196 protein-coding genes, 6 tRNA genes, 1 other RNA gene and 1 pseudogene are annotated in these 225451 nt (G+C 73.3%); 117 read left to right on the forward strand and 87 right to left on the reverse strand.

Annotated features, from left to right (window positions below):
• Positions 1-432 precede the first annotated feature (432 nt).
• The 4 genes from ACH4TG_RS22115 (at position 433) to ACH4TG_RS22130 (ending at position 5776) form a co-directional block, all read left to right on the forward strand.
• Positions 433-1020 (forward strand): CGNR zinc finger domain-containing protein, encoded by a 588-nt coding sequence (locus tag ACH4TG_RS22115; protein ID WP_398244122.1) that lies wholly within the window; start codon positions 433-435, stop codon positions 1018-1020.
• A gap of 105 nt (positions 1021-1125) precedes the next feature.
• A complete protein-coding gene (locus ACH4TG_RS22120; protein ID WP_398244123.1) occupies positions 1126-3381 on the forward strand; it encodes a HelD family protein in 2256 nt (751 codons plus the stop codon).
• Positions 3382-3779: 398 nt separating this feature from the next.
• Positions 3780-5225, forward strand: a complete 1446-nt coding sequence (locus ACH4TG_RS22125) for an NAD-dependent malic enzyme (protein WP_398244124.1) — start codon at positions 3780-3782, stop codon at positions 5223-5225.
• A gap of 269 nt (positions 5226-5494) precedes the next feature.
• A complete protein-coding gene (locus tag ACH4TG_RS22130) occupies positions 5495-5776 on the forward strand; it encodes an HU family DNA-binding protein (protein ID WP_069466456.1) in 282 nt (93 codons plus the stop codon).
• A gap of 90 nt (positions 5777-5866) precedes the next feature.
• On the opposite strand, the gene murA is transcribed toward ACH4TG_RS22130, so the two are convergent.
• Positions 5867-7225, reverse strand: a complete 1359-nt coding sequence (murA, locus tag ACH4TG_RS22135) for a UDP-N-acetylglucosamine 1-carboxyvinyltransferase (protein WP_398244125.1) — start codon at positions 7223-7225, stop codon at positions 5867-5869.
• 169 nt (positions 7226-7394) lie between these two features.
• Here murA and ACH4TG_RS22140 point away from each other — a divergent pair, with 169 nt between their 5' ends.
• The 7 genes from ACH4TG_RS22140 (at position 7395) to ACH4TG_RS22170 (ending at position 17015) form a co-directional block, all read left to right on the forward strand.
• Positions 7395-7973: a YqgE/AlgH family protein gene (locus tag ACH4TG_RS22140; RefSeq protein ID WP_398244126.1), complete on the forward strand. Its 579-nt coding sequence runs from the start codon at positions 7395-7397 to the stop codon at positions 7971-7973.
• 11 nt (positions 7974-7984) lie between these two features.
• Positions 7985-8275: a DUF3039 domain-containing protein gene (locus ACH4TG_RS22145; protein ID WP_398244127.1), complete on the forward strand. Its 291-nt coding sequence runs from the start codon at positions 7985-7987 to the stop codon at positions 8273-8275.
• Positions 8276-8300: 25 nt separating this feature from the next.
• Positions 8301-9593, forward strand: a complete 1293-nt coding sequence (locus tag ACH4TG_RS22150) for a hypothetical protein (protein ID WP_398244128.1) — start codon at positions 8301-8303, stop codon at positions 9591-9593.
• Positions 9594-9701: 108 nt separating this feature from the next.
• A complete protein-coding gene (locus ACH4TG_RS22155) occupies positions 9702-11327 on the forward strand; it encodes a beta-N-acetylhexosaminidase (protein WP_398244129.1) in 1626 nt (541 codons plus the stop codon).
• 264 nt (positions 11328-11591) lie between these two features.
• A complete protein-coding gene (locus tag ACH4TG_RS22160; protein WP_398244131.1) occupies positions 11592-12464 on the forward strand; it encodes an FAD binding domain-containing protein in 873 nt (290 codons plus the stop codon).
• Positions 12461-14626, forward strand: coding sequence for a 2Fe-2S iron-sulfur cluster-binding protein (locus ACH4TG_RS22165; RefSeq protein ID WP_398244132.1), 2166 nt, complete (start codon positions 12461-12463; stop codon positions 14624-14626). The genes ACH4TG_RS22160 and ACH4TG_RS22165 overlap by 4 nt, the downstream gene beginning before the upstream one ends.
• 76 nt (positions 14627-14702) lie before the next feature.
• On the forward strand, positions 14703-17015 hold the full coding sequence (locus ACH4TG_RS22170; protein ID WP_398244329.1) for a xanthine dehydrogenase family protein molybdopterin-binding subunit: 2313 nt from the start codon (positions 14703-14705) through the stop codon (positions 17013-17015).
• Positions 17016-17564: 549 nt separating this feature from the next.
• Here the strand turns inward: ACH4TG_RS22170 and ACH4TG_RS22175 are convergent.
• Together ACH4TG_RS22175 and ACH4TG_RS22180 are read right to left on the reverse strand one after the other, a co-directional pair.
• Entirely contained in the window at positions 17565-18290 is a 726-nt protein-coding gene (locus ACH4TG_RS22175; RefSeq protein ID WP_398244133.1) for an isocitrate lyase/phosphoenolpyruvate mutase family protein, read from the reverse strand.
• Complete coding sequence (locus tag ACH4TG_RS22180) at positions 18287-18754, reverse strand: carboxymuconolactone decarboxylase family protein (RefSeq protein WP_398244134.1); 468 nt, start codon at positions 18752-18754, stop codon at positions 18287-18289. The genes ACH4TG_RS22175 and ACH4TG_RS22180 overlap by 4 nt, the downstream gene beginning before the upstream one ends.
• Before the next feature lie 83 nt (positions 18755-18837).
• On the opposite strand from ACH4TG_RS22180, the gene ACH4TG_RS22185 reads away from it, so the two are divergent.
• On the forward strand, positions 18838-19395 hold the full coding sequence (locus ACH4TG_RS22185) for a GNAT family N-acetyltransferase (RefSeq protein WP_398244135.1): 558 nt from the start codon (positions 18838-18840) through the stop codon (positions 19393-19395).
• Between the two features lie 99 nt (positions 19396-19494).
• Here ACH4TG_RS22185 and ACH4TG_RS22190 read toward each other — a convergent pair whose 3' ends face one another.
• The 3 genes from ACH4TG_RS22190 to ACH4TG_RS22200 form a co-directional block, all read right to left on the reverse strand.
• On the reverse strand, positions 19495-20043 hold the full coding sequence (locus tag ACH4TG_RS22190; RefSeq protein WP_398244136.1) for an AAA family ATPase: 549 nt from the start codon (positions 20041-20043) through the stop codon (positions 19495-19497).
• A gap of 469 nt (positions 20044-20512) precedes the next feature.
• Positions 20513-21760 carry an XRE family transcriptional regulator gene (locus ACH4TG_RS22195; RefSeq protein WP_398244137.1) on the reverse strand — a complete coding sequence of 416 codons (1248 nt, stop codon included), beginning with the start codon at positions 21758-21760 and terminating at the stop codon, positions 20513-20515.
• Positions 21761-21925: 165 nt separating this feature from the next.
• Positions 21926-22279 (reverse strand): GntR family transcriptional regulator, encoded by a 354-nt coding sequence (locus ACH4TG_RS22200; RefSeq protein ID WP_398244138.1) that lies wholly within the window; start codon positions 22277-22279, stop codon positions 21926-21928.
• Positions 22280-22863: 584 nt separating this feature from the next.
• On the opposite strand from ACH4TG_RS22200, the gene ACH4TG_RS22205 reads away from it, so the two are divergent.
• From ACH4TG_RS22205 to ACH4TG_RS22330, 26 genes are all read left to right on the forward strand, one after another.
• Positions 22864-23046: a hypothetical protein gene (locus ACH4TG_RS22205; RefSeq protein WP_398244139.1), complete on the forward strand. Its 183-nt coding sequence runs from the start codon at positions 22864-22866 to the stop codon at positions 23044-23046.
• Positions 23043-23423 carry an ATPase gene (locus tag ACH4TG_RS22210; RefSeq protein WP_398244140.1) on the forward strand — a complete coding sequence of 127 codons (381 nt, stop codon included), beginning with the start codon at positions 23043-23045 and terminating at the stop codon, positions 23421-23423. Before ACH4TG_RS22205 ends, ACH4TG_RS22210 begins: the two co-directional genes overlap by 4 nt.
• An RNA gene (locus ACH4TG_RS22215) (hammerhead ribozyme type II) lies at positions 23423-23491 on the forward strand. Before ACH4TG_RS22210 ends, ACH4TG_RS22215 begins: the two co-directional genes overlap by 1 nt.
• Before the next feature lie 18 nt (positions 23492-23509).
• Positions 23510-23707 carry a hypothetical protein gene (locus ACH4TG_RS22220; RefSeq protein WP_398244141.1) on the forward strand — a complete coding sequence of 66 codons (198 nt, stop codon included), beginning with the start codon at positions 23510-23512 and terminating at the stop codon, positions 23705-23707.
• A 110-nt stretch (positions 23708-23817) separates the two neighbouring features.
• Complete coding sequence (locus ACH4TG_RS22225; protein WP_398244142.1) at positions 23818-24033, forward strand: hypothetical protein; 216 nt, start codon at positions 23818-23820, stop codon at positions 24031-24033.
• Positions 24034-24133: 100 nt separating this feature from the next.
• Positions 24134-24583: a DUF3307 domain-containing protein gene (locus ACH4TG_RS22230; protein ID WP_398244143.1), complete on the forward strand. Its 450-nt coding sequence runs from the start codon at positions 24134-24136 to the stop codon at positions 24581-24583.
• An 85-nt stretch (positions 24584-24668) separates the two neighbouring features.
• On the forward strand, positions 24669-24932 hold the full coding sequence (locus ACH4TG_RS22235) for a DUF6284 family protein (protein ID WP_398244144.1): 264 nt from the start codon (positions 24669-24671) through the stop codon (positions 24930-24932).
• On the forward strand, positions 24929-25216 hold the full coding sequence (locus ACH4TG_RS22240) for a DUF6303 family protein (protein WP_398244146.1): 288 nt from the start codon (positions 24929-24931) through the stop codon (positions 25214-25216). The genes ACH4TG_RS22235 and ACH4TG_RS22240 overlap by 4 nt, the downstream gene beginning before the upstream one ends.
• Positions 25216-25476, forward strand: coding sequence for a hypothetical protein (locus ACH4TG_RS22245; protein ID WP_398244147.1), 261 nt, complete (start codon positions 25216-25218; stop codon positions 25474-25476). Before ACH4TG_RS22240 ends, ACH4TG_RS22245 begins: the two co-directional genes overlap by 1 nt.
• A complete protein-coding gene (locus tag ACH4TG_RS22250) occupies positions 25473-26132 on the forward strand; it encodes a GGDEF domain-containing protein (RefSeq protein ID WP_398244148.1) in 660 nt (219 codons plus the stop codon). The genes ACH4TG_RS22245 and ACH4TG_RS22250 overlap by 4 nt, the downstream gene beginning before the upstream one ends.
• Positions 26132-27268: a conjugal transfer protein gene (locus tag ACH4TG_RS22255; RefSeq protein ID WP_398244149.1), complete on the forward strand. Its 1137-nt coding sequence runs from the start codon at positions 26132-26134 to the stop codon at positions 27266-27268. The genes ACH4TG_RS22250 and ACH4TG_RS22255 overlap by 1 nt, the downstream gene beginning before the upstream one ends.
• Positions 27265-27639, forward strand: a complete 375-nt coding sequence (locus ACH4TG_RS22260) for an RRQRL motif-containing zinc-binding protein (RefSeq protein WP_398244150.1) — start codon at positions 27265-27267, stop codon at positions 27637-27639. Before ACH4TG_RS22255 ends, ACH4TG_RS22260 begins: the two co-directional genes overlap by 4 nt.
• Positions 27640-27663: 24 nt before the next feature.
• Positions 27664-27834, forward strand: coding sequence for a hypothetical protein (locus tag ACH4TG_RS22265; RefSeq protein WP_398244151.1), 171 nt, complete (start codon positions 27664-27666; stop codon positions 27832-27834).
• Between the two features lie 22 nt (positions 27835-27856).
• A complete protein-coding gene (locus ACH4TG_RS22270; RefSeq protein ID WP_398244152.1) occupies positions 27857-28102 on the forward strand; it encodes a hypothetical protein in 246 nt (81 codons plus the stop codon).
• Positions 28103-28203: 101 nt separating this feature from the next.
• Positions 28204-30438 carry a cell division protein FtsK gene (locus ACH4TG_RS22275; protein ID WP_398244153.1) on the forward strand — a complete coding sequence of 745 codons (2235 nt, stop codon included), beginning with the start codon at positions 28204-28206 and terminating at the stop codon, positions 30436-30438.
• A 141-nt stretch (positions 30439-30579) separates the two neighbouring features.
• Positions 30580-30831 carry a hypothetical protein gene (locus ACH4TG_RS22280; protein WP_398244154.1) on the forward strand — a complete coding sequence of 84 codons (252 nt, stop codon included), beginning with the start codon at positions 30580-30582 and terminating at the stop codon, positions 30829-30831.
• Positions 30828-31373 carry a hypothetical protein gene (locus tag ACH4TG_RS22285; protein WP_398244156.1) on the forward strand — a complete coding sequence of 182 codons (546 nt, stop codon included), beginning with the start codon at positions 30828-30830 and terminating at the stop codon, positions 31371-31373. Before ACH4TG_RS22280 ends, ACH4TG_RS22285 begins: the two co-directional genes overlap by 4 nt.
• A 16-nt stretch (positions 31374-31389) precedes the next feature.
• Complete coding sequence (locus tag ACH4TG_RS22290) at positions 31390-31584, forward strand: hypothetical protein (protein WP_398244158.1); 195 nt, start codon at positions 31390-31392, stop codon at positions 31582-31584.
• Between the two features lie 16 nt (positions 31585-31600).
• Positions 31601-32221: a hypothetical protein gene (locus ACH4TG_RS22295; protein WP_398244159.1), complete on the forward strand. Its 621-nt coding sequence runs from the start codon at positions 31601-31603 to the stop codon at positions 32219-32221.
• Positions 32218-33027 (forward strand): hypothetical protein, encoded by an 810-nt coding sequence (locus tag ACH4TG_RS22300; protein WP_398244160.1) that lies wholly within the window; start codon positions 32218-32220, stop codon positions 33025-33027. The genes ACH4TG_RS22295 and ACH4TG_RS22300 overlap by 4 nt, the downstream gene beginning before the upstream one ends.
• Positions 33028-33047: 20 nt before the next feature.
• Positions 33048-33350, forward strand: a complete 303-nt coding sequence (locus tag ACH4TG_RS22305) for a hypothetical protein (protein WP_398244162.1) — start codon at positions 33048-33050, stop codon at positions 33348-33350.
• A 43-nt stretch (positions 33351-33393) separates the two neighbouring features.
• Positions 33394-33663 (forward strand): hypothetical protein, encoded by a 270-nt coding sequence (locus ACH4TG_RS22310; RefSeq protein ID WP_398244164.1) that lies wholly within the window; start codon positions 33394-33396, stop codon positions 33661-33663.
• 87 nt (positions 33664-33750) lie between these two features.
• On the forward strand, positions 33751-34650 hold the full coding sequence (locus tag ACH4TG_RS22315; protein ID WP_398244165.1) for a bifunctional DNA primase/polymerase: 900 nt from the start codon (positions 33751-33753) through the stop codon (positions 34648-34650).
• A gap of 184 nt (positions 34651-34834) precedes the next feature.
• On the forward strand, positions 34835-36382 hold the full coding sequence (locus ACH4TG_RS22320) for a YfjI family protein (RefSeq protein WP_398244166.1): 1548 nt from the start codon (positions 34835-34837) through the stop codon (positions 36380-36382).
• A 342-nt stretch (positions 36383-36724) separates the two neighbouring features.
• A complete protein-coding gene (locus ACH4TG_RS22325; RefSeq protein ID WP_398244167.1) occupies positions 36725-36952 on the forward strand; it encodes an excisionase family DNA-binding protein in 228 nt (75 codons plus the stop codon).
• An 85-nt stretch (positions 36953-37037) separates the two neighbouring features.
• A complete protein-coding gene (locus ACH4TG_RS22330; RefSeq protein WP_398244168.1) occupies positions 37038-38318 on the forward strand; it encodes a tyrosine-type recombinase/integrase in 1281 nt (426 codons plus the stop codon).
• 77 nt (positions 38319-38395) lie between these two features.
• Here the strand turns inward: ACH4TG_RS22330 and ACH4TG_RS22335 are convergent.
• Positions 38396-38470 (reverse strand) — tRNA-Cys (locus tag ACH4TG_RS22335).
• A gap of 24 nt (positions 38471-38494) precedes the next feature.
• On the opposite strand from ACH4TG_RS22335, the gene ACH4TG_RS22340 reads away from it, so the two are divergent.
• The 4 genes from ACH4TG_RS22340 to ACH4TG_RS22355 all read left to right on the forward strand — a co-directional run bounded on the left by ACH4TG_RS22340 (position 38495) and on the right by ACH4TG_RS22355 (position 44212).
• A complete protein-coding gene (locus ACH4TG_RS22340) occupies positions 38495-40114 on the forward strand; it encodes an MFS transporter (protein ID WP_398244330.1) in 1620 nt (539 codons plus the stop codon).
• 203 nt (positions 40115-40317) lie between these two features.
• Positions 40318-42117, forward strand: coding sequence for a DEAD/DEAH box helicase (locus tag ACH4TG_RS22345; RefSeq protein WP_398244170.1), 1800 nt, complete (start codon positions 40318-40320; stop codon positions 42115-42117).
• A 330-nt stretch (positions 42118-42447) separates the two neighbouring features.
• A complete protein-coding gene (locus tag ACH4TG_RS22350) occupies positions 42448-43284 on the forward strand; it encodes an IclR family transcriptional regulator (RefSeq protein ID WP_398244171.1) in 837 nt (278 codons plus the stop codon).
• Between the two features lie 139 nt (positions 43285-43423).
• The gene (locus ACH4TG_RS22355; protein WP_398244172.1) at positions 43424-44212 is read left to right on the forward strand and encodes a S16 family serine protease; all 789 of its coding nucleotides are present in this window, start codon (positions 43424-43426) and stop codon (positions 44210-44212) included.
• Between the two features lie 44 nt (positions 44213-44256).
• Here the strand turns inward: ACH4TG_RS22355 and ACH4TG_RS22360 are convergent, their stop codons facing one another.
• From ACH4TG_RS22360 to ACH4TG_RS22370, 3 genes are all read right to left on the reverse strand, one after another.
• Positions 44257-45627, reverse strand: coding sequence for an MFS transporter (locus tag ACH4TG_RS22360; protein WP_398244173.1), 1371 nt, complete (start codon positions 45625-45627; stop codon positions 44257-44259).
• A 119-nt stretch (positions 45628-45746) separates the two neighbouring features.
• Positions 45747-46376 carry a helix-turn-helix domain-containing protein gene (locus tag ACH4TG_RS22365; protein WP_398244174.1) on the reverse strand — a complete coding sequence of 210 codons (630 nt, stop codon included), beginning with the start codon at positions 46374-46376 and terminating at the stop codon, positions 45747-45749.
• Positions 46377-46501: 125 nt separating this feature from the next.
• Complete coding sequence (locus tag ACH4TG_RS22370) at positions 46502-46972, reverse strand: Lrp/AsnC family transcriptional regulator (protein WP_398244331.1); 471 nt, start codon at positions 46970-46972, stop codon at positions 46502-46504.
• A 122-nt stretch (positions 46973-47094) separates the two neighbouring features.
• On the opposite strand from ACH4TG_RS22370, the gene hppD reads away from it, so the two are divergent.
• Positions 47095-48207 carry a 4-hydroxyphenylpyruvate dioxygenase gene (hppD, locus tag ACH4TG_RS22375; protein WP_398244176.1) on the forward strand — a complete coding sequence of 371 codons (1113 nt, stop codon included), beginning with the start codon at positions 47095-47097 and terminating at the stop codon, positions 48205-48207.
• Positions 48208-48435: 228 nt separating this feature from the next.
• Positions 48436-49803, forward strand: a complete 1368-nt coding sequence (locus ACH4TG_RS22380) for an FAD-binding oxidoreductase (protein WP_398244177.1) — start codon at positions 48436-48438, stop codon at positions 49801-49803.
• A 183-nt stretch (positions 49804-49986) separates the two neighbouring features.
• On the opposite strand, the gene ACH4TG_RS22385 is transcribed toward ACH4TG_RS22380, so the two are convergent.
• A complete protein-coding gene (locus ACH4TG_RS22385; protein WP_398244178.1) occupies positions 49987-50472 on the reverse strand; it encodes an SsgA family sporulation/cell division regulator in 486 nt (161 codons plus the stop codon).
• A 274-nt stretch (positions 50473-50746) separates the two neighbouring features.
• Here ACH4TG_RS22385 and ACH4TG_RS22390 point away from each other — a divergent pair, with 274 nt between their 5' ends.
• The 3 genes from ACH4TG_RS22390 (at position 50747) to ACH4TG_RS22400 (ending at position 53568) form a co-directional block, all read left to right on the forward strand.
• On the forward strand, positions 50747-52273 hold the full coding sequence (locus ACH4TG_RS22390; protein ID WP_398244179.1) for an RDD family protein: 1527 nt from the start codon (positions 50747-50749) through the stop codon (positions 52271-52273).
• 72 nt (positions 52274-52345) lie between these two features.
• Complete coding sequence (locus ACH4TG_RS22395; RefSeq protein ID WP_398244180.1) at positions 52346-53041, forward strand: RDD family protein; 696 nt, start codon at positions 52346-52348, stop codon at positions 53039-53041.
• Positions 53042-53094: 53 nt separating this feature from the next.
• Positions 53095-53568: an RDD family protein gene (locus tag ACH4TG_RS22400; protein WP_398244181.1), complete on the forward strand. Its 474-nt coding sequence runs from the start codon at positions 53095-53097 to the stop codon at positions 53566-53568.
• Between the two features lie 14 nt (positions 53569-53582).
• Here ACH4TG_RS22400 and ACH4TG_RS22405 read toward each other — a convergent pair whose 3' ends face one another.
• Entirely contained in the window at positions 53583-53882 is a 300-nt protein-coding gene (locus ACH4TG_RS22405; RefSeq protein WP_398244182.1) for a hypothetical protein, read from the reverse strand.
• A gap of 355 nt (positions 53883-54237) precedes the next feature.
• On the opposite strand from ACH4TG_RS22405, the gene ACH4TG_RS22410 reads away from it, so the two are divergent.
• Positions 54238-56652, forward strand: a complete 2415-nt coding sequence (locus tag ACH4TG_RS22410) for an immune inhibitor A domain-containing protein (RefSeq protein ID WP_398244184.1) — start codon at positions 54238-54240, stop codon at positions 56650-56652.
• A gap of 109 nt (positions 56653-56761) precedes the next feature.
• The gene (locus ACH4TG_RS22415; protein ID WP_398244185.1) at positions 56762-57079 is read left to right on the forward strand and encodes a hypothetical protein; all 318 of its coding nucleotides are present in this window, start codon (positions 56762-56764) and stop codon (positions 57077-57079) included.
• 20 nt (positions 57080-57099) lie between these two features.
• Here the strand turns inward: ACH4TG_RS22415 and ACH4TG_RS22420 are convergent, their stop codons facing one another.
• Entirely contained in the window at positions 57100-57696 is a 597-nt protein-coding gene (locus ACH4TG_RS22420) for an isochorismatase family protein (RefSeq protein WP_398244186.1), read from the reverse strand.
• Between the two features lie 310 nt (positions 57697-58006).
• Positions 58007-59341 (reverse strand): nicotinate phosphoribosyltransferase, encoded by a 1335-nt coding sequence (locus ACH4TG_RS22425; protein WP_398244187.1) that lies wholly within the window; start codon positions 59339-59341, stop codon positions 58007-58009.
• A 99-nt stretch (positions 59342-59440) separates the two neighbouring features.
• Here ACH4TG_RS22425 and clpS point away from each other — a divergent pair, with 99 nt between their 5' ends.
• The 7 genes from clpS (at position 59441) to ACH4TG_RS22460 (ending at position 64785) form a co-directional block, all read left to right on the forward strand.
• Positions 59441-59752 carry an ATP-dependent Clp protease adapter ClpS gene (clpS, locus tag ACH4TG_RS22430; RefSeq protein WP_398244332.1) on the forward strand — a complete coding sequence of 104 codons (312 nt, stop codon included), beginning with the start codon at positions 59441-59443 and terminating at the stop codon, positions 59750-59752.
• Positions 59752-60315, forward strand: coding sequence for a DUF2017 domain-containing protein (locus ACH4TG_RS22435; RefSeq protein ID WP_398244188.1), 564 nt, complete (start codon positions 59752-59754; stop codon positions 60313-60315). The genes clpS and ACH4TG_RS22435 overlap by 1 nt, the downstream gene beginning before the upstream one ends.
• A 64-nt stretch (positions 60316-60379) precedes the next feature.
• Positions 60380-61837, forward strand: coding sequence for an amino acid permease (locus ACH4TG_RS22440; protein ID WP_398244189.1), 1458 nt, complete (start codon positions 60380-60382; stop codon positions 61835-61837).
• A gap of 34 nt (positions 61838-61871) precedes the next feature.
• A complete protein-coding gene (locus tag ACH4TG_RS22445) occupies positions 61872-62294 on the forward strand; it encodes a Mov34/MPN/PAD-1 family protein (protein WP_398244190.1) in 423 nt (140 codons plus the stop codon).
• Positions 62295-62549: 255 nt separating this feature from the next.
• Entirely contained in the window at positions 62550-62828 is a 279-nt protein-coding gene (locus ACH4TG_RS22450) for a MoaD/ThiS family protein (RefSeq protein ID WP_398244191.1), read from the forward strand.
• Positions 62828-63778, forward strand: a complete 951-nt coding sequence (locus ACH4TG_RS22455) for a PLP-dependent cysteine synthase family protein (RefSeq protein WP_398244192.1) — start codon at positions 62828-62830, stop codon at positions 63776-63778. Before ACH4TG_RS22450 ends, ACH4TG_RS22455 begins: the two co-directional genes overlap by 1 nt.
• A gap of 254 nt (positions 63779-64032) precedes the next feature.
• Positions 64033-64785, forward strand: coding sequence for an MBL fold metallo-hydrolase (locus tag ACH4TG_RS22460; protein ID WP_398244193.1), 753 nt, complete (start codon positions 64033-64035; stop codon positions 64783-64785).
• Between the two features lie 81 nt (positions 64786-64866).
• Here ACH4TG_RS22460 and ACH4TG_RS22465 read toward each other — a convergent pair whose 3' ends face one another.
• Positions 64867-66135 (reverse strand): PTS transporter subunit EIIC, encoded by a 1269-nt coding sequence (locus tag ACH4TG_RS22465; RefSeq protein WP_398244195.1) that lies wholly within the window; start codon positions 66133-66135, stop codon positions 64867-64869.
• Positions 66136-66303: 168 nt separating this feature from the next.
• Entirely contained in the window at positions 66304-67605 is a 1302-nt protein-coding gene (locus tag ACH4TG_RS22470; RefSeq protein WP_398244196.1) for a PTS transporter subunit EIIC, read from the reverse strand.
• A 217-nt stretch (positions 67606-67822) separates the two neighbouring features.
• Between ACH4TG_RS22470 and ACH4TG_RS22475 the strand changes: the two genes are divergently transcribed.
• Both ACH4TG_RS22475 and rph read left to right on the forward strand, forming a co-directional pair.
• Entirely contained in the window at positions 67823-68056 is a 234-nt protein-coding gene (locus ACH4TG_RS22475) for a glucose PTS transporter subunit EIIB (RefSeq protein WP_398244197.1), read from the forward strand.
• 179 nt (positions 68057-68235) lie between these two features.
• Positions 68236-68961 (forward strand): ribonuclease PH, encoded by a 726-nt coding sequence (gene rph / locus ACH4TG_RS22480; protein ID WP_398244199.1) that lies wholly within the window; start codon positions 68236-68238, stop codon positions 68959-68961.
• Positions 68962-69261: 300 nt separating this feature from the next.
• Here the strand turns inward: rph and ACH4TG_RS22485 are convergent, their stop codons facing one another.
• From ACH4TG_RS22485 to ACH4TG_RS22495, 3 genes are read right to left on the reverse strand one after another with little or no spacing between them, the layout of a single operon-like run.
• On the reverse strand, positions 69262-70260 hold the full coding sequence (locus ACH4TG_RS22485; protein ID WP_398244200.1) for an ATP-binding cassette domain-containing protein: 999 nt from the start codon (positions 70258-70260) through the stop codon (positions 69262-69264).
• A 5-nt stretch (positions 70261-70265) separates the two neighbouring features.
• Entirely contained in the window at positions 70266-71069 is an 804-nt protein-coding gene (locus ACH4TG_RS22490) for an ABC transporter permease (protein ID WP_398244201.1), read from the reverse strand.
• Positions 71062-71865 (reverse strand): ABC transporter permease, encoded by an 804-nt coding sequence (locus tag ACH4TG_RS22495; protein ID WP_398244202.1) that lies wholly within the window; start codon positions 71863-71865, stop codon positions 71062-71064. The genes ACH4TG_RS22490 and ACH4TG_RS22495 overlap by 8 nt, the downstream gene beginning before the upstream one ends.
• A gap of 313 nt (positions 71866-72178) precedes the next feature.
• Here ACH4TG_RS22495 and ACH4TG_RS22500 point away from each other — a divergent pair, with 313 nt between their 5' ends.
• A complete protein-coding gene (locus ACH4TG_RS22500) occupies positions 72179-74539 on the forward strand; it encodes a transglycosylase domain-containing protein (RefSeq protein ID WP_398244203.1) in 2361 nt (786 codons plus the stop codon).
• A 110-nt stretch (positions 74540-74649) separates the two neighbouring features.
• Here the strand turns inward: ACH4TG_RS22500 and ACH4TG_RS22505 are convergent, their stop codons facing one another.
• Both ACH4TG_RS22505 and ACH4TG_RS22510 read right to left on the reverse strand, forming a co-directional pair.
• On the reverse strand, positions 74650-74952 hold the full coding sequence (locus ACH4TG_RS22505; protein WP_398244333.1) for a GroES family chaperonin: 303 nt from the start codon (positions 74950-74952) through the stop codon (positions 74650-74652).
• A 49-nt stretch (positions 74953-75001) separates the two neighbouring features.
• Positions 75002-75328, reverse strand: coding sequence for a DUF3618 domain-containing protein (locus ACH4TG_RS22510; RefSeq protein WP_398244205.1), 327 nt, complete (start codon positions 75326-75328; stop codon positions 75002-75004).
• Between the two features lie 101 nt (positions 75329-75429).
• Here ACH4TG_RS22510 and bcp point away from each other — a divergent pair, with 101 nt between their 5' ends.
• The 4 genes from bcp to ACH4TG_RS22530 all read left to right on the forward strand — a co-directional run bounded on the left by bcp (position 75430) and on the right by ACH4TG_RS22530 (position 77551).
• Complete coding sequence (gene bcp / locus ACH4TG_RS22515) at positions 75430-75897, forward strand: thioredoxin-dependent thiol peroxidase (RefSeq protein ID WP_398244207.1); 468 nt, start codon at positions 75430-75432, stop codon at positions 75895-75897.
• 103 nt (positions 75898-76000) lie between these two features.
• Complete coding sequence (locus ACH4TG_RS22520; RefSeq protein WP_398244334.1) at positions 76001-76615, forward strand: HNH endonuclease; 615 nt, start codon at positions 76001-76003, stop codon at positions 76613-76615.
• 65 nt (positions 76616-76680) lie between these two features.
• On the forward strand, positions 76681-77514 hold the full coding sequence (locus ACH4TG_RS22525) for an HNH endonuclease (RefSeq protein ID WP_398244335.1): 834 nt from the start codon (positions 76681-76683) through the stop codon (positions 77512-77514).
• Positions 77477-77551 (forward strand) — tRNA-Leu (locus tag ACH4TG_RS22530). The genes ACH4TG_RS22525 and ACH4TG_RS22530 overlap by 38 nt, the downstream gene beginning before the upstream one ends.
• 45 nt (positions 77552-77596) lie before the next feature.
• Here the strand turns inward: ACH4TG_RS22530 and rdgB are convergent.
• Both rdgB and ACH4TG_RS22540 read right to left on the reverse strand, forming a co-directional pair.
• A complete protein-coding gene (rdgB, locus tag ACH4TG_RS22535) occupies positions 77597-78208 on the reverse strand; it encodes an RdgB/HAM1 family non-canonical purine NTP pyrophosphatase (RefSeq protein ID WP_398244208.1) in 612 nt (203 codons plus the stop codon).
• Between the two features lie 130 nt (positions 78209-78338).
• Complete coding sequence (locus ACH4TG_RS22540) at positions 78339-79472, reverse strand: aminotransferase class V-fold PLP-dependent enzyme (protein WP_398244209.1); 1134 nt, start codon at positions 79470-79472, stop codon at positions 78339-78341.
• A gap of 98 nt (positions 79473-79570) precedes the next feature.
• On the opposite strand from ACH4TG_RS22540, the gene ACH4TG_RS22545 reads away from it, so the two are divergent.
• Positions 79571-81490, forward strand: coding sequence for a DUF445 domain-containing protein (locus ACH4TG_RS22545; RefSeq protein WP_398244210.1), 1920 nt, complete (start codon positions 79571-79573; stop codon positions 81488-81490).
• A gap of 455 nt (positions 81491-81945) precedes the next feature.
• Positions 81946-82800, forward strand: a complete 855-nt coding sequence (locus ACH4TG_RS22550; RefSeq protein WP_398244211.1) for a fumarylacetoacetate hydrolase family protein — start codon at positions 81946-81948, stop codon at positions 82798-82800.
• Between the two features lie 28 nt (positions 82801-82828).
• Here the strand turns inward: ACH4TG_RS22550 and ACH4TG_RS22555 are convergent, their stop codons facing one another.
• Entirely contained in the window at positions 82829-83389 is a 561-nt protein-coding gene (locus tag ACH4TG_RS22555; RefSeq protein ID WP_398244212.1) for a heme-degrading domain-containing protein, read from the reverse strand.
• A gap of 41 nt (positions 83390-83430) precedes the next feature.
• Positions 83431-84513 (reverse strand): Gfo/Idh/MocA family oxidoreductase, encoded by a 1083-nt coding sequence (locus ACH4TG_RS22560; protein WP_398244213.1) that lies wholly within the window; start codon positions 84511-84513, stop codon positions 83431-83433.
• Between the two features lie 55 nt (positions 84514-84568).
• Here ACH4TG_RS22560 and ACH4TG_RS22565 point away from each other — a divergent pair, with 55 nt between their 5' ends.
• From ACH4TG_RS22565 to ACH4TG_RS22620, 12 genes are all read left to right on the forward strand, one after another.
• The gene (locus ACH4TG_RS22565) at positions 84569-85705 is read left to right on the forward strand and encodes an ROK family transcriptional regulator (protein ID WP_398244214.1); all 1137 of its coding nucleotides are present in this window, start codon (positions 84569-84571) and stop codon (positions 85703-85705) included.
• A gap of 169 nt (positions 85706-85874) precedes the next feature.
• Complete coding sequence (locus ACH4TG_RS22570; protein WP_398244215.1) at positions 85875-86639, forward strand: GntR family transcriptional regulator; 765 nt, start codon at positions 85875-85877, stop codon at positions 86637-86639.
• Positions 86640-86982: 343 nt separating this feature from the next.
• Positions 86983-88101 carry a TIGR03364 family FAD-dependent oxidoreductase gene (locus ACH4TG_RS22575; protein ID WP_398244216.1) on the forward strand — a complete coding sequence of 373 codons (1119 nt, stop codon included), beginning with the start codon at positions 86983-86985 and terminating at the stop codon, positions 88099-88101.
• 74 nt (positions 88102-88175) lie between these two features.
• Positions 88176-88889: a phosphonatase-like hydrolase gene (locus ACH4TG_RS22580; protein ID WP_398244336.1), complete on the forward strand. Its 714-nt coding sequence runs from the start codon at positions 88176-88178 to the stop codon at positions 88887-88889.
• Between the two features lies 1 nt (position 88890).
• A complete protein-coding gene (locus tag ACH4TG_RS22585) occupies positions 88891-90213 on the forward strand; it encodes an ABC transporter ATP-binding protein (protein ID WP_398244217.1) in 1323 nt (440 codons plus the stop codon).
• Positions 90206-91144: a 2-aminoethylphosphonate ABC transporter permease subunit gene (locus ACH4TG_RS22590; protein WP_398244218.1), complete on the forward strand. Its 939-nt coding sequence runs from the start codon at positions 90206-90208 to the stop codon at positions 91142-91144. The genes ACH4TG_RS22585 and ACH4TG_RS22590 overlap by 8 nt, the downstream gene beginning before the upstream one ends.
• Positions 91131-91928, forward strand: a complete 798-nt coding sequence (locus ACH4TG_RS22595) for an ABC transporter permease (RefSeq protein ID WP_398244219.1) — start codon at positions 91131-91133, stop codon at positions 91926-91928. Before ACH4TG_RS22590 ends, ACH4TG_RS22595 begins: the two co-directional genes overlap by 14 nt.
• Before the next feature lie 110 nt (positions 91929-92038).
• Positions 92039-93112, forward strand: a complete 1074-nt coding sequence (locus ACH4TG_RS22600; protein ID WP_398244220.1) for a 2-aminoethylphosphonate ABC transporter substrate-binding protein — start codon at positions 92039-92041, stop codon at positions 93110-93112.
• Between the two features lie 91 nt (positions 93113-93203).
• Positions 93204-93983 carry an HAD-IIA family hydrolase gene (locus ACH4TG_RS22605; RefSeq protein ID WP_398244221.1) on the forward strand — a complete coding sequence of 260 codons (780 nt, stop codon included), beginning with the start codon at positions 93204-93206 and terminating at the stop codon, positions 93981-93983.
• Between the two features lie 165 nt (positions 93984-94148).
• On the forward strand, positions 94149-95039 hold the full coding sequence (locus ACH4TG_RS22610) for a hypothetical protein (protein ID WP_398244222.1): 891 nt from the start codon (positions 94149-94151) through the stop codon (positions 95037-95039).
• A gap of 5 nt (positions 95040-95044) precedes the next feature.
• A complete protein-coding gene (locus ACH4TG_RS22615) occupies positions 95045-95716 on the forward strand; it encodes a class F sortase (protein WP_398244223.1) in 672 nt (223 codons plus the stop codon).
• 149 nt (positions 95717-95865) lie between these two features.
• Positions 95866-99090: an FAD-binding and (Fe-S)-binding domain-containing protein gene (locus tag ACH4TG_RS22620; RefSeq protein ID WP_398244224.1), complete on the forward strand. Its 3225-nt coding sequence runs from the start codon at positions 95866-95868 to the stop codon at positions 99088-99090.
• Between the two features lie 96 nt (positions 99091-99186).
• Here the strand turns inward: ACH4TG_RS22620 and ACH4TG_RS22625 are convergent, their stop codons facing one another.
• Complete coding sequence (locus ACH4TG_RS22625; protein ID WP_398244225.1) at positions 99187-100335, reverse strand: PP2C family protein-serine/threonine phosphatase; 1149 nt, start codon at positions 100333-100335, stop codon at positions 99187-99189.
• A 198-nt stretch (positions 100336-100533) separates the two neighbouring features.
• Between ACH4TG_RS22625 and ACH4TG_RS22630 the strand changes: the two genes are divergently transcribed.
• On the forward strand, positions 100534-101937 hold the full coding sequence (locus ACH4TG_RS22630) for a M1 family metallopeptidase (protein WP_398244227.1): 1404 nt from the start codon (positions 100534-100536) through the stop codon (positions 101935-101937).
• Between the two features lie 119 nt (positions 101938-102056).
• On the forward strand, positions 102057-102869 hold the full coding sequence (locus tag ACH4TG_RS22635; protein ID WP_398244229.1) for a pentapeptide repeat-containing protein: 813 nt from the start codon (positions 102057-102059) through the stop codon (positions 102867-102869).
• 55 nt (positions 102870-102924) lie between these two features.
• On the opposite strand, the gene ACH4TG_RS22640 is transcribed toward ACH4TG_RS22635, so the two are convergent.
• Both ACH4TG_RS22640 and ACH4TG_RS22645 read right to left on the reverse strand, forming a co-directional pair.
• Positions 102925-102998, reverse strand: a tRNA-Lys gene (locus tag ACH4TG_RS22640).
• Positions 102999-103174: 176 nt separating this feature from the next.
• Positions 103175-106918: a S8 family peptidase gene (locus ACH4TG_RS22645; RefSeq protein WP_398244230.1), complete on the reverse strand. Its 3744-nt coding sequence runs from the start codon at positions 106916-106918 to the stop codon at positions 103175-103177.
• Between the two features lie 206 nt (positions 106919-107124).
• Between ACH4TG_RS22645 and ACH4TG_RS22650 the strand changes: the two genes are divergently transcribed.
• Positions 107125-107198 (forward strand) — tRNA-Lys (locus ACH4TG_RS22650).
• Between the two features lie 57 nt (positions 107199-107255).
• Here ACH4TG_RS22650 and ACH4TG_RS22655 read toward each other — a convergent pair.
• On the reverse strand, positions 107256-108011 hold the full coding sequence (locus ACH4TG_RS22655) for an IclR family transcriptional regulator (RefSeq protein WP_398244232.1): 756 nt from the start codon (positions 108009-108011) through the stop codon (positions 107256-107258).
• A gap of 399 nt (positions 108012-108410) precedes the next feature.
• Between ACH4TG_RS22655 and ACH4TG_RS22660 the strand changes: the two genes are divergently transcribed.
• Both ACH4TG_RS22660 and ACH4TG_RS22665 read left to right on the forward strand, forming a co-directional pair.
• Entirely contained in the window at positions 108411-109571 is a 1161-nt protein-coding gene (locus ACH4TG_RS22660; protein ID WP_398244233.1) for an LLM class flavin-dependent oxidoreductase, read from the forward strand.
• Between the two features lie 266 nt (positions 109572-109837).
• On the forward strand, positions 109838-111559 hold the full coding sequence (locus ACH4TG_RS22665) for a glycosyl hydrolase family 18 protein (protein ID WP_398244234.1): 1722 nt from the start codon (positions 109838-109840) through the stop codon (positions 111557-111559).
• A gap of 138 nt (positions 111560-111697) precedes the next feature.
• On the opposite strand, the gene ACH4TG_RS22670 is transcribed toward ACH4TG_RS22665, so the two are convergent.
• Entirely contained in the window at positions 111698-113461 is a 1764-nt protein-coding gene (locus tag ACH4TG_RS22670) for a putative bifunctional diguanylate cyclase/phosphodiesterase (protein ID WP_398244235.1), read from the reverse strand.
• 407 nt (positions 113462-113868) lie between these two features.
• Here ACH4TG_RS22670 and ACH4TG_RS22675 point away from each other — a divergent pair, with 407 nt between their 5' ends.
• A complete protein-coding gene (locus ACH4TG_RS22675) occupies positions 113869-115104 on the forward strand; it encodes a M6 family metalloprotease domain-containing protein (protein WP_398244236.1) in 1236 nt (411 codons plus the stop codon).
• Between the two features lie 35 nt (positions 115105-115139).
• Entirely contained in the window at positions 115140-116354 is a 1215-nt protein-coding gene (locus ACH4TG_RS22680) for a M6 family metalloprotease domain-containing protein (protein WP_398244237.1), read from the forward strand.
• A 13-nt stretch (positions 116355-116367) separates the two neighbouring features.
• Here the strand turns inward: ACH4TG_RS22680 and ACH4TG_RS22685 are convergent, their stop codons facing one another.
• The 9 genes from ACH4TG_RS22685 to ACH4TG_RS22725 form a co-directional block, all read right to left on the reverse strand.
• A complete protein-coding gene (locus ACH4TG_RS22685; protein WP_398244238.1) occupies positions 116368-116796 on the reverse strand; it encodes an OsmC family protein in 429 nt (142 codons plus the stop codon).
• Positions 116797-116917: 121 nt separating this feature from the next.
• The gene (locus ACH4TG_RS22690) at positions 116918-119323 is read right to left on the reverse strand and encodes a phosphatidylglycerol lysyltransferase domain-containing protein (protein ID WP_398244239.1); all 2406 of its coding nucleotides are present in this window, start codon (positions 119321-119323) and stop codon (positions 116918-116920) included.
• Positions 119324-119473: 150 nt separating this feature from the next.
• Positions 119474-119547, reverse strand: a tRNA-Lys gene (locus tag ACH4TG_RS22695).
• Between the two features lie 55 nt (positions 119548-119602).
• Positions 119603-120199 (reverse strand): bifunctional DNA primase/polymerase, encoded by a 597-nt coding sequence (locus ACH4TG_RS22700; RefSeq protein ID WP_398244240.1) that lies wholly within the window; start codon positions 120197-120199, stop codon positions 119603-119605.
• Positions 120200-120468: 269 nt separating this feature from the next.
• A complete protein-coding gene (locus ACH4TG_RS22705) occupies positions 120469-120840 on the reverse strand; it encodes a hypothetical protein (RefSeq protein WP_398244241.1) in 372 nt (123 codons plus the stop codon).
• A 142-nt stretch (positions 120841-120982) separates the two neighbouring features.
• Entirely contained in the window at positions 120983-122359 is a 1377-nt protein-coding gene (locus tag ACH4TG_RS22710) for an AAA family ATPase (protein WP_398244337.1), read from the reverse strand.
• 98 nt (positions 122360-122457) lie between these two features.
• A complete protein-coding gene (locus tag ACH4TG_RS22715; RefSeq protein WP_398244242.1) occupies positions 122458-124017 on the reverse strand; it encodes a hypothetical protein in 1560 nt (519 codons plus the stop codon).
• A complete protein-coding gene (locus ACH4TG_RS22720) occupies positions 124014-125324 on the reverse strand; it encodes a hypothetical protein (protein ID WP_398244243.1) in 1311 nt (436 codons plus the stop codon). The genes ACH4TG_RS22715 and ACH4TG_RS22720 overlap by 4 nt, the downstream gene beginning before the upstream one ends.
• Positions 125325-125345: 21 nt before the next feature.
• Positions 125346-126395 (reverse strand): phosphatase PAP2 family protein, encoded by a 1050-nt coding sequence (locus tag ACH4TG_RS22725; RefSeq protein WP_398244245.1) that lies wholly within the window; start codon positions 126393-126395, stop codon positions 125346-125348.
• 299 nt (positions 126396-126694) lie between these two features.
• Here ACH4TG_RS22725 and ACH4TG_RS22730 point away from each other — a divergent pair, with 299 nt between their 5' ends.
• Both ACH4TG_RS22730 and ACH4TG_RS22735 read left to right on the forward strand, forming a co-directional pair.
• Positions 126695-127375, forward strand: coding sequence for a TetR/AcrR family transcriptional regulator C-terminal domain-containing protein (locus ACH4TG_RS22730; RefSeq protein WP_398244247.1), 681 nt, complete (start codon positions 126695-126697; stop codon positions 127373-127375).
• Positions 127376-127486: 111 nt separating this feature from the next.
• The gene (locus ACH4TG_RS22735) at positions 127487-128080 is read left to right on the forward strand and encodes a histidine phosphatase family protein (RefSeq protein WP_398244249.1); all 594 of its coding nucleotides are present in this window, start codon (positions 127487-127489) and stop codon (positions 128078-128080) included.
• 86 nt (positions 128081-128166) lie between these two features.
• Here ACH4TG_RS22735 and ACH4TG_RS22740 read toward each other — a convergent pair whose 3' ends face one another.
• Entirely contained in the window at positions 128167-129579 is a 1413-nt protein-coding gene (locus tag ACH4TG_RS22740; protein WP_398244251.1) for a hypothetical protein, read from the reverse strand.
• Between the two features lie 12 nt (positions 129580-129591).
• Positions 129592-130989, reverse strand: coding sequence for a tachylectin-related carbohydrate-binding protein (locus ACH4TG_RS22745; RefSeq protein ID WP_398244252.1), 1398 nt, complete (start codon positions 130987-130989; stop codon positions 129592-129594).
• A gap of 414 nt (positions 130990-131403) precedes the next feature.
• Between ACH4TG_RS22745 and ACH4TG_RS22750 the strand changes: the two genes are divergently transcribed.
• Positions 131404-131829: a hypothetical protein gene (locus ACH4TG_RS22750; RefSeq protein WP_398244253.1), complete on the forward strand. Its 426-nt coding sequence runs from the start codon at positions 131404-131406 to the stop codon at positions 131827-131829.
• A 173-nt stretch (positions 131830-132002) separates the two neighbouring features.
• Positions 132003-132872: a spermidine synthase gene (locus tag ACH4TG_RS22755; RefSeq protein WP_398244254.1), complete on the forward strand. Its 870-nt coding sequence runs from the start codon at positions 132003-132005 to the stop codon at positions 132870-132872.
• A 202-nt stretch (positions 132873-133074) separates the two neighbouring features.
• Here the strand turns inward: ACH4TG_RS22755 and ACH4TG_RS22760 are convergent, their stop codons facing one another.
• Positions 133075-133593, reverse strand: coding sequence for a hypothetical protein (locus ACH4TG_RS22760; protein ID WP_398244255.1), 519 nt, complete (start codon positions 133591-133593; stop codon positions 133075-133077).
• 82 nt (positions 133594-133675) lie between these two features.
• Here ACH4TG_RS22760 and ACH4TG_RS22765 point away from each other — a divergent pair, with 82 nt between their 5' ends.
• From ACH4TG_RS22765 to ACH4TG_RS22780, 4 genes are all read left to right on the forward strand, one after another.
• Complete coding sequence (locus tag ACH4TG_RS22765) at positions 133676-134365, forward strand: response regulator transcription factor (RefSeq protein ID WP_398244256.1); 690 nt, start codon at positions 133676-133678, stop codon at positions 134363-134365.
• Between the two features lie 35 nt (positions 134366-134400).
• Entirely contained in the window at positions 134401-135747 is a 1347-nt protein-coding gene (locus ACH4TG_RS22770; RefSeq protein WP_398244338.1) for a sensor histidine kinase, read from the forward strand.
• A gap of 678 nt (positions 135748-136425) precedes the next feature.
• Complete coding sequence (locus ACH4TG_RS22775) at positions 136426-137571, forward strand: nitrous oxide reductase family maturation protein NosD (protein ID WP_398244257.1); 1146 nt, start codon at positions 136426-136428, stop codon at positions 137569-137571.
• A gap of 51 nt (positions 137572-137622) precedes the next feature.
• Positions 137623-138720 carry a methyltransferase gene (locus tag ACH4TG_RS22780; RefSeq protein WP_398244258.1) on the forward strand — a complete coding sequence of 366 codons (1098 nt, stop codon included), beginning with the start codon at positions 137623-137625 and terminating at the stop codon, positions 138718-138720.
• 70 nt (positions 138721-138790) lie between these two features.
• Here ACH4TG_RS22780 and ACH4TG_RS22785 read toward each other — a convergent pair whose 3' ends face one another.
• From ACH4TG_RS22785 to ACH4TG_RS22815, 7 genes are all read right to left on the reverse strand, one after another.
• Positions 138791-139120, reverse strand: a complete 330-nt coding sequence (locus tag ACH4TG_RS22785; protein WP_398244259.1) for a TcmI family type II polyketide cyclase — start codon at positions 139118-139120, stop codon at positions 138791-138793.
• Positions 139121-139123: 3 nt separating this feature from the next.
• The gene (locus ACH4TG_RS22790; protein WP_398244260.1) at positions 139124-139603 is read right to left on the reverse strand and encodes an SRPBCC family protein; all 480 of its coding nucleotides are present in this window, start codon (positions 139601-139603) and stop codon (positions 139124-139126) included.
• A gap of 1 nt (position 139604) precedes the next feature.
• The gene (locus ACH4TG_RS22795) at positions 139605-139826 is read right to left on the reverse strand and encodes an acyl carrier protein (RefSeq protein WP_398244339.1); all 222 of its coding nucleotides are present in this window, start codon (positions 139824-139826) and stop codon (positions 139605-139607) included.
• 133 nt (positions 139827-139959) lie between these two features.
• The gene (locus ACH4TG_RS22800) at positions 139960-141234 is read right to left on the reverse strand and encodes a beta-ketoacyl synthase N-terminal-like domain-containing protein (RefSeq protein WP_398244261.1); all 1275 of its coding nucleotides are present in this window, start codon (positions 141232-141234) and stop codon (positions 139960-139962) included.
• On the reverse strand, positions 141231-142499 hold the full coding sequence (locus ACH4TG_RS22805; protein WP_398244262.1) for a beta-ketoacyl-[acyl-carrier-protein] synthase family protein: 1269 nt from the start codon (positions 142497-142499) through the stop codon (positions 141231-141233). The genes ACH4TG_RS22800 and ACH4TG_RS22805 overlap by 4 nt, the downstream gene beginning before the upstream one ends.
• Positions 142496-142936, reverse strand: coding sequence for a cupin domain-containing protein (locus tag ACH4TG_RS22810; protein WP_398244263.1), 441 nt, complete (start codon positions 142934-142936; stop codon positions 142496-142498). Before ACH4TG_RS22810 ends, ACH4TG_RS22805 begins: the two co-directional genes overlap by 4 nt.
• Positions 142937-142977: 41 nt before the next feature.
• Positions 142978-144057, reverse strand: a complete 1080-nt coding sequence (locus tag ACH4TG_RS22815; RefSeq protein ID WP_398244265.1) for a SchA/CurD-like domain-containing protein — start codon at positions 144055-144057, stop codon at positions 142978-142980.
• A 335-nt stretch (positions 144058-144392) separates the two neighbouring features.
• On the opposite strand from ACH4TG_RS22815, the gene ACH4TG_RS22820 reads away from it, so the two are divergent.
• Positions 144393-146033: an FAD-dependent oxidoreductase gene (locus ACH4TG_RS22820; RefSeq protein ID WP_398244266.1), complete on the forward strand. Its 1641-nt coding sequence runs from the start codon at positions 144393-144395 to the stop codon at positions 146031-146033.
• A gap of 72 nt (positions 146034-146105) precedes the next feature.
• Here the strand turns inward: ACH4TG_RS22820 and ACH4TG_RS22825 are convergent, their stop codons facing one another.
• The gene (locus ACH4TG_RS22825; RefSeq protein ID WP_398244268.1) at positions 146106-147359 is read right to left on the reverse strand and encodes a multicopper oxidase domain-containing protein; all 1254 of its coding nucleotides are present in this window, start codon (positions 147357-147359) and stop codon (positions 146106-146108) included.
• A gap of 471 nt (positions 147360-147830) precedes the next feature.
• Here ACH4TG_RS22825 and ACH4TG_RS22830 point away from each other — a divergent pair, with 471 nt between their 5' ends.
• The 3 genes from ACH4TG_RS22830 (at position 147831) to ACH4TG_RS22840 (ending at position 151257) form a co-directional block, all read left to right on the forward strand.
• On the forward strand, positions 147831-148745 hold the full coding sequence (locus ACH4TG_RS22830) for a hypothetical protein (RefSeq protein ID WP_398244269.1): 915 nt from the start codon (positions 147831-147833) through the stop codon (positions 148743-148745).
• A gap of 164 nt (positions 148746-148909) precedes the next feature.
• A complete protein-coding gene (locus tag ACH4TG_RS22835; RefSeq protein WP_398244270.1) occupies positions 148910-149623 on the forward strand; it encodes a class F sortase in 714 nt (237 codons plus the stop codon).
• A 152-nt stretch (positions 149624-149775) separates the two neighbouring features.
• A complete protein-coding gene (locus tag ACH4TG_RS22840) occupies positions 149776-151257 on the forward strand; it encodes a cellulose binding domain-containing protein (RefSeq protein ID WP_398244271.1) in 1482 nt (493 codons plus the stop codon).
• A 122-nt stretch (positions 151258-151379) separates the two neighbouring features.
• Here the strand turns inward: ACH4TG_RS22840 and ACH4TG_RS22845 are convergent, their stop codons facing one another.
• The 4 genes from ACH4TG_RS22845 to ACH4TG_RS22860 all read right to left on the reverse strand — a co-directional run bounded on the left by ACH4TG_RS22845 (position 151380) and on the right by ACH4TG_RS22860 (position 156458).
• Positions 151380-152861, reverse strand: coding sequence for a GH1 family beta-glucosidase (locus ACH4TG_RS22845; protein WP_398244272.1), 1482 nt, complete (start codon positions 152859-152861; stop codon positions 151380-151382).
• 161 nt (positions 152862-153022) lie between these two features.
• Entirely contained in the window at positions 153023-153943 is a 921-nt protein-coding gene (locus tag ACH4TG_RS22850; RefSeq protein ID WP_398244273.1) for a carbohydrate ABC transporter permease, read from the reverse strand.
• A 2-nt stretch (positions 153944-153945) separates the two neighbouring features.
• On the reverse strand, positions 153946-154953 hold the full coding sequence (locus ACH4TG_RS22855; protein WP_398244274.1) for a carbohydrate ABC transporter permease: 1008 nt from the start codon (positions 154951-154953) through the stop codon (positions 153946-153948).
• A 155-nt stretch (positions 154954-155108) separates the two neighbouring features.
• Positions 155109-156458, reverse strand: coding sequence for an ABC transporter substrate-binding protein (locus ACH4TG_RS22860; RefSeq protein WP_398244275.1), 1350 nt, complete (start codon positions 156456-156458; stop codon positions 155109-155111).
• Positions 156459-156839: 381 nt separating this feature from the next.
• Here ACH4TG_RS22860 and ACH4TG_RS22865 point away from each other — a divergent pair, with 381 nt between their 5' ends.
• Together ACH4TG_RS22865 and ACH4TG_RS22870 are read left to right on the forward strand one after the other, a co-directional pair.
• Complete coding sequence (locus ACH4TG_RS22865; RefSeq protein WP_398244276.1) at positions 156840-157862, forward strand: LacI family DNA-binding transcriptional regulator; 1023 nt, start codon at positions 156840-156842, stop codon at positions 157860-157862.
• A gap of 109 nt (positions 157863-157971) precedes the next feature.
• Positions 157972-159006, forward strand: a complete 1035-nt coding sequence (locus ACH4TG_RS22870) for an acyltransferase domain-containing protein (protein WP_398244277.1) — start codon at positions 157972-157974, stop codon at positions 159004-159006.
• On the opposite strand, the gene ACH4TG_RS22875 is transcribed toward ACH4TG_RS22870, so the two are convergent.
• From ACH4TG_RS22875 to ACH4TG_RS22885, 3 genes are all read right to left on the reverse strand, one after another.
• Entirely contained in the window at positions 158988-159269 is a 282-nt protein-coding gene (locus ACH4TG_RS22875) for a DUF2087 domain-containing protein (RefSeq protein ID WP_398244278.1), read from the reverse strand. The genes ACH4TG_RS22870 and ACH4TG_RS22875 overlap by 19 nt on opposite strands.
• Positions 159270-159445: 176 nt before the next feature.
• Positions 159446-161260, reverse strand: coding sequence for a discoidin domain-containing protein (locus ACH4TG_RS22880; RefSeq protein WP_398244279.1), 1815 nt, complete (start codon positions 161258-161260; stop codon positions 159446-159448).
• Between the two features lie 310 nt (positions 161261-161570).
• On the reverse strand, positions 161571-163085 hold the full coding sequence (locus ACH4TG_RS22885) for a cellulose binding domain-containing protein (protein ID WP_398244280.1): 1515 nt from the start codon (positions 163083-163085) through the stop codon (positions 161571-161573).
• Positions 163086-163411: 326 nt separating this feature from the next.
• Between ACH4TG_RS22885 and ACH4TG_RS22890 the strand changes: the two genes are divergently transcribed.
• Positions 163412-166339, forward strand: a complete 2928-nt coding sequence (locus ACH4TG_RS22890) for a glycoside hydrolase family 48 protein (RefSeq protein WP_398244281.1) — start codon at positions 163412-163414, stop codon at positions 166337-166339.
• Positions 166340-166617: 278 nt separating this feature from the next.
• Here ACH4TG_RS22890 and ACH4TG_RS22895 read toward each other — a convergent pair whose 3' ends face one another.
• Positions 166618-167568 (reverse strand): LysR family transcriptional regulator, encoded by a 951-nt coding sequence (locus ACH4TG_RS22895; protein WP_398244282.1) that lies wholly within the window; start codon positions 167566-167568, stop codon positions 166618-166620.
• Between the two features lie 171 nt (positions 167569-167739).
• Here ACH4TG_RS22895 and ACH4TG_RS22900 point away from each other — a divergent pair, with 171 nt between their 5' ends.
• Complete coding sequence (locus tag ACH4TG_RS22900) at positions 167740-169047, forward strand: MFS transporter (RefSeq protein ID WP_398244283.1); 1308 nt, start codon at positions 167740-167742, stop codon at positions 169045-169047.
• Between the two features lie 161 nt (positions 169048-169208).
• On the opposite strand, the gene ACH4TG_RS22905 is transcribed toward ACH4TG_RS22900, so the two are convergent.
• The 3 genes from ACH4TG_RS22905 to ACH4TG_RS22915 form a co-directional block, all read right to left on the reverse strand.
• Positions 169209-169284, reverse strand: a tRNA-His gene (locus ACH4TG_RS22905).
• Between the two features lie 77 nt (positions 169285-169361).
• Positions 169362-169997 (reverse strand): oligoribonuclease, encoded by a 636-nt coding sequence (orn, locus tag ACH4TG_RS22910; protein ID WP_398244284.1) that lies wholly within the window; start codon positions 169995-169997, stop codon positions 169362-169364.
• A gap of 5 nt (positions 169998-170002) precedes the next feature.
• Positions 170003-171292 carry a helix-turn-helix domain-containing protein gene (locus ACH4TG_RS22915; protein ID WP_398244285.1) on the reverse strand — a complete coding sequence of 430 codons (1290 nt, stop codon included), beginning with the start codon at positions 171290-171292 and terminating at the stop codon, positions 170003-170005.
• An 826-nt stretch (positions 171293-172118) separates the two neighbouring features.
• On the opposite strand from ACH4TG_RS22915, the gene ACH4TG_RS22920 reads away from it, so the two are divergent.
• Positions 172119-172640 carry a universal stress protein gene (locus ACH4TG_RS22920; RefSeq protein WP_398244286.1) on the forward strand — a complete coding sequence of 174 codons (522 nt, stop codon included), beginning with the start codon at positions 172119-172121 and terminating at the stop codon, positions 172638-172640.
• A gap of 139 nt (positions 172641-172779) precedes the next feature.
• Here the strand turns inward: ACH4TG_RS22920 and glmS are convergent, their stop codons facing one another.
• Together glmS and ACH4TG_RS22930 are read right to left on the reverse strand one after the other, a co-directional pair.
• On the reverse strand, positions 172780-174594 hold the full coding sequence (glmS, locus tag ACH4TG_RS22925) for a glutamine--fructose-6-phosphate transaminase (isomerizing) (RefSeq protein WP_398244288.1): 1815 nt from the start codon (positions 174592-174594) through the stop codon (positions 172780-172782).
• Between the two features lie 100 nt (positions 174595-174694).
• A complete protein-coding gene (locus tag ACH4TG_RS22930) occupies positions 174695-174970 on the reverse strand; it encodes a hypothetical protein (RefSeq protein WP_398244289.1) in 276 nt (91 codons plus the stop codon).
• Positions 174971-175252: 282 nt separating this feature from the next.
• Here ACH4TG_RS22930 and ACH4TG_RS22935 point away from each other — a divergent pair, with 282 nt between their 5' ends.
• Positions 175253-176932, forward strand: coding sequence for a family 20 glycosylhydrolase (locus ACH4TG_RS22935; RefSeq protein ID WP_398244340.1), 1680 nt, complete (start codon positions 175253-175255; stop codon positions 176930-176932).
• Here ACH4TG_RS22935 and ACH4TG_RS22940 read toward each other — a convergent pair.
• The 8 genes from ACH4TG_RS22940 to ACH4TG_RS22975 all read right to left on the reverse strand — a co-directional run bounded on the left by ACH4TG_RS22940 (position 176896) and on the right by ACH4TG_RS22975 (position 188245).
• Entirely contained in the window at positions 176896-178896 is a 2001-nt protein-coding gene (locus tag ACH4TG_RS22940; protein WP_398244290.1) for an IucA/IucC family protein, read from the reverse strand. The genes ACH4TG_RS22935 and ACH4TG_RS22940 overlap by 37 nt on opposite strands.
• Positions 178893-179507 carry a GNAT family N-acetyltransferase gene (locus tag ACH4TG_RS22945; protein WP_398244291.1) on the reverse strand — a complete coding sequence of 205 codons (615 nt, stop codon included), beginning with the start codon at positions 179505-179507 and terminating at the stop codon, positions 178893-178895. Before ACH4TG_RS22945 ends, ACH4TG_RS22940 begins: the two co-directional genes overlap by 4 nt.
• Positions 179504-180799 (reverse strand): lysine N(6)-hydroxylase/L-ornithine N(5)-oxygenase family protein, encoded by a 1296-nt coding sequence (locus ACH4TG_RS22950; RefSeq protein ID WP_398244292.1) that lies wholly within the window; start codon positions 180797-180799, stop codon positions 179504-179506. Before ACH4TG_RS22950 ends, ACH4TG_RS22945 begins: the two co-directional genes overlap by 4 nt.
• The gene (locus tag ACH4TG_RS22955) at positions 180783-182249 is read right to left on the reverse strand and encodes a pyridoxal phosphate-dependent decarboxylase family protein (protein ID WP_398244293.1); all 1467 of its coding nucleotides are present in this window, start codon (positions 182247-182249) and stop codon (positions 180783-180785) included. Before ACH4TG_RS22955 ends, ACH4TG_RS22950 begins: the two co-directional genes overlap by 17 nt.
• 140 nt (positions 182250-182389) lie before the next feature.
• Positions 182390-183550 carry an acyl-CoA dehydrogenase family protein gene (locus ACH4TG_RS22960; protein ID WP_398244341.1) on the reverse strand — a complete coding sequence of 387 codons (1161 nt, stop codon included), beginning with the start codon at positions 183548-183550 and terminating at the stop codon, positions 182390-182392.
• An 8-nt stretch (positions 183551-183558) separates the two neighbouring features.
• Entirely contained in the window at positions 183559-184581 is a 1023-nt protein-coding gene (locus ACH4TG_RS22965; RefSeq protein ID WP_398244294.1) for a hydroxymethylglutaryl-CoA lyase, read from the reverse strand.
• On the reverse strand, positions 184578-186578 hold the full coding sequence (locus tag ACH4TG_RS22970; RefSeq protein ID WP_398244342.1) for an acetyl/propionyl/methylcrotonyl-CoA carboxylase subunit alpha: 2001 nt from the start codon (positions 186576-186578) through the stop codon (positions 184578-184580). Before ACH4TG_RS22970 ends, ACH4TG_RS22965 begins: the two co-directional genes overlap by 4 nt.
• Before the next feature lie 38 nt (positions 186579-186616).
• Positions 186617-188245, reverse strand: a complete 1629-nt coding sequence (locus ACH4TG_RS22975; protein WP_398244295.1) for a carboxyl transferase domain-containing protein — start codon at positions 188243-188245, stop codon at positions 186617-186619.
• A gap of 84 nt (positions 188246-188329) precedes the next feature.
• Here ACH4TG_RS22975 and ACH4TG_RS22980 point away from each other — a divergent pair, with 84 nt between their 5' ends.
• The 3 genes from ACH4TG_RS22980 (at position 188330) to tesB (ending at position 191124) form a co-directional block, all read left to right on the forward strand.
• Positions 188330-188950 (forward strand): TetR/AcrR family transcriptional regulator, encoded by a 621-nt coding sequence (locus ACH4TG_RS22980; RefSeq protein ID WP_398244296.1) that lies wholly within the window; start codon positions 188330-188332, stop codon positions 188948-188950.
• Between the two features lie 61 nt (positions 188951-189011).
• Entirely contained in the window at positions 189012-190169 is a 1158-nt protein-coding gene (locus tag ACH4TG_RS22985; protein WP_398244297.1) for an acyl-CoA dehydrogenase family protein, read from the forward strand.
• A gap of 52 nt (positions 190170-190221) precedes the next feature.
• Positions 190222-191124 (forward strand): acyl-CoA thioesterase II, encoded by a 903-nt coding sequence (gene tesB / locus ACH4TG_RS22990; RefSeq protein WP_398244298.1) that lies wholly within the window; start codon positions 190222-190224, stop codon positions 191122-191124.
• A gap of 59 nt (positions 191125-191183) precedes the next feature.
• On the opposite strand, the gene ACH4TG_RS22995 is transcribed toward tesB, so the two are convergent.
• On the reverse strand, positions 191184-191987 hold the full coding sequence (locus ACH4TG_RS22995) for a phosphatase (RefSeq protein ID WP_398244299.1): 804 nt from the start codon (positions 191985-191987) through the stop codon (positions 191184-191186).
• 157 nt (positions 191988-192144) lie between these two features.
• On the opposite strand from ACH4TG_RS22995, the gene speB reads away from it, so the two are divergent.
• Positions 192145-193110 carry an agmatinase gene (gene speB / locus ACH4TG_RS23000; RefSeq protein ID WP_398244300.1) on the forward strand — a complete coding sequence of 322 codons (966 nt, stop codon included), beginning with the start codon at positions 192145-192147 and terminating at the stop codon, positions 193108-193110.
• Between the two features lie 254 nt (positions 193111-193364).
• Positions 193365-197168, forward strand: coding sequence for an ABC transporter ATP-binding protein (locus tag ACH4TG_RS23005; protein WP_398244301.1), 3804 nt, complete (start codon positions 193365-193367; stop codon positions 197166-197168).
• Between the two features lie 93 nt (positions 197169-197261).
• Here the strand turns inward: ACH4TG_RS23005 and ACH4TG_RS23010 are convergent, their stop codons facing one another.
• The 7 genes from ACH4TG_RS23010 to ACH4TG_RS23040 all read right to left on the reverse strand — a co-directional run bounded on the left by ACH4TG_RS23010 (position 197262) and on the right by ACH4TG_RS23040 (position 204706).
• On the reverse strand, positions 197262-199067 hold the full coding sequence (locus tag ACH4TG_RS23010) for a glycoside hydrolase family 3 protein (protein ID WP_398244302.1): 1806 nt from the start codon (positions 199065-199067) through the stop codon (positions 197262-197264).
• 100 nt (positions 199068-199167) lie between these two features.
• Complete coding sequence (locus tag ACH4TG_RS23015; protein ID WP_398244303.1) at positions 199168-199806, reverse strand: hypothetical protein; 639 nt, start codon at positions 199804-199806, stop codon at positions 199168-199170.
• Between the two features lie 52 nt (positions 199807-199858).
• Positions 199859-200845 carry a LysR family transcriptional regulator gene (locus ACH4TG_RS23020; RefSeq protein WP_398244304.1) on the reverse strand — a complete coding sequence of 329 codons (987 nt, stop codon included), beginning with the start codon at positions 200843-200845 and terminating at the stop codon, positions 199859-199861.
• Positions 200846-200942: 97 nt separating this feature from the next.
• Positions 200943-201740 carry a sugar phosphate isomerase/epimerase family protein gene (locus ACH4TG_RS23025; RefSeq protein ID WP_398244305.1) on the reverse strand — a complete coding sequence of 266 codons (798 nt, stop codon included), beginning with the start codon at positions 201738-201740 and terminating at the stop codon, positions 200943-200945.
• 42 nt (positions 201741-201782) lie between these two features.
• The gene (locus ACH4TG_RS23030) at positions 201783-202493 is read right to left on the reverse strand and encodes a vWA domain-containing protein (RefSeq protein WP_398244306.1); all 711 of its coding nucleotides are present in this window, start codon (positions 202491-202493) and stop codon (positions 201783-201785) included.
• Positions 202494-202521: 28 nt separating this feature from the next.
• The gene (locus ACH4TG_RS23035; protein ID WP_398244307.1) at positions 202522-203508 is read right to left on the reverse strand and encodes a GNAT family N-acetyltransferase; all 987 of its coding nucleotides are present in this window, start codon (positions 203506-203508) and stop codon (positions 202522-202524) included.
• A 112-nt stretch (positions 203509-203620) separates the two neighbouring features.
• On the reverse strand, positions 203621-204706 hold the full coding sequence (locus tag ACH4TG_RS23040) for a LacI family DNA-binding transcriptional regulator (protein WP_398244308.1): 1086 nt from the start codon (positions 204704-204706) through the stop codon (positions 203621-203623).
• A gap of 338 nt (positions 204707-205044) precedes the next feature.
• Between ACH4TG_RS23040 and ACH4TG_RS23045 the strand changes: the two genes are divergently transcribed.
• From ACH4TG_RS23045 to ACH4TG_RS23075, 7 genes are all read left to right on the forward strand, one after another.
• Positions 205045-206196, forward strand: a complete 1152-nt coding sequence (locus ACH4TG_RS23045) for a Gfo/Idh/MocA family protein (RefSeq protein WP_398244309.1) — start codon at positions 205045-205047, stop codon at positions 206194-206196.
• Positions 206193-207347, forward strand: a complete 1155-nt coding sequence (locus tag ACH4TG_RS23050; protein ID WP_398244310.1) for a dihydrodipicolinate synthase family protein — start codon at positions 206193-206195, stop codon at positions 207345-207347. Before ACH4TG_RS23045 ends, ACH4TG_RS23050 begins: the two co-directional genes overlap by 4 nt.
• The gene (locus tag ACH4TG_RS23055; RefSeq protein WP_398244311.1) at positions 207344-208189 is read left to right on the forward strand and encodes a sugar phosphate isomerase/epimerase family protein; all 846 of its coding nucleotides are present in this window, start codon (positions 207344-207346) and stop codon (positions 208187-208189) included. The genes ACH4TG_RS23050 and ACH4TG_RS23055 overlap by 4 nt, the downstream gene beginning before the upstream one ends.
• Positions 208190-208524: 335 nt before the next feature.
• The gene (locus ACH4TG_RS23060) at positions 208525-210747 is read left to right on the forward strand and encodes an ATP-dependent RecD-like DNA helicase (RefSeq protein ID WP_398244312.1); all 2223 of its coding nucleotides are present in this window, start codon (positions 208525-208527) and stop codon (positions 210745-210747) included.
• 124 nt (positions 210748-210871) lie between these two features.
• Entirely contained in the window at positions 210872-212161 is a 1290-nt protein-coding gene (locus tag ACH4TG_RS23065; RefSeq protein ID WP_398244313.1) for a citrate synthase, read from the forward strand.
• Between the two features lie 444 nt (positions 212162-212605).
• Positions 212606-213352 carry an SDR family NAD(P)-dependent oxidoreductase gene (locus ACH4TG_RS23070; protein WP_398244314.1) on the forward strand — a complete coding sequence of 249 codons (747 nt, stop codon included), beginning with the start codon at positions 212606-212608 and terminating at the stop codon, positions 213350-213352.
• Between the two features lie 287 nt (positions 213353-213639).
• Positions 213640-214365, forward strand: a complete 726-nt coding sequence (locus ACH4TG_RS23075) for a DedA family protein (protein WP_398244315.1) — start codon at positions 213640-213642, stop codon at positions 214363-214365.
• Positions 214366-214383: 18 nt separating this feature from the next.
• Here ACH4TG_RS23075 and ACH4TG_RS23080 read toward each other — a convergent pair whose 3' ends face one another.
• Positions 214384-215085 carry a TetR/AcrR family transcriptional regulator gene (locus ACH4TG_RS23080; protein ID WP_398244316.1) on the reverse strand — a complete coding sequence of 234 codons (702 nt, stop codon included), beginning with the start codon at positions 215083-215085 and terminating at the stop codon, positions 214384-214386.
• Between the two features lie 129 nt (positions 215086-215214).
• Here ACH4TG_RS23080 and ACH4TG_RS23085 point away from each other — a divergent pair, with 129 nt between their 5' ends.
• Positions 215215-217449 carry an MMPL family transporter gene (locus tag ACH4TG_RS23085; RefSeq protein ID WP_398244317.1) on the forward strand — a complete coding sequence of 745 codons (2235 nt, stop codon included), beginning with the start codon at positions 215215-215217 and terminating at the stop codon, positions 217447-217449.
• Positions 217450-217456: 7 nt separating this feature from the next.
• Here ACH4TG_RS23085 and ACH4TG_RS23090 read toward each other — a convergent pair whose 3' ends face one another.
• Entirely contained in the window at positions 217457-217660 is a 204-nt protein-coding gene (locus ACH4TG_RS23090) for a MarR family transcriptional regulator (RefSeq protein ID WP_398244318.1), read from the reverse strand.
• 366 nt (positions 217661-218026) lie between these two features.
• On the opposite strand from ACH4TG_RS23090, the gene ACH4TG_RS23095 reads away from it, so the two are divergent.
• The gene (locus ACH4TG_RS23095) at positions 218027-219040 is read left to right on the forward strand and encodes a LacI family DNA-binding transcriptional regulator (protein WP_398244319.1); all 1014 of its coding nucleotides are present in this window, start codon (positions 218027-218029) and stop codon (positions 219038-219040) included.
• Between the two features lie 68 nt (positions 219041-219108).
• On the opposite strand, the gene ACH4TG_RS23100 is transcribed toward ACH4TG_RS23095, so the two are convergent.
• On the reverse strand, positions 219109-219954 hold the full coding sequence (locus tag ACH4TG_RS23100; protein WP_398244320.1) for a ketose-bisphosphate aldolase: 846 nt from the start codon (positions 219952-219954) through the stop codon (positions 219109-219111).
• A gap of 207 nt (positions 219955-220161) precedes the next feature.
• On the reverse strand, positions 220162-221076 hold the full coding sequence (locus tag ACH4TG_RS23105; protein WP_398244321.1) for an SIS domain-containing protein: 915 nt from the start codon (positions 221074-221076) through the stop codon (positions 220162-220164).
• 283 nt (positions 221077-221359) lie between these two features.
• Here ACH4TG_RS23105 and ACH4TG_RS23110 point away from each other — a divergent pair, with 283 nt between their 5' ends.
• The gene (locus ACH4TG_RS23110; protein WP_398244322.1) at positions 221360-222010 is read left to right on the forward strand and encodes a hemerythrin domain-containing protein; all 651 of its coding nucleotides are present in this window, start codon (positions 221360-221362) and stop codon (positions 222008-222010) included.
• Positions 222011-222078: 68 nt separating this feature from the next.
• Here the strand turns inward: ACH4TG_RS23110 and ACH4TG_RS23115 are convergent, their stop codons facing one another.
• The 4 genes and pseudogenes from ACH4TG_RS23115 to ACH4TG_RS23130 all read right to left on the reverse strand — a co-directional run.
• Positions 222079-222615, reverse strand: coding sequence for a MarR family winged helix-turn-helix transcriptional regulator (locus ACH4TG_RS23115; RefSeq protein ID WP_398244323.1), 537 nt, complete (start codon positions 222613-222615; stop codon positions 222079-222081).
• Positions 222616-222810: 195 nt separating this feature from the next.
• A complete protein-coding gene (locus tag ACH4TG_RS23120) occupies positions 222811-223974 on the reverse strand; it encodes a lactonase family protein (protein WP_398244324.1) in 1164 nt (387 codons plus the stop codon).
• A gap of 289 nt (positions 223975-224263) precedes the next feature.
• Entirely contained in the window at positions 224264-225148 is an 885-nt protein-coding gene (locus ACH4TG_RS23125) for a SigB/SigF/SigG family RNA polymerase sigma factor (RefSeq protein ID WP_398244325.1), read from the reverse strand.
• Positions 225149-225352: 204 nt separating this feature from the next.
• Positions 225353-225451: pseudogene (locus tag ACH4TG_RS23130) on the reverse strand (lactate utilization protein C); the annotation flags it as partial.

Here is a 225451-nt window from a genome sequence, read left to right on the forward strand (position 1 = left end):
ACGCGCGTCGCAGACGGCAAAGCACCCTCGGGGGCTGCCCGGTTGCCGCAACGGGCGCGGGGTCCCCCAGCGGGACCAGCCGCAACGGCGCGGTACTCGGCTACGGCGGCCCCGGGGGCAGCCCGGGCCCCCCGCCCCGGAGGGGCGATGCTCCCGGGAGCGCGGGGAACTCCGCGGCCGGCCACCCACGCGCGTCGCAGACGGCAAAGCACCCTCGGGGGCTGCCCGGTTGCCGCAACGGGCGCGGGGTCCCCCAGCGGGACCAGCCGCAACGGCGCGGTACCCGGCTACGGCGGCCCGGGGGTACCCCGGGTTGCCGCCCCCGGAGGGGCGATGGGGCTTGCCCCGCCGAGGGGCGGGTGCGGGGAGGTGGGGTAGCCGGGCCCGGAGGGCGGGGGGCACTCTGTGGGGGAGAGGAGGTGCGCGGTGGGAATGGGCGGTACGGGGGAACTCCGGTTCGACTGCGGCAGGCCATGCCTGGACCTCGTCGCCACGCACGCGGGAAGCCCCCCGCTGGACCGGCTCGACGGGCACTCGCGCCTGCGGGAGTGGGTGGAGGGCGCCGCCCTCTTACCCCGGGGCGCTGCCCTGGACGTCGGCCAGGACTGGCTGCCCGCCTTCACGGCGCTGCGCGCCACCGTGGAACACCTCCTCGCCGCCCAGTTGCGCGGCGACCCCCCGGCCGCGGCCGACCTCGACGCCCTGAACGCCGCCGCCCGCGCCGCGCCCCCCGCCCCGGCGGCCGTCCGCCAGGACGACGGCACGCTCGCCCGCTTTCTGGCGTCCCCGCCGACCTGCGAGGCACTGCTCGCCGTGATCGCCCGGGACGCCGTCGACCTGTTCACCGACCCCGCCGCGCGCGCCCGCCTGCGCGCCTGCGAGGGCGAGAGCTGCGGCCTCGTCTACCTCGACACCTCCCGTGGCCGGCGCCGCCGCTGGTGCAGCAGCGAGGTGTGCGGCAACCGCGAGCGCGTCGCCCGGCACCGCCGGCGCGCCTCCCCGCAGCCTGCGCGGAGTTGACCGGCGGCGCGGCCGGGTGGGCAGAAGCCCGCAGGTCGCGTACGGTTGCAGGCTGCTCCCCACGCAGCAGGGGCAGGAACGACGCGCGAAAGAAGGGGGTTCTGCGTGGCAGCGCAGACCACAGCACCGGGGGTCAGGGACCAGGAGATCGCCGCCGAGCAGGCGCACCTGGACCGGGTCTACCGCCGCCTCGAGGAGAAGATCACCGAGGCGGAGTTCCTGGTGCACGATGCCGCCCAGCGCGGTCACGTCGGCACGCCCGGTGCGCTGGCCGAGCGGGACGCGCAGGTCTTCCGGGCGGGCGTGCGCCTGAGCCAGCTGAACAACGAGTTCGAGGACTTCCTGTTCGGCCGGATCGACCTGCTGCGCGGCAAGGACGGCCAGAAAGGCCCGGACGGCGCCTACACCTCCGTGGAGCCGGCGGACGACGCGGTCGGCCCGGACGCCGCCGCCGAGATCGCCGAGACCCTGCACATCGGCCGGATCGGCGTCCTCGACCACGACTTCGCGCCGCTGGTCATCGACTGGCGGGCGCCGGCCGCGGCGCCGTTCTACCGCTCCACCCCGGTGGCCCCGGGCCGGGTCGTGCGGCGCCGGGTGATCCGCTCCAAGGGCCGCCGGGTGCTCGGCGTGGAGGACGACCTGCTGCGCCCCGACCTCACCACCGGGCTGCCGGTGGTCGGCGACGGCGCGCTGATGGCCGCGCTCGGCCAGGCCCGCACCCACTCCATGCGGGACATCGTCGCCAGCATCCAGGCCGAGCAGGACATGGTGATCAGGGCGCCCGCCGCGTCCGTCACCGAGGTCAGCGGCGGGCCCGGCACCGGCAAGACCGCGGTGGCCCTGCACCGCGCCGCGTACCTGCTGTACCAGAACCGGCGGCGCTACTCCGGCGGCATCCTGTGCGTGAGCCCGACGCCGCTGCTGGTCGCGTACACCGAGGGCGTGCTGCCCTCGCTCGGCGAGGAGGGCCAGGTCGCGATCCGCGCGGTGGGCTCGCTCGTCGAGGGCGTGACCGCCGACCTGTACGACGACCCGGCCGTCGCCCGCATCAAGGGCTCGCTGCGGATGCAGAAGGTGCTGCGCAACGCGGCCCGCGGCTGCCTGGACCTGGACCGGGGCCGCCCGGAGCGGCTGCGCGTGGTGGCCTTCGGCCGCCGGCTGGAGCTCGACGCGGAGGAACTGGACGCCGTGCGCCGGCAGGTGCTCGGCGGCACCACGCCCGTCAACCTGCTGCGCCCGCGCGCCCGCCGGCTGCTGCTGGACGCGCTGTGGCGCAAGGCCGGCCGCCGCATCGACGACCCGGAACTGGCCGTGGAGGAGCGGCAGGGCTTCGACGAGGACATCACCACCGAGCAGGACTTCACCGACTTCCTCGACGCGTGGTGGCCGGTGCTGCAGCCGCGCGCCGTACTGGACGCGCTCGCCGACGAGCGGCGGCTGGGCCGCTGGGCCCGGCGCGTGCTGACCCCGCCGGAGGTGCGCCGGGTGGCCAGGTCGCTGCGCCGCGAGGGCACCTCCGTGCACGACGTGGCGCTGCTGGACGAGCTGGAGATGCTGCTGGGCGCGCCGCCGCAGGAGAGGAAGCGCGAGCTGGACCCGCTGGACCAGCTCACCGGCCTGGACGAGCTGATGCCGCAGGTCGGCGAGAGCGCCCGGGAGCGCGCGGACCGGCTGGCCCGCGAGCGCACCGAGTACACGCACGTCATCGTCGACGAGGCGCAGGACCTCACGCCCATGCAGTGGCGGATGGTCGGCCGCCGCGGCCGCACCGCCACCTGGACGATCGTCGGCGACCCCGCGCAGAGCTCCTGGTCGGACGTGGACGAGGCGGCCAGGGCCCGCGACGAGGCGCTCGGCACCCGGCCGCGCCGCCGCTTCACGCTGACCGTCAACTACCGCAACCCCGCGGAGATCGCCGAGGTCGCCTCCACCGTGCTGGCGTTGGCGATGCCCGGCAGCGAACCGCCGCGCGCGGTGCGCTCGACCGGGGTCCTGCCGCGCTACGAGGTGGCCGGTGCGGACCTGGGCGCGGACGTGCGGGCCTCGGCCGAGCGGCTGCTGGCCGAGGTGGACGGCACGGTCGGCGTCGTCGTCGCGATGAACCGCCGCGCGCAGGCCCGCGCCTGGCTGGAGGGCCTCGGGGACCGGGTGGTGGCACTGGGCAGCCTGGAGGCCAAGGGGCTGGAGTACGACGCGACGGTGGTGGTCTCGCCGGCCGAGATCGCCGAGGAGTCCCCGGCGGGCCTGCGGGTGCTGTACGTGGCCCTGACGCGGGCCACCCAGCGGCTCACCGTGCTGGCCCGCGAGGCCGACCTGCCCGACGCGGACGGCGTCCCCGACCTGCTGCGGGCCGACTGACGCCCCTCGCGCAGGTGCGGAAGGCAGCCGCGGAACGCCGGAGGCCCCTCCCGAAGGAGGGGCCTCCACACGACTGTGACACCGACCCGCCATGCTCGCCTCGCGGCAAGTGGGCGCTCGAAGCGCCTAAGGTTGGGCCCGGGGGCTTGGATCGAGCCGGTGCCGTACCCAGGCTAACAAACCGATCCCCGAACCTCTTCCCATCGGACGGCAATCCGGGGGATGCCCCAGGCCGTTGCCGGAGATTCACATCGCGGAAGTACTCTTCCGTCATCTACCGGTTTCCTGGTACCCACCGGTAGGTGCGACGATCGAACGTCGTCAACGGGACGATCATCCTCAACCCGTGACAAGCAGCACCACGAACAACCCTCGGCAGGAACCGGAAGAAGGTCGTCATGGCAACGGCGCCAAGCGTCTCGTACTCGATCACGGTGCGGCTGGAGGTCCCGGCGAGCGGGACCGCGGTCAGCCAGCTCACCACCGCGGTGGAGTCCTCCGGTGGCTCGGTCACCGGCCTGGACGTCACCGCCTCGGGCCACGAGAAGCTGCGCATCGACGTCACGGTGGCCGCGACCTCCACCGCGCACGCCGACGAGATCGTCAGCAAGCTGCGCACCATCGACGGCGTCGCGATCGGCAAGGTCTCCGACCGTACGTTCCTGATGCACCTCGGCGGCAAGATCGAGATGCAGTCCAAGCACCCCATCCGCAACCGCGACGACCTGTCCATGGTCTACACGCCGGGCGTGGCGCGGGTGTGCATGGCCATCGCGGAGAACCCCGAGGACGCCCGCCGGCTGACCATCAAGCGCAACTCGGTTGCGGTGGTCACCGACGGCTCCGCGGTGCTGGGCCTGGGCAACATCGGCCCGAAGGCGGCACTGCCGGTGATGGAGGGCAAGGCGGCCCTGTTCAAGCGGTTCGCGGGCATCGACGCCTGGCCGCTGTGCCTGGACACCCAGGACCCGGACCAGATCGTGGAGATCGTCAAGGCCATCGCGCCCGGCTTCGCCGGCATCAACCTGGAGGACATCTCCGCGCCGCGCTGCTTCGAGATCGAGGCCCGGCTGCGCGAGGCCCTGGACATCCCGGTCTTCCACGACGACCAGCACGGCACCGCGATCGTGGTGCTGGCCGCGCTGACCAACGCGCTGCGCTGCGTCGGCAAGGAGATGGACGCGCTGCGGGTGGTCATGTCGGGCGCCGGGGCCGCCGGCACCGCCATCCTCAAGCTGCTGCTGGCCGCGGGCGTCAAGCACGCGGTGGTGGCCGACATCCACGGCGTGGTGCACGCCGCGCGCGAGGACCTGGTCAGCGGCGAGGCCGGCGAGGCGCTGCGCTGGATCGCGGACAACACCAACCCCGAGGGCGTGACCGGCACCCTGAAGGAGGCCGTCGTCGGCGCCGACGTCTTCATCGGCGTCTCCGCCCCGAACGTCCTGGACGGCACCGACATCGCCCGGATGGCCGACGGGGCGATCGTTTTCGCGCTCGCCAATCCCGACCCGGAGGTCGACCCCGCCGCGGCCCGCGAGACCGCCGCCGTGGTGGCGACCGGACGCAGCGACTTCCCGAACCAGATCAACAACGTCCTGGTGTTCCCCGGCGTCTTCCGCGGCCTGCTGGACGCGCAGTCCCGGACGGTCAACACCGAGATGATGCTGGCCGCCGCGCGGGCCCTGGCGGGGGTCGTCGGCGACCACGAGCTGAACCCCAACTACATCATTCCCAGCGTGTTCAACGACAAGGTGGCCGGTGCCGTCGCCGGCGCCGTGCGGGACGCGGCGCGGGCCCAGGGGCCCTCCGTGGCGGCCGCCGGACGCGGTCCCGTCCCGGCCTGACCGCCGGCGCGGCCCGGCCCCGCCGGTGACCGTTCGTCGCGCCCCCGTCACAGCCCGGAGGGCCGTAAGCGGAATCGTGTTCTGAGCGTCGACAGGGCGGCGACAATGCGTCATCGCGGGCCTCCTGCCGCGGTTTTTCCGCGACTCGCGCGGGCAGGCGATTGGCTTTCCCCCCATATATGGGGGCAGGATGCACACCTGGGCAGTGAGGACTCAGCAACAGCTTCGAGCTCGCGCCCCCATGGCAGAAAGAACACGGGAGTACAGATATGAACCGCAGTGAGCTGGTGGCCGCGCTGGCCGACCGCGCAGAGGTGACCCGCAAGGACGCGGACGCCGTTCTGGCCGCGTTCGCTGAGACCGTCGGTGAGATCGTGGCCAAGGGTGACGAGAAGGTCACCATCCCCGGCTTCCTGACCTTCGAGCGCACCCACCGTGCCGCTCGCACCGCCCGCAACCCGCAGACCGGCGAGCCGATCGAGATCCCGGCCGGCTACAGCGTCAAGGTCTCCGCGGGCTCCAAGCTCAAGGAAGCCGCGAAGGGCAAGTAAGCACCCTCAGGGCGCGAAACAGCCGAAGGGCGGCCTTCCCCGACCGGGGAGGCCGCCCTTCGGCCGTACGGACGTGCCGGACCGGGCCGGTCAGGCCACCGCGGTGGCCTGCTTGGCCTTCGGCTGCGGCAGCTCGACGTGCGCGCCGAGGCTCTCCAGCTTGGCCATGAAGTTCTCGTAGCCGCGGTTGATCAGGTCGATGCCGTGCACCCGCGAGGTGCCCTGCGCGGCCAGCGCCGCGATCAGGTAGGAGAAACCGCCGCGCAGGTCGGGGATGACCAGGTCGGCGCCCTGCAGCTTCGTCGGGCCCGACACCACGGCCGAATGGAGGAAATTGCGCTGCCCGAACCGGCAGGCGCTGCCGCCCAGGCACTCGCGGTACAGCTGGATGTGCGCGCCCATCTGGTTCAGCGCGGAGGTGAAGCCCAGCCGGGACTCGTAGACCGTCTCGTGCACGATGGACAGCCCCGACGCCTGGGTCAGCGCCACCACCAGCGGCTGCTGCCAGTCGGTCTGGAAGCCGGGGTGCACGTCGGTCTCCAGGGCGATGGCGTTCAGCGGCCCGCCGGGGTGCCAGAAGCGGATGCCCTCGTCGTCGATCTCGAAGGCGCCGCCGACCTTCCTGAAGGTGTTCAGGAACGTCATCATCGACCGCTGCTGGGCGCCGCGCACATAGATGTTGCCCTCGGTCGCCAGCGCCGCGCTCGCCCACGACGCCGCCTCCAGGCGGTCGGGAAGGGCGCGGTGGGTGTAACCGCCGAGCTTGTCGACGCCGGTGATACGGATGGTGCGATCGGTGTCCACGGAAATGATCGCGCCCATTTTCTGCAGAACGCAGATCAGGTCCTCGATCTCCGGTTCGACGGCCGCGTTCGTGAGTTCGGTGACACCTTCGGCCAGTACCGCGGTCAGCAGCACCTGCTCGGTGGAGCCCACCGACGGATAGGGCAGCCGGATCTTGCAGCCGCGCAGACCGCGTGGTGCCTCCAGGTACTGGCCGTCCGCCCGTTTGTCGATCGTCGCGCCGAACTTGCGGAGCACGTCGAAGTGGAAGTCGATCGGCCGGCCGCCGATGTCGCAGCCGCCCAGGCCGGGGATGAAGGCGTGGCCGAGGCGGTGCAGCAGCGGGCCGCAGAACAGGATCGGGATCCGCGAGGACCCGGCGTGCGCGTCGATGTCCGCGACGTTCGCGCTCTCCACCCGGGTCGGGTCCAGCATCAGTTCGCCCGGCTCCTCGCCGGAGCTGACGGTGACGCCGTGCAGTTGGAGCAGTCCGCGCACGACGCGCACGTCCCTGATGTCCGGGACGTTGCGCAGTCTGCTCGGTTCGCTGCCCAGCAGGGCGGCGACCATGGCCTTCGGCACGAGGTTCTTCGCGCCTCTGACGCGGATCTCGCCCTCCAGGGGGGTCCCACCATGGACAAGCAGTACGTCGGCGATGTCGGTCATGGAACTCGCGATCGTCGGAGCGGTCAAACGGGCAGGGCGGCGCGCGGCCGCGTACCGGAACAGGTCCCGCGCCACCTCCGGGCCGGGAACCACGAAGAGATGGTAATGCGCTTGACGGGCACCCGCGGTTGACCCTCCGTGTGCCCCGGCCATGCGGGATCATGGGTCCATGACCGAGGTGTCCTCGCTCACAGGGCGACTGCTGGTCGCGACCCCGAAGCTGGCGGACCCCAACTTCGACCGGGCCGTGGTGCTCCTGCTGGACCACGACGTGGAGGGGACGCTGGGCGTCGTCCTGAACCGGCCGACGCCGGTCGGGGTGGGCGACGTGCTGGAGACCTGGGCCGCGCTGGCCGGCACCCCGCAGGTCGTCTTCCAGGGCGGCCCGGTCTCGCTGGACTCCGCGCTCGCCCTCGCCGTGGTGCCCGGCGAACCGCGGCCCGACGAGGGCTCGGGCCTGCTGGGCTGGCGGCGGGTGCACGGCGCGATCGGCCTGGTCGACCTGGAGGCGCCGCCGGAACTGCTGGCCGCCGAGCTGGGCTCGCTGCGGATCTTCGCCGGCTACTCGGGCTGGGGGCCGGGCCAGCTGGAGAAGGAACTCGTCGACGGCGCCTGGTACGTGGTGGAGTCAGAACCCGGCGACGTGTCCGCCCCGGACCCGGAACGGATGTGGCGCTCGGTGCTGCGGCGACAGCGCAACGAGTTGGCCATGGTGGCCACGTATCCCGACGATCCGTCTCTCAATTAGGCTTGAGCGTCATGAGCACTCTTGAGCCCGAGCGCGGGACGGGCACCGGCACCCTGGTCGAGCCGACTCCGCAGCTCTCCCACGGTGACGGCGACCACGAGCGCTACGCGCACTATGTCCAGAAGGACAAGATCATGGCGAGCGCGCTGGAAGGCACGCCCGTCGTCGCGCTGTGCGGCAAGGTCTGGGTCCCCGGCCGTGACCCGAAGAAGTACCCGGTCTGCCCGATGTGCAAGGAGATCTACGAGGGCATGCCGGTCGGCGGCGGCGGCGACAAGTCCGGCGGGGGCGGCAACGGCTGACGGCGGCGCGCTCGGTCCCGAGGGCATGCCCGACGACGACGCGCCACTCGACCCGTTCGACGAGTTCGAGGAACTCGCCGCCTGGGATGCGCCCGACGCGCGGCCGGACGACGCCGTGAGCGGGGAGCGGGTGCATGCCCTGGTCGCCCAGGGGCGGTTCGCCGAGGCGCACGCGCTGGTCAGCGACGCCTTCGTGGAACGCAACGGCAGCGCGGGCTACCTGCTGCGCGCCTGGGTGCTCACCCAGGAGCGGCGGCCGGCACAGGCCCGCGAGGCCGTCGACTGGGCGCTGGCGCACGCCGGGCCCGCCGAGGCCGCCGACGTGTTCGTGCTGGCCGGTGTGGTGCTCCTCTCACTGGACGAGGCGCACGCCGCGCTGACCGTGGCGCTGCGCGCGTACGGCGCGGACCCCGACGGCTGGGAGCCGTCCGTGCTGCTCTCCGACGTCTACCGGCGGCTGGGCCGGCTGCCCGACGCGGTGGCCGCCGCCCGCCGGGCCGTGGCCGCCGCACCGCGCGAGCCCGAGGCCCAGGTGGCGCTGGCCCGCTCGCTGTCCGCGGGACGCGGCCTGACCGGGCGGATACCGCGCCGGCACCGGGCCGAGCACGCCGAGGTCGCCCGCCGCGCGCTGGCCCTGGGCGCCGACCCGGGCCAGCTCACCGCCCCCCGCGGCGGCATGGTGATCGGCGGCGTCGGCCTCGCCCTGTTCTGGGCGACCCAGTTCTACCGGATCGAGACCGGCGGCACCTGGCAGCTGATCGCCGGCGGCGCGGTGGTCGCCGTGACGTTCGTCATCATCGCGCTGGTGGTCAGGGCCGGCACCCGGCGCTCCGGGGTCACCGCCCGGGCCCGGCTGCGCAGCATCAGGGCCACCACCCGCACCGAGATGGCCGGCGACTCCTGGCTGTGGCGGATCAGCGCGGTGCATGTCTCCGCGTCGCTGCCGCTGCCGGTGCTGCTCACCACCGGCCTGGTGGCCGACCGCGGCTGGCACGGCCGCACCTGGCCCCTGTGGGCCGACGTGCCCATCGCGCTCACCGGGCTGCTCGGGGTGCTGCTGCTGGTGTCCGCGGTGCCCTGGTGGTACGGCGCGGCCCTGGCCCGCCGCATCCTGCACTACAACGGCCTGGTCCGGCTGCACCTGGCCGCCGCCGCGGCCCTGGCGGGCGGCACCTTGGCGCTGGCCGCCCGCGGCGACGCCAGCCACGGCGAGTGGGCCTTCCTGGCGGTCGGGCACCTGGTGTGGACGGTCGGCGGCTGGGCCGCCGCCCTGCTGATGGCCGGCCGCCTGCAGTCCCGCCGCCGCCAGGCCCTGTAGCGGCCCGCGGAGGCCGTCCTGCGCGGGCCGTCCGGCCGGCCGGAGCTGCCGCCTCCGGTTCGTGAATTGGTCTATGCCAGTTGGCGGTCGGCGGGGCAGGATGGCCCCATGGATCTCCTCCCCACCCCCAGTCACTCCACCGCTTACGCGGCCGACGAGACGTTCACGCTGGCGCCAGGGACGACACTGGAGGCCGGACCCGGTACCGAAGGCGCCGCGCGCTGGCTGCGGGCGGCCGTCGGTGCCGCGACCGGGCTGCCGCTGGCCCCCGGCGACCGCTCCGCCGACGGCGTCGTCCGGCTCGCGGTGGACGAGACCGTGCCCGGCGGCCCCGAGGCGTACCGCATCACCGTCGACCCGGCCTCCGGCGTGCGGATCACCGGCGCCGGCCCCGCGGGCGTCTTCTGGGGCGCCCAGACCTTCCGCCAGATGCTCGGCCCCGACGCCTTCCGGCGCGCCCCGGTGCGCGAGCGGGTGTGGCAGGTGCCGTCCGGCCACCTGTCCGACGCGCCCCGGTTCGGCTGGCGCGGCTTCATGCTGGACGTGGCCCGCCACTTCATGCCCAAGGACGGGGTGCTGCGCTACCTCGACCTGATGGCCGCCCACAAGCTGAACGTGCTGCACCTGCATCTGACGGACGACCAGGGCTGGCGGCTGGAGATCCGCCGCTACCCCGAACTGACCGCCAAGGGCGCCTGGCGCGAGCGCACCAAGGTCGGCCTGCGCGAGTCGACGCTGTGGGACGAGCGCCCGCACGGCGGCTACTACACGCAGGACGACATCCGGGAGATCGTCGCCTACGCCGCCGAGCGGCACATCACCGTCGTGCCCGAGATCGACATCCCCGGCCACTCCCAGGCCGCCATCGCCGCCTACCCCGACCTCGGCAACAGCGACGTCGTCGACACCGCCGCCCTGCCGGTGCTGCCCAGTTGGGGCGTCAACCCGAACGTGCTGGCGCCGACCGACGAGGTCCTGCGCTTCTACGAGAACGTCTTCACCGAGGTGCTCGACCTGTTCCCCGGCGAGTTCGTGCACGTCGGCGGCGACGAGTGCCCCAAGGAGCAGTGGCGCGACTCGGCCACCGCCCAGACCCGGATCAAGGAACTCGACCTGGAGGACGAGGACGAGCTCCAGAGCTGGATCATCCGGCACTTCGACCGCTGGCTCGCCGACCGCGGCCGCCGCCTCATCGGCTGGGACGAGATCCTGGAGGGCGGCCTGGCGCCCGGCGCGGCGGTGTCCTCCTGGCGCGGCTTCGCCGGCGGCATCGCGGCCGCGAAGTCCGGCCACGACGTGGTGATGTGCCCGGAGAGCCATGTCTACCTGGACTGGCGGCAGTCGGACTCCCCGGACGAGCCCGTGCCGATCGCGCACGTGCGCACCCTGGAGGACGTCTACCGGTTCGAGCCGGTTCCCGCCGCGCTCACCGGGGAGGAGGCCCGGCGGGTGATCGGCACCCAGGCCAACCTGTGGACCGAGGTGCTGGACTCCGCGCGCGTCGTGGACTACATGGCCTTCCCGCGGCTGGCCGCCTTCGCCGAGGTCGCCTGGTCCGAACTGCCCGCGCCCGCCGAGCGCGACTGGGCCGGCTTCGAGGCGCGGATGGCCACCCACTACGCCCGACTCGACGCCCTCGGCGTCGAATACCGCAGGCCGCAGGGCCCGCTGCCCTGGCAGCGCCGCCCCGGGGTCACCGGCCGGCCCAAGGAGGGACCGCCCCCGATCGTGTGACCCGTTCCGCAACTCCCCTCCGCCGCGGGCGGCGAGCTGGCACCGTGGAGCCGTACCGCCGCAAGAGCCCAGAAGTACGGCAATTCCGGCATGGTGGCCGATGCGGGCGCAGACGTACGATCGAGCCCGGTAAGGGCGGATCGGTACTTCGTGGACCCTCGCGTCGGCCGCCCCGGAACATGTGCCAGAGTTGCCACGTCCGGGCTGTCAGCACGTACGGTACGGCTACCGCGCGACGGAGGAAGGCCGGGAAGGGGCAGCTGCGTGAGCACGTATGCACGGCAGGCGGCGGAGAACGTCCTGCTGCCGTCCTCGCTGGACGAGGCGGTGGCGGCGCTGGCCGACATGCCCAGTGCCGTGCCCGTCGCGGGGGGAACCGACCTGATGGCGGCGGTCAACTCCGGCCTGCTGCGCCCCGCCGCGCTCGTCGGCCTCGGCCGGATCAGCGAGATCCGCGGCTGGCAGTACGCCGACGGGGCCGCGCTGCTCGGCACCGGACTCACCCACGCCCGCATGGGCCGCCCGGACTTCGCCGCGCTGATCCCGGCGCTGGCCACCGCCGCGCGCTCGGCCGGACCGCCGCAGATCCGCAACGCCGGCACGCTGGGCGGCAACATCGCCTCCGCAGCGCCCACCGGCGACGCCCTGCCGGTGCTCGCCGCGCTGGAGGCCGGCGTGATCCTCGCCGGCCCCGAGGGCGACCGCGAAGTGCCCATCGGCCACCTGCTCACCGGCATGGACCCGATGCGGCCGGGCGAGCTGCTCGCCTTCGTCCGCATCCCGCTGCTGCACGCCCCGCAGACCTTCCTCAAGGCCACCGCCCGCACCGGCCCCGGCCGTGCGATCGCCTCCGTCGCCCTGGTCGTCGACCCCGCCAGGCGGCAGGTGCGCTGCTCGGTGGGCGCCGTCGCGCCGGTGCCGCTGCGCCCGCTGGAGGCCGAGCAGTGGGTCGCCGGGCTCATCGACTGGGACGGCGAACGCACCCTCGCCGACGAGGCGTGCACGGCCTTCGGCGAGTACGTCGCCGCCGCCTGCATCCCCGACCAGCCCGGGGTCGAACTGCCGCCCGCCGCCCTGCAGCTGCGGCGTACCGTGGCGGCACTGTCCCGTCGAGCGCTCGGGAGGGCCCTGGCATGACCGACCAGTCGCACCCTGGCAGCGAAGGCCACGGCAACTCCGGGGCCTGGCAGCCGGTTCCCGGCGGCGGGGACTACGACCCCGACCAGACCATGCACGTCTCCTTCGCCGCCCAACTGCCGCCGGAGCCGCGGCCCGGCGAGGACCCGCTGAGCGCGCACGGCCCCACGGGGCCCGGCCCGCGCGCCGGCGACCCCGCCACCACCTGGACGATCCCGGTCATCAGGGACGAACCGGAACCCGACTCGGGCGAGTACTCGGTCGGCGCGTTCACCTCGTCCTGGGACCAGGCGCCCTCGCCGGCCGCGTCCACCACGCAGTCCTTCCCCGCCGGCATGTTCGGGCAGGGCGCGGCCGCCGCGCAGGCCGCCCGCGCGTCGGCCGCGGGGGCGGCGGACGCCGCCGAGACCGGGCCGGCCGCCGCGGAGCAGCCGCCCGGCTCGCCCGGCACCGGCCAGTGGGCGATGCCGTTCAGCGGCCCGCAGGCCGGCGAGGCGGCCCCCTGGCAGCCGGCGCACGCCCCGGCCGCCGACGCCGCCTGGACCGGCCCCGCCGGGGACCCCGAGCAAGCCGCCGGCGACGCGCCGCCCTACGGCCACCCGCGCGACGAGCACGGCGCCACCGGACTGCCTCCCGCGCAGGCCGGCTACACGCCGGGCGCCGCCCCCGCCGGCTACGGCACCGGCCTCCCCGGCACCGACGGCCGCGGCACGGCGTACGCCGGCGGCGGTACCGACGGCCTTGACGCGCACGGCAGTTCGTACGGCCGGCCGGGCCAGGGCGGCCCCGGCGCGGACGGCATCCCGTTCGGGTCACCCGGCGCGGACGGAACCGCGTACGGCGCCGTGGCGAGCGACGGTCGGGGGAGGGCGTACGCCCCGGCCGCGAGTGACGGCCGCGGGACGGCCTATGACGTGGACGGCGCGGACGCGCACGGGACTTCGTACGGCGCCGTGGCGAGCGACGGCCGCGGGACGGTGTACGCCCCCGCGGCGAGTGACGGCCGCGGGACGGCCTATGACGTGGACGGCGCGGACGCGCACGGGACTTCGTACGGCGCCGCGGCGAGCGACGGCCGCGGGACGGTGTACGCCCCGGCCGCGAGTGACGGCCGCGGGACGGCCTATGACGTGGACGGCGCGGACGCGCACGGGACTTCGTACTCCGCAGGCGGCAGTGACGGCCGCGGGGCCGTGGACGCCTCGGGCGGTGCCGGTGCCGACGGGGCCGGGTACGGGCCGGGTGGGCCGGCGGGCGGGGAGGACGGGCACGCCTACGCCGCGTCCGACGCCGCCTCCGGCGGCGAGGGTTTCGGCGCGGAGGAGCCGTCCGGCACCGCCGTTCCGCAGCCGCAGCCGCAGCCGCAGCCGCTTCCCGAGGCCGAGCCGCGGCCGGACGCAACGGCGGGCGACGCCCCCGCCGAGCACGACCAGAACCCGGACTCCGCAGACGCCGCGGACCCGGCGGACGCACCGGACGCCGACGGGACCGGCGCCGCCGCCCTGCCGGAGAAGGACCCGGCCGACGACGCGCTGCCCGGCGCCGAGTCCGCCGAGGAGGCCGAACCCGAGCCAGAACCCGAGCCGGTGGAGGAGAGCCGCAGCGAGCACCCGCTGGCCTCCTACACGCTCCGCGTGAACGGCACCGAGCGGCCGGTCACCGACGCCTGGCTCGGCGAGTCGCTGCTGTACGTGCTGCGCGAGCGGCTGGGCCTGGCGGGCGCCAAGGACGGCTGCGAGCAGGGCGAATGCGGGGCCTGCTCGGTGAAGGTCGACGGTCGGCTGGTGGCGTCCTGCCTGGTGCCCGCGGCCACCGCGGCGGGCGCCGAGGTGCGGACCGTCGAGGGCCTGGCCGTCGACGGCCGGCCCTCCGACGTCCAGCAGGCGCTCGCCGACTGCGGGGCCGTCCAGTGCGGCTTCTGCATCCCCGGCATGGCGATGACCGTCCACGACCTGCTGGAGGGCAACCACCGCCCCACCGACCTGGAGGTGCGGCAGGCGCTGTCCGGCAACCTGTGCCGCTGCTCGGGCTACCGCGGGATGCTGGACGCGGTCCGGCAGGTCGTCGCGGACCGTGCGGCCGAGGACGACGCGGGAGCCGCCGAGGACGCGGTCCGCGTCCCGCACCAGGGCGGCCCGGCCGCTCCGGAGGGCGCCCGATGACCGCGGCCGCACTGCCCGGGACGGGCCCCCGGCACGCAACGACTTCGGACTCGCCCGCAGGAGGCGGACGGTGAGCATCATCGACGGGACCGGCGCTCCCACCGACACCCTCGCCGAGGGCGAGGCACCGCACGGCATCGGCGCGTCCCTGCCCTCTGCCGACGCGCTCGCCAAGGCGCAGGGCACCTACCCGTACGCCGCCGACCTGTGGGCCGAGGGCCTGCTCTGGGCCGCCGTGCTGCGCTCGCCGCACCCGCACGCCCGGATCACCCGCATCGACACCTCCGAGGCCGCCGCGATGCCCGGCGTGCGGGCCGTCCTCACGCACGAGGACGTGCCCGGCGACGCCATGCACGGCCGCCGCGTCGTCGACCGCCCGGTCTTCGCCGCCACCATGGTCCGGCACCACGGCGAGCCGATCGCCGCGGTGGCCGCCGACCACCCGGACACCGCGCGCCTGGCCGCCGCGGCCATCCTCGTCGAGTACGAGGTGCTGGAGCCGGTCACCGACCCCGAGAAGGCGTTCGCCGCGGAGCCGCTGCACCCCGACGGCAACCTGATCCGGCACATCCCGCTGCGCTTCGGCGACCCCGACGCGGTCGGCGAGGTCGTCGTCGAGGGCCTGTACCGGGTCGGCCGGCAGGACCCGGCGCCGATCGGCGCCGAGGCCGGCCTCGCGGTGCCGCGCCCCGACGGCGGCGTCGAGCTGTACGTCGCCTCCACCGACCCGCACGCCGACCGGGATCTGGCGGCCGCCTGCTTCGGCCTGGAGGCCGACCGCGTCAAGGTCGTCGTCACCGGCGTGCCCGGCGCGATGGGCGACCGCGAGGACTCCGGCATCCAGCTGCCGCTCGGCCTGCTCGCGCTGCGGACCGGCTGCCCGGTGAAGTTCGTGGCCACCCGCGAGGAGTCCTTCCTCGGCCACGCCCACCGCCACCCCACGCTGCTGCGCTACCGCCACCACGCCGACGCCGAGGGGCGGTTGGTCAAGGTCGAGGCGCAGATCCTGCTCGACGCCGGCGCGTACGCCGACGCGTCCTCGGACGCGCTCGCCGCCGCGGTGTCCTTCGCGGCCGGCCCGTACGTGGTGCCGCACGTCTTCGTCGAGGGCTGGGCGGTGCGCACCAACAACCCGCCGTCCGGCCACGTCCGCGGCGAGGGCGCCCTCCAGGTGTGCGCGGCCTACGAGGGCCAGATGGACAAGCTCGCCGCCAAACTCGGCCTGGACCCGGCTGAGGTGCGGATGCGCAACGTGCTGGCCACCGGCGACCTGCTGCCCACCGGCCAGACCGTCACCTGCCCGGCGCCGGTCGGCGAGCTGCTCAAGGCGGTGCGCGACGCCGACCTGCCGCCGCTGCCGGACGGCGACGACGAGTCCCAGTGGCTGCTGCCCGGCGGGCTGTCCGGCGCGGGCGAGCCGGGCGCGGTGCGCCGCGGCGTCGGCTTCGCGCTCGGCATGGTCCATGTGCTGGGCGCCGAGGGCACCGACGAGGTGTCCACCGCGACCGTCCGCATCCACGACGGGCGGGCCACCGTCATCTGCGCGGCCGTCGACACCGGCCAGGGCTTCACCACCCTGGCCCGGCAGATCGTCCAGGACGTCCTGGGCGTCGAGGACGTGCGGGTGCTGCCGTCCGACACCGACCAGCCGCCGGCCGGTCCCGCCGCGCGCGGCCGCCACACCTGGGTGTCCGGCGGGGCGGTGGAGCGGGCCGCGAAGATGGTCCGCACGCAGCTGCTGCAGCCGCTGGCCGCGCAGTTCGGCATGTCTGTGGAGCTGCTCACCATCGCCGACGGGAAGATCACCTCGTACGACGGGGTGCTGTCCACCACGGTCGCCGAGACGCTCGACGGCAAGGAGCTGTGGGCGACCGCGCAGTGCCGGCCGCACCCCACCGACCGGCTGGACGAGAACGGGCAGGGCGACGCGTTCGTCGGGCTGACGTTCTGCGCGGTGCGGGCGGTGGTCGACGTCGACATCGAGCTGGGTTCGGTGCGGGTGGTGGAGCTGGCGGTCGCGCAGGACGTGGGGCGGGTCCTCAACCCGCGGCAGGTCGCGGCGCGCATCGAGGCGGGCGTCACCCAGGGCGTGGGCATGGCGCTCATGGAGGACCTGCGGGCGCCGCGCGGCATCATCAAGCGGCCGAGCCTCACGGGCTACCCGCTGCCCACGGCGCTGGACGCGCCCGAGGTGCGGATCGTCAAGCTCGTGGAGGAGCGGGACGTGGTCGCGCCCTTCGGGGCCAAGGCGGTCTCGGCGGTGCCCGTCGTGACGTCCCCGGCCGCGGTGGCCGCCGCGGTTCGCGCGGCCACCGGCCGCCCGGTCAACCGCCTCCCCATCCGCCCCCAGGCCGCCATCGTCAAACCCGACCCCCCCGCCTCCCGCTAGGGTCACCCGGCCACGCACCCCGGCCCCCCACTCCGCGGCCCCGCCGCCCCCTGGCCCACCTTGCGGGTCCACCTGGCGGTGTGGGGCAACCTTCTTGGCCGGACCCCGGCCCTGGGCCACCCTGCGGTGTAGGGCACCCATCAGGGGCGCGGGGAACTGCGCGCGCAACCGGCCACCGGCCGGTGGTCCGGGACGGACCGATCTGCCCCTTCGGGGCGGTGGCGAACTGCGGCCCGCAGTCGGGCTGAGCGCGCTGGGGGCACCTCCCAGGCGCAGCTCTGGGGGACCCCGCGCCCCTGCGGGGCACCGCCTGCCCCGCGAGGGGCCGTCGCCGGCGGATGGTCGGTGGGCGGTTGCTCGCGCAGTTCCCCGCGCCCCTGGCGGGGCACGTTGCTGCCCCGGGGGCAGCGTTGCCGGCGGACGGCCGGTGGGGGTTGAGCGCGCTGGGGGCACCTCCCAGGCGCAGCCCTGGGGGACCCCGCGCCCCTGGCGGGGCACCGCCTGCCCCGCGAGGGGCCGTCGCCGGCGGACGGCCCGTGCGGGGCCGGGTCAGCGGAGGGAAGTGGCGAGTTCGGCCAGGGAGGCCATCGCCTGGGTGTGGAGGCCCCCACCGAAGGTGACCCGCGTGGCGCCGAACGCGCCGAGTTCCACAGGCGCGGGCCCACCCGCCTTGCACAAGGCGTTGAGCGGCAGCCCGATCTGCTCGGCCAGCTCCGTGAGTTGGGAGGGCGGCGCCATGATCGGGTAGACGCAGTCCGCCCCGGCCGCCGCGTACAGGCGGCCGCGTTCGACCGCCGCCGCGGTCGTCCGGTCCCCCCGCAGGAACGTGTCCACGCGGGCGTTGAGGACCAGTGCGTCACCCGCCTCCGCCCGCACCTCGGCGAGCCATTCCGCCTGCCGCTGCGGCTCCTTGAGCCGCCGGCTCGCCGGGTCGGAGTCCTCCAGGTTGCAGCCGACGGCCCCCGCCTCCAGCAACCGCTCCACCAACTCCTTCGCGGACAGCCCGTATCCGGCCTCCACGTCGGCCGTCACCGGCACGTCCACGGCCCGCGTGATCCGGGCGATCGCGGCGAACATCTCGGCGGGCGGCGTCCCTTCACCGTCCGCGTAGCCCAGGCTGGCCGCGACCCCGGCGCTCGGCGTCGCCAGCGCCTCGAAGCCGGCGTCGGCGAACACCCGGGCGCTGCCCGCGTCCCAGGGCCCCGGCAGAACCAGCGGGTCGACGGCCGCCCGTCCGTGGTGCAGTTCCCGCAACCGCCGTGCGCCCGCGCTCACTTGGCGCCCCCGGGCTGCGTGCGGAAGGTGACGTTGAAGCGGTTCCACGCGTTGATCGACACGATCGCCGCGACCAGCCGGGCCAGCTCACCCTCGTCGAAGTGCTCGGCGGCCCGCGCGTAGACCTCGTCGGGCACGAAGCCCTCGGTGAGCAGGGTGACCGCCTCGGTCAGGGCGAGCGCCGCCCGCTCCTTCTCGGTGTAGCGGCCCTCGACCTCCTCCCAGGCGCTGAGCAGGAAGATCCGCTCGTCGCTCTCGCCGGCCTTGCGGGCGTCGGCGATGTGCATGTCCAGGCAGTACGCGCAGCGGTTGATCTGCGAGGCGCGGATCTTGACCAGTTCGGCGATCACCGGGTCCACGCCCTTCGCGGCGGCATTGCTGAACGCCAGCATGGAGCGGAACATGTCGGGGGCGTGCCGGGCGTAGTCGCTGCGGGTGCGGGTGATCTCCGGTGCGTTCGTCATGCCTTGAACCTACGGCCAGATTGCTCCGGACCCGTGGACCAATCAGTGCGCGAATTCTTGGGCCAATCTGGTAGGAAGGCCGGATGATACGTGGAGCGAGGATCGGGCTGAGGGCCCGTCAGGAGAGCGATCTGCCGGTATTCCACGAGGAGATGTACAACGACGTCCTCGGGTTCAGCCGGGCCGACGGCCGCCCGTGGCGGCCCGCGTCCACGCCCGAGGACGCGGGCTACAAGCTGGTGGAGCCGTCCGACGAGCTGGCGGCCTTCTCCGTCGTCGAGCTGGCCTCGGGCGAGCTGGCGGGCATGGCGGTGCTGTGGGGCATCGACCTGCACCACAGGTCGGCCCATCTGGGCCTGGGGCTGCGCCCGTCGTTCCGCGGCCGCGGCCTGGGCAGCGACGTGGTGCGGGCACTGTGCGCCTACGGCTTCACCGTCCGCGGGCTGCGCCGGCTGCAACTGGAGACGCTGGCGGACAACGAGGCGATGCTCGCCGCGGCCGAGCGGTCCGGCTTCCGCCGCGAGGGAACGCTGCGCCGCGCGGGGTGGGTGTACGGCCGCGAGGTCGACGAGGTGATCCTCGGCCTGCTGCACGACGAGTGGGAGCCGCAGGACGTCCCGCCCGCGGCCGACCCGGCCTGACGCCGGGCGCGCCGCCCCGGCGTTCGACGTCGACCGCACGTCCCCGCCGCCCCGGCGTTCGTCTGCGGCGGTCGTCCCCGGTGTCCGTTGCCGGACCGGTCAGTCCTTGATCCGCGCCTCGTGGAGTCGGTCCAGGATCGCGTCGACCGTCTGGTCCGGCGTCTGGTCGGTGCTGTCCAGCCACAGGCCGATCCGCGGCGTCTCCGTGCGCAGCACGCGGTCCAGGCCGCCGACCGTCCACGTCCCGTACCCGGTCTTGGCGCGGGCCGCCTCCCGCGCCGTGACCGCCTCCCGCGAGGGCGCGAGCACCACCAGGTACCGCGGCCGGCTCGCGATCGCGTCGAGATACGGCTCCAGGTAAGGGCCGAGCACCACGTCCTGCACGACGGCGGTCCAGCCCGCGGCCGTGTACAGGTCGGCGGTCGACGCCGACACCCGGTAGCGCAGCCGCAGTTGCTGCTCGGCCTCCTCGTCCTGCTCCGGTGCCAGCGTGTGCCGTCCCGCCACCATCATCCTGCGGAACACGTCGCCGCGGACGTGCACAGCACGCGGCAGCCGCTCGGCCAGCAACTGCGCGACCGTCGACTTGCCCGATGCCATGACGCCGGTGATCACGACCACGGCGCGTTCCAGTTCCACGTCTCCCACTGCTCGCCCCCTTGTCCGGTGGACGCCCCCGTCCGACGGTCGAGCATTCCAGCCCGATGCGCCGCGCTCAACCGTTCCGGGCCTCCCGGTCCTGTCCTTTCACCCCGTGACACACGCGGCGGGGCACGGGTGCAGGACGCAAAACCCCGCAAGCGAAGCACGCAGAAAAAAACACCCGGCCGACCGCGGGGGGCGCGGTCGGCCGGGTGCTGCGGAGGCCGTGACCGGAATCGAACCGGCGTAACTCGCTTTGCAGGTTGGTCCACACCCGGAGAGGAGCTGTACGGGCCCGTACGGCGGCGTTCAGGCCCGTGCGGGTATGGCGGGGCTCGCCTCGGCTGAACGGCTCTGTACGGGCCCGTACAGAGATGAACGAGACGGAAACTGAGACGGTGCCTGGCGTCTTCGCCCAAGACGTGCGTAGGGCCCGACCAAACAGGGTCGGGCCCTTTGCACGTGTCGGCTGCCCTCAGGGCACGATGAATCCGGGACGGTCCTGTCCTAGGTCCCTGAGATGGGTGAGGTACTCCTGAGCAGCGGGTTCGTTGCTGTACCGCTCCCGGACAACCGCGGCGAGCTCCCGGCTCGTCATGATGAGCGAGGGGATCGACTGGCGTTCACCCTGGAGCGCACGCTCTCCGTGGATGAGGGCGCCTTCGAGATCGCCCTCACGGGCTGCCGTGACTCCGAGCGTCACGCGCGCCTCGGCGTTGCGCATGGGGGATCGCTCAGTCCCGTCGAAGTCGGTACCGGCCCGCAAGACCTCTTCCGCGAGGGTGCGCGCGAGCTTGTCCTCACCAACCAGCCGGTAGCAGTCCATCGCGTAGTAGTCGAACTTCGCCGGGTCCACGACGAAGTGGTGGTCAAGGTTCTCGGGGTAGGGCATCCCTTCGAGGAGGCGCCGGCCGCGATCTAGCGCAACCTCAGTCTGCCTCCGGTCTCCGATCCTGGCCCATGCCTTGGCCTCCTGGGCTGCGAGTTGTACCGCCACCCCGTGGTGGGCTGCCGATTCGCTCCCCGCCTGAGAGGCTGCGATGACTCCGCGGTAGTCGCCAGTCGTCAGGGCGAACCACGCTCGCATTTCGTGCGCCCAACCTGTGACTTCAGCGTTTTCTGCCTCGCCGGCGAGCGAGAGCGCAGCACGGCGCGTGGTCTCCGCAGCGTGCCGGTTGCCAGTGTCGTATTCGACGCAGCCGACCAGAAGGGCGAGCCATCCCGACAGTGCCAATACCTCCCGGTGCTGGGCGAGAGTGAGACTCTTCGAGTGGAGTTCGACCACCCGCCGAAGCCATTGCCGCCCCTCCATGAGGAGTTGCTCGCTCGGCATGTACGGATATTCGGAGCACAGTCGATCCGCAGTGATACGAAGTGCATCAAGGGTGGCGTTGTCTACGTCTGACCGGTGAAGTCGGCTCACGATTTCAAACGTCTCCATACCGCTTACGGATGCGATTTCCGCATTTCCATTACGGCGGGGCGGCTCTGGGAACATCGCGTTGGTGACCGTCCCGAAGGCGGCCGCGATGATCGGGCGGTAGAACTCTCCCGGCATCTGTCCCGCTTCCCAGCGCTTCCACTGCCGAACCATGCTGTCGTCGCTGGGCAGCTCCGAGGAAGCGTGGGCCCGCAACGCCCGCACCACATCAGCCTGAGACCAGTTACGCGCGATTCGCTCCGCTGCGATTCGCCGCGCCCACGCCGGCCTGTCGTCGCTCATGAGCCCTCCTCAAGGGCGAGTGTGCCTAATCGGGAGTCTGCTCTCTTTCGAGGGGGGACACGCAAGAGGACAGCACGGGGACACTTGAAAGTGTCCCCTGTCCCTTGCTTTGCCACCAACGTGTCACTGTTGTATGGCGCCTGAGGTGGGCATGGTAATTCCAGATCACGCACCAACCGATCCCGAGCGCTCTTCGAGTGCTGCGACCCGTTGTGTCAGTGCTTCAATCTGGGAGTGGAGACCCTTGATTTCCTCGGTGACATCCGGCTTAGCTTCCGCTGATTCCTGGTCTGCCTTCGCAACGAAGTATCCCAGGTTCCCCGCTGAAAAAATCAGCCCCTCGTCAACGAGGATGCGCAGTCCGTTGGACAGGGTTTGCCCTGCGATGCCGAAGCGCTTTGCCAGGTCCCGGGTCGGAGGCAGCTTCCCCCCGCCGTGCTTGCCTGCGCTGATCTCGGCGCGCAGCACATCAGCAACCTGCACGGACTTGGGGCGCGAGTCGTTCGGGTCGAGGCTCATGCTCTGAGGGTATCCCGCAGTGCGTTCTAGTGCGCACTGCCACGGGGGTTGCGTAGTAGTGCGCACTAGTGCAAGCTAGTTCATGAGCAGGGCGGGGCTCAGATCCCGCTCCCTGCCGGGACAACTCAACAGAGTGATCCACCGCAGTACGACGGCCGTGACCGCACCGGCCGGGGCGAGTGGAGACCAGCCGGTAGAGAAGGGGCTCTTTTGCCCTGACACCTCGGTCGCCCTTAAGACGGCGGCCGTACATGGGACACGCAACCGGCTTGAAAGAACCGCGCGGCCGACCTTGGCCAGCGACGACCCCCGGAAGGGATCTCTCCGGGGCGAGCAGGCCCGCGCGTAGTCGAGATCCGAGCACCACCTGACCCGCACCGACCTCGCCGTGGCCCTCGGGCCGGCGCCGGATGGTTGCGGGTCTTTGCGTGTCGAGCACGCACGGTCCCTGGCATGCCCGTGAACGGGGTGCCGGGTGGCCGTGGCTGCTCGAACCACTGATCAGCCGCACACACAAAGACGGGCGCACCCCCATCGCCTGGCAGCTAACGGGGTGCGCCCTTTGAGCCCCGAAGGGATCACAGATGAGCTTATTCAGCTCGCGACGCGACGAACAGCCCAGCACCGCACAGGAGTTGCTCGCCGACGCGGCACGCGACTACCAGCAGCACAACAGCGCGGACACCCAGGCCGCGGCCCGTGAGCAGTCCGGACAGACCCGCACCACCGGCAACGCCAACGGCGGCAGCCGCTGGGGGCGTCGGTGAGCGTCGTCACGATCATCTCGTTCGGCTTCCTCCATGGGGAGCCGCCGGCCGCGCACCTGGTCCTGGACCTGCGGGAGCACTTCCGGGACCCGCACGTCTCCCCGGAGCTCCGGTACTTGACCGCGCTGGATGAACCCGTCCGCGCGGCGGTCCGGTCCACACCCGGTATCGCCGCTCTGGTGGGCGTCACAGCCGCCGCGGTGGACGCGTTCGCCGTGGGCCCGAGCGCGGGCCCGGTCACCATCGCCGATGGCTGCGCCGGGGGCAGGCACCGCGCCCCCAGCTTCGCCATGGACCTGGCGGACCTGCTGACCATCGCCGGTCACACCGTCACCGTTCACCACCGTGACCTCGACAAGGACGTCGTAGACCGCTGAGTCGAAACGCCCCCCGCGCGGGGGCGTCGGCCGGGATTCGTCAACCGGTCCTGATGAGACAGACGAAACCGAGGAGGAATCGAATCATGGGGCGTTTCTTCAACAAGGGCGACCGTGTCTATGAGGTGACCAGTGGCCGTCAGGACCACGGAACGGTGACCGAGACCGACAGGGGAATCGGCGCGAACGGCAACCAGGTGCAGGCCGACGTTCGGTTCGACGACGACGGATCCGTGTGCGGCATGTACACGTACACGATCCGTCATTGCGACGACGGTCACTGAGCCGAAGCGCCGATCTACCGCACCGCTAGCCCGGGCAACTCCAACGGCCGAAGTCGTTGGGGCGTCGCTAAGCGCTATCACCGTCACTCGCGAACGACCAAGGAGACCACGTGTCCCGCTACCTGGAAGAGGCCGCAGGGCTGCTGCGGAAGTCCGCGCAGGCCAACGAAGAGCAGTTCGGCAAGGGCCAGTCCCCGAAGTTGCTGACGGAGGGACGCGAGCGCATCGCCCGGCAGTTCGCCGTCCTCGCCTCGATTGACAAGGGCCTGCTGCCCGCTGACCTGAGCCACTCCATCCTTCAGCAGTTCGTCAACGGCACGGCCTGATCCATTCGCCCCGGCATCCACGCCGTGAGGGCGCCGCTTCGAATGCGGCCCGGGGCACTCGCTTTCCCTCTCTCACACCTCTTCTACCTGGAGTTTTGCCGTGCAGGCTTCTGTTTTTGCCGCGGTGTTCGCGGCGTTATTCGTCGCTCACAGCGTGGGGGATCACTGGGTGCAGTCCTCGGCTCAGTCCGCGGCCAAGGGTCGTCCCGGCTGGCCGGGTCGTCTGGCCGACGCGGCCCATGTCTTGACGCTGACCGCGACCAAGGTCGTGGTGCTGCTGCCGGTTGCGGTGCTGCTGGACCTGCGCCTGTCGGCGCCGGCCGTGGCGGTCGGGCTGGCGGTGGATGCGCTGACGCACTGGTGGGCGGACCGGCGTTCCACGTTGGCGTGGCTGGCCAAGGTCACCGGCAAGTCGGAGTTCTACCGCCTGGGTGCTCCGCGTCCGGGCCGGGACGACAACCCGTCGATCGGGACTGGCGCCTACGCGCTGGATCAGTCCTTCCACTACCTGTGGCTGCTGATCGCGGCCCTGATCATCGCCCATTTCTGAGCACCCGGGACGGCCGCAGTTCTTTGACGAGACGCGGCGGCCGTCCCGGGCTTTGGCTCCCGAACAGGAGATAGGAGCACTACCTATGCTGCCCCACAACTGGGACAACGACGCGGCCGACGTGCTGGCCGATGAGATCGAGCCCACTGACGCCGAACTGGCCGCGCTGGAGTGCGAGATGCCGGTGGTCCTGGCGGAGGTGGAACTGCTGGACGTGCAGATCTCCCTGCTGGACCGCCGCCCGAACGACCTGGACCGGCGCCGCATGCGCCGGGCCCACAACCGCCTGATCGGCGCCCGGCGCGCCGCCGCCAACATCCGCCCCTTCCCCGCGGGCGGTGTGGCATGAGCCGTAACCGCGCGCTGATGTCGCCGCGGATCAACGACGGGCCGTGGCGGGTGTTCGTGCAACTCCCGGAGCTCCCGAACGGGCCGTGGCCGGAGTTCGTGTGGCCGGCGGGTTCTGCAATCCCCACGCCCGCGGAGCGCCGCGAGGCACTGGCTGGTCTCGGCTACCAGCCCGCCGCCGGTGCGGAGTGGGAGTGGATGGAGATGGACCTGAACCCGGATTCCCAGTGGGCAGTCCGGCTGCTGGCTGCGATCGACGTGGACCCCGCCGGCGGTGATCGGTGATGGGTCGCTTACGGGACGCCCTGCGCGGCGTGGCGGATACGGCGATGGACTCGCCGATGCCGGCCGCACGGGCGAACGCGATAGCGCAGGTCAGTGCCCGGATCGCGGTGGAGCAGGGGCACCCCGGCGCCGCGGCGGCGTTCGCCGTGGTCTCCACGGCCGTTGCGGTCGCCGAGGGCGCCGTGGGCCGCAGTCACCACGACCCGGATGTCACCTACGCCACGTTCCACGAGGAGCCGAAGCGGGGGCGCCGGTCATGAGCGCTGTCCTTACTGCTGCCGCGGTGGCGGGTCCGTTGGCGGCCGGGTGGCCGCTGCACGCCTGGCGTCTGCGGCGCCGCCTGGATACGGCGCGCCACGATCCGCTGTCGGGTCTGCTGACCCGCGCCCCGTTCGAGGAACGGGCTGCGCGGCTGCTCGACACCCGTGGGGTGTCGGCGGTGCTGGTGGACCTCGACGGGTTCAAGGCTCTCAACGACACCCACGGTCACGCCGCTGGTGACGCCGCGATCCGCGCGACCGGCGCCCGCCTGAACTGGTGGATGCAGATCAATAGCCCCGGCGTGTGCGCCCGCCTGGGTGGGGACGAGTTCGCCGCCGTGCTGCACACCCTCAGTACCGCTGAGCTGTCGTGGGCGGCCGATGAGCTGCACCGCGCACTGGCCGAACCCATCACTTACGAGGGCCGGGACCTGCCCATCGGCGCCTCTGTGGGCGCCGTGCGCCGCCCGCCCGGTGTCGTGGTGGACCTGCCCGGGCTGCTGCGGCGGGCGGATGAGGCCATGTACTTCGCCAAGGGACTGGGGGGCGGTTCTTGCGTCTCCGGCTGGCACGACCCGCAGCACCCGACTACCAACGGCCGCCGCGCCGGCAGGCCCGGCACCGGCGAGCCCCACACGCGCAGGGAGGTGGCGTGATGGCCACCCGAACCAAACTGTCCTGGCCGCAAGGCATCGTCCTTGCCGCCGCGTTCCTGCCCATGCTCGCCACCGCCTACTTCGGCGGGCGGGGAACGTTCACCAACATCTCCCGTGCCTACGGCAGCGGCACCGCGATGGGCGCGGTCGCCGCCGGTGAAGGCGCAACCGCCGTGCTCGCCCTGGTCCTGATGGGCCTGACCATGCTCGGTCAGTCCTCCCCCCGCGTGATCCGTCTGGGACTGTGGGCTCTGCCCGCCGCGGCGTCGGTGATGGCCGCGTCCGCGGCGCAGGACCCCGGCCGCATCGCCATCTACGCCATCACCCCGATGGGCATGTGTGTGTCGGCTGAGGGCATGGCGTTCCTGGCCCGCCGGATCGTGGTCCACCAAGAGGGCCGGGACGCCGAAGCAGAGGCCAAGGCCGCGGGCATCGTGCGGGAGCTGGCCTACCAGCGCGCCGTTGCCGCCAACCACCCCGACAAGGAGGTACGGGCCAAGGCGGAGCGCGAGTCGTGGAAGCTGGCCCGCAAGGTCGGCGTGGGTGACTACGCGCTGGGGTTGCGGCTGCTGGAGGTGCAGCGCGAGCGCGTCACCACCGGCGCGGACGCCGCCCTTGCCGCGATGTTCACCACCCCGCTGCCCGCGATCGAATCGACCCCCGGCGTCCCGATCGAGCAGGCGCCCGAGACTCCGACCGGCCCCGCCGATCCGGCACCGGCCGACGTGGACGCAAACCAGGAGGAATCCCAGCAGGCACCCGCAAATCAGTCGAGGGGTGACCTGCGGGAATCGACCCCCGAGCAGCCTGACACGGCGCCCACAGAGTCGGCCGACACCGACGCTGCCCCTGAGTCGATCGCGGACACGCCGCCGAAGCTCACGCCGGTGCCGCAGGCTTCGAAGCGTCGGCCGACCGGTCGGCTCCCCAAGTCGGCCAGATCGCGCCGACCGACCCGCACCCCGGCCGAACTCCTGGACCAGGCACGCGAGGCAACCGCGGACTGGCCGGATGAGGACCTGACCGCAGAGGCGATCCGCAAGGCCGTCCACACCGCCCCGGCCAAGGCCCGGCTGCTGCGCGACACCCTGAAGGCGGAGCGCGCTGACATTGCGGGTGACGAGTCGGCGGCATGAGCCGCTTCTACGACCCGACCGGCGCCCGGTACGGCATCCCTACCTTCCCGCTGCGGTGCGCGCCGGACGGCTACGCCACCCGCCGCCAACTCCGTACCCGGGGGTTGCGGCCGGGTGGTCAGCCGGTTGCCGCGCAACTGCTGTGGCGCTCCCGCAAGGCCCGCGGCGGCATCCGCGCGGCGTGGCTGTTCCGCCTTGACCTGGCCAAACCGGTGCGTCCGATGACGCCGGGGATGTGGCGGGCACACGCCGCGATGATGCGCGCCCGCCGCACCTGCCCGACCTGCCGGCGTGATGCCGGCTACGTGATTCCCCCCTCGCTCGGCATGTGCGTGACCTGCGCATACCCCGAAGAACAGCGCGCCGCCTAACCACCCACTGACCTGGGAGAACGCGTGATCCGCACCCACCGAGACGACCCGCCACTGACCGCCCGGGAAGCCGCTGAGATCGCCCGGATCACGGGCGTGGCCGCGCTCCGCCGCGGCCAACTCACCACCCGGCAGATGAAGGCCATCGACCGCATCCTCGACGGCGCCCGCAAGCGCCAGCACAAGACCCGATAGCCCTACTGACCTGGGAGTTTCCATGAGCAACGCGTTCTACACGGTGTGGCGCAACGGCGAGCAGATCAACGCCGGATACGGCGTGGAAGCGGTCTGCGAAGAGCCCGGCTGCGATGAGGGTATCGACCGCGGCCTGGCGTTCCTGTGCGGCGTCACGCCCGGCGGTGACGAGTACGGCTGTGGCGGCTACTTCTGCGGCAAGCACCTGAACATCCCGCTGGCCGACGACGTCCCCGGCAACTTCTGCCTCCGCTGCATCGACCGCTGATCAGCGCCCCTGTCCTTCGGGGTCCGGCCGCCACCGTCCAAAGCCGCGGCCGGACCCCTTCGTTATGCCCCTGACCTCGTGAGATGAGGAGCAGACCAACCGTGTCTGAGATCAACGACTTTGACCAGCCCGACCCGCCCGAGACCGATCCGGACGACGACGGCAACACGGCGGCGGTGCTGCCGTTCAAGAAGAAGACCCCCGACCCGCAGGTGCTCGCACCTGGGGAGGCCAAGCCGGGCGAGTGGCAGGCCGACCTCCCGGACGACACCGACACGGACGATGACGCGGCTGGGGTCGCGGAGGGCGTGCCGGTGGACCCGCCGAAGCAGGCGTATCCGCCCTCGGTTCAGGAGTGGATGAGCGAGCAGGACAAGGCCCGCCGCCCCGTGATTCCGGAGTGGGTGAAGCTCCCTGACCAGCGCAAAGCGGTCCGTAAGTGGGCTGTGCGGCACTACGGGACCGTGATCGGCTACCACGCGGTGCGTATCCCGTGCATCTACACGCCCAAGCTGCTCGCCTACGCCCCGCGCGGGGCGTGGCGGTGGTCGACGGCCGCCGGGCACTGGGTGTTCGACTACGAGGCCAAGCCGCTGCGTCAGGCCGCGGTGCTGGCGGAGGACACCGGCGAGTACCTGCGACTTTCCGCGGTGCGGGATGCGCGGGTGCGCCTGCGGGGCATCATCGCCGGGTTGGCCGGCATCGTGGGCCTGATCGCGGCGCTGGTGTTGTGGGTGATGGCCCCCACGTGGATGCTGCTGCTGGCGATCGCGACCCTGGCCACCACGCTGGGGATCGCGGGGGCGCCGGCCGATCGGCCGCTGATCGACCGCGCGAAGGTGACGTTCCGCAAGCGCAAGCTGTCCTCGGACATCGTCATCCGGGCGCACGAGGTGGCCGGGTTGACCAGCCGGGATCAGACGATCGCGTTCCCGCGGCCGATCGGCCGTGACGGCGACGGGTGGCGGGTCGTGGTCGATCTGCCCTACGGCAAGACGTTCGAGGACGCGATGAAGGCGCATGCGCGCCTGTCGTCGGGTATGGACATCGCCCCGACCCAACTGTTCCTGGACAAGGACGAGACCAGCGGGCGGCGGGTGTCGTACTGGATCGCCGACCGTGACCCGCTGGCGGTGCCCTCGGGTAAGTCGCCGCTGCTGGGGGCGACGCGGGTGGACTTCTGGAAGCCGTTCCCGTGGGGTGTCGATGAGCGGGGCAACCCGGTCATGGCCACCCTGTTGTGGCTGTCGCTGCTGGTCGGCGCCGTGCCGCGGCAGGGCAAGACGTTCTCCGCGCGGACGATCGCGCTTGCCGCCGCGCTGGATCCGTACGTCAGGTTGTACGTGTTCGACGGCAAGGCGTCGCCGGACTGGCGCACGTTCGCCAAGGTCGCGCACCGGATCGGGTTCGGGATCGTGCCCAAGAACGGGATCGACCCGGTGCAGCATCTGCTGGCGTCGCTGCGGGAGTTGAAGGCGGACGTCGAGGACCGGTACCACCGACTGTCGGAACTGCCGCTGCACATCTGCCCCGAGGGCAAGCTCACCCCGGAGATCAGCCGGGATAAGAAGCTGAACATGCCGCTGACGCTGTTCGTGGTGGACGAGGTGCAGGAGTACCTGACCCACCCCGAGCACGGCAAGGAGATCCTTGCCCTGCTGGTCTACCTCGCCCGGGTCGCCCCGGCAGTCGGCGTCTCGGTGATGACCGCGACACAGAAGCCGGACGACAAGGCGTGCCCCTCGGAACTGCGTGACCAGCACCAGGCCCGGTTCGCCCTGCGGGTCGGCGCCTACCAGGTCTCGGACACCATCCTTGGTGCCGGGTCCTACTCCGAAGGGCTGGACGCGTCCAAGCTGCTCAAGTCCCACAAGGGCGTTGGCCTGCTCAAGGGCATGTCCGATGACTCCGGGATCGTGCGCACCTACCTCGCTGACGGCCGGGACGCCGAGCGCATCCTGACCCGCGCCGCTGCTCTGCGGGAGGCCGAAGGCACCCTGTCCGGCGACGCGGCCGGCGAGGCCCCGGCCCCGGAGACGTCCGCGACGATCCTGGACGACGTCGCGACCGTCCTCGGCAAGGGCGAGACCAAGGTGTGGTCGGAGACGGTCGTGGACCGCCTGGCCGACCTGCGGCCGGACGTCTACGGCCCGTGGGCCGAACTGGACGCCAAGCCCAAGGCCGAAGCGCTCACCGCCGCGCTCAAGCCGTTCGGTGTGGCCACTGACCAGATCAGCCGCCGCATCGACGGCAAGCAGGTCAACAAGCGCGGCATCAAGCGCGAGGACATCGCCACCGCCATCACGGAGCGTAACAACAAGCGGGATGCCGGATAGGTCCCGAACCCTGCTACCGGTAGCGGCAGACGTCGCTACCGGTAGCAACCCTGCTAGCGACCCATCTGCCCCCTGATCAGGCCGCTAGCAGATAGCGGCCGACCTGCGGAAACCCGCGAAAACCGGCCCTGGAGACCCCTGATGACCCTCCCCGCCCTTGCTAGCGCCTTCCTCCTGCTCGTCACGCTCGGTTACGCCGGGGTGTGTGCGGCTCAGCCGTTCGGACGCTGCCGCAAGTGCCGCGGCGTCGGCCAACTCATCAAGACCAACCGCCGCGGCAAGCTCAAGCGCGGCAAGGTCTGCCGCCGCTGCCACGGCCACGGCGTCCGCATACGCCGCGGACGCCACCTCTACAACCTGTGGCGCCGCACCTACACCCGCGGCACCCGGTGACCGCCATGCCGGCCGCCGCCGCGTTACCGCCCTCGGACTCCGGTCCGGGGGCGGAGTTGCTTCCCACCCCGGACCGGCCGGGCCTGTGGGTCCGCGCCGTGCCCAAGTTGGACTGGCCGATGCACCCGGCCACCGCAGAACCGGCCCGTGCCGCGTTCGCCTGCCGGTGCGGACTGACCCGCACCGCCATCGGACACATCGGCGTCGCAGCACTGACCGCCGACTACCAGGGGCACCTGACCGTCTGCCCGCTCATCCCCGAACTGCCCTGCCAGCACTGCGGCCAGCCCACCCGCGCCCGCTGTCGCGGTAACCAGGGCTGGCCCGCGCACCCCGAGTGCTACGAGGCGTGGGAGAACCGGGTTCCCGAGCAGCGTCGCCGCGAGCAGCAGGCCAAGGCCATCGCGAGCAGGGACCGGCAGCGCCGCAATGCCGCCCGCCTGCGCCGTGACTTGATCCGCCAGGGCTACGCGCCTGACCTGGCCGCGGCCATCGCTTCCGGCGAGATCCCCACCACCGACGACGACCCCGCCACCTCCTGAACGGAGACCCCTGCACATGATCCTGTCGATATCCGGCGTGCTGCTCTTCGGCGTCTTCACCGTCCTCGCGGTTCGCTCGCGGGCCACGTCGTTCCCGGCCGCCGCCGCGGTGTTCCTGTTCGGCTTCTACGTCGCGGCCACCGGCGCCGCGCACCCCATCAACCAGTTCATGGCCAGCGTCGCGCAGTCCATCGCGCAGATGCGCGGATGACCCCGGAGGCCCCGCCATGCATGACCCCAACCCGCCGATCGTCTATCGGCATTGGCTGGCCGAAGCCGCCCCGAAAGCGGCGCCGGTCATCGCCACGTCCACGGTGCTGATCCTCGCGCGTCTGTGGAACGCCCACGGCGCTGAGCACTCCATCGGTGACGCGGCCGTCATGGGCGCTCTCGCCGCCGGTGCGGCGTTCGCCGGCAGCAAGCTGGCCACCGGCCAGCACGGCGACGCCACCGCCGCCGCGATCGGCTTCACCGCCGCCGGCACCCTCGCCCTGGCCGGGGTCGCAGCCTACAGCGACGGGATCGCGCTGCCGCTGCTGCTGTGGTCGGTCGCAACCGTCCTGGCCTACATCCTGACCTTCCGCCACAACCGGGCCGAGCGGCGCGAGCAGGTCGCCTACGACCGCGCCACCCTGGATCGCCGCGAGACCCAGCGGCACGTGGAGACCGTCGAGGTCATCCGAGCGCGCGCGCAGGTCGAGGCCGCGCAGGCGGGCGGCGCCTACGCCACCGCACTGGCCGCGGCACTCACCGCGCGTTCGGCTCTGCCCGGCTACGACCCGGCCGCCATCACCACGGCTGGACTCCCGGAGCTCCCGGCCGCCACGGGTAAGGACGGCGGCCGGTGAGGTTCTACCTGACCACGCATAAGCGCAGGTGGGTGGAACGCACCACGGTGCCGCTGTTCTTGAAGTTCGAGCACTTCGGCATAGCCACCGCCCGCACCATCCCCCGGGCGATCGGCCGTTATGCCGTGGACTCCGGCGGTTTCACCATCCTGCAACGCCACGGCACCTGGACCATCCCACCCCATGACTACGTGCGTGATCTGCGGCGCATCCGCGATGAGGTAGGCCCGTTCGACTGGGCGGCACCGCAGGACTGGATGTGCGAGCCCATCATGATTCACGGTGGCACCGCAGGCGGACAGCACTTCGTCGGCACGCACCTCAGCGTCGCGGAACACCAGCGCCGCACCGTCGCCAACTACCTCGAACTACGGGCGCTTGCCCCGGACCTGCCCATCATCCCCGTCGTGCAGGGCTGGGAAATCCCGGACTACGAACGCTGCATCGCCCTCTACGAGCGCGCCGGCATCGACCTCACCGCCGAACCCGTCGTCGGGCTCGGCTCGGTATGCCGCCGCCAGTCCACCCACCAGGGCGCCGCCATCGTGACCACCCTCGCTGGCCACGGCCTCAAACTGCACGGCTTCGGCTTCAAAACCCTCGGACTCCAACGCGTCGGCCACCTCATGGCCTCCGCGGACTCCCTGGCCTGGTCCACCCACGCCCGCAACCGTCCCCCCATGCCCGGCCACACCACACACAAGAACTGCGCCAACTGCCTGCCCTACGCCCTCAACTGGCGAACCCGCGTCCTCGCAGGACTTCCCCCCTGGCACCAACCACCACTCGACGGCACCCCCGCCTGACCACGACTGGAGACCACAACGTGCCCACCCGACACCCCCGCCGGGCCACCAACCGAATCCTGATCACCTGGGACGACAGCGACCGACAGGCCACCGCCACCTCACCCCAGCCGATGGCCGCACTGGAAGCCGCCATCGCCGTACGAGCCGCCCGCCGCGACGCCCACAAGAAGTTCCAGGCCGTGAACGTCTACCAGACCACCGACCGCACCGGCGCCCCAGTCATCGTCGCCTACATCCACTACCAGCCCGGCGCCTGGGACAACGTCACCGACTACGCCCACGTGTACGAGATCCCCACCCACGCCCTCACCGACCTCTAGCCGCACCCGGCCCCGCGTCGGCCATCACCCGGAAAGGACACCCGTGCCCAGCACCAACACCGACGAACGCCAGCCGTGCGAGCTGTGTGAGCAGCGGGAGGACTGCTCGGTCTGCGACGGCTCCGGAGAAGCCACCTACCCCTACGACGAGTGTTTCGAGTGCTCCGGCACCGGCGTGGTCATCCCCGAGCACTGCTGCGACTGCGGCGGCTCCCCCTACTGCCAGTGCTGCACCACCTGCGGCAACTACGCCGGCACCTGCGGATGCACGGTCACCGTCACCCTGCTCGACGGAACCACCAAACCCCTCTAGCTCCGCCCGGGACGGCCGCAGTTCGTTGACGAGACGCGGCGGCCGTCCCGGCTCTCTGATCCCGAACAGGAACAGGAGAACCCCAGCATGCCCCACCCCCCGCCCACCCTGCTGGCCGCGGCCCTGGACGCCGCACAGCGCGGCTGGCCCGTCTTCCCCCTGCGTCCCGGCGGCAAGCCTCCCGCGCTGCACGGTGAAACCCGCTGCCCTCGCACCGGCGACTGCATCGGCGGTCACCGCAAGTTCGAGGAGCGCGCCACCACCGACCCCGACCGCATCGAACGCTGCTGGCGCACGGGCGCCTACAACATCGGTATCGCGACCGGCCCGGCTGCTCTCGTGGTCATCGATCTGGACAAGCCCAAGGACAAGGGCAGTTCGGGCACGCCTGACGGCGTGACGACCTTCCTGGCGCTCTGCGAGCGCGCCGGCCAGGTAGTCCCCGTGACGCGCACGGTCCGGACCGCGAGCGGCGGAATGCACCTGTACTTCACCGCACCCGCCGGGGTCCGGCTGGGCAACACCGCGGGCAAACTCGGGCCCCTGATCGACACCCGCGCGTGGGGCGGATACGTCGTCGCCCCCGGCAGTAAGACGCCTGGGGGCCCGTACGCGGTCGCGGACGACGCGCCCGTGACGAACCTGCCCGAATGGCTGCAAAGCCTCCTAGAGCCACCTCAGGGGCCCGCTGCGGGCCCGATCCTGCCTACCCCCGCCCGCGCAACCGCGTGTGCCCGTACGGCCTTTGAGCGGGAACTGGCGACCGTGGCCGCGGCCACCGAGGGCGGACGCGAGAAAGCCCTGTTCGAGGCGGCCCGCAAGATGGGCCGATTCGTGGCCTGGGGTGACCTGGACCGCACCGAGGTGGAGCAGGCATTTCAGGGCGCTGCCGAGTCCACCGGACTGCCGTCCTACCAGTGCCGCTCCACTCTGAGTAGCGCCCTGAACTGGTCCATCGCGCACTGCAAACCGCGGGAGCGCGCATGACCGGCCGTCACCATCCCCCGCTGAAATGCCCCACCGACACTCCCGGCCAGCCCAACTCCGCCACACCGGCCCGCAGGTCCGCCGGCCGTAGCGCGCCGAAGGTCGCCGCCCGCCAGGGCGTCCTTTCAGCCCTTGGCTTGGACCCGCACCCGACCATCGCGCATCCGGAAGGGAGGCGCACCCGATGACCGCACAGCCTTTGGAGGACAGTGAACTGTGGGCGGCGTTCCCGCCGGTGGACCCGCAGGCGCCGGAGCAGGCGCCGTGGGAGGACCCGATCCCGTTCAAGGGCCGCCGGGACATCCCGGACTTCCCCGTGGACACCTTCCCTGGGTGGCTGCGGGACTTCACCGCCGCACTGGCGGAGGAGACCCAGACCCCGGTGGACTTGGCCGGGTGCGTTGCCCTGGCGGTGCTGTCCACCGCGGCCGGCGGCCGGGCCGTCGTCCACGTCCGCGGCAGGTGGCGCGAGCCCACCAACCTCTACACCGTGTGCGCTCTGCCGCCGGGCAACCGGAAGTCCGCGGTGTTCGCCGCCATGACCGACCCCCTGTATGACGCGGAGAAGGAACTCAAACAGCGCGCTCTGCCCGCGATCGTGGAGGCGTCGCTGACGGCCAAGCTCGCCAAGGACGCCGCAGAGCAGGCCACCGCCAAGGCGTCCAAGGCCAGCGGGGACAAGCGCGATGCGCTGATTGCCGAAGCGGTCGGCCTGGCGCAGACCGCGGAAGACCTCACCATCCCCGCAGAACCGCAGTTGCTCGCCGATGACGCCACGCCGGAGACCATCACGTCCCGGATGGCGGAGCAGGGCGGACGCATCGCCATCATGTCCGCGGAAGGCGAGATCTTCGACATCATCGCCGGCCGCTACTCCGGCGCCCCCAACATGGGCCCGTTCCTCGCCGGACACGCTGGCGACCGCCTGCGGGTGGACCGGCAGACCCGCAAGGAGTACATCGACCACCCCGCCCTGACCATGGGCCTGTCCGTGCAGCCGACCGTCCTGGACGGCATGGCCAAGATCAAGGGCGCCAAAGGCCGCGGCCTGCTCGGCAGGTTCCTGTACTCCATGCCTCAATCCCTGCTCGGGCAGCGGAAGATCCTGCCCGACCCGGTACCCGACCAGGTAGCGGCCGCCTACGCCGGCAACGTCATCGCGCTCACCCTCGCACTGGCCGACTGGACTGACCCCGCGGTCCTCCAGCTCAGCCCGGAGGCAGACGCGGTTCTGGTGGCCTTGCAGGAACGCCTTGAGCCCAAGTTCGCCCCCGGTGGTTCGCTGGGACACATGACCGACTGGGGAGGCAAGCTCGCCGGCGCCGCAGCCCGCATCGCTGGACTGCTGCACCTGGCCCAGCACTTGGACCGCGGCCACGCCACGCCGGTCGCCGCGGACACCATGCGCGCCGCGGTGACCCTCGCCGGGTACTTCACCGCCCACGCCGTGGCGGTGTTCGCGCGCATGGGCGCCACCGCGTCCGAGGAACGCGCCGTAGCCCTGCTGGACGTGCTCAAGGCCAACCGGTGGCCGGAGGTCAGCCGACGGGACCTGTTCACCAAGCTCAACCGCTCGGACTTCCCGACCGTCGCCGACCTCGAACCGGTCGTCGCGCTGCTCGAAGACCACGGGTACCTGCGCATCGTCCAGCCGGAACGCACCGGCACCCGCGGCCGTCCGCCCGCTCCCCGCTACCTCATCCACCCCCAACTCACCCACGCCGACGTCTGAACCCCGCCCGCAAAAATCGCAAAAACCGCAGAAACCCGGGACGCCAGCCCTGACCTGCACAAACCCCGCCCATCAGGTAGCTGGACCGTCCCCGCCGCAAAAATCGCAGAATCCGCAAAAAACAGCGCCCCGCAGCGACCCACGGCCGCCACCGCCGGCCAGCGCACCCGGGCGCCACTGAATATTGCGGATTCTGCGATTTTTGCGGCCAGCCACGCCGCGCCACCCCGCCCACCACAAGATCGCAGGTCAGCACGGCCCACGTGGGTTTCTGCGGATTCTGCGATTTTTGCGGCGGCCCACCGCGGCCCCACTCACCACAGAGCCCGAAGGAGCCCCACCGTGGCGACCGCCCCCGACACCGAAGCCACCACCCCCAGCACCCCCGAACGCTCCCTGCTCACCGTCGAAGAAGCCGCCCGCCGACTCAGCATCGGACGAACCACCTGCTTCAAACTCATCCGCACCGGCGCCCTCGAATCCGTTCCCATCGGCCGCCTGCGGCGCGTCCCCAGCGACGCCATCCCCGAATACGTAGCGCGCCTCCGCGCGACCCACCAAGCCGCCTAACTACACCCGGGACGGCCGCAGTTCTTCGACGAGACGCGGCGGCCCTCCCGGGCCCATCACCCACACCCGAACAAGGAGCCTGCTTGTGGCAGAGAAGGACAAGCGCACGCGACAACCGAATGGTCGAAGCTCGATCTACCTTGGCAAGGACGGAAAGTGGCACGGCCGCGTCACGGTTGGCGTTCGCGATGACGGTAAGGCCGATCGTCGCCACGTCGAACGCAAAAACCGAGCGGAAGTCACGGAGGCTGTACGCGAATTGGAACGGGCGCGAGACGCCAGGACCGTTCGCAAGCCAGGCCGACCCTGGACCGTTAAAGCCTGGCTGACGCACTGGATCGAGAACATCGCACCGCTCGGCGTCAATGACAACACGATGGTGGGCTACGGCGTTGCCGTGCGGAAGCACCTCATTCCCGGGCTGGGCGCTCACCGTCTTGACAAGCTCAAGCCCGAGCACATCGAAGCCTTCTACGCCAAGATGCAAGCCAACGGCAGCAAACCGGCGACGGCACATCAGGTGCACCGCACATTCCGCACAGCTCTTAACGAAGCCGTACGCCGTGGTCACCTCGGCACGAACCCCGTCCAGTTGGCTAAAGCTCCGCGGCTGAGGGAGTACGAGGTGGAGCCGTACACCGTCCAAGAGGTACAGCGTCTACTCAAGGCTGCGGGCCAGCGTCGCAATTCAGCGCGCTGGGCGGTTGCTCTCGCTCTCGGACTGCGACAAGGGGAAGTTCTCGCCCTCAAGTGGGAAGACATCGACCTTGCGGCCGGGTTCCTGGTGGTCCGCCGTAGCCGCCACCGACCGCAATTCGCTCACGGATGTGCCGAACCCTGCGGACGTAAGGCAGCGGGGTACTGCCCGCAGAGGCGACGCACCAACCCCGAGGAATCGACCACCAAGTCCCGTGCCGGCCGCCGCGCAGTCGGGCTACCCGAGCAGCTTGCCGACCTCATGCGCGCGCACCGAAAGGCACAGGAGGCAGAGCGGGGCGCCGCCGGGAAGGACTGGACGGACAGCGGGCTGGTGTTCCCCGACGAGCACGGCCGTAGCCCGTCCCACCGGAAGGACTGGGCGGAGTGGAAGGCACTACTGGCGGAAGCAAGGGTTCGCAACGGGCGGCTGCACGACGCGCGCCACACCGCTGCGACGGTCCTGCTCATCCTCGGGGTTCCCGAGCGCGCCGTGATGGGCCTCATGGGGTGGTCGACCACGGCCATGGCCGCCAGGTATCAGCACATGGTCGACGCGGTGCGCGCAGACATCGCCAAGCAGGTAGACGGACTGATCTGGAAGGCTCGGCCGGACCGTCCCGACGATGACGACGACGGCACCGCGGGTGTCTTCGTACCGGCGAACTGAGACGGGAACTGAGACGGATATAGGGGAGGGGCGGCACCCCGCAGGGCGTCGCCCCTCCCTTTCGACTGTTCAGGGCTTGGAGGCCGTGACCGGAATCGAACCGGCGTAACTCGCTTTGCAGGCGAGTCCCTCAACCACTCGGGCACACGGCCGTGTGCGGGGTGCGTGCTTCGACGATGGCGTGCCCGCGGCGGGCGGTCAACGGATCCGCGGGCCGTGCCATACGACTGCCATACGGCGTTCACGAACCGGGTCCCGCGGCCGAGGACCAAAGTCGGAGGCGGACCGGTCGCACGGCAGGGGTGAAAGCGCGGATTGCCCCTTACCCTGGGCGGGTGACTGATGTACGGACCCCGCAGGGTCAGCAGGGTGACCGGGGGATACGCGACGCCGCGGGCGCCGGAGCCGACAGCGGTGTGCTCGGCCGGGAGTACCGCGCGCTCACCCTCGGCATCGTGTCCGTGGTGCTGATGATCGCCTTCGAGGCCACCGCGGTCGGCACCGCGATGCCGATCGCCGCACGGGACCTCGACGGGCTCGGCCTGTACGCGTTCGCCTTCTCCGGGTACTTCACCACCTCGCTGCTCGCCATGGTGGTCAGCGGCCAGTGGTGCGACCGCGGCGGCCCGCTGCCGCCGCTGGCCGCCGGCATCGCCGGGTTCGCGGCCGGCCTGGTCGTCAGCGGCACCGCCCAGAGCATGGGCGTGTTCGTGCTCGGGCGGGCCGTGCAGGGCCTGGGCGGCGGCCTGGTGATCGTCGCCCTGTACGTGGTCGTCGGCCGGGCCTACCCGGAGCGGCTGCGGCCCGCGGTGATGGCCGCGTTCTCCGCGTCGTGGGTGGTGCCGTCGATCGTCGGGCCGCTGGTGTCCGGCACGGTCACCGAACAGCTCGGCTGGCGCTGGGTGTTCCTGGCCATCCCGGTCCTGGTGGTGCTGCCGCTCATGGTGATGCTGCCCGCGCTGCGGCGCGCCGCCCACACGCCTGAGGAGGGCGCCCCGCAGCCCATGGACGGCCGCCGCATCTGGTTCGCGGTCGCGCTGGCCGCCGGGGCGGTGCTGCTGCAGTACGCCGGGCAGGACCTGCGGCCGCTGTCCCTGCTGCCCGCGGTGCTGGGCGCGGCGCTGCTGGTGCCCGCCGCCCTGCGGCTGCTGCCCGCCGGCACGTTCCGGGCGGTGCGCGGGCTGCCCTCGGTCGTGCTGATGCGCGGCATCGCGGCCGGCACGTTCCTGGCGGCGGAGAGCTTCATCCCGCTGATGCTGGTCACCCAGCGCGGGCTGTCCGCCACGATGGCCGGCCTGTCGCTGGCCGGCGGCGGCCTCACCTGGGCGCTCGGGTCGTACATCCAGGCCCGGCCGCGGCTGGAGGCGGTGCGCGGCCGGATGGTCCGGCTCGGCATGGTGCTGTCCGCCGCGGCCATCGCCGCGGTGCCGCTGGGGCTGGACCACGCGGTGCCCCCGGGGATCGTCGCGGTGGCGTGGTGCGTCGGCGGGCTCGGCATGGGCCTGGTGATCTCGTCGCTGAGCGTGCTGCTGCTGAAGGTGTCGAAGCCCAGCGACGCCGGGGCGAACTCCGCGGCCCTCCAGGTCAGCGACTCGCTGTCGAACGTCCTGCTGGTCGCCGCGGCCGGCACCGTCTTCACCGCGCTCGGCGGCGGCTCCATCGCGCCCTCGGCGACGGCCGTCAGCGCCGCCTCCGCCGCCCATCCCGCGGCCTTCACGGCCGTGTTCGTGCCGGCCGCCGCCATCGCCCTGGTGGGCGCCGCGCTGGCCCCCAGGGTCCACCCCAGGTCCTCCTGACGGTGCGCGGGAGGGCGGCCCCGGGCCTTCCCGGCCCCGGCGGCGGGAGTCCGGCGGGCGGAGCGCGGCGCCGCGCCGTGTGAGGTGGGTCGCACCCGCGCGGGCGGTGGCGTGGGTCGGCGGTTCGCGCGCCGCCGGCCGGTAGGCTGAGGCGGTTTTCGTACGGGCGCGAGCGCGCCCGGCCCCCGACCCCCACGGAGACCGTGACTACCGCCGCCTCACACCCGTCGCACTCGTCCCACCACCTCTCACCGGCCTTCCCCGGGCGCGCGCCCTGGGGCACCGCCAACAAGCTGCGGGCCTGGCAGCAGGGGGCCATCGACGCGTATGTGACCGCGCAGCCGCGGGACTTCCTGGCCGTCGCCACGCCCGGCGCCGGCAAGACGACCTTCGCGCTGAGCCTCGCCTCGTACCTGCTGCACAACCACCTGGTGCAGCAGATCACCGTCGTCGCGCCGACCGAGCACCTGAAGACGCAGTGGGCGGACGCGGCCGCGCGGATAGGGATCAGGCTCGACCCGGAGTACAGCGCCGGCCCGGTGGGCCGCGAGTACCACGGCGTGGCGGTGACCTACGCCGGTGTCGGCGTGCGCCCGATGCTGCACCGCAACCGCTGCGAGCAGCGCAAGACCCTGGTGATCCTCGACGAGATCCACCACGCCGGCGACAGCAAGTCCTGGGGCGAGGCGTGCCTGGAGGCGTTCGAGCCGGCGACCCGCCGCCTCGCGCTGACCGGCACGCCGTTCCGCTCGGACACCAACCCGATCCCGTTCGTCACGTACGAGGAGGGCAACGACGGCATCCGTCGGTCCTCCGCCGACTACACGTACGGATACGGCAACGCGCTGGACGACGGCGTGGTCCGCCCGGTGATCTTCCTCAGCTACAGCGGCACCATGCGCTGGCGCACCAAGGCCGGTGACGAGCTGTCCGCGCGGCTGGGCGAGCCGATGACCAAGGACGCCACCGGGCAGGCGTGGCGCACCGCGCTCGCCCCCAACGGCGAGTGGATCCCCAACGTCCTCAAGGCCGCCGACCAGCGGCTCACCGAGGTCCGCAAGGGCATCCCGGACGCCGGCGGCCTGGTCATCGCCACCGACCAGGACTCCGCCCGCGCCTACGCCAAGCTGATCAGGGAACTGACCGGCCACAAGGCCACGGTGGTGCTCTCCGACGACGCGGGCGCGTCCAAGCGCATCGAGGAGTTCAGCGCGAGCGAGGACCGGTGGATGGTCGCGGTCCGGATGGTCTCCGAGGGCGTCGACGTGCCGCGGCTGGCCGTCGGGGTGTACGCCACGACCATCTCCACGCCGCTGTTCTTCGCCCAGGCCGTCGGCCGGTTCGTCCGCTCCCGGCGGCGCGGCGAGACCGCTTCGGTGTTCCTGCCGACGATCCCGATGCTGCTGGAGTTCGCCTCCGAGATGGAGGTCGAGCGCGACCACGTGCTGGACCGGCCCAAGAAGCACGGCGAGGACGAGCTGTTCGCCGAGGAGGACCAGCTGCTCGCCGAGGCCGAGCGGGCCGAGGACGAGGCCACCGAGGACGACATGCTGCCCTTCGAGGCGCTGCAGTCCGACGCGGTCTTCGACCGGGTGCTGTACGACGGCGCCGAGTTCGGCATGCAGGCGCACCCGGGCAGCGAGGAGGAGCAGGACTACCTCGGCATCCCCGGCCTGCTGGAGCCGGACCAGGTGCAGATACTCCTGCAGAAGCGGCAGGCCCGGCAGATCGCCCACAGCAAGAAGAAACCGGCGGACGAGGCCGATCTTCTCGAACTGCCCGCGGAGCGGCGCCCGGTGGTCACCCACCGGCAGCTGCTGGAGCTGCGCAAGGAGCTCAACACCCTGGTCGCCGCCTACAACCACCAGAGCGGCAAGCCGCACGGGGTGATCCACAACGAGCTGCGCCGGGTGTGCGGCGGCCCGCCGAGCGCGGAGGCGACGGCCGGGCAGCTCGGCGAGCGCATCAAGAAGGTCCGGGAGTGGGCCACCCGGATGCGGTGATCCGCCACCGGTGATCCACTCCCGGTGGTCCACCGATCCGTTACCGGCGGCGCGCGGATCCGTATGCGGTGGTCTGCGGTGGATTCGCCGTGAACGCCCCCCACTCGAACCTCAAACTCGGGTCAAGGCGGCGCCCGGATTGTGGACGACCTCTTCCGCTGAGCGGTACTCGGTCGCTACGGTGCCGCTCACGCACGCGCCGTGGCAGAGCAGCCGCGGAGCGCAGCCGGTTTGCCGACACCAACCGGCGGCCTCTCCGCGCACTGCCGCGGGACCGGCAGTGCGATCCGTCCGTGAGATGCGCCGCCGATTTCACGAGGAGGGGGCGTCGTGACCGCGGAGACGTCTCAAACGCTCGACCGGGGCCTGCGGGTCCTGAAGCTGCTGGCCGACACCGACCACGGCCTGACCGTGACCGAGCTGGCGGCCAAACTCGGCGTCAACCGGACGGTGGTCTACCGGCTGCTGGCGACGCTCGAGCAGCATTCGCTGGTCCGCCGCGACCTCGGCGGCCGGGCCCGGGTCGGGCTCGGCGTGCTGGGCCTGGCCCACCAGGTGCACCCGCTGCTGCGCGAGGCCGCGCTGCCCGCGCTGCGCTCGCTGGCCGAGGACATCGGCGCGACCGCCCATCTGACGCTGGTCGACGGCACCGAGGCGCTGGCCGTCGCCGTCGTCGAGCCGACCTGGACCGACTACCACGTCGCCTACCGCACCGGCTTCCGGCACCCGCTGGACCGCGGCGCGGCGGGCCGGGCGATCCTGGCCGGCCGCGGCATGCAGCCGACCGCGGACGGCAGCAGCTGGGAGCGGTTCGCCGAGGACGGCCTGGTGCAGCAGGCGGCGCCGGGGGAGCAGGGCGGCCCCGGCGCGCAGGCGGTACGCATCCTGGAGGCCGCCGTGGCCGACGGCCGGGCGCCCGCCGACGGGGCCCAGCCGGGCGACGGCAGCGACCGCGTGATCGGCGAGGGCGGCGCGCTGAGCCGGCTCCGCTACGTGATCACCTCGGGCGAGCTGGAGGCGGGCGCGAGCGGCGCCGCCGCCCCGCTGCTGGGCGTGCCCGGCGTCGAGGGCAGCGTCGGCGTGGTGATGCTCGCGGACTCCGTGCCCGAGCGGGTCGGCGCCCGCGTCGTCGAGGCGGCGCTGGAGGTCGCGGACGCCCTGCGCTAGGACAGGCCCTAGGGCCGCGGCGGGGCTGCCCGGCAGCCGCGGGGGCAAGGGCCCGGGCCCGGCGCCCCGGGAGTGCCCCGGGAGCCCGCGGCAGCGCCCCGTTCGAGGGGAGGACGCGCGGTGAATTAGGGTCGGGCCCATGCCGAACCTCTCCCGCCGGTCCGTGGTGCTCTCGGTGTGCGCCGCGGTCGTGGCCGCCCTGCTCGCCGTGGCCGCCTTCGCGCCGCTGCCGTTCGCGATCGTCGAGCCGGGCCTGACCGCGAACGTGCTGGGCGCGGAGAGCGGCACGCAGGTCATCACGGTCACCGGGGTGCCGGTGCGCACCACCAGCGGCCAGCTGCGGCTGGTGACCATCCAGGCGACCGCGCCCAACGCGTCGGTGCACTTCAGCGACGTGTGGCGGGCCTGGTTCAAGAAGAACGAGGCGGCCATGCCGCGGGACGCGGTCTACCCCAGCGGCGGGTCGGTCCAGCAGATCGAGAAGGCCAACCTCAAGGAGATGACCCAGTCGCAGAACGACGCGACCTCGGCGGCGCTCAAGCAGATGGGCCTGTCGCCGTCCCAGGTGCACGTCACCCTGCGGCTCGCGGACGTCGGCGGGCCCAGCGCCGGGCTGCTGTTCAGCCTCGGCATCATCGACAAGATCGACGGCGACGGGCACGGCGGCGACCTCACCGGCGGCCGGAACATCGCCGGCACCGGCACGATCGACGCCTCGGGGAAGGTCGGCGCGGTGGGCGGGGTGCCGCTGAAGGAGCAGGCGGCCCGCCGGGACGGCGCCACGATCTTCCTGGTGCCGCGCGACGAGTGCTCCGACGCCAAGGCGGAACTCCCGTCCGGGATGAGGCTCATCCCGGTCACCACGCTGACCGGCGCGCTCTCCGCCCTGTCCGCGCTGCGCGCAGGCCAGGCGACCCCGGCCTGCTGACCGCCGCCGCCCGCTGACCACGTCGCCGTGCCCGGCGGGCCGCCTCAGCCCGTCACGGGCTCGCGTTCCGCCGCGGCCGCGCCGTCCCGCGGACCGTCCTCCCGTGGCCCGTCCTCGCCCGGCCGCTCCTCCTGCCCGGCGGTCTCCCAGGCGCGGAAGGCCGGCAGCACCAGCGGGCTGAGCGTGGTGACCAGGTACAGGGCGCTCACCGCGGCCAGCGCGGCCGTCAGCCCCGCGTACTGGACGACGTAGCCGCCGGCGAGCGCGCCCAGCGGCACCGCGACCAGCACCCCGGAGGTCACCGCGCCGAACACCCGGCTGCGCAGCCGCTCGGGGACCAGCCGCACCATCTCGGTGCCGATGATCGGGTTGAGCACGCCGCCGGCGAGCCCGCACACCGCGCAGGTGACGACCAGCGGGGCCAGCCCCGGCACGAACGCGCAGACCGCGGTCCGCGGGAAGCCGCAGACGATGAACGCGCCGATGAACAGGCCCCGTTGGGGCAGCCGCTGGCCGAACACGCCGTACAGCAGCGAGCCGACGAGCGCGGACGCGGCGAAGGTCCCGGAGACCACGCCGATGCTCACCGAGCCGCCCAGGTTCTCCCGGGCGTGCACCGGCAGCAGCACCGCCGACCACGCCTGGTCCAGCGCGTTGGTCACCATCACCATCACGACGACCGCGAACAGCAGCCGGGCGCGGAACAGGAACGCGTAGCCCTCGCGCAGTTGCGCCCGGTACCCGGCGAACGTGCCGGCCCCGCCGTCCCGTTCAGCGGCCCGGTCCTCGCGGGCCGCTCCCTCGCGCGCCTTCGCGCCGCCGGCCCGGCGGGCGCCGTCGCGCACCCCGAGCCCGATCAGCAGCGCGGAGACGGCGAAGGTGGCGGCGTCCAGCAGCAGCACGTTCGCCGCGCCGATCGCCGCGATGAGCACGCCGGCCAGCGGCGCGCCGAGCATCCGGGCGCCGCGGGAGGCGCCCTCGTAGGCGCTGGACGCGCGGGCGATGGTGGTGCCGGCCCGTTCCGCCAGCCGCGGCATCAGCACCTCGCGGGCGGTCTCGCCGGGCGCGTGGAACAGCCCGGAGACCGCGACCAGCGCCAGCAGCGCCCCGTACGACAGGTGCCCGGCCAGGTGCAGCACCGGCACCGCCGCCACCGCGAGCGCGCACACCGCGTCCGACGCGACGCTGCTGACGGCCAGGCCGAGCCGGTCGATCAGCGGGCCGCCGAGCAGCGCGGCCAGCACGACCGGCAGCGTGGCCGCGAAGGCGGTGAGCCCGGCCCGCCCGGCGCTGCCGGTGGTCTCCAGGACGAACCACGGGACGGCGACCAGGGTGAGCATGTTGCCGGCGATCGAGACGACGTTCGCGGCCAGCAGCAGCGCCAGCGGCCGCCGGTCGGTGTCGGGTGTGTGCATCGGTCCCCCCGGGATGTGGTGCGGTCGGCGCGGATACCGCGCGCCGCGCGGTGCGGTCCCGGCCGTCGTGGTGCGGTGCCCTCGGTCGAGTGGCGCCGCCGGCCCGGCCGGTGGTGCGGTCAGTCGGTACGGCGCGGGAAGGCGTGGAAGTGGATCCGCACGCGGGCGCTGTCCTCGGTCCCGTCGGGCACCCGGCCGCGGTAGGACTCGATCAGCCGGTGCACCTCCTGGTCGAGTTCTAGGGCGAGTTCGGGCGTCAGGCGGATCGAGTAGTCGCTGAGGTCCCAGGCCTGCTGCCACTGCTCGGGCCAGTCGTGCAGGGTGCCGAGCCAGGTGCCCACCTGCTCGGCGTGGTCGGTGGCCACCGTGTGCAGGAACGTCGTCAGGGCGCCGCGCACCTCGGGGTCCGGGTGCTCCAGGAACTCCTCCAGGCTGTCGAAGCGGCTTCCGCGGTGCACCGCCTTCCACCAGCGCTCGCGGGCGGTGCCGCGGTCCGGGTCGTCGACGACGAAGCCGTACGCGGCGAGCTGCCGCAGGTGGTAGCTGGTGGCGCCGCTGGATTCGCCGATCCGGGCGGCGAGGCCCGACGCGGTGGCCGGGCCGTCCTCGCGGAGCATCGCCAGCAGCCGCATGCGCAGCGGATGGGCCAGGCCGCGCAGCGAGCGCGGGTCCAGCGGCGCGATGTCGTCGCTGTCGTGAGGGGAGGAGGCGGCCGGGCCGGCCTCGGGAGTCTGCGGAGTCTCGGACACGACGCCAGCGTACGAAGATGCAAAGAGTCTTTGCAAGGGTTCTTTGCAAAGAATCTTTGCACCATGGTCAGGGGTCGGCCCGGCAGGCCGGGCGGGGGAGGCCCCGCCGGGCCGGGTCCCGCCCGCTACTCGTCGTGCGCGGCCTGCTCCACCAGCGGGATGATCCGCAGCGGCACCGGGTTCTCCATCACGATCGCGGTGGACGCCCGCACGATCCCCTCGAAGCCGACCACCCGGTCGATCACCCGCTGCAGGTCGGCGTTGGACCGCGCGACCAGCCGGCAGAGCATGTCGCCCTCGCCGGTCGTGGTGTGGAGTTCCAGCACCTCCGGCACGTCCGCCAGGTGCGCCCGCACGTCCGGGCCCTGCCCCTGGCGGATCTCCAGGGTGGCGAAGGCGGTCACCGGATAGCCGAGCGCCGCCGGGTCCACCTGCGGCCCGAAGCCGCGGATCACGCCGCCGGACCGGAGCCGGTCGAGCCGCGCCTGGACCGTGCCGCGGGCCACCCCGAGCCGCCGGGACGCCTCCAGCACGCCTATCCGCGGCTCCTCGGCCAGCAGGGTGATCAGCCTGCCGTCCAGCGCGTCGATCCCCATGCCGCGGCCTCCTGTGGTCATACTGCACAGATTGTCCCGACGATCCTGGCTGCGACTGGGCAAGGTGTCCAGCGAAAACACGAACTATTGCGCACTCTGAGGCACGGGGAGACGCTTTTCCCATGACTGAGAAGGATGCATTCCCGGTAAAGGGCATGGACGCCGTCGTGTTCGCGGTGGGCAACGCGAAGCAGGCGGCGCACTACTACTCGACGGCGTTCGGCATGCGCCGCGTGGCGTACTCCGGACCGGAGAACGGCAGCCGTGAGACCGCCTCCTACGTCCTGGAGTCGGGCGGCGCCCGCTTCGTCTTCACCTCCGTCATCAAGCCCGACACCGACCGCGGCCGGTTCCTCGCCGAGCACGTGGCCGAGCACGGCGACGGCGTGGTCGACCTGGCGATCGAGGTGCCGGACGCCCGGGCGGCGTATGCCTACGCCATCGAGCACGGCGCCACCGGCCTCGAGGAGCCGCACGAACTCAAGGACGACAACGGCACGGTGGTGCTCGCCGCCATCGCCACCTACGGCCAGACCCGGCACACCCTCGTCGACCGGTCCGGCTACGACGGGCCGTACCTGCCGGGCTACGTGGCCGCGGCACCGCTGGCCGAGCCCCCGCAGCACCGCTTCTTCCAGGCCGTCGACCACTGCGTCGGCAACGTCGAACTCGGCCGGATGAACGAGTGGGTGGAGTTCTACAACCGCGTCATGGGCTTCACCAACATGAAGGAGTTCGTGGGCGACGACATCGCCACCGAGTACTCCGCGCTGATGTCCAAGGTCGTCGCGGACGGCAGCCGCAAAGTCAAGTTCCCGCTCAACGAGCCCGCGATGGGCAAGAAGAAGTCGCAGATCGACGAGTACCTGGAGTTCTACGGCGGCCCCGGCGTCCAGCACATCGCACTGGCCACCAACGACATCGTCGCCTCGGTCCGCGCGATGCGCGCCGCGGGCGTGGAGTTCCTGGACACCCCCGACTCGTACTACGACACCCTCGGCGAGTGGGTCGGCGACACCCGCGTGCCGGTGGACACGCTGCGCGAGCTGAAGATCCTGGCCGACCGCGACGAGGACGGCTACCTGCTGCAGATCTTCACCAAGCCGGTGCAGGACCGGCCGACGGTGTTCTTCGAGATGATCGAGCGGCACGGCTCCATGGGCTTCGGCAAGGGCAACTTCAAGGCCCTGTTCGAGGCGATCGAACGCGAGCAGGAGCGCCGCGGCAACCTCTGACCGGAGGACCGGAGGACCGGAGGACCGGAGGACCGGAGGACCGGAGGACCGGAGGACCGGAGGACCGGAGGACCGGAGGACCGGAGGACCGGGGCTCCGCGCGGAGCGCCGGGCGCACCGCATCGGGCCGGGACCGCGCAGGGGGGCGGTCCCGGTCCGCCCGCGTCCGGACGCCGGAGGGGGAGGGACGATCTTCCGCGCGGCCGCCCGCGGTGACAGGGTGAGAGCATGCGCGAACTGATCGCACGGCTGCACGAGGGCGTGCCGGCGTCCGCCGTGCTGACGGACCCGGACGTCACCGCCGCCTACGCCCGCGACCAGGCGGCGTTCTCCGACGCCGGCGCGCCCGCCGTCGTGGTGCTGCCGCGCACGGTCGAGGAGGTGCAGCACGTGCTGCGCACCGCCACCGCACTGCGCGTGCCGGTGGTGCCGCAGGGCGCCAGGACCGGGCTCTCCGGCGGGGCCAACGCCGTCGACGGCTGCATCGTGCTGTCGACGGCCCGGATGGACCGCATCGTGGAGATCGACCCGGTCGAGCGGATCGCGGTCGTCGAGGCCGGCGTCGTCAACGCGGCGCTCTCCCGCGCCGCCGCCGGGCACGGCCTGTCCTACCCGCCGGACCCCTCCAGCTGGGAGGAGTGCACCATCGGCGGCAACATCGGCACCGGGGCCGGCGGCCTGTGCTGCGTGAAGTACGGCGTCACCGCGGAGTACGTGCTCGGGCTGGACGTGGTGCTCGCGGACGGGCGGCTGCTGCGCACCGGGCGGCGCACCGCCAAGGGCGTGGCCGGCTACGACCTGACGCGGCTGTTCGTCGGCTCCGAGGGCACCCTGGGGATCGTGGTCAGGGCGGTGGTCGCGCTGCGCCCGTCGCCGCCCCCGCAGCTCGCGATGGTGGCCGAGTTCCCGTCCGCGGCGGCGGCCGCCGCCGCGGTCTGCGCGATCATGGAGCGCGGCCACGCCCCGTCGCTGCTGGAGTTGATGGACCGAACGTCGGTGCGCGCCGTCAACGACCTGGCGCGGATGGGCCTGCCGGACTCCACCGAGGCGCTGCTGCTGGCCGCGTTCGACACTCCCGACCCGGCCGCCGACCTGGCCGCCGTCGGCGACCTGTGCACGGCCGCGGGCGCCACCGCGGTGGTGCCCGCCGAGGACGCTGCGGAGTCCGAACTCCTGCTCCAGGCGCGGCGGTTGTCACTGCCCGCGCTGGAGCGGCTGGCGCCCTCGCTGATGATCGACGACGTGTGCGTGCCGCGCGGCCGGCTCGGCGACATGCTCGACGGGGTCGCCGCGATCGCCGGGAAGTACGCGCTGACCATCGGGGTCTGCGCGCACGCCGGCGACGGCAACACCCACCCCGTGGTGTGCTTCGACCCGCAGGACGCCGACCAGACCCGGCGCGCCCGCGACGCCTTCGACGCGATCATGGCGCTGGGTCTGGAACTCGGCGGCACCATCACCGGCGAGCACGGCGTCGGCCTGCTGAAGCGGGACTGGCTGGCGCGCGAGCTGGGCGAGACCGGCGTCGAGGTGCAGCGCGGTATCAAGGCGGTGCTGGACCCGCTGGGGCTGCTCAACCCCGGCAAGCTCTTCTGACCGCCCGGCCCGCGACCGATCGGCCTGCGACCGCCCGGCCCGCGACCGCCCGGCGCCCGGCCCGCGGGCGCGCCATGTCCCGGCGCGCCACGGCCCCGCGCGCAACCGCCGCGCGCGCGGCCGTCCGGCGCGCGGTCCCGCCGCGCGCTCTCGTTCCGCGCTCGCCCGGCCCGGCGGCACCCGCTACGCACTCGCGTCGGGGGTGTCGTCCGTCCCGCCCGTGCTCCACGGGTCGCGCAGCCACAACTCGTCGCCGGCGGTGGGCGCGAGCAGCCGGCTGAGCCCGTCGTCCATGCCCAGCTGCTCGTGCTCGGTGCCGGGCGCGACGACCCGCAGCGTGCGCTCCAGCCAGGCGGCGACCGGCGACGACGGCGCCTCCAGCAGCGCGTCGCCGTCCGGCGAGCTGAGCGCCAGGCAGATCACGCTGCGGCCGTTGACCTTGGTCGGCCAGATCCGCACGTCGCCGTGCCCGCACGGCCGGAACACCCCCTCCACGATCAGCTCGCGGGCGAACGTCCAGTTCACCGGCGCGTCCGAGCCCACATGGAAGGTGATGTGCACGGCATAGGGGTCGTGCGCGCGGTAGGCGAGCAGGGCCGGCACCGGAATACTGCGCTCCGGTGACAGCACGAGCTGCATTTCGAGTTCGCGTTCCACCACGGTCTGCATCTGTCGACGTCCTTTCCCTCGGCGCGGTGGCCCCGGGCCGGTCGGCCCGCGGGGCCTTGCACCTGGAAGAGAGCGCGTGCCTCTCCAACCATTACGCGGGTTGACTCGATTCGCTTCAAATTTCCCGAACCTTGGGCAACGGGAGGCCCGTGAGGGTAAGGACGTGTCGATGCGTCAACGACAGCGGTGTGCGGCACGGCGGGCCCGACGCGTCCGCCGTTCTGGTAGATGTGGACGCACACCCCCGGCCGAGCAGATACGGAACCCGTGAACCATGAGCGCACCACCATCTGGCTCCTCCGGTTCTTCACCGTCGCCGTCCTCCCCGTCCGCGGCGCCGGGGTACTACCCCGACCCGTCGATCCCGAACTACATCCGCTACTGGAACGGCTCCGCCTGGGTCCCCGGTACCAGCCGCCCCGCACCGGTCGACTCGACCCCGGAGAACCCCACCGGCGGCGCACCCGCACCCGCGCCTGCGCCCGCACCCGCTCCCGCCACGGCCTGGCCCGCTGCGGAGGGGTCCGCCGCGCAGGGCTCCGACCCGGGCCCGGCCGGCCGGCCGGCCCAGGAGCGGCCCGGCGGGCGCGCGATCGACGAGTCGGGGCCGATGTTCCTTGACGAGGACCCGGCGGCGCCCCGCGCCGACACCGGCCCGGCCGGGGTGCCGGCGCAGGGGGGCGCGCCGCAGGGCGGCGCCGCCCAGGGGCCAGCGGGCCACGGCCTGCCCGGGCACGCGGTTCCGGGCCAGGGTGTTCCGGGCCAGGGCGGAGCCGGTCCCGGGGGCCCCGGTCAGGGCGGCGCCGCGCAGGATCCGCGCTCCGGGGCCGGGCAGGATCCCCGCTCCGGCACGGGGCAGGACGCCGGGCCCGCGTGGCCGTCGATGCAGCGGCCCGGGCAGCAGCTGCCCCGGATCTCGTGGGGCGCCGAGCAGGGGCGGCCCGGCGCCCAGCCGCCGCAGGCGTCGCCCGGCGTGCAGGCCGTGCCCGGCCAGCCGGGCGCACCGGCCGCCGAGTCCCGCCCCACCGCGCCCGCGGGTCCCGCCCCGTCCGCAGGACCCGGCGCGCCGTCCGCACCCGCGGGACCCGCAGGGCCGGCCGCTCCCCAGGCGCCGCTGCCCGGGCACCCGGCCCAGCCCGTCGCCCCCGGACCGCAGCCCGTCCCGCAGGGCGGGCCCGGGCCCGCGGCCCAGCCGTCGCCCGCCGGGCAGCCCGCTCCCGCCCAGCCGGCGGCGCCGTGGGCCGCGCAGGTGCACGACCTGGCGCAGCCGCCGTGGCGTCCGGTGCCGAGCGACCCGTTCGGCGTCTCCCAGGGCCACGACCGTCCCGGCGGCCTGATGCGCCGGTTCGCCGCCCGGGTGATCGACGGCGTGCTGCTGGCCGCCGTCACCGGCGCGGCCGCGTTCCCGCTGGGCACCTCCGCCTACCACCACGCCAAGGACAAGGTGGACCAGGCGAAGCTGACCGGAGAGACCGTCAAGGTGTGGCTGCTGGACGGGACGACCGGGACGGACCTGGCCGCCGTGGTCGGCGTCCTGCTGGTCGCCGGGCTGCTGCTGGAAGTGCTGCCGACCGCCAAGTGGGGCCGTACGCTGGGCAAGAAGCTGGTGGGCCTGCAGGTGCTGGACATCGAGGGCCAGTTGCCGCCCGGGTTCGGGGCGAGCCTGCGCCGCTGGCTGACCCACACGCTGCTCGACGTGACGGTCGTCGGCCTGCTGGGCAGCGCCTGGGGCCTGTTCGACCGGCCGTGGAAGCAGGGCCTGCACGACAAGGCGGCCGGGACGTTCGTCGCCGAGGGGTGACGGGCTCCGGCCCGTTACCCCGAACGGGCCTCGCGGCGGGCGGGCCCCGCACAGCCGGGTTTGACTCGGGACATGAGCACCGACCAGCCGCCGCCCAGCGAACCGCCCGGCCAGGGGGGCAACCCGCCGCCCGGCCAGGGTCCGAACCAGCCGCCGCCGGGCAACCCGTACTCGGGCGGCCCCTACGGCGCACCGCCGCCGAGCGGCGGCGAGGGCCCCTACGGCGGCGGCGGTCCGTACGGCGGCGGCGGTCAGGGCGGTCCCCCCGGGGGCGGCGGCCCCTACGGCCAGAACCCTTACGAGGGCGGGCATCCCGGCCAGGACCCGCTGGCCGGGATGCCCCCGCTGGCCCCGGGCGGCAAGCGGGTGCTCGCCCGGATCATCGACATCATCATCGTGCTGATCCCGTCGTTCCTGCTGGACTGGGCCGCGGTCGGCCTGCAGAGCAACGACTTCACCACCGGGCGGTCGGCGGTCGGCGGCGTGTTCACCGCCGGGCTCGGCTTCCTGTACGAGTTCTTCATGACCAGGTCCAACGGCCAGACCATCGGCAAGCGGATGATGGGCCTGCGGGCGGCGACGCTGGCCGACGGCAGCGTGCCGGACTCGCAGTCGTCCGCGGTGCGCGCCGCCATCCTGTGGCTGCCGGCGTTCTGCTGCAGCTGCCTGTGGTTCGTGATCATCGGGATCACGGTGCTCTTCGACCGGCCCTACAAGCAGGGCCTGCAGGACAAGGCGGCGAAGACGGTGGTGGTCGAGGCCACCTGACGGGCCGGCGGCCCTCTGTACCGTCACCCGGTCGGCTGATTTACTCATCAGCCATGACCGCTGACCGACCGTCGGGTATGGCCCCGCTGGCCACGCCCTCGCAGCGCTTCCTGGCCCGGGTGATCGACACCGGGGTGCTGCTGGTGCTCGACGTCCTCGTGTCCGCGGTGCTCCTCGGCGGCGACGTCCGGCACCCCGGCGACGTCCCGTACGGCAGGCAGGTCCTGGTCGGCATGCTGATGTTCGTCCTGTACTTCGCGTACGAGGGCGCCATGACGGCCGCCCGCGGGCAGACGCTGGGCAAGATGGCGATGCGGATCCGCGCGGCGCGGCTGTCCGACGGGGCGGTGCCGGGACCCGCGGGGTGGACCCGGGCCGCGGTGTACGCGCTGCCCGGGGTCCTGTCCGTGATCCTGGTCGGCCCGCTGTTCTGGCTGCTGAACTCCCTGTGGTGCCTGTGGGACCAGCCGTTCCGGCAGTGCCTGCACGACAAGGCGGCCGGCACCGTGGTCGTGGCCGCCCTCTAGGCCCGGCGGGCGTCTCAGCGCCGCAGCGAGTGCTCGCTCACCCGGGGTTCCGCGGTGGCGGCCACCCGGGCGCGGGGCACCGGGACCCGGGCCGGCCGCGGCGCGCGGTCCGGACTCGCGGCGGGCGCGGCGGCAGGGCGGTGGCCGCGCGGGGCCAGCGCCACGGCCACGAGCAGTCCGGCCAGCAGCCCGGACGCGGCCAGGCCGGCGACGGCGGCCCCGGAACGGGCGTCGGTGGCCAGCAGCAGCACCACCGTGGTCAGGACGACGGTCAGGGAACCGCAGGCGACCTGCGCGGTCGTGGGTCGGGGCATGAGGGAATCCGTCCTCGGGGGTACGCCGGTGCGGGGGATCACCGGCGGGCACTGACGGGTACGCACGGACTGACGGGCTCTCAGAGCTCGACTCTACGGTTCGGCATGCCCCGGCCCGGCACCGGGTAAGCAGGCGCCCCTCCCCGGTGCGGTGCACAAGGGGGGCGCACGGGGTCGCACACCTGACCGGTAGCCCGACGGCACGTGCACGCGCGGGAGTTGGCGCTGTCCGCTGAGCGAGATCCCCCGCTCCGGAAACCGGCAAACCTACGGCGCAGTCATGCTCAAGTCAAGATCTGTCTTTTCCGCCGTCACTCCGATGCAATGGCCTTTCCCAAGGGGAGGTCAAGGAATCTTGAAGACTCAGCGGAGGATCACCCAACCCGCCGCCCTGGCCCTCGCGATAGCCGTGCTCGGCGTGCCCGCGGTCACCGCCGCCGGCGCCCACGCGGCGGTACCGGACCAGGCCGGATCCGCCGGAAGCGCGGCGGCCTCGCACGATCCCGCGGCAAGCGAACCGCACGATCTGCCGGGCCCGTTCAGCAAGCAGCAGGCGGCCGAGCGCAGCGCGGCGCTGCAGCAGGTCGTCTCCGGCGAGGCGAGCGTCCAGCAGCGCGACGGTTCCAAGGTCGTCCAACTCGGCGGCGGCAAGGGCAAGAAGAGCAAGTACGTCGAACTGGGGCGGGAGAAGACCGACAAGATCTTCACGATCCTCGTGGAGTTCGGCGACACGGTCGACTCGACCACGCAGTACGACCCGGACGGCCCGGACGGCCCGAAGCCGCCGGTGACCAAGTACGGCGGCACGCCCGGCCCGGCGCACAACACCATCGCCGAGCCCGACCGGGCGAACGACAACTCCACCGCCTGGCAGGCCGATTACAACCAGCAGCACTTTAAGGACCTGTACTTCTCGCACGCCTCGGGCAAGGAGTCCCTGGCGAAGTACTACGAGAAGCAGTCCTCGGGCCGCTACTCGGTGGACGGCGAGGTCTCCGCCTGGGTCAAGGTGCCGGCCAACGAGGCCCGTTACGGCTCGAACTACTGCGGCTCCACGATCTGCTCCAACGCCTGGGACCTGATCCGCGACGCGACGAACGCGTACGTCGCCGACCAGAAGGCCCAGGGCCGCACCACCGCGCAGATCAAGGCGGACCTGGCGCAGTACGACCAGTGGGACCGCTACGACTACGACGGCGACGGCAACTTCAACGAGCCCGACGGCTACATCGACCACTTCCAGATCGTGCACGCCGGCGAGGACGAGTCCGCGGGCGGCGGCGCCCAGGCGACCGACGCGCTGTGGGCGCACCGCTGGTACGCCTACGGCACCGACGCGGGCAAGACCGGTCCGGCGGACAACAAGGTCGGCGGCACCCAGATCGGCGACACCGGCATCTGGGTCGGCGACTACACCCTCCAGCCGGAGAACGGCGGACTGGGCGTCTTCGCCCACGAGTACGGCCACGACCTCGGCCTGCCGGACGAGTACGACACCACCTACGCCGGTGAGTCGAGCGTCGCGTTCTGGTCGCTGATGTCGTCCGGTTCGTGGATGGGCACCGGCCAGAACGCCATCGGTGACCTCCCCGACGACATGAGCGCCTGGGACAAGCTGCAGCTGGGCTGGCTCAACTACGGGACCGCCAAGGCCGCGTCGCCGTCCACGACGAGGCTGGGAGTCGCGGAGTACAACACCAAGGACAAGCAGGCGCTGGTCGTCCAGCTGCCCGACAAGGCGGTCACCACCGCCATCACGCCGCCGGCCGAGGGCGCGGCGCAGTGGTGGAGCGGCATGGGCGACAACCTGTCCAACACGCTGACCCGCTCGGTCGACCTCACCGGTGCCGGCACCGCGTCCCTGAACCTCAAGGGCTGGTGGGACATCGAGGAGAACTACGACTACCTCTACACCGAGGTGTCCGCCGACGGCGGCGCCACCTGGACCGCGCTGGACGGCACCGCCAACGGCAAGTCCCTGCCGCGCGACGGCGGTGACGCGCCCGCGCTGACCGGCACCTCCGGTGCGTACGAGGACCTGGCGTTCCCGCTGGACGCCTACGCCGGCAAGCAGATCCAGCTGCGCTTCCGCTACCTCACCGACGGCGGCGTGGCGCAGAAGGGCTTCGCGGCCGACGCGATCACCGTGACCGCCGACGGCGCCACCGTGGTCAGCGACGGCGCGGAGAACGGCGACAACGGCTGGACCGCCAAGGGCTTCTCGCGGATCGGCGGGTCGTTCTCCAACGACTACCCGCAGTACTACATCGCCGAGAACCGGCAGTACGTGTCGTACGACAGCACGCTGCGCACCGGCCCGTACAACTTCGGCTTCACCGGCACCCGGCCGGACTGGGTCGAGCACTTCCCGTACCAGAACGGCCTGCTGATCTGGCTGTGGGACACCTCGCAGCCGGACAACAACGTCGGCATCCACCCCGGCTCCGGCCAGATCCTGCCGGTCGACGCGCACGCCACGCCCGAGAAGTGGGCGGACGGCTCGATCATGCGCAACCGGATCCAGGCGTACGACTCGCCGTTCAGCCGGTACGCGACCGACGGCTTCACGCTGCACGCCAACGGCGTCGCGGCGAAGGTCCCGGCCAAGCCCGGCGTGCCGGTCTTCGACGACCACCAGGGCACCTACTGGTACAGCAGCAACCCGACCGGCGGCGTCAAGGTGCCGGACACCAACACCAGGATCACCATCCTGAGCGAGGCCAAGGACGGCTCCACGATGACCGTGCAGGTCGCACCGAGCCGCCGCTGACCTCATCCGGTCATGTGCAGGACAGGTTACATACGGTTTGACCTGCGTTGATCCGGCGTTCGGCCGTCGTCCTCTGGTGGGCGGCGGCCGAACGGCCTTAGATGTGTCCATGGCCGTCGGTGGTTTCACCAAGCTCCCGAGCGGCACGGTGATCGTCGCCCTCGCGCTGCCGCAGCCGGGCTGCCCCGACCACACCGTGCGCGTGGTGGTGCACGCCCTGAGCCGGCAGCGGGCGCTGACCCGGCTGAGCAACCTGGGCTTCCGCGGCGCCCGGATGAGCGGCAACGCGGAGCCGCCCACCCCGGACGAGATCACCGCCGTGCTGCACCATCCGGACGGTCTGATCTGGCGCGACTACCGTGCGCGCACGGCCGACCCCTGGCACCCCATCTCCGCGCTGAGCCGGGTGGCCGGGCCCATCCCGTAGCGGGCCGGGCCGCCGTGCGGTCAGCCGTGGACGACCGGCGTGCCGGTCAGCGCGACGCCCGCGGCCCGCAGGTCGGCGAGCGCCTGCTCGGTGGAGGCGGCGGCGACGCCCGCGGTGAGGTCCAGCAGCACCCGGGTCGCGAAGCCCTCGCGGGCCGCGTCCAGGGCGGTGGCCCGCACGCAGTGGTCGGTGGCGATGCCCACCACGTCGACCTCGGTGACGTCGTGGCCGCGCAGCCAGGCGGCGAGCGACCCGCCGTTCTCGTCCCGGCCCTCGAAGCCGCTGTAGGCGGCCGCGTGGGCGCCCTTGTCGAACACCGCCTCGATCGCCCCCGAGGCGACCGCGGGCGCGAAGTTCGGGTGGAAGCCCACGCCCTCGGTGCCGGCCACGCAGTGCCGCGGCCAGGACGACGCGAAGTCCGGGTGGTCGGAGAAGTGCGAGCCGGGGTCGATGTGGTGGTCGCGGGTGGCCACCACGTGCCGGTAGGCACCGGCTCCCGAGGCGTCACCGATCAGATCGGTGATCGCGGCGGCCACGTCGGCCCCGCCGGACACGGGCAGGCTGCCGCCCTCGCAGAAGTCGTTCTGCACGTCGACGACGATCAGTGCGCGGTGCATGGTGCCCTTCCGGCGGAAATCGGGACGGGGCGGCGGTCGCGTGACCGCCGGGACCCACTCCTTCGGAGCGTAGGGCGCGGTGGCGGCCGGGGGGAAGCTCTGCCCTTGTGCGGGTTGCCGGGCGATTCACCGTCCCGCGGCGGTGGGTGCCGTCCGGCTCCGGGCCACCCGCCGGTGGGGGGCTTGTCTCCGCCCCGGAGGGGGGGTGCGGTCCGCTCCGGGCCACCCGCCGGTGGGGGCTTGTCGCGCAGTTCCCCGCGCCCCTGAGGGGCGCCCCGGTCCGTTGGGGCGGCCGCGCCCGCGGGTCCTTCTAAAGGGTGAGGTATTCGGTGGGGAGGACGGGTTCGCCGCGGGAGAGCTGGGTGGCGGAGAGGGGGAGGCCGGCGCGGGACTCGATGTGGCGGGTGCGGGCCGCGTCGAGGGGCTCGCGGCCGACGATCTCGCCGCCCTTGACGAGGGGGACCAGCAGCTGCCGCCCGGCGAGGTCGTCCGGCACCGGGCCGCTGCCGATCACCTCGGCCTCGGCGACGCCGTCCTCGTCCAGCCGGCGCGCGGCCCACTTGCGGCCGCCGATGCTGGTCTTGCCGCCCAGCGACTTCTTCGCCACGGGGACCAGCGGCGCGTCCGGCGCGTCCGAGACGCCCCTGGCCACCAGCTTGTAGACCATCGAGCACGTCGGGTGGCCGCTGCCGGTGACCAGCGAGGTGCCCACCCCGTAGGCGTCGACCGGCGCCGCCGCGAGCGAGGCGATCGCGTACTCGTCGAGGTCGGAGGTGACCACGATCCTGGTGTTCTTCGCGCCCAGGTCGTCCAGCTGCTGCCGAACCCGGTGGGCGAGCAGCAGCAGGTCGCCGGAGTCGATGCGGACCGCGCCCAGCTCCGGCCCCGCCACCTCCACGGCGGTGCGCACCGCGGCGGCCACGTCGTAGGTGTCGACCAGCAGCGTGGTGTCCCGGCCCAGGGCCTCCACCTGGGCGGTGAACGCGCCCTTCTCGGTGTCGTGCAGCAGCGTGAAGGCGTGCGCGCTGGTGCCGATGGTGGGCAGCCCGTAGCGGAAGCCGGCCGCCAGGTTCGAGGAGGACCGGAAGCCGCCGACGTAGGCGGCCCGGGAGGCGGCCACCGCGGCCAGCTCGTGGGTGCGGCGGGCGCCCATCTCCATCAGCGGGCGGCCGCCGGCCGCCACCGCCATCCGGGACGCGGCCGCCGCGATCGCCGAGTCGTGATTGAGGATCGACAGCACGACCGTCTCCAGCACCACCGCCTCGGCGAAGGTGCCCTCCACCCGCAGGATCGGGGATCCGGGGAAGTACACCTCGCCCTCCGGGTAGCCCCACACGTCGCCGGTGAAGCGGTATCCGGACAGCCACTCCAGGGTGGCCTCGTCGACGACCTGCTCGCGCTGCAGGAAGTCCAGCACGGGACCGTCGAAGCGGAAGTTCTCGATCGCGTCCAGCACCCGGCCGGTACCGGCCACGACTCCGTAGCGGCGCCCCTCGGGCAGCCGGCGGGTGAAGGCCTCGAAGACCGAGCGGCGGTGCGCGGCGCCGCTGCGCAGGGCGGCCTGCAGCATGGTCAGCTCGTACCGGTCGGTGAACAGGGCGGTGGACGGCACGTCCACCGGCAAAGCCAGGTCTGCTGTGCTCATGGCGACGATGCTACCCCACATCTCGTCAGTCTGACGATTTCTCGGGGCACCCCTGCCGCCAGCAAGGCCATTTGTGTCACGGCCCACATGAGCGGCAGCATGGGTTACGTGAGTGTTGCGCCAGTCGAGATCGAACGCACCGAGTCGAGCGAAGCGCCCTTCCAGGTACCCGAGCCGGACGTTCCGTGGGTGACGCTCGTACACAACGACCCCGTCAACCTGATGAGCTACGTGACGTACGTCTTCCAGACGTACTTCGGCTACTCGAAGGGCAAGGCCACCAAGCTGATGAAGGACGTCCACTACAAGGGCCGGGCCGTGGTCTCCAGCGGCACGCGCGAGGAGATGGAGCGCGACGTGCAGGCGATGCACGGCTACGGCCTCTGGGCGACCATGTCGCAGGACCGCTGATGAGCCGCCGACGCGCCCGCGCCGGTTACTTCGGGCCGGCCTCCGGCGGTGGAGCCGCCATCGCGCTCGACGACGTGGAGATCTCCATCCTGCGCAGCCTGGCCGTCCAGCTGCTGGAACTCATCGGCCCCGGCGACCAGCCGGCCGGCGCCGAGGAGGACCCGCTGGCCCAGCTGTTCGCCGAGGGCCCGACGAAGCCGCCGGAGGACCCGGCGCTCGCCCGGCTGTTCCCCGACGCCTACGAAGAGACCGCAGACGCCTCGGAGTTCCGCCGCTACACCGAGAACGACCTGCGGGCCCGCAAGCGCGAGGACGCCCTGGCGATGATCCGGGTGCTCGACCGCGGCGGCCCGGTCCTGGAGCTCACCGCCGAGGAGGCCCGGCAGTGGCTGGGCGGCCTCAACGACCTGCGGCTGACCCTCGGCACCCGGCTGGAGGTCACCGAGGAGGACAGCGACGAGCTGTACCGCCTGGCCGACAGCGACCCGCGCAAGCCGCTGGTGATGGCCTACCTGTGGCTCGGCGGTCTGCAGGAGTCGCTCGTCGAGACGCTGCTGGGCTGAGCCTTTCCGGTGTCGTTCGGCCGCCGGAGCGGCGGCCGGCCGCCCCGGCGGGTACCCATCGGCCATGACGGACGACGAGGGGTACGCACGGGGGCTGGGCAGCCGGCAGATCCAGATGATCGCCATCGGCGGGGCCATCGGCACCGGCCTGTTCCTCGGCGCCGGCCGCGCCATCCACCAGGCCGGCCCCAGCCTGCTGCTGATGTACGCGATCGCCGGCGTCGCCGTGTTCGCCATCATGCGGGCGCTCGGCGAGCTGCTCACCTACCGCCCGGTGTCCGGCTCCTTCGCCGACTACGCGCGGGAGTTCCTCGGGCCCTTCACCGGCTTCGCCACCGGCTGGACGTACTGGCTGATGTGGGTGGTCACCGGTATGGCCGAGGTCACGGCGGCGGCCACCTACATCGCCTACTGGTGGCCGCAGGTGCCGCAGTGGAGCGCCGCCCTGGTCTTCCTGGTGGTGCTCTTCGCCGCCAACCTGATCTCGGTGCGGCTGTTCGGCGAGGTCGAGTTCTGGCTGTCGATGATCAAGGTCACCGCGATCCTGGGGATGATCCTCATCGGCCTGGGCGTGCTCACCCTGGGCCTGGGCGCCGCCGGCGCCACCGCGTCGGTCGGCCACCTGTGGCACGACGGCGGCTTCTTCCCCAACGGCGTCGGCCGCTCGCTGCTCACCCTGCAGATCGTGATGTTCGCCTACGTCGCCGTCGAACTCGTCGGCGTCACCGCCGGAGAGGCGGAGAACCCCCGCAAGACCCTGCCGCGCGCCATCAACACGCTGCCGTGGCGGATCGCGCTGTTCTACGTCGGCGCGCTCGCCGTCATCCTGTGCATCGTGCCGTGGACCGAATTCCGGCCGGGCGTCAGCCCGTTCGTCGCCGCGTTCGCCCACGTCGGCATCCCGCTCGGCGCCGGCATCGTCAACTTCGTGGTGCTCTCCGCGGCCCTGTCCTCCTGCAACTCCGGCATGTACTCCACCGGCCGGATGCTGCGCGACCTGGCCGTCAACGGGCAGGGCCCGGCCGTCTTCAGCCGGCTGACCGCACGCCGCACCCCGGCGGCCGGCATCCTCGTCTCGGTCGCCGTGATGGGCATCGGGGTGTGGCTCAACTACATCGACCCGGCAGGGGCGTTCACCTACATCACCGCCTTCGCCACGGTCGCCGGCGTGTGGACGTGGGGGGTGATCCTGGCCGCGCACATCCGCTACCGGGCGGCGGTCCGCGCCGGGCGGGCCGCCCCCGCGTGGTTCACCGCACCCGGGGGAGCGGCCGCCAGCTGGTGCACCCTGGCCTTCCTCGCCCTGGTCGTGGTGCTGATCGGCGCCGACTCCGAGGCCCGGATCTCGCTCTACGGCGCCCCGGTGTGGGCGGCGGCGCTGGCCGCGGGCTACGCGGTGCTGCGCCGCCGCAACCCCTCGGCCTTCGTGCGCAGGCCGCACCTGGCGCCCGCCGACCCCGGCGCGGTGCCGGCCGACCCGGACGAGGCGGCAGGGGCCGCGGCGGACGCGCCCGCCCTGTGAGGGCGGGCGGCGGGGGCTTTGTTACGTTGCCCGCATGCTGACCATCACCCAGGACCTGTACGACAAGATCGTCGCGCACGCCCGCGCCGACCACCCCGACGAGGCGTGCGGGATCGTCGCGGGCCCCGCGGGCAGCGACCGCCCCGAGCGCTTCGTGCCGATGCTGAACGCGGCACGCTCGCCCACCTTCTACGAGTTCGACTCCGGCGACCTGCTGCGGCTCTACCGCGACCTGGACGACCGCGACGAGGAGCCGGTGATCGTCTACCACTCGCACACCGCGACCGAGGCGTACCCGTCGCGGACCGACATCTCCTACGCGAACGAGCCGGGCGCCCACTACGTCCTGGTGTCCACCGCGGACGAGTACGGCGACCGGCCGCAGTTCCGCTCGTTCCGCATCGTGGACGGCCAGGTCACCGAAGAACCGGTCGAAGTGGTGGCTTCCGCCGCATGACGTCCCGGATCCTGGGACGGCCGTCTCGGCCCCCCGGCGGGAATCGATACGATGACCGCATGGTTCTGATGGACGTGAGCGACAACGCGCCGGGCTCCCTGCTCGTGGCGCGGCTGCACGTCGACCTGTGCCGCCGCACTGCCGCGGCGTGTCCGCGCGCCTGACCGCACCGCCGCCCCCCGTACAGCGCACCGCCCGCAGTACCCCGCGCACGCCCCTCCCACGTCCTTCTCCCGCACTCACAGGAGCGCAGTCATGGCCATCGAGGTCCGCATCCCGACCATCCTCCGCACCTACACCGACGGCCAGAAGGCCGTGGAGGGCGCCGGGACCACACTCGACGAGCTGTTCACCGACCTCGACAGCCGGCACGCGGGACTGCGCGAGCGCGTGGTGGACGGCGGCGAGCTGCGCCGCTTCGTCAACGTCTACCTGAACGACGAGGACGTCCGCTTCCTCGACGGCATCGCCACCAAGCTCAGCGACGGCGACAGCGTGACGATCCTGCCCGCCGTCGCCGGAGGAGCGCGCTGATGCGCTACGACAGCCCGCTGGCTGCGGTCGGCAACACCCCGCTGGTCCGCCTGCCGCGACTGTCGCCGTCCGCCGAGGTCAGCGTGTGGGCGAAGCTGGAGGACCGCAACCCCACCGGCTCGGTCAAGGACCGCCCGGCCCTGCACATGATCGAGCAGGCCGAGGCCGACGGCGTGCTCACCCCCGGCTGCACCATCCTGGAGCCGACCTCCGGCAATACCGGCATCTCGCTGGCTATGGCCGCCCGGCTCAAGGGCTACCGGATCGTGTGCGTGATGCCGGAGAACACCTCCTCCGAGCGGCGCGAGCTGCTGGCGATGTGGGGCGCGGAGATCATCTCCTCGCCCGCGGCCGGCGGCTCGAACACCGCGGTGCGGGTGGCCAAGGAACTGGCCGCCGAGCACCCCGACTGGGTGATGCTCTACCAGTACGGCAACGCCGCCAACCCGGGCGCGCACTACGCCACCACCGGCCCGGAGATCCTCGCCGACCTGCCCACCATCACCCACTTCGTCGCGGGCCTGGGCACCACCGGCACCCTGATGGGCGTCGGCCGCTACCTGCGGGAGAAGGCACCGGGCGTGGCCGTCGTGGCCGCCGAGCCGCGCTACGACGACGTCGTCTACGGCCTGCGCAACCTCGACGAGGGCTTCGTGCCCGAGCTGTACGACGAGTCGGTGCTCACCACCCGCTTCTCCGTCGGCTCCGAGGACGCGGTCCGCAGGACCCGTGAACTGCTGTCCCAGGAAGGCATCTTCGCGGGTGTCTCGACCGGCGCGGCGCTGCACGCGGCGCTGGGCGTGGCCAACAAGGCGCTGCGCGCGGGCGAGCGCGCGGACGTGGTGTTCATCGTCGCCGACGGCGGCTGGAAGTACCTGTCCACCGGCATCTACACCGCCGAGTCCACCGAGGCGGCGGTGGCCGCACTGCACGGGCAGCTCTGGGCCTAGCCCGGATCCGGCGCGGCCCGGCCGGGTGACGGCCGGGCGTCCCGGATCGCGCCGCGGGGGCCGCGGGGTTTCAATGAGGGCGGGCGCACGTTCAGGCGCCCGCCCGTCCTGGTGATTCCGCCCACAACAGAGCACTGTGGAGGAGCAGCGGCGACAGGAGGCCTTTACCCTTCCAGGACAGGCGGACGGTCCCGCCACCCCCCACCCCAGCCGGAATGGGGTGGTGCGGCGCGCCCACGGAGGTGGTACCCGGCATGAAGCTCACCGTCGTCGGCTGCTCGGGCTCGTTCCCATCCGCGGATTCGGCGTGTTCGAGCTACCTCGTCGAGGCCGAGGGCTTCCGGATGCTGCTCGACATGGGCAACGGCGCGCTGGGTGAACTCCAGCGCCACGTCGGCCTGTACGACCTGGACGCGGTCCTGCTGAGCCATCTGCACGCCGACCACTGCATCGACATGTGCGGCTACTTCGTGGCCCGTTACTACCGGCACGACGGCGGGCCCGCGTCGGCGATCCCCGTCTACGGCCCCGACGGCACCGAGCGGCGGCTCAACATAGCGTACGGAGACGTGCCGGACGAGAAGTGCATGAGCGAGGTCTTCGACTTCCGCACCCTGGAGCCCGGCTCGTTCCGGCTCGGCCCGTTCTCGATCACCACCGACCTGGTGTCCCACCCGGTGGAGGCGTACGGCTTCCGCATCGAGCACGGCGGCAGCGTGCTGGCCTACTCCGGCGACACCGGGCCGTGCCCGGCGCTGCAGGGCCTGGCCGAGGACGCCGACCTGTTCCTGTGCGAGGCGTCCTTCACCGACGGCAAGGAGGACATCCCCGACCTCCACCTCAACGGCCGCGAGGCGGGGCAGGCGGCGACCCGCGCGGGCGCGGCCCGGCTGGTGCTCACCCACATCCCGCCGTGGACCAACCCGTCGGTCAACCTGCGTGACGCGCAGGGCGCGTACGACGGTCCGGTCGAACTGGCCAAGGCGGGCGCGGTCTACGAACTGTGAGGACACGGCGGAGCCCGGGACCGGAAACGGTCCCGGGCTCCGCCGTCGTGCGCCGCCGGGTGGGCGGCGCACCTCCCGCCGCTACTTGGTGAGGTCCTCGATCTCCTCCTCAGGCTCCCTGCCGGGCGTCTTGAGGTTGAACTTCACGATGGCGAACCGGAACACGACGTAGTAGACCGCCGCGAAGCACAGGCCGATCGGGATGATCAGCCATGGCTTGGTCGCGTGGTTCCAGTTGAGGACGTAGTCGATGAAGCCGGCCGAGAAGTTGAAGCCGGCGTGCACGCCCAGGCCCGTGGTGACGGCCATCGACGCGGCGGTCAGCAGCACGTGGACCACGTACAGGATCGGCGCGATGAACATGAACGAGAACTCGATCGGCTCGGTCACGCCGGTCACGAACGAGGTCAGCGCCAGCGAGACCATCATGCCGAGCACGGCCTTGCGGCGCTCGGGGCGCGCGGTGTGGGCCATGGCCAGGGCCGCGGCGGGCAGGCCGAACATCATGATCGGGAAGAAGCCCGACTGGAACATGCCCGCGGTGTGGTCGCCGGCCAGGAAGCGCGGGATGTCGCCGTGCACGACGGTGCCCGCGGCGTTGGTGTAGTCGCCGATCTGGAACCAGGCCACCGCGTTGACGAACTGGTGCATGCCGACCGGGATCAGGGCGCGGTTGACGCCGCCGAAGAGGGCCGCGCCGCCGGAGCCGAGCCCCGTCATCCAGTCGCCGAAGTGCGTGATGCCGTTGCCGATCGGCTCCCACACCAGGCCGAAGAAGACGCCGACGAGCAGACCGACGAACGCCATCAGGATCGGCACCAGGCGGCGGCCGTTGAAGAAGCCGAGCCAGTCGACGAGCTTGGTGCGGTGGAACCGCTGCCAGACCACGGCCGACAGCAGGCCCATGATGATGCCGCCGAGCACGCCCGGGTCGTTGTAGACCGCGGCGACGTCGACACCGTTGTTGGCGGTGGTGTTGATCACCGCGTCGTGCACCGGGAACGCCTGCAGGACCTTGCTGTAGACGAGGAAGCCGACGACCGCGGCGAGCGCGGTGGAACCGTCGGACTTCTTGGCGAAGCCGATCGCCACGCCCAGGCAGAACAGGATCGGCAGCGCGCCGGTCAGGGCGCCGCCGGCGTTGGCGAAGACCGTGGCGACCTTGCCCCAGCCCAGCCCGTCCTTGCCGAAGACGTCGTCGGCGCCGAGCCGGACCATGATGCCCGCGGCGGGCAGGACCGCGATCGGCAGCTGGAGGCTGCGTCCGACCTTCTGCAGTCCCTGGAACAGGCCGGAGCCCCGCTTCCTGGCGGGGGCTGCGGGTGCCGCCGAGGCGGTGGCCGTACTCATGAGATGACTGTCCAATCCGTGGTCTATACCACTCAGTGGTGTAGACCTTTTTAACACGTCAGGCCGACATAAAGGAATGGGTCATTCCGTATGGCCTCCGCCACATTTGCGGCTTTCGGGCAACCTGTCCCGCAACCCCCTCTGACCAGGCGGGATGGCCCAGAGGGACTACTTGACGTTCTCCCGCTCCATCTCCTCGCTCAGCTCCTCGGGCTCGCGCCCGGGCGTCTTGAGGTCGAAGAAGGTGATCACGAACCGGAAGAGCGCGTAGTACACCGCCGCGAAGCCGGCGCCGACGACCAGGATCAGCCAGGGCTTGGTGGCGAGGTTCCAGTTGATCACGTAGTCGATCAGGCCGGCCGAGAAGCTGAAGCCGTCCTTGATCCCCAGCGCCCAGCACAGGGCCATGGACACGCCGGTCAGCAACGCGTGGATCGCGTACAGCAGCGGCGCGATGAAGAGGAAAGAGTACTCGATGGGCTCGGTGATCCCGGTGACGAACGAGGTCAGCGCCACCGACAGCATCAGGCCGCCGATCTCCTTGCGGCGGTGCGGCTTGGCGGTGTGCGCGATGGCCAGCGCCGCGGCCGGCAGCGCGAACATCATGATCGGGAAGAACCCGGTCTGGAACTGCCCGGCCGTCGGGTCGCCGGCCAGGAAGCGCGGGATGTCGCCGTGCACCACCGTGCCGTCCGCCTTGGTGTAGTCGCCGAACTGGAACCACACGAAGGTGTTCAGGAACTGGTGCAGCCCGATGGTGAGCAGCGCCCGGTTGGCCACGCCGAAGATGCCCGAGCCGATCGACCCCAGGTCCACCAGCTGCTTGGAGAAGGCGGTCAGCCCGTCGCCGATCGGCGGCCAGACCCACAGGCAGGCCGCGGCGAACACGATCGCCACCCCGGACATGATGATCGGCACCAGCCGGCGGCCGTTGAAGAAGCCCAGCCAGTCCGGCAGCTTGGTGCGGTGGAAGCGCTGCCACAGGTAGGCGGTGGCCAGGCCGAGTACGATGCCGCCGAACACCCCCGGGTTCTGGTAGGTGGCGATCACCGCGGTGTTGTCCTTGGCCACGCAGGCCCCGGCCTGGAAGACGCTGCCGGCCGCGCAGTCCTTGGGGAAGGCGTGCAGCACCCCGTTGTAGACGAGGAAGCCGGCGACCGCGGCCAGCGCCGTCGAGCCGTCGGACTTCCTGGCCATGCCGATCGCCACGCCCACGCAGAACAGCAGCGGCAGGCCCAGGCTGCCGTCGAGCAGCGCGCCGCCGGCCCCCGCGAAGACCTTGGCCAGGCGGTCCCAGCCCAGCCCGGTGGGGCCGAAGACGTCGTCCTGGCCGAGCCGGTTGAGGATGCCGGCCGCCGGCAGCACCGCGATCGGCAGCTGCAGGCTGCGGCCCATCTTCTGCAGGCCCTGGAAGAACGCCGACCCCCAGGACTTGCGGGGAGCCGCCGAGACCGCAGTGCCTGCGCTCATCGCTGTCCCCTCCCTGGCGGCCGCCGGTCCGGACCGCGTTACAGTGGTCTAAACCACTAGGCGCGGAGTGGGCGCCGCCGCACCCGTCCGGAGCAGGGCGCCCATGATCGTCATGGTGGTCCCCCGGGCGGACAACCGCCCGTGAAGTTGGGCCAACCGTGGGTTACCGTGACAGAACGGACCCGCCGGTGGGTCAGGGGAACAGGGAGACACGCAGATGGCCACCAAGGCTGAGAAGATCGTCGCCGGACTCGGCGGAATCGACAACATCGAAGAGGTCGAGGGCTGCATCACCCGGCTCCGCACCGAGGTCAAGGACCCGGGCCTGGTCGACGAGACGGCCCTGAAGGCGGCCGGAGCCCACGGCGTCGTGAAGATGGGCAACGCGATCCAGGTGGTCATCGGCACCGACGCCGACCCGATCGCCGCCGACATCGAGGACATGATGTAACGGCGCGGCCGGCTCGGGCAGCAGACGCAGAACCGTTTCTCCGGCCGGCGCGCCCCGGGACCCGTCCCGGGGCGCGCCGGCCGGAGTCGTTCCCGGGGCGGGACGGCCGCGGTCCCGGGCGGCAGCGGCGTGCCGCACCGCCGTCCGCCCGGGCCGCTCACCCGGATAGGCTCGGGCACATGTCACGATTCGACGGCCGCACCCCCGACCAGCTCCGCCCCGTCACCATCGAGCGCGGCTGGAGCAAGCACGCAGAAGGCTCCGTCCTGGTGTCCTTCGGCGACACCCGCGTGCTGTGCACCGCCAGCGCCACCCAGGGCGTGCCGCGCTGGCGCAAGGGCAGCGGCGAAGGCTGGGTCACCGCCGAGTACGCGATGCTGCCGCGCGCCACCAACGACCGCGGCGACCGCGAGTCGGTCCGCGGCAAGATCGGCGGCCGCACCCACGAGATCTCCCGGCTGATCGGCCGCTCCCTGCGGGCCGTCATCGACTACAAGACGCTCGGCGAGAACACCATCGTGCTGGACTGCGACGTCCTGCAGGCCGACGGCGGCACCCGCACCGCGGCGATCACCGGCGCCTACGTGGCACTGGCCGACGCCGTCGCCTGGATGCGCGACAACCACCTCATCCGCGCCAAGGCCCAGCCGCTCACCGGCACGGTCGCCGCGGTCAGCGTCGGCATCGTCGACGGCACGCCGCTGCTCGACCTCGCCTACGAGGAGGACGTCAGGGCCGAGACCGACATGAACGTGGTGTGCACCGGCGACGGCCGCTTCGTCGAGGTCCAGGGCACCGCCGAGGGCCAGCCCTTCGACCGCACCGAACTCGACGCCCTCCTCGACCTCGCGGTCAAGGGCTGCGCGGACCTGACGGCCTTCCAGAAGGCCGCCCTGGAGGGCTGACGAACGAGCTGCCGCAGTGGCCGGCCGAGGGACGAGGCCGTCCGCGGAGGCAGTGAGGAGGAAGTCCGACCGCAAGAAGGGGCGGGCTGGCGAACGACTCACGGGGTGGCCGGCCGAGGGACGAGGCCGTCCGCGGAGGCAGTGAGGAGGAAGTCCGACCGCAAGAAGGGGCGGGCTGGTGAACGACTCACGGGGTGGCCGGCCGAGGGACGAGGCCGTCCGCGGAGGCAGTGAGGAGGAAGTCCGACCGCAAGAAGGGGCGGGGCGGCCACACGGCGCCCGCGCCCCCCGGGGCGGTCGTCAGGCCGGGGTGGTTTCCGTCGGGGCGCCGTACATGCGGGCGATGACGTCCTCGATCGCGGGCTCGCGGACCGACAGGTCGAGCAGCGGGTAGCGGTCGGCGACCGCGGCGACCAGCGGCGCGGCGCTGTCCTCCGCGGGGAACGCCAGCCACTGGCGGGGGCCCTCGACCTTCACGCAGCGCGCCCCCGGCACCTCCACCGGGGGCAGCTCCCGGGCGAAGTCCACCACCAGGGTCCGCTCGCTCCCACCCACCGCGTGCAGCCCCGCCAGGTCGCCGTCGTACACCAGCCGGCCGTGGTCGATCACCATCACCCGGCGGCACAGCGTCTCGATGTCGGTCAGGTCGTGCGTGGTGAGCAGCACCGTCGTACCGCGCTCGGCGTTGATCTCCTTCAGGAACGAGCGGACCTTCGTCTTGCTCACCACGTCCAGTCCGATCGTCGGCTCGTCCAGGTACAGCACCTGCGGATCGTGCAGCAGCGCCGCCGCGATGTCGCCGCGCATCCGCTGCCCCAGCGACAACTGCCGCACCGGCACGTCCAGCAGCGGCCCGAGGTCGAGCAGGTCGACACACGCCTCCAGGTTGCGGGAGTAGCGGGCCGGCTCGATCCGGTACATCCGGCGCACCAGGTGGTACGAGTCGCGCAGCGGCAGGTCCCACCACAGCGTGGTGCGCTGCCCGAACACCACCCCGACCCGCCGCGCCAGCCGGGCCCGGTCCCGCGTCGGGTCCAGACCGCAGATCCGGATCCGGCCCGCGCTCGGGTTGAGGATCCCGGTCAGCATCTTGATCGTGGTGGACTTCCCCGCGCCGTTCGGCCCGATGTAGCCGACCACCTCGCCGTGCGGCACGGTGAACGAGATCCCGTCCACCGCCCGCACCTCGTGGCGGGTGCGCCGCACCAGGCCGGCCCTGCGGCGCACGTCGAAGACCTTCTCCACGCCGTCCAGCTCGATGACGGTGCCGCCCGCGGCACCCGTCCCGTCCTCGGTCATCCCGCTCAGCTCCCTGTACTGCGATACGAACGAAGCCCCGCGCGCCAGGCCGCACCGGCCAGCACGCAGCAGCAGACAGCGACCAGCGGCGACAGGAAGTCCACCCACCGCGGCAGGCCCAGCGGATCCGGCTTGCCCAGGATGTGCAGCGCCGGCAGCCAGTTCACGAACGCCAGCGGCACCACGAACGTCACCCCGCGCACCAGCTCCCGCGCGAACACCCCCGGCGGGTACTGCAGCATCGTGTTGCCGCCGTACGTCACCGAGTTCTGCACCTCCGACGCGTCCGAGGCGACGAACTGGAACGCGGCCCCCGCCACGAACACCGCGCAGAAGATCGCCGCCCCGGACGCCAGCATCACCGGCACCAGCAGCACCTTCGCCGGCGTCCACGCCACGTCCACCCGCAGCAGCGCCCAGCCCAGCACCAGCAGGCCCTGGGTGATCCGGCCCAGCCGACGCAGCGCGAACCGGTCCGCGGCCACCTGCGCCAGCACCGGCACCGGACGCAGCAGCAGCGTGTCCAGCGTGCCGTCCCGCACCCGCCGCCCCAGCCGGTCCATCGACCCCATCAGCAGGTCAGCCGTCCCGAACGCGGTGCTGGTCGTCCCGTACAGGAACGCCACCTCGGGCAGCGTGAACCCGCCCAGCACCCTGATGTGCGAGAACATCAGCAGGATCGTCACGAAGTCCAAGGCGGTCGCCGCGAAGTTCCCCAGCGCCGTCATCGCGAACGACAGCCGGTACGCCATCGTCGAGCGGACCCACATCCCGACGATCAGCCCGTAGGCGCGCACCGTCTCAGCCACCCTGGACCACCACCCGTCGCGTCGCCACCGACTGCAGCGCCCGCCCGGCCGCCAGCAGCACCACCGCCCACATCGCCTGGAACGCCAGCGCGCCCGCCGCCCCCGCGCCGCGGTGCCGCCCCAGCAGCACGTCCGCCGGCACCTGGAGCATCGCCGCCCACGGCAGCGCCCGCGCCAGCTCACCCAGCCAGCCCGGGAACACCGTCAGCGGCAGCGCCATCCCGGAGAAGAACAGCCCCGCCAGCCACGCCATCTGGGCCACCCCCGCCCCGTCCAGCAACCAGAACGCGGTCAGCGCCACCAGGAACCGCAGCGCGAAGCTCACCACCGCGCCCAGCAGCACCGCCACCGCGAACAGCAGCCACGTCACCGCGTCCACCGGCAGCGCCAGGTCGAAGACCAGCGCACCGCACACCATCGGCAGCACCCCGCGCCCCAGCAGGTGGAACGCCGCCCGGCCCAGGTCCGCCGACAGCCACCACCCCTGCAGGTCCGCCGGCCGGTACAGGTCCACCGCGATGTCCCCGGACTGGATCCGGGCCATCAGCTCGTCCTCGAAACCGCCGCCCATCAGGGCCATCGTCATCAGCAGCGCCTGGCCCACCCACACGTACGTCAGCGCCTGCGCCTGCGTGTAGCCGCCCAGGTGCGGCCGCTGGTCCCACAGCGCGATGTAGCTGTAGGAGACGATCAGGCCGAAGACCGAGTTGGTGAACACCCCCGCCGCCGTCGCCGAGCGGTACGTCGCGTACCGCCGGAATCCGCGGACCACCACCGCCGCGTAGAACCCGCCCACCTCGCCCCGCACCTCCCGATGTCCCGGGGTCGGCCGTCCGCACCGGCCCGGCCGCCGCCGCCCAGGGCGGCCGGACACACAAGCGGAGGAGCCTAGTGCGCGCCGCACCGCCGCGGCCAACGAATTTCACCCGGATGCGTTTGCCGCACCTGTCACAGGCCTGTCACGGATGCGCGCCGGTGATCCGGGACGGGCAGGTGATGCGAGAAGGTGGGGCCGAGGACTGTGTGGGTGTACGCGGTCGTACGTAACGATTAGTCCACCATGTTCCGCCGTGGCCAACCTCGGCGGCGGCCGAGGAGTCCCCTAAGACATGAGCGTTGCGAACCCGACAGGCGGCCGTACCGGCCTGCGCCGGCTCCTGCCCAGCTGGCGGGTACTGACCGGCGGCGTCCTCACCATCCTGCTGCTGCTCATCGGCGCGTTCTTCGTCGGCTACGCCCTGGTCACCATCCCCGACCCCAACGCCGCAGCCGTCGCGCAGAACAACGTCTACCTCTACGCCGACGGCAAGACCGAGCTGTCCCGCGACGGCGCCGTCAACCGGCAGAACGTCCCGCTCAGCGGCGTCGCCAAGACCGCCCAGTACGCCGTGCTGTCCGCCGAGGACCGCAACTTCTACCACGAGTCCGCGGTCAGCCCGAAGGCCATGGTCCGGGCCATCTGGAACACCGCCACCGGCAAGGGCCGGCAGTCCGGCTCCACCATCACCCAGCAGTACGTCAAGAACTACTACCTCAACCAGAACCAGACGGCGTCGCGGAAGATCAAGGAGTTCTTCATCGCGATCAAGCTGGACCGCAACGAGACCAAGGACCAGATCCTCGAGGGCTACCTCAACACCAGCTACTACGGCCGCAACGCCTACGGCATCCAGGCCGCCGCCGAGGCCTACTTCGACAAGGACGCCGCGCACCTGACCACCGCCCAGGGCGCCTACCTGGCCACCCTGCTCAACGCGCCCAGCGAGTTCGACCTCTCCGCCCACCCGGAGAACGCACCCGCCGCCAAGGCCCGCTGGAACTACGTCCTCGACGGCATGGTCAAGGAGGGCTGGCTCACCGCCTCCGAGCGCAACGCCACCCCGTTCCCCGCCATCAGCAAGCCCAAGCCGATCGCCAGCAAGGCCGGCCAGCGCGGCTACATCATCGAAGCCGTCAACAAGTACCTCGCCGACAACCACATCGTCGACGCCGACTCCCTGCGCAGCGGCGGCTACACCATCGTCACCACCATCCAGAAGCCCAAGGAGGACGACCTCGTCAAGGCCGCACAGGACAACGTCTACGACAAGCTCGGCCACAACAAGGCCGACAAGTACGTGCGCGCCGGCGCGGTCTCCATCGACCCCGCCACCGGCAACGTCGTCGCCCTCTACGGCGGCATCGACTACACCAAGCAGTACGTGAGCAGCGCCACCAACAGCACCTACCAGCCCGGCTCCACCTTCAAGCCGGTGGTCCTCACCTCCGCCTTCGACCACCACGCGCAGACCCAGGACGGCAACCCCATCACCCCGTCCACCGTCTACGACGGCCGCAACAAGCGGGAGGTCCAGGGACCCGACGGCCCGGTCGGCTACCGCCCCGCCAACGAGGACGACGCCACCTACGGCGACATCGACGTCACCCGCGCCATGGACAAGTCCGTCAACGCCGTCTACGCGCAGATGGCCCAGGACGTCGGCACCGGCAAGGTCATCGACACCGCGCACGCCCTCGGCCTGCCCGACGCCGTGAAGATCCCCGAGACGCCCGCCATGGCCCTCGGCGCGTTCGGCGCCAGCCCGCTCGACATGGCCCAGGTCTACGCCACCCTCGCCAACCACGGCCAGGAGATCCCCTACTCCCTGGTCCTCAAGGTCACCAAGGACGGCAACGACATCGGCCTGCCCAAGCGCGACGCCGTCCAGGCCGTGTCACGCGCCGCCGCCGACACCACCACCTCCGTGCTGCGCAGCGTCGTCGAGAGCTCCGGCGCCACCGCCGTCGTCGCCCAGAACGCCGGCCGGCCCGCCGCCGCCAAGACCGGCACCGCCGAGAACGACCGCGCCGCCTGGTTCGCCGGCTACACCCCCAAACTCGCCACCGTCGTCGCCCTCCTCGGCATGAACCCCGACACCGGCGCGCAGGAGAAGCTCTACAACGCCATGAACCAGTCCCGGATCAACGGCGGCGGCCCGCCCGGACAGGTCTGGGCCCAGTACACCGCCGCCGCCCTGCGCGGCACCCCCGTCCAGGACTTCGACCTCCAGACCGACGGCGACTCCGCGATCCCGTCCGACGAGGCCACCACCCCCGACACCACACCCCCCACCACCGGCTCCACCCCGACCGGCTCCACGCCCGGCTCGCCGACCACCGCCCCGACCACCACCAGCGGCCCGCCCAGCAGCCAGCCCCCCAGCAGCACCCCGCCCACCGGCGACCCCACCCCGACCGACACCATGCAGCCCGTCGGCGGCACCACCACGGGCGGCGACGGCAGCGGCGGCACCGACGCGGGCGCCACCGGCGGTACCGGGGGCACCGGCACCGCCGGGGGCGCAGGCGGCACCGCGGACGGCGGCACCGGCAACCAGGCGCCGCCCGTGCCCGACGGCTTCACCGGCACCACGCCGCCCCGCAACTCCGCTCTCACCGCCCCGAACAGCACGAACCCGGGCGGGGGCTGAGCCCACCGCCCGGGTCACCGGGTATCCACGCCAACGGCAGCCGGCCGGGGTCCGCCGGGCCGGCCCGCGCCGCCGCTCTGGAGGCAGCGGCCGTCCTCCGGAGAGCCGTCCTACAGATACAGGCCCGTCGAGTCGTCCGTGCCCTGCAGCCGCTCCGCCGCCACCGCGTGCAGGTCGCGCTCGCGCATCAGCACATACGCCACGCCCCGCACCTCCACCTCCGCGCGGTCCTCCGGGTCGTACAGCACCCGGTCGCCGACCTCGACGGTGCGGACGTTCTGGCCCACCGCCACCACCTCGGCCCAGGCCAGCCGCTTGCCCACGGCCGCCGTCGCCGGAATCAGAATGCCGCCGCCGCTGCGGCGCTCACCCTCGCCGCTGTCCTGCCGCACCAGAAGGCGGTCGTGCAGCATGCGGATGGGGAGCTTGTCGTGCTCACTGTTCGAACTCACGGAACCGACGTTACCGGCGCCGCCGCCGCACCGAGAATCCCGCCACCACACCGGCCACCGCCACCACGGCCACCGCGGCCGGCACGATCCGGTCCAAGCGCGGCTTGCCCTCGTCCGTCACGAACTGCCCCCGCACCCGGGTGACCGCCCGGTTCGCCGCCACGTAGGCCTGCCCGACCGAACGGTCCAGCGCGGACACGGCCTTCGCCTTGGTGTCCCGCACGATCGTCGCCGGATGCACCCGGACCGCGATCTCGTCGAGCGTCGCCGCCAGACCGTCCCGCCTGCGGGCAATGTCCGCCTCGATCTGGGCGGGCGTCCTCGCACCTTCCGACACGCACTGCCTCCATCGCCTGATTCGGTAGCGTTCGGACAGTCTGTCAGCACGACCCGGCCCGCGCCGCGTCGGCACCCCCGTTTGCCCTGAGGAGCTTTCCCATGTCCACGCGCCTCGCCCCCGGCGACACCGCCCCCGACTTCACCCTCCCCGACGCCGACGGCAAGCCCGTCTCCCTCGCCGACCACCGCGGCCGCAAGACGATCGTCTACTTCTACCCCGCCGCCCTGACCCCCGGCTGCACCAAGCAGGCCTGCGACTTCACCGACAACCTCGACGTGCTGGCCGCCGCCGGCTACGACGTGATCGGCGTCTCCCCGGACAAGCCCGAGAAGCTCGCCAAGTTCCGCGAGAAGGAGTCCCTCAAGGTCACCCTGGTCTCCGACCCCGACCGCTCCGTCCTCGACGCCTACGGCGCCTACGGCGAGAAGTCCAGCTACGGCCGCACCATCATGGGCGTCATCCGCTCCACCATCGTCGTCGACGAGTCCGGCAAGGTCGCCCACGCCTTCTACAACGTCCGCGCCACCGGCCACGTCGCCAAACTCCTCCGCGACCTGTCCGTCTGATCCACCGGGCTGCCGCCGTAACCCCCGCGGCCCCCTTTCGTTGATCCGTACGACCACTCGAACACGGGTCCGGATCGACCGAAGGGGGCGGGCGGTGGCACGCATGTACACGCGCGAGGTGCTGGTCGAGGCGGCGCGCGAGACGTCGAGCGCCGCGGAGGCGGTGCGCCGGTGCGGCGGCGAGCCGACGCCTGCCCGGCAGCGCTACCTCCGCCGGAGGATGGCCGAGGAGGGCGTCGACACCTCCCACTGGACCAGCGGCCGTGTCCGGCACACCGAGCGGCGACTGCGTGAGGCCGTCGCCGTCTCCGCGAGCGTCAACGATGTGGTGCGGCACCTCGGCATCAGCCAGGTCGGCGGCAACCACGCGCACATCAGCCGCCGCATCGCGTCGCTGGGCATCGACACCTCCCACTTCGCCCGGGCACCGCGCCGCCGCGCGGGCGGCGAGCCCGGGGAGGTGCTGGGCCTGCGCCGCCCCGAGCAAGGGCGCGTACCCGGCCGGCGCCTGCGCCGGGCGCTGCTCGAAGCCGGGGTCGCCGAGCGCTGTGCGCTCTGCCGCACCGGACCCGAGTGGAACGGCCGCCCGCTGCGGCTGGAGGTCGACCACATCAGCGGCGAATGGTGGGACAACAGGTTGGCGAACGTGCGGCTGCTGTGCCCCAACTGCCATGCGGTGACGGACACCTACCGCGGTCGCCGGCGGAGGACCCCGTGAGCCCGCCGCGGTACACCAGGGACCTGCTGGTTCGGACGTCCGAGGTCTCCACCAGCGCCGTCGACATGCTGCGCCGCCTCGACGCGCCTCTGGGCAGCGCGCCCCTGCGGTACCTGGAAGCCAGGCTCGCCCACTACGGGATCGACGTGTCGCACTTCGTCGACGAGGCCCTCCCGCCGCGCCCCACGCGCACCTTCCCGCGGGAGCAACTCGCGGACGCGGCCCGCCAGTCCCGCAGCGTCCGCGAGGTGCTCGAACGCCTCGGGTATCCGCCGCGCGACGTCTCCTACGGCTACGTCCGCAGGAGACTCGACGAACTCGGGGTCAGCACCGGGCATTTCACCCGCGGCCGACGGTACGGGCCCGACATCCTCCCGAGGGAGCCGCTCGCGTCCGCCGCCGCCTCCGCCCGGAGCCTCGCCTCGCTGCTGCGACTGCTCGGCGTGCCCGACAACGCAGCTGTCCGTGCGCGGGTGAAACGCAGCGCGTCCGCGCACGGGATCTCCTTCAGCCACTTCACCGGGCAGGCGGGTGCGCGCGGCGCTGCCTCGCCCAGGCGCAGGTCCGCGGATGAGATCCTGCGCCGGCAGGATCCCGGTTCCGCGCGCACGGCCACCCGCCTGCTGCGCAGGTCCCTCGACGAACTGGGCGTCCCGCACGTCTGCGTCGAGTGCGGGACGGGCGACATCTGGCAGGGCCGGCGCCTGGTGCTGGAGATCGACCACGTCAACGGCGATCGGCTGGACAACCGCCGAGAGAACCTGCGGTATCTGTGCCCTTCGTGCCACAGCCAGACGATCGGCTACGCGAATCGGACTCGGGGGCCGGAGGGCGGGACGGCGCCCAGTACAGTAGCGCCGCGGGCCCGTACCCCAGCTGGCAAGAGGGCGCCGGTTTAGGTCCGGTGTGTCGTGGGTTCGAGTCCCACCGGGCCCACCCGCAGGCGCGGCGCATACGATGCGCCGCGCCGTTTTCGTGGGCTCAGCCGATCAGTTCGGCGATCTGGGGGGCCAGGGCGCGGAAGGCCTTGCCGCGGTGGCTGATGGCGTTCTTCTCGTCGGGGCTGAGCTCGGCGCAGGTGCGGGTGTCGGTGTCGGGCTGGAGGATCGGGTCGTAGCCGAAGCCGCCGGTGCCGGCGGGGGTGTGGCGCAGGGTGCCGGTGAGGCGGCCCTCGGTGACGCGGACGGTGCCGTCGGGGAGGGCGAGGGCGGCGGCGCAGGCGAAGTGGGCGCCGCGGTGCGGGGCGTCGATGTCGGAGAGCTGGGCGAGCAGCAGGTCGAGGTTGGCGACGTCGTCGCCGTGGCGGCCGGCCCAGCGTGCGGAGAAGATGCCGGGGGCGCCGCCCAGCACGTCGACGCAGAGTCCGGAGTCGTCCGCGACGGCCGGCAGCCCGGTGGCGTCGGCCAGGGCCCGCGCCTTGAGCAGGGCGTTCTCGGCGAAGGTGACGCCGGTCTCCTTGACGTCGGGGATTTCGGGGTAGGCGTCGGCACCGACGAGTTCGAGGTCGGGGCCGAGGCCCGCTTCGGCGAGGATCGCCTGGAGTTCGGTGACCTTGTGGGCGTTGCGGGTGGCGAGGACGAGTCGTCGGGTCATACGGCGATTATCTCCGCCGGGCGTTCCGCCGGGGGCCGGGCTCCTCCCGCCGCCGCTCCCGGCCCGGGGTGCCATTCCCGAGCCGGGGCCGAGCCGGGGCCGAGCCGGGGTCGAACCGGGGCCGGACCGGTCAGCGCAGGGACGTGAGCGCCGCCCGGACCCGTTCGACGGCGGCGAGCGGGGTGGAGGCGTGCGGGGACAGCCGTACCGAGGTGGCCCGCACGGTGGGCGTCACCTCGTGGGCGTGCAGCGCCTTGCCGACGGTGGCGGGGTCGGTGCCGGGCACCTGGAAGGAGACGATGCCGGCGCGCTCGCCGGGCGCGAGGGGGGAGAGGATCTCGCCGCCGCAGGAGCGTACGGCGTCGATGAGCTGGTCGACGCGTGCGGCGATCCGCGCCTCGATGGCGCGGACGGTGGTCGCCTCGACGAGTTCGAGGGCGGCGGCCAGGGCGGCGGCGGTCACCGGGCTGAGGTTGGTGATGCTCCAGCGCTGCGCGCCGGCGGCGGGCGGGTGCTCGCGGTCGTCGAAGAGGGCGACGTCCTCGATGCCGGTCCAGCCGGTGAGGGTGGGTTCGAGGCGTTCGAGGGCGCGGTCGGAGAGGGTGGCGAAGCCGGTGGACCAGCTGGCCCTGAGCCATTTCTGGCCGCCGCTGACGACGACGTCGGCGATCTGCCAGGGCAGTTCGGCGATGCCGAAGCCCTGGATGCCGTCGACGATCAGCAGCCGGTCAGGGCCGATGAGGTCGCGCAGGGCGGGGAGGTCGGCGCGGTGGCCGGTGCGGAAGTCGACGGCGCTGACGGCGAGGGCGACGACGTCGTCGGTGAGGGCGGCGGCGACGGTGTCGGGGGTGACGCGGCCGCGGGCGTCGGGTGCGAGCCAGCGGGGTTCGGCCCGGCCGAGGGCGGCGGTGCGGCGCCACGGGTAGTGGTTGGCGGGGAAGTCGCCCGCGGGGACGAGGACGGTGCCGCCGGGGATGCCGAACGCGGCGTGGAAGAGCCCGGTGGAGGCGTTGGGCAGCAGCACGGTGTGCTCGGGGTCGGTCCCGGCGAGGCGGGCGGCGGCGGCGCGGGCGCGGGGTTCGGCGCGCATCAGGTCGTCGACCGTGTGCTGGTCGGCGCGGGCGGAGTGGGCGAGCGCCGCGGCGGTGGCGTCCAGCACGTCGTGGGACGGCGGTCCGTAGCGGGCGAAGTCGAGGTATCCCTCGGGCGCCTCGAAGTGCTCGGCGTAACCGGGCAGTCCTGCGTCGGCGTGCGGGTCGATCATGGTGCGTGGAACTCCTCGGGGGTGGCGCTGGGAGGCATGGGGAACCTGTCGTACGTTCCCAGACTGGCAGTGGCGGTGAGAATACGCGGGTGGAGCGGATGGACACGGGGCGAACGACGGGGCGACCGCAGGACGCGGACCCGGCCGGGCCGGCCGGCCCGGTGGAGCAGGCCGGTCAGGCCGGCGGGACCGGTGCGGCCGGTCCGGCTGCCGTGCTGCCCGCGGGCCCCGGGCCGGAACGGGGCGCCGAGGGCGGCGCGGGTGCGGCAGAAGCGGGTGCGGCAGAAGCCGCGGGCAGCGGCGGTGCGGCTCCTGCGGCTTCCGCGGCACCCTTGGACAGCGCGGACAGCGCGGACAGCGCGGACAGCGCGGGCGGCGAGGCCGCGGCTCGCAGGGCCGGTGACCGGGACGGCCAGGTCGGCCAGGACGGCCGGGACGGCCGGCTCGGCAAGGCCGACCAGGGCGGCCCCGAGGGACCGGCCGGCTCGGGCGGCCCCGACGGACCGGGTGGCTCGGGTGGCTCGGGCGGCCCCGGCGGCCCCGGCGGCCCCGAGGGACCAGGCGGATCGGGCGGCCCCGAGGGACCGGGTGGCTCGGGCGGCCCCGAGGGACCGGGCGGCTCCCGCGGATCGGGCGGCCCCGACGGTCCCGGCGGATCGGGTGGTGACGCCGGGCGGGCCGGTGGCGGCGGGTCGGGGAGGGCCGGGGGCCCGGGGAGGCCGCGCGGCACGGGCGGTCCGGGCGGCGGCGGAGCCGGGGTGCCGGCCGCGGACCCGGACGCGGAGCGGCGCCGCGGCGTGCGCCGGATGAAGCTGATCGCCACCGGCTTCCTGCTCGTGGCGACGGTGGTGTACGCGTTGAGCCGTGTGGCCGGTGCGCACGGCGCGGGCGGCTGGACGGGTTACGTCTCCGCGGCGGCGGAGGCCGGCATGGTCGGCGCGCTGGCCGACTGGTTCGCGGTGACCGCGCTGTTCCGCAGGCCGCTGGGCCTGCCGATCCCGCACACCGCGATCATTCCGACGAAGAAGGACGCGCTGGGCGAAAGCCTCGGCGACTTCGTCGGCGAGAACTTCCTGTCGGCGCAGGTGGTGCGGGCCCGGCTGCGGTCGGTGGGTGTCGGGTCGCGGCTCGGCGGCTGGCTGGCGGAGCCCTCCTCCGCGGACCGGGTGACCGAGCAGGCGGCGGCCGCGCTGCGCGGTCTGCTGACGGTGCTGCGCGACTCGGACGTGCAGGCCGTGGTGAGCGAGGCGATCACGCGGCGGGCCGAGGCGCAGGAGATCGGGCCGGGGCTCGGCAAGATGCTGGAGCGGATCGTCGCGGACGGCGGGCACCGGCGGATGGTGGACCTGGTGTGCGCCAGGGCCCGCGACTGGCTGGTGCTGCACGGCGATTCGGTGATGGACGCGGTGCAGGGCGGCGCGCCGGGCTGGACGCCGCGGTTCGTGGACCGCAAGGTCGGCGAGCGGGTCTACAAGGAGCTGCTGCGCTTCGTCACCGAGATGCGGGACTCGCCGGACCATCCGGCGCGCGGTGCGGTCGACCGGTTCCTCGGGGACTTCGCGCAGGAGCTGCAGTCCGATCCGGACACGCGGGCGCGGGTCGAGCGGCTGAAGAAGGACCTGCTGGCCAGGGGCGAGGTGCAGGACCTGATCCAGTCGGCGTGGGGTGCGGTGCGGACGATGATGGTGGCCGCCGCCGAGGACGAGCGCAGCGAGCTGCGGCTGCGCGCGCGGGCGTCGCTGATGTCGCTGGGCGCGCGGCTGGCCACCGACGAGCGGCTGCAGGCGAAGGTCGACACCTGGCTGGAGGACGCGGCGACGTACCTGGTGACGACGTACCGGGACGAGATCACGGCGCTGATCAGCGAGACGGTGGCGGGCTGGGACGCGGACCAGACGTCGCGCAAGATCGAGGCGCATGTGGGCCGCGACCTGCAGTTCATCCGGATCAACGGCACGGTGGTGGGGGCGCTGGCCGGGCTGCTCATCTTCACCCTGTCGCGGCTGGCGGGCGGCTGAAAGGCCGGCCCGCGGGGCCGGGTCCGGCGGGCCGGCTCGGGGCGTGGCGGCACGGCTGCGGGCTGCCGCTCCGACCTCTGAGCTGCCGCGTCCGGGGCCGCTGGGCCCGTCCGGTGCGCTGCCGCCGTCCACGGCATCGATCACGGTGGCACCGCTGCGGTCGGCCGCCGGGTTGTCACGGCGGCCGCGGCGGGGTGGGGCGCGTGGAAGGTGCTGCGCCGTACGGGTATAGAAAGGGCTTGCCCTCGGAACGGGGGCGCGGCCTTGGAGGCGGGTCGGGGGTGGTCCGGGGGAGCGGCGTCCACAGGATGATCAGGGGCTTGCGCGAGCGACGCCCCTGATTGGAGGATCGGACAAGACATCCGATGACCGGCCATCGGACCGTCCGACGGGACCGTCCGACCGTTCCTGAGGGCCGGAGGCAGAACGACCGAACGACCTACGGAGTGCACACCATGAAGCTGCTGCGAGTCGGACCCGCCGGAGCGGAGCGCCCGGCGCTGCTGGACCGCGGGGGCGTGCTGCGGGACCTGAGCGGCCTGGTGGCCGACATCGACGGGGCCCTGCTGGCCGACGGCGCCGCGCTGGAGCGGGTGGCCGCGGCGGAGGCCGCCGGGGAGCTGCCCGCGCTGGACGAGGGGCAGCGGGTGGGACCGCCGCTGGCCGGGATCGGCAAGATCGTCTGCATCGGCCTCAACTACCACGACCACGCCACCGAGACGGGGGCCCAGCCGCCGTCCGAGCCGGTGGTGTTCATGAAGGCGCCGGACACCGTGGTCGGCCCGGACGACACGGTGCTGGTGCCGCGCGGCAGCCGGAAGACGGACTGGGAGGTGGAGCTGGCCGTGGTGATCGGCCGCGAGCTGCGCTACGCCGCCTCGCACGAGGAGGCGCTGGCCGCGGTGGCCGGCTACGCGGTCGCGCACGACGTGTCCGAGCGCGAGTTCCAGATCGAGCGCGGCGGCCAGTGGGACAAGGGCAAGAACTGCGAGACGTTCAACCCGCTGGGTCCGTGGCTGGTCACCGCCGACGAGATCGCCGACCCGCAGGCGCTGTCGCTGCAGCTGTGGGTCAACGGCGAGCTGAAGCAGGACGGGTCGACGGCGGACCAGATCTTCCCGGTGGCCGAGGTGGTCCGCTACCTGAGCCAGTTCATGACGCTGTACCCGGGTGACGTGATCAACACCGGCACCCCCGCGGGTGTGGCGCTCGGCCAGCCGGAGCCCAAGCCCTACCTGAAGGCCGGTGACGTGGTCGAGCTGACCATCGGCGGCCTGGGCCGGCAGCGCCAGGAGCTCAAGCAGGCCTGAGCTCCGCCGTGGGTGCCGCGGGCGGGGGTCAGGCGTTCCAGGAGGTGCGGACCTCGTCCAGGAAGCGGGTGAGGCCGTCCACCACCAGGGCGTGGTCCTCCGCCTGCGGCAGCCCGGAGACGCCCACCACCCCGACCACGCCCACGCCCGCGACGCGCAGCGGGAAGGCGCCGCCGTGCGCGGCGTAGCGGTCGGGGTCCAGCCGGGACGCGTCCTCGAAGGTCGTGCCCTTGGCCCGGAACCGCTCGCCGACCAGCAGCGAGCTGGCCTGGTAGCGCTCCACCACGCGGGCCTTGCGGGCCAGCCAGGCGTCGTTGTCGGGGGTGGTGCCCTCCAGCGCGCAGTGGAACAGCTGCTGGGGGCCGCGCCGGATGTCGACGGTGACGGCGGCGCCGCGCTCGCGGGCCATGGCCACCAGCAGGCAGCCGAGCCGCCAGGCGTCGTCGTTGGTGAGCCGCGGCAGGACCAGCGCGGTCTCCTGCTCGGCGAGTTCGGCCACCCGGTCGCCCGGGGAGCCGGCGGCCCGGGATCCGGTGGCCGGGGAGCCGGCGGCCTTGGATTCGGCCGCGTGAGGGTCGGCGGTGGTCATGGGCGTCTCTCCGTTCTCCCCGGGGGCGGTCGGGGGCGGGGTCAGAGGGTGACGGTCGTTCCCGTGCGGGCCGAGCGGTGGGCGGCCTCGATGACGTCCAGGGCGTCGGCGGCCTCCAGCGCGGTGACCGGGGGAGCGGTGCCCTCGCGCAGGGCGGTCTCGATCGCCGCGTAGAAGGCGGGGTAGTCGCCGGGCAGCGACGGCACGGTCCGCACGTCGTCGTCGGTGCCGGCGGTGCCCCAGGCGGACTGCGGTTCCGCGCCCCAGGCCGGGCCGTCCGCTCCGGGGCGCAGGCCCTCGCGCAGCGCCGCCTCCTGCGGGTCGAGCCCGTAGGTGACGAAGCCGCCGGTGCTGCCCAGCACCCGGAAGCGCGGGCCGAGGCGTGCGGTGGTGGCGCTCATCCACAGGTGGGAGCGGACGCCGCTGGTGTGGGTGACGGCGATGAAGGAGTCGTCGTCGGCCGCGGCGCCCGGCCTGCGCACGTCGGACTCGGCGTAGACCTGGCGGGCCGGGCCGAACAGGGTGAGGGCCTGGTCCACCAGGTGGCTGCCCAGGTCGTAGAGCAGCCCGCCGATCTCCGCCGGGTCGCCGGACTCGCGCCAGCCGCCCTTGAGCTGGGGGCGCCACCGCTCGAAGCGGGACTCGAAGCGCTGCACCTCGCCCAGTTCGCGGTCGGCGAGCAGCGCCTTGAGGGTGAGGAAGTCGCTGTCCCAGCGGCGGTTCTGGAAGACGCTGAGCAGCAGGCCGCGCGCCTCGGCGAGCGCGGCCAGGGCCCGCGCTTCGGCGGCGCTGCCGGCCAGCGGCTTGTCGACGACGACCGGCAGGCCCGCCTGGAGCGCGGTGGTGGCCAGCGGCACGTGGGTGCGGTTGGGGGAGGCCAGCACCACCAGGTCGAGCTCGCCGGCGCGGGTCCACAACTCGTCGGCGGTGGCGGCGAAGGCCACACCCGGGTGGGCGGCGCCCGCCTGCGCGCGGCGCTCCTGGCTGCCGGTGACGATGGTGTCCAGGACCAGCCCGGGAGTGGCCGCGATCAGCGGGGCGTGGAAGAACGAGCCGGCGGGGCCGTAGCCGACGAGGGCGACGCGCAGCGGCGCGGTGCGGGTGGTGGACGTGTCCGAGGGCATGACGCCACTTTCGCAACAGTGTTGCCAAAGCGCAAGCGGGCGGGACAATGGACAGGTGCATCCGTCCGCCTCAGGGGCCAATCTGCCCGCTCTGCGCAGTCACAACGCCGCACTGGTCCTCGACCTGCTGCGGGCGGCCACCCTCGCCGGCGGGCCCGGCCTCGGCCGCCCGGAGCTGGCCGCGCGCACCGGGCTCACCCCGCAGGCGGTGAGCAAGATCACCGCGCGGTTGCGGGAGGACGGCCTGGTCGAGGAGGCCGGCCGGCTCCCGTCCACCGGCGGCAAGCCGAGCACCGGGCTGCGCCTGGCGGCCCGCTCCCGGTACGCGGTCGGCGTCCACCTCGACGGCGAGAGCCTGACGGCGGTGCTCACCGACCTCGCCGGCCGCACCGTCGCCGAGCGGTCGGCGCCGCTCGCCCTCGACCGGCCGGTGGACGACGGCCTCGCGGCGATCACCGCACAGGTGCGGGACGCGGCCGCCCGCGCGCCCGGCCCGGTGCTTGGCGTGGGCGTCGGCATGCGCGGCCCGCTCGACCACCGCACGGGCGTGCTGCACCGGGTCACCGGCTTCCCGCACTGGGAGGGCGTGGGCCTGCGCGACGCCCTCGCCCGCCGGCTCGGCCTGCCCGTCGCCGTCGACAAGAACACCAACGCCGCCGCGCTGGCCGTCCTCGCCGCCGCGCCCGCCGCCGGGGCCCCGGCCCCCGCCGCGCCGCCCGTCCCGCCGCCCGCCGCGGGCCCCGGCGGCGGGTCGTTCGCGTATCTGCACCTGGGCACCGGGCTCGGCGCGGCACTCGTGCTCGACGGCACTCTGCACCGCGGCGGACGGACCGGTGCGGGGGAGTTCGGGCACCAGGTGGTGCAGCTGGACGGGCCGCCCTGCAAGTGCGGCAACCGCGGCTGCCTGGAGGCGCTGTGCCTGGCCGCGGTGGACCGCGGTGACCCGGCCGGCGCGGCCCGGCTGCTCGGTGTGGGCGCGGCGAACCTCGTCGCCCTGCTGGACGTGGACCGGATCGTGCTCGGCGGCCGTACCGTGCTGGCCGCCCCCGAGCTGTTCCGCCGCGAGACCGCGGCGGTGCTGGCCGACCGCGGCCGCGGCGTGCCGGTGGCCACCGCCGCGCCGCTGGCGGTCGCCGAGGGCGCCGCGCTGCTGGTGCTGGCGCCGCTGTTCACCCACGCCGCCCTGGTCTGAGCCGTCCGCGTCCCCCGGCTGCGCGGGCCGTCCGCGTCACCCGAACCGTCCGAGCTGTCCGAACCGTCCGAGCCGTACGGGCCGTCCGGGCCGTCTGCCTCGCCGGAGTCGTGGGGCGTGCGGGCCGCCGCCGTGCGGGCGTGGCGGGCGCGTCTGGCAGGATCAGGGGGTGAGTGACGCAGCCGACCCGCACGCCCCGATCCGCGCGGGCATCCCCGAGCACGGCAGGGTGCCGAAGTACTTCGCGGTCAAGACCCGGCTCGAGGAACTCCTCGACGAGCTGGGCGAGGGTGGACTGCTGCCCACGGAACGGGAGTTGGCGGCCGGGTTCAGCGTGGCCCGGGAGACCGTGCGGCAGGCGCTGCGCGAACTGCTCATCCAGGGCCGGGTGCGGCGCAAGGGCCGCGGCACCGTGGTGGCCGGCCCGAAGCTGGTGCAGCCGCTGTCCACCGCCAGCTACACCGAGGGCGTGCGGCGCCAGGGCCGGGTGCCGGGCCGCAACCTGATCGGCCTGGAGCAGCTGGAGGCCGACCCCGTGCTCGCCACCGAACTGCGCCTGGAGGCGGGCGCGCCCGTGTGGCACATGGAGCGCGTGCTGCTCGCCGACGACGAGCGGGTCGGCCTGGAGAGCACCTACCTGTCGGTGGCCCGACTGCCGAACCTGGAACGGGACTTCGCGCCCGACACCTCCTTCTACGCGTTCCTGCGCGAACACGTCGGGGTCTCGCCCTCGGTGGTGGACGAGCGGATCGAGACGGTGCTGGCCACGCCGCGCGAGGCGCTGCTCATCGGCACCCCGCCCGCGCTGCCGATGCTGCTGCTGCACCGCTCCAGCAAGGACGCCGCCGGGGAGCCGCTGGAACGGGTCCGCTCCCTGTACCGGGGCGACCGGTTCAGCTTCACCGTCCACCTCGACCAGCGCCCCCTCGCCTGACGGCGCACGTCCGCCTCCCACGCGCCCTGGTTCCGCTCGACGGGCTGGGGGTTCCCCCCGGCGCGTGCCACCGGCCACCGGCCGCGGGCCGGTGGTCCGGGGCGAACGGGTCTGCCCCTTCGGGGCGGTGGCGGTCCGCGGCGGTTGCCCCAGGGGGCTGGGTCGGCCTTCGAGGGGTGCGGGGTTCCTCAGGGCTGTGCCCGGGAGGTGCTCCCGGCGCGCGGCCGGGGTGGCGCTGAGATCACGGAATGATAACGGGTCTGGTCCAAGCTTGCGGCCGTGTTCACCTGCAAGTCGGGAGACCGACGTCGTCCGTCCATCCGGCCCGGCGAACGTCGTCGCCGTGAGAGTCACTGTCGTCGGAGCCGGGGTGCTGGGCACCATGCACGCCTGGCACGCCATAGAACGCGGCCATGAGGTCGTCCACCTGGAGCGCGAGCGCGAGGCCCGCGGCGCGTCCGTCCGCAATTTCGGCCTGGTCTGGGTCGGCGGCCGCGCGGCCGGTCCCGAACTGGCCACCGCGCTGCGCGCCCGCGAGTTGTGGGAGGAGATCGGCAAGCGCGTCCCGGACGCGGGCTTCCGCGCCAACGGGTCCCTGACCGTGGTGCGCAGCGCCGCCGAGCAGGCCGTCGCGGAGGAGGTGCTGAACCGCCCCGACGCAGCGGAGCGCGGCTACGCCTGGCTGACCCCGGCCGAGGTCCGGCGGCGCAACCCGGCCGTGCGCGGCGACATCACCGGCGCCCTGCTGTGCGCCCACGACGCCGCCGTGGAGCCCCGGCTGGCCCTGCCCGCGGTGCGCGCGCACCTCGCGGCGACCGGCCGCTACACCTTCGTGCCCGGCCGCGAGGTCCGCGACGTGGCGCCCGGCGCGGTCCGCGACGACCACGGCGTCTCCTACGCCTCGGACAGCATCGTCGTCACCACCGGCGCCTGGCTGTCCGGCCTGGTCAGGGAGCTGGCGCCGGAGCTGCCGGTGCGGCGTGTGCGGCTGCAGATGGCGCAGACCGACCCCCTGGGCGAGGAGCTGACCACGTCCGTCGCCGACGGCGACAGCTTCCGCTACTACCCCGCCTACGCCGGCGGCGCCCTCGACGCGCTGCGCGACGGCCACCCCCAGCCGCCGGTGCCCGCCGCGCACCGGATGCAGCTGCTGATGGTCCAGCGCCTCGACGGCGGACTGACCATCGGCGACACCCACGAGTACGACGAGGCGTTCGCCTTCGACGTCACCGAGGACCCCTACGACCACCTGCTCATCCGCGCCGGGGAGATCCTCGGCCGCCCCCTGCCGAGGATCCGCCGCCGCTGGGCCGGCGTGTACGCGCAGTGCGCGGACACCACCCGGGTCGTCCACCGCGAGCAGGTGCGCGACGGCGTGTGGCTGGTCACCGGCCCCGGCGGCCGGGGCATGACCTGCTCCCCGGCGATCGGCGAGTCCACCGCGAACGAGATCGGCTGGTGAACCCCATGGCAGCCCCGACCCCCGCCCCCGAGACCCCCACGGCACCCGCCCCCGAGACCCCCACGGCCCCCACCATGAACACCCCGGCCCCCGCCGCCTCGCCGGCCCCCCGGCCCCCGATCCGCCTCGTCGTCCTCGACATGGCCGGGACCACCGTCGCCGACGGCGGCCTGGTCGAGGCGGCCTTCTCCCGCGCGGCCGGGGAACTCGGCGTCGCCCCCGGCAGCGCCGAGCACGCCGCCCACCTCGACCACGTCCGCGCCACCATGGGCGAGTCCAAGATCACCGTCTTCCGGACGCTGTTCGGCGACGAGGAGCGCGCCCAGCAGGCCAACGCCGCCTTCGAGCGGGCCTACGCCGAGCTCGTCGACTCCGGCGCCTGCCGGCCGCTGCCCGGCGCCGAGGACGCCGTCCGCGCCCTGCGCGCCCAGGGCCGCGCGGTGGTGCTGACCACCGGCTTCGCGCGCACCACGCAGGACGCGATCCTGGCCGCCCTCGGCTGGCAGGACCTCGCCGACCTGACCCTGTGCCCGGCCGACGCGGGCCGCGGCCGCCCGCACCCCGACATGGTGCTCACCGCGCTGCTGCGCACCGGCACCGGCTCGGTGCAGGAAGTGGCCGTCGCCGGCGACACCGTCTCCGACGTGCTCAGCGGCCTGCGGGCCGGGGCCGCGGTGGTCGCCGGCGTCACCACCGGCGCGCACGGCGCACCGCAGCTGCGGGCCGCGGGCGCCACCCACGTCCTGGCCTCGGTGGCCGAACTCCCCGCGCTGCTCGGGGGGTTGTGACATGGCGCGGGCGGCCGGCAGCACCGACACGCACCAGGCGGCGGCGCACCGCAAGGGCGCCACGGCACCCGGCGCACCCCCGGCGGGCGCCCCGGCCGCGGGCGGCGCGGCGCGGGCGGGCGCGACCCCGGCGGGGCCGCCCCAGGCGGCCGGCATCCGGTTCGACCGGGTGACCGTCGCCTACGGCGGCAGCACCGTCCTCGACGGGCTCGACCTGACCGTCGAGCCCGGCGAGGTGATGGCGCTGCTCGGCCCGTCGGGCTCGGGCAAGACCACCGCGCTGCGGGCCGTCGCCGGGTTCGTCCGCCCCGCCTCGGGGCGCGTCATGATCGGCGGCCGGGACGTCACCGACCTGCCGCCGTACAAGCGCGGCATCGGCATGGTGGTGCAGCAGTACGCGCTCTTCCCGCACCTGCGGGTCGACCAGAACGTCGCGTTCGGGCTCAAGGCGCACCGCACACCGCGCGCGCAGATCGCCGCCCGGGTCGCCGAGGCCCTGGAGATGACCGGCATGGCCGGGTACGCGCGCCGCTACCCCAGGGAGCTGTCCGGCGGGCAGCAGCAGCGCGTGGCCATCGCCCGCGCGCTGGCCATCCGGCCGGGCGTGCTGCTGCTGGACGAGCCGCTGTCCGCGCTCGACGCGCGGCTGCGGTCCGGCATGCTCGCCGAACTCTCCCGGCTGCACCGCGAGTTGCCGGACGTGTCGATCCTCTACGTCACCCACGACCAGATCGAGGCGCTCACCCTCGCCGACCGCATCGCCGTCCTCGACCAGGCCCGCCTTCAGGACTGCGGCACGCCGCACGAGCTGTACCGCACCCCGCGCACCGCGTTCACCGCGACCTTCGTCGGCAACGCGAACCTGCTGCGGGTGCGGGCGGGGGAGCGGCCCGGCGAGGTCGCCCTGGACACCGCCACGCTGCGGATCGCCGCCGCGGATCCGGCCGAAGGCCCCGCCGCGGGCGCCGAGGCCACCTTGTGCATCCGCCCGCACGCCCTGCGGATCGCCGCAGCGCCGGGCGCCGCGGACGGCAGCGGCGGCACGGACGGCAGCGGCGGCACGGACGCCCAGCGCACCGACGAAGCGGCCCCCGCGACTCCGGCCGGCGCCGCGGGCAACCGCCTGCGCGGCACCGTCACCGACGTGCAGTGGCGCGGCCACACCCACCGGCTGCTCGTCGAGGCGCACGGCCACGAACTGCGCGCCGACGTCGGCGACCTGCGGCAGCCGCCGCGGGTCGGCGACGCCGTCGCGCTCACCTTCGACGCCGAGGACGCCGTGCTGCTCCCCGCGGGCCTGGCAGGGGGTGCTCCCGTTGGCTAGCGTCACGGCCGGCCCGCCCGCGCAGTCCCCCGCTGGCACGCCCGCGGGGACCGGGCCGGAGCAGGCGGCGGCCGTCCGGCGCCGGCGGCCGGGCGTGCCCGGCTGGGCCTGGGCGCTGCCCCCGGTGGCCGCCCTGGGACTGGCGTTCCTCTACCCGCTGGTCCTCGTCGCCAAGCAGTCGGTGTCGCCCGACAGCGGCGGCCACTCCTTCTCGGCGTACACCGAGGTCTTCCGCGAGGAGTCGTTCCGCAAGGCGCTGTGGAACACCGTGTGGATCGCGACCGCGTCGACCGCCGGCTGCCTGGTGCTGGGCTTCCTCCTCGCCCTGGTCATCGCCTTCGTGCCGTTCCCCGGCGGGCGGGCGCTCAGCCGGTTCATCGACGTCTTCCTCGCCTTCCCGTCCTTCCTGATCACCCTCGCCCTGCTCTTCCTGTACGGGACGGTCGGCATGGCCAACGGCCTGTGGACGGACGTCACCGGCGCCGCGAGCGGTCCCGTCGACTTCCTGCGGACGCCCTGGGGCGTGCTGCTGGCCGAGGTCACCTACTTCACGCCGTTCGTGATGCGGCCGCTGCTCGCCGCCTTCTCGCAGGTCGACACCGCGCAGGTGGAGGTCGCCTCGTCGCTGGGCGCGCGGGCGCCGCGGATCGTGCGGCAGGTGATCCTGCCGGAGGCGCTGCCCTCGCTCGCGGCCGGCGGCAGCCTCGTCCTGGTGCTGTGCCTCAACGAGTTCGGCATCGTGCTGTTCACCGGTGCCAAGGGCGTGACGACCCTGCCGATGCTCGTCTACAGCAAGGCGATCCTCGACGGCGACTACCCGGGCGCCTGCGCGGTGGCCATGGTCGCGGTGGTGCTGTCGGTGGCGCTGTACGCGCTCTACCGGGCGGCGGCCGCCCGGGCCCTGGGAGGTGGCCGGCGTGCTGGTGCATAGCAGGACCGGCCGCTGGGCGGCCTGGGTCTTCTTCTTCGCGCTGTTCCTGCCGCTGTTCGCGCTGCCGTTCCTGGTCGTGGTGATGGCGTCGTTCGCGACGAACTGGAGCGGGGCGTTCCCCTCGCACGCCACGCTCGCGCACTACCGGGACGTCACCCACGGCGACTCGCTGCACGCGCTCACCACGAGCCTGCTGACCGCGCTGGCCGCGAGCGTGCTCGCGCTGGTCGCCGGCGGCTGGGCGGCGCTGGCCGCCGAGCGGTTGCGGGGCGGGGCGCGACGGGTGGTCGACGCGCTGTTCATGCTGCCGGTCGCGGTGCCCTCGGTGGTCGTCGGACTGTCGCTGCTGGTGGCGTTCTCCAAGCCGCCGTTCCTGCTGAACGGGACCGCCCGGATCGTGATCCTCGCGCACACCGTGCTGGTCACCGCGTTCGCCTACCAGTCGGTGAGCGCCGCGCTGACCCGGCTGGACCCGGCGTACGAGCAGAGCGCGGCGAGTCTGGGCGCGCGGCCGGCCACCGTGCTGTGGCGGATCCGCATCCCGCTGCTGCTGCCGTCGCTGACGGCCGCCGCCGGGCTGTGCTTCGCCCTGTCCATGGGCGAGTTGAGCGCCACGATGATGCTCTACCCGCCGGGCTGGGTGCCGCTGCCGGTGCGCGTGTACGGCGCCACCAGCCGCGGCTCGCTCTTCGAGGGCGCGGCCCTGGCCGTCGTCCTGATGCTGACCACGCTCGTGGTGCTGCTGGGCATGTCCCGCATCCGCACCCGCGCCTCCTACCGCTGAGGGCCCGACGCCCCAGCCGCCACCGGGCCCCGCGCCCGCCCCCTCACCGGGCCGCCGGCCCGCTTCTCACCGGGCCCTGGGCCCGACCGAACCAAGGAGTACGAACTGCCATGCGCAACCGCATCGTTACCCCGCTCACCGCCGCCGCGGGCACCCTGGCGCTGGGCCTGTCCCTGGCCGCCTGCGGGGGCTCGTCCTCCGCGGACAGCGGCAAGCCGTCGACCGAGGTGACCGTGTACAGCGCCGACGGACTGCACTCGGACGCCGGCGACGGCTTCTACGACAAGGTGTTCAAGGACTTCACGGCCAAGACCGGGATCAAGGTCAACTACGTGGAGGGCGGCTCCGGCGAGGTCGTCCAGCGGCTGGTCCGCGAGAAGTCCAACACCCAGGCGGACGTGGTCGTCACGCTGCCGCCGTTCATCCAGCAGGCCGACGCCAAGAACCTGATCGCCACCTACAAGCCGGCCGGCTCCGACCAGGTCGCCGCCGCCGACAAGGACGCCGCCGGGCACTGGACGTCCATCGTCAACAACTACCTGTGCTTCATCTACAACACCAAGGCGCTGCCCCAGCCCCCGAAGACCTGGGACGACCTGCTGGACGCCAGGTTCAAGAACAAGCTCCAGTACTCCACCCCCGGCGTCGCCGGCGACGGCACGGCCGTGGTCGTCAAGGCGATGCACGACCTCGGCGGGCAGGGCCCCGCCATGGACTACTTCAAGAAGCTCCAGGCCAACAACGTCGGCCCGTCCGCGTCCACCGGCCAGCTCGCCCCCAAGGTCGACAAGGGCGAACTGCTGGTCGCCAACGGCGACGTGCAGATGAACTACGCCGACCAGTCGTCGATGCCCCACCAGGGCATCTTCTTCCCCGCCGCGAGCGCGACCTCCAAGCCCACCACCTTCGCGCTGCCGTACGCGGCCGGCCTGGTCAAGAACGGCCCGCACGAGGACGCCGGCCGCAAGCTGCTCGACTTCCTCCTCAGCAAGGAGGTCCAGCAGGAGGTCTCCTCGGTCGGCGGCGGCTTCGCGGCCCGCAGCGACGTGGAGGCCACCGACCCCAACGCGGTCAAGCTGAAGCAGATCATGTCCGGTGTCGACGTCTTCACCCCCGACTGGAAGGACGTCGACACCAACCTCACCTCGTACGTGGACGCCTGGAAGTCCGCGACGGGCAGCTGAGCCGACCAGCAGGCAAGACGGCCGGGGCGGTGCGCGCCCGCCCCGGCTACGCTGGGGAACCGCAGGCCCCGGACGAACAGGAGACCGATCCGTGTCGACACGCAAGCCCATAGCGTCGTGGCTCACCGACATGGACGGGGTGCTGATCCACGAAGGCACCCCCATCCCCGGCGCGGACGCCTTCCTCAAGGGGTTGCGCGAGTCCGGCAAGCCGTTCCTCGTGCTGACCAACAACTCCATCTACACCCCGCGGGACCTGCACGCCCGGCTGACCCGGATGGGCCTGGAGGTGCCGGTCGAGAACATCTGGACCTCGGCGCTGGCCACCGCGAAGTTCCTGGACGACCAGCGGCCCGGCGGCACCGCCTACGTCATCGGCGAGGCGGGCCTGACCACCGCGCTGCACGACGTCGGCTACGTCCTCACCGACCACGACCCCGACTACGTCGTGCTCGGCGAGACCCGCACCTACAGCTTCGAGGCGCTCACCAAGGCGATCCGGCTGATCAACGGCGGCGCCCGCTTCCTGTGCACCAACCCCGACGAGACCGGGCCGTCCCCGGAGGGCGTGCTGCCCGCGGCCGGCTCGGTGGCCGCGCTGATCACCAAGGCCACCGGCAAGGCCCCGTACTTCGTCGGCAAGCCCAACCCGCTGATGATGCGCGCCGGGCTGAACGCGATCGGCGCGCACTCCGAGAGCAGCGCCATGATCGGCGACCGGATGGACACCGACGTGCTGGCCGGGCTGGAGTCCGGCATGGAGACGTTCCTGGTGCTCACCGGCCTGACCACGCTGGCCGACGTCGACCGCTACCCGTTCCGGCCGTCGCGGATCGTGAACTCCATCGCCGACCTGATCTCCGAGATCTGAGCCCCGGCCGCCGGCGCGGCGCCAGGGCCGATCACTCTCCGTAGAGCGATCCTCACTCCGATGGGCCAGTGAAGGGCCGCCCAGGGTGCGGGCGGCGGTCCGCGCCGGGATCTTCGTTAGCACCGGGTGCGAGTCCCAGCTCCCGGCCGAGCGGAGGTCTCTTCCATGTCTGGTCTGAAACTGCCCGCCGTCGCCGCGGCCGGCCTGGCGGCCGTGGTCGCCCTCGGCGGGGTTTCCGCCGCGGCACCGGCCGTCGCCGACACCGGCGGCACGAGCAGCGCCGTCACCGACCCGTCCGGGTCCGCGGCCACGGACCCCCTGGCGGGCACCGGCACCGGCACCGACGCCGGCTCGGACCCGGCCGCCGGTGCGGGCTCCGACGCCGGCACCGACGCCGGCGCGTCCGCCCAGTCGGCCCCGGGTGCCGACAGCGGCACCGGCGCCGACGCCGGCTCGGCCTTCGGGTCCGCCGGCTCCGACCTGGGCAGCGGTTCCGCGACCGACCCGGCCGCGGGCGCCGCGGGCGTCAACGGCGCCGCCGGCGACCCCTCGGCGGCCAGCGACCCGCTGTCCGCGGCGGGCGCGGGCGCGGTGAACGTGAGCCCGGCCAGCGTCTCCCCGGGCGGCATGGTGACCATCCACCTGTCGGTGTCCTGCAGTTCGGGGCACAAGGCGAAGGCCAGCGCCGCGGTGTTCGTGGACAGCATCACCCTGGCCCCGTCGTCCGGCGGCGGCGGGCTGGAGGGCAGCGCCTTCATCAAGTCCGACGCCACCGACGGCTCGTACGCGGTCTCCGTGCAGTGCGACGGCGCCGGCAGCTCCGCCCAGGCGTCGATCACGGTCACCGGTTCCGGCACCCGGCCGGTCAGCCCGGTCACCCCGAACAAGCCCGTCAACCCCGTCCCCGCGGGCGGCGGCGGCACCGCCCAGCTCGCCGCCGGCCCGGCCGCGGCCGGCTCCAGCACCGGGCCGCTGGTGGTCACCGGCGCGTTCGCCGCGGTGGGCCTGGCCGGACTCGCGGTGCGGCGCCGCCGCACCGCGGGCGACCGCGGCTGATCCGCATGCCGGTGTACCGGGCCGGCGCCGACGCCAGGCCGGACAGCAGGACGTGGACGACCGCCGCGGTCGCCGTGGTCCTGCTGGCCGCCTGGTGGCTCGGGCCCGCCGGGCACGGCGCGGCCGGGGCCGAGTCGGGCACGGCGGTCGCCGCCGCGGCGACCGCCGACCACCCGCCGCACGTCTACGCCCCGCACGCGCCGCTGCCGGTGGCCGATCCCACCCGCCTGGACATCGCGGCCATCGGCGTGCACGCCGACCTGGTCGGCCGCGACCTGACCGACGGCACCATCGACCCGCCGCCGTACGACACCCCCGGCGTCGCCGGCTGGTACCGCGGCGGTCCCGCCCCGGGCGCGCCCGGCGCGGCGGTCATCGTCGGCCACGTCGACACCGAGACCGGCCCCGCCGTCTTCTACGCCCTCAGCACCGTCCAGCGCGGCGCCCGGATCGACGTGACCCGCGCCGACGGCACGGTGGCCGAGTTCTCGGTGGAGGCCGTCGAGCTGGTGGAGAAGGACCACTTCGACGCCTCCCGCGTCTACGGCTCCACCAGCGGCCGCCCCGAACTGCGGCTGATCACCTGCGGAGGCACCTTCGACCGCACCCAGCAGGCGTACTCCGCCAACGTCGTGGTCTATGCCGCGCTCACCGGATCGCACCCGGTCCCGCGGTAGCGCGGCGGCCCGGCCGCGGGCCACTGCGACCCGGGTCGGCCCGCGCCCGCGGCCCACGCCCGCGGCCCGCACCCGGCGCAGGACGTCGCGCGCCCCGAAGGACTCCGGCATATCGTGCAGATGGTGTGATCCCCGTCAAGGAGGTCCTGATGCCCGTGCGAGAGCGCAAGAAGGAGGGGAGGGGAGCCGACGCGCTGCGCCCGGCCGCGCCCGCGGAGGCCGCCGCGGACCGGGTGGAGGAGGAGCGCGCCGCCGGCACCCCGGCCGGGCTGCGGGCCGAACTCGAGGAACTGCTGGGCCCGGGCAAGGTGCTCGGGCGGATCAGCGACCTGGTCGCCCATGCGGCGGACGCCGGCCCGTACCGGTTCGTGCCGCAGGCCGTGGTGGTGCCCGACAGCGTGCAGGACGTCGTCAAGCTGATGGGGTACGCCCGCCGGCAGCGCCGCCACCTGGTGTTCCGGGCGGCCGGTACCAGCCTCAACGGGCAGGCGCAGGGCGAGGACATCCTGGTCGACGTGCGCCGGCACTTCAGCGGCGTCGAGGTCGAACCCGGCGGCACCCGGGCGCGGATCCTGCCCGGGACGGTGCTGGCCCGCGCGAACGCCGCGCTGGCCCGGCACGGCCGGGTGCTGGGCCCGGACCCGGAGAGCGCGGCGGCGGCCACCGTCGGCGGCGTGCTGGCCGGCAACGCCACGGGCGCCGCGGCCGGCACCACCCGCGACTCCTACCGCACCGTCGCCTCGCTGACCGTGGTGCTGCCCTCGGGCACCGTGGTGGACACCGGCGACCCCGAGGCGGACGCCGCGCTGGCCGCCGCCGAACCCGAGCTGCACCAGGGGCTGCTGGACCTGCGGGACGAGATCGAGGCGGACCAGAAGCTGACGGCGCGGATCCGGGCCAAGCACGCCGTCAAGAACACCAGCGGCTACCGGCTGGACGCCTTCCTGGACGGCGAGACGCCGGTGCAGATCCTGCGCGGCCTGATGATCGGTTCGCAGGGCACCCTCGGCTTCGTCAGCGAGGCCGTCTACGAGACGCTGCCGCTGCGGCCCGCCGCCACCGCCGGGCTGCTGTTCTTCCCCTCGCTGCCGGCGGCCGCCGCCGCGGTGGCGCCCTTCGCCCAGGCCGGCGCCGCCGCGGTGGAGCTGATGGACGGCCACGCGCTGCGGGCCTGCACGGCGGTGGACGGCGTCCCGGCGGACTGGTCGGCCCTGCCGGCCGAGTGCGCCGCGCTGCTGGTGGAGTTCCGGGCCGCCGACGAGGTGGAGCTGGCCGCCTACGAGCGGGTCGCCCACCGCATCTGCGACGACCTGGGTCTGGTCAGCCCGATACCGTCGGCCGACAACGCCTTCAGCCGCGAACCGGAGCGCATATCCGCGCTGTGGCGGGCCCGCCGGGCGTTCACGGCCGCGGCCGGCGGCAGCCGCCCGCGCGTCCCCTCGACCGCGCCCTCGTCCTCGTCCTCGTCCTCGTCCTCCTCGCTCCCCGGGCGGACGTCCCCGGCTCCGGCCCCGTCCCCGGCCCGCCCGCCCCGGCAGCCCGCGCCCGAGCCCGCGGCGGCCGGCACCACCCCGGTCACCCAGGACTTCGCGGTGCCGCCGGACCGCGTCGGCGAGGCGTGCACCGAACTGCTCGCGCTCCAGGAGCAGCACGGCTTCGCGCCCGGCGTCGCCGGCCGCGCCGCCCACGGCACCCTGCACTTCGTGCTCGCCCTCGACCCCGGGCAGCCCGCGGACGTCGACCGCTACGCCGCCTTCATGGACGACTTCTGCCAGCTCGTCACCGAGCGGTTCCACGGGTCGCTGCGGGCCGAGCACGGCACCGGCCGGGCCACGGCGCCGTTCCTGGAACGGGAGTGGGGCGCGCCGGCCACCGCGCTGATGTGGCGGGTCAAGGCGCTGCTCGACCCCGACGGCATCCTCGCCCCGCGGGTGGTGCTCGACCAGGACCCGCGCGGCCACCTGCGCGGCCTGAAGACCCTTCCGCAGATCGAAGGCGCCGGCGCCTGCACCGAGTGCGGCCTGTGCGAACCGGTCTGCCCCAGCCGCGACCTGACCACGACACCCCGTCAGCGGATCGCGCTGCGCCGCGAGATGCACCGGCAGCCCGCCGGCTCCGCGGTCCTGGAGGAGCTGCTGGACGCCTACGGGCACGACGCGGTGGACACCTGCGCGGGCGACGCGCTGTGCCGGCTGGCCTGCCCGCTCGGCATCGACACCGGCGCCCTGATGCGGGACTTCCGCACCGCCCGCCGCACCCGGGCCGAGGAGCGGGCCGCCGAGCGGCTGGCCGTCTTCGGGCGCGCCGCCGAGCGCGCCGCCCGCACCGCGCTGGCCACCGCCGCGGCGATACGCGGCAGGGCCGGCGACCGCCCGCTGGCCGCGTTGACCGGCCTGGCGCGGCGTGCGGCCGGCACCGACCTGATACCCGACTGGCTGCCCGAGACGCCCGGTGCCGCACCCCGCCTGCCGCGCACCGACCGGCACGGCGCGACCGCCGTGTACTACCCGGCGTGCGTCAACCGGCTGCTGGGGCCGCCGCGGCCCGGCGCCGGCTGGGTGCCGCAGGCCCTGGTCGCGCTGGCGGAACGGGCCGGGACGCCGGTGTGGATCCCACCGGACGTGGCCGGCACCTGCTGCGCGGCACCCTGGCACGCCAGGGGCCTGACCGAGGGCACCGCGGTGATGGCCAACCGGATCGTGGAGCAGGCGTGGTTGTGGACCGGCGGCGGCCGGCTGCCGCTGGTGGTGGACGCCGGGGCCTGCACCCTGGGCCTGGCACGCGACGTGGTGCCGCACCTGACCGAGGCCAACCGCGAACTGCACGGCGAGCTGACCGTCGTCGACTCCGTGGTGTGGGCGGCCGAGCAGCTGCTGCCCCGGCTGACCGTCACTCACCGCGCCACCAGCGCCGTCCTGCACCCGACGTGCGCGACGCGCCAGGTGTGCCACGACCCGGCGGGCGGCGCCGGCGGGGCGGGCGCGGCCCTGGAGGCGGTGGCCCGGGCGTGCGCCGCCGAGGTCGTGGTGCCCGACGACGCGGGCTGCTGCGCGTTCGCCGCCGACCGCGGCCCGCTGCACGAGGACCTCACCGGCACGGCGACCCGCCGCGAGGCCGAGGAGGTGGCCGCCCGGGACTACGACGTGCACCTGTCCGCGGACCGGCTGTGCGAGCTGGCCATGGAGCACGCCACCGGCGAACCGTACGAGCCGGTGCTGGCCGCGCTCGAACGGGCCACGCGGGAGCGGCCGGAGCACGGGGACGGCGGCGGGGAGCCGCCGCACGACACGGCCAGGACGCGGCCGGCGCACGAGCCGCAGCGCACCCAGCCCCGCGAGGGGGCGCCGGACGGTGCCGGGCCCGAGGGCCGGTAGGCCGCCGGGCGTTCCGGCGTCACCGCCTTCCGGCGTTCCGGCCTTCCGCCGTTCGGGCGTCCGGCGTCCCGGCTTCCGGTGGCGGGTGCCGCGGCGTCAGGACGGCAGCAGCGGCGGGTCCTGGGGGTGTACCGGCAGCGGCCGGGACAGCGGTGAGATGAGCAGCAGCACCACGTCGTCCGACAGCGAGCCGCCGGTGTGGTCGAGCAGGTCGTCGTAGACCCGCTCGACGGCGGACTCCAGGTCGCGGCCGCTGCCCGCGACGAGCGGGCCGACGCGGTCGGCCAGCGGGTAGAAGGTTCCGTCCTGTTCGCCGCGGGCCTCGATCACCCCGTCGGTGCACAGCACCAGCACGTCGCCGGGCAGCAGCGGCACCCGCCAGGACTCCGGCGCGCCCGTCACCAGGTCGGCCAGGCCCAGCGGCACCCACGGATCGGCCGGCTCCAGGGTCTCCACCGCGCCGTCGCGCGAGACCCGCAGCGGCGCGACATGGCCGTAGTGCAGCAGCTCGACGCTGTCCTGCGTGTCGAACTGGGCGAACAGCGCGGTGATGAAGTCGCCGGTGCTGACATGGCGTCCGACGCTGGCGTCCACCCGGGCCGCGACCCGGTCCAGGCCGCCCTCGTCGAAGGCGGCCTCGCGGAAGGCGCCGAGCACCACCGCGGAACTCTGCACCGCCGCGAGCCCCTTGCCGCGCACGTCGCCGATCAGCGCCCGCACGCCGTGCGGGGTCTCCAGCACCGAGTACAGGTCGCCGCCGATCTGCGCGGCGTCGGCGGCCGAGACGTAGCGGACCGCCACCCGCACCGCGCCGACCCGCGGCGCCGGCGGGTGCATCAGGGCGTGCTGGGCGGCCTCGGCGACCGAGGCGATCGCGGTGAACGCCCGGGCGCCGGTCTCCCGCCGCCAGGCGATGTACACGCTGAACGCGGAGACCAGGCAGTACGCGTACAACTGCCCGAACAGCACGTCGTGGTCGCTGTTGCGGGCGACGCCGTCGTAGGGGGCGAGCGCGGCCTGGACGAGGATGCCGAGCGCGCTGACGAAGAGGGTCTTGTGCCAGTTGACGGTGATCGCGGCCAGCGCGGGCGCGGCGACGATGCCCGGCGTCAGGTAGTGGTCCCGCCCCGCGATCAGGTCCGAGGCGACCACCACGGCGAGCGCGAGCAGCGGGAGCGACAGGCCCAGGCGGGCGAGGTACTCGCTCTCCAGGCGCTGGACCGCGCGCAACCAGACGCTCTTCACACGCCGAACCTATCCGCCCTTCGGGGCCCCGTCAGCCGGAAGCCGATCACGTGGCAGGACCCACAGGTTTCCGGCCGTTGTGTTGCGCCCGGTGAAGGTTCTGCGACAGCGGGGGCGTTCGGGGTGGCTGTGCCCACGGTGCCTTCCTAGGGTCGCCGTGTACCTGCCATCAATTGATCTCCGCACTGGAGGACCCCTGTGCGTAAGAGAGTGATCGCCTCCGCCACCGCCGTGCTCGGCCTGCTGCTCGCGATCCCGGCATCGGCCGCCGGCGCCGGACCCGGCGCGCCCGGCATCGGCGACCCGTACTACCCGACCTACGGGAACGGCGGCTACGACGTCTCCCACTACGACCTGGACCTGCGCTACACCCCCGCCACCGACACGCTCACCGGCACCACGACCCTCACCGCGACCGCCACCCAGGGGCTGACCAGCTTCGACCTGGACTTCGCGCTGGACGTCAGCAAGGTCACCGTCGACGGCCGGCCCGCTTCCTTCGCCACCAGCGGCGAGCAGGAACTGGTCATCACCCCGCAGCACCCGATCGCCCGCGGCCACCGGATCACCGTCGCGGTGACGTACTCGGGCGTGCCGTCCACCGTGCAGCGGTACGGCTTCACCTCCTGGCAGCACACCCCGGACGGCGGAGTCGCCGCGAACGAGCCCGAGTCGGCCTGGTGGTGGTTCCCCAGCAACGACCACCCGCTGGACAAGGCCAGTTACGACGTGCGGGTCACCGTGCCGCAGGGCGAGCAGGCGATCAGCAACGGCCTGCTGCTGTCCCAGCACACCGCGGACGGCTGGACCAGCTACCACTGGCAGCAGACCAAGCCGCAGGCCACCTATCTGGCCACCCTCGCGGTCGGCCACTTCGACATCACCCGCAGCCGCACCCGCACCGGCATCCCGGTGCTCAACGCCTACAGCACCGACCTGGGCGCCAACGCCGCCAACGCGCGGGCGAGCGTGGAGCGCACCGCCGAGATCGTCGACTTCCTCAGCGGCTACTTCGGGCCCTACCCCTTCGACTCGGCGGGCGGCTACGTGCCGAACGTGCCGACCCACTTCTCCCTGGAGACCCAGACCCGGGTCTTCTACAGCCCCGCCACCTTCTCCAAGGGCGTCAACACCTCCGTCGTCGCGCACGAGCTGGCCCACCAGTGGTGGGGCGACGACGTCTCGCTGGAGCGCTGGTCCGACATCTGGCTCAACGAGGGCTTCGCCAGCTACGCGGAGTGGCTGTGGGCCGAGCACGAGCACACCGGCACGCCGCAGCAGCTCGCCCGGCAGGTCTACGACGCGCACCCGGCCGACGACCCGTTCTGGACGGTGAAGCCCGGCGACCCGGGGCCGCAGAACCAGTTCGACGACGCGGTGTACGACCGCGGTGCCGTCGCCATCCAGGCGCTGCGCGACACCATCGGCGACCGGGCGTTCCTCACGCTGCTGCGGGTGTGGCCGGCCCAGCACCGCTACGGCAACGCCACGATCGCCGAGTTCCGCACGCTGGCCGAGCACCTGTCCGGCAAGGACCTGGGCGCCTTCTTCCAGACCTGGCTGTACACCCCGGCCAAGCCGGCGGCCTTCCCCGCGGGCTGAGCACCCCCGCGGGTGGGGCACCATGGACGCGGGCGGACCGGACGGCGGTCCGCCCGCGTCGTGGCACGGTCGCAGGAACACCGGGGGCGCGGCGCACGGGCACAGCAGGGGAGCACCACGTGAGCACACCGGCGCCGGAGCTGCGGGCCGACTGCGGGAACTGCTTCGGGCTGTGCTGCGTGGCGCTGGCCTTCACCCGCTCCGCGGACTTCGCCCGGGACAAGAAGGCCGGCGAGCCCTGCGGGCACCTCGGTGGCGACCACCGCTGCGGCATCCACGCCACACTGCGCGACGACGGCTACTCCGGCTGCACCGTCTACGACTGCTTCGGCGCCGGGCAGCAGCTGTCCCAGGTCACCTTCGCCGGGCAGGACTGGCGGGACGCGCCGGACCGCGGGCAGGCGATGTTCGCCGGGCTGCCGGTGATGCGCCAGCTCCACGAACTGCTGTGGTACCTCAGGGGGACGCTGGCCCTGAACGCCGCCGCCGAGGTGCACCCGGCCGCCGCGGCGGCGCGCGATCGGGTCGCCGGCCTCACCCGGCTCGGCGCCGCCGACCTGCTCGCCCTGGACGTCGCGGCCGAACGCGCCGCCGTCAACGAGGTGCTGCTGCGGGCCAGCGCCCTGGTCCGCACACGGGCCGTGCGGCGGCCCCGCAACCGCCGCGGCGCGGACCTGATCGGCGCCCGCATGAAGGGCGCCGACCTGCGCGCGGCCGACCTGCGCGGCGCCTATCTGATCGGGGCCGACCTGCGGGACGCCGACCTGCGGCTGGCCGATCTGATCGGCGCGGACCTGCGGGACGCCGACCTGCGCGGCGCCGACCTCACCGGCGCGCTGTTCGTCACCCGGACCCAGCTCCACGCGGCACGCGGCGACGCCCGCACCCGGATCCCCGCGGGGCTGGACCGGCCCGCGCACTGGGCGCACTGACCGGCCCCGTACACGGCGAAGGCCCCCCGCTGACGCGGAGGGCCTTCGCTTCGGGTGCGCCGCCAGGGACTCGAACCCCGGACCCGCTGATTAAGAGTCAGCTGCTCTAACCAACTGAGCTAGCGGCGCCTGCGGGAACCATCATACGGGGTCCGCGGGGGTGCCCCGTGCCACCCCCGCCCCCGCGCCGGCCACCGGCGGCCCCCCTCGGGCCGCCGGTGGCCGGCGCGGTGTGCACGGTGTTCACCTCGGTCCTGGCACCGGCCGGGACCGGGTGCGCACCGGGCTCATCGGGCCCACCGGGCTCACTTCAGGCCGAACGCCCGGATGATCTCCTGGCTGACCGAACCGCCGTGGCCGTCGGAGGCGGTGGCCTTCAGCGACACCGCACCGCCGGGCGTGGACGGGGTCCTGAACCGCGCGCTCCAGGCGCCCTTGCCCTGCGCGTCCAGCGTGACCGGCTCCCAGTGGGCGCCGTCGTCGTAGGACACCGACAGCGTGGCCGAGGACGCCCGCGTCACGTCGTCCAGCCACTCCTGGGTCGCGGCCGACAGGCCGACGGTGGTCCAGTGGCCGGCCGGCACGTCGTCCGCGGTGTCGGTGGCCACCGTGTAGTCCAGCTGCAGCAGCTGGACCGGCACCAGGGCGTCACCGCTGACCGGCCCCGAGACGAAGTTCCACTCGGTGTGGGTGCTGATCGAGGTCTTCCACTCGGCGGCGTCCCGCGCGGAGTCGATCACCAGCCGGTAGGGGAGCGTCTGCGCCGGCTGGTTCCACAGGCCGCCGGCCCGGCCGGCGCCGTGCGCGATCAGCGTGCCGTCCCGGTAGGCGGCGTAGGTGGTGCGGCCGTCGTACTCGTCGGCCGGCATGGCCCCCGAGTGGCCGGCGCCGCCGTCGGTCCACGGCGTGATGTTGAACTGGATGTCGTTGTACGACGAGCGGGTCGGACCCCAGTAGGCGGTGCCCAGCCGCGGCCGGTACACCCCGCCGAACCACGAGGTGCGGTAGGTGCGGCCCGGCAGGTAGGTGTCGTGGCCGCCGCGCTCCTCCAGCAGCTGGTCGGCGTACCCGGCGGAGTACACCGAGTGGTCCTCGTACCAGAAGCCGGCGCCCTGCTGCCGCGACACGTACTCGGTGCGGGTGGACGGGTAGGACTCCACCTCGGCGAAGCCCACGCCCGGTCCCCACGCGGGGATGTCGTAGCGGAAGCCGCCGCCCGCCCGGGTGCGGTCGCCGTTGTAGGTCGCGTCGACCTGAGCCAGGTCCTTGCCCGGGTCCGGGGTGTAGGCGAGGGAGCGGTCGGGGATCGTGCCGTCGTGCTGGTCGAGCAGGTCGTACACGTAGCGGGCGAACGTGCGCTGGGCGACCTGCACGTTGACGCCGCGGGCCGCCTCGGCGGCCAGCCGCGTGCCGGCGTCGTGCTGCATCGACACCACCGGCAGCGGCGCGTTCGAGCCGTCGGCGGCGGAGTAGGACTCCAGCAGCCGGCCGGTTCCGTCGCTGACGACGATCAGCAGCCGGGCCCCGGCGGCCGCCGCGTTCGCGGCCCGCTCGGCGGGCGTCACGGCGTCGCTGCGGTCCACCACGACCGCCTTGCCGCGCACGTCGAGGCCGGTGTAGTCGGACGCGGCGCCCGCGCCGGCGTAGGCGGTGGCCAGGACGGCGGAGCCGTCGTCGACCGGCGAACCCGGCTGGGTGGTGGTGTCCAGGGCGCTGCCCCGGTCGGTGACGGCGATCGTCGGCTCGCCCAGCCGCCAGCGGGTCACGAAGCTGAAGGTGCCGTTGGTGACCTTGCGGGTCGGCGAGGCGTACAGGGCGTCGTAGGTCAGCGGCAGCATCGCCGCGTCCCGCACGAGCTGGCCGTCGGAGAAGGTGCGGGCCAGGTCCCAGTGCAGCTGCCGGACCTGGGTGCGCTGCGGCACCGATGCGCTGATCCGGTGCGCCTTGCTGGCGTCCAGGGTGACGGTGGTGTCCTTGCTCAGCACCGTCTCCGGGTCGGCGACCAGCGCCAGGCCGAGGGAGTCGGGCGCGTCACCGGGGACGTCGATCTCCGCGTACGCCATGTACGTGCCCGGCTCCAGCCGCAGCGTGGCCTGGCCGTCCACCGCGACCGGCGACGGGTACGGGTTGCCGTCCTCGGCGACGATCACGGTGCCCGCGGCGGGCTTGCCGTCCCGGCCGAGCAGCTTGACCGTGTAGTCGTACAGCTCCTTCTCCTTCACCAGGCCGTAGCCGGTGTGCGCCACGACGGCGCCGGAGGCCGTGTCGGTGGCGAGCACCAGGCCGGAGAAGGTGGTGTTCGTCGGCACCTTGGACGGGTCGAGGGTGAGGGTGACGTCGCTGCTGCCGCCGGCGGGGACGGTGACGGTGCCGGCCGACAGGGTGGCGGCCGGGTCGGCGGTGGCGGTGGCCAGCTTCAGGGTGACCGGCGACGAGCCGCTGTTGCGGTAGGTCAGGGTGCGGGTGACCGGCGCCGCGCCGGCGTTCGGCCAGCGGAAGACGGCGGAGTCGACCGAGCCGGTGGCCTGGACCGTGGAGTCGATCGCGGCGAGCACGTCGACCCGGCCGGTGCCCTGCTCGAACGGCGTGTAGTCGCCGAGCACCTTGGACGAGGACATCAGCGTGTCCTTGAGCTGCTGCGCCGACCAGTCGGGGTGGCGCTCCTTGAGGATGGCCGCGGCGCCGGCGATGTGCGGCGTGGCCATCGAGGTGCCGGACATCGTCTGGTAGCCGCCGCCGGGCTTGGCCGCGGTGATGTCGACGCCGGGCGCGGACAGGTCGGGCTTCAGCCCGTAGCTGTTGGCCAGCGGACCCATGCTGGAGAACGCGGCGCGCTGGTCGGCGGAGTCGACGGCTGCGACGGTCAGCGCGTCGCGCGCCGAGCCGGGCGCGCCGATGGTGCCGGCGCCGTAGGAGTTGCCCGCGGCGATGACGAACAGCGGGCCGCCGTTCGCCGACAGGTTGTCCACGGCCTGCGCCATCGGGTCGGTGCCGTCGTCGGGCACCGGGCTGCCCAGGCTCATGCTGACCACGTCGGCGCCCTGGGCCTTGGCCCACTCCATGCCGGCGATGATCCAGGAGTCCTGGCCCTCGCCCTCGTTGGACAGCACCTTGCCGACCAGCAGGTGGGAGCCGGGCGCGACGCCCTTCTCCAGGCCGCCGGACGCGGCGCCGCTGCCGGCGATGGTGGATGCCACGTGCGTGCCGTGCCCGTTGCCGTCGGCCACGGCCTGGCCGGGCACGAAGCTCTGCTCGACGGCGACCCGGCCCTGCAGGTCGGGGTGGGTGTCGTCGATGCCGGTGTCGAGCACGGCGACCTTCTCGCCGGTGCCGTCGTAGCCCTCGGCCCACGCCTGCGGCGCGTTGATCTGCGGGACCGAGTCCTGCAGCGACGCCTTGGCCTTGCCGTCCAGCCACAGGCGGGCGATGCCGTTGGAGGCGTCCAGCGAGCGGGCGGCCCTGGCTCCCGCGGCGCCGTTCGCCGCGGCCGGGTCGAGGTCGTCCCAGAAGGCGCGGGCGTGCTTCTTGTCGGCGCTGAGCGCGGCGCCGCCGATGCTCGGCAGCGTGCGGACGGTGCGCGCACCCGCGGGTGCGGCGGGCAGCGCGCGCGCCGCGCGCGCCGCCTTCGTCCAGGTGGCGATCAGCGGGACGCCGGCGCTGTGCGCGTCGTCGTAGCCCATCGCGACCAGTGCGGTGACGTCGAACAGCCGGCGGTCCAGTGTGCCGGCGGCCAGCAGGGACTCGGCCTCGTCGGGCACCACGTAGGTGTCGCCGCCGAACTGCTGGACGTGCACCACGCCGCGGGCGCCGGGCGCCCGGTCGACGGTCACGGTCGGGGCGGAGCCGCCGGTGACGTGCACGACGTCGCCGGTGATCAGGGTGACGGTGGCGGAGGAGGGCGCGGGCGCGGTCGAGGCGTGGGCGGCCGACGGGGGAGAGGGCGGCGGGGTCGCCGCGATGGCGCTGCCCGCGGGCAGCATCAGGGCGGTGCCGAGGGCGAGCGCGGTGGCGCCCGCCGGCACGGCTGTCCGGCGTCGAGTCGAAGTCATGTGCATGATCTACCGGCCGGATCGCGGTGGCGTCAGCGGCCCGGAGCTGGCACGTTCCCGCCTGGCGGCAACCCGCCGCCCGGCCGCCGGGACCCGCGGCCGCCCGCCGCGTGAGGGCGCGGGGCCACCCGGCCGTCCGCGCGAGCGGGGCGGCGCCGTGGTTGGGGGCACCCCTGCCGATCGGGTACGATCATCCACGTCAGCAGGCGCCGCTAGCTCAGTTGGTTAGAGCAGCTGACTCTTAATCAGCGGGTCCGGGGTTCGAGTCCCTGGCGGCGCACCTGAAACGAAGGCCCTCCGCCGCGGCGGAGGGCCTTCGTCGTGCCGGTGTCCGGCGTCAGATGCTCATGGACAGCAGCACGGGCGCGGCCCGCTCGTGCAGCGTGTCCACCGCCGGGCGCAGCCGGTGCGCCTTGGCGTACGGCATGGACAGCGCCAGGCAGGCGACGGTCTTGCCGATGGTGACCGGGATCGCCGCGCACACCGTGCCGACCGCGTACTCCTGGAGGTCCAGGGTCGGCACGCTGGAGGGCTGGCGCTCCAGCTTGGTCAGCAGCACCCGGTCGTCGACCTCGGTGCGCGAGGTGAAGCGGGCCGGGCGGTGCCGGGAGAGGTGTTCGAGGCGGCCGCGGTGGTCGAGCTGCGACAGCAGGCACTTGCCGACCGCGCTGGCGTGGGCCGCGGACCGGAAGTCCACCCACTCGTTGACCTTCGGCGCGTGCGGGCCGTCCGCGAAGTCGATGATCCGCACCTCGCCGTCGTCGTACCGGCTGAAGTAGACCGCGGCGCCCACCTCGTCGCGCAGCTCCATCAGGATCGTCCTGAGCTTCTCGGCCAGCGCCAGGTCGCGGTTGGCCGAGCCGAGCAGGACCATCGACTCGCCGAGCACGTAGCCGCCGCCGGGCAGGAAGCCGAGGTAGCGCTCGCGGCGGAGCATCGCCAGCAGCTGGGTGAGGTAGCCGAGCGGGACGCCGACCTCGCGGGCCAGCTGTTCCGCGGAGACCCCGTGCCGGTGGCTGTCGACGGATTCGAGCACGCGCAGCGCGTACTGGACCGCATGCACCGGCCCGACCTGTCGGTGTTCGAGCGCCACGGTAGCCCCCTGCAGGTAAGACCGTCTGCGTGTCCGGAGGAGGGCCTGGTCGTGGGCCAGGGGCAGCGTCCTGGTCCGGCGTCTCGACCGGACCTCCACGATAGCCCCAATACCCTTGCCGGTAGAGGTGGTTGACGGCCCCCCGAGCGGCGCTCAGGCGTATATGCAGGAAGGGGCCTGTCTGGCATATGACGAGGTCATTGCCCTCTTTTCGGAGTGGCGTGAATCGCTACCCCCAAGGGGCGCCAGAGACGGGTGTGACCGGCCGCCGCGCGCCCCGGAAACGCGGCTCCGAGCCCCCGGGTGCGGGTCGTCGCGGACCCCCGGGAACAAGCGGACGGCATCTCCGGTTGTCGCCTGGGAGGCAACGGCAACACAGCTGACAGGAGGGTGCCCGCCGTGGGTGACGGAGAACGGGAGGTCGCGGACGCGACCGGACGCGGGGGCGAGGACATCAGAGGGACGGGCATCAGGGGGCCGGTCCGCGGTACCGCGCCGGTGCCGCTGTCCGTACTGGATCTGGCCACCGTCGGCAAGGGGCTGACGGCCGGCGACGCGCTGCGCGCCAGCGTCGAGATCGCCAGGACCGCCGAGACCCGCGGCTACCACCGCATGTGGGTCGCCGAGCACCACTCCATGCCGGGCGTGGCCAGCTCCTCGCCCGCGGTGATCCTGGCGCACCTGGCCGCGCACACCCGCACCCTGCGGCTCGGCTCGGGCGGCGTGATGCTGCCCAACCACGCCCCGCTGGTGATCGCCGAGCAGTTCGGCACCCTGGAGGCGCTCGCGCCGGGGCGCGTCGACCTGGGCCTGGGCCGTGCGCCCGGCACCGACGGGGCGACCGCTGCCGCACTGCGCAGGACCGACGGGCTGCGCGAGGGCGCCGACGAGTTCCCGCGCCAGCTCGCGGAGCTGACCCGCTTCCTGGACGACGACTTCCCCGACGGGCACCCGTACGCCCGGATCCACGCGATCCCCGGTCCGATCCAGGGCAGCGCGGAGGGCGGCGTGCAGTCGGCCGGGCGGCCGAGCATCTGGCTGCTGGGCTCGTCCGGGTTCAGCGCGCAGCTGGCCGGCACGCTCGGGCTGCCGTTCTCCTTCGCGCACCACTTCTCGGCCGCCAACACCGTTCCCGCGCTGGCCCTTTACCGCGAGTCCTTCCGGCCGTCGGAGGTACTGGACGCCCCCTACGCGTCGATCGGCGTGTCCGCGCTGGCCGCGGACGACCCCGCGGAGGCCCGCCGCCAGGTGCTCTCCGGGGCCCTGGGCATGCTGCGGCTGCGCACCGGCCGGCCCGGCCTGATGCCCACCCCGGAGGAGGCCGAGGCGTACCCCTTCAGCCCGATGGAGCGGGAGTTCGTCGACTCCTGGATCGCCAACATCGTGTACGGCGACCCGGAGCAGGTGCGCGCGGGCCTCGACGCGCTCGTCGAGCGCACCGGCGCGGACGAGCTGGTGATCACCGCCAACGCGCACACCCCCGCCGCGCGGCTGCGCAGCTACGAGCTGATCGCCGACGTGTACGGCTTCCCCAAGGACGTGGCGGAGGTTAAAGACTGATTTCCCCGGGGCGGGTGGTCCAACGTGGGACCGACCGCACGGCAAGACTTAACCCAGGGTTAAAGCCGCTCGTCACCTCGCTGACGAGCGGCTTTGCTCATGGCGTGAACCCGGCGGCGCCACCGCGGGGGGCCCGAATTGGTCTAGTCCTAAGTCTGGTTCAGACCATTGACGTGCACTTGGCGAAGGACTATCCATGCTCCAGCCCCCTGTTGGTCCTCCCTCTCCCCCCGGAGGTACTTGTGCAGTCCAGGAAGAGAGCGTTCGTGGCCGCCGCCACCAGCGCCGCCCTCGCCCTCGGCGCGTTCGCCGCGCTGGCGGCCACGACGGGCACCGCCAAGGCGGACACCGCGTCCGCCGCCAAGCCCGCGGCCGCCGCCGCGAGCAGCGGCGGGGTCAAGATCGCCTACTACGACCAGTGGAGCGTCTACGGCAACGCCTTCTACCCGAGGAACCTCGACACCGAGGGGATCGCGAGCAAGCTCGACATCCTGAACTACTCGTTCGAGAACATCGACCCGGTCAACCTCACCTGTTTCGAGGCGACCAAGGCGTCCGACTCCACCAACGAGAACGACCCCAACGCCGGTGACGGCGCGGGCGACGCGTTCGCCGACTACCAGAAGTCCTTCGGCTCGGACATCAGCGTCAACGGGACCGCGGACACCTGGAACCAGCCGCTCGTGGGCAACTTCAACCAGCTCAAGGAGCTGAAGGCGAAGTACCCCAACCTCAAGATCGTGATCTCGCTGGGCGGTTGGACGTACTCCAAGTACTTCTCCGACGCGGCGGCCACCGACGCCAGCCGCAAGAAGCTGGTCAGCTCCTGCATCGACATGTTCATCAAGGGCAACCTGCCGGTGCAGGGCGGCTACGGCGGCACCGGCGCCGCGGCCGGCATCTTCGACGGCTTCGACCTCGACTGGGAGTACCCGGGCTCGCCCAACGGCCACGTGGGCAACCACTACAGCGCCGCGGACAAGGCCAACTTCACCGCGCTGGCCGCCGAGTTCCGCTCCGAGCTGGACGCCTACGGCGCGGCCAACGGCGGCAAGCACATGCTGCTCACCGCGGCGCTGCCGTCCGGCCAGGACAAGATCGCGAACATCCAGACCGACAAGCTCGGGCAGTACCTGGACTACGCGAACGTCATGACGTACGACATGCACGGCGCCTGGGACGCGACCGGTCCGACCAACCACCAGGACCCGACGTACCAGTCGCCCAGCGACCCGTCGAACCCGATCTCGCCGGGAACCGGGAAGTACAGCACGGACGCGGCGATCAACGCCTGGACCAACGGCGACCCGGCGTACGGGATCCCCGGCGGCTTCCCGGCCAACAAGATCACCATGGGCTACCCGCTGTACTACCGCGGCTGGACCGGCGTGCCCGCCGGCAGCAACCACGGCCTGTACCAGTCGGCGACCGGGCCGGCCGCCGCGCGCGGCATCAGCCAGGTCGCGGGCACCGCGTACTACAAGGAGCTGTCGGGCGTGGTGGACAACGCCTCCACGACGTTCTGGGACGCCGCCTCGCAGTCCAACTACTTCTACAACGGCAGCGAGTTCTGGACCGGCCTGGGCAGCCAGGGCATCCAGGCCAAGGCGGACTACGCGCACTGCCACGGCCTGGCCGGCTCGATGATGTACTCGCTGCTCGACCTGGATCCCTCGGCCACCCTCTTCAACAAGATCGTGACCGCCACCAACGGCTCGGCGTCCGGCTGCTCGAACCCGACGACGCCGCCGACCACCCCGCCGACGACGCCTCCCACGACGCCGCCGACCACCCCGCCGACCACGCCTCCCACCACCCCGCCGTCCGGCACCTGCACCCTGCCGTCCTGGAGCGCCTCGGCGGTCTACGTCGGCGGCAACCAGGTCTCCTGGAAGGGCCACAACTGGCAGGCCAAGTGGTGGACGACCAACGAGGAGCCCGGCACCACCGGCGAGTGGGGCGTCTGGCAGGACAACGGCGCCTGCTGACCGTGCCCGACACCCGTTGACGGCCGGCTGACCCGTCAGCCGGCCGCCGGCGGAACCTCCCCCCACACCAGGGCCCGCGTCCTCTCCCCCACGAGGACGCGGGCCCCTCGCGTTCCCGCGTGCGGGGGAGCGGCGGCGTCAGGCGCTCAGCAGGTCGGAGATCGCCGCCGCCGCCACGGGCCGCGACCAGAGCCAGCCCTGGCCGGTGTCGCAGCCGATCCGGCGCAGCCGCTCGGCCTGCTCGGCGCTCTCCACGCACTCCGCGGTGACCGTCAGGCCCAGCCGGTGGGCCAGCTCCACCAGCGCCTCGACGATCGTCTCGTCGGCCGGGTTGGGGTGCTCGGCCGACCGGAAGCCCTGGACGAACGACCCGTCGAGCTTCAGCGCCGACACCGGCAGCCGGCTCATGTAGGCGAGGTTGGAGTAGCCGGTGCCGAAGTCGTCGATGGCGATCCGCACCCCCATCTCGTGCAGCGCGTGCAGCGCCTGCAGCGGCCGGCCCGCCGAGCCCATCACCGCCGACTCGGTCAGCTCCAACTGCAGCAGCCGCGGCGGCAGTCCGGTCTCGCGCAGGATCGCCGCGACGTCGGCCACCAGGTCGGAGTCCCACACCTGCCGCACCGCCACGTTCACCGACACCACCAGCGGGCGGTCCGGGTGCGCCTGCTGCCAGGCCCGCGCCTGCCGGCACGACTCGGCCAGCACCCAGCGGCCCAGCGGCACGATCGAGCCGTCCTCCTCGGCCAGGCCGATGAAGCGGTCGGGGGCCAGCCGCCCGAGCTGCGGGTGCTCCCAGCGCACCAGCGCCTCCACCCCGCGCAGCCGGCCGGTGTCCAGCGCCACCAGCGGCTGGTAGTCGAGCACGAACTCGCCCCGCTCCACCGCCTGGCGCAGGGTGCGCGCCAGCGCCTGGCGGGTCATCCGGTGCTCGTTGCGCTCGGGGTCGAAGAGCGTCCAGCGGGCCTTGCCGTCGGTCTTGGCCCAGTACAGCGTGGTGTCGGCGGCCTGCATCAGCTGGGTGGCGGTGCTGCCCGCCGCCTCGCGCTCGACCACCCCGATGCTCGCCGACACCGCGAGCCGCTGGCCGCCCACGTCGAACGGCTCCTGCAGCGCGCCCAGCACCGCCTCGGCGAGCGCGGTGGCCTGCCCGGTGCCGGTGGAGTCCCGCAGCAGCAGGGCGAACTCGTCGCCGCCGAGCCGGGCCGCCAGATGCCCGCCGGGCCGGGCGCAGTCCTGCAGCCGGTGCGCCACGGCGGCCAGCAGCTCGTCGCCCACCCGGTGCCCGAGCGTGTCGTTGACCGCCTTGAAGCCGTCGAGGTCCAGGTGGCACAGCCCGATCCGGCCGGTGCCGCGCACCCCGGCGCGCTCCACCGCCTCCGCCAGCCGCTCCAGGAACAGCGCGCGGTTGGGCAGCCGGGTCACCGCGTCGTGCATCCGCAGATGCCGCAACTCCTCGCGCAGCGCGTCGCGTTCGCCGACGTCCTCGACGGTCAGCAGCAGCGGCTCCGCGCCGGTGCGGGCCAGCGTGATCTCGGCCCGGACCCCGCTGCCGTCGGTGCGGGTCACCCGCCGGGTGCAGCGCAGCCGGGAACGGCGGCCGCTGAGCACCTCGTGGAAGGCGGCGCCGGCATGCGGGTCCCCTGCCAGGCCCAGCAGGGCGGCGGCGCCGGCGGCGGCCATCCGGTCAGGTGAGGTGCCCAGCAGGACGCCCAGGGCGCGGTTGGCGGCGAGCACCTCGCCGCCGGGGCCGAGCAGGGCCATCGGCAGACGGGCGGCGGCGAAGGCGGCGCGGTAGTCCCGCGGCTCCGCGTCCCCCGCAGGCAGGCCCAGAACATCACGGTGCGTGATGGTCTGCGTCGTGGTGTCGGGCTCGACGCCGGGGCCGCCCGAGGGTACGCCCATGGCCCGCTCCCTGTTCGCGCTTCCTTCGACGGCGATCATATGGGCTGGCGGAGCGGGCGATCCAGCGTCGTCGTGGTGATTCTCCGCACGCGTGCTGACGGAGTGACCGTTTCCGCGTGTTTGCGTCGAGCACCTGATCGCCACCCGCACATCATGACGGAGCGTAGTCGCCCGGGCGGGCGGCGACTCGCACATCCGTCCGCGGCCGGGGAACGCGGGGGCGACACCCGCACGGACCAGCCGAACACCGCAAATCATCACATTTCATAGCAATGTGGGGGAGGTCTCGAACAGCTCGGCATTCCTCCCCGGAGGTCGTTGTGCGGCGGTCAGGCATCAGCTCAGCTCCACGGCGGCGGCACGCGGCCGGCGGGGCGCGCGCGGCGCTCGCGCGGCGCGCAGGCCGCGTGTCGCGGCGGGCGCTGAAGGCGGGCGCCGCGGCGGTCACCGGCTTCGCCGGGCTGGTGGCCTGGACCCTGATGACGGGGCCGGCCGCCCACGGCGCCGAGGACAGCCCCTGCGTGCTGCCGCGCACCGACGTGCACCACTCCGAGGGCGTCGACAGCTGGCCGGGCGGCTACGCCCACCCGGTCGGCGACGTCAACGCGCTGATGGTCTTCCTGTCGTTCCCCGACTCCGTGCCGCAGCTCACCCCGCGGGAGATCGAGGCCGACCACTTCCCGGCCACCAGCACCTTCTACGACAACGCCTCCTACGGGCAGTTCCGGCTCCACGTGCACCCGGTGGACCGCTGGCTGCAGATGCCGCGGGCGTCCACCGCCTACCTGATCAACCGGGACTGGGACGCCGGCGACCGCAGCATGTACCTGCGCGACGCCATCCGCACCGCCGACCCGTCGGTGGACTTCCGCGGCTACGACGTCGTCTACCTGGTCGCCGACCCCGACGCGCCCGGCGTGGACTCCGACGCCACCAAGGTCGTCAACCTCGCCCAGCCGATGAACGTCGACGGCACCTCGCTGCGCCGGCTGGTCACCGTCTTCGAACGCCACCCGCCGGACCGCAACGTGCTGGCCCACGAGACCGGCCACGTGTTCGACCTGCCCGACCTGTACTACCGGCCGCCGGTCGGCAGCAACGCCGACTGGGACACCCACGTCGGCGACTGGGACCTGATGGGCAGCCAGTTCGGACTGGCCCCGGACCCGTTCGCCTGGCACAAGTGGAAGCTGGGCTGGCTGCGCGACGACCAGGTCGGCTGCATCGCCCGCACCGGCATCACCTACCACGACCTGAGTCCGGACGAGACCCCCGGCGGCACCAAGCTGCTGGTGGTGCGCACCGGAACGGACTCGGTGCTCGCGATCGAGGCGCGCAGCACGGCCGGCAACGACGCCACCGCCTGCCGGCAGGGCGTGCTGCTGTACCGGGTGCGCTCCGACAAGGAGTCGGGCGACGGGCCGATCGACGTGGTCGACGGCCACCCGGGGACCTCGGCGTGCGAGGTCAACTCCGTCTACCCGCCGCTGGCCGACGCGCCCCTGGGCGTCGGCGAGACCTACACGGTCCCGGACGGCTCCACCCAGGTCACGGTGATGGGCCGGGGGACCGACGGCACCTGGACGGTGCGCGTCACCGAGGCCCTGCCGCACAGCCCGACCGCACCCGGGCTGCGGGGCTGACCGGCGTGGCCGCGCCGGGCAGGTACGGACTGAGAATGGTCGCGCTGGGCGCGATAGCCCTGCTGACCGTCGGTTCGACGGTCTCCTCCGACCCCCACTTCTCCTTCAACGCCCCACCCCCGCCCGCCGCCAGACCCTGCGCGCTGCGGGCCGTCCCCGGGGTGGCGATGTCCGAGGGCTTCCCCGCCCGGCCCGAGAACACCGGCCCCAACGCCGAGTTCGCCCCCTCCACCGGCACGGTGCACGCCCTCACCCTGCTGATCGACTTCCCCGACGCGCCCGCGCCGTACAGCGCCAAGCAGCGCTACGGCGAGTTCTTCCCCGCGGTCAAGCAGTGGTACGCCAGCGCCTCGTACGGCCGGCTCGACTACGTGTCCACGCCGGTGCTGCGCTGGATACGCATGCCGCGGCCGTTCTCCGCCTACGGGATAGGCCGCGGCTACGGCTGGGACGCGCACACGGCGATGATGCGGGACCTGCTCAAGGTCGCCGACCGCGACATCGACTTCCGCGGCTACGACCTGGTCAACATACTCGTGACGCCCAACGCCGGCCCGCCCGCCGACGAGGCGGTGCTCTCCGTCACCTGGACCGGCGCGTCCGCGGCGACCACCGACGACGGCGCCCAGCTCAACAAGGTGTCCCTCATCTACGGCCACGACCAGTCGGGTTCGCGGGTCCTCAGCCACGAGAACGGCCACGCCCTCGGCCTGCCCGACCTGTACGCCGCGGACGACTTCCAGCGCACCGACACCCTCGCCGGGCAGTGGGACACCATGTCCCTGGACTGGGGCCTGCAGGGCGATCTGTTCGCCTGGCACAAGTGGCGGCTCGGCTGGATCACCGACCGCCAGATCGACTGCATATCCCGCCCCGGCAGCGGCACCTACCAGCTCAGCCCGGTCGAAGTCCCGGGGGGGCACAAGGCGGTGATCGTGCCCTATGGGCCGACCCGGGCGTACGTGCTGGAGGTGCGGTCCAAGCGCGGGAACGACCACGACGCCTGCCGGACCGGGGTGCTCGCCTACCGGGTGGCCACCGACGTCGACTCCGGGCAGGGCCCGGTGACCGTCACCGACGCCCATCCGCTCACCTCCGCCTGCGACTTCAGCAGCGGGGCCTTCAACTCCCTGAACGACGCGCCCTTCAACGTCGGCGAGAGCTACACCGATCAGGCGTCCGGGGTGACCTTCCAGGTCGAGTCGCGCTCAGCGGCGGGGACGTACACCGTCCACGTCACCCGCCGCTGACGGACCGCGCGCGTCAGTCCAGGAGTTCGGCCTCGAGGGTGATGTCCACCCCGGCCAGGGCCTTGCTCACCGGGCAGTTGGCCTTGGCGTCCTGCGCCGCGGCCTGGAACGCCTCGGCGGACAGGCCGGGCACCCGGGCCTTCACCGACAGCGCGATGCCGGTGATGCCCTCACCGGGCTGGAACGTGACGTTCGCCTGCGTCTGCACGGACTCCGGGGGAGTGCCCGCACCGGCCAGGCCGTGCGAGAGCGCCATGGAGTAGCAGGAGGAGTGGGCCGCGGCGATCAGCTCCTCGGGGGAGGTCTTGCCGTTGGCGGCCTCGGCGCGCGAGGGCCAGGACACCTCGTACTGGCCGACACCGGAGGTGTCCAGCGAGACGGTACCGGCGCCGCCGATCAGCGGGCCCTTCCACTGAGTCGTCGCGGTGCGGGTGGTTGCCATGATGAAGCCTCCATGAGGGACGTACAGGGCCGACGGCGCGCGCCGTCCCCCTGACGCTACATCGCCGTCCCCTGCCTCCGGGGCAGCGCCCCGCCCCGCCCGCGGGCGGGGCCGGCGGCGGTCAGTGGAAGTGCGCCTCGGGGTGGGCGAAGGCGGCGGCGGCCAGGACGCGCGGCAGTTCGGTGCGGCGCTCGCACAGCAGGCGGCGGGAGCGGCGCACCACGGGGAACGAGGGCGCGTCGGCGAACGCCAGGGAGATCCGGGCGACGCCCGCCACCGGCGGCGCGCCCCGCGCCGCCCGGTCCATCACCTCCGCGAGCAGGAAGTCCACCGCCGCCTGCCCCGACTCGCGGTCCCACCGCAGCAGATCCAGCGTCAGCCCGTCGGAGCCCCACGGCAGCAGCACCAGCAGCGCGCAGGTGCGCCCGTTCCGGTCCCGGCACTCCGCCAGCACGCAGTCGCCGTCCCCCGCGTCGCCCAGCCGCCCCAGGCCCGGGTCGGCGCGCCGCCGCCCGGTCAGCGCCCGCAGCCGGCCGGCGTGCTGCCGCCAGGCGTCGGCCAGTTGGGCCAGGTGCGGCCACTCCTCGGCGTCCACGTCCCGCTGCCTGCGCAGCACCGCCCGGTAGCCCGCCGCGGCCATCGTCCGCCGCAGCCGGGCGAGTTCCGGCGGCAGCGGACCCGCATCCAGCACCGCCTCCTCGTCCACGGCCACCGTGTGCAGGCCCGCCGCGCGGTAGGCCGCCGTGCCCTCCTCGCCCGCGTACGCCGCGGCCGGCGACCACGCGTGGCTGCGCGCGGTGTCCAGCCAGCCGGCGACCGCGGCCGGCCGGGCCGCCACCGGCCCCAGCGGGTCGCCGTGCGCCAGCGCGACGCCGTTGACCACCCGGTAGACCACGGCCGCTGCGCGGTCGCCGCTCCAGCACACCGACAGGTCGCGGCGCAGTGCGAAGTAGCCGAACGAGTCGGTGCCGCCGTACGCGCGCAGCAGCGCCCGCAGCCGCCGCTCGTCGGCCCGCGCCAGCCGGGACAGGCCGGGCGGGGAGCGGAAGAACGCCAGCAGCACCACCACCATCAGCGCCACGCTCAGCAGGTTGATCGCCAGGTCCGTCCACGCCGGCACGTCGATGCCGGGCACGTCGAACAGGCTGGAGACGGTCAGCACCCGCACCGCCGCGTACCGGGCGCTCTCCCCCCAACTGCTGGGCTCCGCCCGGTCGGTGCCGTACACCAGCAGCGTGCCGACGCCGACCGCGACCACCGCGCCCGCCACCAGGCTGACCAGGCCCAGCACGATGTTCCCGCGCCGCCCGCGGACGTTGAACAGGGTGCGGGAGACCAGCAGCGCGGCCAGCAGCAGCAGGGTCAGGACGAGCGACACCCAGTTGAAGGCGTGCCGGTGGGCCCGCGGCACCGCGGCCACGTCGACCGCGATGACCAGCAGGTACCCGGCGGTCAGCACCACCGTGAGGATCCACGCCGCGCGCTTGCGCCGCCGCAGGCTGACCGACAGCACGAACGCCAGCACCGCCCCGGTGAATCCCGGGCTGACCAGGAACGGGGTCACGAACTCGCCGTCGGTGGCGGCCCGCACCCGGTCCCGGAACGGCGCGACGACCCCGGTCACCGCGTTCACCGCGGTCGCCACCCGCAGGTACCAGACGGCGGCCGCGGCGCCCGGGCCGCGCAGCGGCCCCAGCACCTGCGCCAGCCGCACCTCCAGCCGCGACGGCGGCACCTCGACCACCGTCGGCTCCCGGCGCGGCGGCTTCTTCGTCAGCGACACCGGGGACGGCGCCCCGGCCACCGCGTCCATCATCCGCGTCTTGGCCGCCGAGAACCGCCGGGTGACGCGCTCCTCGCGGCGCTCCGCCCGTGCCATCCGCCGCGGCCGCGAGGTGTACCGCCACCGCGCCCAGGGGCTGCCGGGCCGGGCCAGCCGCACCGCGCCGACCACCGCGAGCAGCGGCACCATGACGCCGAGCAGGCCCGTCCACACCTTGCCCTTGAGCAGGCACAGCACCACGAAGCCGGCCACCACGGCGGCCGCCACGTAGGTGGCGTACGACGTGCCGCCGACGCCGCCGCCCAGCGGCGCCGCGCCGAACAGCACCAGCCCGATGATCGCCACCGCCAGGATCACCGCGTCGACCGACTGGCGGCCCTCCTCGCGCCAGTACACGTCCTCCAGGTGCAGCACCAGCGCGAACTCGTCGAGCACCAAGCCGCAGCCCACCCCGAAGAGCACCGCGAGCAGGTCGTGCACGAGCGGGCCGCCGCGCACCGCGAAGGAGCCGATGCCGCCGATGAACATCATCACCTGGCCGAACACCACATGGTGGATGTGCAGCCCGCCCGGCTGGACGTTGCCGGGCCACCAGGACACACCGCGGCGGATCATCCGCGTGCTGAACCGGATGAACAGGAACGACCCGATCAGCCCGACCAGCAGCAGGAGCAGCTGCCGGCGGCCGGTGGACGCCTCGATCCGCACCTGCACCGAGCCCACGTACGCCGGCCAGTGCCCCATAGCTCAAGGGTCCCGGCGGAACCGGCCCGCGCCCGTTTAGTTGCGGCACACGGGGGAGCGGGCGGGGCGACCGGGGGAGCGAGCGACCGTCTCTCGGAGATGGGGGAACGCCGAAGGCCCCCCGCTGAAGCGGAGGGCCTTCGTCTCAGGTGCGCCGCCAGGGACTCGAACCCCGGACCCGCTGATTAAGAGTCAGCTGCTCTAACCAACTGAGCTAGCGGCGCCTGCTGACGTCGTAGACCTTAGCACCCGGTCCCAGGGAGTGGAAATCGATAGTTCCTAGGCCGTCCCGGGTGCGCTGACCAGGGCCGGAACGGCCTCACCCGCCCCCGGGGCGGTGCTGCGGGCGGCCCTGACGCACGCCCACAGCAGCACGTCGGGACCGGGCAGCCACGGCGCGCGGGTGTCGGGCGCCACCACCCACCGCGACGCGGCGTCCCCGCCCGTGCGGCCGTCGGCCGGGCCGTACAGCGGCGGCACCGTCACCGCGTCGCCGGCGCCGTGGCACAGCAGCGGCGGGACCCGGTCCGCCCACTCCTCCCAGGCCAGCAGCGAGGGCAGCCGCTGGGCGGTGCCCGGCGCGACGAGCAGCAGCACGCGGCCGCGGTGCACCGCCACCGGGCCGCTGCCCGGCCCCGCGGACCACAGCTGCTCGAGCAGCCGGCGCCCGAACAGCGCCGGCACGTTCACCACGTCGAACGCGGTGCCGCACGGCAGCACGCTCGGCGCGGTGGGCCGGGCCGACCACAGCGCCGCCACGCTGCGCGGGAAGGCGCTCGCCGAGGCCAGCCACGCGGCGCCCTCCGGAGTGACGTACGCGGTGTGCTGCCGCCGCACCGCCTCGCTGACGGCGGCGACGGTGTTCACGGTGCTCATGGTGTCCACGGTGCTCACAGCGGGCGATTCGTCCATGGCATCTACAGGTACCGGGCGGACAGGGCCGTCCCGGCGAAATCGCCCGAACATCGCACACGGGGACCGAACGGGGAGTATCTTGCCGCGCGGTGACGGCGCGGTGACGCTCCGGCGTCGAGGGGCAAGGGTGCAGGCGGTTCCACCGGGGTGGCCGGGGCGGCCGGGGCGGACGGTGCGGCACGGAGTTGCCGCCGGTCGGGGCGCCGGGGGCTGCTCCCCGGGGGCCGGCTCTACGGCGTGACGCCGCCGTCCGCCAGCAGGTCCTGGCCGTACTCGACCATCCGCCGCGCGTAGTCCTCGGTCCAGCCGGCCCGTTCGGCGATCGAGCCGCAGCTCAGCCGGTCGAACCGGCGCGGGTCGGCGAGCTGCGCGGCGGCCACCGCCTGGAACTCCGTCGCCCGGTCCGCCGCGGCCCGGAACGCCAGGGCCAGCTCGGTGGCGCGGTCCAGCAGTCGCAGCGGGTCGTCCATCGACTCCAGGTCGAAGAACCGGTCGCGGTCGTCCCCGGCCGGCGCCCCCGGCTCGAACAGCAGCGGGGCGGGCCGCTTCGGCCGTGCGGCCTGCTCCTCCTCGGGCCGGTCCGCAGGGTGCGGCTCGGACATACGGTTACCTCCCGGATCTCGTCGACGCCTCCCATTCTCCCGCGTCCGCGCAACCCCCCACCGAGCCCCGGTGCCGGCCGCGGCCGGAAGGGCCTGCGGGAGGCGCGGACGGGGGCCGGCACCGGCACGGCGAGCCGCCCGGTCAGGGCCGCCAGGACACCCGGTGCTCCGCGAGGTGGGCGAGCACCGCGTGGTTGGCCTCCCACCCGTCGGGGAACTTGACCGTGACCCCGAGCTGGACCGGCTCGGACGACGGATGCTCGTCGAGCAGGTCCGCCACGCCCGCCCGGCACACCACGATGCAGGCGTGCCGGTGCCGGGACGCCAGCACGCACAGCCGTCCCGTTTCCAGGTGGAAGGCGGTCGCGTCCGGGCGGCCGGACAGCGGATGGAGCACCACCGTGACGTCGAACTCCCGTCCCTGCAGCCGGTTCGCGGTGTCCACGGCGACCCCGCCGGCGGTGCCTGCGGCGACCCCGAGTCCGGCCAGCGCGGCGCGGACCGCCGCCGCCTGGTCGCGGTGCGCGGTGCCGACCGCGATCCGGTCCGCGGTCAGCGGCGCCGGCTCGGCGTCCGCCCCCGCGTACGTCAGCCCGCCGCGGTCCAGCAGGCGGCGCACCACCACCGCCACCGCCCGCACCGCCTCCGGGTCGGTGCGCGGGGTGTGCCGGGCGGGCAGTTCCAGCAGCCCCCAGCCGCTCTCCAGGGCCTCGTCCAGCACCCGGTCGGGACCGCCGCCGTCGCCCGCGACGCCGAACGCCAGCCGCCGCTCGCCCGGCCCGGTGCCGCTGCGGAACGGCGTGTACGGGTAGAACGCCCGCGACACCAGCGGCGCCGCCGAGGCCGGCAGCCGCCAGGAGACGGGCAGCCGGTGCTGCGGGAGGCCCGGGTTGTGCGCGAGCAGGGTGACCACCGCGCTCGCCGACGGGTCGTAGCTCAGCCCCGCCCACTGCTCGGCGCCCACCACGCTGAACGGGTCCAGCTGCCCCGGGTCGCCGACGAACAGCGCCCGCTCGAACAGCCCGGCCACCTGCAGCAGCGCGTCGGACCGCATCTGGTACGCCTCGTCGACGATCGCGTGCCGCCACGGCTCGACGTCCTTGACGTACGCCCACTTCGCGGCGGTCGCCAGGACCACGGCGCGGTCCCGGAGTTCGGCCACCGACGAGGACTTGGCGACCTCCGCGTGCCGGTCGAGCACCGGGTCGGGCGGCGAGTCCGCGCCGTGCAGCCGGCCGATCGGCAGCGCGGGGTCCGCGGTGGCCAGCCGGTCGGCGAGGTCGTCGACCTGGGCGTTGGTCTGCGCCACGATCATCAGCGACTCGCCGGCCGCGGCCAGTTCGCGGGCGGCCCGCACCACCAGCGTCGACTTGCCCGCGCCGGGCGGCGAGTCGACGACGACCCCGCGGGCGGTGCCGTGCAGGGTGCTGTCCAGGATCGCCGCGGTGGCCCGGGCGGCCTCGGCGGCCGCGTCGAAAGCCGCCCCGGACGCGGTCCCCGCGCCGGCCGTCCCGTTCACGGGCCCTGACGCGGGCCCCGTCGTGGACGCGGCCTCGGGCCGCGCCTCGGCCGCCGGGTCGAACGCGCCCGCACCGGCGCGCCCTTCGGGCAGGGACGTCACAAGTGGTCCTCAGGGGTCACGGGGTCGGGGGCGTCCGGTACGGCGGCGGCGTCCGGCGGGCCGCCGTGGGTCCACGGCGTGGCCTCGGGGTCGGGGAGCGCGGGACCGCCGCGCGCGTCGTGCTCGAACAGCGTGAACGTCACCAGGTCGCCGGGGACGGGCACCGAACCCTCCCTGGGCACCCGCCCGTTGCCCATGCCGCCGGTCAGGCGGACGGTGATCAGGCAACCGCCCGCCGGGTCCTGGGCGTCGTCCGCGGCCTCGGCGGACACGAACTCGGCGGGCTGCGCCGAACGCCCTTCCGGCACCGCCCGGTACAGCCGCGCGCCCGGCTCGGCCTGCGGCAGGTCGGCGGTCCCGACCGTCACCAGCGGGCGCGGCATCGGCCGGCGGCCCTCGGAGAAGCCCTCGGCGACGGCGCGCACCACCCCGGTGAACGCCTCACCGGCCAGCCGGCGGGCGGCCATCGCCAGCGGGTCGTCCAGCGCCTCCTGCGCGGCCAGCCGGGCCTGCGCGGTCTCCCGCCCGGCGAGCTTCTGCGCCGCGGCGATCGCGTCGTCCCGCCGGGGCTGCGGCGGCTCGCCCGCCCGCACCCGGTCCCGGTGGCCGGTGAACGACCAGCGGTCCCGCTTCCAGCGGTCGTCGACGTGCGCGCCCACGGGAAGCGCGCGCAGCAGGTCCAGGCCGTGCCACACGTCGTCCCACACCGGCCGCAGCTGCGACTCCACCAGGCGCCGCACCTCGGCCTCCGCGGCGGCGACGCCGGAACCGGCCGCCCGGGCCGCGTCGTAGCGCGCCAGCGCGGGAGCCAGCACCCGGTTGTCGAACCGCGGGTCGGTGGCCGGTCCGGCCGGCGGGCTGACCAGCAGCCCGCCGGGGCTGCGGCCGGTCTCGGTGCGGGCCGCGGCCGCGGCGCCGTCCGTGCCGGGCGGCGGGTCGATCCAGCCGAGCAGCGCGCCCAGGTGCTGGTCCTCCAGCGCGCTCTGGCCGGTCGTCCAGTGCCGGGACAGCAGGTCGGTCATCGCCAGGAGCAGCGAACTGCCGGGCGTACGGGCCCGTTCCGCGTAGTGCGTGAGCCAGCGGCCGAGCAGCGGCAGCGGCGCGGGCACCGGGTACGGGGCGTCAGGGTCGTCGGCGGTGCGCAGGAAGCGGGTGGACCGGCCGACCAGCCGGACGTAGTCCACGGTCGCGCCGTTGGGCACGACGATCTGCAGGGCGTCCGCGCACAGTTCGGTCTCCTCGCGGTTGCGGGTGGCCGGCTCGGTCTCGGTCCGCTCCCCGTACGACTCCAGCAACGGCAGCAGTACGTCGGCGAGTTCGCCGAAGAACCCGAACCGCAGGTCGCGGTCGAGGGGTTGGGGCACCACCAGCAGCCGCGGCGCCTCCCGGTCGGTACCGGCCATCGCGGCCAGCGGGGCGCCCGCCTCGCCGGCGGTGGTCAGCAGCACCAGGACCAGCGGCTGTTCCGTCAGCCGGCGGTGCAGCACCGTCGCCGCGGGCACCGCCCGCCCGCCGGCCACCGCCTCCGCGCGCCCCAGCGCCTGCAGCACGCTCACCGGACCACCCTGCCGGATCCGCCGGTGCCGCTCCCGGAGGCGGGCGGCCGCGTCGTGCCGCTCCCCGAGTCCGGGCCGGGCCCGGCGTTCTGGCCGGGGATGCCGCCCGGGGCGTCGCGCGGGGCGGGCGGCAGGCAGCCGGAGGGTTCCTTGGCCGCCCAGGCCAGGGCCTCGGCGCGCAGGGCCGCGGCGCGGCGCAGGGCGGCGACCGCGGGGTCGGCGGGGTCGCCCGCGGTGCCGGTCGCGGCGGCCAGCACCGCCTCGACGGTGGTGAGTTCGCCGAGGTCGCCGCGCAGCGAGCGGCCGAGGGCCGCCACGTCCTGGGCGGCGCGGGCCCGCGTCCGGCAGTGGAAGGCCAGCTCGCAGGTCGACAGGCACTCGGGCGCGTAGGCGGCCGGCACGGCGTCGACCGCGGCCGCCAGCTCGCGGGCCGGGCGGGTGGCCGTCCCGTCGGCGTCCGGCGCCAGGTCGAAGGTGGTGCCGTCCGGGAGGGCCGCGGTGATCTCCTCGATCCGGGTGAGCCGGGCCAGCTGGCGGCGGGTCACCGCGAGCTGCTTGCGGACGTCGACCCACTCGGCGGTCGGCTGGTTGGAGAAGTTCCGCGGGCACACCAGCAGGACGCTGGTCCGGGTGCGCCCGGTGGCGGTGGCCTCCCGGGCCGCGGCCGGATCGTCGCCGGGTCCGGCGGCCGGACCGGCATCCGGGGCCGCCTCCAGGGCCGCGTCCAGGGCGAGGACGTACACCGCCGACTGCCGCGCGGCCGCGCCCACCTTCTGCGGGTCGGCGGCGCCGTCCAGGATCGGGAACGACTTGATCTCCACCACGGTCCAGGACCCGTCGGGCGCCACCGCCACCGCGTCCGGTTCCAGGTAGGCGGTGGAGCCGGCCACCTCCAGCGCGAGCAGCGGGTGGTCGAGCAGCGTCCAGGCGCCGGGCGGGGCCTCGGCCAGCGCCAGCCGGGTGCGGGCGGCGCGGCTCTGCGGGCCGGTCGCCGAGAGGTCCGGGACGTGCGCCCGCCCCTCGGCGCCGAGCAGCCGCAGCAGTTCGGTGCCGCCGTCGGCCTTGACCCGCGCCTCGAAGGCGTGGCCGCGGGAGAAGGCGAACCGGGACTGGCCGAACGGGGCGGGGGCGCCCAGGACGCCGGCGACCGCGCCCTTGTCCACGCCCGCGGCGTCCAGCAATGCGCGGCGGCGGCAGCCGGGGTTGGCGGCCAGTGCGGCCAGGGCCCGTGCGTCGAGCGGGCGGGGCGCGGTGGCCGGGCCGCGCAGCACGGCCAGCCGCTCCCGCAGAGGGTGCGTAGTGCTCACCCGGGAGAGTGTGGCACCCGGTCAGGACATCCGGCCGCGTCCGGCGTGTTCGCCGCCGCGCGCGGCGGTCGCCGCCGACGGTCCTGCGCCGTCCTCCGCGGTGCCGTCGCCCTCGCTCTCGGGGGCCGTTCCCTTAGCCGCGGCGGAGGGTGCGGCACCCGCGCCGGCGCCGTGCTCGGCGCCGCCGGCGGCGGAGTCGCGGAGGCCGGGCGCGCGCCGCGGGGCGGGGACGGTCACGGACGGGGCGGTCGCGGCGCCGGTCCGCGCCGCGTCCTCCTGCGGGGCCAGGCCGACGGCCGCCCGTGCGCGGTCCTGCAGGTGGTCCATCAGCCGCAGCACCTGCGGCGCGAGCAGGTAGCCCAGGCCCATCACGGCGCCGCCGGCCAGCACGTCCAGCAGGTAGTGGTTGGCGGTGCCCATCACGACGAACGCGGTGACGAGCGGGTAGGCCACGCCGAGCGCGCGGACCACGGTGTGCCGGCCGTAGCGGAAGAGCATGATCCCGCACCACAGCGACCAGCCGAAGTGCAGGCTGGGCATCGCCGCGTACTGGTTGGTGAGGTGGCCCAGGCCGCGCGGCGCGCTGGCGTCGGTGCCCCACCAGCCGTACGAGCCGTACTGCGCCATGGTGTCGATGAAGCCGTGGCCGCCGCCGATCAGCCGCGGCGGCGCGGTCGGCGACACGGTGAAGCCGACCAGGCCGATCAGCGTGGAGAGCATCAGCCAGGTGCGGGCGTTGCGGTAGGCGGTGGGCCGGCGGCGCCACAGCCAGACCAGGATCCCCGGCGTCACGATGTAGTGCAGCGAGGCGTACGCGAAGTCCGCCGGGACCCCGAGGAACGCGTGGTGGGTGAAGAGCTGGTTGAAGAAGTGCTCGGGGTCCAGATGCAGGAGCTGTTCGAGGTGCAGGATGTCCGCGCCGTGCCCGACCGCGTCGTCCACGTCGCCGCGCACCAGCAGCCGGGCGCCGGAGTAGAGCGCGTAGATCACGGCTATCAGCGGCAGTTCGGTCCACCAGCGGAGCCTGCCGCGGTAGGCAGCAGCGCGCGGCGCGGTGGCGGTCATCGTCATGCGGAGGTCTCTCCCCAGGTTCTCCGAAGGCCCCGGCGGGCGTGTCAGCGGTGGTCGTCGTCTCGTGGCGTAGGCTCTACCGTACGACGTACGGTAATTCCCCCGCACACCACCCCTGGGCTTCCCGTGGGCCACCCGAATCGTTCGGTGTTCAACGTCCCGTGGGAGGGTATGCACGCGAAAGGACGCCCGTCGGCTCCACCGGGTTGCCCATCGCGAGGAAGACGTACGACGGAGTTCCGCGAGACCTCCCACGAGACCCGCAGGACGAGAAACGCAGGACGAGAACAGAGAATCCGATGTCCGTCACCCAGCCGGTCCGCTCCCCACGGCGCCGCGCGCCCCGCAATTCGCTCAACCCGGATCGTATCCTCGATGCGGCGATCCGCCTCCTCGACTGCCAGGGCACCGAGGCGTTCACCATGCGCGCCCTGGCGCAGCAGCTCGGGGTCGGCACCATGGCCGTCTACTCCCACTTCCGGGGCAAGGACGAGATCAGCGACGCGGTGGCCCACCGCCTGCTCGACACGATCGAGCTGCCGCCGGCCGGCTCCGGTGATCCGCGGGCGGAGCTGCGCGAGGTGTGCCGCGGGGTCTACCGGCTGTTCTCCGAGCACCCGTCCGCGCTGCAGCTGCTGACCATGCGGCCGGTGCGCGGCGACGACGCGATCTCGGTGGTCGACCGGATGCTCGCCCTGCTCTGCGAGGCCGGGCTGTCCCGCACCGAGGCCGCCCGCGCCCATGTGGCGCTCATGCAGTACACGGTCGGCTCGGCGCTGTGGAGCACCCGGCGGGCCCGCGCCATGTGCGAGGAGGGCGCCCGCGACCGGGTGCGGGCCAAGATCGACGCCCTGCCGCGGGACCGCTACCCGGCCCTGGTCTCCCTCGCGCCCGAACTGCTGAGGGTGCAGGACAACGGCGCGGCGCAGTACGAGATCGGGCTGGACGCGATGCTCGAGGGGCTGCTCGGCGACGTCTGACCGCCGTGCGTCATCATGTGGGGTCTGCTTCCGCACGTTCAGCACGTTCAGCACGTTCAGCACCTTCGGCACGTTCAGCACCTTCGGCACGTTCCTCACGAAAGGCCCCGCATGCCTGCGCGCATCCTCCTGGTCCGGCACGGGCAGACGGAGTGGTCGCGGTCCGGCCGCCACACCGGTCGCACCGACATCCCGCTGACCGAGGAGGGCCGCCGCACCGCGCTGCTGCTGGGGGAGCGGCTGGCCTCCGGGCCCTGGCAGGGGCTGCCGGACGTCGAGGTGCGCACCAGCCCGCTGCGGCGGGCGGCCGAGACCGCCGAACTGGCCGGGTTCGGCGGCCGCGCCAAGGACTGGGACGCCCTGCTGGAGTGGGACTACGGCGACTACGAGGGCCTGACCCCGGCCGAACTGCAGGACCTGCGGCCCGGGTTCCACATCTGGCGGGACGGGGTGCCGGGCGGCGAGTCGCCGGCCGAGCTGGCGGCCCGCGCGGACGAGGTGGTGGCCTGGGCCCGTTCGGCCGAGCGCGACGTGCTGGTCTTCGCCCACGGCCACGTGCTGCGCACCCTGGGCGCGCGCTGGCTCGGGTACGAGCCGGCGTTCGCGGCGTCCCTGCGGCTGGACCCCGCGTCGCTGTCCGTCCTCGGCTGGGCTTACGGCGCGCCGGCCATCGAGCGCTGGAACGACACCGGCCACCTGGGCTGAGAGCCGGCCGGCGGCCGGGACCGGGAACGCCACCGGGACCGGGCCACGGCCGCCCGTGGCGGGGGCGGCCGTGCCCGGCCCGCTGGTCAGAAGAGCACGGTGTAGACGTTCCAGCCGGCGCCGACGTACCCGGGGGCGCCCGGGATCTGCGGGCGGCCGGCCGCGTCGCCGTACACGTACAGCCCGCCGGTGCTGTTCCGGGCGGCCAGGACGTGGGGCGTGTTCGGGCTGACCGTCGCACCGCTGAACGCGGTGTACCGGTTCCATCCGCCGCCCACCCGCACCCGGGGGAGGAACGGCTCGCCGCCGGGCGGCGAGCCGGGGTCGCGGGTGTACGACCACAGGACCCCGGACGCGTCCCGCGCGACGATGCCGTTCCCGTAGACGGACAGCGCCGTGTACGCGTTCCATCCGCCGCCGACCCGGGTCCGGGCGGCGAAGGGCCGGTGGATGTCGCCGGTCGCGCGGTAGTGCCAGAGCACGCCGTCGTGGTCGCGGGCCACCAGCTCGCCGTCCATCAGAGCGGGCAGGTTCCCGTCCTGGGCGCCCGTGCCGGTCAGCGCGGTGTAGGTGTTCCAGCCGCCGCCGACCCTCACCCGCGGCTTGAACGGCTGCGCGGGGTTGCCGCTGCCCCGGTAGTACCAGAGCACGCCGTCGTGGTCGCGGGCGACCAGGTCGCCCCAGCCCGCCGCGTCGGTGCTGTTCAGCGGCGTGATCGCGGTGTACTGGTCCCAGCCGCCGCCGACCGGCTGCCGCGCCAGGAACGGCCTGGCGGAGGCGCCGGTGCCCTCGTAGCGCCACAGCACGCCGTCCCTGTCGACCGCGTACATCTGGCCGCGCGTCCCGGCCGCGGGCAGGGCCGCGTCGTAGCGGAACTGCGCGACGCCGTCGGCGAGTACGGCGCCGCCGGTCCCGCCGTCCTGCCCAGGGCCCGTCAACTCGATCCAGCCGGTGAGCAGTTGGTCGGCCGGCAGGATGCCCGGGTCGGCGGCGATCCGCACCGAGTAGGTGAGGCCGGTCGCCGCGCCGGCCTGCGGCAGTGCCAGCCGCAGGTAGTCGCCGGCCGGGTCCGCCCCGCCGGTCCAGGCGCACGGCAGGTAGCTGCCGCCGTTCACCGAGCAGGTGGCGTGCAGCCCCGCCGCGACCCCCGACGAGGTGTAGCCGCCCGCGGGCAACTGGTCGGCGGGGAAGGCGAGCTGCGCCGAGACCGGGCCCTGGGTGCCGGCCGGCAGGCTGGCGTGGAAGGTGGTGGTCACCGGGTCGGCCCCGGCACTGACCTCCGGCACGCCGTACTGGACGACCGTCCCCGGGGCGGCCGCGGGGGCCGCGTCCTGCCCGGCTGCGGTCCACGCCGTCCGGACGGCGTGGGAGGCGGGCTGCTCCCGGCCCCCGGCCAGCGCCGGCGAGGCGGCGGCCAGCGGGACGAGCACGGCGGCAGCGGCGGCCGCGGCGACCGCGGTGAGGCGGCGCCTGGACGAGCGCGGAATACGTCGAGTCACGGAAGGTCCCCCCTAGAAGAGCACGGTGTAGATGTTCCAGCCGGTACCGACGGACGCGCGGCCGGCGGGGACGCCGGGCATGGCCTCGCCGTACCACCACAGGCGCCCGGAGCGGTCGCGCGCGAACAGGGAGTCCCCGTATCCGTGGTGGCCGATCATGGTGCCGCTGAACGCGGTGTAGGTGTTCCAGCCGCGGCCCACCTCGATGCGCCGCATGAACGGGTCGGTGGCGTGCGGGTCGGTGGCGGACCAGTACGACCACAGGACCCCGGAGGCGTCGCGCGCCACGACACCACTGCCGTACGCGGTGATCGAGGTGTAGGTGTTCCAGCCGCCGCCGACCTTCACCCGCGCGGCGAAGGGCCGTGCGGGGTTCCCGGTCGCCCGGTACCGCCACAGCGTGCCGCTGCGGTCGCGGGCCACCAGGTCGCCCGCCCGGTACCGCTCGCCGGAGATGGCGCTCAGCGCCGTGTAGGTGTTCCAGCCGCCGCCCACCTTCACGCGCGGCTTGAAGGGCTGCGCGGGGTTGCCGCTGTGCGCGTAGTACCAGAGCACGCCGGCCTTGTCGCGCGCCACCAGGTCGCCCTGCGCGTCCGCGGTCTGGCCGCCCAGCGGGACGATGGCGCTGTAGGCGTTCCAGCCGCCGCCGACCCTGGCCCGCGGCTTCAGCGGGGTGGAGTTCAGCGAGGTGTCGTTGCCCTCGTAGCGCCACAGCACGCCCGCGGTGTCCCGGGCGTAGAGCACTCCCCGGTCGGCGGCCGGCATGACGCCCGTGCGGTACTGGATCTGCGCGCCGCCGACGGCCAGCGCGTTGCCGTCCGCGTCCGTCAGCTCGATCCAGCCGTGCAGCAACTGGTCCTGGGGCAGGGCACCGTAGTCGGCGGACATCCGCACGTCGTAGGTGATCGTGCCGCCGGCGTCCGCGGCGGGCAGCGGCACGCGCAGGTAGGAGGCGAAGGGGTCCTCGTCCGAGGGGATGTCCGCGGTCCACGAACACGCCTGGTACGGGCCGCGGTTCACCGAGCAGGACGCGTGCAGGGCGGCGGCGACCCGCCAGGACGTGACCCCGGCGCCCGGCAGCTGGTCGGGGTCGAAGGCGAGCAGCGCCGACACCCGGCCGGTGCTGCCGGCCGGCAGGGTCGCGGTGAACCTGGTGGTCACCGGGCTTGCGGCGCCGGTCAGTTCGGGCACGCCGTTCTGGACGACGGTCCCGGTCGGGATCGCGGGAACGGCCTGCCCGTGCGGCGCCGGCGCTCCCGCGTGTGTGGACGCCGGTGCGTGTGTGGGTGCGGGTACGGCTGCCGGCGCGGGTGACCGCGGGCCGGCCGGGACGGCCAGCGCGGGTGAAGCCAGGGTCAGCGGCAGCGACACGGCGAGCGCCGCGAGCGCCGCCATCCTGGATTTGGGCATGCGTGATCTACGGTTGGACATCGGGAAAGCCCCCCTGGGCTGAAGACGTGCTCGGTCGGCGGCTCGGCCGACATCCCCGTGAGCCGCCTGTGTTGGTTGGACACGCGCCTGCCGCGGGAGGTTGCACGGTCGCGTCTTCCCTTTGTCCCGGGTGCCGTTTTCCGGCCACTTTCCGTACATCCAGGGGCCGTTCGGGCCCCGCCGGGAGGGCGGAGCGTGCGGCGGCATATCCGCCCGGCACACGTCGAAAGCGCATGCGAACGGGATGGGTCAACGGTAATACGCCATGAAACGCCACCCCTGAAGGGCTGCTCGAGACGTAGCCGTTGACGCTTTTCGGCGTTGTAGTGGTGTGGCGCACGGCTCTTCCACGCGCCGCACGCCGCGCCCAATCCCACGCGAGGAGGGTCTGCCTTGTCGGACATCAGCGGGTCTCCGCACCCCCGTCCCAGCGCGGACAGCGAACTGCCGCCGCCGTGCGACCTGGTGACCGTGCCGTCCCGGCAGGGTCTGGAGGCCGTCGACATCCTGCGGCTGAGCACCGGCCTCGGCCCGGTCCTGCACGACAGCACCGGCGCCAGCCTCGGCTTCCTCGTACCGCCGGGCACCGCCGACTGCTGGGACCTGCCGGGCAGTTCGTGCACCAGTACGGACGGCCGCGGGGTCATGATGGGAGGTCCGCCACCGGTGCGGGACACCGGCTGGCTGGTGCCGCCGCCCGCGGAGACCGCCGTCACCGACCCGGTGGTGCTGCGCGCGGCGCTCGGTGAGGCCGCCCGCACCATCGAACTCGCCGACGGCCTGCGCACCAGCGGACCGGACGAAGCCCAGCCCGCCTGAACCGTCCGGGCCATCCGGCAGCGGGAGCGGCAGCCGCGTCGCTGCCGCGGCGGTGATCGGGTCGACCCGCGCACCCGGGGACGGGCGGGCTGCCCGCAGGCACCGGTCCCCCGCAGGCACCGGCCCGCAGGCACCGCGCGGCGATCCCGCGGCGGCCCGGCGATAATCGGAGCATGGCAGGCAGACGGCAGGGCGGCGGCAGGACACGGGACCGGGAGGCGGTCTCCGCGCCCGTGGACGGCGGCCAGGCCGAGCTGCGGCCCGACCGCGAGCGCCCCCAGGCGTGGACGCTGCTGCTCGACGGCGCGCCGCAGTCGTACGTCGACCTGGCCGACCCGGGCCACCTCGACTTCCCGTACCAGCGCACGCTCGGCCACGTCATCGACCTCGTCGCACCCGCCGGGCGGCCCGTGCGGGTGGCGCACCTCGGCGGCGGGGCGCTGACCCTGGCGCGGTACACCGCGCACACCCGGCCCCGCTCCACGCAGCAGGCAGTCGAGGCGGACACCCAGCTCACCGAACTGGTCCGCGCCCACCTGCCGCTCGACCGCACCTGGCGGATCAAGGTGCGCGGCGGCGACGCCCGCGCGGGACTCGCCAAGTTCCCCGAAGGCTGGGCGGACCTGGTCATCGCCGACGTCTTCGCCGGCGCCCGCACGCCCGCGCACCTGACGACCGCCGAGTTCCTGGCGGAGGTGCGGCGGGTGCTCGCGCCCGGCGGCTGGTACGCGGCCAACGTCACCGACGGCGGCCCGCTGGCCTTCCTGCGCGGCCAGATCGCCACGCTGCGGGACGCGTTCGCGGAGGTCGCGCTGGCCGCGGACCCCGCGGTGCTGCGCGGCCGGCGGTTCGGCAACGCCGTCCTGCTGGCCGCGGACGGCCCGCTGCCCGTCTCCGAGTTCACCCGCCGGGTGGCCACCGACCCGCACCCCGGCCGCGTCGACCACGGGCGCCCCCTCGCCGACTTCGCCGCCGGCGCCGCCGTCGTCACCGACGCCACGGCCACCCCCTCCCCCCAGCCCCCGGCCCGCACCTTCGACTGACCGCCCCTCCCACCTACCTGGGAAGCCGCCGCGCGCCCGCGAACCTCGGCTTGCGCCGGGCGAGTTCGGGGAGCCGCCGCCCCACGGCGTCGCGCGGCACGGGGAGTTCGACGTCCGGCGCCTGACGCGACCGCGCACCGTCCTCCGGCCGGCCCGCCGGGAGGGGAGGCGGGCGCCGCCGACGAGCCGTACGGCCGGGGAGTCAGCCCTCGAAGGCCTGGACGGTCGGGGGGTGGCCGTTCCAGGTGCAGAAGACGGACGAGGCCTGGGCACCGGACGCCGAGGTGAAGGTGACGCGGAGCCAGCCCTCCTGGGTCCACACCTGCATCTGCCAGCCGGGGTTGGGAGTGGCGGACACCAGCGAGGCCGAGGACGCCTCCAGGTCCAGCACCACCCGGCCGCCGCCGACCGTGTACGCGTGGACGTTGCCGCTGCCCCCGCCGGCCGGCGCCGACGCCCTGGGGGTGCCGGGCGGGCGCTGCGGCGGCACCGGGGTGTCCTGCGCGCGGGGCGCCGTCCGGGTCGGCGAGGGCGTGGCGGGCCGCGGCCGGTGCGTCGCGGAGATCTGCGGCGGGCGGCTGGACGTGGTGGAGATCGGGAGTGCCCGCGGCGGGTCGTAGGCCGTGCCGCGCAGCACCGAGCGCACCCCGAACCACGACAGCGTGACCGCCGCCGCGGTGGTCAGCGCCCACACGCCGACGTGGAGGAACCCTCTGCGCACCGCGCCATACTGCCCCACCTGCGAGCGCCCCCGCACCCGGGGGCGGTGCCGCGTCCGGCGCGGACCCGCTAGGTTGCCGCGCATGGCAAGTGTGCTCGTCGTCGAGGACGACCAGTTCGTGCGCTCGGCGCTGATCCGGCACCTGACCGACGCCGCGCACACCGTGCGCAGTGTCGGCACCGCGCTGGAGGCGCTGCGCGAGGTCGCCCAGGTCGGTTTCGACGTGGTGATCCTGGACCTGGGCCTGCCGGACCTCGACGGGTCGGAGGCGCTGAAGATGCTGCGCGGGCTCAGCGACGTGCCGGTGATCGTGGCCACCGCCAGGGACGACGAGTCCGAGGTGGTCAGGCTGCTCAACGCCGGTGCGGACGACTACCTGGTCAAGCCGTTCTCGGTCGAGCACCTGGAGGCCCGGCTCGCGGCGGTGCTGCGCCGCGCCCGCGGCCGGTCCGCGGCGCCCGCGGGCGACACCGTGATCCAGGTCGGCGGGCTGCAGATCGACGTGCGCCGACGGCAGGCCGTCCTGGACGGCGCGGCCCTCGACCTCACCCGGCGCGAGTTCGACCTGCTCACCTTCCTGGCCTCCCGGCCCGGCGTGGTGGTGGCCCGCAGGGAACTGCTCGCCGAGGTCTGGCAGCAGTCCTACGGCGACGACCAGACGATCGACGTGCACCTGTCCTGGCTGCGCCGCAAGCTCGGCGAGACCGCGGCCCGGCCCCGCTACCTGCACACCCTGCGCGGCGTCGGCGTGAAACTGGAGCCTCCGGCGTGAGCGGGCCGGCGGCCGCCCGGGCCCACCGGTCCGGCATGCGGTGGGCGCTGATCCGGGTGTCGCTGGCCGTGACCGCGATGGTCGTCATCGCCTTCGCCGTGCCGCTCGGCCTCGTCGTCAGGGAACTCGCCCGCGACCGGGCGCTCACCAACGCGGAACGGCAGGCCGCCGCGGTCGCGCCCGCGCTGGCGATCACCACCGACCGCGCGCAGCTGGAGCGCGCGCTGGCCACCACCCAGGCCGGCGCGGAGGACCGGATCGCGGTCACCGTGCCCGCCACCGCGGGCAGCCCGGCCGTCGACCTCGGCCGGCACCGCGCGCCCCGCGCCGCCCTGGACGCCGCGTCCGCCCACGGCGAGGCGGCCACCGTCCGGGTGCCCGGCGGGTACGCGCTGCTGCGGCCGACCGCGGTCAGCTCCGGCACGGTCGCGGTGGTCGAGGTGTTCGTGCCGCTCGGCGACGTCACCCGCGGGGTGGCCGGCGCCTGGCTGGTGCTGGCCGGCGTGGGCGTCGCGCTGATCATCGGCTCGGTGGCGATCGCCGACCGGCTCGGCGCCCGGATGATCCGGCCTGCGGTCCGGCTGGCCGGCGCCGCGCACCGGCTCGGCGAGGGGGACCTCGCGGTCCGCGTGCCGGAGGACGGGCCCGGCGAACTGCGGTCCGCCGCAGCGGCGTTCAACGCGATGGCGGACCGGGTGGTCCAGTTGCTCGCCGGGGAGCGGGAACTGGCCGCCGACCTGTCCCACCGGCTGCGCACCCCGCTGACCGTGCTGCGGCTGAACACCGCGTCCCTCGGCGACGGGCCGGCCGCCGACCAGACGCGGGCGGCCGTCGCCCAGCTGGAGCGGGAGGTCGACCAGATCATCCGGACGGCCCGCGAGCACCGCACGCCCTCCGCGCTGCCCGCCGGCTGCGACGCGGCCGAGGTGATCCGGGAGCGGATGGCGTTCTGGTCGGCGCTCGCCGAGGACGAGCGGCGCGAGGTGCGGACGGCGGGCGCCGACCAGCCGGCCCTGGTGCCGGTCGCCCGGGCGGAGCTGGCCGCGGCGCTCGACGCGATGCTCGGGAACGTGTTCCGGCACACCCCGGAGGGGACCGCTTTCGCGGTGGACGTGCACAGTTCGGACGGTGCGGTGATCGTGCTGGTCTCGGACGCGGGGCCGGGGGTCGCGGATCCCGCCGCGGCGGTGCGGCGCGGGCACGGCGACGGGGGGCAGGGATCCACCGGGCTCGGCCTGGACATCGTCCGGCGGGTCGCCGAGTCCACCGGGGGTGATGTGGCCGTCGGGCGCAGCGTGCTCGGCGGGGCCGAGATCAGGGTGTACCTCGTCCGTTCGCCCGCCGTTTCGCTGCCGCGGGCGCGCCCGACCCATCGCCGCTGACCTCCCTCCGGGAGAGGCCCCCCACCCAGCTCGCCTTCACCCGCGTCACGGGCGTCCCCCACCTCCCCCATTTCCTTACCCCGTCCGGGGGTCACCGTGCGTTGGCGGCACCCTTCTTGGCCGCGCCCCCCCGGCCGGCGGGTCGTCCCGTCGTGTGGGCCAGCCCTCTTGGCCGCGCCTGGCCGGGGGTCACCTTGCGGTGGGGGTCAACCCATAAGGGGCGCGGGGTCCCCCAGGGCTGCGCCTGGGAGGTGCCCCCTGCGCGCGCAACCGGCCACCGGCCGGTGGTCCGGGACGGACCGGTCTGCCCCTCCGGGGCGGTGACGACCTGCGGCCCGCAGTCGGGCTGGTCGCGCAGTTCCCCGCGCCCCTGCGGGGCACGTCCCTGCCGCGGAGGGGCCGTCGCCGTCGCACGGCCCGTGCGTGGCCAGGCGCGCTGTGGGCGGGACGCACTGACGGCGGGGCAGGTCCTGCCCAGGAAGGCACGTCGCCGTCGCACGGCTGGGGGAGGGTGCGGGAGGGGTCAACCCGGGCGGGCGATCAAGTGTGGCGAACCCTTGTCGCCACAAATAGCTTCGAGGCGGCAGGCGCTCGCACGTCCGCGCCATGCCCTCTGACATCCACCGACCCCCGCCCGAGGTGGCGTCACGGGGTCATCCTCGAAAGCGGGTTGTGCACATGAGCATGTGTTTCGGGATCCGGCGGCCGGGCCGCCTGGCGGGAGCGGGAGTGCTGGCCGCCGCGGCCGTCGGCACCGCCCTGGTCGCCGCACCCTCCGCCGGTGCCGCGACGGTCCACGTCGTCGCCCCCGGGCAGTCGATCCAGCGGGCGGTCGACGCCTCGCGTCCGGGCGACATCGTCCAGATCCTGCCCGGCACCTACCAGGAGAACGTCCTGGTCACCGTGCCGCGTCTGACGATCCGCGGCTCCGGCCAGCGGAACGTGACCCTGGAGCCGGCCCCGAAGGTCACGGCACAGGGCGCCCCGAAGACCGGCGCGGCGCCGACGGCGACGACCGACGCGACGGCGGCCACCAGCTGCTTCACCGCCGGCACCGGGATCTGCGTGGCCGGCACCGAGGGCCACCGGCTGAAGGGCGTCCACATCACGGGCCTGACCGTCACCGGCTTCGCCACCTACGGCATCGCCGCGACGCAGACCGACGGCCTGAAGGTGACCGGGGTGTCCTCCCACGACAACGGGATGTACGGCATCGGCGAGCAGAAGTCGGTGCGGGCCCTGTTCGCCGGGAACAGGGCGGCGAACAACGGCGAGGCCGGCATCTTCCTGGCGAACACCACCCAGGAGGAGGGCGGCGCCCTCGACCAGCGCGGCGCCCGGGTCTTCGGCAACGAGCTGACGGGCAACAAGATGGGCGTCGTCCTGCGCCGGGTGCGCGACATGAACGTCGAGGACAACACGATGTCCGGGAACTGCGCCGGCATGTTCGTCATCGGCGACGAGAACACGCCGCGCGGTGGCGACCTGACCGTGCGCCAGAACGTCGTCTCCGCGAACACCAAGTACTGCGCGGCCACCAGCCGGCTGCCGTTCGTGCAGGGCGCGGGCATCGTGCTCACCGGGGTGGAGAACACCGTCGTGGAGCGCAACACCGTCACCGGCAACTCCGGCACCTCGGTGATGTCCGGCGGCGTCGTCCTCTTCCACAGCCTGGTCAACGTGCCCAACACCGGCAACACCATCCGGGACAACACGCTGTCCGGCAACGCCCCGGCCGACCTCGCCGACCGCGACACCGCGGGCAAGGGCAACACCTTCACCGGCAACTCCTGCAGCACCTCGCAGCCCGCCGGCCACTGCTGACGGCCCACCGCCTCCCGATCCCGACCCCGATCCCAGGAGAAAGGCGCCGCCATGACCACCGCGCCACCCAACCCGACCGCTGCCAGGACCTCCGCCGGCGCCGCTCCCGCGGCCCGGCCGCAGGCCGCAGGGGCCACCGACCCGAACGCCTCGATGCGGCTGCGTGAGATCGTCTTCGGCGCCGCACCCGCGGCCGCCGTGCGCACCGCGGCCGGCCTGCAACTGGCCGACGCCCTCGGCGACGGCCCGGCGACCGCGGAGGAGCTGGCCGCCGCGACCGGCACCCAGCCCCGCGCGATGCGCCGGCTGCTGCGGGCGCTGGCCAGCCACGGCGTGTTCGCGGAGACCGAGGACGGCACGTTCGTCCACACCGACATGTCCCGGCTGCTGCGCGACGACAGCCCGGGCAGCCTGCGCCACATCGCCCTGTGGTGCACCGAGCCGTGGACCTGGCAGGCATGGCCGCGGCTGGCCGACGCGGTGCGCACCGGGGAGGGCGTCTTCCCCGACCTGTTCGGCAAGAGCTTCTTCGAGTACCTGCACAGCGAGGGCGGCGAGTCGGCCCGGGTGTTCGACCGGGCGATGTCGGCCTCCAGCCGGCAGGCCGCGGCCGACATGGCCGAGTACGTCGACCTGACCGGCGTCCGCACCGTCGCGGACATCGGCGGCGGCCAGGGGCTGGTGCTGGCCGCGCTGCTGGAGGCGAACCCGGGGGTGGCCGGCACGCTGCTCGACCTGCCCTCGGTGGTGGCCGGCGCCGACCCGCGGCTGCGGGACGGCGGCGCCCTCGCCGACCGGGTCACGCTGGTGCCGGGCGACTGCCGGGACGCCATCCCGGTGCGCGCCGACCTCTACGTCATCAAGAACATCCTGGAGTGGGACGACGCCAGCACCCGCGCGACGCTGGCGAACGTGGTGGCCGCGGCCGAGCCGGGCGCCCGGGTGCTGGTCATCGAGAACGTCGTCGACGACAGCCCGTCCATGAGGTTCACCACCGCGATGGACCTGCTGCTGCTCCTCAACGTCGGCGGTGCCAAGCACACGCAGGCGAGCATGACCGCGCTGATGACCGAGGCCGGCCTGACCGTCGGCGAGGTCCTGCCGGTCAACGCCTACCTGCACGCCTTCGAGTCCGTCGTCGCCAAGTAGCGCTCCGCGCACGCCAGTCCGCCCGTACCCCGGTGAAGGGTACGGGCGGACTTCCGTGCGCGGCGCGGCGTCAGGTGCCGGACCGCTCCCAGCGGTAGAACTCGCGGGCCATCGCGTCCTTCGGCTCGCGCCAGGTCGCCGGGTCGTACGCCTGGACGTACGACTCCAGCGCCCTGCTGATCTCCCGGAACTCCGGGTGGTCCTTCATCCGCGCGACCTCCGGCCCGGGCGGGCGCTCGGCCTCGATCAGATGCAGGTACACGTCGCCGAACTGGAACAGGCTGCGGCCGGTGACGCCGATCAGGCCGGGCAGTTCACCGCGGTCGGACTCGGCGAAGGTGCGCGCGATGTCGTCGGCGGCCTCCGGCTTCATCCGCGCGACGATGAGCGAGCGGTGCATCGGTCACGCCCTCTCGCCGGCGGCCGGCGCCAGCCCGGCCGCCTGCTGCTCGACCTGCTCGCGGATCCGCTCCATCTGGATCACCGAGTTGCGGTTGATGTGGTCGGTCATCGCGGCGTCGTCGACCGGCGCGGTCGGCTTCATCGCGAAGTCCTGCACCCAGCGCATCTCGGTGCCGCCGGGCACCTGCCCGTACTCCCAGCGGATGTTCATGAACTCGAACGGGCCGGTCTCCACGCGGTGGGCCTCGACCGTCCAGGTGGACCGGTCGGCCCGCCGCTCGGAGACCCAGCTCCAGACGGTGCCGTTCTCGTCGGGGTGCATGGTGAGGCGGAAGGTGACGGTGTCGCCCTTGCGCTCCATCACCTCGACCGCGGCGTACTCGCTGAACAGCGTCGGCCAGCGCTCCAGGTCGTTGGTGATGTCCCAGGTCACGTCCAGGGGCGCGGCGATGACGATGCGGTTGTCGGTGTGTCCTGCCATGTCAGACTCCTGCTGCCGAGAGCTGGTGGTTGACGTTCTCCAGGAAGGCGTGCGGGCTCTTGCAGCCCTCCGCCTCGTTGCCGATGGACCGGCCGTGGCGCTTCTCCAGCTCGGCGACGATGCCGAGCAGTCCCAGGGAGTCGAGGTCGAAGTCGGCGAACGTCGCCTCGGGGCGGCGCTCCATCTCCCGCGGGTCCACGGACAGGCCGGCGCGGGCCTTCATCAGCTCGGCGAGTTCGTCGAAAGTGACAGGTCCGTTCACGGTGCTTCTCCTTCGGTCGGGACCGCCGGGGGGATCTCCGGTGGTCACGGGTCACGGGCGCCCGCCCATGAGCGGGGGCGGGCGTCCGTGCAGGTCAGCGCTCGTCGCCGTGGGCGCTTCGCAGGACCAGGGCCGAGTTGCAGCCCATCAGCCCGCGGCTGAGGACGAGCGCGGTGCGCAAGGAGGCGGTACGAGCCTCCCCGGTGACGACGTCGAGGTCGTGCCGCACCCCAGTGACGTTCGGGGTGGGCGGCACGACGCCGTGTTCCAGGGCCAGCACGGCTGTTGCGACGTCGAGCGCCGAGGAGGCGGAATAGGCGCGGCCGAAGCCGGTTTTGGGAGCGGTGACGGGAACCGTCGCCGCCCGCGGGCCGAGCGCGTCGGCGATCGCCAGCGCTTCGGCCTGGTCGGCCTCCGGGACGCCCAGGGCGTCGGCGAAGACCACGTCCACCTCTCGCGCGGAGCACTGGGCTTCGTCCAGTGCGTCCCGGACGGCCCGGGCCAGTCCCTGCCGGGAGTGGCTCCAGCCGTCCGTGCCGGTGAAGTTCGAGGCGTGCCCGGCGAGGGTCGCCAGCGGCCGGGCCCCGCGGGCCTGCGCCGCTTCGGGGTCCTCCAGCACGAACATCGCACCGCCCTCCGCGGGCGCGAACCCGCAGGCGTCGGTGGTGAACGGCAGGTAGGCACGCTGCGGGTCGTCGGACAGGCTCAGTTCGGGGTAGCCCAGCTGGCACACCACCGAGTAGGGGGCGAGCGGCGCCTCGGTGGCGCCGACCACCACGGCGTCGGTGCCGCGGCGGATGGTGCGGGCGGCGTGGGCGAGCGCGTCCAGGCCGCCGGCCTCGTCGTTGGCGAGCACCCCGCAGGGGCCGCGGAACCCGCCGCGGATCGATATCTGCCCGGTGCTGGCGGCGTAGAACCAGGCGATGGACTGGTAGGGGCCGACGAACGACGGTCCCTTGCCCCACAGCTGCTGCAGCTCGCCCTGGCCGAACTCGCCGCCGCCGGATCCGGCCGCGGTCACCACGCCGATGGCGAAGGGCCGTTCCGGGTCGACCGTCAACCGGGCGTCCTGCACGGCCATTTCGGCCGCCGCCATGGCGAAGTGGGTGAAGCGGTCGGTCTGCACCAGGAACCGGCCGTCGATCAGCGCCGACGGGTCGAACCCGTCGATCTCGCCGGCCACCTTCAGCGGCAGGTGCGTGCAGCCGTCCCGGGTCACCGGGCGGAGCACCGAGTCGCCGCGCTGGACCGCCTTCCAGAAGCGCTCCGAGCCCTGGCCGTTGGGGGCGACCACGCCGAGGCCGGTGATCACCGGCGGGCGGGTCCCGTTGCGGGCGGACCGGGACGGGGTGGACATCGGCCGGCTCATGACGTGCTCCTCTCCGCGTGGGCCAGCACCACCGCGGACTGGAAGCCGCCGAAGCCGCTGCCGACCGACAGCACCGATCGCAGCGGTGCCTGGCGTGCCGTGCGCGGCACGTAGTCCAGGTCGCAGTCCGGGTCGGGCGTCTCGTAGTTGGCGGTCGGCGGCACCACGTCGTTCTTCAACGCCAGCGTGCAGGCGGCGAGTTCGATGGCGCCGATGGCACCGAGCGAGTGCCCGACCATCGACTTGATGGAACTCATCGGGATGGTCCTGGCATGCTCGCCGAGCGAGCGCTTGACGGCCGCGGTCTCGTGCCGGTCGTTCTGCTTGGTGCCCGAGCCGTGCGCGTTGACGTAGTCCACGACGGTGCGGTCGAGCCGGGCCTCGGCCAGCGCGTGGTCGATGGCCTCGGACATCTCCCGGCCCTCGGCCGTCAGCCCGGTCATGTGGTACGCGTTGCCGAAGGTGGCGAAGCCGCGCATCTCGCAGTGGATGACGGCTCCCCTGGCCTTCGCGTGCTCCCACTCCTCCAGCAGCAGCACCGCCGCGCCCTCGCCGAGCACGAACCCGTCGCGGTCGGCGTCGAACGGCCGGGAGGCGTGCTCCGGGTCGTCGTTGCGGGTGGAGGTCGCCTTGATGGCGTCGAAGCAGGCGACGGTGATGGGCGAGATGGGGGAGTCCGCGGCGCCCGCCACGATGACGTCCGCCCGGCCCTCCTGCACCAGGTGGAAGGCGTGCCCGACGGCGTCCAGGCCCGAGGTGCAGCCGGTCGACACCGTCTGCACCGGCCCGCGGGCGCCGAGGTCCTCGGCCACCTCGGAGGCCAGCGCGCTCGGCTGGAACGCCCGGTGCAGATGCGGTCCGGCCGGCCCGGGCGCCACGTCCCAGCGGCTGCCGTGGTCGCTGACCGCGACGTAGTCGTGCTCCAGCCGCGTGGTGCCGCCGACCGCGGAACCCAGGGAGGTGCCGATCCGCCACGGATCCTCGGCGGCCAGGTCGAGACCGCTGTCGCGCACCGCCTCGCGGGCCGCGGTCAGCGCGAACTGGACGTATCGGTCGGTTCGTTCGGCCAGTTCCCGGGATATCCCGGCGGCCGCGGGGTCGAAGTCGCACTCGGCGGCTATTCGCGACCGGAACCCCTGCGGGTCGAAGAGGGTGATGCCCCTGGTCGCGGTGCGGCCCGCGGTCAGCAGGTCCCAGAAGGCCGGCACGCCTATGCCGCCGGGGGCCACCACCCCGAGGCCGGTGACCGCCACCCGGCGGTTCACGCGTGCGCCCCGGCCGGGTCGGGGGGTGCCGCGTGGACGGCGGCCGCCTCCTGCGTCTCCTCGGTGTCCACGTGGCCGAGTTCCGGCCGCGGCGCCAGCGGGCCGAGGTGGAAGACCATCCGGGCCTCGGTGGAACCGACGTTGCGGAACCGGTGCCGCTGGTCGACCGGGATCATCAGGCCCTGGTCGGGGCTCAGCCGGTGGGTGGTGCCGTCCAGGTCGACCTCCAGGTCGCCGCTGACGACGTACACGAACTCCTCGGAGTACGGGTGGTAGTGCTCCCCGATCCGCTCACCCGGCTTGATGATCGCCAGACCCATGAAGCCGCTGGTGGCGCCAACCGAGGTGGGGGTGAGGACAGCCCGCAGATCTCCGCCGCGGCGGGTGTTGGGACTGGTGTCGTCGAGGTGGACGATGCGTGCGTTCCGGTCGGTCATGACCGCTCCTCAGGTGATGGGTGGGGGATGCCGGTGCGGGGTCAGGCGTCGTGGGACGTCCGGTCGGTGACCAGGTCCATCCGCTGCCCGCCGCGAGCCAGTCCGTACGGGTCGCCGGCCTGCGCGGAGCCGCGCACGTCCAGCACGCGCACCAGCACGTCACCGCGCTGGAACACGGTCGCCGCGGCCAGCACGTGACCGGGGTCGGTGCAGTCCGCCGCGTCGAGCCCGGCCAGCCGGCGCGCCTCGGCCGGGCCCTGCGCCGCGTCGATCGGGTGCAGGTACGCCACCCGGCTGACGTCGCCGGGCTGCGGGTCGGCCGTGGCGTGCTCGACCGCGGGCAGCGCCGCGCGGGCGAAGAAGGTACGGGCCGAGGCGGCGTCCGTCAGGTCCCGGTCCTCCTCCAGGTACGGGTTGATCGCCTCCTCCACGGCCCGCACCTCGGGCTGCTGGGCCACGTGCCGCAGGGCGTTGCCCAGGTCGCCGGTGACCTCCACCGCGCGCACCACGCGGTTGCCGTGCATGTACAGCGAGGTGCGCAGCAGCCGGGTGGTGTCGTCGACCCGGGCCTGCGGCGACTCGTAGTCCGCCAGCAGCCGGGCGACCTTCTCCTCGCTGCCGGGGGTGACGGTGAAGGTGATCGCGTGCCGGACCACCCCGCCGGTGCACAGCGGCGGCGCGGGCAGCGGGTCCACGCCGGCCGCGGGCCGGACGGCGGCCGGCGCGCCCGCGGGCCGCGCGGACTTGCGGGGCTCGCCGAGCGTCGGGTCCGGGGTCTCGCGCTCGATGACGAAGCGCAGCGAGGTGGTGTCGCGCACGCAGCCGTGCAGCGGCTCGACCATCTTGCGGTGCGCGGCGCTCTCCACCCACTCCAGGAAGGGCTCGCTGCTCTCCCACTCGGAGGTGATCAGCCACTGCGAGGAGTTGCCGAGCGACTGGCACAGCTGGTCGCTGATGTGGCCCGGCACGGCCGCCACCTGGTGGCGGATCTGCTCGTACGCCTGCAGGAACTGCTGCTGCTTGCCGTCGAGCACGTCCAGGAGCAGCACCACACGCAACCGGGTGGCGGTCTCGGCCTCGGCGGGGGACGGCGCGGTGCGCCGGTCGTCCAGGGTGGTCACGGAAGGTCCTCTCGGAGTGTGCGGGCGGCCCGGCCCCCGCCGGTGCGGGCGGCCGCCGGGTGACGGCGGCGGGCGGGCGAGCCGACCAGCGGTGCGGCCGGCAACAGGCCTTGCCGACTGCATATGCGAGCGGCTCGACCGGCTACCGTCATGCTCACGTGAAGCAGCCCATCGCGCACGGCGCGTGAGGCGGGCGAGTGAAGACCCGGGCAACGTGCTCCGGGCCGACGGCCCGCAGGGAAGGGAGCAGACGCGGGCCGGGCGGCGGTACCGCATCCGGCGGCACCGCCCGCACCCCGGCCGCCACCCGCCCCCTCCGCACGGGAGAGACCCCCATGACGTCCACCACCGATTCCCGCGCCGGCGAGCGCGTCCCCGTCCTGATCGCTGGCGGCTCCCTGGTGGGGCTGTCCGCATCGCTGTTCCTCGGCCGCCTCGGTATCCGGCACACCCTCGTCGAGCGGCACGCCCGCACCTCGCACCACCCGCGCGGCCGCGGCAACAACGTCCGCACGATGGAGCTGTTCCGCACCGCCGGCGTCGAGTCCGCCATCCGGGAGGCCGCGTCCGTACTGGCCGGCAACCACGGCATCCTGCAGGCGCACACCCTGACGGGCGGCCCCCAGGAGTGGCTGTTCAAGCAGATCGACCCGGGTGGCCGGCTGTCCAGGATCAGCCCGTCCGGGTGGTGCCTGTGCAGCCAGAACGACCTGGAGCCGGTGCTGCTGGAGTGCGCCCGCGACCTCGGCGGCGACATCCGGTTCGGCACCGAGCTGATCTCCGCCGAGCAGGACTCCGACGGGGTGACGGCGGTCGTCAGGGACCGCGAGTCCGGCCGCGACACCACCGTGCGCGCCGACTACCTGATCGCCGCCGACGGCCCGCGCAGCCCGGTCCGCGAGCGGCTCGGCATCCCCATGACCGGTCCCGGCGACCTGTTCCACAACGTCAGCATCACCTTCCGGGCCGAACGGCTGGCCGAAGCGGTCGGCGACCAGCGGTTCATCGTCTGCTACCTGACCAACCCCGAGAGCCCGGGCGCGCTGCTGCCGGTGGACAACGAGCGGGACTGGGTCTTCCACGCGCCGTGGAAGCCCGACACTGGCGAGACCCTGGAGGACTTCACCGAAGAGCGGTGCGCCGACCTGATCCGCTCCGCCACCGGAGTGCCCGACCTGGAGGTGGAGGTCACCGGGAAGGCCCCCTGGCACGCCGCGGAGCGCACCGCCGCCCGGTACGGCCGCGGCCGGATCTTCCTGGCCGGCGACTCCGCCCACGAGATGTCGCCCACCGGCGCGTTCGGTTCCAACACCGGCATCCAGGACGCCCACAACCTGGCCTGGAAGCTGGCCGCGGTGCTGCACGGCTGGGCCGGCCCCGGGCTGCTGGAGTCCTACGACCTGGAGCGGCGGGCGGTCGCCCTGGCCACCGGCGCCCGCGCCTCCGCGCGGTCCGCGGAGCACAGCCACCCCGGCTACGACGTCGCCCCCAGCGGCGGCCCGCAGGCCGGGATGCTGGCCGTCGTGCTCGGCTACCGCTACCGCACGGGCGCGGTGGACGGCGCCGACGCCGACGCCCCGGTGATCCCCGAGGACTTCCGCCCGGTCACCGAACCCGGCGGCCGCGCACCGCACCTGTGGGTGCACCAGGGCGGCAGGCGGATGTCCACGCTCGATCTGTACGAGCGGGCGCCGGTCCTGCTCTGCGGCCCGGACGCGGGCGAGTGGTACCGGGCCGGGTTGCGGGTCGCCGAGCGCACCGGCGTCCCGCTGGAGTGCTACCGCATCGGCGAGGACCTGGTGCCCGAGGGCGGCGGCGACGAGGCGCCCGACTGGGCGCGGCTGCACGGCACCACCGACGAGGGCGCGGTGCTGGTCCGGCCCGACGGGTTCACCGCCTGGGTGGTCAAGGGCCCGGACGAGGACCACGAGCGGACCCTGGAAGCGGTGCTGGACCGGGTCTTCCGCCGCGGCTGACCCGGCCGGGCGACCGGAGCGGGGCCGTGCGCATGGCGCGCACGGCCCCGCTCCCGTACCGGTCGTCCCGCCTCAGCGGGTCACGACGTAGCGGCCCGCCATGCCGCGCATCATGTGGGCGGGCAGGTGGCAGTGGTACAGCCACTCGCCGGGGTTGTCCTCCCGGTACTCCACCGTCAGCGTCGTCGCGGGGCCGAGCACCTGCGAGTCCACCCAGCCGGCCGGGCTCTGCCAGCGGTGGCCGTGGATGTGGAAGACATGGAAGGAGTTGCCGAGCGTCCCGACCCGCCAGCGCACCCGCTCGCCGGCCTTCGCGGTGAAGGTGGGCGCGTTGTCGACGAAGGCGGCCCCGTTGCACAGCGACAGGTCGGCGCGCCCGGAGGCGTCGCCGGCCGACAGGTCGTGCATGAACAGCACGAACTCCCGGTCCACCTGCGGCGTTCCGGCGTCGGTGACCGCGATCATCCCGAACAGGCCCAGTTCCGCGCCGATCTCGCCCACCATGCCGCCGCCACCGCCGAACGACTGCGCGCCGTGCGCGTCGCCGCCCGCCCCGCTGCTCTGGGCCCCGTTCTGGCCGCCGCCCTGCGAGCCGCCCTTCGCACTTCCCTGCGAACTCCCCTGAGTGCCGCCGGACGTGGCGGGCCGCGGCGGGACCTGCGGCGCCGCGTGGTCGTGGTAGGGCCAACTCCCCACGGAACCGGGGGTGCACTGCCAGGTGTAGGTGTAACTCTCCCCGAACGCCACGGCCGTTCCCGCCTTCTTGGCGTCGTCGGCCATCCAACCCCCGTCGTTGTCGGGGGAGTAGCGCACGCCGTGCGGGTGCATGCTGTGCGGCCACTTGTAGTGCGCGTCGTTGTTGCGGAAGTGCACCTTGATCAGGTCGCCGACCTCGCCGCGCAGCACCGGCCCCGGGATGCCGCTGTTCGGCCCGATGCCGTACGGGCCGAGATCGGCCGGCAGCGGGCTGCCCCAGTTCGGGGTGTACGCGCGGAAGCCGATCGCCTGGTACGTCGTCTGGTCCGCGGTGTACGTCATGCCGGTCATGCCGTCGCGCCCGTTGGGCACCGCGTTGTGCGGGAACGAGTCGGCCTGGATCCAGTACTCGCGGACCCGCCCCGAGGTGACGAACCGGTCGAGGGCGAAGGGGTCGGCGTCCGAGGACGCAGCGGGGGCGGTGTGCTGGGCGGCGGCCGCCGCCTGGGGCGCGGTGGTCAGGCTCAGCGCCGCCAGGGCGCCGCCGCCGGTCAGTGCGCGCAGGACGGCCCGGCGGCCGTTGCCGGGGTGCGGTTCACGTGCCGGGGCCGAAGCCGGGTCCGAAGCCATGGTGTCCTCTCGGGGGGTGCAGACGTGGGGGTGCGGGGGCGGGGCGGGAGCCGCCGCCGGAGAACGGCGCGTGCCCGGACACGGGCTGCTCCCGCCCACCACACAGGTCACTACCCGGTGGCCGGTGCCGGTCGGCCCGGCCGTGCGGGTGACCCTTCCGCGGACCCCCGGGTTCCCCCGGGGTCGGCGGCCCGCTGACTGGCCGTCGTCAGCCGCACCCGTGAGCCGAGTTGGGGGCGCCTGACGGATCGACGGGCCGGCGACCTGACGGGGCGACGGGCCGCGCAGCTGACGGGTCGACGGGCGCCGCACCTGACGGATCGCCACCCGAAAAGCGGAGCGGGCCACCCTGGCGGCTCATCCCAGTGGCACGTCCGGGAAAAGCGACTGACGGTGATCAGGTCGTCACCTCGCTTTCCAGGGCCGGCATGAAGCCGACCGGCGTGCGTGCCGACGGAAGGAACCCCCTCCATGCGTACTGCTCGCTCCGTTCTGGCCGGTGCCGCGCTCTCCGCGTGCCTGGCCATCGCCGCGCCGGCCGCCCACGCCACGGGCGCCGTCAACGCCTACGACCCCAACAGCCACGGTGCCGGTTCGTCGTCCAGCTCCTCGTCCGACAGTTCCTCCTCGGACAGCTCCTCGTCCGACAGCAGCTCGTCGTCGAGCGACTCGCACGGCGACCACCACAAGGGCGACAAGGGCGACCACCGCCCGCACGGCGGCATGGACACCGGTGGCGGCGCCATGGCGCTGGGTGCCAAGGGCGCCTACGACCCCAACAGCCACCAGTCCAGCAACAACACCTCGAGCAACAACACCTCCAGCAACAACACCTCGAGCAACAACACCTCCAGCAGCAACTCGTCGACCAGCTCGTCCTCGGACAGCTCGTCCTCGGACAGCGCCTCGTCCGACAGCAGCTCCTCGGACAGCGCCTCGTCCGACAGCAGCTCCTCGGACAGCGCCTCGTCCGACAGCAGCTCCTCGGACAGCGCCTCGTCCGACAGCAGCTCGTCGTCGAGCGACTCGTACGGCGACCACCACAAGGGGGACAAGGGCGACAAGGGTGACAAGGGCGACCACCGCCCGCACGGCGGCATGAACACCGGTGGCGGCGCCATGGCGCGCGCCCTCGGCGCCTACGACCCGAACGGCGGCGGCTCCTCCGACTCCGGCTGGGGTCAGGGCGGCCAGGGCGGCCAGGGCGGCGGCTCCAGCTGGGGCCAGCAGCCGCACGGTGGCATGCACACCGGTGGCGGCGGCATGTCGCTGCAGACCGGCGGCGGCCTGGCGGCCGGCTCCGTGCTGCTCCTCGGCGGCCTCGGCGCCGGCGCGTTCGTGCTGCGCCGCCGCCGCGCCTCGGCCGGCGCCACGATGGCGGTCTGACCGGGCACCGGCAGGCAGCTGCACGCCTGAACGGCGTGGCCACCGTCCCTTCCGGCGGTGGCCACGCCCGTCCCGTTCCCGGCCCTGACGGTCCCGGGCCGCCCCGCACCACCCCGCACCACCCGATCCCGCCGCCCAGGCGGGCCGTCGAAAGGCAGTGCCTCATGGCAGAGCAGCACCCGCAGACCGGCGAGCCGGCGCCGGAAGCCGCACCCGTGCGCGACAGCGGGTCCCGCATCCTGCGCTGGGCCGCCGCCGCGGCGATCCTCGGCACCCTGCTGGTCTACAACTCCCTGAACCCGTCCGGGTCGGACACCGCCAACGGCGTCCCTGCGGTGCCGCCCGCCGCGGCCGCCCCGAGCACACCCGGCTCCGCGGGCGCGCCGTCGGCCGCGAGCACCACCGCCCCCGCGCTCACCCGTTCGGTGCCCACCCGGCTGTCGATCCCCTCCATCGGGGTGGACGCGGCCTTCGTCCCGCTGTCGCTCGGCGCCGACGGCACGCTGACGCCGCCGCCGATGAGCACGCCCAACGTCGTCGGCTACTACGCCGACGGGCCGACCCCGGGCGAGAAGGGCCCCGCGATCGTCGCCGGGCACGTTGACACCAAGACCGGGCCCGCGGTGTTCCTGCTGCTGTCCCTGGTCAAGCCGGGCGCGACCGCCTCGGTCACCCGCGCCGACGGCTCGACCGCCACCTTCAAGGTCGACACCGTGCAGACCTACTCCAAAGCCGAGTTCCCCGACCAGAAGGTCTACGGCGACACCCCGGACGCGCAGCTGCGGATCATCACCTGCGGCGGCACCTTCGACAAGACCAAGCAGGACTACAAGGACAACGTGGTGGTCTTCGCCCATCTCGCGTCGTCCAAGAGCTGAGTCTTATGGCGTCCCTTGGCCATCCTTAAGCCCGTCATAAGAACGCCGCCACCCGCTCCCGACAGGGCTTTTGCCCGATCCGTGAACGCTAGCGTGCTGCCCGCACCCGGCACCGACTCCCCGGGATCCCCCCAGTTCGAGGCAGGCAGCACATGGCAACCACTCACCGCCGCCGTCCCAGCCGCAAGGTCCAGCTGATCGGCGCCGTCACCGCCGCGGCCGCGATAGCCGGCGGGGCGTTCGCCCTCGCCGGCTCGGCCAGCGCCGCGACGATCGGCGCCGCCTACTCCAAGACCAGCGACTGGTCGACCGGCTACACGGGGCAGTACACCATCACCAACGCCACCAGCAGCCCGCTCGACGGCTGGACCCTGACGTTCGACCTGCCGGCCGGCACCACGATCAGCTCGCTGTGGAACGGCGACTACACCGTCTCCGGGCAGACCGTCACCGTGAAGCCGGCCGGCTGGAACGCCACCATCGCGCCCGGCGCGTCCGTCCAGGTCGGGTTCGTCACGGCCGGCGCGCACGCCGCCGACCCCGTGAACTGCCTGATCGACAACGTCACGTGCTCGGTCGACGACGGCCCCGCCCCGACGCCCAGCGGCCACCCGACCGGTACGGCGACGCCGACGCAGACCCCCACCACGGCCCCCACCCAGGCGCCGACCGGCACGCCCACCCCCACCGCGGCGCCGACCGCCACGCCGACCGCTCCCGCCGGCAGCGGCTCGTCCTCGACCGGCGGCTTCTCGCCCTACGTCGACACCTCGCTGTACCCGGCGTACGACCTCACCGGCGCGATGAAGGCCAACGGCGTCCAGCAGTTCAACCTCGCCTTCGTCGTCTCCGGCGGCGGCTGCACCCCGAAGTGGGGCGGCGTCACCGACCTGGGCAGCGACGCGGTGGCCGCGCAGATCGGCGCGGTCCGTGCGGCGGGCGGCGACGTCCGGGTCTCCTTCGGCGGCGCCAACGGCACCGAGCTGGCCGCCGCCTGCTCGTCCGCCGGCGACCTGGCGGCCGCGTACGGCAAGGTCGTCGACCAGTACAAGCTGACCAAGGTGGACTTCGACATCGAGGGCGCGGCACTCCCCGACACCGCGAGCAACACCCGCCGCGCGCAGGCCATCGCCCAGCTCCAGCGCGCCCACAGCGGCCTGGAGGTCTCCTACACGCTGCCCGCGATGCCCACCGGCCTCACCCAGGACGGCATCGACCTGCTGGCGAACGCCAAGGCCAACGGCGTGGACGTGCACGCCGTCAACATCATGGCGATGGACTACGGGGCGTCCTACACCGGCGACATGGGCCAGTACGCCATCGACGGCGCCACCGCCACGCAGGCCCAGGTCAAGAGCGTGCTCGGGCTGTCGGACGCGGCCGCCTGGCAGAAGATCGCGGTCACCCCGATGATCGGCGTCAACGACGTGAGCGCGGAGACGTTCACCGTCGCGGACGCCGCCAAGCTGGTGGTCTTCGCCCGGTCCCAGCACCTGGCCTGGCTGTCGATGTGGTCCGCGACCCGCGACAAGCAGTGCTCCGGCGGCGCGCAGAGCTGGGCCGACGCCAGCTGCAGCTCCCTCGTGCAGAGCCCCGGCGCCTTCTCCCAGGCGTTCGCCGGCTACACCGGCTGACGGCCGCCCGGCACACCCCCGCGGTCACTTCCCCCGTTCCTCTCCCACCCCCACGGGAGAGGAGCGAAAGGAGCGGTACGGCAGCACCCTCGAACTGCCGTACCGCTCCTTTTCCCGTCCCTTCAGGACTTCCCGTCCTCCTCCGGGACGTCCGGAAGGACGTTGTCGCGCGCCACCGCCGCATACCAGTGGGCGCTCTGCTTGGGGATCCGGCGCTGCGTGCCGAAGTCCACGTAGACCGCGCCGAACCGCTTGCTGTAGCCGTACGCCCACTCGAAGTTGTCGAGCAGGGACCACAGGAAGTAGCCGCGCACGTCGGCCCCGTCGCCCAGCGCCCGGTGCACCGCCGACAGGTGGCCGCGCAGGTAGGAGATCCGCTCCGGGTCGTTGATGGCGCCCTCGGGGGAGATGTAGTCGTCGTACGCGGCGCCGTTCTCGGTGACCATCATCGGCAGCCCCGGGTGCTCCCGGTGGATGCGCATCAGCAGGTCGTACAGGCCGCTGGCGTCCACCGCCCAGCGCATCGCGGTGGTCTCGCCCGGGGGCAGGTGGAACGCCACGTGCTCGGAGCCCGGCCACGGCGAGTGGTCGCTGGCGCCGTGCCCGTCGTTGCGCGGGACCGCGGGCCCCTCGCGGTGCGCGGTGCCGTCCGAGACCAGCGTCGGGGTGTAGTAGTTGATGCCCAGCAGGTCGATCGGGCGGGAGATCTCGGCCAGGTCGCCGTCCCTGACCAGCTTGTTCCAGTCGACCAGGTGACCGGTGTCGGCCAGCAGGTCCTCCGGGTAGGCGCCGTCCAGCATCGGGCCCAGCCAGACCCGGTTGCCGACCGCGTCGATGCGGCGGGCGGCGTCCAGGTCGGCCGGCGAGTCGGTGAGCGGCCGGACCTGGTGGAGGTTGAGGGTGACGGAGGTCTGCGCGGTCGACGGCAGCAGCGCGCGCAGCGCCGCGATGCCCCGGCCGTGCGCCAGGTTGAGGTGGTGCACCGCCTTCAGCGCGGACTCGGGCTCGGTGCGGCCGGGCGCGTGCACGCCGGAGCCGTAGCCCAGATAGGCCGAGCACCAGGGCTCGTTGAGCGTCGTCCAGTACGGCACCCGGTCGCCGATCGCGCCCGCCATGATCTCGGCGTACTCCGCGAACCGCTCGGGGGTGTCGCGGACGGTCCAGCCGCCCACGTCCTCCAGGTCCTGCGGCAGGTCCCAGTGGTACAGGGTGGCGACCGGCGTGATGCCCTTCTCCAGCAGCTCGTCGACCAGCTGCCGGTAGAAGTCCAGACCGCGCTGCACCGCGGGGCCGCGGCCGGTGGGCTGCACCCGGGACCACGACACGGAGAAGCGGTAGGCGCCCAGGTTGAGGTCCGCCATCAGCGCGACGTCGTCGCGGAAGCGGTGGTAGTGGTCGGCCGCGATGTCACCCGTGTCCCCGTTGTGGACGCGGCCGGGCGTGTGACTGAAGGTGTCCCAGATCGAAGGGGTGCGGCCGTCCTCGGCCGCGGCGCCCTCGATCTGGTAGGCGGCGGTGGCCGCCCCCCAGACGAAGCCGGGGGGGAATCGATACGAGGCCGGGCTCTGCGAGAGCTCGGCACTCTCGGAACGGACAGCTGTCATGCGGGGACTCCACGGGAATCAGGGGGTCGTCGGAGTGAGGGGGGAGTGCGGGCGCGGCGGGCAGGCGGGGGCCGGCGGCCGGCGCCGCAGGGGCTGCGGGCAGCGGACGGGTGGCAGTCGGGCGGCGCCGCGGGCGGGCCGCCGGGGACGGGGTCGGGGGATCAGCTCTTCACGGCGCCCGCGGTGATACCGCCGACGATCTGCTTGCCGAGCAGCGCGAAGACCGCCAGCAGCGGGACCGTGGCGACCAGCGCCGCGGTCACCACCACCGCGTGGTCGATCTGGTGGTTGCCGGAGCCGACACCCTCCAACGCGACCTGGACGGTGGGGTTCTGCTGGCTCAGCGCGATGAACGGCCAGAAGAAGTCGTTCCAGGACTGGACGAACACCAGCATGCCGAGCACGGCCATGGCCGGCCGGGCGACCGGGAACACCACGTGCCAGATGATCCGCAGGCTGTGCGCGCCGTCCACCCGGGCCGCCTCGATCAGTTCGATCGGCAGCGCCTCGGACAGGAACTGGCGCATGAAGAACACGCCGAACGCGGCGACGAGCGACGGCAGGATGACCGACTGCAGATGGCCGACCCAGCCGACGTTGGTGATGATCTGGTACAGCGGGATCACGGTCAGCTGCGGCGGCACGGTCATGGTGGCGACCACCAGCGTCAGCAGCGCGTTGCGGCCGCGGAACTCCAGCTTGGCGAAGGCGAATCCGGCCAGCGTCGCGAACAGCACCGTGCTCAGCGCCACCGTGCCGGCCACGATCGTGGAGTTGACCAGGGCCTGGGTCATGTCGACCTGGTCCCAGACGATCTTCAGGTTCTCGATCAGGTGGCTGCCCGGCAGCAGCGGCGTGGGCGGCGAGATGATGTCGTGGTCGGTGTGCGAGGCCGCGACCACCGTCCAGTACAGCGGGAACAGCGAGACCGCGGTGGCCAGGATGAGGATGGCGTAGGCGAACGGGCCGCCGTGCTGCTGCCCGCCGGCCCCGCCGGCCTTGATCCGCCTGCGGGTGCGCCGCTGCGGGGGCGCGGAGTGGCGGGCGCCGGGGGCCCGGGTGGCTTCGGTCAGTTGAGCCATGGTCAGCCCCCGATCTTCTTGCGGTTGGAGCGCGCGATCAGCAGGTTGATCGCGCCGATGACGAGCAGGATGAGCAGCATCACCCACGCCACCGCGGACGCCTGGCCCAGCTCACCGGTGTTCCAGCCCTTGTCGTACATGTACAGGCTCAGCGTCTGGTACTGGTGGTCGGTGCCGCCGGTCACGCCGACGCCGCCGCCGTAGATCAGCGGTTCACCGAACAGCTGGGTGGCGCCGATGGTGGAGACGATGATGGTGAAGAAGATCGTCGGCCGGATCGACGGGATGGTCACGCTGATGAACTGCCGCCAGCGCGAGGCGCCGTCGAGCGCCGCCGCCTCGTAGAGGTCGGCCGGCACGGCCTGCATCGCGGCCAGGTAGATCAGCGCGTTGTAGCCGGTCCAGCGCCAGGTGACGATCGCCGAGATGGCGATCTGCGCGGGCCACTTGGACGACTGCCAGTTGGTGTTCCCCAGGCCCACGTGGCCCAGGACCTGGTTGATCATCCCGTAGTCGGGGTTGAAGAGCACCACGAACACCAGCGAGGCCGCGGCGATCGAGGTGGCGTACGGCGCGAGGATCGCGACGCGGAAGAAACTGCGGCCCCGCAGCCGGTAGTTGAGCAGATGGGCCAGGCCCAGAGCCATCAGCAGCTGCGGGACCGTGGAGATCACCGCGAGGGTGAAGGTGTTCCGCAGCGCCTTCCAGAAGAACTGGCTGTGCCACAGCTGCGTGTAGTTGTCGAAGCCTACCCACTTCGCGTGCGTGCCCAGCTGCACCTCGTTGAGCGAGAGCCAGCCGGTGTAGATCAGCGGGAAGAGGCCGAAGGCCGCGAAGATGAGGAAGAAGGGGGCGATGTACGCGTACGGCGACGCCTTGGTGTCCAACCGGTAGAGCTTGGAGCGCCAGCCGTCGGTACGCCTCGGTCCGGCGTTGACGGGGGAGGAGCCGGGGGCGGACCGGGACGACGGCGGGCTGCCGTCGGACGTCGCCCTGACGGAGGTGGCCACGAGGGCGTCCTTTCCGTAGGGGTTCGGTGCGGGCGGACGGCGGGGGACCGTCCGTGGCGCGGCCGCCCGCCCGCGGGAGTTCGGGCGGGCGGGCGGCCGCGCGGGCCGCCCGGCAGGTGGGAGTCACTGCCGGGCGGTCCGGACCTGGCAGGCCGCTATTCCTGGACCTTGTCCTTGATCGCGGACTGGATGTTGGACCACGCCTTGTCCTTCGACGTGCCTCTCTGCTCCATGTCCATGATCCCGTTCTTGGTGATGATGTCCTTCACCGTGCCGTCCCACGGGCCGATCGGGGCCGGGGTGATGTTCTTGGCGGCGGCGGAGAAGATCTTCCCGATCGGGGTGCCGGGGAAGTAGTCGTTCGTCAGGTTCTGCACGGCAGGGTCGTCCAGGGCCTTCATCGTCGACGGGATGTTGCCGAACTTCTGGAAGACCTTGATCTGCTGCTCGGGCGCGGTCAGCCACTGGGCGAGCGCGGTGGCCTCGGCCACGTGCTTGCCCGACTTGGGCACCGCCAGGAACGAACCGCCCCAGTTGCCGACCTGCGGCGGCTGGGCGACGTCCCACTTGCCCTTGAGCGCCGGGCCGGAGTTGGACGCGACCAGGCCGACCATCCAGCTCGGGCAGGTGACGGTGGCGAACTTGCCGCTCTTGAACGCGGCCGACCAGGCGTTCTGCGGGTCCAGCTGCTGGAAGCCCGCGGTGATCCCGGCCTGCACGGCCTCGGAGGCGACGTTCCAGGCGGTCTTGACGCCGGTGCTGCTGTCGTAGATCAGCTTGCCGTCGGCGTCGGAGTACTGCGTCTGCTGGGACGCCAGGACGGCGTTGAACAGGCCGCTGCCGGAGTCGGAGAACTTCACGCCCTTGGGCGCCTTGGCCTGGAACTGCTTGCCCAGGTCCACGAACTTCTGCCAGTCACCGGACCAGGCCTGGGCCAGGGTGTCGCGGTCGCTGGGCAGGCCGGCCTGCTGGAACAGGTCCTTGCGGTAGCAGATCGCGGTCGGGCCCGCGTCCGTGCCGACGCCGATGACCTTGCCGTCGGAGGTGGTGGCCTGCTTCTCCTTGTACGGCAGCCAGGCGCTGGCGTCGAAGCCCGACACCTTGCTGAAGTCGACGAACTTGTTGGCCATCGCCGGCTGGATCGCCTGCGCGATGTAGCCGACCTCGATGGCGTGGATGTCGTCCAGTCCGCTGTTCTGGGACAGGTGGAGCTTCAGCGCGTTCCAGTCGACCTGGGCGTCGGAGACGTTGTCCTGGACGACGGTGATGTTCGGGTGCAGCTGGTGGTACTCGTCGTACAACTTGGCGCCGGTCTTGCTGTCGTAGCCGAAGTCGCCGAACGTGTCGATGTGCAGCGTGATCTTCTCGTTGGAAGAGGCGGTGGACCCCCCCTTGCCGCCATCGTCCTTGCTGTTGCTGCTGCAGCCGGTGATCAGGGTCGCGCAGGTCGCGAGACCCGCGACCGCGATGACGGCGGCCTTGCGGGTTCTGCCGGAAGTGCGCATTCCACTCTCCTTGTCAGGGTGGGTCAGCGTGCGGGTGGTGCGGTCCCCGGGAAGGTGCTCGGATCGGGCCCGTTGCGAAGGGGCGTGTGGGAGCGCTCCCACGTAGGCTTTCCGGAACATTCACGCCTCGGAGGGGTCAGTGTCAAGATGTGAAGTCCATTTCGTTGCCGGAACGTGTCCGGGGCGGGCCGGGCGTTACTTCTTGAACGAACCCGGGCGAACCCCGGGCGACGTGATCTGCCTGGGGCTTGTACGGTGGGAGCGCTCTCACCGCCGGCAGCGCGGGAGGCGGAGTCGCAGGGCGGCGGGAGCCCGCTCCCCGGCGCTCCCCAGGTCGTAAGGTGGCGCGCAGCGGGAAGGCAGCGGGAGGCGGAAGTGGCCATGAACGGGCGGCACAGCGGACGGCCCACCCTCGAGGAGGTGGCCGTGCGCGCCGGGGTGGGGCGAGGCACCGTCTCGCGCGTCATCAACGGCTCACCCAGGGTGAGTGATCGTGCCAAGGCCGCGGTCGAGGCGGCGATCGCCGAGCTGGGCTACGTGCCGAACCGCGCGGCGCGGGCGCTGGCCGGAAACCGCACCGACGCGATTGCGCTGGTCATCCCCGAACCCGAGACCAGGCTGTTCGCCGAGCCGTACTTCTCGGACATCATCCGCGGGATCGGCGCCGAACTCGCCGACACCGACATGCAGTTGCTGCTCACCCTGATCCGCACGCCCAAGGAGCGGTCGCGCTTCGCGCAGTACCTCGCCGCGCACCGGGTGGACGGCGTCCTGCTGGTCTCCGTCCACGAGGACGACCCGCTGCCCGACCTGCTGGAGCAGCTGGAGATGCCCGCGGTCCTCAACGGCCGCCGCAGCGACCTGGAGTCGGTGTCGTACGTCGACGCGGACAACGTCGGCGGCGCCCGCGCGGCCGTCGCCCATCTGCTCGCCCGCGGCCGCCGCCAGGTCGCCACCATCACCGGCCCCACCGACATGTACGTGGCCCGCTGCCGGCTCGACGGCTACCGGCAGGCGGTCGAGGCGGCCGGCCTCGGCGCCGACGACGAGCTGGTGGCCGGCGGCGACTTCACCGAGGAGGGCGGCCGCCGGGCGATGCGCGAGCTGCTGGCCCGCCGCCCCGGGATCGACGGCGTGTTCGCCGCCTCCGACCTGATGGCCGCCGGCGCCCGCGCGGTGCTGCGCGAGGAGGGCCGCCGGGTGCCCGACGACGTCGCCCTCGTCGGCTTCGAGGACTCCGCGATCGCCCGCCACATGGACCCGGCGCTCACCAGCGTCCGCCAGCCGACCGAGGAGATGGGCCGCACCATGGCCCGCGTCCTGCTGGAGGAGATCGCCGAACGCGCCTCGGTGCGGCGGCACGTGGTGCTCGCCACCGAACTGGTCCAGCGCGACTCGGTCTGACCGCCCGGCGCCGCCAGGCCCGCCGGCACCCCCTCCCACGGGCTCCGCGGCCCCCCGCGCGGGGCCCTGCGCTCCGGGGGCGGCCGCGGGGCGGCCTAGGGTGGGCGGCATGGGTGATGAGGCGCGGGTGCCGCGCGGGGTGGTACTGGCCGAGACACTGCTGGACTTCGGTGTGCCGTACGCCGAGGTGGACGGCGTGCTCGCGGCCGCGGAACGGGTCGCGGGGGACCGGACGGCGAGCGGCCTGCTGGCCGACGCCGTCGGGGAGTTCACCCGGGACATGGGCGCGGTCGGCGGCGGACCGGACGGCGGTCCGCGGCTCGGCCCCGACCTGGAGGCGTACGCGGCGCGGGCCGGCGACGTCGCGGGCCCGTGGTTCGCGCTGCTGGTGCTGGCCGCGACCCGCCCGCACACGGCCGCGTACCACCGCGCCCTGGACGTGCCGGAGGAGGTCACCCGCAGGACGCTCGCCGACGTCGGCCGGCACATGGCGGTCCACCAGCGCCGCCGGGGCACGCCCGGCCTCACCAACACCCCATGGCTGTCACGGCACTTCCGCGGCATCCTGTTCCAGCTGGGCCGGCTGCAGTTCGAGCGGACCCGGCTCGGCGGCAAGACCGGCCGGGCGCTCGCGGAGGCCGGGGTCGCGGAGGGTCCCGGCGCGCCCGTCCTCGCCGTGCACATCCCGGCCTTCACCGGACCCCTCGACGCGCAGGCCTGCGACGCCTCGTTCGACCGGGCCCGCGCGTTCTTCGCGCGGCACTTCCCCGACGCCGGGTACGCCGTCGCCACCTGCCACTCGTGGCTGCTGGACCCGCAGTTGGGCGAGTACCTCGCCCCGGACTCGCGCATCATGGCGTTCCAGCGCCGGTTCACGCCCGCCTGGACCGCCACGGACGCGGACGACGCGACGACGATCGGATTCGTCTTCGGCGATCCGGACGTCGACCCCGGCGCCCTGACCGCGCGCACGTCGGTGCAGCGGATGGTGCTCGGCCACCTGGCCGCCGGGCGCCACTGGCACGGCGGCAACGGCTGGCTGCCCCTGGCGCCCGCGCCGGCCGCCGCGTCCCCGTCACCCGCCGCCCCGGCCGAGCCGGCGGAATCCGGCGCCGCCGACCCGTCTCAGCGCAGCCGCTGGTAGACCGAGCCGTCCCGGGTGCGGCCGAGGAAGCCCTCCTCGATCAGGTAGCGCCGCAGCGCCGAGGTGTCCTCGTGCACGGTGGCGAGCGCCTCGTTGACCTCGCGCTCGGTGTAGACGCGGCCGCCGGTGAAGAGCGTGGCCGCGAGGTAGCCGAGCAGCTGGACGCGGCGGGCGGGGCGGCGCGGGATGGCGGTCAGTCGCCCGCGGGAGAACAGGTCGGTCACGCCGTGGGCTGCTCGCCGGTCATCGTCGTCGGTGGTCATCGGGCCACCCTGCCCCCGGCCCGCGGACGGCGGCAAACGCATTTCCGCGGCCCGGGCGGCCCCTGCGGCCGCCGGCCCCGCGCATGGCGACGGCCGCCGGGCCGGGGACCTGTGCGGTCCCGCGTCCCGGCGGCCGGTGGGGGGAAGGGAGATGGCTCAGGGGTGCCGCGGCGGGCTCACCAGCCGACCGCGACCTCCATCCACTGCGGGTTCTGCATCGAGGTGTACGCGGCCTGGCCGGCCACGTCGTCGTACGGGAAGCCGTACGCGAGGTGGTCGATGGCGTGGTCGTGCCAGAACTTGGCGTACCAGTTGGCCGGGTCGCCCGAGTAGAACTTCGTCGGGTCCTGCTGCTGGTCGCTGGGGAGCGTCGCGGTGTGGCGGTTGAGGGCCGCGCACATCGAGGGGTTCCCCGCCAGGCTGCCGGCGCAGCCGAAGATGTTCGAGGTGGGCTCGTTCACGCCCACCGAGTTGGCGTAGGACGTGAAGTAGTCGGCGTTCGCACCGCCGGCGCGGAAGCTCGGGTCGCTGCCGGGCGCGATGATGCGGTACGGCGCCTGGGTCTGCGCCAGCACCTTGAACTGCTGCGGCACGGCGTTCTGGAACTCCTGGAACACCTGGTCGCGACCGGTGGTGAACAGGTCCTGGCTGTCGCCGAGCTGGATGTCCTGGCCGGAGTGCGAGTGCAGCCGGACGGCCAGCGGCAGGCCCCACGCGTCGACCCGGGTGGTGTTGCCGTTGAAGACGTCCGGGCCGATCGTGAACTCGATGAAGTCGTAGTACTGGCTCGCCGGCGAACCGAGGTAGAAGTACATCCGGCCCGAGGAGTTGGCGGGCATGTCGAAGTACGGCTGGTCGGCGATGGAGTGCGTCTGGCCGTTGAAGCTCCAGTACACCTGGCTGTCCGGGTACTGGCCGTTCGTCCGGTTGAGGATCGCGATCTCCATCACGTTCTTCGCCGCCGGGATCTGGCTGGTGTCGCCCCAGAAGGAGTCCGGCGGCCCGGTGGTGGGGGGCGTGGTCGGCGGGGTGGTGGTCCCGGCCGGCACGTGCACCCCGAACTCCCACAGCGAGTAGCCGTACGCGGTGGCGCGGGCGGTGCCGTAGACCCGCACGTAGCGGCCGGTGCCGGAGACCGTCAGGTTCTGCACGCCGCCGGTGCCGGCGGTCGTGGAGTAGGCGTCGGTCCAGGCGGTGCCGTTGTCGGAGACCTGGATCTTGAAGGAAGTGGCGTATGCCGCCTCCCAGTTGAGCGTCACGCCGCAGACCGGCACGGAGGCCCCGAGGTCGACCTGGAGCCACTGCGGGTCGCTGAAGGCGCTTGACCAGCGGGTGCCGGTGTCGCCGTCGACCGCGGCCGAGGCCGGGGTGCCCGCGTTCTCCGTGGACGACGCGGTCGCGGGCCTGCCCAGCGCCGCGTTGTCGGTGCCGCAGGCGGACTGGGTGGGGCCGGTGCCGCCGTAGACCTGGAACTCCCAGAGGGAGTAGCCGTACGCGGTGGCGCGCGCGGTGCCGTAGAAGCGGACGTAGCGCCCGGAACCGTTTACGGCGAGGTTCTGCACGCCGCCGGTGCCGGTCGTCGTGGAGTAGGCGTCGGTCCAGGCGGTGCCGTTGTCGGAGACCTGGATCTTGAAGGAAGTGGCGTATGCCGCCTCCCAGTTCAGCGTCACCTGGGAGATGGACTGGGTCGAGCCGAGGTCGACCTGGAGCCACTGCGGGTCGCTGAAGGCGCTGGACCAGCGGGTGCCGGTGTCGCCGTCGACCGCGGCGGACGCCGGGGTGCCGGCGTTCTCCGTGGACGAGGCGGTGGCCGGCTTGCCCTGGGAGAGCAGGGTCCCGGCCGCGCCGGCCGGGGACTGGGTGGTGACGGTGAGCGCGATGCCGGCCAGCAGCGCGCAGAGCAGACCGAGGATGAGATACGGCCGGGACCTGTCGTGTCCGCCGCGCCCGCCGTACCGCCGGCGCACCACCGGGGACGTGCTGCCTGACATGGAGTACTCCTCAACCGGGTGGGGGTCCGTGATGGAGGCCAGGAGAGCCGTGTGAGAGCGCTCTCTGGCGAGGTGATGTCTACTAGCGCCGCCCAGTCCCGTCAATAAGTTGTTCCATACTGGCCGGTTGAACCCTCGATCGTTTCGAGTCCCGAACGGGCGTGCCCCGGCCGCCGGTTCGCCGCCCCGGCCGGCCTTCCCCGCGCGATGCCCCCTCGGGCAGCGCGAAGGGGCGGCCCCGTGCACGCCATCCATGCACGGGACCGCCCCGGTCCCGGTGCGCCCGGCAGCGAGCCGGGCGCCGCTCACGTCAGCTCAGCGACGCGAGGTGGTTCTTGAAGCCGATCCCGTAGTTGGTCGGCGTTCCGTTCCAGTCCGACACCAGCGACGGCCCGGAGCTGCAGTCCCAGTTGTTCCAGGTCCAGCCCAGGTAGCCCAGCTGGTGCGTGTCGAGCCAGTTCATGAAGCTGTCGATGAAGCCGTGCGCGCAGTCGTTCTCACCGATCTCGGTGGCCACCAGCGGCACCTTCGCGGCGACCGGGGCCAGTTGCGAGTCCCAGCAGGACGACGACGAACACGTGTTGAAGTTGTAGACGTGCACGACCGCTCCCAGGTTCCCTGTCGGGTCGGTCGGTTCGTGGGCGAGCCATCCGGTCAGGTCGTTGGAGTACGCCAGCCCGCCGAGCAGGATGACGTTCTGCGCTCCGGTGCCGCGTACCGCGTCCACCATGCTCTGCATACCCGCTACCTGGTAACCGATACCTGGGCAGGTGCCGCCGTCGCGCCAGCAGGTCCACGCCTGGTCGGTGGTCGAGGTCGCCCGGTCCGGGTAGGGCTCGTTGAACATCTCGAAGACGACCGAGGTGTCGTTCTTGAAGGTGTCCGCCACGCTCGCCCAGAACGGGAGGGCGTACTGCGCGTCCGGCATCGGCTTCTGGCAGGTGGCGTTGACGTCCGAGCAGCCGGCCGAGTTGCCGGTGTACAGGCCGTGCGTCCAGTGCAGTTCGATGATCGGCGTGATGCCGTGCGCCACCAGCCGGTTGACCCAGTCGGTGACCGCGGCGATGTAGTTCGCGCCGCCGTCGGCCGCCGGTACGTACGACAGGCCCTCCCAGCAGTCCTCGTTGAGCGGGACGCGGACCGCGGTGACGCCCTTCCAGCTCTGGATCGCGTCGATCGCGGTGTCGTCGACCGGGCCGTTGAAGATGCCGTTGCCCTGGGCGCAGGCGAACTCGGTGCCCGACCGGTTGACGCCGTGCAGGGTCACCTGCTTGCCGGTGGAGTCCACCAGCTTGTTGCCGGACACGTGCAGCTTGGGCGGCGCGCTGTCGCCGCCGCCGGGCGGGGTGGTCGGGGGTGTCGTCGGCGGTGTGGTGGGCGGCGTGGTCGGCGGGGTGGTGCCGTCCACGTTGCAGGTGGTGCCGTTGAGCGTGAAGGCGGTGGGGGCCGGGTTGCTGCCCGACCAGCTGCCGAGGAAGCCGGCGCTGATGCTGGCGCCGGTCCCCAGCGTCCCGTTGTAGGACATGGAGGCGACGGACACCGTCGCCCCCGACTGCGTCCAGGTGCCGTTCCAGCCCTGGGTCACCTTCTGGCCGCCGGGGAAGTCGAAGGTCAGGTTCCAACTGGACGTGGGAGCCGCGTTGTTGGTGATGACAACGTTGCCCTGAAAGCCCGAATCCCACTGGTTGGTCACCGAGTACTCGACCGCGCAGGCGGGCGAGGCACCGGACGCGGTGGCGCCGAGTGCGGGGAGCAGTGCGGCCGCGGCCGCAGCAGTGGTCACCGCGGCCGTGCTGAACACCGCGGTGCGCGTGGGTCGTCGCATGTGCGACTCCTCGTTGATGTGGGGGGATCGAGAGGTCGTGTGCGTGAAGAAGTGGACGCGCTCCCACTGGTCCGCCGCAGACCCTAGCGTCCCGTCGGCGCGCTCGGTAGGGGGCCTGTGCCATCGGTTCGACTCCCGAAGGCGCCGAACGCGGGGGAGCACCCGGTGAAGGGTGGGATCGGGGTGTGCGGACACGTCGTGAACATGCGGTTGGGGCCCAGCTCTTGACAGTCTTTCGTCCCGCCTCGATTGTGGGAGCGCTCCCACTGGTTCAGTACTGCCTTTCTGGCATCCCCCCACCGAGAACCGCGAGGAGGACCTCTCGCATGCCCAGAGGAAGACCGTTCAGGAAGCGGCTGCGACGGCTGGCGACCGCGTTCGCGGCGGCCCTCGCCGTACCGCTGGCCATGACGGCCGCCGGCGGAGGGCCGGTCGCGCACGCGGCCACCCTGCAGTGCAGCGTCGACTACTCGACGAACGACTGGGGTTCGGGCTTCACCGCCACTGCCAAGATCACCAACCTCGGCAGCTCGGCGATCGACGGCTGGACCCTGACCTACGCCTACACCGGCAACCAGACGCTGCAGAGCGGCTGGAACGGCACCTGGTCGCAGTCCGGGAAGAACGTCACGGTCGTGGCGCCCGACTACGCCAAGTCCATCCCGGCCAACGGCAACGTGTCGACCAGCGCCAACTTCAACTACAGCGGCACCAACGCGGCGCCGACCGGCTTCGCGGTCAACGGCACGGTGTGCGGCGGCGCCCACCAGCCGCCGCTGCCGGTGCTGACCAGCCCGGCGGCCGGCGCCACCTACACCGCGGGCGCCACCATCCCGCTGGCCGCGACCGCGGTGGCCGCGGACAGCGCGACGATCACCAAGGTGGAGTTCTACAGCGACACCACGCTGCTGGGGACCGACACCACCTCGCCGTACACCCTCGACTGGTCGGCCGTCCCAGCGGGCGACTACTCGGTGTACGCCAAGGCGTACGACAGCCTCGGCGCGTCCGGCGAGTCCACCCCGGTCGGCGTGCACGTGGCCGCCGGGCCGTCCGTCGTCGCCTCGCCCACCCAGGTCTCGGTCCAGCAGGGCAAGACCGGCACCTTCGGGGTGAAGCTGTCCAGCGCGCCGTCGTCCAACGTGACGGTGGCGGTGGCCCGCACCTCCGGCACCACCGGGCTGAGCGTGCAGTCCGGCGCGAGCCTGACCTTCACGCCGGGCAACTGGAGCACCGCGCAGAACGTCACGGTGGCGGCCGACGCGTCCGGCACCGGCACGGCGACCTTCGCGGCCACCGCGACCGGTTACGCCGAGGCCGACGTCACGGTCACCGAGATCGGCGCGACCAGCGACTACAACGCGCGGTTCCTGTCGCTGTACGGGAAGATCACCGACCCGGCGAGCGGTTACTTCTCACCGGACGGCATCCCGTACCACTCGGTCGAGACGCTGATGGTCGAGGCGCCGGACTACGGCCACGAGACGACCTCCGAGGCGTACTCGTACATGATCTGGCTTCAGGCCATGTACGGCGAGGTCACCCAGGACTGGAGCAAGTTCAACGCCGCCTGGGGGACCATGGAGAAGTACATGATCCCGCAGCACGCCGACCAGCCGACGAACGCGTCCTACAACGCGAACTCGCCGGCCACCTACGCCCCTGAGCACCCGCTGCCCTCGGACTACCCGTCCCAGCTCGACAGCAGCGTCAAGGTGGGCGTGGACCCGATCGCCGGTGAGCTGAAGTCCGCCTACGGCACCGACGACATCTACGGCATGCACTGGCTGGAGGACGTGGACAACGTCTACGGCTACGGCGACACGCCGGGCGGCGGCTGCGAGCTGGGCCCGACGGCCAAGGGCCCGTCGTACATCAACACCTTCCAGCGCGGTGCGCAGGAGTCGGTGTGGGAGACGGTGCCGCAGCCGACCTGCGACGCCTTCAAGTACGGCGGCAAGAACGGCTACCTGGACCTGTTCACCGGCGACTCCAACTACGCCCAGCAGTGGAAGTACACGGACGCGCCGGACGCCGACGCGCGGGCGATCCAGGCCGCCTACTGGGCGGACACCTGGGCCAAGGCGCAGGGCAAGAGCGCGGACGTGGCGACCACCGTCGCCAAGGCCGGCAAGATGGGCGACTACCTGCGGTACTCCTTCTTCGACAAGTACTTCAAGAAGATCGGGAACTGCACCAGTCCGACCACGTGCGCGGCCGGCACCGGCAAGGACAGCGAGCACTACCTGCTGTCCTGGTACTACGCCTGGGGCGGCTCGTCCGGCTCCGGCGGCGGCTGGGCCTGGCGCATCGGCGACGGCGCGTCGCACTTCGGCTACCAGAACCCGCTGGCCGCCTACGCCCTGACCACCGACGCGGCCATGGCGCCCAAGTCGGCCACCGGCAAGGCGGACTGGACGACCAGCCTCAGCCGGCAGCTGGAGTTCTACCGCTGGCTGCAGTCCAGCGGGGGCGCCATCGCCGGTGGCGCCACCAACAGCTGGAACGGCGCCTACGAGCAGCCCCCGGCCGGCACGCCCACCTTCTACGGGATGGCGTACGACTGGGAGCCCGTCTACCACGACCCGCCGTCGAACCAGTGGTTCGGCATGCAGGCCTGGTCGATGGAGCGCGTCGCCGAGTACTACCAGCAGACCGGCAACACCACGGCGAAGGCCATCCTCGACAAGTGGGTGACCTGGGCCATGTCGCAGACCACCATCAACGCGGACGGCACCTTCAAGATCCCGTCCGACCTCCAGTGGTCCGGCCAGCCGGACACCTGGAACGCGTCCAGCCCGGGCTCCAACGCCGGTCTGCACGTGACGGTGTCCGCCTACGGCAACGACCTCGGCGTCACGGCGGCCTACGCCAAGACGCTGGCGTACTACGCCGCCAAGTCGGGCAGCACCGCGGCCAGGACCATGGCCAAGCAGCTGCTGGACGGCATGTGGAACAACTACCAGGACCCGCTGGGCATCGCGACCCCGGAGACCAGGACCGACTACAGCCGGTTCAACGACCCGGTGTACGTCCCGTCCGGCTGGACCGGGACGATGCCCAACGGCGACAAGATCGACAGCAACTCGACCTTCATCGAGCTGCGGTCCTTCTACAAGAACGACCCCAACTGGTCGAAGGTGCAGGCGTACCTGAACGGAGGTGCGGCCCCGTCCTTCACCTACCACCGCTTCTGGGCCCAGGCGGACATCGCCATGGCCATGGGAGCGTACGCGCTGCTGTTCAACGCGTGACGGCCCGGCCGGGCGGCCCGCGCGCCGCCCGGCCGGCACGCGTACGACCGGCGGCCACCGGCCCCCGGGAACGCGGAGCGGCGGGACGATGACCCGGGCGGCCCTGCCAGCCGTCCGGCCCGCCGCCCCCCACCCCGGGACCCGCAGGCCCGCCCCCGCGGAGAGTGCGGAGGGCGGGCCCGCGGTGTGTCGTCGGGGCTGTCGTCGGGGCTGTCGTCGGGGCTGGCCGAGGGGCGGTCCCGGGGCCGTCCGGGGCGGCGTCCCGCGGTGCCCGCTCGCTACGGACGCGGGGCCGGGCGGCGGTTCCAGGTGGGGAACCAGAGGTCGTCGGCCTCGGACGGGGGAGTGCGGCGGGCGACGAGGTGGTCGCGGAGCGCGGCCAGGCCCGGGTGCGGGTTGTCGTCGCGCCAGATCAGCGACATCGGGTAGACCGGCGCCGGGCCGCGCACCGGGATGCGGCGCAGGTCGTAGCTGTCCGGCCACAGATACCGCGAGCCCTCGCCGACCAGCGTCGCCAGGTCCGCGGAGCCGGCGATCTCGGCGAGCAGCGCCTCGTTCCCGAAGAGCGGCCCCACCGCGTCGATCGTGACGCCGAAGGTCGCGGTGAACTCGGCGTAGTAGTCGGTCACTTCGCCGCGCCCGTCCAGTCCCGGCATCCGGATCCGGTGCCCGGCGAGCCGCTCCGGCGCCACGGCGCGGGCACCGGCGAGCGGGTGGCGCGGTCCGACGAGCAGCTCGTGCGGCTCGTCGACCACCCGTGCGGTGCCGATCGCCTCCGGCAGGTGCTGCCGTGGCGGCACCGCGTGGAACGTCGCGTCGACCGTGCCGGCCGCCACGGCGGCGACCGCGCCCTCGACGTCGGTGTCCAGCGTCACCACGTCCAGCTCGATCTCCGGGTGCAGCCGGTAGAAGTCCTGGACGAGCCAGGCCGTTGTGATCCGCCGGTTGACCACGTCCACGCGCAGCGCCCGGCGGCCCGGCCGGACGGACGCGTCGGCCCGCTCCGCCACCCGCAGGAGTTCGTGGGCGTGCGGCAGGAACGCCTGGCCGTCGACGGTCAGCCGGGTGCCGCGGGCGGTCCGGGTGAACAGCCGTACGTCCAGTTCCTTCTCCAGCGCGGCGACCCGCTTGGAGACGGCCTGCTGGGTGACCGACAGGCCCGCCGCGGCCTCCTGGAACTGGCCCGCCTCCGCGACGGCGACGAAGGTGCGTACGGCTTCGAGGTCCACGCCGACCCACCTTAGTGAACAACCGGCGGTTGTGAATCGCGGGCCGGGCGGTTGTTTGACCTGCGGCGTCGCCGCTCGGTTAGCTCTCACCGGTCGACGCCGTCCTCCCCGGGGCGAGGGCGGATCGACGGCAGATCGAGGACGGATCGAGGGCGAGGGGGCGCGCTGCGCATGGTGGCCAGGAGACGGTTGGGCCGGTCGTTCGGCTGGCTGTGGGCGGCGTACGCGGTGAGCGCGTACGGGTCGGGTCTCGGGTTCGGGGCCCTCCCGCTGATCGCCGTGCTGGCGCTGCACGCCGGCCCCGCCCAGGTGTCCGCGCTGTCCGCGGTGGGGCCCGCGGTCGGGGCGCTGATCGCGGTGCCCCTCGCGCCGTGGGTGGAGTTCCGGCGCAAGCGGCCGATGATGGTCGCGATGGACCTGACCCGGTTCGCCGTCATGGCGATGGTCCCGGTCTGCTACGCCCTCGGCGCGCTGACCTTCGCGCAGCTGATCGCGACCTCGGCGCTGGTCGCCGCGGCCAAGATCGCCTTCAACGCGGCCAGCGGCGCCTACCTGAAGTCCCTGGTCCGGCCGGACGACCTGCTGGTGGCCAACTCCCGCTTCGAGTCCACGAACTGGAGCTCCATCGCGGTCGGGCCGCCGCTGGGCGGGGCGGCGATCGGCCTGTTCGGCCCGGTCACCACGGTCGTGGCGGACGCGGCCAGCTATCTGCTCTCCGCGCTGGGGATCAGCGCGATCCGGGAGCGGGAGGAGGCGCCGGTGCGGGACGCCGAGCGGGCGGGCGGCGGTTCGGCGCGCGGCGGCGGCACGTTGAGGGGTGGTGCGCTGCTCGACGGCTGGCGCCACATCGCGGGGCACCCCGGACTGCGGGGCCTCTACCTCAACAACATGCTCGTCGGCGGTCTGATCATGGCCACCGAGCCGCTGCTGGCCGTGCTGCTGCTCCGCCAACTCGGCTTCCCGCCCTGGCAGTACGGCCTGGCGTTCGCCGCCCCCTGCCTCGGCGGGCTGGTCGGCTCACGGCTGGCCCGCCGGGTCGTCGCCCGCTACGGCCAGGACGCGGTGTTCCGCACGGTCGGCACGCTGCGCGCCGTCTGGCTGATCGGCCTGGCGTTCGTCCGGCCCGGGGTGGTCGGCCTCGTCACGGTCATCGCCGTCGAGCTGGCGATCATCGTCAACATGAGCCTGTACACGCCGGTGCTGGCCACCTACCGGCTGGAGCACACGCCCCAGCACCTGGTCGCCCGCACGCTGGCGGCGTGGTCCATCGGTCAGCAGGCGGCCATCGCCGTCCTCACCGCGCTCGCCGGCCTGCTCGCCGACGCCACCAGCCCGCGCACCGCCCTCACGGCCGTCGGCCTCCTCATCCTCACCACCCCCCTCCTCCTGCCCCGGCGCCCCGCGACGCAGAGCCCCCCGGCCCCCCTCAGCCGCCCCCGCACCGGCTCGCCGGTCACCTCGACCGACCTCCAGGAGTAGTCCGGCACCTCCTCCGGTCGGCCGGGACCGGGTGCACGTCGATCTGCAGCGGGACCGGGCTCACGGCGGTGACCAGCCCGGGCCCGAGCTGCCGCTCGCCCGGCCGCGGACGTGCAAAGGGGCGCCCAGCCACGTTTCCGCGGCCGGGCGCCCCTGCGAGGTGGGGTGAGTGACGGGACTCGAACCCGCGACATCCTGGACCACAACCAGGTGCTCTACCAGCTGAGCTACACCCACCATCAGCGGCGCTGTCCCTGCCGGGGTGGCGCCGCCTGGAAAAGTGTACAGGGTGGCGAGGGGTGGTCGCGCCCCTGTTATGCGGGGGTGTCCGGGGTGGCGCCGGCGTCCGTCGCGGCAGGCACGACGTGCTTCGCGGCGATCGCCCGGGCGGTGTCGGTGTCCGGGCCGGGAGCGGGGACGAACACCGCCTCGCGGTAGTACCGCAGCTCGGCGATCGACTCGCGGATGTCGGCCAGCGCCCGGTGGTTGCCGTTCTTCTCGGGGCTGTTGAAGTAGGCCCGCGGGTACCAGCGGCGGGCCAGCTCCTTGACCGACGAGACGTCGACGATCCGGTAGTGCAGGTGCTGCTCGAGCGTCGGCATGTCCCGGGCGAGGAAGCCGCGGTCGGTGGAGACCGAGTTCCCGCACAGCGGTGCCTTGCGCGGCTCCGTGACGTGCTCGCGCACGTAGTCCAGGACGATCTTCTCCGCCTCGGCCATGCTGACGCCCTCGGCCAGCTCGTCCAGCAGCCCGGACGTGGTGTGCATCTGCCGGACGATCTCCGGCATCGACTCCAGCGACTCGGCGGGCGGGCGGATGACGATGTCCACCCCCTCGCCGAGGATGTTCAGCTCGGAGTCGGTGACGAGGGCGGCCACCTCGATGAGCGCGTCATGCGCCAGCGACAGCCCCGTCATCTCACAGTCGATCCACACCATCCGGTCGTTCATGTGTCTCACCCTACGGGTCGATCTCGCGGGCCGGGGAGTGCGGCACCCAGGCCGCGGGCGGTGCGCAGCCGGGTACGCCCGGGTCCCTCGGCCATGTCGCCCCGGCCGGGCTGGTCCGGCACCCGGGCGTACGCCTCGCCGTCGGCCTTGCCGGCGACGGCCAGGATCTGCGCCACCGGGCCGCGCCGGAGCGCGGGGACCTCCGGGGTCGGCAGGGGCCGGTCCGGCTCGTCCTGGGGCCGCCTGGCGCGGTAGGCGGCCCGGTACGAGGCGGGGGAGGACCCCAGCTGGCGCCGGAAGTGCCCGCGCAGCGCCACCGGGGACCGGAACCCGCAGCGGCCGGCGACCTCGTCCACCGAGTAGTCCGAGGTCTCCAGCAGCCGCTGGGCCTGCAGCACCCGCTGGGTGATCAGCCACTGCAGCGGCGCGCTCCCGGTGAGCGACCGGAACCTGCGGTCGAAGGTCCGCCGGCTCATGTAGGCGCGCGCGGCCAGCGCCTCCACGTCGAACTGCTCGTGGAGGTGCTCCAGCGCCCAGGCGACGACCTCGGCCAGCGGGTCGGCGCCGATCTCCTCGGGTAAAGACCTGTCCAGGTGCCGCTGCCCGGTCTGCCAGTCCGAGCGCCGCGGCGGCACGACCAGCCGGCGGGCCAGCGCGGCGGCCGCGTCGGTGCCGTGGTCGGTGCGCACCACGTGCAGGCACAGGTCGATGCCGGCGGCGGTCCCCGCGGAGGTCAGCACGTCGCCGTCGTCCACGAACAGCTCGCGCGGGTCCACGTGCACCGACGGGTAGCGCTTGGCGAGCGTGGGCGCGTACATCCAGTGCGTGGTGGCCGGCCGGCCGTCCAGCAGCCCGGCGGCGGCCAGCACGAAGGCACCGGTGCACAGGCCGATGATCCGCGCGCCCTCCTCGTGGGCCCGCCGGATCGCCTCCAGGGCGTCGGGCGGCGGCGCCTGCGAGATCGAGCGCCAGGTCGGCACCACCACCGTGCCGGCCCGCGACAGCGCCTCCAGGCCGTAGGGCGCGCTCAGCTCCAGGCCGCCCGTGGTGCGCAGCGGGCCCTCCTCGCCGGCGCACACCAGCAGCCGGTAGCGGGGCACGCCCGCGTCCTGCCGGTCGATGCCGAACACCGACAGCGGTATGGAACTCTCGAATATCGGGCCACCGCTGAAGAGCAGCACCGCGACGACCTCGGGCCGGCGCCGCGCGGAGAGTTTACGGATGGCGCGAGGCGATGCGGATGGTGCTTGCGACGAAGTGTCCGTCGCCGTACCGGAACCGGACTCCTGGCTCATGGAGCTCTAGCCCCCCTCGTATCGACGCGTCGTCCCCTCGGTCCTGCACGTACTCCCCCGTTGTCCGGCGCAGCCACCTCATGATCAAATCTACTGTGTCAGGTGGGGCGTTAGTGACAACTTCCTCATCTGACGCTAAATCGACAAGACAACGTGGCGTAAAGCATTCGATCACGAAGCGTTTCACTCACAGCGCCCACTGGGAAGTACGCCTCACGTCACAGGAGCCCCGTCCGGCGCGTGACGCGTCGTCGAGAGCCGACGTGCATCGTAGAACCGCAGGTGGCAGAGGTGTTAGCCGGCATCCGTCCCAACACGGCCACAGGGAAGGGAAGTTGGCCGAAAATCGCCCTCTTGGCGGGGCGGTCGGGCACCATGCGCCGGGAAGTGCGCCGGAGTGCGGCCCGGGAGCGGGCATCCTTGAATTCCCCTGGGAATCCGCCTTCTTCGCGGTATCCCGCAGGCCCCCGCGGCGCCGCCCGCGGGCGCGCCACGGGGCGCGTCCTGACCTCGCCGGGGACCGGCCCGGCCGGGCGACCGAGGTGCGCCCCCGCGGTGCGCCCGTGCGCCCGGCCGTGCGACGGGTTGGCGTGATGGCGTTGCACTCTGGGCCGTGCTCCGGCATTCTCCTGGGAACTCCGGGTACGGGAGTCCTTGTGGGGGCCCGGCTGCGCCTGTGCAGGTGGTCCCCACGGCCGTACTCTGGAGGGAGTGGGACGGGAAGTGGCGAACTGGCCGAAACAGGCCGCTGCGGCGGCCCGCCCCGCGCGAACCGTCCTGTCCGCTGCTCGGCGCGTCAGCGCCGCCCTCGCCGAGAATCCGCATCATGGCCGGTCCTGAGTACCCCGAGCCTGCCGACCGCAGGCCGCTCGCCGAGTCGGCGGCACTGCCCGAGCAGGCTCCCACGCTGCGCCACGCATGCGACCCTGCCTTCCGGCACGGCATCGTGGTGGGCTTCGACGGTTCCACCTCCAGCGAGCGCGCGCTGTCCTATGCCATCGGCATGGCCCGCAGGACCGGTACCGCGCTGATCATCGTGCACGTCGCCAACCGGCTGCCGGCCACGGTGTGGGCGGGCTGCGAGCCACCGGTCTTCGTCGACGTCCCCGACCACCGCACCGAGGTGCTGGGCCTGGAACTGGCCTGCGCGGACCACCTGGCGGAGATGTCCTGGGTCCTGGTGGAGCGCGGCGGCGACATCTGCCACGAACTGGAGGAGGTCGGCCGGGAGTACGAGGCCGACGCGATCGTGGTCGGCGGCACCCACGGCCTCGTCGGGCGGATCTTCGGCTCGGTCGCCGGCCGGCTCGCCCGCCGCGCCCAGCGCCCCGTCGTCGTCATCCCGTAGTTCCCGACCCCGCCCGACCCCGTCCGTCCCGCCGCGGGCACATCCGCGGCTCCGTGCGGCGCAGCCGAGGTGCGCGCCGCGCACGACCGCGGGCCCCGCCGATCGGCGGGGCCCGCGTCGTACTCCCGGTGTCGCGCGCCTACTCGACGGTGACGGATTTCGCCAGGTTCCGCGGCTTGTCGATGTCCCGGCCCAGCGCCAGGGCGGTGTGGTACGCGAACAGCTGGAGCGGGATGCCCATCAGGATCGGGTCCAGCTCGTCCTCGTTCTTCGGTACCACGATCGTGTGGTCCGCCTTCTCCTGCTCCTGGTGCGCGACCGCGAGGATCCGGCCGCTGCGGGCCTTGATCTCCTCCATCGCCGCGCGGTTCTTCTCCAGCAGGTCGTCGTCGGGGACGATCGCCACGGTCGGCATGGCAGGCTCGATCAGCGCCAGCGGCCCGTGCTTGAGCTCGGAGGCCGGGTACGCCTCGGCGTGGATGTAGCTGACCTCCTTCAGCTTCAGCGACGCCTCGCGGGCCACCGGGTAGCCGCGCACCCGGCCGATGAAGAGCATCGAGCGGGCGTCCGCGTACTGCTTGGCCAGCTGCTTGATCTCCGGCTCGGTCTTGAGGATCTCGTCGATCTGCCCGGGCAGCCGGCGCAGCCCGTCGATGATCCGGCGGCCGTCGGCGACCGACAGGTCGCGGATCCGGCCCAGGTGCAGGGCGAGCAGCGCGAAGGCCACCACGGTGTTGGTGAAGCACTTGGTGGACACCACGCACACCTCGGGCCCGGCGTGCACGTAGGTGCCGCCGTCCGCCTCGCGGGCGATCGCCGAGCCCACCACGTTGACCACGCCCAGCACCCGCGCGCCCTTGCGCTTCAGCTCCTGCACGGCGGCCAGCACGTCGTAGGTCTCACCGGACTGCGACACCGCCACGTACAGGGTGTCGGGGTCCACCACGGGGTTGCGGTAGCGGAACTCCGAGGCCGGCTCCGCGTCCGCGGGGATGCGCGCCAGCTCCTCGATCAGCTGCGCGCCGATCTGGCCCGCGTGGTAGCTGGTGCCGCAGCCGAGGATCTTGATCCGGCGCACCCGGCGGGCCTCGCCCGGGTCCAGGTTCAGCCCGCCCAGGTGGACGGTGGCGAACCGGTCGTCGATCCGGCCGCGCAGCACCCGGTCCACGGCCTCGACCTGCTCGACGATCTCCTTGTGCATGTACGTGTCGTGGCCGCCCATGTCGTACGACTCGGCCTCCCACTCCACGGTGGTGGGCGTGGCCGTCGTCAGGGAGCCCTCGGTGGTGTACGTGCGGAAGTCGTCCGCCTTGAGGGTGGCCATCTCGCCGTCGCCGAGGGTCACCACCTGGCGGGTGTGGGTGACCAGCGCGGCGACGTCGGAGGCGACGAACATCTCCTTCTCGCCGATGCCGAGCACCACCGGCGAGCCGTTGCGCGCCACCACGATCCGGTCCGGGAAGTCCTTGTGCATCACGGCGATGCCGTAGGTGCCCTCGACCACGCGCAGCGCCTCGCTGACCTTCTTCTCCAGCGTCTCGGCGTCGGAGCGGCCGATCAGGTGGGCGAGCACCTCGGTGTCGGTCTCCGAGGCGAAGACCGTGCCGTCGGCGGTCAGCTTGGCGCGCAGCTCCGAGGCGTTGTCGATGATGCCGTTGTGGACGACGGCGACCTGGCCCTCGGTGTCCAGGTGCGGGTGGGCGTTCTCGTCGCTCGGGGCGCCGTGGGTGGCCCAGCGGGTGTGGGCGATGCCAGTGGTGCCGGCGAACCGCTTGGGGATGCGCGCCTCCAGGTCGCGCACCCGGCCCTTGGCCTTGACCGTGCGCAGGTCGCCGGACTTCCCGCTGATGACGACGCCGGCCGAGTCGTAGCCCCGGTACTCCAGCCGCTGCAGGCCCTCCAGCAGCAGTGGTGCGACGTCACGCCTGCCGATGTATCCGACGATTCCGCACATATATGCCGTCCCTCTCCGTCGTCCTGCGTCGTGGTGAATCCAGAAAAGCGCCGTGGGGCGCGCGAGCCGTCCGCTCCGGGTGCTGCCCGGTGGGGACGGCTCAGCCGTAGACGATCCGGCGGAGCTGGCGCTGGGAGAGCGTCGCAGGGGCCACGGCCCGGTGCGGCAGCTCCTCGGCGATCCGCTGGAAGATCTCCGCGTTCACCAGGCCCTTGGCCTGGAGCTCGCGGTGTCTGCGGCGGACGAACTCCTCGGTCGTCTCGTCGAAGTACGCCAGGACGTCCAGTACCACCCGGGTCGCCTCGCCGCGGTGCAGCGACGTGGTGCGGACCAGGTGGTCGATGAGGTCCTCGTAGGACGTCCGGCGTTCGAGCACCCGTTGATACTGGTGTGATCATCTTTGGTTTGCAAGAATCCTGCCCGATTTCGGGCAGGGAAGCCGGACAAGCGCGGCCAGAAGAGTGAAGAAGGGGCGGGGGAGCGGTCGTGGCGGGCCGCGCGGTGCGGGCCGCCTTGACCGGGTCCGGTCGCGGGGGCTACTCGTGGGGGCGTGACACGACGCGACGCCGCGCGGCCGGGGGCCGACCCGGTCCCGCCGCCCGGCCGGCCCCGGTCCCGGGTCCTCCACGGCGCGGTGCCGCGCGCGCTGTGCGCCCTGATGCTGGCCGCGGGCGCCTCCGCTGCGGGCGCGAGAACCGCCTCCTCCGAGCCGGCCGCGGCCACCGCCGCGGCGGCCGTGGCCGCCCGGGTGGTGCCCGTGCCCGCCGCGGTCCGCGCGGGCGGCGGGGCGTTCCGCCTCACGCGCGGCACGGCGATCGGGATCGCGGGCGCGGGCACGCGTGCGGGCGGTGACGCGGCGGGACACGCGGGATCGGATGATCCGTCCGCCCCGGACGGCGGGGACGGCGCCCGCGGCGCCCGCGGAGCCACGGCGCCCGCGAGCGCGGCCGGGGTGGCGGCGTACGCGGCCTCGCTGCTGCGGCCGTCGACCGGCTATCCGCTGCCGGTGGTGGCGGTGCCCGCCGGGACGCCGGCGGACCGGGCCGGCGGGATCGTGCTGGCGCTCGGGGACACCGACCGGGGCCTGGGCGAGGAGGGCTACCGGCTGCGCACCGGCGCCCGCTCGGTGGTGATCAGCGCGCGTACGGCCGCCGGGCTGTTCCACGGCGTGCAGACCCTGCGGCAGCTGCTGCCGGCCGCGGTCGAGAGCCGCACCGCGGTGCCCGGCGCCGCGTGGACCGTACCGGACGCCGACATCCGCGACGTGCCGCGCTACGCCTACCGCGGCGCGATGCTCGACGTGGCCCGGCACTTCCTGACCGTCGCCCAGGTCGAGCGGTACGTCGACGAGCTGGCCCTGTACAAGGTCAACACGCTGCACCTGCACCTCACCGACGACCAGGGCTGGCGGATCGCCGTCGGCTCCCGGCCGCGCCTGGCGGCGTACGGCGGCAGCACCGAGGTCGGCGGCGGTCCCGGCGGCTTCTACACCCAGGACGACTACCGGGCGATCGTCCGCCACGCCGCGAGCCGCTTCCTCACCGTCGTCCCGGAGATCGACGGTCCCGGGCACACCACCGCGGCCCTCGCCTCGTACCCGGAACTCGACTGCGACGGGAAGGCCCCGCCCCTGTACACCGGCACCAAGGTGGGCTTCAGCTCGCTGTGCGTGCCGAAGCCGGAGACCTACGCCTTCCTCGACGACGTCATCCGCGAGATCGCCGCGCTGACGCCCGGCCTCTACCTGCACATCGGCGGCGACGAGGCGCACTCCACCAGCGCCGCGGACTACGTGGCCTACATGGACAGGGTGCAGCCGATGGTCACCCGGTACGGCAAGACCGTGATCGGCTGGCACCAGCTCGACGCCGCGCACCCGGTGCCCGGCGCCCTCGTCCAGTACTGGGGCACCACGGGCGACGAGAGCGCGGTCGTCGCCGCGGCGAGGGCCGGCACCCGGGTCATCATGTCCCCGGCGAGCCGCGCCTACCTCGACATGCAGTACACCCCGGCCAGCCCCGTCGGCCAGCACTGGGCCGGGTACGTGGAGGCGCGGACCGCCTACGACTGGGACCCGGCGTCGTTCCTCGCGGGCCTGCCGGCCGGCGCGGTGTACGGGGTCGAGGCCCCGCTGTGGACCGAGACCGTCCGCACCGGCGCCGACCTCGACTACCTGGCCTTCCCGCGGCTGCCGGGGATCGCCGAACTCGGCTGGTCCCCGGCGGCCACGCACGACTGGGACGCCTACCGGGTGCGGCTGGCCGCGCAGGGGCCGCGGTGGCAGCAGCTGGGCATCGGCTTCTACCGGTCGCCGCAGGTGGACTGGCCGGCCTCCTGAGACGGCGGCCGGGAGCCGGGCCGGTGGGCGGCCAGCGGGTTGGCGAGGGTGCCCGCGAACTGCAGGGCCGACGACGGGTCGGCGAGGTCCACCATCTGCTGGTTGTCGCGCAGCTGGAGGCGGTTGAGGCAGGACAGCGCGAACCGCGGCGCGAACAGGTCGTGGCGCGCGAACGCCTCCGCCAGCTGCGGGTGCGCCTCCTGGTAGCCGGCGACGCACTCGGCGACGGTGCGCCAGAACACCGTCTCGTCCAGCACCCCGCAGGTGTGCAGGGTGGCGCTCAGGAACCGCAGGAAGCAGTCGAAGACATCGGTGAACACCGACAGCGCCCGCAGCTCCTCGGGCACCTCCGCCCTGATCCGCTCGACCTGCGGCGGCAGTTCGGCGGCCGGGTCCATCACCACGATCTCCTCGGCGATGTCCTTGAACACCGCGCGCCGCACGCTCCCGCCGTCCGCGCCGAGCACCAGGATGACGTTCTCGCCGTGCGGCATGTACGCCAGGTCGTACGCGAACAGGCTGTGCACCACCGGCACCAGGTAGGCGTCCAGGTAGCCGCGCAGCCAGCGCTCGGGCGCCAGCCCGGAGCGGGCGATCAGCGCCGCGGCCAGCGAGCCGCCGGCGGCGTCGCGGTGCAGCAGCGCGGCCATCGTGACGAGCGAGCAGCCGTCCTCCAGCGCGGGCACGGGACTCTCGCGCCACAGCGCGGCCAGCATCTTCCGGTAGGGCGAGCCCTTCCCGGTCGCTGCCTCGAACGGCAGGTGCCGGTAGCCGACGGCCGCCCGCTCGCGGATGATCGAGAACCGCGCGGCGGCCAGCGTCGGATCGGCGGCGATCAGCGCCGCCAGCCAGTCGTTGATCGCCGGGGTGGCCGCCATGTAGGCGGCGGACAGGCCGCGCAGGAACCCCATGTTCAGCACGGACAGCGCCGTCTTGACGTAGTGGCGGTCCGGCCGGCCGGCGTTGAAGAAGGTGCGCACCGACTGCTGGGCGAGGTACGCGTCGTCGCCGGGGCCGAGCAGCACCAGGTGCCGCCGGGCGAGTTCGCCGGCGAAGGTCACCGCGAGCCGGTGCTCCCACTGCCAGGGGTGGACCGGGATCAGCAGGTAGCCGTCCGGGTCCAGGCCGAGGCCGGTGAGGACCGCGGCGAACCGGTCGCGGGTCGCCGGGTCCAGCTCGGCCTCGATCAGCGCCCGGTAGTCCAGGCCCTCGCCGGCGTGGAAGTCCGCGAGGTCGCGGCGGGCCGCCACCCAGATCAGCCGCACCGGCGTGGCAGCCTCCGGCGCGTACCGCAGCGTGTCGTCGGCGCCGAAGCCGAGGCGCCCGCTGTTCGCGACGAAGCAGGGGTGGCCCTCGGTCATCCCGCTCTCCACCGCCTGGAAGCCGGCCGCCGCCAGCTCCGCGGCGTCCGGCTGCCCCTTGGCGTCCTTGAACGCCAGCGCCGCCAGCGTCGCGGTGATCTCCTCCAGGTACAGCGGCAGGACCCGGTCGGACAGGCCCAGCGTCGTGCGCAGTTCGGTGAAGAACGCCAGGGCGTCGAGCGGGAGCGGGGTCTCCTGGTCGTCAGCGGCGGTGCCGTCCGGGGTGCCCGGGGTGCCGGGACCGGCTGCGCGGCCCGTGCCGTCCGTGCCGGCCGGGTCGTCCGCGGCGTCCTCGCCGCCGATCCGGTGGCGGGTGAGGGAGGCGGCGTCTATGTGCCAGTGGTCCAGGGCGAGGAGTTCGGCGGTGAAGCGGTAGGCGGTGCGGCCGTCGTCGCTGGCCACGGCGTACCGCCGGCGGCCGCCCGGGGCGCCCGGCGCGGCGCCCAGCGGGACGGGCGTGAGCAGGCGCTCGTGGGCGAACTCGGCGAGCGCCTTGCGGAGCAGGTGGCGGGTGGCGCGCTCCCAGTGCTCCGGGGTGAGGTGGGCGGTTGCGGGGCTGGACGCGGTCGCGGGGGCCGACGTGCCGGCGCCCTGTGCGGTCATCGGGTGGCCTCGAATCCGGCGCGGGTGCAGAAGCTGAGCAGCGCCTCCTTGTGCGGGGTGGTGATCCGCCGGACCGGGGTGAAGCCGACGGTGCGGTTGAGCGCGTGCACCGCGGTGTTGCGGACGTCGGGCTCCACCACGACCCGGCGGGTGGCGGGGCCGGCGAACAGCTCGGTCATCACCGCGCGGATCACGGCGCGGGTGAAGCCGTGCACGGGCTCGTCCGCGGGCGCCACCAGGAAGTGCATGCCGACATCGCCGGGTTCGGCCGGGTACAGGCCGGCGAGTTCCACCCGCGCCGGGTCGTAGCGCTCCATCAGGAACGCCGGCCGCCCGTCGTACAGCCCGAGGAACGCGTCCTGGTACGGCGCCTGCGCGATGTCGGCGTACGCGCGCTCGACGTCGTACGGGTTCGCGTCGCCCATCAGCCAGAAGCCGGCCTTGGGATGGGTCACCCAGCGGTGCAGCAGCGCGGCGTCGGCCGGCGGGTCGACCGGGCGGAAGGTGAAGCGCTCCGGGGACAGGTCCGGGGACGGGCCGGGGGACGCGTCGCGGGAGGGGCCGGGGAAGAGGCCCGGGGACAGGTCGCGGGACAGGTCGGGGGCGGTCATGCGGTGAACTCCTGGAAGGCGATGGCCGTTTCGACGCGGTACGGCTCGCGGCCGCCGAGCAGCTCGCGGATGATCCGGGAGTTGCGGTAGGCGGCCATGCCGAGGTCGGGGGCGGCGAAGCCGTGGGTGTGCAGCTCGGCGTTCTGCACGTAGACGCCGTGGCCGGTGACGTCGATCGCGTAGTCGCGGGTCACCTCGTAGCGGCCCTGCGCGTCCCACCGGATGCGGTCGCGGACCGGCGCCAGGAACTCGGGCACGCGGTAGCGGTATCCGGTGGCCAGCACCAGGCCCTCGGTGGCCAGGGTGTGGTCGCGGCCCTGCTCGTGCTGGCGCAGCCCGAGCGTGTAGGTGCCGGTGCCCGGGTCGTGGCGGACGCTGTCGAGCGAGGTGTTGGTCAGCAGCCGCGTCGGCACCTTGCCCCTGCGGTTCCTGGTGTACAGCAGGTCGAAGATCGCGTTGATCAGCTCGGTGTTGATGCCCTTGTAGAGGTTCTTCTGCGAGGCGTTCAGCCGCCCGCGCACCTCGGGGGGCAGCGCGTGGAAGTAGTCCACGTACTCCGGCGAGGTCATCTCCAGGGTGAGCTTGGTGTATTCGAGCGGGAAGAAGCGCGGGGAGCGGGTCACCCAGTTCAGGGCGTAGCCGCCGTCGTCGATGCCCTGGAGCAGGTCGTGGTAGATCTCGGCCGCGCTCTGGCCGCTGCCGACCACCGTGATGCTGCGCTTGGCGCGCAGCCGGTCCCGGGCCGGCAGGTAGCCGCCGGCGTGCACCGCGTCGCCGCCGACGCCCTCGGCCGCCGGCGGCACGTACGGCGGGGTGCCGGTGCCCAGGACCAGCCGCGGCGCCCGGTAGGTCTCGCCGGTGCCGGTGCGCACGGTGTAGCGGCCGTCCGCCTCGTCGTAGGTGACCTCGGTGACGGTCCTGCCGAACCGGACCGAGCGCAGCCGGGCGGCAGCCCAGCGGCAGTAGTCGTTGAACTCCTCGCGCAGCGGATAGAAGCTCTCGCGGATGTAGAAGGAGTACAACCGCCCCGATTCCTTGAGGTAGTTGAGGAAGCCGAACGGCGAGGTGGGGTCGGCGAGCGTCACCAGGTCGGACAGGAACGGGGTCTGCAGGGTGGCGCCCTCCAGGAACATCCCCGAGTGCCAGTCGAAGTCCGGCTTGCTCTCCAGGAACACGCCGTTCAGGTCGTCGAGCGGCTCGGTGAGGCAGGCCAGGCCCAGGTTGAACGGCCCGAGTCCGATGGCGACGAAGTCGGGCTCGTCGCGCGGGGCCGCGTCACGAGGCGTGGGCAAGGGTCTCTCCCAGGTTGAGGCAGCGGGCGGCGTGGCCGGCGAGCAGGTCGAGCACGGCCGCGATGTCGCCGGTGGTGGTCAGCGGGTTGAGCAGGGTGAACTTCAGGTAGTGGCGGCCGTCCACGGTGGTGCCGGCCACGACCGCCTCGCCGGAGGCGGCCAGCGCCTTGCGGGCGTGGAGGTTGGCGCGGTCGACGTCGTCGGGACCGGGCGCGCCGGCGCCGTCCTGCGGGGGCGTCCAGCGGAAGACCAGGGTGGAGAGCGCGGGGCGGGTGACGACCTCGAACCGCGGGTCGGCGTCCAGCAGCAGCCACGCCTGCCCGGCGAGGTCCAGGACCTCGTCGAACAGCTCGCCCACCCCGTCGGCGCCCATCACCCGCAGCGTCATCCACAGCTTGAGCGCGTCGAAGCGGCGGGTGGTCTGCAGGGACTTGTCGACCTGGTTGGGGATGCGCTCGGCCACCGCCCGCCGCGGGTTGAGGTAGTCGGAGTGGTACGTGGCGTGGCGCAGCACCGCGGCGTCGCGCACCACGACCGCGCTCGAACTGACCGGCTGGAAGAAGGACTTGTGGAAGTCCACGGTCACCGAGTCGGCGTGCTCGATGCCGCGCAGCAGGTGGCGGCGGGTCCGTGAGACCAGCAGCCCGCAGCCGTAGGCGGCGTCCACGTGCAGCCACGCGCGGTGCCGGGCGCACAGCGCGGCGATCTCCGGCAGCGGGTCGATGGAGCCGAAGTCGGTGGTGCCGGCGGTGGCCACCACGGCCATCGGCGTCCACCCCTCGCGGGCGCAGCGCTCCAGCTCCCGGGCGAGTGCCTCGGGCCGCATCCGCTTGTCCGCGTCGCAGGCGACGGTGACGACGGCGCCGGCGGGCAGCCCCAGCAGGGCGGCCGACTTCTGGACGCTGAAGTGGCCGCACGCGCCGGCCAGGACGCGCAGCCGGGCCGGGTCGGCGCCGGCGGCGAGCGCCTCCTCGCGGGCGAGCAGCAGGGCCTGGAGGTTGGACTGGGTGCCGCCGCTGGTGAACACCCCGTCGGCGCGCGGGCCCAGGCCCAGGCGGCCGGCCGTCCAGGCGACCAGGCGGCGCTCGATGAGGGTGGCGCCGGCGCTCTGGTCCCAGGTGTCCAGCGAGGAGTTGACGGCGCTGAGCACCGCCTCCGCGGTCACCGCGGGGATGACCACCGGGCAGTTGAGGTGGGCGAGGTAGCGGGGATGGTGGAAGTAGACGGCGTCGCGGAGGTAGACGCCCTCCAGTTCGTCCAGGGCGGCGGCGGTGTCGCCCAGCGGACGGTCCAGGTCGATCGCGTCGATCCGGGGGGCGAGCGCCTGGGGGGTGATGCCGGTGAACGGCCGGTCGGTCGCGGCGAGGGTGGCCGCCACCCGCTCGACTCCCCGGGAGACGGAGCGCCGATAGTGCTCCGTCGTGGTGTCGTTGAGCAGGTGTGAGCGCATGGGCGGACCTCTCGTTGGTCGGTCGAGTTAGGTTAGCCTAACCTAACTCGACGTCCCGGCGGTCCCTTACGCCACCCTCGCCGCGCTCTTCGGTTGTCGTGGAGGGCCGGCCGGCCGGTGCGGCCGGCGCACCGGCCGGTTCAGCCGGCCAGGCCCAACTCCCGTGCGATCAGCATCCGCTGGACCTCGCTGGTGCCCTCGCCGATCTCCAGGATCTTCGCGTCGCGCCACATCCGGGCCACCGGGTACTCGTTCATGAACCCGTAGCCGCCGTGGATCTGGGTGGCCTCGCGGGCGTTGGTGACCGCGATCTCGGAGGAGTAGAGCTTGGCCAGGGCCGCCTCCTTCTTGAACGGCTCGCCGCTCACCAGCCGCGACGCGGCGTCCCGCCATGCCAGCCGGGCGGTGTACGCCCGCATCTCCATGTCGGCGATCTTGAACTGGATCGCCTGGTTGGCGCCGATCGGTCGGCCGAACGCCTCCCGCTGCCGGGCGTACGCGAGCGACTCGTCCACGCAGCCCTGCGCCAGCCCGGTGGCCAGCGCGGAGATCGCGATCCGGCCCTCGTCCAGGATCCGCAGGAACTGCGCGTAGCCGCGGCCCTGCTCGCCCAGCAGGTTGGCCGCCGGCACGCGGCAGTCGACGAAGGACAGCTCGCGGGTGTCCGAGGCGTTCCACCCGACCTTGCTGTACTTCTTCGACACCGTGAACCCGGGAGTGCCGGACGGCACGATGATCGACGAGATCAGCGGCCGGCCCTCGGGTGTGCGGCCGGTCACCGCGGTCACCGTGACCAGCCCGGTGATGTCGGTGCCGGAGTTGGTGATGAAGCACTTGGTGCCGTTGATCACCCACTCGCCGGTCGCCTCGTCCAGCCGCGCGGTGGTGCGGGTGCCGCCGGCGTCCGAACCGCAGTCCGGCTCGGTCAGCCCGAACGCGCCCAGCATCTCGCCGGAGCACAGCTTCGGCAGCCAGGTGCGCTTCTGCTCCTCGGTGCCGAACCGGAAGACCGGCATCGCGCCCAGCGACACCCCGGCCTCCAGGGTGATCGCCACCGAGGAGTCGACCCGGGCGAGCTCCTCCAGGGCCAGCCCGAGCGCCAGGTAGTCGCCGCCCATCCCTCCGTACTCCTCGGGGAACGGCAGCCCGAACAGGCCCATCCGCCCCATCTCCCGCACGATCTCGTACGGGAACTCCTCCTGCTCGTAGAACTGGCCGATCTTGGGCGCGACGACGTCCCGGGCGAACTCGGCCACGGTGGACCGCAGTTCCTCGTGCTCGGCGGACAGACGGTGATCGATCGACATGGCTACTGCTCCTGGTGGGTCAGGGCGCGGACGGTACGGGACGGACTGGGCCGCCCCAGCTTCTCCGCCATCCAGACGCTTGTGGCGCTGAGGCGGTCGAGATCGACCCCGGTGCGGATGCCGAGGCCGTTCAGCATCCAGACCAGGTCTTCGGTGGCGAGGTTGCCGGTGGCGCTCCTGGCGTACGGGCAGCCGCCGAGGCCGCCTGCGGAGGCGTCCACGACCGTGACGCCGCAGCGCAGCGCGGCCAGGGTGTTGGCCAGCGCCTGGCCGTAGGTGTCGTGGAAGTGCACGGCCAGGTGCTCGACGGGGATGCCGGCGCCAGGGGTGCCAGTGTCCCCCGCGGTGGTGCCGCCGCCGGTGCCGGTGAGGGCGTCGAGCAGGGCGGTGACATGGCCCGGGGTCGCCACGCCGATGGTGTCGCCGAGGCTCAGCTCGGTGCAGCCCATCTCGTACAGGCGGCGGGCGATCGCCGCGACCTGCGCCACCGGGACCGGGCCCTCCCAGGGGTCGCCGAAGCACATCGACAGGTAGCCGCGCACCCGCGCCCCGGCCTGCCGGGCCCGGTCCGCCACCGCCGCGGACTTCGCCAGCGCCTCCTCCAGCGTCCGGTTGACGTTGGCCCGCGCGAACGACTCGGTGGCGCTGGCGAACACCGCGACGTCCCGGACCCCCAGCTCCAGGGCTCGTTCCAGACCCCGCTCGTTGGGCACCAGCACGGGCAGCCGCACCTCGGGGTCGGCGCCGGCCAGGTCGCCCAGCAGCGGCATCAGCTCCTCGGCGTCCGCCAGTTGGGGCACCCACGAGGGGTGCACGAAACTCGTCGCCTCGATGGTGGTCAGCCCGGCGGCGGCCAGCCGGTGCACGAACTCGGCCTTCACCTTCGTCGGCAGGGTGGCCTTCTCGTTCTGCAGGCCGTCGCGCGGCCCGACCTCGTGGATGCGGACCTGCGCGGGCAGCCCCTCCTGGGGCACGGCCATCGGCAGTCCCGCGGGCGGCCCGGACGGGGTGCCGGCGTCCGTCATGGTGTCTCCTCGGGTTGTGCTGCGGGCGTGACGACCGCCAGGACCTGGTCCATGGCGACCGTCGCCCCCGCCACGACGTCGATCTCGACGACCGTCCCGTCGTGCGGTGCGGTGATCACGTGTTCCATCTTCATCGCCTCGACCACGAGCAGGCTCTGACCCGCCGTGACCTCGTCCCCCTTGGCGGCCTTGACCACCGTGACGGTCCCGGGCATGGGTGCCGTCAGGGTGTCGGCCCCGGCGCCGGCGGCCGCGCCGCGCAGGGCGGCCGCCACCGGGTCCCAGGACTGCACCCGCCAGCTGTCGCCCTCCCTGCCCAGCCACTCGCCGGCGTGGTGGAAGGCGGTCACGGTGCCGCCGGTGTGCAGCCGCACCTGATCGCCGCCGGCGCCGGAGGCGGGGGCCAGCGACGCCTCGAACGGCGCGTCGTCGCCGATCCGCACCTGGCCGTCCCGCACCCGCACCGTCACCGGGTCGTGGCCGGGCACCCGCAGGTGGTGCACCGTCCAGGCGCTCTCGCCGCCGAGCCGGAAGCCGCTGGGCACCGAGAACGGGTCGGTCCAGCCGTCCCGGCCGGGGCCCGGCTCCAGGGCGCGCTGCCGCAGCAGCGCGGCGGCGGCGTACACCTCGGCGGGCACGCCGGACGGCAGCAGGCCGGGCGCGTCCCGGTCGATCAGGCCGGTGTCCAGCTCGCCGGCGACCACCGCCGGGTGGGCCAGCAGCCGCCGCAGGAAGCCGGTGTTGGTGTCCACGCCGAGCACGACCGTGCCGGCCAGCGCCGCCCGCAGCCGGCGCAGCGCGGTCGCCCGGTCGGGCCCGTAGGCGATGACCTTGGCCAGCATCGGGTCGTAGGCGGTGCCCACCTCGGTGCCCTGCTGAAGGCCGGAGTCGGTGCGCACGCCGGGGCCCTGCGGCTCGTGCAGCCGCAGCACGCTGCCGGCCGACGGCAGGAAGTCCACCCGCCCGTCGCCCGGGCGCGCGGTCTCCGCGCAGATCCGTGCCTCGACGGCGTGCCCGGTCAGCGCGACGTCCTGCTGGCCGAAGTCGAGCGCCTGCCCGCAGGCGACGCGCAGCTGCCAGGCCACCAGGTCCAGGCCGGTGACCAGTTCCGTCACCGGGTGCTCGACCTGGAGCCGGGTGTTCATCTCCATGAAGTAGTAGGCGCCGGGGTCGGCCCCGGGCACGATGAACTCCACGGTGCCGGCGCCGGTGTAGCCGCAGGAGCGGGCGGCCTGCACCGCCGCATCGCCCATGGCCGCGCGGGTCGCCGGGTCCAGCAGGACCGAGGGCGCCTCCTCGATGACCTTCTGGTGCCGGCGCTGCAGCGAGCACTCGCGCTCGCCGAGGTGCACCACGTTGCCGTGGGCGTCGGCCAGGACCTGGATCTCGATGTGCCGCGGCCGGTCGATCCAGCGCTCCACCAGCAGGGTGTCGTCGCCGAAGGAGCCGAGGGCCTCGCGCCGGGCGGCGGCGATCTCCTCGGGCAGCGCGGAGGCGTCCCGCACCAGGCGCATGCCCTTGCCGCCGCCGCCCGCCGACGGCTTGAGCAGCACCGGCAGGCCGATCTCCCGTGCGGCGTCGGCCAGTTCGGCGTCGCTCAGTCCGCTGCCGCTGCTGCCGGGCACCACCGGCACCCCGGCCGCCCGCACCGTCTCCTTGGCGCGGATCTTGTCGCCCATCAGCTCGATCGCCCCGGCCGGCGGTCCGATGAACACCAGCCCCGCCTCGGCGCAGGCCCGGGCGAACGCGGCGTTCTCGGCGAGGAAGCCGTACCCCGGGTGCACGCCCTGGGCGCCGGCGGCACCGGCCGCGCGCACCAGGTCGGCGGCCGACAGGTAACTGCCCACCCGCACCGCGGTGTCGGCCTCGCGGACATGGCGGGCGTCGGCGTCCGCGTCGGTGAACACCGCCGCCGAGCGCACGCCCAGCTCCCGCAGGGTGCGCATCACGCGGACCGCGATCTCCCCGCGGTTGGCGACGAGGACGGTGTCGAACAGGGCGGGCGCCGCGGCGCCTGGTGTGGTCGTCACGGCACTCACATCCGGAAGACGCCGTAGCCCGGTGCGGACGGGTCGGCGGTGGGCAGGGGGGCGTTGGCGCAGGCGGTCAGGGCGAGGCCGAGCACGGTGCGGGTCTCCAGCGGGTCGATCACGCCGTCGTCCCACAGCCGGGCGGTGGCGTAGTAGGCGTTGCCCTGCGTCTCGTACTGCTCGCGGACCGGGGCCTTGAACGCCTCCTCGTCCTCCTCGCTCCACTTCTCGCCGGCCGCGGCGAGCTGGTCGCGCTTGACGGTGGCCAGCACCGACGCGGCCTGCTCGCCGCCCATCACCGAGATCTTGGCGTTGGGCCACATCCACAGGAAGCGGGGGCTGTAGGCCCGGCCGCACATCGAGTAGTTGCCGGCGCCGTAGGAGCCGCCGATCACCACGGTCAGCTTGGGCACCCGGGCGCAGGCCACCGCGGTGACCATCTTGGCGCCGTGCTTGGCGATGCCGCCGGCCTCGTACTGGCGGCCCACCATGAACCCGGAGATGTTCTGCAGGAACAGCAGCGGGATGCCGCGCTGGTCGCACAGCTCGATGAAGTGCGCGCCCTTGAGCGCGGACTCCGCGAACAGGATGCCGTTGTTGGCGACGATGCCCACCGGGTGGCCCTGCACATGGGCGAAGCCGGTGACCAGCGTGGTGCCGTACTCCGCCTTGAACTCCGCGAAGCGGCTGCCGTCCACCAGCCGGGCGATGACCTCCCGTACGTCGTACGGCGTGCGGGAGTCCACCGGCACCGCGCCGTAGAGCCCGGCGGGGTCGGCGGCCGGCGGCTCGGCGGGGCGGACCGTCCACGGCGGCGCGCCGCGGGCCGGCAGCGTGGCCACGATGTCGCGGACGATGCTCAGCGCGTGGGCGTCGTCCTCGGCCAGGTGGTCGGTGACCCCGGAGACGCGCGAGTGCACCTCACCGCCGCCCAGCTCCTCGGCGGTGACGACCTCGCCGGTCGCCGCCTTCACCAGCGGCGGGCCGCCGAGGAAGATCGTGCCCTGGTTCCGCACGATCACCGCCTCGTCGCTCATCGCCGGCACGTACGCGCCGCCCGCGGTGCACGAGCCCAGGACCGCGGCGATCTGCGGGATGCCGCGCGCCGACATGGTCGCCTGGTTGAAGAAGATCCGCCCGAAGTGGTCCCGGTCGGGGAACACCTCGTCCTGGCGGGGCAGGAAGGCGCCGCCGGAGTCCACCAGGTAGACGCACGGCAGGCGGTTGTCGAGGGCGACCTCCTGGGCGCGCAGGTGCTTCTTCACCGTCATCGGGTAGTAGGTGCCGCCCTTGACGGTGGCGTCGTTGGCCACGACCACCACCTCGCGGCCGGCGACCCGGCCGATGCCGGCGATGACGCCGGCGGCGGGGGCCTGCCCGTCGTACATCCCGTCGGCGGCCAGCGGGGCGAGTTCCAGGAAGGGGGAGCCCGGGTCCAGCAGGTGGTCCACCCGGTCGCGGGGCAGCAGCTTGCCGCGCGCGGTGTGCCGGGCGCGCGCCTTCTCGCCGCCGCCGAGCCGGGCGGCCGCGAGCTTGTCACGCAGCGTGGCGCTGAGCGCGGTGTGCGCCTGGGTGTTGGCGCGATATGCCTCCGACGCCGGATCTGCGGCGCTGGACAGGGCGGGTGCTGCCATGGTTCGGCCCCCCGGGTGTTAGCGAGCGTTAACTTGATGACTCCACGTTAACGCTCGCTAACCCGATTGTCTAGACTCGATCGTATGAACCCGACGAAGACGGCCGGTGGCAGGCGCGAGCAGATCCTCAGGGAGGCCGCTCGGCTCTTCGCCGAACGCGGATTCCACGGCGTCGGCGTGGACGAGATAGGCGCCGCGGTCGGTATCAGCGGCCCGGGGCTGTACCGGCACTTCGCGGGCAAGGACGCCATGCTCGCCGAGCTGCTGGTGGGCATCAGCGACCGGCTGCTGGCCGCCGGGCGGATGCGGGTCGCCGAGAGCGACGACCCGCAGAAGGCGCTCGACGCGCTGATCCGCGGCCACATCGACTTCGCCATCGACGACCGGCCGCTGATCACGCTGCACGACCGCGAACTGGACCGGCTGCGCGAGTCCGACCGCAAGCTCGTCCGCCAGCTGCAGCGGCAGTACGTCGAGGAGTGGGTCGGCGTGGTGCGGCGGGTCCACCCGGGCGCCTCCGAGGTCGAGGTGCGCGCCGCGGTGCACGCGGTGTTCGGACTGATCAACTCCACCCCGCACCTCGGCCCGCGCAGCGGCGTGCCGGACCGGGGGGCGATGGCGGCCCTGCTGCGCCGCCTCGCACTGGGTGCGCTGGGGACCCTCGACGACGGGCTGCCCTGGACAGGCGCGCGGACCGACCGGTAACTTTCTGAGCGCTTGCTTAATCAGACTGCCGGTCTGCTCGCTCGTCGATGGGAGGCGCGCTGTGCGTCGCACGGTGTACAACGAGGACCACGAGGCGTTCCGCGAGACGATACGCGCCTTCATCGAGGCCGAGGTCGTCCCGGTCTACGACCAGTGGCTGGAGGCGGGGCAGGCTCCCCGGGACTTCTACTACAAGCTCGGTGAGCTGGGAGTCTTCGGCATCGAGGTGCCCGAGGAGTACGGCGGCGCCGGCGAGGAGAGCTTCAAGTTCCACGCCGTCATCAGCGAGGAGTGCGCCCGCGCGGGCGTCAGCTTCGGCGGCAGCGGCGTCCACACCGGCCTGTGCCTGCCGTACGTGACGGCCTACGCCACCGACGAGCAGAAGAAACGCTGGCTGCCCGGCTTCGCGAGCGGCGAGATCATGTTCGCCATCGCCATGACCGAGCCCGGCACCGGCTCCGACCTGGCCGGCATGAAGACCTCCGCGAAGCTGTCCGAGGACGGCACCCACTACGTGCTCAACGGCGCCAAGACCTTCATCACCGGCGGCGTGCACGCCGACCGCGTCATCGTCTGCGCCCGCACCGCGCCGCCCAGCCCCGAGGACCGCAGGGCCGGCATCTCGCTGTTCGTCGTCGACACCAAGTCCGCCGGCTACACGGTCGGCCGCAAGCTCGACAAGCTCGGCCTGAAGACCTCCGACACCGCGGAGCTGGCCTTCGCCGACGTCAAGGTGCCCGTCGAGGACCTGCTCGGCGAGGAGGGCAAGGGCTTCTCCTACCTCGGCCAGAACCTGCCGCAGGAGCGCCTGGGCATCGCGGTGGGCGCCTACGCGCAGGCCGCCGCCGCTATCCGGTTCGCGCAGCTGTACGTCCAGGACCGCACCGTCTTCGGCCGGACCGTCGCGTCGTTCCAGAACACCAAGTTCGAACTCGCCGCCTGCAAGGCCGAGGTGGACGCCGCGGAAGCCGTCGTCGACCGCGCGCTGGAGGCCCACGACCGGCGCGAGCTGACGGCCGCCGACGCCGCCTCCGCCAAGCTGTTCTGCACCGAGGTCGCCGCCCGTGTCATCGACCGCTGCCTGCAGCTGCACGGCGGATACGGTTACATGAACGAGTACCCGATCGCCCGCCTGTACGCGGACAACCGGGTCAACCGCATCTACGGCGGCACCAGCGAGGTCATGAAGTCGATCATCGCCAAGTCGATGGGCCTGTGACCGGCACGGCCGGACCCACCCGCCCCCGAGCACCACAACGAACGGACCACGCGTGAACGGCACCCCCGCGGACGGCGGTCCCCAGCCGCTGGACTCGCTGCTCGCCCTGCTCGACCTGGAGCGCATCGAGCAGGACATCTTCCGCGGGGTGAGCCGGCCGGCCGTGGTGCCGCGGGTCTTCGGCGGCCAGGTCGCCGCCCAGGCCCTGGTCGCGGCCGGCCGCACCGTCCCCGAGGAGCGCGCCGCGCACTCCCTGCACGCGTACTTCCTGCGGCCCGGCGACCCCGGCGCGCCCATCGTCTACGAGGTCGACCGGATCCGCGACGGCCGCTCCTTCACCACCCGGCGGGTCGTCGCCATCCAGCACGGCCAGCCGATCTTCCACCTGTCGGCGTCGTTCCAGGCCCACGAGGAGGGCCTGGAGCACCAGGAGCCGATGCCCGACGCGCCGGACCCCGAGACGCTGCCCAGCGCCGAGGAGCTCCTCCCGGCCCACGCCGACAAGTTCCCCGACCCGCGCGTGGTGGACCGCCTGCTCGAGGTGCGCGCCGCCATCGACCTGCGCTACGTCGAGGACCCGCCCTACCTGACGGCCGGCGTCGCCCGCGAACCCCGCTCCCAGGTGTGGTTCCGCACCCGCGGCAAGCTCGCCGACGACCCCATGCTGCACGTGTGCCTGGCCACCTACGTGTCGGACATGACGCTGCTCGACTCGGTGCTGCTCGCCCACGGCCGCGGCGGTTGGGCGGTCGGCGACGTCGTCGGCGCCAGCCTGGACCACGCCATGTGGTTCCACCGCCCGCTGCGCGCCGACGAGTGGCTGCTGTACGACCAGGAGAGCCCCTCGGCCTCCGGCGGCCGCGGCCTGGGCACCGCCCGCATCTACACCCGCGACGGCCGCCTGGCCGTCTCCGTCATCCAGGAGGGCCTGGTCCGGGTCCCGCGCACCGTCTGAAGGCAGGCGGCCCTGGCCGCCCCTGGTTCAGCCCGCCGTCGGTTCAGGCCGCCCCTGGCTCAGGCCGGGACGGGCAGGCCGGCCGCGGCCAGCAGGTAGGCGGTCAGCGGCGCGTACAGGTGCGGGGCCACGTTGTCGTCCAGCGGGACACTGACCCTGATGCTGCCCTCCGCCTCCCCGACGAACAGTGCAGGGTCGTTGCAGTCGGCGAACCCGATCGTCTCCAGCCCCCTGGACCCGGCGTGCCCGGCCCACCCGTGGTCGGCGACCACCAGGTCCGGCAGCGGCCGGCCCTCCCGCTCCAGCGCGTCCAGCACCTGCTGCATCGGCTCGGGGGAGTGCGTGTGCACCAGCCCGGCGCCCCGGTGCAGCATGAACACGTCCGCCAGCTGCCGCACCTCGCCGCTGTCGGCGTACAGGTGGTCCAGCGGGCCGGCCAGGGTGCAGCCCGCCGCGCGCAGCGCCGCCGCCAGCGCGTGGTGGACCGCGTACATGCCCGCCGGATGCCCGGTGGCCACCAGCACCCGGGAGCCGTTCTCCGCCGCCTTGCGCAGCACCTCCGCCATCCGGTCCAGGGCGTCCAGCGTCAGCTGCGGGTCGATGGTGTCCTGCCCGTTGCGGTGCACGGGATCGGCCACCACGCCGCAGCGCTCCGCCATCACCTCCAGCACCGCCGCCGGATCGCCCCAGCGGTCGCCGAAGTCCAGCCCGAGCCAGTAGTAGCGATCCCCGGCGGCCAGCGCCCGGTAGTGGTCGAGGTTGTTCTCCCGGCTGGTGGCGACGTCCCCGGCTATCCGGGTACGGACGAGATGGTCGGCGAGGGCCTGGCGGGAGGGTGCGGCAGGCGCGGGATCCAGTGGCATGCACACATTGTCCCGTCCCCGCTCCCGAGGTGTCCGGGCGGCCTCCTGATCGACGCGGAGGCGTAATCGGGGAGACGGATTGGAGGAAACGTACATTCCGGCGGGATCGGGCAGAGACATAGGGTCGGCCGCTGACCCCGAAGAAGAGAGGCCCTCCATGACCAGCGCCCAGCCGCGCGGCCCCGTCGACTCCTCCCGCATCCCCCGCTACGCGGGACCCGCGACCTTCGCCCGGCTGCCGAGGCTGGACGAGGTCGGCAGCGCGGACGTGGCCGTCGTCGGGGTGCCCTTCGACGCCGGGGTCTCCTACCGTCCCGGGGCGCGGTTCGGCGGCAACGCCGTCCGCGAGGCGTCCCGGCTGCTGCGCCCCTACAACCCGGCGCAGGCCGCCTCGCCGTTCGCGCTGGCCCAGGTCGCCGACGCCGGCGACATCGCCGCGAACCCCTTCGACATCGACGAGGCCGTCGAGACGATCGAGGGCGCCGCCGACGACCTGCTCGGCACCGGGGCCCGGCTGATGACCCTCGGCGGCGACCACACCATCGCCCTGCCGCTGCTGCGCGCCGTCGCCCGCCGCCACGGACCGGTCGCGCTGCTGCACTTCGACGCTCACCTGGACACCTGGGACACGTACTTCGGCGCCGCCTACACGCACGGCACGCCCTTCCGGCGCGCCGTCGAGGAAGGCATCCTCGACACCTCCGCGCTCTCCCACGTCGGCACCCGCGGACCCCTGTACGGCAAGCAGGACCTCGACGACGACGCCAAGATGGGCTTCGGCATCGTCACCTCCGCCGACGTGATGCGGCGCGGCGTGGACGAGGTCGCCCAGCAGCTGCGCGAGCGGATCGGGGACCGGCCGCTGTACATCTCGATCGACATCGACGTCCTGGACCCCGCGCACGCGCCCGGCACCGGCACGCCCGAGGCCGGCGGCCTGACCTCCCGCGAGCTGCTGGAGATCGTGCGCGGCCTGGCCGGCTGCCACCTGGTGTCCGCCGACGTCGTCGAGGTCGCCCCCGCCTACGACCACGCCGAGATCACCTCCGTGGCCGCCTCGCACACCGCCTACGAGCTGACGACGATCATGACCCGGCAGATCGCCGAGGCGCGTACCGTCTGAGCTGCGCGGACCCGCGCCGCCGGGGCCGGGCGCGCCGGGGCCGGCGGCGGCCGAAGGGGGACCGGGCGTCAACACAAGCGTCACCGGAATCACCCCGAAGGACTACGACCAAGGTCGCACGCATGTGCGACCTTGGTCGTTGGTTGTGTTGCGGGAGGATGAAATGCGCAGCCCAGTGCGTTCCAGCCTCGGTGAAGGAGAGCGGTGAGCAGGGCGGCGGACATCCGGCGCCCGACGAACGGTGGGAGGACCGCGTGACGACGGCGAAGGCGGAACGGGCAGTGGAGCACGACCCCGAGCAGGGGTGGCTGCGCCGGCTGCTCGCCTACTGCTGGCGGTACAGGCGCAACGTGCTGCTGTCCCTCGGCGCCTCGCTCGGCGGCATGGCGGTCACCGCCCTCGTGCCCCTCGTCCCCAAGGTGATCATCGACGACGTCATCGTCAAGCACGACAAGCCCCTCGCGCCCTGGGCCATCGTCCTGGTGGTCGCCGCCGTGGTGGTCTACCTCCTCACCTATGTGCGGCGCTACTACGGCGGGCGGCTGGCACTCGACGTGCAGCACGACATGCGCACCGAGATGTTCGGCACGATCATGCGGCTGGACGGGCGCCGCCAGGACCAGCTGAGCACCGGCCAGGTCGTCGGCCGCGCCACCAGCGACCTCCAGCTGATCCAGGGCCTGCTCTTCATGACCCCGATGATGATCGGGAACCTGCTGCTGTTCCTGCTCTCGCTGGTCGTCATGCTCGTGCTGTCGCCGCTGCTCACCGTCATCGCCCTGGCCGTCGCACCCGCGCTGTGGTTCATCGCCGACCGGTCCCGCAAGCGACTGTTCCCCGCCACCTGGTACGCCCAGGGGCAGGCCGCGGCCGTCGCCGGCATCGTCGACGGCTCGGTCACCGGCGTCCGCGTGGTCAAGGGCTTCGGCCAGGAGCAGCAGGAGATGGACAAGCTGCGCACCGTCAGCCGCCGGCTGTTCGCCGGCCGGCTGCGCACCGTGCGGCTCTCCGCCCGCTACACCCCCGCACTGCAGGCCGTCCCGTCGTTCGGGCAGATCGGCATGCTGGCCCTCGGCGGCTGGATGGCCGCCCGCCACCAGATCACGCTGGGCACCTTCGTCGCCTTCTCCACCTACCTCGCCCAGCTCACCGGACCCGTCCGGATGCTCACCATGATGCTGACCGTGGGCCAGCAGGCCCGGGCGGGCGTCGAGCGCGTCCTGGAACTCATCGACACCCGGCCCAGCCTCCAGGAGGGCACCGCCACCCTGCCCGCGGACGCCCCCGCCACCGTCGAGTTCGACCACGTCACCTTCGGCTACACCCCCGACCGGCCGGTCCTCGACGGCTTCGACCTGACCATCGAGCCCGGGGAGACCGTCGCCGTGGTCGGCGCCTCCGGCTCCGGCAAGTCGACGCTCTCCCTGCTGCTGCCGCGCCTGTACGACGTCACCGGCGGCGCCGTCAGGATCGGCGGCAGCGACGTGCGGGAGCTGACCTTCGACTCGCTGCGCTCCGCGATCGGCCTCGTCCCCGAGGACAGCTTCCTGTTCTCCGACACCGTCCGCGCCAACCTCGCCTACGGAAACCCCGACGCGACCGACGAGGAGATCGTCGCCGCCGCCCGCGCCGCCCAGGCCGACGGGTTCATCCGCGACCTGCCAGACGGCTACGACACCGTCGTCGGCGAGCAGGGCCTGACCCTGTCCGGCGGCCAGCGCCAGCGCATGGCCCTGGCCCGCGCCATCCTCACCGACCCCCGGCTGCTCCTCCTCGACGACGCCACCTCGGCCATCGACGCCCGCGTCGAGGCCGAGATCTTCGACGCGCTCAGCGAGGTCATGCGCGACCGCACCACCCTGCTCATCGCCCACCGCCGCTCCACCCTCGCCCTCGCCGACCGCATCGCCGTCCTCGACTCCGGACGGCTGTCCGACATCGGCACCCACGAGGAACTCCAGGAACGCAGCGCCCTGTACCGGGCACTGCTCACCGACCCCGACGCGCTCGGCGCCGACGTCGTCACCCTCGACCCGGCCGGTGCCGCCGCCGCGCGCCACGACACCGCCGGCGAGCCGGCCGCCGCGGACGGCGTCACCCCCGAACTGTGGCCGCAGGAACGCCGCGGCACCGACGCCAGCGGACCCGGCACCCCGTCCGGCACCGCACCGGCCGCCGCGGGCGGACCCGGCCCCGGCGGCATGGCCGGCGCACTCGCCGGCATGCCCGCCACCCCCGAACTCCTCGCCAAGGTCGCGGCCCTGCCACCGGCCGACGACACCCCCGACATCGACGAGGAGGCCGCCCGCGCCGCCGACGCACGCTTCGGCCTCGGCAGCCTGCTGCGCGGCTTCCGCGCCCCGCTGCTGTTCAGCCTGCTGCTCGTCGCGGTCGACGCCTTCGCCGGGCTGCTGCTCCCGATCCTCATCCGGCACGGCATCGACGCGGGCGTCCGCCGCCAGGCCCTGGGCGCGGTGTGGGCCGCGTCCCTGCTCGGCCTCGCCCTCGTCCTCACCCAGTGGGCCGCCGAATGGGGCTCCGCGCTGCTGACCGGCCGCACCGGCGAACGCGTCCTCTACACCCTGCGCGTCAAGATCTTCGCCCACCTGCACCGGCTCGGCCTCGACTACTACGAGCGCGAACTGACCGGCCGGATCATGACCCGCATGACCACCGACGTCGACGCCCTGTCCACATTCCTGCAGACCGGACTCGTCACCGCGCTGGTCAGCGTGCTCACCTTCTTCGGCATCCTCGTCGCGCTGCTCGCCATCGACGTCGAACTGGCCCTGCTGGTCTTCGCCTCGCTCCCGGTGCTCATCGCCGCCACATGGGTCTTCCGCCGCAAGTCGGTGAAGGCGTACGAACTCGCCCGCGAGCGCGTCGCCGTCGTCAACGCCGACCTGCAGGAGCACGTCGCCGGGCTGCGGATCGTCCAGGCGTTCCGCGGCGAGGACCAGGGCGCCGCCCGCTTCGCCGCCCGCAGCGACGACTACCGCAAGGCCCGCGTCCGCGGCCAGTTCCTCATCTCCGTCTACTTCCCGTTCGTGCAGCTGCTGTCCAGCGTCGCCGCCGCCCTCGTGCTGATCGTCGGCGCCCACCGGGTCAGCGCCGGCACCCTGACCGCGGGCGCCCTGGTCGCCTACCTGCTCTACATCGACCTGTTCTTCTCACCCGTCCAGCAGCTCTCGCAGGTCTTCGACGGATACCAGCAGGCCAGCGTCTCGCTGGGCCGCATCCGCCAGCTGCTGCGCGAACCCACCACCACCCCGGCGGCCGCCGACCCCCAGGCCGTCGGCGCCCTCAGCGGCGACATCGAGTTCCGCGACGTCCACTTCCGCTACGGCACCGACGCCGACGCGGCCGAAGCGCTCTCCGGCATCGACCTGCACATCCCCGCCGGGCAGACCGTCGCGTTCGTCGGCGAGACCGGAGCCGGCAAGTCCACCCTGGTCAAGATGGTCGCCCGCTACTACGACACGACGTCCGGCCAGGTCCTCGTCGACGGCACCGACATCCGCGACCTCGACATCACCGCCTACCGGCAGCGCCTCGGCGTCGTCCCGCAGGAGCCCTACCTCTTCCCGGGCACCGTGCGCGACGCCATCGCCTACGGGCGGATGGACGCCACCGACGCCGAAGTGGAGGCCGCCGCCCGCGCGGTCGGCGCCGACGCGATGATCGCCACCCTCGACGGCGGCTACCTGCACCAGGTCTCCGAACGCGGCCGCAACCTGTCCGCGGGACAGCGCCAGCTCATCGCCCTGGCCCGCGCGCAACTCGTCGACCCCGCGATCCTGCTCCTCGACGAGGCCACCGCCGCCCTCGACCTGGCCACCGAGGCCATGGTCAACCGCGCCGCGGACCGCCTCGCCATACGCCGCACCACGCTGGTCGTCGCCCACCGGCTGAGCACCGCCGCCCGCGCAGACCGGGTGATCGTCCTCGACCACGGCCGCGTCGTCGAGGACGGCACGCACGACGCTCTGCTCGCCCGCGACGGCCGGTACGCCGAACTGTGGCGCACCTTCAGCGGAGAGGTGGCCGCGGCGGCCTGACCCGGCGCCCGCGCCGCCGCCCGGCCGACGCCTTCTGCCGTCCGGCCCCGGCTCCCACGCCCGGGGCCGGCCGGCAGGGCGGTCACAGGTCTCTCAGTAGCCGAGCCCGTGCCCGACCGGGAACAGCGCACGCCCCGGGTCGCCGGCCCGGGGGACCGCCACCGGAAGCCGGCCGGCAGGCGGCACCACGCCCGCCACCACCCGCGCGGCGGCCCGCATCGACACATCGGTCCAGCCGTAGGACGCCAGCACGGCGGCCACCGGCGGCAGGAACGCCACGTCGTACGGATTGCGCACCGCCAGGGCGACCACCGGCACCTCCGTACCCGCCAGCGCCTCCACCAGGGCGAGCTGCTCCCGCGAACCCGCCGTCACGTTGTACGTGGCGACCACCACCGCGTCCACGCCCTCGCGCGCCGCGGCCACCGCCTCGCCGATCACCGCCGTGCCCGGAGCGAACCCCGTCGGCAGCGCTCGGGCCGGCACGCCCAGCGCCGTCAACTCCCGCGCCAGGACCGCGGTCGGCGGCCCCCCGACACCGGACGGCGCCGCCGGATCCGCCCCCACCACCAGCACCCGCCGCTCCGCGCCGGGCCGCAGCGGCAGCACCCCGGAGGCGTTGGCCAGCAGCGTGACCCCGCGCCCGGTGATCGCGTCGGCCGCCTCCCGATGGGGGCGCGAACCCACCACCGCGTCCACGCCCTCATGCGTGGCCAACGGCCGCCCGAACAGGCCCCGGCGCAGCTTCAGCCGCAGCACCCGCGCCACCGACTCCGCCAGCCGCTCCCGCGACAGCTCCCCGGACCGCACCGCCGCCAGCACACCCTTGCACGCAGCGTCCAGGTCCGGCGGATCCAGCAACTGGTCGGCGCCGGCCTTCAGCGCCAGCACCGGCACCCGGTCGTCACCGTGCCTGACCCGCACGCCCCGCATGCCCAGCGCGTCGGTGACCACCACCCCGCCGTAGCCCAGCCGTTCGCGCAGCAGGCCGGTCAGGACCGGACGCGACAGCGTCGCCGGATCACCGGAGCCGTCGAGCTGCGGCACCAGGATGTGCGCGGTCATGATCGAGTCGACGCCGGCGGCGATCACCGCCCGGAACGGCGGCGCGTCGACCCGCTGCCACTCCTCCAGGGTGTGCGTGATGACGGGGAGCGCGACGTGGCTGTCGGTGACGGTGTCGCCGTGGCCCGGGAAGTGCTTGGCGGACGTCGCCACCCCGGCTTCCTGGTAGCCGCGCACCTGTGCCGCCGCCAGCGCCGCCACCGCCGCGGGATCCGCGCCGAACGAGCGCACCCCGATCACCGGATTCGCCGGGTTGACGTTCACGTCGCACACCGGGGCGTAGTTCTGGTTGACGCCCATCGCGGCCAGTTCCGTGCCGACGATCCGCGCGGCGGCGAACGCGTCCTCCGCACTGCCGTTCGCGCCGAGCCCCATGCCCCCGCCGAACGACGTGACCGGCGCGCCGATCCGCTCCACCGCGCCCTGCTCCTGGTCCACGGCGATCAGCAGCGGAACCGGGGTGCCCGCGCCCAGCGCGCCCCGCTGGATCCCGTTGGACAGGTCCGCGATCTGGTGCGGGTCACGGGTGTTGTGCGCCCACGCGAAGTAGACGACGCCGCCCAGGTGGTACCGGGCGACCAGCTCCGCCGCGTTGTCGACACCCATGTCGGCGCTGTTCGCGGCGACGTCCGCGGGATCGGGATCGGTCGCCGAGGCGCCGAACACCCGCATCACGAACAGCTGGCCGACCAGCTCCTCCAGGGACATCCGTGCGATCAGCGCATGGACCGTCGCCTCCTCACCGGCACCGGCACCGGCACCGGCCGGCAGGTCGGCAGGGACCGCCGCCGTCGAGCCGGCGGCAGGGGGGACTTGGGAACGGGGATGGGACATGGCGGGCTCCTTCCGGACGCAGCAGAGTGTGCCCGGTCGGTGAAACTATCTGCCAGCACTTGGCCGACATCCGGAAAGTTCCCGCCATCGGCCGGGCCGGCTAGTGCCGCCCCGCCACGTCGAACACCGGCCGGCCCGGCATCCGATCCTTCGGCACCTCGAACACCACCGTCACCCGTTGCGGAGCAAAGCACTCCGGCGGCGGCGCCGGCTGATCCACCCTCAACTCCAACCGGTCACCGGACACCTCCAGAGCCGCCGACGTCGCCGCACTGCACCCCGTGACCTGCGTCCACGCCACCAGCACCGCACGGGAGAAGTCCGTCGCCCGCGCACCCGCCTCGATCGCCCGCGCCGCACCGGCGTCCTGCGCGGAGACCCGCCGCACGAACGCGTCCAGGCCTGCCCGGTCCCGCTCCACCTCGTGCACCGCACCCGGCACCCGGTCCGACACCGAGAAGTACACCACCCGCGAGGCCGCCCCCGCCTGCCCGGTCGTCCCCGTCGACGGGGAGGCCGGTGCCGACGCCGGTACCGATGCCGATGCGGGTGCCGACGCCGGCGAACTGCCCGAACCCGGATCACCGGCGGGGGAGTGCGACCCCGGAAGCGTCCGCACCGGAGCCGACGGCGGCGCATCGTCCGCCGTCCCCTCCTGGCCGCACGCCGCGACCGCCATCCCCGCCGACACGGCCAGCACCGCCGCCGCGACCACCCTGCGCCCCGTCACCTTCGCCATGCCGCTTCGACGGCCCCCGCCCGCCACCGGTTCCACACCCGCACGCCCCAGGTCAGGGCACGGCAACAGGACCAGGAACGGATTCGGGGTCCGGCTCCGGAGCCCGTTCGGCCGCCGGCCCCGCCGCAGGCCCGTCCGCGCCCGCCGACTCCCACTGCGCCCGCAGCATCTCGACCGCCACCGCGATCGACGGCCGCCGCGCCGCTCCCGTCCGCCACACCGCGTACAGACTGCGCACCGGCGCCGGCACCAGCGGCACCACCACGACGCCCTCCGGCAGCGGCACCCGCCCCAGCCGCGGCACCAGCGCGATCCCCAACCCCGCGGCAACCAGCGCCACATGCGTGGCGTACTCCCCGGACTGGAAGGCCATGTCCGGCTCCGTCCCCACCTCCCGCAACGTCCGCACCAGCCACGCATGGCACATCGACCCCGGCGGCTGGCAGATCCACCGCTCCCGCGCCACGTCCGCCCGCGTCAACGACGCCCGCCCCGCCAGCCGGTGCCCCGCCGGCAGCAGCACATCGCACCGGTCGTCGCCGATCACCGCCCGCTCCACCCCCTCAAGAGCGGGCAGCGGAGTGATGTCCCAGTCGTGCGCCACCGCCAGATCCACCACACCCCGCGCCACCAACTCCACCGACTGCCGGCTGTCCACCTCCGTCAGCCGCAGGTCCAGCGCCGGATGCTCCCGCGCCAGCCCGGCCAGCACCGCAGGCAGCAGCCCGCACGCCGCCGTCGGGAACGCCGCCACCGTCAACTGCCCGCCCGGCCGGCCCCGCTGCTCCTCCAGCGCGACCTCGGCCGACTCCACGATCGCCATCAGCTTCTGCGCCGTCGACACCAGCAGATGTGCCGCGTCCGTCAGCGCCACCCCGCGCCCCTGGCGCTCCAGCAGCACGGTGCCGGTCTCCCGCTCCAGCTTCGCGATCTGCTGCGAGACCGCCGACGGGGTGTAGCCCAGAGCCGTCGCCGCGGCACCCACCGAGCCGTGCGTGTACACCGCGTGCAACGCCCTGAGCCGGGCCAGGTCCAGCATGCGTCCGTCCTCCGTTCCTGCTTCCCGGGGGCCCCTCCCCCCACCCCCGCCCCCTCGTGCTGCGTTCTGTTGTGCCCGCCTTGTGCTCGTGTCCCGCTCAGGCCGACTCGGCCAGCAGCCGGGTCAGGTGGTCGCGGGCGGGGCCGAGTAGGCCGGGCAGGTCCGCGGCGCCGGGGTGCCAGCGCTTCTCGTACTCCCAGCACAGCCAGCCGTCCCAGTCGGCGCGGCTGAGCACCTCGACGGTCTCCGCCAGCGGCAGCACGCCCGAGCCCAGCGGCAGCGGCGTGGCGTCGTCGGCCGACGCGATGTCCTTGACCTGGACATAGCCCAGGTAGGGAGCCAGGGCCAGGAAGCTGGTCTGCGGCTGCTCGCCGGCCAGCCAGGTGTGCATCAGGTCCCAGATGGCTCCGGCGGCCCGGTGGCCGACCTGCCCCAGCACCCGGGCGACATCGGCCCCGGCACGGTGCGAGTCGTGGGTCTCCAGCAGCACCCGGACGCCGAGGCCCTCGGCCCGCTCCGCCGCCGCGGCCAGCCGGCGCGCGGCGATCGCGTCGGCCTGGGCGGCGGGCTGGTCGCCGCCACCGGGGAACACCCGGATGTACGAGGCCCCGAGGTCGGCGGCCAGCGTCAGCGCGGTGTCGATCTCCTCCAGTACGGGGCCGTCGTCGCCGGGTGCGGCGACCTTCGCGTAGGCGGCGATCGTCAGGACGTCGATCCCGGCCTTGCCGAACTGCTCGGCGACCTGGGTCCGTTCGGTGGCCGACAGCCCGGTGTGGACCGGGCCTTCGTCACTCGCGCGCAGTTCGACGCCGTGGAAGCCGTGCTCGGACGCCAGCCGCACGACCTGGTCGACGGGCATGGTGGGAACCCCGAGGGTGGAGAAGGCGAGTCTCATTCGGCCGACGCTAGGCACCGCTGTGGACCCGGTCAACCGGGATCACCCGCGAACGATCCCCTTGGCGCGGGCCGCCGCGAGCCATTGCGGGAACTCCGCCGTCAGCTCGTCGTACAGCCGGGCGTCGGATATGGCGCTCGGATCGCTGCCCGCGGCGAAGAATCCGGCGTTGTCGACCACCCGTCTGGCCGGTACCGGAAGCTCGTCCAGGCGGCGCAGGAAGCGGAACTCGTCGTCGCCGAATCCGACGAACTGCCAGAACAGCGGCAGCTCCGCCGCCCGGCACAGGGCTTTCGTGGCCGCGCTCTTGCTGGTGGGTGCGCCGTCGGTCTGGAAGATCACGAACCCCGGGGCCTGTGCCCCGGACCGCTGGTAGTGGTCGATGACGGCGGCCATGGCCTCCGCGTAGTCGGTGCGGCCCATGTGGCCGTAGCCGTCGTGGAGTTTGCTGATCCGCCCGGTGTAGCGGTCGAGCGACACCTCGTCGATGCCGTGGACTCCGGTGGAGAAGAACACCACGGGCACGGTGCCGTCGTCGTCGAAGTGCGCGGCCAGACCGAGGGTCTGCTCGGCGAGGTGCTGGACGGTGCCGTCGCGGTAGTACTTGCGCATGCTGCCGGAGCGGTCGAGCACCAGGTAGACGGCGGCGCGTTCGCCGGACAGGCCGTGCTTGTCCAGGCTGACCGCGGCCTGCTTGTAGAGGCTGACCAGACCGGGTGCGGTCTGCTCCACCTTCTCCAATGAGATGGGCATTGCTTCCCCCCTTGGAAGTCGCCGTGTTTCAGGCGTCGTTGTGTCTTCCGCCGGCCGTGGTGCGGCCGTCGGCCCCTGCGTTCGGGGCGGCGTCGAGCGCCAGGCGCCAGTCCTGGCCGACCAGGTCGTGGCCGAAGCTGTGGTGCGGCTTCTGGCCGACCAGTTCGAACCCGGCGCCCTGGTAGATCTTGCGGGCGCTGCTGAGCACGTCGTTGGTCCACAGCACCATCTGGGTGTAACCGGCCTCCTTGGCGAACGCGATGCAGGCGTCCACCAGCATGCGGCCTATGCCGTGCCCGCGGGCGGCGGGGTCCACGACGAGCAGGCGCAGGCGGGCGGTTCCGGGCTCCTCGTCGCGCATGCAGAACACGCAGCCGACCCGTTCGCCGTCGAGTTCGGCGACCCACGCGGCTTCGGTCCGCGGGTCGCGGGTGGCGGCGTAGTCCGCGACGATGCGGGCGACGAGCGTCTCGTATTCGTCGTTCCAGCCGAACTGCTCGGCGTAGACGGCGGCGTTGATATCGATGGTCCAGCCGAGGTCGCCGGGGCGCGGCGCGCGCAGCACAGGACGGGGTCCGTGCGGGCTGCGGGCGCGGTCGTCGCGCAGTATCCGCTGGACGGTGGCCATGGCTTCGGTGAGGCGGCCGCGGTCCTCGCGCGGTATCTCGCCGACGAGGGTGCCGACGGCCTCCTGGGAGCGCTCCTCCAGCAGCGATGCCGCTTCGCGGCCGCGGGAGGTCAGTTCGATGTGCTGCCGCCGGGCGTCGCGTTGGGAGGGCCGCCGGGTGACCAGTTGCTGCTGCTCGAACTTGGCGAGCATGCGGCTGAGGTGGCCGGCGTCGAGGGACAGCTCGATGCGCAGGTCGGCGGCGTCGGTGTGCGGGCTGTGGGCGAGTTCGTACAGTACGCGCGCTTCGGTGAGCGTGTACGGGGTGTGCAGGTGGCGGCTGTAGTCGAGCGCGCCGATGAGGTTGGTGTAGAAGCGGTTGAACTCGCGGATCTCCTTGACGGCCATGGTCCCCCTCCGTCCGGTCGTGGTCGTGGACCCTCGGATTTCTTTGCCTAAGTCAAAGATAGACCGAGGGGTCGGCGCTGGGGAAGGGGGTGATCGCGGCCTGTGGAAAACTTCAGGAACGGCTGCTCGGCGGGGCCGTGGAGGCCCGGACCATCAGCTCGGTGGCGATGGTGGAGACGCCGCCGGGCGGCGGGGCCTGGCGGCCCATCACCAGCCGGCCGGCCCGCGCGCCGGCCTCCTGCAGCGGAATGCGGACGGTGGTCAGCGCGGGTGAGGCGTCGACACTGAACGGCAGGTCGTCGAAGCCGGCGACCGACACGTCGCCGGGAATGCTCAGCCCGCGGTCCCGCAGCGCCGCGCACACGCCCAGCGCCACCGTGTCGTTCGCGGCGACGATCGCCGTCAGGTCCGGAGTCCTGCGCAGCAGTTCTAGCGCCGCGTCGTACCCCGAGGCCCGGTCGTAGCCGCCGTGCACCGTCAGCCCCGGCGCGTCCGGGCCGTCGCCGGGCGCCGGGCCCAGACCGTGGGCGGCCAGGGCGGCGCGGTGGCCCTCCAGTCGGTGCCGGGTGGTGCTGCGTTCCACCGGGCCGGTCACGCAGCCGATCCTGCGGTGCCCGAGGGAGAGAAGGTGCTCGGTCAGCCGCCGTGCGCCACCCCGGTTGTCGAAGGCGACGGTCGTCGCGCCCGGCGAGCCGTCGGGGAAGTCCAGCGCCGGCCGGCCGCACAGCACCACCGTCGTGCCGGACGCCGCCAGCCGGGCCAGCCGTGCGGTGACCGCGGCGGTGTGCGCCTCGTCCTCCACCGCGCCGCCGGTCAGCACGACGCCGGCCGCCCGCTGCCGTTCCAGCAGCGTCAGATAGGTCAGTTCGGACTCGGGGGAGCCGCCGGTGTTGCAGACCACCGCCAGCTTGCCGCTGCCCGGCCCGGCGCCGCCCGCCCCGATCTCGCCCTGCAGCGCGCTCGCGATGACACCGAAGAACGGGTCCGCGACGTCGTTGACGAGGACGCCGACCAGATCGGACGTGGCCGCCGCGAGAGCGCGGGCCTGGCCGTTGACGACGTAGTCCAGTTCCTCCACGGCGCGCTGGACGCGCTCCCGGGTGCTGCCGGCCACCGGGTAGTTGCCGTTGAGGACGCGCGAGACCGTCGCCGAGGACACCCCTGCGCGCGCGGCGACATCCGCCAGAGTCACTGCCATCGGGGTCCGATCCTCTCGTGCTGGTTCTCGCCGCGGAGCGAGCCCCGGGTGTTCACGCATGGCGGCCGTCCGCGCCCCTGCGCCACCCCCTGTAGCGGGTCATGCTCTCACTGACCGGCCGCCGGCGGGAGCGCCCGTGGCGCGGGTGTGGGGAGGGACTCATCACCGGTGTGTAAGCGCTTTCCCTCAGTTCCTCCATGGCGGCACCTTGCCGGGTTCGCTCCCCGCAGGCTAGCGTAATCAGGAAAGAAAGCGCTTGCTACACCTCAGGGCCCGCCGTGCCCTGCGGCATCGCTTCTCCGTCGCTTCCCCGCGACCGACAGCCGAGGAGAAACCCTGTGACACGCAGAACAGTGCGGATCGCCATGAACGGCGTCACCGGCCGCATGGGATACCGGCAGCATCTGGTGAGGTCCCTGCTCAGCCTGCGCGAGCAGGGCGGCCTCGACCTCGGCGACGGCACCACCCTGTGGCCCGAGCCGGTCCTCGTCGGGCGGCGCGAGCACGCGCTGCGCGCCATCGCCGAGCAGCACGGGCTCGAGCACTGGAGCACCGACCTCGACGCCGTGCTCGCCGACCCGTCGATCGAGATCTACTTCGACGCCCAGGTCACCTCCGCCCGCGAGCAGGCGGTCAGGAAGGCCGTCGCCGCGGGCAAGCACATCTACTGCGAGAAGCCGACAGCCACCACGCTGGAGGGCGCGCTCGAACTCGCGCGGCTGGCGGACGCGGCCGGCATCAAGCACGGCGTGGTCCAGGACAAGCTGTTCCTGCCCGGCCTGCTCAAGCTGAGGCGGCTGATCGAGGGCGGGTTCTTCGGCCGGATCCTGTCGGTGCGCGGGGAGTTCGGCTACTGGGTCTTCGAAGGCGACTGGCAGAGCGCCCAGCGCCCCTCGTGGAACTACCGCGCCGAGGACGGCGGCGGCATCGTCGTCGACATGTTCCCGCACTGGGAGTACGTGCTGCACGAGCTGTTCGGCCGGGTGCGCAGCGTGCAGGCGCTGACCGCCACCCACGTCCCGCAGCGCTGGGACGAGCAGGGCAAGCCCTACGACGCGACGGCCGACGACGCCGCCTACGGCATCTTCGAACTGGACGGCGGGGCCGTCGCGCAGATCAACTCCTCGTGGGCGGTGCGGGTCAACCGCGACGAACTGGTGGAGTTCCAGGTCGACGGCACGCACGGCTCGGCCGTCGCCGGACTGCGCAACTGCCGGGTCCAGCACCGCTCGGCCACCCCCAAGCCCGTGTGGAACCCGGACCTGCCCGCCACCGAGGCGTTCCGCTCCCAGTGGCAGGAGGTGCCGGACAACGGCGACTTCGACAACGGCTTCAAGGCGCAGTGGGAGCTGTTCCTGCGGCACGTGGTGCTCGACGAGCCGTGGCGCTGGGACCTGGCGGCCGGGGCCCGCGGGGTGCAGCTGGCCGAACTCGGCCTGCGGTCCGCCGCCGAGGGGCGCCGTATCGAGGTCCCGGAGCTGTCGCTGTGAGCATCGTGCTGCCGGAGGAGTCCGGCCGGACCCGCACCTATGTGCCGCGTTCCGAACCCCTCACCCATGCCACGGATCTGCCGCTGCGCAGCCGCGTGGTGTACTCCGCCGCCCATGTCGTGGCCGATCCGCTGCGCGCGGCGGCGGACGCGCCCGCCGCGGTCGACTGGGACGCCACCCTCGCCTTCCGCCGCCATCTGTGGGCCCACGGCCTGGGCGTGGCCGAGGCGATGGACACCGCGCAGCGCGGCATGGGCCTGGACTGGGCGGGCGCCGCGGAACTGATCCGCAGGTCCTCCGCCGAGGCGCGGTCGGTCGGCGGGCGGATCGCCTGCGGAGCCGGCACCGACCAGCTCACCGCCCCCGCGGTCACGCTGGCGGAGGTGCAAGCCGCGTACGAGGAGCAGCTGGCGGTCGTGGAGGGCGCAGGATCGCAGGCGGTGCTCATGGCCTCCCGCGCCCTGACGGCCGTGGCCAAGGGCCCGGACGACTACCTGGAGGTGTACGGGCACCTGCTGCGCCAGGCCACGGAGCCGGTGATCCTGCACTGGCTGGGCCCGATGTTCGACCCCGCTCTCGCCGGGTACTGGGGCAGCGACGACCTGGACGCGGCGACGGAGACGTTCCTCCAGGTGATCGCCGCCCATCCCGACAAGGTCGACGGGGTGAAGATCTCCCTGCTCGACGCGCAGCGCGAGGTGGACCTGCGGCGCCGCCTGCCGCAGGGAGTGCGCTGCTACACCGGCGACGACTTCCACTACCCCGAGCTCATCGAGGGCGACGCGCAGGGCTTCAGCCACGCCCTGCTCGGCATCTTCGACCCGCTCGCGCCGGTCGCCTCGGCCGCCGTCAGCGCCCTGGACACCGGGGACGCCGCGGGGTTCCGCGGTCTGCTCGACCCCACGGTGGAACTGTCCCGGCACCTGTTCGGCGCGCCGACGCGCTTCTACAAGACCGGAGTGGTGTTCCTGGCGTGGCTGGCCGGACACCAGGAGCACTTCGCGATGGTCGGCGGCCTGCAGTCCGCGCGGTCGCTGCCGCACCTGGCCCGCGCCTACGAACTGGCCGACCGCGTCGGGCTGTTCCCCGATCCCGCGCTGGCGGAGTCCCGCATGCGCGACCTGCTCACCGTGTACGGGGTGGACGCATGACCGACGGCACCAGCGGCGACCTGGCCCGGCTCAGCCTCAACCAGGAGACCCTCAAGCAGTGGTCGCTGCCCGAACTGGCGGCCGGATGCGCCGCCGCGGGCATCACCCGCGTCGGACTGTGGCGGGCGCCCGTCCAGGAGTACGGGATCGAGCAGGCCGCGCGCCTGATGCGCGACAGCGGCCTGACGGTCACCTCGCTGTGCCGCGGCGGCTTCTTCACCGCCGCCGAGCCCAAGGCGCGCGCGGCGGCACTGGACGACAACCGGGCCGCCGTCGACGAGGCCGCGGCACTGGGCACCGGCACCCTGGTCCTGGTCTCCGGCGGCCTGCCCGACGGCGACCGCGACATCGCGGCGGCGCGGCAGCGCGTCGCCGACGCCATCGCGGAACTGGCGCCGTACGCGGCCGAGCGCGGGGTGCGGCTGGCGATCGAGCCGCTGCACCCGATGTACGCCTCCGACCGCTGCGTCGTCTCCACCCTCGGCCAGGCCCTGGACATCGCCGAGCGGTTCCCCGCCGAGCAGGTCGGCGTCGTCGTCGACACCTACCACCTGTGGTGGGACGACCGGGCTCCGGCCGGCATCGCGCGTGCGGGCGAGGGCGGCAGGATCGCCTGCTTCCAGGTCGCCGACTGGGTCACGCCGCTGCCCGAAGGGGTGCTGCTGGGGCGCGGACAGCTCGGTGACGGGTGCGTCGACCTGCGCGGATTCCGTGCCATGGTCGAAGAGGCGGGCTACAGCGGTGACATCGAGGTGGAGATCTTCAACCCGGCGCTGTGGGCCCGGGACGGGCAGGAGGTGCTGGAAGAGATCGTCGACCGGTACCGCCGCCACGTGCTCTGAAAGTCCTGCGGAAAATTTCCGGTCCGGCGTACAACCCTTCCACGAGGTTGTCGGTCGTACATGTCATCACGGCTCCAGGGAGGGGTCCAGGGAGCCAGAAGGGTAAGTACGCCCGAGGGGGGCTTCGGGGGTATGGGGGGAACGCGAAAGGGGTCCGGCCTGGTGCCGGACCCCTTTCGCATGGCCGCGCACCCGGGTCCCCGCCCGCGTTCCTGAACCGGCCGCGGGCCGGGGCGGAGTTGTCCACAGGCCCGCAAGGCGTGCCCGCCGCGCTGTCCGCGCCGGGCGGTACCTTCGGAACGAACCACCGCCGAAGCCGTGAAGGGAGGCCGGAGATGGGGGAGCCGGCACACCTGTCCGTACTCGAGGGCGTTCTGGAGCGCATCACCTACGCCAACGAGGACAACGGCTACACCGTCGCGCGGGTGGACACCGGCCGCGGCTCCGGCGACCTGCTGACCGTCGTCGGCGCGCTGCTCGGTGCTCAGCCCGGCGAGTCCCTGCGGATGCACGGCCGGTGGGGCTCGCACCCGCAGTACGGCAAGCAGTTCACCGTCGAGAACTACACCACCGTCCTGCCCGCCACGATCCAGGGGATCCGCCGCTACCTCGGGTCCGGCCTGATCAAGGGCATCGGGCCGAGGATCGCCGAGCGCATCGTCGACCACTTCGGCACCGGGACCCTGGAGATCATCGAGAGCGAGCCGACCCGCCTGGTCGAGGTCCCGGGCCTCGGGCCCAAGCGGACCCAGCTGATCGCCGGCGCCTGGGAGGAGCAGAAGGCGATCAAGGAGGTCATGGTCTTCCTGCAGGGCGTGGGCGTGTCGACGTCCATCGCCGTGCGGATCTACAAGAACTACGGGGACGCCTCGATCTCGGTGGTGAAGAACCAGCCCTACCGGCTCGCGGCCGACGTGTGGGGCATCGGGTTCCTGACCGCCGACCGGCTGGCCCAGGCCGTCGGCATCCCGCACGACAGCCCCGAGCGGGTCAAGGCCGGGCTGCAGTACGCGCTGTCGCAGGCCACCGACAGCGGCAACTGCTACCTGCCCCAGGAGCAGCTGATCGCCGACGCGGTCAAGCTGCTGCAGGTCGACACCGGCCTGGTCATCGACTGCCTGGGCGACCTGTGCGACGAGGAGGGCGTGGTCCGCGAGGACGTGCCGGCCGCCGACGGAGACGGGCACCCGGTGAAGGCCGTCTACCTGGTGCCGTTCCACCGTGCGGAGATCTCCCTGGCCGCCCAGTTGATGCGGCTGCTGCGCGGCCCGGAGGACCGCCTGCCGGCCTTCGTCGACGTGGACTGGGACAAGGCCCTGGCCTGGCTCACCCGCACCACCGGCGCCGACCTGGCGCCCGAGCAGGAGCAGGCGGTGCGGCTGGCGCTCACGCAGAAGGTGGCCGTCCTCACCGGCGGGCCGGGCTGCGGCAAGTCGTTCACGGTCCGTTCCGTGGTGGCCCTGGCCCGCGCCAAGAAGGCCAAGGTGGTGCTCGCTGCCCCGACCGGCCGGGCCGCCAAGCGGCTCGCGGAGCTGACCGGCGCCGAGGCCTCCACCGTGCACCGCCTGCTCGAACTCAAACCCGGCGGGGACGCCGCCTACGACCGGGACCGGCCGCTGGACGCCGACCTCGTCGTCGTCGACGAGGCGTCGATGCTGGACCTGCTGCTCGCGAACAAACTGGTCAAGGCGGTACCGCCGGGTGCCCACCTGCTGTTCGTCGGCGACGTGGACCAGTTGCCCAGCGTGGGCGCCGGCGAGGTACTGCGCGACCTGCTGGCCGCCGGCGGCCCCGTTCCCGCGGTGCGCCTGACACAGATCTTCCGGCAGGCCCAGCAGTCCGGGGTGGTCACCAACGCGCACCGGATCAACTCCGGCACGCCCCCCGTCACCCAGGGCCTGCCGGACTTCTTCCTCTTCGCCGAGGAGGACTCCGAGGAGACCGCCCGGCTCACCGTCGACGTGGTCGCCCGACGCATCCCCGCCCGTTTCGGCCTCGACCCGCGCCGGGACGTGCAGGTACTGGCGCCCATGCACCGCGGCCCGGCGGGCGCCGGCGCGCTCAACGGGCTCCTCCAGCAGGCCGTCACCCCCGCCCGGCCCGACCTGCCCGAACGCCGTTTCGGCGGCCGGACCTTCCGCGTCGGCGACAAGGTCACCCAGATCAGGAACAACTACGACAAGGGAGCCAACGGCGTCTTCAACGGGACGGTGGGCGTCGTCACCGCGCTGGACGCCGTCGACCAGAAGCTGACGGTCCGCACCGACGAGGACGAGGAGATCCCGTACGACTTCGACGAACTGGACGAACTGGCCCACGCGTACGCGGTGACCATCCACCGCTCGCAGGGCAGCGAGTACCCGGCGGTGGTGATCCCCGTCACCACAGGGGCCTGGATGATGCTTCAGCGGAACCTGCTCTACACGGCCGTCACACGGGCGAAACGCCTGGTCGTCCTGGTCGGGTCACGGCGCGCCATCGGCCAAGCGGTAAGGACCGTGTCCGCCGGAAAGCGCTTCACGGCACTCGACCATCGGCTGTCCCAGGGCGCAAAATAGGCACTCCGTGCCACATTTCGGCCCGATGGCCGACCCCGAGTGCACACCTGAGTGCCAAATGGGGGACAGTGGACGTAGTCAGGGCACCTCGATGAAGAGGCAACACCGTCGGTGAGGGAATGACGTGAGCGACAACTCTGTAGTACTGCGGTACGGGGACAGCGAACACAGCTACCCCGTTGTGGACAGCACCGTCGGCGACAAGGGATTCGACATCGGCAAGCTGCGCGCCGATACCGGTCTCGTCACCCTGGACAGCGGCTACGGCAACACCGCGGCCTACAAGTCCGCGATCACCTTCCTCGACGGCGAGCAGGGCATCCTGCGCTACCGCGGTTACCCGATCGAGCAGGTCGCCGAGCGCGGCACGTTCCTGGAGACCGCCTACCTGCTGATCAACGGCGAACTGCCGACCGTCGACGAGCTGGCCGAGTTCAAGGGCCAGATCACGCAGCACACCCTCCTGCACGAGGACGTCAAACGGTTCTACGACGGCTTCCCGCGGGACGCGCACCCGATGGCGATGCTGTCGTCCGTGGTCAGCGCGCTGTCGACGTTCTACCAGGACAGCCACAACCCGTTCGACCCGGAGCAGCGCCACCTGTCCACGATCCGGCTGCTCGCCAAGCTGCCGACGATCGCGGCCTACGCGTACAAGAAGTCCGTCGGCCAGCCCGTGGTCTACCCGCGCAACGACCTCGGCTACGTCGAGAACTTCCTGCGGATGACCTTCTCGGTCCCGGCCGAGGAGTACCAGCTCGACCCGGTCGTGGTCAGCGCGCTGGACAAGCTGTTCATCCTGCACGCGGACCACGAGCAGAACTGCTCGACCTCCACCGTCCGCCTGGTCGGCTCCTCGCAGGCCAACCTCTTCGCGTCGATCTCCGCCGGCATCAGCGCCCTGTGGGGCCCGCTGCACGGCGGTGCCAACCAGTCCGTGCTGGAGATGCTCGAGCGCATCCAGGCCGACGGCGGCGACGTCGACTCCTTCATCCGCAAGGTGAAGAACAAGGAGGACGGCGTCAAGCTGATGGGCTTCGGCCACCGCGTCTACAAGAACTTCGACCCCCGGGCGAAGATCATCAAGGCCGCGGCCCACGACGTGCTGTCCGCGCTCGGCAAATCCGACGAGCTGCTGGACATCGCGCTCAAGCTCGAAGAGCACGCGCTCAGCGACGACTACTTCGTCTCGCGGAAGCTGTACCCGAACGTCGACTTCTACACCGGCCTGATCTACCGCGCCATGGGCTTCCCGACCAGCATGTTCACCGTGCTGTTCGCCATCGGCCGGCTGCCCGGCTGGATCGCCCAGTGGCACGAGATGATCAAGGAGCCGGGTTCCCGGATCGGCCGCCCGCGGCAGATCTACACCGGCATCGTCGAGCGGGACTACATCCCGGTCGAGGCCCGCTGACCCACGCCTCCGCCCTGCGGGCCCCGGCCCGCAGGGGCGCCAGGTCGAACAAAGAAGCGCCCCGCGACGGATCCCCCCACGGGTCCGGCACGGGGCGCTCCCGTTTCCCGGTGCGGATCCCCCCACGGGTCCGAACCGGGCGTTTTTCGTCGGCCGCGCCGGGCCGGGACGAAAGGCCCGGGAGGGCCGCTCAAAGCTCCCCGGGCGTCGCCCCGGCGACGCAACCCGGATCGTCCCCCAAAGACGATCCGTACCCGCAGTCTCCCACCGACTCAGCCGGGAGTGCGGTCCTCAAGACATAAGACCCGCGAACCACCGTAATGGTTACGTTCCAAGCTATGTGATCTACGTCTCTGATGGGAAGCAGTTTTCGCAGGCTACCCCGCGCGCGGCCGCTTCGGGGCGATCCCGTAGCGTGCTGACTCTTCCCGAGGGGCGGAGTACATGGCAGAGAACGGGACAGCGATCCGCAACATCGTGGTGACGGGCGGCGGTACGGGTATCGGCCTGTCCATCGCGACGCGGTTCGCCGCGGACGGCCACCGCGTCACGATCGTCGGCCGGCGCCGCGAGGTGCTGCACGCCACCGTCGGGGAGCTGCGCGCCCAGCAGGGGCTGGACGTGACCCCCGTGGTGTGCGACCTCGCGGACCCCGACGACGTCGAGGCGGCGCTGCCCCACCTGCCCGACCGTGTGGACGTCCTGGTGAACAACGCCGGCAGCCGCGAACTCGCGGTCGGCGCCGGCCCGCACGGCGTGCTGGCCCGATGGCGCGGCGACTTCGAGCGCAACGTGCTGACGGCTGTCCTGATCACCGAGTCGCTGCGGGACCGGTTCAGCGAGGAGGGCCGGGTGGTCACCGTGACCTCGGTGGCTGCCCTGCGCGGCGGCGGGTCCTACGGCGCCTCCAAGGCCGCGCTGCACGCCTGGAACCACTCGCTGGCCGCCCAGCTCGGCCCGCAGGGCGTGACGTGCAACATCGTCGCCCCCGGCACCGTCGCCGGGACCGAGTTCTTCGGGTCGCGGCTGAACGAGGCGGAACTGACCCGCCGGGCCGGACGCACGCTCGTCGGCCGCGTCGGCCGGCCCGCTGACGTCGCCGCGGCGGTGCTCTTCCTCGCCTCGCCCGAGGCCGGGTTCATCACCGGCGAGATCCTCCAGTGCAACGGCGGCGAGCTGCTGGGCCGCTGACGCCCCGCAAAGCCCCGCCGGACCCCGGCGGCGGCCCCGCCGGGCGGGAGCCGTCCCGGGCTGCCGCGGCCGGGCCGCCGGAACGGCCCTGAGGACCGCTCGAGGCCCGCCGCCGGACCGCTCGAGGACTGCTCCACGGGTACTCCCGGAGTTGCAGTGTCCATGGCCCCAGAGGATGACTTTCCCGGGGAATTCCCGGTGAGATCCCTGATCCGCGCCCAACCCGGTTGCCGCTCGCCCCTCGCGCTGTCAGCGTTGAAGGACGGGGCGGGAAGAGGGGCGGTGGGATGGACGTTGCACTGAGCGTGTCGTCACTGGACTTCACCTCTGGTCTCGCGGAGCACCTCCGGGGTGGGAACGTCTTCTGGGCCTACGCTCTGCTGGCGGCGACGACTGCCCCGCCGCTGGTACCCAACGCGGTGCTGCTGGTGACCGGCGGTGTCATGGCCGCCGAAGGGCGGCTGGACTTCGCCCTGGTCCTGCTGGTCGTGGCCGGCAGCGCCGTGCTCGGCGACCTCCTGATCCACCGACTGGGCCGGGCGATGAGCGGCCGCGTCGTGGCGAAGATGCACCGCCGCCCCCGAAGGGCGGCCCTGCTGCGCTGGGCGGCGCTGCGCATACAGCGGCACGGCGTCCCCTTCGTGATCGGTGTGCGCTTCCTGCCCAGCGGCCGGGTCATCGGCGGGCTGGCGGCAGGGGTGACCCGCTATCCCGCGCGCAGGTACGCGGTGGGCGCCGGGGTCGCCGAGGTCGTCTGGGCCTCCTACTCCGTCGGCGCCGGATACGTCAGCGGGCGCGCCGCCTCCAACTCCTTCTACGCACTCTGCCTCGGCCTGGGCATCTCGCTGCTGGTCGCCGGGATCGGAACCCTCGCGCAGTGGGTGTCGCGCACCCGCGACCGGCGCCGCACGGGCGATGCGGCCAGGCCGTCGGTGGTCGTGGCCGCCTCGCGGGCCGGCGAGGACGACGCCGAGACCTTCGTCTGCCCGACCCCCGGCGGACCCGGCGGCTGACGGCCCCGCGGCGCGGGACTACCGCGCCCTGACCGCGTCCGGCGCCTCGGCCTCCCTCCCCTCGGCTCCGGCGCCACCCCGGGGTGCGGCCGGGATCGCCTCGGTGCCGACGAGCGGCGCCAGATAGCGGTAGAGCATGCTCTTCAGCTCCCGCACGTACGGCTCGCGGCCGTCGGCCTGCTGCTGGACGGCCAGGTCGAGGCCCGCCTTGAACATCGTGAAGCTCATCTGGGCCACGAGCGTGCGCTCGGCCAGCGACATCGACGGGCGGCGGACGGCCAGCAGCGCGGTGACGGAGTCCACCAGGGACTGGTGGAGGACGTCGTGGTCCTCGGCGACCTTGCCCGGGGTGTCGGGGCCCTTGATCAGGGCGAGGAAGACGGGGTTGGCGGTGTTGAACTCGATGAACGGGTCGGTCACCGCGTCGATCAACTCATCCAGCGGCAACCGGGCGTTCTCCGGGGTGAAGACCCGCCCGTGCGCCTCCTCCATCTTCTGCAGGAGCTGGCCGCTCAACTCGACGGCGATGGCCTCCTTGTTCGGGAAGAACTGGTACAGCGTGCCGGGCGACACGCCGGCCTCACGCGCGATCGCATTGGTGCTGGAGGCGGTGTAGCCGGCCGTGCAGAACACACGGGCGGCCGCCTGCAGCAACTGCGTGACGCGCCGTTCACCGCGGGCCTGGCGGCGCCGCGGTGGCCTCTCGTCCGCCTCGGACACATTGACTCCCAGGGAGGATTGACAAACACGAGAGGTCGCTCGCATTCTTGAAATGCGAGCGGTCGTTCGTGTTTTTGAGTCTAGTCGTGCTTACCGGTCATGTCGTCTATGGGGAGAGGACACTGTGCCATGTCCGAAGTCAACCGCGGGGAGACCGTCGGAGGCTGGACGCGGGCCGTCACGGCCAGGCCGCGGCTGACGCTGCTGCTGGCCCTGCTGTTCACCGCCCTCGCCGTGGTCGCCGGCAACGGCGTGGCCGACCGCCTGTCCAGCGGCGGTTGGGAGGCCCCTGACTCCCAGTCCTCGTACGCGACCGCGGCCCTCGCCCGGCACTTCCCCGCCTCGCAGCCCAACCTCGTGCTGCTGGTCGACGGCAAGGGCGCCGACGTCGACAGCCCGGCGGTCGCCGGCGAAGGCCAGGACCTGGCACGCAGGCTCGCCGCCGACCCCGACGTGACCGGAGTGACCTCCTACTGGGGCACGCACGCACCCGTGCTGCGCGCCAAAGACGGCCGGTCGGCGATGATCACCGCCCGGCTGCGCGGCGACGACAACGCCATCGCCAAGGAGGTCAAGCGGATCGAGCCCGCCTACCGCGGGACGCACGGCCCCGTCGGCGTCACGGTCGGCGGCGCGGCGGCCGTCCGCCACGACCTGCAGACCACCATCCAGCAGGACCTGGTCCGCGCCGAGATGATCGCCCTGCCCATCACGCTGGTGCTGCTGGTGATGGTCTTCGGCAGCGCGGTCGCCGCACTGCTGCCGCTGGGCGTGGGCATCGTCGCCATCCTCGGCACCAGCGCGGTGCTGCGCGGCATCACCGAACTGACCAGCGTCTCGGTCTTCGCGGAGAACCTGACCACCGCTCTGGGACTGGGGCTGGCCATCGACTACGCGCTGTTCATCGTGCGCCGCTTCCGAGAGGAGCTGGCGACCGGCCTACCCCCGCGATCCGCTGTCGGCGCGACGCTGCGCACCGCCGGGCGCACCGTGCTGTTCTCGGCCCTGACCGTGGCCGCCTCGCTGTCGGCGATGCTGGTCTTCCCCCAGTACTTCCTGCGCTCCTTCGCCTACGCGGGCATCGCGGTGGTCCTGCTGGCGGCCGGCGCCGCGCTGATCGTGCTCCCCGGCGCCCTGATGCTGCTCGGCGCACGCGTGAACGCCCTGGACCTGCGCAAGGTGGTGCGCCGCCGCCGACTTACCACCGGCGAACCCGGGGCCGGGTACGCGCGGGTGGCCCGCCTGGTGATGCGCCGGGCGCCGCTCTTCGCCGTCGGTGCGGTCGCTGCCCTGCTGCTGCTCGGACTGCCCTTCCTCCAGGTGAAGTTCGGCACCGCCGACGACCGGCAGCTGCCGGCGGCGGCCGAGTCGCACCAGGTGCAGCAGCACATCCGGCATGAGTTCCCCGGCAGTCCGGACGGCGCGATCACGGTACTCGCCGAAGGCGCCGCGCCCGCCCAACTCGCCGCCTACGAGCAGCGGATCGCCGAGCTGCCCGATGTGGTGCGCGTGGACGGGCCGGTCACCGCCGCCGGCACCCGCGCCGCCTACCTCACGGTGCTGCCGAAGGGCGAAGCCGTGGACTCCGGCACCCAGGGCCTGGTCCGCCAGATCCGGGACGTCCCCACGGACTTCACCGCCTCGGTCACCGGTCAGGCAGCAGTCCTCGTCGACACCAAGGACGCGATCGCCGCCAAACTCCCCTACGCGGCAGGCATCATCGCCGTGGTCACGCTGCTGCTGGTCTTCCTGCTCACCGGAAGCGTCGTGATCCCGCTGCAGGCGGTGCTGCTCAACGCCCTGAGTCTGACCGCGATGTTCGGCTCGGTGGTCTGGGTCTTCCAGGACGGCCACCTGTCCGGCCTGCTGGGCTTCACCTCCACCGGCAGCATTGAGACGACCCTGCCGGTGCTGATGTTCTGCGTCGCCTTCGGGCTGTCCATGGACTACGGGGTGTTCCTGCTCTCGCGGATCAAGGAGGAGTACGACAGGACCGGCGACCACCGCTCGTCGATCGTCTTCGGGCTGCAGAGGACCGGCAGGCTGATCACGGCCGCAGCGGTCATCCTCGCCGTGGTCATGGTCGCGATCGGCACTTCCCGGGTGGTGAACACCAAGATGCTCGGGCTGGGCATCGCCCTGGCCGTGCTGATGGACGCCATGGTGGTCCGCACGCTGCTGGTCCCGGCCGTGATGCGGCTGACCGGACGGGCCACCTGGTGGGCGCCGCCGGTCCTGCGCAGGTTCCATGAACGGTTCGGCATATCCGAGGGCGAGGGCGCCGCTGCCACCGTGCCCGCACCCGGGGCGAGGGACCCGCGTCCCGGAGAGCGCCGGGATCCGGAGCCCGCGGCCAAGGGCTGACATCCGCTCAGTCCCCGTCCCGGCGGCCGCGGTTACCTGGTCGCCGGGCACTCCATGCCCGCACCGTGTCGGCGTACCAGTACGGCTTGCCGCTCTGCACCAGGTCCGGATCGGGAAGGTGCCCGTGCTTCCGGTACGAGCGCACGGTCTCGACCTGGACGCGGATGTGCGCCGCAATATCCGCGTATGACCACAGTGTCCGATCGGCCATGATGTGCCTCCGTTCGGCGGGGGTTGTCGGTCAGTACCCTCGCCCGGCCGGCGGCGACCGGAGGTGTCCGCACGTGGCTGTTGATCGTCTGTGACGTGGAACCCGCGTAACGGTGACAAACGTCGCGAAGGGGTAACGTCGGTGCACCGGCCGATCCGGCCTCCGACGCCCCCGGCGGGGCCGTGGTTAAACAGCTCTCAGGGCACATGGGTTGAAGCGCTTCACCTCATGCACCCCATCCGCTGTCCTGGTATATCGGCCGTCTTCGACGGGGAAGGAGGATCAGTTCGATCTCTTTCGTCGAAGCGCCTCGCTGGGTAGATTGAGTCGCGTCTGCTTCCTGTCCAGCGTCGGATGGAGCCCGCCATGGCCACCCTTGCCGAGGTCGCCCGGCACGCCGGTGTCTCCGCCAGCACCGTGTCGTACGTCCTCAGCGGCAAGCGGTCGATCTCCGAGGAGACCCGCCTTCGGGTGGAGAGCAGTATCAGGGAATTGGGCTACCACCCCAACGCGGGCGCCCGGGCACTCGCCAGCAACCGCTCCCACATCATCGCGCTCATGGTGCCGCTGCGCACCGACATGTACGTACCGGTGATGATGGAGATCGCCATCGCGGTGGCCACCGCGGCACGCGGCTTCGGCCACGACGTGCTGCTGCTCACCGGCGAGGAGGGGCCGGAGGCGGTCCGGCGGGTGGCCGCCAGCGGGCTCGCCGACGCCATGATCGTGATGGACGTGGAACTGGAGGACGAGCGGGTGCCGCTGCTGCGGGAGTCGGCGCGGCCGTCCGTGTTGATCGGCCTGCCCGCCGATCCGGCCGGACTGACCTGCGTGGACCTGGACTTCGGCGCGACCGGGGCGCTGTGCGCGGACCATCTGGCGCAGCTCGGCCACCGGGACGTCGCGGTGGTCGGCGAGGCCGCCGCGGTCTACCAGCGGCACACCGGCTTCGCCGAGCGCACTCTCGACGGGCTGCGCACGCGGGCCAAGGAGCACGGGATGCGGGTCATCCACCGTCCCTGCGAGGGGAGTTACGAGTCGACGGCAGGGGTGCTGGCGCGGATCTTCGAGGAGCGGCCGGACACCAGCGCCCTGGTGGTGCAGAACGAGGCGGCCGTCGGCCCGATGCTCGCGCTGCTCCGGCAGCAGGGGCGGGCGGTCCCCGAGGACGTGTCGGTCGTCGCGATCTGCCCGGAGCAGGTGGCGTTGCAGGCGTCCGTGCAGCTGACCTCGGTGGCCCTGCCCGCGCAGGAGATGGGCCGGCAGGCCGTCGAGCTGGTGATGGCCAAGATCGAGGGCCGGGAGGCCGCGCCCGTCACGTTGCTGCCGCCGGAGCTGACCGTCCGCGCCAGTACCGGCCCCGCTCCCGCGGCGTCCTGACGCCCGCAGCGCCCTGCCCCGGCCACCGGCGCACGGGCACCACCGTCCACAGGGCGGGACGTGCCCGGTCACGCCTCCTTGCCGGCCACCACGGTGAGCAGATGGGCGGCCGCCTCCGTCATCGCGTCGCGGGCCGGCCGCAGGTAGCGGCGGGGGTCGACGACCGAGGGGTTCGCGGCGAGGTGCTCGCGCACCGCGCCGGTGAAGGCGATGTTGAGGGCGGTGCCGATGTTGACCTTGACCATGCCGGCGCCGACCGCGCGGCGCAGCACCTCGTCGGGGACGCCCGACGAGCCGTGCAGGACCAGCGGCACCGGGACGGCGTCGCGCAGCCGCGTGATCAGCTCCAGGTCGAGGCTGGCGGTGCGCTCCGTCATCGCGTGGGAGCTGCCCACCGCGACCGCGAGGGCGTCCACGCCGGTCGCGGCGGTGAAGGCCGCGGCCTCGGCCGGATCGGTGCGCACGCCCGGGGCGTGGGCGCCGTCCTTCCCGCCGACCTCGCCGAGTTCGGCCTCCACCCACACCCCCTGGTCATGGGCCCAGGAGGTGATCCGCGCGGTGGCCGCGACGTTGTCCTCGTAGGAGAGCTTCGAGGCGTCGAACATCACCGAGGACACGCCCGTGGCGACGCCGGCCCGCAGCAACTCCTCGTCCTCGACGTGGTCCAGGTGCAGCGAGACCGGTACCGAGGCGCCGCGGGCGACCGCCGCGGCGGCGGCGACCACCGGCTCGACCCGGCCGCCGTGGAACTTCACCGCGTTCTCGCTGATCTGCAGCACCACCGGAAGGCCGGTGCGCTCGGCGGCGGTGGTGATCGCCTCGGCGTGTTCGAGGGTGATGACGTTGAACGCGGCGACGCCCTGGCCCGACAGGCGGGCGGCGGCGACGAGTTCGGCGGTGGCGACGGAAGGCATGGACGGTCCTCGGGTCGGACGGAAGACGGCAGGCGGGGACGCAGACAGGCCGGCAGACCGGCACCTGGGAGCGGTTCGGGCTGCGCGGTGCGCGCCGGGGAGGCGGCGCGCAGCCGCATCGTGCGGCGGGCCGGGCGTGCGGCGGCCCGGAGCGCCCTGGAGGCCAGGGAGCCCGGGGCGACGGCCGCCGCGACGAGTGGGGAAACCTCAGGCGAGGATGACCGACCGGGTCAGGTTGCGCGGCCGGTCGGGGTCGTACCCCTTGGCCTCGGCGATCGCCACCGCGAGGCGCTGCGCGCGGATGAGGTCGGCCAGCGGGTCGGCGTCCGGGCGGCTCTCCAGCCGCCCGCCCACGGCGGCGACGTTGTCGGCCAGGCCCTCCGGCAGCGGCCCGAAGGACCACACCGCGCGGCCCGGGCCGGTGATGCTGATCGGGCCGTGCCGGTACTCCATCGCCGGGTAGGACTCGGTCCAGGCGCCCGCCGCCTCACGCATCTTCAGGCCGGCCTCCTGCGCCAGCCCGTAGGTCCAGCCGGTGCCGAGGAAGGTGAACTGCTCGGCGGCGGCCAGCCCGTCGGGCAGTTCCTCGGCGACGGCCTTCTCCGCGTCGGCGATCGCGGCGGCCAGGTCCTCGCCGAGGTGGGCGCGCAGCAGCGCCAGGACAGTGGTGGCGAACCGGGTCTGCACCACCGACTGCTCGTCGGCGAAGTCCAGGACGATCACCTGGTCCGCCGCGTCCATGACCGGGGTGGCCGGGTCCGCGGTGACGGCCGTGACCGGAACGGTTCCGCGCAGCCGACGGCAGACCTCCAGCACCTCGGTGGTGGTGCCGGACCGGGTGATCGCCAGCACCCGGTCGTAGCCGCGGCCGAAGGGGAACTCCGAGGCGGCGAACGCGTCCGTCTCGCCGAAGCCCCCGCGCTCGCGCAGCGTCGCGTACGCCTGCGCCATGAACCACGAGGTGCCGCAGCCGATCACCGCGACGCGTTCCCCATGGGCGGGCAGCTTGGCCGCTGCCGACTCCGCCTCCGGCCCGGTCGTGGCGGTGGCGAGCGCGACCGCGCGCCGCCAGCACTCGGGCTGTGTCGCGATCTCGGCGGTGGTCAGGGACGAGGCGGACATCGGTGCTCCTCACATGAGCCGGCAAGGGGCGCGGCACGATCGCCGCGCGGGGTGCTTCCGCCAGTGTAGATGAGCAATCCTGCGTGAAACGACCCCCGTTCGATCAGATTTGCGCAACCCGCTGCCGATCGTCCCGCCGGGCCCGTCCGCCTGCCGCAGCGGGTCCTGTCACATCTCGACCCCCTGGACCCCTCATATAGGTGAAGGGCGCGCCGCCGAGGAAACGGCGGGCAGTTCCGCACGACCACAGGCATACGCGAGTGCGCACGGAAGCGAAGGAATCATGACCACCGAGATCGAACGCATCGTCACCGCCAACCATCCCGAGCAGATCAACTTCACCGAGATGTACGTGACCCACGACGCCCTGCGGCGCGACCTCGCGCGCATGGCGGAGGCCGCCGCGGCCGGGCGGGCGGACGCTCCGAAGGTCCTGGACGGCTGGGCCACGTTCAAGCGGCAGTTGGACGTCCACCACGGCGTGGAGGACGCGTGGCTGTGGCCCAACCTCAAGAAGCACCTGGCCGACCGCCCCGACGACCTGGCGCTGCTGGACGACATGGAGGCCGAGCACTCCGTGATCGACCCGCAGCTGGCGGCGGTCGACGCGGCGGTGGCCGCGGGCTCGGGCGAGGTGGCCGCCAGGGTCGAGGAGCTGCGCTCGGCCCTGGACCACCACCTGACCCATGAGGAGGTCGCCGCGCTGCCCCTCATCCAGTCGGTGATGACGGTCCGCGAATGGGGCGGCTTCCGCCTCGCGATGGGCCGCAGGCAGAAGCTCAGCGGCGCGGCCGAGTGGGTGCCGTGGATCATCGACGGGATGACCCCGGACGACGCCCGCAGGTGGCTGCAGCGCTTCCCCCCGCCGCTGCGCATGATGAACCGGCTGTTCTGGGAAGGCCGGTACCGCGGCCGCGACCTGTGGTCGTACTGAGTCCCGCGGACCGAACGGGGGCCGGTGGGCGAGCGGCGCGGACGTCCTGAGCGGACGCGCGCGGAGGGTCACTGAGGGCAGCGGGTCGCCGCCGAGGGCTGTCCGTTCTCGGCGAGGTCGTCGGTGGCGACCCGGCTCGCCTTCGACGTGCGCATCAGGAAGTCGACGATCACCATCAGGTCCGCGTCGTCGTACTGCGAGCAGACCTCGTCCATGGCCAGGTCGAGGCCGGAGAACATGAACGCGACCTCGGCCTCCTTCTCCTGGACGACCTTGACGAGTATGGAGCGGCGGTCGGTGGGGTTGGGTGTGCGGACGACCCAGCCGCCGCGCTCCAGGCGGTCGAGCACGCCGGTCAGTGTGGCCGGGTGCATACCGGCCCGCCGCGACAGCGCCGTCGGCCCGATCGGGCCGTAGCGGCCGACGAGGCCGAGGCACTCCAGATCGGCGTCGCGCAGGTCGAGCTGAGCGCCCACCTGGTGGCTGAGCAGGGCGAGTTGGATGCTGAGGTCGCGCAGACCGTCCTTGATCCGGGCTGTGAGCCGCGTGCGCCGCCGAACGTCCGAGGCCGCCGGCGACCCCTCGCTGGACGGTGTCGCTCCCATACGCAGTGAACCTCGCATCGCTCGCTCACCGGGAGGGCCCGGGCTCCAGGCGCATACCCTCTCACAACACCCTTTCCAACTCGTAGGCTTCCAGGCAAACATTCCGGGGGCACCCGGTGCGCGGACCGCGCGCCCCCGGAACCGGGCGAGGCGAACTGCCGGTCGTGTTGCCGGTCGCCCCGCTGTGTTGCCGGTTCACCCCGCGGCGATGCCCTCGCCGCCGACCGCACCCGGCACCGTGACCGAGCCGATCGCGGTGAGCGAGCCGTCCGCGTTCACCCGGAACTCGTCCACGATGCCCGCGGCGCCGGTCTGCACGTAGAGCGTGCGGCCGTCGGAGGAGGCGGCGGCGTCGACGGTGCCCGGGTCGGTGGCGGTGGTGCCGAGCGCGGTGAGCCGGGGGCCGACGCGGTAGCCGGAGAGCGTGCCGCTGCCCGCGTTGGAGGCGTACAGGTGCCGGCCGGTGACGACCACCCAGCAGGTGGCCGCCTGCCCGGTCAGGACCTGCTGAACGGGCGTCAGGCGGCCGTCGGGGTGCAGGACGAACGTCTCCACGGCGTTCGGGCCCGCCTCGGTGACCTGCAGCCGTCCCGCCCGGTCGAAGGCGAAGCCGAACGGCACCGCGTTCGGCGTGGAGGTGACGACCGGCCGCGCGGACGGCGCCCCCGACCTGCCGGTGCCGAAGACGTCGATCGAGTTGGCGCCGGCCTTCGTGGTGACGACGAGCTTCGACCCGTCGGGCGTGAAGGAGATCTGACCGGGCGTGTGGGTGAACTGCGGGGTCGCCTGCGGGTCCAGGCCCAGCCCGCGGTGCCAGGAGTCGACGCCGCGCAGCCCGTTGCCGGTGCGGACGAACCCCTGGATGGAGCCGCCGTCCAGCGCGTTGAGGACGTACACCCGGTTGTCGTGGAAGGTGACGCTCACCGGGAACCGGCCGTCGGACGGGATCTCCTGCAGACGCTCCAGCGCGTCGCCGTGCACGGCGAAGACGGTGAGGGAGTCGCTGCCGGCGTTCACCGCGTACAGCAACCGGTGGCGCGTGTCGTAGGCGAGCGAGCCCTGCGAGGCCAGGTGGTCGACCACCGAGCCGTCGAGCATCCCGCCGCGTCCGCCGGTGGGGTAGACGCCGCGCTGCGACAGGGTGCCGTCGGCGGAGCGGTGGTAGGCCACCACGGTGTTGGCGGTCGTGTTGTCGGTCTGGACGAAGACCGGCGCACCGGCCTGGTGGGACGCCAAGCCGACACCGGCCGCGGTGGCGGCGGGCGCGGAGGCGAACAGGGTGGCTGCGGCGACGGCGGCGGCTGCTGTGGCGACCCTCGTGCGCAGGGCGGGCCGGAAGGAGGGGACGGCGACGGGCATGGGTGAGCGACTCCTCGTGCAGGCGGGAGGGAACGCGCCGCGGCAGCACCCAGCCGAAGCCCAACCTGCCTGTCTGGCAGGTCAGTTGGGGACCTCGGGGCGTGCTGTCGGGCTGTTCGTCAAGCTAATCCGCACAGTAGGGGGCCGGGTGGGACAAAAGCCGCAAAGTGCTCAGGTGTCCGGAGTCCGTAAGGAATTCCCGCTCGGATGGCGGAAGGCGCGTGCGGGGGAAAACCGCAGCTCACGGGCTAGTTCTGGGGTCCGGCCCGCGGTGCCCCGCGTGGGTGGGTCAGGCCGCGCGGCCGGGGTTCTCGGTGTCCGCGGGGTCGCGGGCGATCTCGGCACGGATCGCCGAGCATGACCGGCTGATCAGCCGGGAGACGTGCATCTGCGAGATGCCGAGCGTCTCGGCGATCATGCTCTGCGTCATGCCGCCGAAGAAGCGCAGGTAGAGGATCTCGCGCTCGCGTTCGGGCAGGCGGCACAGCTGCGGCTTGACGGCCTCCCGGTCCACGACGGTGTCGATCGCCGGGTCCGGGGCGCCGAGGGTCTCCCCGAGGGACAGCGGGCCGACGTCGGCCGGCCCCTGGGTCTGCGCGTCCAGCGACAGCGAGGTGAAGCTCTCCATGGCCTCCAGGCCGTCCGCGGTCTCCTGCTCGCTCAGCCCGGCGTGCGCCGCGATCTCCGCGACGGTCGGAATGTGGCCGCCCGCCCGCTGCGTCAGCTCCTGGCGGGACGCCCGCACCCGTGAGCGCAGCAGCTGCACCCTGCGCGGTACGTGCACCGACCACATGCAGTCGCGGAAATGCCGCTTGATCTCCCCGTCGATGGTGGGAACCGCGTAGCTCTCGAACGCCGTGCCGCGCGCCGGGTCGTACCGGCTGACGGCCTTGACCAGCCCGAGAGCGGCCACCTGCTGCAGGTCGTCCAGGGACTCGCCGCGGTTGCGGTAGCGGCCGGCCAGCCGGTGGGCCATCGGCAGCCACTCCGTGGCGATCTCCTGCCGGAGCCGCTCCTTGTCGCCCCCCTCGGGCAGCCCGGCGAGCCGGCGGAACGCCTCGGCGGTGTCGGGCGCGTCATCGTGGGGGTGGTGGGTGGTGCGGTGCGGGGTCGCGCGGCGTGTCGTGCTGCGGGCGGATGCGTTGCGGTGGGGGCTGCTTGCGGCTGACGACATGGCTCACCAGCTCCTCGAACACTGCGGAGGTCTCACCGCTCGGCGGTGGGGGCGACGTGCCCGGAGCAAGGTAGGTGTGCCCGATCTGAGAGGTTTGTAATCCTTCTGGCTGTATACCCGGTATTTTCCTCTGCGCTGCGGACAGTGATCCTGGCATATGCGGGAGGACGGGGATGCCGCCCCCGCGCTCCGCCGATCCGCCGGCTACGGGGTGGTGATGATGGCGTCGAGGGTGCGGGGTCCGTGGACGCCTTCGACGCGGTCGAGTTCGATGTCGCTGGTGGCGGAGGGGCCGCTGATCCA

The sequence above is a fragment of the Streptomyces sp. NPDC020917 genome (genome assembly GCF_044333795.1).
Taxonomy (GTDB): Bacteria; Actinomycetota; Actinomycetes; order Streptomycetales; family Streptomycetaceae; genus Actinacidiphila.

What these genes read in the sequence shown, in the direction of transcription:
- ACH4TG_RS22115 (WP_398244122.1), top strand. Translation starts at nt 433, where the DNA reads ATGGGCGGTACGGGGGAACTCCGGTTCGACTGCGGCAGGCCATGCCTG.
- ACH4TG_RS22125 (WP_398244124.1), top strand. Translation starts at nt 3,780, where the DNA reads ATGGCAACGGCGCCAAGCGTCTCGTACTCGATCACGGTGCGGCTGGAG.
- ACH4TG_RS22130 (WP_069466456.1), top strand. Translation starts at nt 5,495, where the DNA reads ATGAACCGCAGTGAGCTGGTGGCCGCGCTGGCCGACCGCGCAGAGGTG.
- murA (WP_398244125.1), bottom strand. Translation starts at nt 7,225, where the DNA reads ATGACCGACATCGCCGACGTACTGCTTGTCCATGGTGGGACCCCCCTG.
- ACH4TG_RS22140 (WP_398244126.1), top strand. Translation starts at nt 7,395, where the DNA reads ATGACCGAGGTGTCCTCGCTCACAGGGCGACTGCTGGTCGCGACCCCG.
- ACH4TG_RS22145 (WP_398244127.1), top strand. Translation starts at nt 7,985, where the DNA reads ATGAGCACTCTTGAGCCCGAGCGCGGGACGGGCACCGGCACCCTGGTC.
- ACH4TG_RS22150 (WP_398244128.1), top strand. Translation starts at nt 8,301, where the DNA reads ATGCCCGACGACGACGCGCCACTCGACCCGTTCGACGAGTTCGAGGAA.
- ACH4TG_RS22155 (WP_398244129.1), top strand. Translation starts at nt 9,702, where the DNA reads ATGGATCTCCTCCCCACCCCCAGTCACTCCACCGCTTACGCGGCCGAC.
- ACH4TG_RS22165 (WP_398244132.1), top strand. Translation starts at nt 12,461, where the DNA reads ATGACCGACCAGTCGCACCCTGGCAGCGAAGGCCACGGCAACTCCGGG.
- ACH4TG_RS22180 (WP_398244134.1), bottom strand. Translation starts at nt 18,754, where the DNA reads ATGACGAACGCACCGGAGATCACCCGCACCCGCAGCGACTACGCCCGG.
- ACH4TG_RS22185 (WP_398244135.1), top strand. Translation starts at nt 18,838, where the DNA reads ATGATACGTGGAGCGAGGATCGGGCTGAGGGCCCGTCAGGAGAGCGAT.
- ACH4TG_RS22195 (WP_398244137.1), bottom strand. Translation starts at nt 21,760, where the DNA reads ATGAGCGACGACAGGCCGGCGTGGGCGCGGCGAATCGCAGCGGAGCGA.
- ACH4TG_RS22200 (WP_398244138.1), bottom strand. Translation starts at nt 22,279, where the DNA reads ATGAGCCTCGACCCGAACGACTCGCGCCCCAAGTCCGTGCAGGTTGCT.
- ACH4TG_RS22205 (WP_398244139.1), top strand. Translation starts at nt 22,864, where the DNA reads ATGAGCTTATTCAGCTCGCGACGCGACGAACAGCCCAGCACCGCACAG.
- ACH4TG_RS22220 (WP_398244141.1), top strand. Translation starts at nt 23,510, where the DNA reads ATGGGGCGTTTCTTCAACAAGGGCGACCGTGTCTATGAGGTGACCAGT.
- ACH4TG_RS22235 (WP_398244144.1), top strand. Translation starts at nt 24,669, where the DNA reads ATGCTGCCCCACAACTGGGACAACGACGCGGCCGACGTGCTGGCCGAT.
- ACH4TG_RS22240 (WP_398244146.1), top strand. Translation starts at nt 24,929, where the DNA reads ATGAGCCGTAACCGCGCGCTGATGTCGCCGCGGATCAACGACGGGCCG.
- ACH4TG_RS22245 (WP_398244147.1), top strand. Translation starts at nt 25,216, where the DNA reads ATGGGTCGCTTACGGGACGCCCTGCGCGGCGTGGCGGATACGGCGATG.
- ACH4TG_RS22250 (WP_398244148.1), top strand. Translation starts at nt 25,473, where the DNA reads ATGAGCGCTGTCCTTACTGCTGCCGCGGTGGCGGGTCCGTTGGCGGCC.
- ACH4TG_RS22255 (WP_398244149.1), top strand. Translation starts at nt 26,132, where the DNA reads ATGGCCACCCGAACCAAACTGTCCTGGCCGCAAGGCATCGTCCTTGCC.
- ACH4TG_RS22260 (WP_398244150.1), top strand. Translation starts at nt 27,265, where the DNA reads ATGAGCCGCTTCTACGACCCGACCGGCGCCCGGTACGGCATCCCTACC.
- ACH4TG_RS22270 (WP_398244152.1), top strand. Translation starts at nt 27,857, where the DNA reads ATGAGCAACGCGTTCTACACGGTGTGGCGCAACGGCGAGCAGATCAAC.
- ACH4TG_RS22280 (WP_398244154.1), top strand. Translation starts at nt 30,580, where the DNA reads ATGACCCTCCCCGCCCTTGCTAGCGCCTTCCTCCTGCTCGTCACGCTC.
- ACH4TG_RS22290 (WP_398244158.1), top strand. Translation starts at nt 31,390, where the DNA reads ATGATCCTGTCGATATCCGGCGTGCTGCTCTTCGGCGTCTTCACCGTC.
- ACH4TG_RS22295 (WP_398244159.1), top strand. Translation starts at nt 31,601, where the DNA reads ATGCATGACCCCAACCCGCCGATCGTCTATCGGCATTGGCTGGCCGAA.
- ACH4TG_RS22315 (WP_398244165.1), top strand. Translation starts at nt 33,751, where the DNA reads ATGCCCCACCCCCCGCCCACCCTGCTGGCCGCGGCCCTGGACGCCGCA.
- ACH4TG_RS22320 (WP_398244166.1), top strand. Translation starts at nt 34,835, where the DNA reads ATGACCGCACAGCCTTTGGAGGACAGTGAACTGTGGGCGGCGTTCCCG.
- ACH4TG_RS22340 (WP_398244330.1), top strand. Translation starts at nt 38,495, where the DNA reads ATGGCGTGCCCGCGGCGGGCGGTCAACGGATCCGCGGGCCGTGCCATA.
- ACH4TG_RS22355 (WP_398244172.1), top strand. Translation starts at nt 43,424, where the DNA reads ATGCCGAACCTCTCCCGCCGGTCCGTGGTGCTCTCGGTGTGCGCCGCG.
- ACH4TG_RS22360 (WP_398244173.1), bottom strand. Translation starts at nt 45,627, where the DNA reads ATGCACACACCCGACACCGACCGGCGGCCGCTGGCGCTGCTGCTGGCC.
- ACH4TG_RS22370 (WP_398244331.1), bottom strand. Translation starts at nt 46,972, where the DNA reads ATGGGGATCGACGCGCTGGACGGCAGGCTGATCACCCTGCTGGCCGAG.
- hppD (WP_398244176.1), top strand. Translation starts at nt 47,095, where the DNA reads ATGACTGAGAAGGATGCATTCCCGGTAAAGGGCATGGACGCCGTCGTG.
- ACH4TG_RS22380 (WP_398244177.1), top strand. Translation starts at nt 48,436, where the DNA reads ATGCGCGAACTGATCGCACGGCTGCACGAGGGCGTGCCGGCGTCCGCC.
- ACH4TG_RS22385 (WP_398244178.1), bottom strand. Translation starts at nt 50,472, where the DNA reads ATGCAGACCGTGGTGGAACGCGAACTCGAAATGCAGCTCGTGCTGTCA.
- ACH4TG_RS22390 (WP_398244179.1), top strand. Translation starts at nt 50,747, where the DNA reads ATGAGCGCACCACCATCTGGCTCCTCCGGTTCTTCACCGTCGCCGTCC.
- ACH4TG_RS22395 (WP_398244180.1), top strand. Translation starts at nt 52,346, where the DNA reads ATGAGCACCGACCAGCCGCCGCCCAGCGAACCGCCCGGCCAGGGGGGC.
- ACH4TG_RS22400 (WP_398244181.1), top strand. Translation starts at nt 53,095, where the DNA reads ATGACCGCTGACCGACCGTCGGGTATGGCCCCGCTGGCCACGCCCTCG.
- ACH4TG_RS22405 (WP_398244182.1), bottom strand. Translation starts at nt 53,882, where the DNA reads ATGCCCCGACCCACGACCGCGCAGGTCGCCTGCGGTTCCCTGACCGTC.
- ACH4TG_RS22415 (WP_398244185.1), top strand. Translation starts at nt 56,762, where the DNA reads ATGGCCGTCGGTGGTTTCACCAAGCTCCCGAGCGGCACGGTGATCGTC.
- ACH4TG_RS22420 (WP_398244186.1), bottom strand. Translation starts at nt 57,696, where the DNA reads ATGCACCGCGCACTGATCGTCGTCGACGTGCAGAACGACTTCTGCGAG.
- ACH4TG_RS22425 (WP_398244187.1), bottom strand. Translation starts at nt 59,341, where the DNA reads ATGAGCACAGCAGACCTGGCTTTGCCGGTGGACGTGCCGTCCACCGCC.
- clpS (WP_398244332.1), top strand. Translation starts at nt 59,441, where the DNA reads ATGGGTTACGTGAGTGTTGCGCCAGTCGAGATCGAACGCACCGAGTCG.
- ACH4TG_RS22435 (WP_398244188.1), top strand. Translation starts at nt 59,752, where the DNA reads ATGAGCCGCCGACGCGCCCGCGCCGGTTACTTCGGGCCGGCCTCCGGC.
- ACH4TG_RS22440 (WP_398244189.1), top strand. Translation starts at nt 60,380, where the DNA reads ATGACGGACGACGAGGGGTACGCACGGGGGCTGGGCAGCCGGCAGATC.
- ACH4TG_RS22445 (WP_398244190.1), top strand. Translation starts at nt 61,872, where the DNA reads ATGCTGACCATCACCCAGGACCTGTACGACAAGATCGTCGCGCACGCC.
- ACH4TG_RS22450 (WP_398244191.1), top strand. Translation starts at nt 62,550, where the DNA reads ATGGCCATCGAGGTCCGCATCCCGACCATCCTCCGCACCTACACCGAC.
- ACH4TG_RS22455 (WP_398244192.1), top strand. Translation starts at nt 62,828, where the DNA reads ATGCGCTACGACAGCCCGCTGGCTGCGGTCGGCAACACCCCGCTGGTC.
- ACH4TG_RS22460 (WP_398244193.1), top strand. Translation starts at nt 64,033, where the DNA reads ATGAAGCTCACCGTCGTCGGCTGCTCGGGCTCGTTCCCATCCGCGGAT.
- ACH4TG_RS22465 (WP_398244195.1), bottom strand. Translation starts at nt 66,135, where the DNA reads ATGAGTACGGCCACCGCCTCGGCGGCACCCGCAGCCCCCGCCAGGAAG.
- ACH4TG_RS22470 (WP_398244196.1), bottom strand. Translation starts at nt 67,605, where the DNA reads ATGAGCGCAGGCACTGCGGTCTCGGCGGCTCCCCGCAAGTCCTGGGGG.
- ACH4TG_RS22475 (WP_398244197.1), top strand. Translation starts at nt 67,823, where the DNA reads ATGGCCACCAAGGCTGAGAAGATCGTCGCCGGACTCGGCGGAATCGAC.
- rph (WP_398244199.1), top strand. Translation starts at nt 68,236, where the DNA reads ATGTCACGATTCGACGGCCGCACCCCCGACCAGCTCCGCCCCGTCACC.
- ACH4TG_RS22485 (WP_398244200.1), bottom strand. Translation starts at nt 70,260, where the DNA reads ATGACCGAGGACGGGACGGGTGCCGCGGGCGGCACCGTCATCGAGCTG.
- ACH4TG_RS22500 (WP_398244203.1), top strand. Translation starts at nt 72,179, where the DNA reads ATGAGCGTTGCGAACCCGACAGGCGGCCGTACCGGCCTGCGCCGGCTC.
- ACH4TG_RS22505 (WP_398244333.1), bottom strand. Translation starts at nt 74,952, where the DNA reads ATGCTGCACGACCGCCTTCTGGTGCGGCAGGACAGCGGCGAGGGTGAG.
- bcp (WP_398244207.1), top strand. Translation starts at nt 75,430, where the DNA reads ATGTCCACGCGCCTCGCCCCCGGCGACACCGCCCCCGACTTCACCCTC.
- ACH4TG_RS22520 (WP_398244334.1), top strand. Translation starts at nt 76,001, where the DNA reads ATGTACACGCGCGAGGTGCTGGTCGAGGCGGCGCGCGAGACGTCGAGC.
- ACH4TG_RS22525 (WP_398244335.1), top strand. Translation starts at nt 76,681, where the DNA reads ATGCTGCGCCGCCTCGACGCGCCTCTGGGCAGCGCGCCCCTGCGGTAC.
- rdgB (WP_398244208.1), bottom strand. Translation starts at nt 78,208, where the DNA reads ATGACCCGACGACTCGTCCTCGCCACCCGCAACGCCCACAAGGTCACC.
- ACH4TG_RS22540 (WP_398244209.1), bottom strand. Translation starts at nt 79,472, where the DNA reads ATGATCGACCCGCACGCCGACGCAGGACTGCCCGGTTACGCCGAGCAC.
- ACH4TG_RS22545 (WP_398244210.1), top strand. Translation starts at nt 79,571, where the DNA reads ATGGACACGGGGCGAACGACGGGGCGACCGCAGGACGCGGACCCGGCC.
- ACH4TG_RS22550 (WP_398244211.1), top strand. Translation starts at nt 81,946, where the DNA reads ATGAAGCTGCTGCGAGTCGGACCCGCCGGAGCGGAGCGCCCGGCGCTG.
- ACH4TG_RS22555 (WP_398244212.1), bottom strand. Translation starts at nt 83,389, where the DNA reads ATGACCACCGCCGACCCTCACGCGGCCGAATCCAAGGCCGCCGGCTCC.
- ACH4TG_RS22560 (WP_398244213.1), bottom strand. Translation starts at nt 84,513, where the DNA reads ATGCCCTCGGACACGTCCACCACCCGCACCGCGCCGCTGCGCGTCGCC.
- ACH4TG_RS22580 (WP_398244336.1), top strand. Translation starts at nt 88,176, where the DNA reads ATGAACACCCCGGCCCCCGCCGCCTCGCCGGCCCCCCGGCCCCCGATC.
- ACH4TG_RS22585 (WP_398244217.1), top strand. Translation starts at nt 88,891, where the DNA reads ATGGCGCGGGCGGCCGGCAGCACCGACACGCACCAGGCGGCGGCGCAC.
- ACH4TG_RS22600 (WP_398244220.1), top strand. Translation starts at nt 92,039, where the DNA reads ATGCGCAACCGCATCGTTACCCCGCTCACCGCCGCCGCGGGCACCCTG.
- ACH4TG_RS22610 (WP_398244222.1), top strand. Translation starts at nt 94,149, where the DNA reads ATGTCTGGTCTGAAACTGCCCGCCGTCGCCGCGGCCGGCCTGGCGGCC.
- ACH4TG_RS22615 (WP_398244223.1), top strand. Translation starts at nt 95,045, where the DNA reads ATGCCGGTGTACCGGGCCGGCGCCGACGCCAGGCCGGACAGCAGGACG.
- ACH4TG_RS22620 (WP_398244224.1), top strand. Translation starts at nt 95,866, where the DNA reads ATGCCCGTGCGAGAGCGCAAGAAGGAGGGGAGGGGAGCCGACGCGCTG.
- ACH4TG_RS22645 (WP_398244230.1), bottom strand. Translation starts at nt 106,918, where the DNA reads ATGACTTCGACTCGACGCCGGACAGCCGTGCCGGCGGGCGCCACCGCG.
- ACH4TG_RS22670 (WP_398244235.1), bottom strand. Translation starts at nt 113,461, where the DNA reads ATGGGCGTACCCTCGGGCGGCCCCGGCGTCGAGCCCGACACCACGACG.
- ACH4TG_RS22680 (WP_398244237.1), top strand. Translation starts at nt 115,140, where the DNA reads ATGGTCGCGCTGGGCGCGATAGCCCTGCTGACCGTCGGTTCGACGGTC.
- ACH4TG_RS22685 (WP_398244238.1), bottom strand. Translation starts at nt 116,796, where the DNA reads ATGGCAACCACCCGCACCGCGACGACTCAGTGGAAGGGCCCGCTGATC.
- ACH4TG_RS22690 (WP_398244239.1), bottom strand. Translation starts at nt 119,323, where the DNA reads ATGGGGCACTGGCCGGCGTACGTGGGCTCGGTGCAGGTGCGGATCGAG.
- ACH4TG_RS22700 (WP_398244240.1), bottom strand. Translation starts at nt 120,199, where the DNA reads ATGAGCACCGTGAACACCGTCGCCGCCGTCAGCGAGGCGGTGCGGCGG.
- ACH4TG_RS22705 (WP_398244241.1), bottom strand. Translation starts at nt 120,840, where the DNA reads ATGTCCGAGCCGCACCCTGCGGACCGGCCCGAGGAGGAGCAGGCCGCA.
- ACH4TG_RS22725 (WP_398244245.1), bottom strand. Translation starts at nt 126,395, where the DNA reads ATGACGATGACCGCCACCGCGCCGCGCGCTGCTGCCTACCGCGGCAGG.
- ACH4TG_RS22730 (WP_398244247.1), top strand. Translation starts at nt 126,695, where the DNA reads ATGTCCGTCACCCAGCCGGTCCGCTCCCCACGGCGCCGCGCGCCCCGC.
- ACH4TG_RS22735 (WP_398244249.1), top strand. Translation starts at nt 127,487, where the DNA reads ATGCCTGCGCGCATCCTCCTGGTCCGGCACGGGCAGACGGAGTGGTCG.
- ACH4TG_RS22745 (WP_398244252.1), bottom strand. Translation starts at nt 130,989, where the DNA reads ATGCCCAAATCCAGGATGGCGGCGCTCGCGGCGCTCGCCGTGTCGCTG.
- ACH4TG_RS22755 (WP_398244254.1), top strand. Translation starts at nt 132,003, where the DNA reads ATGGCAGGCAGACGGCAGGGCGGCGGCAGGACACGGGACCGGGAGGCG.
- ACH4TG_RS22765 (WP_398244256.1), top strand. Translation starts at nt 133,676, where the DNA reads ATGGCAAGTGTGCTCGTCGTCGAGGACGACCAGTTCGTGCGCTCGGCG.
- ACH4TG_RS22770 (WP_398244338.1), top strand. Translation starts at nt 134,401, where the DNA reads ATGCGGTGGGCGCTGATCCGGGTGTCGCTGGCCGTGACCGCGATGGTC.
- ACH4TG_RS22775 (WP_398244257.1), top strand. Translation starts at nt 136,426, where the DNA reads ATGAGCATGTGTTTCGGGATCCGGCGGCCGGGCCGCCTGGCGGGAGCG.
- ACH4TG_RS22780 (WP_398244258.1), top strand. Translation starts at nt 137,623, where the DNA reads ATGACCACCGCGCCACCCAACCCGACCGCTGCCAGGACCTCCGCCGGC.
- ACH4TG_RS22785 (WP_398244259.1), bottom strand. Translation starts at nt 139,120, where the DNA reads ATGCACCGCTCGCTCATCGTCGCGCGGATGAAGCCGGAGGCCGCCGAC.
- ACH4TG_RS22790 (WP_398244260.1), bottom strand. Translation starts at nt 139,603, where the DNA reads ATGGCAGGACACACCGACAACCGCATCGTCATCGCCGCGCCCCTGGAC.
- ACH4TG_RS22795 (WP_398244339.1), bottom strand. Translation starts at nt 139,826, where the DNA reads ATGAAGGCCCGCGCCGGCCTGTCCGTGGACCCGCGGGAGATGGAGCGC.
- ACH4TG_RS22800 (WP_398244261.1), bottom strand. Translation starts at nt 141,234, where the DNA reads ATGAGCCGGCCGATGTCCACCCCGTCCCGGTCCGCCCGCAACGGGACC.
- ACH4TG_RS22810 (WP_398244263.1), bottom strand. Translation starts at nt 142,936, where the DNA reads ATGACCGACCGGAACGCACGCATCGTCCACCTCGACGACACCAGTCCC.
- ACH4TG_RS22820 (WP_398244266.1), top strand. Translation starts at nt 144,393, where the DNA reads ATGACGTCCACCACCGATTCCCGCGCCGGCGAGCGCGTCCCCGTCCTG.
- ACH4TG_RS22825 (WP_398244268.1), bottom strand. Translation starts at nt 147,359, where the DNA reads ATGGCTTCGGACCCGGCTTCGGCCCCGGCACGTGAACCGCACCCCGGC.
- ACH4TG_RS22830 (WP_398244269.1), top strand. Translation starts at nt 147,831, where the DNA reads ATGCGTACTGCTCGCTCCGTTCTGGCCGGTGCCGCGCTCTCCGCGTGC.
- ACH4TG_RS22835 (WP_398244270.1), top strand. Translation starts at nt 148,910, where the DNA reads ATGGCAGAGCAGCACCCGCAGACCGGCGAGCCGGCGCCGGAAGCCGCA.
- ACH4TG_RS22840 (WP_398244271.1), top strand. Translation starts at nt 149,776, where the DNA reads ATGGCAACCACTCACCGCCGCCGTCCCAGCCGCAAGGTCCAGCTGATC.
- ACH4TG_RS22845 (WP_398244272.1), bottom strand. Translation starts at nt 152,861, where the DNA reads ATGACAGCTGTCCGTTCCGAGAGTGCCGAGCTCTCGCAGAGCCCGGCC.
- ACH4TG_RS22850 (WP_398244273.1), bottom strand. Translation starts at nt 153,943, where the DNA reads ATGGCTCAACTGACCGAAGCCACCCGGGCCCCCGGCGCCCGCCACTCC.
- ACH4TG_RS22860 (WP_398244275.1), bottom strand. Translation starts at nt 156,458, where the DNA reads ATGCGCACTTCCGGCAGAACCCGCAAGGCCGCCGTCATCGCGGTCGCG.
- ACH4TG_RS22865 (WP_398244276.1), top strand. Translation starts at nt 156,840, where the DNA reads ATGAACGGGCGGCACAGCGGACGGCCCACCCTCGAGGAGGTGGCCGTG.
- ACH4TG_RS22870 (WP_398244277.1), top strand. Translation starts at nt 157,972, where the DNA reads ATGGGTGATGAGGCGCGGGTGCCGCGCGGGGTGGTACTGGCCGAGACA.
- ACH4TG_RS22875 (WP_398244278.1), bottom strand. Translation starts at nt 159,269, where the DNA reads ATGACCACCGACGACGATGACCGGCGAGCAGCCCACGGCGTGACCGAC.
- ACH4TG_RS22880 (WP_398244279.1), bottom strand. Translation starts at nt 161,260, where the DNA reads ATGTCAGGCAGCACGTCCCCGGTGGTGCGCCGGCGGTACGGCGGGCGC.
- ACH4TG_RS22885 (WP_398244280.1), bottom strand. Translation starts at nt 163,085, where the DNA reads ATGCGACGACCCACGCGCACCGCGGTGTTCAGCACGGCCGCGGTGACC.
- ACH4TG_RS22890 (WP_398244281.1), top strand. Translation starts at nt 163,412, where the DNA reads ATGCCCAGAGGAAGACCGTTCAGGAAGCGGCTGCGACGGCTGGCGACC.
- ACH4TG_RS22900 (WP_398244283.1), top strand. Translation starts at nt 167,740, where the DNA reads ATGGTGGCCAGGAGACGGTTGGGCCGGTCGTTCGGCTGGCTGTGGGCG.
- orn (WP_398244284.1), bottom strand. Translation starts at nt 169,997, where the DNA reads ATGAACGACCGGATGGTGTGGATCGACTGTGAGATGACGGGGCTGTCG.
- ACH4TG_RS22915 (WP_398244285.1), bottom strand. Translation starts at nt 171,292, where the DNA reads ATGAGCCAGGAGTCCGGTTCCGGTACGGCGACGGACACTTCGTCGCAA.
- ACH4TG_RS22920 (WP_398244286.1), top strand. Translation starts at nt 172,119, where the DNA reads ATGGCCGGTCCTGAGTACCCCGAGCCTGCCGACCGCAGGCCGCTCGCC.
- glmS (WP_398244288.1), bottom strand. Translation starts at nt 174,594, where the DNA reads ATGTGCGGAATCGTCGGATACATCGGCAGGCGTGACGTCGCACCACTG.
- ACH4TG_RS22935 (WP_398244340.1), top strand. Translation starts at nt 175,253, where the DNA reads ATGCTGGCCGCGGGCGCCTCCGCTGCGGGCGCGAGAACCGCCTCCTCC.
- ACH4TG_RS22940 (WP_398244290.1), bottom strand. Translation starts at nt 178,896, where the DNA reads ATGACCGCACAGGGCGCCGGCACGTCGGCCCCCGCGACCGCGTCCAGC.
- ACH4TG_RS22945 (WP_398244291.1), bottom strand. Translation starts at nt 179,507, where the DNA reads ATGACCGCCCCCGACCTGTCCCGCGACCTGTCCCCGGGCCTCTTCCCC.
- ACH4TG_RS22955 (WP_398244293.1), bottom strand. Translation starts at nt 182,249, where the DNA reads ATGCGCTCACACCTGCTCAACGACACCACGACGGAGCACTATCGGCGC.
- ACH4TG_RS22965 (WP_398244294.1), bottom strand. Translation starts at nt 184,581, where the DNA reads ATGACGGACGCCGGCACCCCGTCCGGGCCGCCCGCGGGACTGCCGATG.
- ACH4TG_RS22975 (WP_398244295.1), bottom strand. Translation starts at nt 188,245, where the DNA reads ATGGCAGCACCCGCCCTGTCCAGCGCCGCAGATCCGGCGTCGGAGGCA.
- ACH4TG_RS22980 (WP_398244296.1), top strand. Translation starts at nt 188,330, where the DNA reads ATGAACCCGACGAAGACGGCCGGTGGCAGGCGCGAGCAGATCCTCAGG.
- ACH4TG_RS22995 (WP_398244299.1), bottom strand. Translation starts at nt 191,987, where the DNA reads ATGCCACTGGATCCCGCGCCTGCCGCACCCTCCCGCCAGGCCCTCGCC.
- speB (WP_398244300.1), top strand. Translation starts at nt 192,145, where the DNA reads ATGACCAGCGCCCAGCCGCGCGGCCCCGTCGACTCCTCCCGCATCCCC.
- ACH4TG_RS23010 (WP_398244302.1), bottom strand. Translation starts at nt 199,067, where the DNA reads ATGTCCCATCCCCGTTCCCAAGTCCCCCCTGCCGCCGGCTCGACGGCG.
- ACH4TG_RS23015 (WP_398244303.1), bottom strand. Translation starts at nt 199,806, where the DNA reads ATGGCGAAGGTGACGGGGCGCAGGGTGGTCGCGGCGGCGGTGCTGGCC.
- ACH4TG_RS23020 (WP_398244304.1), bottom strand. Translation starts at nt 200,845, where the DNA reads ATGCTGGACCTGGCCCGGCTCAGGGCGTTGCACGCGGTGTACACGCAC.
- ACH4TG_RS23025 (WP_398244305.1), bottom strand. Translation starts at nt 201,740, where the DNA reads ATGAGACTCGCCTTCTCCACCCTCGGGGTTCCCACCATGCCCGTCGAC.
- ACH4TG_RS23030 (WP_398244306.1), bottom strand. Translation starts at nt 202,493, where the DNA reads ATGCCCATCTCATTGGAGAAGGTGGAGCAGACCGCACCCGGTCTGGTC.
- ACH4TG_RS23035 (WP_398244307.1), bottom strand. Translation starts at nt 203,508, where the DNA reads ATGGCCGTCAAGGAGATCCGCGAGTTCAACCGCTTCTACACCAACCTC.
- ACH4TG_RS23040 (WP_398244308.1), bottom strand. Translation starts at nt 204,706, where the DNA reads ATGGCAGTGACTCTGGCGGATGTCGCCGCGCGCGCAGGGGTGTCCTCG.
- ACH4TG_RS23055 (WP_398244311.1), top strand. Translation starts at nt 207,344, where the DNA reads ATGACCGACGGCACCAGCGGCGACCTGGCCCGGCTCAGCCTCAACCAG.
- ACH4TG_RS23060 (WP_398244312.1), top strand. Translation starts at nt 208,525, where the DNA reads ATGGGGGAGCCGGCACACCTGTCCGTACTCGAGGGCGTTCTGGAGCGC.
- ACH4TG_RS23070 (WP_398244314.1), top strand. Translation starts at nt 212,606, where the DNA reads ATGGCAGAGAACGGGACAGCGATCCGCAACATCGTGGTGACGGGCGGC.
- ACH4TG_RS23075 (WP_398244315.1), top strand. Translation starts at nt 213,640, where the DNA reads ATGGACGTTGCACTGAGCGTGTCGTCACTGGACTTCACCTCTGGTCTC.
- ACH4TG_RS23085 (WP_398244317.1), top strand. Translation starts at nt 215,215, where the DNA reads ATGTCCGAAGTCAACCGCGGGGAGACCGTCGGAGGCTGGACGCGGGCC.
- ACH4TG_RS23090 (WP_398244318.1), bottom strand. Translation starts at nt 217,660, where the DNA reads ATGGCCGATCGGACACTGTGGTCATACGCGGATATTGCGGCGCACATC.
- ACH4TG_RS23095 (WP_398244319.1), top strand. Translation starts at nt 218,027, where the DNA reads ATGGCCACCCTTGCCGAGGTCGCCCGGCACGCCGGTGTCTCCGCCAGC.
- ACH4TG_RS23100 (WP_398244320.1), bottom strand. Translation starts at nt 219,954, where the DNA reads ATGCCTTCCGTCGCCACCGCCGAACTCGTCGCCGCCGCCCGCCTGTCG.
- ACH4TG_RS23105 (WP_398244321.1), bottom strand. Translation starts at nt 221,076, where the DNA reads ATGTCCGCCTCGTCCCTGACCACCGCCGAGATCGCGACACAGCCCGAG.
- ACH4TG_RS23110 (WP_398244322.1), top strand. Translation starts at nt 221,360, where the DNA reads ATGACCACCGAGATCGAACGCATCGTCACCGCCAACCATCCCGAGCAG.
- ACH4TG_RS23115 (WP_398244323.1), bottom strand. Translation starts at nt 222,615, where the DNA reads ATGGGAGCGACACCGTCCAGCGAGGGGTCGCCGGCGGCCTCGGACGTT.
- ACH4TG_RS23120 (WP_398244324.1), bottom strand. Translation starts at nt 223,974, where the DNA reads ATGCCCGTCGCCGTCCCCTCCTTCCGGCCCGCCCTGCGCACGAGGGTC.
- ACH4TG_RS23125 (WP_398244325.1), bottom strand. Translation starts at nt 225,148, where the DNA reads ATGTCGTCAGCCGCAAGCAGCCCCCACCGCAACGCATCCGCCCGCAGC.